We start from the raw sequence: 230686 nt of genomic DNA, 5'->3' as shown, positions 1-230686 counted from the left end.
CCAGATTTTGGAAATCATCGGGTAGCCAGAGTCAGTTAAACTGCCTGGTCCGAAATCAGTTCCGACAAAGACGGTGTCCTTATCAATCCAACTGATATCGCTTTTAGCCTCAGGCAAGGTGAATCCGTCTTTTACAAAGGCTTTTGTTGTAAGATCAAATTCGCGCACGACAGAGGCATCTTTACCTCCGCGCGAGAGAGTAAGAAGGCAAAGTCTGTTTTCGGGAGGCAAACAATTTTGCCAGCCCCAAACCCAGTTCTCATTTTCATCTTTTGCGAGTTGATCCAAATCCAGAATGGTTTCCCATTTGGGTTTGATTTTTTTGAATTCACTCACTGAGGTGCGGCGCCAAATTCCGCGCACATGCTTTTTGTCCTGCCAGAAATTATAGACCTCACCATTGATCAAGGTGATGCCCGGAAGTTTGTCTTCGGCCAAAGCGATCTTGGTCAGATCTGCTTTGATTTTGGCGAATTGAGGATCTTTTTCAAAGTGGGCGAGCGTGCGAGTGCTTTCCGCTTTTGCAAATGCCAAAGCTTGTGCGCCTTCCACTTCTTCAAGCCATAAATACGGGTCGGCCATGTGCGGAGTTTCCTTCTTCATAGTTTCTTTTTGTACTTGGGTATTTTTTGTCGTGCAAGCGGTCAGTTGGAATAGAAGTGGAAGCAGAAGTCCGTGCAAAAGAATGTGCAGATAACGCATGAAGGCCCCTTTTTCGAGGCCCTCATCTTATAAAACTTATTTGAGTGTGCAACGCTAATCTCGTTCAAGGATGTACAAATATGTATTGTCGCCGAAGTCGGTGCCACCGCCACGGCAGATGCGAATGTCTTCATCGACATAAACATTGGCAAGATAGCCTTTTTTGCCTATGGGACTTGTGCCTGGCGGGAAGGGAGTGGGATTGGCATCAAAGGCCCCGAATTCCGCCAGCATGGCCAGTCGTGTCGGTTCGGCAAAACTCCATTGCGGATTGAATACAGCTTTGGTGAATTCGATCGCGAGGGAATCTGTGTTGACTGAAAACTTACCGCGCAGGTAGCCCATGTTTTGCACCGGTCCATATTGATTGCGCGCAACATTCCAGTAGTAGCCTTCAGGAAAGACCACTTGCCAGATGGAGTCGCCACGGGCGCCTTGGCCAGGAGGGCCACCGGGGCCGTCAGCCCAGACCTGATACCAAGTCCCAATCACATCGACGAGTTTTTGCTGTTCGGAGCGCGGCGGAGCAAGAGAGATCAGTTCTTCAACCAAAGGGTCCAACCTCTGTCTCACTTCGAGATTGTTGTCGTCACTGTCGTATTCACCTTGGGCGTTGAAGGAGATCTCAAGAATTTCATACTTCAACTCCTGAATGCGATCATATGTGTCGTCAGCTTGAACTTGAGCTACTGAGAACGAGAAGATCAATACAAGTGCAGCCATAAGTCTGGTCATGGAAGCCTCCTGGTTAGAGTCTTGTCGATGCCTTTCATAGTACCGTCAGCACTCTGAGCTGCCATCGTGTATTTGCGCACCCATACATCTGCGAGTTTTAGTCTAGAGTTTTTATATAGTCTTCATGAGGTCTTAACTTGGCGATTTTAAAACCGAAAAGAACTTCGTGGAGTTTTAATTGCCTCTTGTTCATCTGCTAGTCCTTATTCTAGTGGGCTCTCAAAGCCATGCGGTTGATATTTATTCGGCCGGTATCACTGCGCTTTGTTCACAGACGAAAAGCTGTTCTTCGCAGCAATCTGACTTCGTAAAGAATTTAGTAAGCACTTGTGAGATTGAAGTGAAGGCCTTGGATTGTGAAGGACTCGCTAAGAAATATCCCGAAATGCAAAGTTCTTTACGGAAATGTGATTTCAAATCGCAGTGCCAACAGAGTGAAGAGAATTTAGTTGGTCAAGATCTGGCATGTCTTCGGGGATATAAAAATGCCTTGGTCGACACTGGAATCGCCTTGAAAGACATGGCCGTTTCGCTCGGTGACTTTGTCGAGAGCAGTTGGGACAGTTTTAAGTCGAATATCAAAAAGAAAAACGAATTCATTCGCCAATGCCAAAAGTCCATCGCTTGTAAGCGTGATCTCGTCAAAGACGATCATCGTTATAACAGGTTGAGCGACGAGGAACTGGGTAAACTATCCGCCTCGTTCCTGTACGTCGAGTCCCAAGACATGAAGGCTTGGAAGGCATCTTTGGATCGTGCTCCAGGACGTGCTCCGGTTCGACCGCCACCAAGAGATGATTCACTAACGCCGGACCAGCGCCATAAAATGAATGATCTTATGGCGATGGTCGGTGGACAGATCAAAGAACAGTATCATAAGTTTTCCTGTTACAAACCTTTGATCCAAGCAGAGATGGCTTGCTATGCCGTTGGCAATGTCATTGATCCGACGATTTTGTTTGGAGCGGCCTTCAAGGGGGCCAGACTTGCAGTGGCTGCTGGAAAGGCGATCAAGGCCGAAGAGGCATTGAGGGTCGAGGGAACTGCAGCAAAATCCTTTGAGGTCATGCGCGCGGGCAGGCTCACTCGTGAAAATTTAATAAAAGACTTCTTAACTTATTCTCCGACGAGTGTGGCGGATAATGAGAAATGGATTGCGCTGGCTGAAAAAGGTGTGAACTCGAAGGTTCGCTTCTTGGATGTAGAAAACAGCCAGCTCAAAACTCTCAATGACACTTTGAAAGATAAAAATTTAGTTACCAGTTTGACGAACTACCATAAGAAGTTGTTGTTTGAAAAAATTGAGGTTCTTAAAAAGGAATTCCCGAATTTGAAGGTGGAACAGTACTCCGACTTTAAATCTTCGCGATTTGCCTTTAGTGGCGATATTCCGAAGGAGTTCGAGACCAAGCTTCAAAAGGCTTTTAAAGAAACCAATGATGAATTTACAACCTATTTAAAGGCCGAAAAAATTGTCAGAGATGGTGATGCCTCCAAGGACTGGTTCCGCGCCGGAGTGGGACAGTCAGCAGAACAGGCCAATGTGGCCGCGCGCTATTCGCGTCTGGAAGCTGAGAATAAACTGCAAAACTATTCACAAGCAAAATTAACAACAGAACTGACCTCAAAACTCAATTCCATAGAGAAGAGTCGTCAGACTTTGAGAACAGAGCTGGCTAAGACCTCCATGGTGGATGGTAATACCTTGCATGCTGATGCCTTTGATATTGTCAGAAAAAATGCGGGTGATGACAAAAAAGTGGCGGAGGCTCTTAAGCAGCGCTTTGCGCTTTCCTCTTTACCGGCTTCGACGGTGAAAGAGCTGCAGATTTACGTGAAGTCATCTGATGAATTTTCACCGGGAATTTTTGTGCCCAAGCGTGAAGTCGCGAATCTCAATGAAGCTGCCAAAGGGGGATTCTCTGCCGATGTCATTGGCTTGGGGGCCTCAAATATCAAAGGGACGGCAGAAGCCCTGGCGCGTTCGAAAAACTTAGATCAAGTTTTGGAAGAAACCCGCAAAGCAGAAAAAGCGGTGACTGTCGAATTCCAAGCACAGAAGAAATATTTTGAAGATGTCGTCAGACGATCTGTGGACCCGGGAAAATTAAAGACCATTTGTTCTGGCGATGATTGCGTTGCGATTGCTGTTAAACCTCTCAATGAATCTGATAAAAAGAATATCTTAAACGGATTGGCAGACAGTAAGTATTCAGGGAAGTTCCGCTTGGCATTCATTCCTGAGGGTGTGACAGATGTTTCGGCACGCAACACACTGAGCACGCACGGGGAAAGTGTGGAAAAAATATTAAGGTCTTCATTGAGCACAGTGATGGAGCCTCGCAAAATGCAGGGTCTTACCTTTGGTCTCGATATGAACACCCAGACCGTTAACAGTGGATCTATCAAGCTATTGATAGGCGAAGCTCCGGGGGTCCGCTTAACCACTCAAGAACGCGCCCTCATTCAGAAAAAATTCGAACAGTCCCTGCAAGAACTCAATCAAGGCTTCAGCAGCAAAGGCATAACCTCAACCTATCGCGCAAACTAAGAGCCGGTACGGCGTACCCTAAGTGGTGTGCTTGAGGAGTTGGGCTTGGAATTCGGCGGGTTTCTTTAGGACTTTGATTTCGTCGAAGACGGCTTTGGCTTCTTGATTTTTTAGTGACAAGGCTTTGAGCCATTGTTTGGTGCGTGAGACGGCGAAGTAGTCGTTGATGTGGGCAGTGCTGGCCTCGAAGAATTGTGGCAGTAAGGGCTTGGCGTTTTCCCAGCTTGTTTCCATCACGGGTTCTTGTGCGAGGCTTTGTTTGATTTGTTTGAAGATGAAGGGGTTCGACATGACTCCGCGTCCGATCATGTAATCGTCGCATTGAGTGACTTCAACGCAGCGATTGAAATCACTGACGTTCCAGATTTCGCCGTTGGCGATGATCTTCAAAGTTGTTTTCTCTTTAATTTTTGGAATCCATTCCCAATAAGCCGGTGGTTTGTAGCCATCGGTTTTAGTGCGGCAGTGGATGGTAATCCAATCGGCGTTGGCTTCTTGGACGGCTTGCGCGATATCGATACACTTTGTTGGATCATCAAAGCCCAGGCGAATTTTCGCGGTGACCGGAACATTTGCTGGGACGGCTTTGCGAACAGTGTCGACGATGGTGAAGACACGGTCGCAAGATTTCAAAAGGCTAGCTCCGCCGTCGTGGCGGTTGACGGTTTTAGCAGGGCAGCCGAAGTTTAAGTCGACGCCAAGGGCGCCTAGCTTTACAGCTCTTTGGGCGTTCATGGCAAGAGGTTCGGCTTGGCCACCCAAGAGTTGAACAAAGACGGGTGTTCCCCAGCGAGTGCGCGATCCTGTTTTTAGTTCAGGGCAATTTTTGAAGAAGACACTTTCAGGGTGCAGGCGATCAGTGACGCGTAAGAATTCCGTCACACATTGATCGATGCCTCCTAAACTTGTGAGTGTGTCGCGCATGACCCAGTCAACGACACCCTCCATGGGAGCTAAAAATAGTTTCTTCATTATGACACCTGTTTTTTTCGTCGGAGGGCTGGCTTACACTCCGACTCCGTCGGAGTAGGCTCTAAAGCCCGCCCATTTTCTTGACGATATCGAAGTGCTTTTTATCAACGGGTTGGATCGAAAGGCGAGAACCTTTTGCGAGAACGAGCATTTCTTTCAATTTATCGTTGTCACGAAGATCCTGAAGGCTCACAAGCTCTTTAAACTTGTCGGCATACTTCACCTGAACGCAGTACCAAATTGGTTTTTCTTTAGTGGCTTTGGGATCAAAATATTCTGACTTTTTATCAAATTGAAGTTGATCTGGTTCAGCTGCCTTGGAAATCACGGCCAATCCCGCGACTCCCGGTGGGGTCGCATTGGAGTGATAAAACAAAACTGCGTCACCAACTTCCATATCTTTCATCATGAAATTGCGCGCTTGATAGTTGCGCACGCCTTCCCACCATGTCGTGGAATCTTTCTTCAACTGATCGATAGAAAAAACATCGGGCTCTGATTTCATCAGCCAGTACTTCATACTTTGGCCTCTTTGACTTTGCCGGATTTAAAGAACCACTCGCCAGCTTGTTTGCGGAAAGTGCTCACTTCGTGATGGATGTATTCTTCGTCATCAACAGAATAATAAGCTTTGAACTCAACAGTTCCTTTGGTGCCTTTTTCTTCAGATTTGATCACTTCCAGTTTCAAGAACTTCGCGCGTTCCGCCCACTCTTGGTTGGCCTCTTCGTCGATATCTTGCAAAGTTTGCGGATCCGTCGTGTTTTTCAAGTAATCCATTTGATTTTTCGCAAAGGCACTATAACGAGAACGCATCAAAGCTTCTGCCGTCGGAGCTTTCTCTTTGCCTGAATGATAAACACCACAACACTCTAAATAATTTTTCTCAGACCCACATGGACATTTCATGCCCCCGAATCTAGCAGGGGCTGATGGCGAAAGGGAAGAGGGAAAGGTACAAGAAAAGGCACGAAGTGGCTTTTCCTTGGGGAGTACCTTTTTTGAGGCTCATTGCGTCAGAGTAGACTGACGCGACAGAGCTACCCAAAAAGCTCCCTCAGGCTCACCATAAAATGATTGAGGTGAGTATGGCAAAATGGGCGTTAATTACGGGAGCAACTTCGGGAATTGGTTGGGCGACGGCAGAGGCCTTGGGCGCTCAGGGATTTTCTCTTTTTATCACGGGCAGAAGAGCGGAACGCCTGCAAAACCTCGAAAGTCATCTGCGCACCAAGTTTCCAAAAATTGAGATTAAAAAAGCCTCGTTCGACATCTCCGATCGCGACGATGTGACGCAATTTCTTAAAGCGCATTATCCAGAGATTTCCAATCTTGAAGTGTTAGTAAACAACGCGGGTCTTGCAAAAGGTGTGGAGAAAATGCAGGAAGCCTCTCTCGATGACTGGGACACGATGGTAAACACCAACGTTAAAGGCTTGCTCTACATGACTCGAGGAGTGATTGAGCATATGGCCAAAAGAAAATCCGGCCATATCGTCAACATCGGTTCTGTCGCCGGCAGATGGACTTACCCGGGTGGCGGAGTTTACTGCGCGACAAAATTTGCAGTCCGCGCCCTTTCCGAAGGCATGCGCATGGATCTGCAGGGCACGAATGTCAGAGTCACCAATATTGAACCCGGCATGGTGCATACAGAGTTTTCAATGGTGCGCTTGGCAGACCAACAGAAGGCCGACAAAGTTTATGAAGGCATGACTCCATTGAAGCCAGAGGACATTGCGGAAACGATCGCATGGTGCGTGTCGCGCCCAGCTCATGTGAATATACAAGAACTCGTTATTTACCCAACCGATCAAGCTCATGTTGGAATGGTGACCAGGAGGTCTTGATGAGTTTCCGTATTGAAAAAGACACCATGGGTGAGGTGAAGGTTCCCACAGATAAATTCTGGGGAGCTCAAACTCAAAGATCGACAGAAAATTTCCGCATTGGTGGGGATCGCTTTCCCAGAGAAATGATTCGGGCCCTTGGCATCTTGAAGAAATGTGCCGCGCAAACAAATCACCAGCTCGGACTTCTTGATGCAAAGAAAACCGAATTCATCGTCAAAGCTGCTGATGAAGTGATCGAAGGAAAACTGGACGCCCATTTTCCACTCGTCGTGTGGCAAACGGGTTCGGGTACGCAAACCAATATGAACGCCAATGAAGTCATCGCCAATCGCGCGATGGATATGCAGGGGATCAAACTTCCCAGCAAAGAGATCCATCCGAATGATGACGTCAACAAAGGCCAATCTTCGAATGACACTTTCCCGACAGCCATGCATATCGCCGTTGGCGAGCAAGTCTATCATCGCTTGATTCCGATGATGGAAAAGCTGCAAAAGTCTCTCGAGAAAAAACAAAATGAATTTAAGGACATCGTAAAAATCGGGCGCACGCACTTGATGGATGCGACGCCGTTGACTCTAGGGCAGGAGTTCTCGGGTTATTCGATGCAAATGAAACACGCGATTCAAAGAGTGAAAAATGCTCTGCCACACTTGCATGAACTTGCGCTGGGCGGAACGGCCGTGGGGACGGGTTTGAACACTCATCCAAAGTTTGCCGTCGATGCCGCGAAAGCTATCGCGACGGAAACAAAGATTCCCTTTGTCACAGCAGAAAATAAATTCGAGGCCTTGGCTGCTCATGATGCCTTGATTGAAGTCAGCGGCGCACTCAATTCCGCCGCCGTGTCTTTGATGAAGATCGCGAATGACATTCGTCTTCTTGGCTCAGGACCCCGATGTGGAATCGGCGAGCTGCATCTTCCTGAAAATGAACCGGGCAGCTCGATCATGCCGGGGAAAGTGAATCCCACACAGAGCGAAGCCATGACCATGGTCTGTGCGCAGGTCATGGGAAATCACGTGGCAGCCAGTATCGGCGGGGCAACGGGGCACTTTGAGCTCAATGTGTTTAAACCACTGATTGTTTTTAACGTCCTGAATTCGATTCGTTTGATTGCAGATGCCTGCGAAAGCTTCACTGATCACTGCGTGGAAGGCATCGAGGCGAACCGCAAACAGATTCAGAAGCATTTGGAACACTCCTTGATGCTTGTGACGGCCTTGAACCCTCGACTTGGTTACGACAATTCAGCAAAAATAGCCAAAACTGCTCATAAAAACGGCACAACACTCCGCGAAGAAGCTATTAATCTTGGACTCCTTTCTGGCGAAGAATTTGATAAGATAGTCAGACCGGAGAGTATGGTTTGATGAATGAGCTACTAAAAAAAGCAGAGTGGATGAACAGTGACGACGTAAGACCTTATGTTTTCGTTCGTCATGAGAATGAGATCGCACAACCTGGTTCGATCCATCGCTTGGATTGGTTCAAGAATAGCCCCATTTTCAAAGATCCTCTCGATGTGAAAGAGATCGGCTTTGCTGATCGCATTTACTCCATTGAAGAACGTGCCTTCGGACCTTCGAACATGGCCATGCCTCGCTGGGTGTTCTATGACTGCGCAGTGATGCCGGGTTTCGTGGCGGGTTTCGCCGCCAGACCGAAGTTTTTGTCCAAGGTCGTCCGCGACATTCTCGATCCAAAAAAATATCCTGCGTCACAAAGTCCCATTAAAACTTCGAAAGTTTTAAAAGAGATCGAGTCTTTGGATGAAATGGATTGGGTTCCACTTTCTTTGTTTATTATCATTCCGACCATGCATAAAGGGGAGTGGGTTGCCCACAACCTATGCTCTGTAAACTCTCTTTTGCCGAAGGAAGAGCAGTTTTACGGTCTAGGATTTTTGTCGAAAGCCTTCGGATTATGGTACGCGAACGTCGAACAGTGCTCTGGAATGACCCAATGGGGCAGCCCGGCATTGAAACTTCACTCGCATTATGGGCATTTAGAGGTAATTGGGGCTTACGCTCCGGTGCATTCTCATGCTAAAACTATTACTTATCGAGTTCAGGTGAATACTCATTGTTGGGAAAAATTCTTTAACAAAGAGTCTGATCTGGCATTCTTGGAAAGATACGGCCCTACGGGAACCTTCATTGATCCAAAGAGTGAAGACAGTATGATGGATCTGCAGCAGAAGATCGAGCTGGAGCAGGGACCATATTTCTTGAGTGCAGGTGAAATTGCGCAAAAGAATCTGGACGAGAAGTTAATGATTTATCGATTAAAGCAACAATACTAGATAGGAAGATCTAATGACGATGAATACTTTGCCCCCTGTCGCGAAATCCTTTTTTGCATTCTGTAAAAAGTGTGATGCCGACAGATACCACGTGGTTTTAGCGCACACGTCCGCGACGTCTGCAAAAATCAAATGCGAAATCTGTGGTTCGCAAAAAACGTATTCACTTCCTAAAGCACAAACTCGCACTGGCAAACCTTTGACAGGCGCAGCGGCTAAAAAACGCGAACAAACAATGAGTTCACGTAAATCAAGCCACCGCAATGAATACGAAATGTTAATGTCTAACGAAAAAGCTCCTACAGCGACATACAGCATGAAGGGCAACTTCGAAAAGAACACAAAACTTCAACATCCAAAATTCGGTTTGGGCTTCGTTAAAGATTCTGCGAACGACAAAATCGAAGTGGTCTTTGAAGATGAAGTTCGTTCCCTAATCCACAACCGCGTCTAGCGTCGGCCGAGCGAAACGGCCCATCCGACTGCGTTGTCGGCCCATCTCCTCGCTCCGACGTGGCGCTGCCACGCCTGCGCTGTGAGGATGGACCTCCGCCTTGCGGCTGAACCGTTTGGCTCAGCCTCATTGGGGCTTCTTGAATAATTGAGGTATTTTTTTGGATTGGCTTAAGGGGTTAAACCCGGAACAGCAGAAAGCTGTTAAGCATAATTATGGGCCTTTGCTTATTCTAGCTGGTGCTGGTTCAGGCAAAACAACTGTGCTTGTTTCGCGCACAGGGCGTATGATTTCTGAGCGGGTTGCACAAGCTCCAGAGATTTGCGTTCTGACGTTCACAAATAAATCTGCGCGTGAGCTAAAACACCGTGTGGGCCAAAAACTTGGCAGTGCAGGGCAAGGCCTGTGGGCGGGGACTTTCCACTCCTTCGGTTTGCAAATCCTTCGTCGTTTTCATAAACACGCTAATCTGTCCCCTTACTTCGGAATCGTCGATCAAACTGATTGCAATGCGATTCTGAAAGAGCTGATCAAAGATATTAAAAATTCCGGCAAAGACAGTTTTGATATCGATAAGATTCTCAACATGATCAATGACCGTCGCACCGGGCAGGCACCGACGCACGAAGGTTTTGACGAATACCACGAGATGGTGGAAACACTCGCTCCAAAATTTGCAAAACGCCTGGAGCATTTGGGGGTGGTCGACTTTGAAGGTCTTCTGATCAAGCCTTTGCAGTTGTTCAAAGAGCATCCAGAACTTCTTGAAAAAGTTCAAAGTCAGTTCTCGCAAGTGATGGTCGATGAGTTCCAGGATACCAATCGCATGCAGATGGATCTGATTCATCAAATCGTGCGCTCGCACAACAACATCACTGTCGTCGGTGATGACGATCAGTCGATCTATGGCTGGCGTGGCGCGGAAGTAAAAAACATTCTGAATTTTCCGCAAGAGTTTAAAAACTGCGAAGTGATTAAACTTGAAAGAAACTATCGCTCTTCGTCTGAAATTTTGGCGGTGGCTAATGCCGCGATTTCCAAAAACAAGAATCGTCACGGCAAAGTCTTGCGCGCAGAAGCAGCACAAGAATCCGGCGATCTTCCTGAGGTCTTTATCTTGGACCGCGAGGAAGACGAGTGCGAATTCGTTGTCAGTGAAGTCCTGCATTTCCAGCGCGAAGGTTTTAAGTACAAAGACTTCGCGGTTTTGTATCGCTCCAACACTCAGGGTGCCTTGATTGAGGCCTCTTTACGTCGTGCGGGCATTCCCTATAATATTTCCGGTGGCACGTCGATCTTTGACCGTAAAGAGATCAAGGATTTGATGGCTTATCTGAAGCAGTCTTTGGCTCCGAATGAAGTATCGCTTCGTCGTATCATCAATGTGCCTAATCGTGGCATCGGGGATTCGACAATTGAGAAGCTGACGGAGTTCTCCAAAAAGAAACGCGTGAGCTTCTTGGATGCCTGCCGTTTGTGGCGAGATGCCGAAGTCGGGGAAAAGGCCGGAGACGCCATCGAAGATTTGTTGGCCTTCCTTGAGGGATTCCCAGAACAAATTCTGAATTTTAACGTGGGCTCTTCGCCGGGCGCGAAGATGGTCGAAATCTTTTCAGAGCTTGGTTATCGCGATTACGTTTACAATTCTGCAAAAGATCCTAAAGCAGGCGAGAAGAAATGGGTGGTCGTTGAAATCCTCGGTAAAATCCTGGATTCTTACCTCGGCAGACGCGCTTACTCTGTTGAATACATCAAATCCTTCATTGATTCGATGATGTTGCGTGATGATTTGTCTGAAGAAGATCAGGCAGAGAAGATTCAGCTCATGACCCTGCATGCCTCCAAAGGTCTGGAGTTCCCCGTGGTGATTCTGGCGGGGATTGAAGAAGATCTTTTGCCACATAAAAATCTGGGCTCCGATATCGATGAAGAGCGTCGTTTGTTCTATGTTGGCGTGACGCGCGCAAAGAAACGTCTGGTGATGTCTCGCTGTATGCAACGAAAGAAAAACGGTGTGGTTCGTCCGTCGACACCATCGCGTTTTCTTCTCGAGATTCCGACCAACCTTTATAAAGAGTACCCGTTGGGAGCACGTCCCGTGTCTGGGCAAGAACGTGATGATTTGGTGGCCAGCTTTCTTTCCAAACTCGACAGCAAGATTAACAAGTAAAGTGGCTACTTAAAGCCACGACTCTGGTCGTGGTCTCGTTTATCAATTCCGCAATTCTTCCGAAATAGAAGTGTAGATTTCTTCAATCATCGGGAGGCCTTGTGAAATTTCAAGCTTACATCTTTTTAGCAGCCGTGCTTGGAACCTCCGTTGCTTCAGCCAGAGAATTCAAACTCTCAAGCGGTCCGGGTTATACGGTGTCGCCTTTATATGGATACGAAACCGTTTACCGTGACAGCCCAACTCCGCATCTTGCCACTCGTGCGATGTATGGACTGCGCGTGACAGTGGGGGAGGATATTCTTTCTGCAGAAGTGGAATACTCAAAGGCCTCAGACACAGAGAACATGTCTACAGCCCCTGAAAAAATCTATAACGAAGACGAAATCGCAAAGCTAGGCATTCGATCAACTTATCGCTTCAATAACTATTTGCATTCATCATTGCGCGTGGGCGCGCAGGCAACCAGAGGCATCGAGGAAACAACCTCCAGTGGAATCCTTACTCGTAAAGACAAAGACATTCGTTACAATCCTTATGCGGGCTTACAGCTGGGCGTCTCGTTTGGTGTTTTCTCTCTGAACGCCAGCTCCACAATGGTTTTTAGAGACTATTCAGATCTTTCTAAGAATGACATCCAAAACACTCTGTCATTCGGAGTAGGTTACTAATATATTTCGCGACCCTCTCATTTTGATTCACAAATTATGTAAATCCTCGATTTCGACATAGAGGTTTTCACATTAGTTACCCCTATATAATCGGATACTTCGCTTTCAATGGGATACTGTGAAGGCTGAGCCCCAACCTTCCGAGAAGTACGGAATGAGAACTTCATTGAACGTGCTTGTACGACTGTTTCTGCTGTCCACTTTTGCATTGGGAACGCTGGGATGCACCCTTGGTGCGAATATTCTTTTTAGCGCAAATAACGGTGGTAATAGTGGCGAAATTACTGCTCCTTCTACAGGAGACGAAGCCTTTGCTGGCTATGATCCTATCCCAGATGGTGTCTTCCGGAAAAATTTTTCCTTTGGATATGCGGATCCGCAAAACCTAGTTGTTGCGGCAAATGGCTCTGTTTACGCCTCGGGCAGAACTAAAAATTCTCCCTATTACCCAGCAATCGGTAAGCTCAGCAGTCAGCTTCAATTCGATTCCAGCTTTGGAAACCAAGGACGTGTGGTTGGTGCGGGAATGCTGGCCAGTAGCTCGAGTCAAATGAAGATGGCCATGGATTCCACGGGCCGTACTTATATGGTCGGTCGAAGCAAGAATGCAAAACCGATCATTTTTAGATTTACAGCGGCGGGACAGCCCGATGCGAGTTTTGGCAGCTCGGGTTATGTGGAGCTGAATCAAGCGGGTTCAAGATTTTATGCAGTAGCTCCTTTGTCTGGTGGGGGCGTTGTTGCAGTGGGAGCCGTGTTCAATCCAAATGAAACATCGTCCACCTTAGTTGCGATGTTTGATGCTTCGGGAAATCTTGATACAAGTTTTTCCGGTGACGGCATTTTGCTCATGACGGATGTAAATAGCAATTATGCTTGGGAAGTCCTTGAAGAGGATATCAGTGGTACCAAATATTTGACTTTGGGCCGCTATGCAGATCCGACAGGTCCGGCAGCCACGACAGTTCGCCTTACCCGACTGCAAATGAACGGTAGTGTTGACAACAGTTTTGGAGCTGGTGGGCATTTTGACATTCCGACAACGATAGAACTTTGGGGAAGTTCCCTTATAAGATTGAACGATGGCAAATACATTGTGGCTATGAGTTCATATGATTATACAAACTTTAATTTTGAAGTGGACAAGGTTCTGGCAACGGGTGCTCTTGACACAAGCTATGGAGCTTCTGGAAAAGCAAGTTTTAATATTCTAGCTGATGAAAACGTCTCGGCGGCCGCGGCTAATTCAAGTGGGGAAGTTTTTGTCGCCGTCAATGAAATGAGTGATGGCGACATCGTCGTGGTGAAATTAACTCCGACCGGGGCATTGGATACTTCCTTTGCAGGTGACGGCGGATTTAATATTGCGGATGCAAATGCCTGGGAGTCCAGCGATATTAAAGTGGCCACTGACGGTTCGGTTTTGCTGTATGGGCTTCTGAATGATGGCGCGGATAAAGTGTTTCTCTACAAGATAGATTCGACGACAGGAGTCCCTGTTAATGGCGTGGGCACGAATGGAGTTATCTATCCGACTTTGGCCAGTGGAGACAGCTCTTACCTTCAGAGTATTATCACCTCGGATCATGGCTTTGCGATTCTTGGTGCGAGTGATGCTGGCAATGTCCTGTTAAAATTAAAATCAGATTATACCGTGGATTCGACCTTTGGTTTGAGTGGAGCAGTAGATCTGTCGGCCTGTGCAACTTGCGAAGTGGCAGATGTCGTTGAACTTCCCGATCAAGGATATCTCATCGTAGGAACGAACTATAATAATGGAAAGGTAGTTGCGATAAGTCTTAATAAAGATGGCAGCTATCGATCTTCATTTGGAACTGCCGGAATTTTGGAGATTGCAACTTCAGTGAATCCCTCAAAAGCCACGAAAGCCTTAATAGACGCGAATGACAAAATTATCCTTGCCGGAGATATGGGGGCCGCTTCTTCGCAAAACTTCATTCTGAAAATGGATTTGAGTGGAGCTTTGGATACTGGCTTTGGAACCCTAGGAATTCTTGAAATGACCAATGCCAACAGATCGGGCGTGTATGCGCTGATAGAGTCCCAGGATCATGGCTACCTCTTAGGAGGCTATGCCAGTGATGCTTCGTCTAATTATTTTGATTTGATTGTTAAAGTCACAGCGGCGGGACAGTTGGATACGATATTTGCGACCAACGGGAAGTTTATGAACTCCAATAACCTTGGTGGAGATGCGGGAATTTGGAATATAAAATTAGATCCGCAGGGACGAGTTGTCGCGGGGACTAATTGGAATCCTGACGGTGTGAGCTTGGCCGCTTTAAGATTAACAGCGCTTGGTCAGTTGGACTCAACTTTTGGAACAAATGGATATGCTTCGTTAAGCAATAGTTGGACGTATGCATATACCAGTGATCTGGCCTTAGATATTCAAAGTGATGGCAGCTATAAGGTTGTTGTCGTGGGTTGGGTTGATGATGCAGGCGGCAAGTCTGGAACGGGTATTATTCGTTTGGATTCTTCTGGCGTCGCTGATGCTAGCTTTGGAACCAACGGAACCTATTTCTCTGATGAGTCTGCCAATGGAGGTCCTTATTGGGACTTCATCCATCTTAAGGTGGCTGAAGATGGATCCTATTTTTTAAACGGTCTCTTGAGCTCTCCGCGGGATATCTTCATGAAAAAAGTAAACTAGAAAAGGGTCTTCATTAATTTAAGCATAGCTAAATCCTTGCTGTGAGAGCTTTGGAAAAGTTCAGTTTTAACCGATTCGCGATCTTGCGAATCTCGGTTTTGGCTGAGCTTGAATTTTCCCTCGATCTGTTCGATATGAATTTTCACACCGACTATATGTTTGATGAGTTCGTTGCGAAATTTTTCAGGCAAATTGTATTTCCAAGCCGTGTTGTTCATGGCTTCAAACTGCGTGACTGATTTTTGCAGAATTTCTTCAATCTCATTGGGCTGGCCTAAGATTTCAATTCTTCCACGCACTTCAACGACGGCATAATTCCAAGTAGGAACTTGCATGGCGCTTTTATACCAAGACGGCGATATATACCGTTCGGGCCCTTGAAAGGTCACCACCACAAAGCTGCCATCTAGATGCTCGACCTGGGGATTGGCTTTTGCCATATGGCTGATAAGAAAACCGCCTTCCAACAAGAAGGGGAGATAGTTCGTTTGCAAGTAGTTTTCTGAAGACGAAATCAAACATCCCAGTGGGTAGTCGCTAACAAGTTCTTGAATCAACTGCGTGTCATTCATTTTAAAGTGATTCGGGCGATACATAATACTTCTCCAAATATCCTTGCAGGGTTTTCTTCACATTCAACCATTCAGAATCAATGATCGAGTAAGAGTGGTAGTCACGTTTTCTGCCGTCAGGTAGAAGCATGTAGTTACGAATTTCACCTTCAAACTTTCCACCGATTCTTTTGACTGCGCGCTGGGAGTTGAAATTTAACGAGTCCACCTTGAAACCGACGCGCTGGCAACCAAGAGTTTCGAAGGCATAGGTCATAAGCAGAAGTTTTGCTTCAGTGTTCGCCGATGTTTTATGCCAAGAGATTCCAACACGAGTGCGACCGATTTCAAGACCTTTAAGTTTCCGATTGAAATAGAGATAATTTGTCAGACCAATAGCTTCGCCAGTCTTTTTGTCGATCATGGTGAAACCGTTTTCGAGGCGATCTTGGCGCGCTTGTAAAGAGTGCCTGATCTCTTTTTCTACATCCTCCGGGCTGATGCAGCCACCAAAATCATCCACCCAATAGCGAGGGTAGAGGATGTTGCAAGACAAGCTCTGTAAATGCGCCAAGCCTGTGGGGGCTAGGCGTACAAGAGCCCCCTCAAGGGTGATTTCTTTTGTCCAGAGATCAGTTTGTAATTCGCGCGAAGTCTTAAGTGTTTCCATATAGAAGTTGTAGGCTATTACTGGTACAATATAAATAACCAGAATGAATAAAACTAATAGACCAGATGGTGTGACGTGAAATCGGTAAATATTAAGATCCAAGACAGTAAGAAGCCCAAGTATGAACGCATCTATGCCGGCTTTCTAACTGCGTTGAAGGACGGTGTCCTAAAGCCAGGGGAGCGCATTCCCTCGACAAGGGATCTTGCAAAAATCTATAAATGTCATCGTTTGACGGTGATGAATGCGTTGCAGGCTTTGGTCGCGGAAGGTTGGCTCGAAGCCAAAGAGAAAGCTCATTATCAAGTTTCAGAAAAAGCACCGATCACCGAATCCACAAAAGAAAGTCCCTCCAAAAAGAAGGCGCCACACTTTGAATTGGCTTCTCCCGCTTTTTCTCTGACGGCAGAACGAACCCGCTATAAAATTGAATTCTGGGGAGGCCAACCCGATCTGCGTCTTTTTCCTAAAGACGAATTTCGTAAAATCACCTCTGAAGCACTTCGTCGAGTAAAACCAGATCAACTATCTTATGGCGCAACTCAAGGACTGCCGGTTTTACTTGAGCAGGTCGAAGAATATTTTCGTCGCTCTCGAGGTTTGCTGGAAATAGAATATTTAATTACCAATGGGTCGCAAGAAGGCATCTATATCATCGCTCAGACTTTTTTAAAGCCCGGTGACTATGTTGTGGTCGAGGGCAAAGGTTATACACCTGCGTGGCGAGTTCTAGAAAGTTTAGGGGCAAAACTGATTCCGATCGCAGTCGATGACGAAGGTCTGAACACTGATGAACTAGCTTTGATTTTAAAAAAGAAGAAAGTAAAACTGATCTACACCACTCCGCTGCATCAGTATCCGACGACGGTGACACTGAGCCCGCGTCGCAGGCAAAAACTTATTCAATTAGCAGAAAGCTATCGCATTCCCATTCTGGAAGATGACTATGATCATGAGTTTCACTATTTAAGTCCGCCCCCAGCTCCTCTGGCCACGCAAACTCCTTATGCGATTTATGTAGCAAGCTTTTCAAAAATTCTTTATCCCGGAGCCAGAATAGGCGTTCTGGCTTGTCATGAAAGTCTGTTTGAGGCGTTTGCGATGCAAAAGTTCTTACTGTCGCGTCAGTCTGATTCTTTGTCGCAGTTATCACTGGCAGCCTGGATGAAAGAAGGCGGTTTTGAGCGACATTTACGTCGCACAACTCGAGTGTATGAAAAACGCTTCCATTATATGCAAGAACAGCTAGAACTTCTTAAAGTAACCTACGGCATTGATTGGGTGCAACCCAACGGAGGCATGTCTTACTGGGTTAACTTGAAAACGAATTCTCGCAAAGTGAGTGAGGCCGCCAAGAGGAAGGACGTTTTCTTTATGAATGAAACGGAACTGGATTTTGCGAAAAAAGACGGCACCCATTTGCGCATCGGTTTTGCTGGCGTGAATGAAGCCGAAATCAAACAGGGCTTTGAAGTTCTAAATCAGATCTTGAAGAAGTCGAACTAAGCTAGTGATCTAAACAGGCGATGGTGTCGCTTCGCGGAACAAGGCTTCAAATTCCTCAGGTCGCGGAGCTTCGAAAACACGTTCTTTGCCGCCGATATTGATTTTCAAACGGGCCGCGTGCAAGAACATGCGATCTGTACCGTAAATCTTCGCCATGCGTTCATTGTACTTGGGGTCGCCATAGCGGCCATCGCCGATGATATTGTGTTTGGCGATGGCGCTGTGTTTGCGAATTTGATGCTGTCGGCCTGTCAGAAGTTTGACTTCAATCAAAGAAAAATAATGCGAAACTTTGACCACTTTAAAATCAGTACGAGCTTCGACGCGGTCTTTTGATAGACCTTGCGGATTTTTTCGGCCTTCAGACTTATCAGAGATCGCCATACCCCACGATTGCCAATTTTCTGACAGAGGAAGGGCGCCACGTAAAACCGCGATATAAGTTTTTTCGCAATTGCGCTCTTGAAACTGTTCAGCCAATTCTTTGGCAGCCTTGCTATTCAGTGCAATTAACAGCAACCCACTGGTTTCCTTGTCCAAACGATGCACGGGATGAATGTCGGTGAATGTGCCAGGTTTAAGCTGTTTTTTTAAAATCTGAATCACATCCTGGCCGCTATCGGCGCCAGCGTTATGAACGCTGATTCCCGCAGGTTTGTTGATAACAATCCAAGAAGTGTCTTGAGCTATGATGGGTAGAGTATTCATTCTTGAATTCCTTTAAGGTGCTGCTGATTGGCAGGTTCCCATCTTAGTGTCCTTCCTGATTCTTAGCAACTTTCTTAGTGAGGCCAAGAGTTCCTCTTTAAAGGAGGCATTTTTATGGCTCAAAATAATAAGAACGAGGTGCCTATGAATTTCTATATTCAAGAGTTCCTGAACTTTTTAGATAAGGAAGACGATCAAGATTACGGTGATTTCAAGCGGGAGGTGGATCTTCATTTGCTGCAGTTGTCAGAAAGCCTTCGGCCCCTTAGCACTGAGAAGATTTTGCGTCTGCGCAAGCTGCGTGAAGAGCTTTTGTGGATGTACCACGATGATGTGGAGGAAATGCGCAGTCATATTAAAAACGAGATTGGTCGGCTAGAGCAGTCTCCTTAGGCTGTTCTACACTCCGACTCCGTCGGAGTAGGCTATTCTACACTCCGACTCCGTCGGAGTAGCGACGCGCCCTTTCAAAGCAAATTCCAAGCTTCGCATTTGGCGGGAAATGGGGTTAGGCTCTAGGTGAAGAGGAGGTCTTCTGTGTCGACACTCACGCAACAAGAGTTTTGCATCACCTTAAGCGATCTTGCCGCCTTTTTGGAAATGAATCCCGCCGAAGTTAAAAAGAAAGCCGAATCCATTCTTGGGAAAAAGCTCAAAACGCCTCTTCATTCCACTTGGCTGATGCCAGAGGAAGCTCGTCGCATCGTATTGGCGCAAGGATATAAATACCCGAAAAAGGTGATTTCGATTCAAATGCTCAAAGGAGGAGTCGCGAAAACGACCTCTGTTTTGAACATGGGATTAAGAGCTGCCATGTACGGGGCGCGAGTGTTGTTTATCGATTTGGATCAGCAAGCCAATCTCAGTTTCGCTCTTGGGGTGGAGGACGAAAGCCTTCCAGTCTGGGTGGATATCGTAGAGAAAAAGAAAAGCATTGAAGAGTGCGTCCGCTTTATCGAGCCGCATGTGGATTTAATCCCTTCAAGCTTGAACAACTCCGTTTTGGACCGGGTTCTGATGAACTCCAACCGCAACTGGGCTCAGGCGGTTAAGGCTCCTCTGGAAAAGATCCAGCATCGCTATGATCTGATTCTTATCGATACGGCCCCAGCCCTCAGTGCTACGAACACGGCTGTGACTATTGCCTCTGATGAGGTTATATTGCCGGTCAATCCTGATAAATTCGCCTTCCTGGGCTTGCAAAAGAACTTGAGTGAGTTGGAAGACATTAAAGAAGATTTTGAGCTGAGCTTTACAAATAAGATTTTATTCACAAAGTTTGATGGACGGGAGAATGCCAGTCATGAGCTTTTACAGAAGTGTATCGAATCTTTTGAGGGACACCTTATGAAGGGCTATATTCGAACTTCTTCAGAGGTGAAAAACTCTGTGCGTTCGGGCAAAAGCCTTTTTAGCGGCAAGTCTTCGGTGAAGGCCGACTATGACTTTGTTACCCGGGAAATGTTGGGCTTCTGCTAGCTCGTTAATATTGTTTTAAAAATTGTGAGGTAAATATGCCAGAAATTAAGAATTACGATGGTAAGAAAAAAAGTCCCAACCGTGAAAACTCTCACGGCAAACATCATAATAAGCATGCAAAGCGCAGACCTCATGATGAAATGACTGACGCCATGAATGAAGCCGAAGAAATTATGGCGGACGCGGCTGAGATCAATGAACAAGCGGCTGACGAGATGGAAGCGATCAATACTGAGGCACAAAATGAAGGCATCCATCCTTCCACTTACGATGATGAATCATTGGCAGCCAGCGAGATGATCGCTGAAGGTGCTCCCGCGGCGGAACCAAATGCTGAAAAAGTTCATTTGGAATTCTATGGCAGTGAAGTCATTCGCCAAAAAGCTCCGAAGGTTATGGAATTGGCAGACACCGTGGCCGATGAGTGGGTGAAAGACGGGCAGTTTGAAGGTCTTCCTGTGGGCAATCCGTTGGCGCAAATCGCAGCGGCAAAAGTCCTGCGCAAAGCCAAAGACGTTGAAAAGAAGCTTGAGGAAAGAGGCGTTTTTGCGATGGCAAAAATGGGTGCTGACTACGTGAAAGCGGAAATCAATAAAAGGAAAAAGCATTAATTCATGTCTTCTCGCGAATCCAGAATCAGAGAAAATCTAAGCAAGGCTCTCGCTCCGACGGTGTTGGAGATCGAAAACGAGAGCCATATGCACTCCGGCCCCCGCAGCGATTCCCATTATAAAGTGTTGGTTGTTGCGCCCGCGTTCGAGGGGAAGTCCCGCATCGATCGCCAGCGCATGGTCAATGATCTCTTAAAAGAAGAGCTGCAAACGGGGCTCCACGCGCTGACGCAGAAAACCCTCACTCCGGAAGAGTTCGAAAAGCAAAAAGACGCTTTGAACTTTATTTCCCCAGAGTGTCGCGGTGGCAGCAAACACGATAAGTAATAAAAAATTATTCAGAGAATTCAGAAAGTTTGGATTTAAGCTCACCCAGAAGTCTTTTGACTTCTTTAAGCTGTTCTTCTTCCGGCGAGATCTTCTCAGCCATTTGTTCGGTGAGAACGTCCCAAGTATTCAAAGCCTGTTGGAGTTCGGAGTTCAGGTTCCCGAATAATGAGCGGCGAGAGCTTTCTTTCGAGCTCTCTTTGGCGCCTTCTTTGTTGCTAGGTGCCATTGGTGCGGGTTGTTTCACTACGATGTCTTCACTCATTATGCTTAAAATCTATTCAGTTCTGTATCAGCGCGAGGCTGTTTAAGTGCTGTTTCGCTACCAGAATCGCATCGTGCTCTTCTGTTTTTTTAAAATCGCCTCCAAATAATACGAAAACTTAAAACGTTTCGTCCTCTTCGGAATCCCTTTACCAGTCAAGGAAGGGCGATAGTCTCATAAAAGGAACTCCATTTGACAAGTACTTTTAGCCTGATAAATTGCTTCTTTTAGCTAAGCTTGTTTTAGGAGAGTGACATCATGTCTCAAGAGATTATCTACACAATGAAGGGCGTAAGTAAAGTATATCCTCCAAATCGTTATGTTTTGAAGGACATCTATCTTTCTTACTTCTATGGCGCGAAGATCGGCGTTCTGGGTCTGAACGGTTCTGGTAAATCCACTTTGCTCAGAATCATGGCAGGAGTCGACAAGGATTTCCTTGGTGAAGCCTTCCCATCTAAGACAATGAAAGTCGGCTACTTCGAGCAAGAACCAAAACTCGATGACACTCTGACTGTGAAAGAAAACATCTTCGCAGGTATGGGCGAATTGCCGAAGGTGATGAAAGAGTACAACGCGATCAATGATAAATTCGCAGATCCAGATTTGGATCCAGACGAAATGAACAAGCTGATTGAAAAACAGGGTGTACTTCAAGAAAAACTAGAAGCCTTGGGTGCCTGGGATGTCGATCAAAAGATCGAAATCGTCATGGATGCACTTCGCTGTCCAGATGGCGACATGGCTGTCACCAACCTTTCTGGGGGTGAAAAGCGTCGTGTGGCATTGGCAAGATTGATCATGTCAGAGCCAGATATTTTGCTTCTGGATGAGCCAACGAATCACTTGGACGCGGAATCAGTGGCATGGCTTGAGCAATATCTTTCGAAGTTCCCAGGAACTGTTATCGCGGTCACGCATGATCGTTACTTCTTGGACAACGTTGCCGGTTGGATTTTGGAGCTGGACAGAGGCGAAGGCATTCCCTGGAAAGGGAATTACACGTCTTGGTTGGAGCAAAAAGACAAGCGCACCGCTGCGGAACAAAAAGACCAAGCTCGCAAAGCGAAAACCTTGGAGCGCGAGTTGGATTGGATTCGTCAAGGAGCTAAGGCTCGTCAGGCGAAATCTAAGGCACGTATTTCTAACTACGAAAACTTGTTGAAAGAAGCATCTCCAGAGAAAATCCAAGAGATGTCTATCTATATTCCACCGGGACCTCGCTTGGGCGATATCGTCATCGAAGCCAAGGGCATTACGAAGGCCTATGACCACAAAGCGTTGTTGGACGATGTCAGCTTCACGATTCCTAAAGGGGCGATTGTCGGGGTTATTGGACCGAATGGTGTGGGTAAATCAACATTGTTCCGTATGATCACTGGAAAAGAGACTGCAGATAAAGGTACTTTCAAAGTCGGGGAGACCGTGAAGATTGCTTATGTCGATCAAACACGTGAAACTCTGAATCCAGAAAAAACCATCTTCGAGGAACTTTCAGGCGGTGCCGATGTGATCCAATTGGGCACACGCGAGATCAATTCTCGTCAGTACGTTTCTTGGTTCAACTTCTCGGGCTCTGATCAACAGAAGAAAGTTGGTCAATTGTCGGGTGGTGAAAGAAACCGCGTGAACATGGCGAAGATCCTTAAAGAAGGCGGCAATCTTCTTTTGCTGGATGAGCCGACGAATGATTTGGACGTGAACACGATGCGTGCGCTTGAAGAAGCCTTGCTCGAGTTCGGTGGATCTGCCGTGGTGATCTCGCATGACCGTTGGTTCTTGGACCGCGTCTGTACGCATATCATGGCGTTCGAGGGGGATTCAAAAATTGAATTCTTCCCTGGAAACTTCTCGGAATACGAAGAAGACCGCAAGAAACGCCTTGGCGAAAATGCTGGTCCAAAGCGTATCCGCTTCAAAATGATCTAATTTGCTTGTCTGCACTCCGACTTCGTCGGAGTAGGTAAAACTAAAAAGAGAGCCGCAAGGCTCTCTTTTTTATGTCTTTTTTTATTGGGCCAAAGGAATTTTAAGGGTGATCTTAGTGCCCCGGGGGTGCTGCAGATAAGGCTCTTCGCGGGAGCTGACATCTATAGTTCCGCCCATCATTTGCAGATATTCTTTGACCAAAGGCATGCCGTAGCCAGTGCCTTTTTCCCCATGGGTGCCAGAGCGGGTGGTCCGAGCGTTCAGACTAAAAATTTGTGCGACGAGGGGCTCAGGCATTCCCACTCCATAGTCTTGAATTTCAATAACCGCCTCAGAGTCTTTGGAATAAGCGCGCAGATCGATGCGGTCGCCAGGGTGAGAAAACTTCACCGCATTGCTAAGAAGGTTCAAAAGAACCACATTGCTTAGAATCGTTTTCTCGCTATTGACGAACATCTTTTCGCGCGAAAGATCCAGGGCCAGTTTGATACCTTTTTGGTTGGCGATACTTTCAATTTTCTCAAAGACCTCATTCAGCACAAAGGCGATCGATATAGGCTTAAAGAGAATATCAGTCTTGCCGTCTTTGACTGATTTCAAGTGGCGCACCTGAGTGAGCAGGCTGTTAATGTCTGCCACTGCACGTTCCATCTTATCCAACTCAGAGTTGGCGGGCGCCAGATCCTGGTCCTCGCGGGCTTTGACGAGGTTGTAAGTCATTGAGGAAAGGGTGTTGGCAACATCGTGCAAAAGCACCCGCAAAAGATTCTCCACATTGTTGTTTTGTTCTTGAAGCTTCTTGGCATACTTTTGTTCGCCATTAATATAGAGGTGGGTCGTGATAGCTGAGAATAGCAAGAAGACTATGAGGTTGAAGCTTTTCTCAAAACTATAGTTGCCGTGGTCTGCGATAACATTCGGCCCCAGGCCATTGGCCTTGAGATACCAGAAGAAGAGCATCACGCCCACGACTGTGAAATAGCCGACAATAGCGCCTCGAACGCCCAAAAGGATCGCCATCGCCAACGGGAAGGCCGCCAGCCAAAAGATCCCTGGGGCATCAACTCCGCCTGATACATAAAGGAAGAAGGTGACGATAGCGGCGGCGAAACCAATGACGGTGGCTGCTGCATAAACATATTCTTTTAACTTATAGAGGATAAAGGGGGGGATTACGACAAGGGCCAACCACATGCTGATCAGGATCGTGTTGTACTGGTGCACTTTGTATTCGAAATTAAACTTAAAGAAATAGATAACAGGAATCGTGAAGGAGATGATGTAAAGCACCTTCAGATATTTAAGTCTCTTCTGTTGAGCTTCTTCAGCTGTGATTCTAAATTCGAACATTGTGGCTGTGACTATATCCCTATTTAAGGAATTTATCGGCAGTTACAAGACCTCGCGGAAGGTTCTTACAGACATGTAATGCCCCGATTGTTTCAGATTGAATCAGATGAAGTTTCCATTTTATAAACAAGAATTTTTTACCATTCCGCGTTGTGGGCGGGGTGTATAGCCCCATTCTTCGAGGCATGAGCGAAGGTCTTTATCTCGCTGCCAGCAAGGCTTTTAGAGTTGTGTAGTGCTCTTTCAGCTCCATGAATTGCGTCGTATTTCCACCTTGGTCAGGGTGGAGGATCATCGCAGCCTGACGGAAGGCCTTCTTCAATTCGCTGTCTGTGAAACCCTCTGGGAGATCGTGAACCCAGGTCTTCAAGAATTCATAAGAAAGACGTTCGTGAGTGGAAAAGTTGTGGGGCTTTCGTTGTGGACGAACTTTAGGTGCGGCATATTGTCCACGCTTCATTTGGAATTCGAAGCGGCCGATGTGGCCCATCAAGTAAGCCAGGTTCGCTGGGTCAGAGTTCAAATCAGCGGCCTTTTCAGAGGAGGAATGGTCGTGTGAGGTCTGGCTTCCATTCATTTTCTCATTAAGGATTTGCTTGAAGCTCGCTTGAAAACTCATGCATTTCTATTCGGCAGAACCGGGAAAGGCACGAGTCTAGAGTCGTTTCAAGAGGGGAAAGAGCTACAAAAACGCAATTTTCAGAGGGAAAAAGGTCTGTTTCCCTATAGGAAAGTGGGTTTCCAGAGGGGTTTTAAGGCGTTTCTCAAGGGGGATTTTGCATTTCTCGAGGGGGTTTTTGCTGTTTTCCGAGGGGGTGACCCACGTTTCCCTATAGAAAAATAAAAAAAAATGCATATACCCTGCATTTTTTTTTGGACAAAGGCCTGGACTTAGATACACACTAAGCTCATTCGATAGTAACAAGACAAAAATCCTACTGGAGGAATTGAACATGGCTAAAGCCGCAAAAAAAGCTACTACTAAGAAAGCTGCTCCTAAAAAAGCTGCTGCGAAAAAAGCTGCTCCTAAAAAAGCTGCTGCAAAAAAAGCTGCTCCTAAAGCTGCAGCTAAAAAAGCTGCTCCAAAAGCAAAAGCAGCTCCTAAAGCTAAAACTGCTCGCAAACCAAATGCAGCGTTCATGAAAGCTTTGACTCCATCTGCAGCTTTGGCAGCAGTTGTTGGTGCTTCTCCACTTCCACGTACTGAAGTTGTTAAAAAACTTTGGGCTTACATCAAGAAGAACAATCTTCAAGATTCTAAAAACCGTAGAAACATCAATGCTGACGCAAAACTTAAAGAAGTTTTCGGCGGTAAAACTCAAGTTTCTATGTTCGACATGACTAAATTGGTTTCTAAGCACCTTAAATAGGTCTTAGATCAGTTTATCTGACTTAGAATACTAAAAACCCAGGCGTCAGACCCTGGGTTTTTTTATGCCCAAAATCCGCCCTTGGTTCTCGGCGAATCTCAATGTTTGTCGGTTGTAATCCTGTCTTTGAATATGTGGTGGCTTGTGCTATACCTTCGGCATGGGAATTAAGCCGTTATCTCTTGAAGAAATCAAAAAAATGACTGTGGCCTGCCGTATAGCGGCCGATACTCTAACTTATCTTGATAAATACGTGAAAATTGGGATTTCGACTCAAGAGATTGACGAGCTTGCGAATGATTTTATGAAGACTCGCGGCGCGAAGTCGGCTTGTATCGGGTACCACGGGTATCCGAAGTATACCTGCACTTCAGTGAATGAAGTTGTTTGTCATGGCGTTCCTGATGCGAAGACCATTTTGAAGGATGGCGATATCATCAATGTCGACGTGACTTCTTGGATCGATGGCTTCTTTGGTGACACTTCGAAAATGTATATGATCGGAAACGTTTCTGCGGAAGCGAAGGACCTTGTGGAAACAGCGATGCTGGCTCGTGACAAGGGGATCGAGGCCATTACACCGAAGGGTTATACGGGCGACATCGGTTTTGAAACCAATAAGCTTGTGACTCGCAAAGGTTATTCAGTTGTTAAGGAAATCGGCGGCCACGGTGTTGGTCGTGTTTTCCATGAAGAACCTTTTGTTCCTGCTTTCGGTAAAAAGGGAAAAGGCGAACGTCTTGTTCCATTCCATTGCATCACCGTCGAGCCGATGGTCAATCAGGGGACCGAAGAAGTGGTCGAGTTCGATATCCACGGCTCTAGTATCAAGTATTATCATACTGCGGATGGTCTTTTGTCTGCACAGTTTGAACATACAGTACTAGTAACCGATACTGGTTACGAAATTCTCACGCTGCCGTAGGCGGCTGGTGAAAAAGGCCCAATCGACTGCGTTGTCGGGCCTTTCGCTTCTCTCCGACGTGGCGCTGCCACGCCTGCGTTTCGCGAAAAACCCTCCGCCTTGCGCTTGGACCTTTTTGACCAGCCTTGGTGCTGGGGAATTTGAATTTTTGGATTTTAGATTTTTTTTGGAATACTATTTTTTAACAAGGAAGAATCAATGTCATTAACGACTACAAATGGAAAGTCCGCTATGAAGAAAAACATGAAACCTATGAAACCTGTTAAGGCTGCTAAAGCTGCAACAACGACAACGGCTCCTAAGACTGCAACTGTAGACTACATGGTTTGCAAAGAGGCGATGGAGAATCCAGAAGTGTTCGCGAAGCTTGCTCAATGGGGCCGCGAAGAAATCAAGATCGCTGAAACTGAAATGCCTGGTTTGATGGCGGTTCGTAAAGAGTACAAAAAACAGCAACCACTTAAAGGTGCTAAAATCGCGGGTTGCCTTCATATGACAATCCAAACAGCGGTTCTTATCGAGACTCTTGTAGAGCTTGGTGCGGAAATCCGTTGGTCTTCTTGCAATATCTTCTCAACTCAAGACCACGCAGCAGTTGCAATCGCAGCAGCGGGCATCCCGGTTTTCGCTTGGAAAGGTCTTTCTGAGTCTGAATTTAACTGGTGCATCGAGCAAACTATCACTGGTTGGGGCAAAGATGGCTTCAACATGATTCTTGATGACGGTGGCGATTTGACAAACATGATGCATGAGCCACGCTTCGCAAAAGAATTGAAAAAGATCATCGGTATCTCTGAAGAGACGACGACAGGTGTTCACAATCTAGAAGTGATGTTGAAAGCTGGAAAATTGAAAGTTCCTGCAATCAATATCAATGACTCAGTAACAAAATCTAAATTCGACAACTTGTACGGTTGCCGCGAATCTTTGGCTGACGGTATCAAACGTGCCACAGACGTGATGGTTGCCGGTAAAATCTGCGTTGTAGCTGGATACGGCGACGTAGGTAAAGGTTCTGCTCACTCACTTCGTGGTTTGGGCGCGCGCGTTCTTGTGACTGAAATCGATCCTATCTGCGCATTGCAAGCAGCTATGGAAGGTTTCGAAGTGACTACTATGGACGATGCTGCTCCTCAAGGCGATATCTTCGTAACTGCAACTGGTTGCTGCGATATCATCACTGAAAAGCATTTCACTAAAATGAAAAACAACGCGATTGTTTGCAACATCGGTCACTTCGATATCGAAATCGATATGGCTTGGTTGAACAAAAATTCAAAAAAACGCGAAGTAAAACCTCAAGTGGACATCCACACTTTGAAGTCTGGAACACAAGTGATCATCTTGGCTCAAGGCCGTTTGGTTAACTTGGGTTGTGCAACTGGACATCCAAGCTTCGTAATGAGTAACTCATTCACGAATCAAGTTTTGGCTCAAATGGAACTTTACATGAACCGCGATAAATATCAAAAAATCGCAGTTTACCGTTTGCCTAAACACTTGGACGAAAAAGTGGCGGCTCTTCACCTTGGTAAATTGGGTGTGAAGTTGACTAAGCTTTCTGCGAAGCAAGCAAAATACCTCCACATGGATCAGAACGGTCCTTTCAAGCCGGAGCACTATCGTTACTAACCCGCGAAGCGGGGCTACATAGGCTTCAAAAATCTTCGGACAGTCCTCGCGAGAGGCTGTCCTTTTTTTTTGCGTTTTTTAGTGGCTCGCTTGCGGAACTTGATTTTTGAAGCCTATGTAGCCCCGCTTCGCTGGCGTTAACCGTAGTGGCGGTTGGAAGGACCTCTTCTTTGCGTTTTTTCTGGCTGCTTCCTTTGGAAGGGCGCGGGATTCGGGGGACCGGGAGAGATGGGAGAGATTGGAGAGCTATTTGGCTTCTTTGTTTAGGTGGGATTGGATTAGGGGGTATTTGGTGAGGTTGCCTTGGAGGTTTTTTTTGAAGGCGGCTTCTATTTTTGGGAGATCTTTTTTGAAGGATTTTTGAAGGGTGACGTAGATGGGGACTTCTGCGAAGGGGACTTCGCTCATTTTGATTTCGGATTTTGCTTCGGGGGTTGAGTTGATTGCGCCAAGGCCGACTTCTTCAATCGCTAGGAAATAATCGACTTCGTGGTCTAAGAGCAGCTTGATTCCGTGAAAGGGGCTGTTGGCGGTTACGAACTTCAAGGATTTCTTTTTGGCTTCTTGATCTATCAAGACATTGTTTCGTGCTAAGGCGCCTTTTAGTTTTTTTAGATTTTTGGGATCAAAGGACTTGTTGTCAGCACGGTAGAATATGCGTGCATATGTTTTGAGAATAGGAAACGACATGGTGACGACCTTGTCTCTGTTTTCAGTGCTGGCCAAGTCGTCATAGGGAATGGCGTCGACATCGCCGTCGATGACGAGGTCGTAGGTTCGTTTTGTTTCAAAGGTCTTGATCACAACATCAAAGCCAGCATCCTTCAAAGAGGCTGTCATCAGACTTAGATATTCATTCAGTGCGGGATTCCTTGAGTAGCGAAACGGCATCCCCATGGTCAGAGGTGTGTTCTCTGACTGAGCCAATACCGGAGAAAACAAAAGGAAAAGGCCGAGGATGATTTTCATCTTCTTCAGAATACCGACTTTGCGTGTTGTATATCAATCAAGATCCTACGAAGGGTGGACTTCCGCTGGACGATGGATGGGACGTGTTTGTGCAACGACATCGGCCTTTTGGACCCGATTTTGGAATCGCCAGCCCATTGAGGTGCGCGTCACTTTATCTTGCTTAAATGAACCCGTCTCGATGATTTGGTGATCACTGGTGTTGATGACCAAGTATTCAGAATCAACGATGGCGTGGTCAATGCTTCCGCCGTCACTGACGACCATATTGAACATCACCATGCGCTTGCCGCTAAGGCTTCCTCCGTGAAGTTCTTTTCCCAGGTGCTTGCGCAGTTGTTCCCAATTTGTGAACTTGCCGCCCGGACTTTCAAAAGTGATTCCACTTCGTGCCCAGCAATCCATAACACCTTCTTCATCGGCATTATCTAAACAGCGATTGTAACGAGAACATAGATCTAAAATTTCAAAACGATCATTGGCAGAGAGTAAAGTCATCGGGGACTCCTTTGTTTGAAAAGAAGTCTCCTCCGAGTTTTATTGAATTTCCAAGGAAAGCACGAAGGTTTGGAAAAATACAATCCTACTCCGACAGCGTCGGAGCGCAGACCCGTAGCGAAGCGACCCGTACGGTGGATTATTTTTTAAAACTTAGATTATCACAATAGTGACGAAGTTCTTGGATGCTTTCACGGATGTCATCCAGTGCACGATGTTTATTGGATTTCTGATAAACATAGTTGAACTTGTTATTGATGATCACTTTCCAAGAAGACACATCGACCATGCGATAGTGCAGGCGACCTGCAAAATCCGGCATGTACTTATTGATGAAAAGACGATCTTGCATGATGGAATTACCCGCAAGCACCGGACGATCTTTTGGATCGGGGAAGTATTTCTTAATCATGTCGACCAGCTTGGCTTCAACTTGATCTGCAGGCATTCCGTTTGGAACTTTAGCAGTCAAACCGGATTTGCCGTGATGCTCTTTATTCCAAGCATCCATCGCATCCAGATATTTCTGTGGTTGTTTCACGACGGTTTCAAAGGTTTCAAGTTCGGCGAAGTTCAGATCTGTTACGATCGCGGCCACTTCGATGATCACTTCTTTATCGATATCGAGACCTGTCATCTCCATATCGAGCCAAAAAAGTTTATTCATGGATTCAAATCCTATTCTAGGGACGCAGTCCCGGATACAGAGCTCTGACAAAGCCAGAGTGCAGGTACCCATGATGGATCATCTTGATAGGGGAGACAAGGAAAGCTTTAGGCTTTAACGGCCATCTGCCCTGTTTTAAGAGCTTTTTGAACAGTTTCGATTAGAAGACGTTCGTTCCAAGGCTTGTCGATGAAAGCAAAGACGCCCAAACGTTGAGCCTCTTGCACCATCTCTTTTTGGCCATAGCCTGTGTGCATGATAAACGGAGTCTCGATTTCATTCGCGCGCATCCACTTCAGAACATCCAAGCCGGATTTCTTCGGCATCTTTTCGTCAGAAAGTACGGCATCGAATTTATGTGATTGTAAAAGTTGAATGCCTTCGGCGCCATTGGCAGCTTGAAGAATCTCTGTGGTGGTGTCTTCTAAAATTGCGATCAGTACTTCGCGCAATTCAGATTCGTCGTCGATGATAAGAAGGCGGCCTGTGCTCATTCGACTAGTATGACAAAAGAGGATGATGTCGTCATCCTCTAGTCTTGTATAGAACAGTCAATTTCTGCTCAAGCTTCGTAGTGCAAAGCTTGAAGCAGTAAAAGAAATTTATTTACTAATGTTAGAACCAGTCACTTTATAGTCGCCAGCTTTTGAAACTGCGGACTGAATTTGTTCTTGAGTGAACTTGATTCCCGCTTTTGGAGAGATCACAACTTTGCCCATTGTAACTTCACATTTGTCCATGCCATCCATTGTGCAGACTTTTGAGTGAATCATCTTAGCGCAGCTTCCACAGTGCATACCTTCAACGTTGTAGGTGATAGTCTCAGCTAGGGCTGCTTGAGAAATGAAGAGGGCAGAGAGGGCTAATAGCATTTTCACGGGAAACTCCTTGGTTGGATGCCTCAAACTATAGCTGGTTCGGGGGCAAACACCAATCGAAGGCATATCGCAGCAGGTCTTTTTGCTTATTTTCCAAGCAATATTCGATTTGTAGAGATTTTTTGTAAAATTATTGTTGTCAGCCTTCATTACTGTAGCTATAACAAATCTTCCAAAACACCACGGGGTGGTAGTTAAGTTGGTTATAACGTCCGCCTGTCACGCGGAAGGCCGCGGGTTCGAGTCCCGTCCACCCCGCCATTTTTTCTCTGAATTAATGGCCAAAATCACCGAAGCTGAGTCTTCGGTTTTTTTATGCCCAAAATCCGACCATTTTAGCTTAAAACACAAAGTGCAAATGCAAGTGCCGCCGAATGCCAAAAGCAGTATGAAACGGTGTTTAGATTGGCAGCCGAAAAAACTTGGAATGCCAAAGCAGCCCACATCGACCAGTACCAAGTGGTACAAAAAGGCAGAGACCTAAATGGTTTTTGGGCGGGTGACGATATTGAATCGGTCCGTCAAAATGCTGATTTTAATCTTAACGGTTTAACCCAAGACCAAGCTACTTTAAGACATGTTTTGGTAAAATCCGAAGAGTGTTTACCTGGAATGAGTAGGGAGGCTCTTTCAACTATTTTACTGATGTTGAATAAGTAAATTAAGACAATTATCCCTTGTTTCGGTGATGATTTGAACCGCCAGCAAGAAGGGGTGGTGGCTGTGGAACTGGTTTTAAGTAGATTTTAAATTTGTTAAGAATTGTGTAAAAAGAAGAAGGAGTCCACAAGACTCCCTCTTCTTATTTGCATCTGAAGGTCTTTTTAATTACAACCTGCCAAACAATTTTTTCGAGGTTCATATGAAAAAAGCATTATTGGCAGCTGGTTTGGTAATTACTTTTGTATCCCCAGTGTTCGCTGGAAAAATGAAAGACATCTACATCGATACTCGTGAAAGTGTGATGGATTATTTGGGATTCGATGAATCGATCATTTCTATTGAAGGAATGAAGTTCGTGCAAGTTGAAGGTGCTGATGTTGCGGTGGAAACAATCGCTCGAGGTTATTATAGCCGAAGCATTCCAGCTCCAACTTTTAAGTGTGTGACTATTTTTAAAAAGCAGGATTTTGATAGTTACTTGGTTGTCGGGACGAAATGTCAGCAAGTTCCTTAAATAAAAAAGGGAGAGTTCGAAAGTCGACCCATACGGCCCGCCATTTTTTCTCTGAATTAATGGCCAAATCACCGAGGCTTTGTTCTCGGTTTTTTATATCCAAAATATAAACCAATTATTGTTACTCTCGGCGCCGGTGTTGCTATGCGTTCTGGCAGAGCGAAACCATGGCTCTTGCCCAGGAACTTTTGTCTCAGTTAGAGATAGCGCCCATGTAGATATTTAAGTCAAATTCATAAATTTAAACATCTAAAAGCGAATATATTTTTTCAGAACCATCGTGCTCTTAATGATGGGTGGCGTTCAGATTGCACCTAAAGAATCACATAGGCGATTTAATTGATCTCGGGGGGGACATGAAAATCAATTTTTTGAAGGCAGCGGTATCAACACTCGTAATGACATTCTTACTTGCTCTCTCGTTAGAGGTTCAAGCTGGGGGCGCTCTTTCTGGATCTGTTCAGATTGCTTCAACTGCTTCTAATACAATAACTTTTTATCCGGTGGTTAAAGGTTCTTACTCTCGATTTGCTCTTCGCTACTGCACGCCAGGTTCTACTTGGTTTAAAAGAAATGGTGGTGTTCTTTGGGATATGACGAAATCATTTGTGGTTCCACCCAAATGTTTTGATGTGGCAGATGGCATTTACGGTTCCATGCAATCTAGCTACACAATTCAAACTCCCGACGTTATGGCACTTTACGGGCTCAATAGTATGGACTTTACTGTGTACTTCGAAGTCCAGGTTCCCGTGCTCACTGGAGGTTATAAGACTTATCTTATAGAACCCAAAATCTTCCAAGTTGTGGCTCAATAGGAAACCGAATATTTAGTCTAAGAAGAGGGGGGCTGACCCCCTTTTTTTTGTATGAAATCACTGTTCTCAAGATTCGCGAGAAACTTACTTCGTAAGTTTCTCGGAGCGTTCACGAAGATGGCCAGAAGTGAATTACTTCAGTTCATCCTGACCAGATGAAAAAGGATTGTTGGCTGAATGAAAATTGATCTTAAGAAATGACAAGTTAGTATATGAATTGAAGCTTATTGGAAGGAAAAAGTTATTCAATCCAAGGTCCCGCATCTTTTTATAACTTTCTGGAATACCTTACCAGCCCCCGGTTAGCCCCTATCGGGGCGGGGTGCAACATAATGACTCATTACGGGTTTTCATGAATGGAAAATTCTAGGGCAAGTTAAGGTTGAGCCTGAAGATACTGCCAAGGCAGCTAATGAGTTTAAAGATGCTGCCGACTCTTGGAAAGAGACTATGCCATCTATGGCCTGTTTTTTAATCCTCGCGTAGGCATAAGAGTCACGAAGGGTGGAAAGGCTGCTGACTTTCTTCTCTGCTATAAATGTCATCATATGACTGGGTAAGACTCAAAGGGGAAAAACTATGAGTATGAGGCAGCAAGAAGTCCGCTCAAGCTGAATGAGATGTTGTTAGGATTTAAGATTCCGATATCTCAAGCCTCGAAATAGGTTGGATTATGCAAAAGGCGCATCTGACCTCAGGCAGAGTTGAATGTCGCTTCAACCGCTCAAATGTTTCAAAATGAGTCGAACCAATTGCTTCTAGTGGACCACTCCTTGCAACACTATCGGATATGTTTAGGCGTAACATTTTTTACTCAATAAGCATTATATTGCTTCTCTTTGTGGTACAAAGCTCAGCCAATACGCAACTCTGTAGTGCTGTGTTTATTGATTTGACAGATGTTCACCATGATTCATCTGCAGGATATCTCACTGATAATATGTTAAGGGCGATTATTTCTAATCCAGATGCTTTGAGCGCTTTAGATTCTCTCAATCATCCCTTGTACGAACTTTCTAAAAATCAAAAAGCCATGATCATCGCTCAAGGTCCACGAGAACCAGTGGAAATAGTTCGTGAGTCTTGGCGATCATTTGAATTCACCGACCCTTCTCATCATAACCCCGAAAGTTTCACCTATTTGGTTCACGGCGTAATGGATAGAGAAGGATTTCTGAAAAATAATGGATTTGAAAGTATAAGTCAGTGGAGTTCTCTAAGCACTTCACTTATCTCCAACAGAAACAGCAGAACTTTCGGTACTGCGGGTCTTATTTTAAAAGTTCCGGCTGAAAATATTTTCGCGACAGTTCCAAGAGATTTTGGCTCAAATGTTAAAATGTTAAGAGCTAAAAACGAAGTAAACCAACTTTTAAAATTCTACGAAAGCACTTTCGGATTGGACAAGCCTCAAGATTTGCTAAAACGAACAGAGCCAAAAAAATACAATGAAGTTCTAATTTCTGGAGAAACCACAGAGGGCGGACCAATTCAAATCATTGGAGTATTTGTTAATCGGACGAGGGAATCAAGTTTTTCTTTAACGGGAGCTAATCCTTTTTGCAAAGGGTGCCCTTTAGATCTATTTTTAGAAAAAGCACGAAACCTCAATTTGCCCATTATCGAAATTAATGATTAACACTGCCAAATCAATTAATCGTTCGCTCTAATGCTTCTGTGTAGGGCTAATATAGTTCATCGAAAACAATTCGTCCGATCTGATTGAAGTCGGCCAGCTAAACCGATCTTCAGCGGCAGCTGGGGAACGCTAAGTCCAAACTTTTGAAATGGAAATCAACCATAATAACATCAGCAATTATAACTTTTTCTCTGCTAAGGTTTTTGCACCAAAAATCTATCCCAAAGCAGTCGAAATGAGTTTCATGCGCCCCCGGGGGCTGGTAACTTCTGCCAAAAAGCCTTTGCGGCAAACTTTTTAAAAAGGATGACCGCAAAGCTGTGCGAGCTGTAGCGGAAGAAGGACTCGTTATTTTAGACGCTATTCTTGAGTCGGTGGTGGATCGTAGGGCCTAAAATCGATGAACTGATCAAACCCTTGAAACTCAGGACTGATATCTTTATAGATATCAGGATAGAAAAATGTTTGCTCATCTGATGTAATTTCCAGATGCGTGATCAATAGATTTGAGGGGTACTTTGTCCACCCACAATCGGTGTCTAATCCATGATATGCAGTGGTGATAATTTTCACGCGAACAGGAAAAGATCCAATGTCGGGTGTTTTACTCCAATAGTGAAGAGCCACCTTGTGCGTGCTAGCCATATTCTCGATGAGCTTTTGTGCAACTGAGGCGTCAACCTGTCCAAAATCATGAATGACGAATTGACTGACTATTTCTCCTCTTTGGAAAGTATTTGGATCGCAACCACTGGCAAGGGCGTTGGAGCCAAGTCCAATTAACAATGAAAAAATGATTCCTTTTATCATATCAACCTCCTTAAGTGTTATGTGGTTGGGTTATAGGGGCATTTTCTAATTAATAAAAAGATATAATTTATATGAAACTCATGCTAAAAAGGCATATATGAATTTACTCCATCTTGAATACTTCTATACCGTTGCAACCGAAGGTGGCTTTTTGCGAGCTTCTGAAAAGCTCCGGATTAATCAGCCTGCAATTAGCCGCATGGTTGCGAACCTTGAAGACTATTTTGGCTTTAAGCTTTTTGAAAAGGTGGGCCGAAACGTGCGTTTGACCTCTCGCGGGGAAGAGGTCTTCGAAAGCTGTAAAAAGATATTTTCTGAAGTTGAAAATTTGAAGCTTTCGGTGGGAAAAATTAGTGGCGAATGTAAGGGGCCACTATTGATTGCCGCCTCAGAGCCAATAGCAAGCCACTTTTTGCCAGAAAAAATTGCTGCTATTTTGAAACGTTATCCTGAAATATACCCAAACATTTTTTCAGGCCCGGCATCGATGGTCATAAAGAAGATAGAAGCTGGTGAAATTGAATTAGGACTATTCTTTCACATACCAGAATTGGGCGAAAAGCTGATAGTCGATCGAAAAATTGAAATTCCATTCAGACTGGTTGTTAGAAAAGATTTAAAAAAAGATGAAAATGTATTGAGCCATTTTATTGGTTCCCGAGAAATTGATGACACAGCCTCAAAAAGATTTCCAACACTTGAGGTATTAAAAAAGAAGTACCCAAAGGCTTCGATCAAAACATCCAGCAATAATTTAACTGCGCACAAAGAGCTAGTTCTAAAAGGCGTAGGCGTGTCTGTGTTGCCAGAGTTTCTGATCGAGCAAGAACTGAAAAGCAAAACTCTTATTGACGTTCTCCCTGGCGAAAAATTCGTCTTTCATATGAAGCTGATTAAAAGGAAGAATGCTGTAACGTCTTTAAACGCGTTAAAGCTGCAAGAAGAAATTCTATAGAAACATCTTCCAAATTGCTTGAGGGGTCTCCATCTTATACACTTCCCTTCAGTTTCTCTAGTTGATAGCGCAAGCGAGCCTGACCATGGGGTGTGAGGTCTTGAGGCGCTGTTTCAGACATGACAATTTCGATGAGGGTTCTATCCTCGGGCTGGGCACTTTGCAGCATCTCAACACTTCTCGCAAGCTGCGAGCCCCCTCATCGTCCATCGCCAATCCATTAGAAACTAGAAGACTCTGCACCTGTTTAATGAAGTCCATATCCTGGTGGTACAAATTTTTATAACTACCTTTGTTTGCTATCGCGAGGCCCTTGTAAAAATCAGTTGCTGGCAACTCGGAAAGAAAAACCGGCTGACCGTCCAAAACCTTGACTGCCATTGCTTCAATTTCTTGAGTCGATAAAGATCTGGTCAACAAACTCCACACACTTGTGTCCCACACTCCGAAATTAGAGATATATCTGAAAAGCTCATGGATTTGCAAAGCGCAGCGATCCCTAGGGGGAAGCTTGTTATAAAGTTGCGCACTCACAATCAGCGTCTGGCGGGAAAACCACCCCGGATCGACGGATCTGGCGGCATATGAAGCCACCGGTCGTTGCAAGTTCAGTGGCAACGTCAAACTTGTAAGGGACTCCCGTGGCAACTGAGTGACTTCATAGGGATAAATTGGATCAGAGTTTTCGCGTGTTTGGCGAATATTCTTTCATGAAAAGAAACAATACATCTATTATTTTCCTACAGGAAGTGGAATGAAATCTGTTTATGACTACATGGATGCGCGTCTTTTTCTCCAGGATCTTTATCGCTTTCGTAAAGAAGTGAACCCGAAATTTTCATATGCCTCTTGGGCCGCTGATTTGGGTTTTAGCAATAAAACATTAATACGCCTCATCTTGCTTGGTAAACGCCGGATTTCGAAAAAAAGTCTTTGGGCCCTGATTAAGAATATTAGCCTTTCCCCTTTAGAAGCAGAGTATTTTGAAATCCTGGTTGAATATAGTCAATGTAGAAGTAATCACGAAAAGCAAGGACTTGGAAATCGTTTGATCGCAGCATTGCGCAAGAATATTAACCAAAGTTTGCTTCACCCCGATTGCGGCATTCTTAAAAATGTTTACGGGCCTTTAGTTATGACGTTAATCAGTTCATCATCTTTACCAATTACAGTTAAAAAGATGGCTGAGCTGCTTGAACAGGATGAAAAGATTATTCACTCTATTGTTAACGATTTGTCGCAGGCGAGTCTCATTTTATCGGATGGAGAGGGATATATTGCTGCGCATGCAATGTTTAAAATCAACGATCAATATGGGAACTATTCATTGGCTGAATTCTATAAATATTGGTTTCAGGCAACACCCAAAGCTATAGAGCTGCCTCCTGAGACACGTCGTTTTAGATCCTTGCAAATCGCACTATCGCAAGAAGAATTTGACGAGGTGGTGAACCTCTTTAATGACTTTGTTGCGAACATTGTGTGTCGCTTTGAAAAGAACATGATTGAAGAACGTCGTCTTTACATGTTTAACAATGCAATGTTCCCGGTAAGTCACAAATCTTTAGCGGAGCTGTAGTTTTTCTTAGGTGGGGAAATGATTATGATTAAACGGACTATGACTATTACATCATTTATAGTGTGCCATTCCGCTGACACAGGACCTGGCGATCTTGGTAGCGCTTGACCTGCTGCTCAGATTGATTGAATAAGCCCATCTTATTAAGCTCTGCAAAAACGGAAACAATTCTGTTTCCTCTCAAACCAAAGAAGCTCTTGTCGCGCTCATTCGAAAAAAACGTCAACAGTGTTTTTGCTTTGTAAACGCATTTACTGCGTTTAGCTCCATGGCATGGCATTCGCAAAGAGAATTCACATCACGTCGAAACGGTTGCAACTCGGGAAATTAATCCCCCAACTGTGGCGTTAAAGGAATAAATATGAAAAAGGCATTTTTAATCGGTCTTGTTATGTAGCCTCAAATGCGTTGGCTACGGCTTGTCCTGCTCGGGTGATGCCGGGAAATCCTATCGCCTTATGCTTGCGATGGATCAATCTTCAGGTGCAGGTGTTTTGAACTTTAGAGACGGAAGTACCGAGTGGGTTATCTCCCACAAGAAGGCAAATCTTTCGGTAAAATAAGAATTCAATTTTTATAGATCAAAAACGAAAACAAATTTAACAAAGGAAATGAAAATGAAAAAAATGATGTCTACTCTATTGGCAGTGTCTTTGATGTCTACGGCAGCTTTTGCACAAGCAGGTGGTGACACTGTGACTGTGAAAAAGTCTGAGTTGGCGCAGTTGATCTCTTCTAAGACAGCTACGTTGGCCTTGATGAATAAGGAGATCACGGATCTTCGTTCGCAGATCGCTGAGAAGCGTGGTTCGATCAAAACTGCGAAGACGACTCGCAATGTGGGTCTCGTGATTGCCGGAGCTGGTGCCTTGGCCTTTTCGTTAGGTGTGAAACATGGCATAAATAACATCGCGGATGCACTTATTTTTGGTTATGGTGCTGGCGCCGTAGCGGTCGTTGGTACGACAGTCGCTGCTGGCGGCCAAATTTATGTATGGGTTAAATCTTCAGACTTGGAAGCAATGGATCAGGTATTGGCTGCGAAGCAAGCTGAAATTGAGAAAACTCAAATTGAGTTGAATCAATCACTAGCGGCTTTGGCTGAGTAGTATTAGGGACAGGGAAGCGTTATGAAAAGACTTGTTAAATTATTGCTAGTTTTCTCGCTGCTTCCCTTGTCTTCGATGGCGGCCTCGACCGAAGAAGTTCGGCAGGCCGTTTTGATGCGCCAAAAGGCGCTGGAAATGACTCGCCTGCAAAATCTGCGGGTCACCGATACCTATCAACGTATCTTTAAGATCTGCTCCGTGGGACTCGAATATAGCAAACTCGCCTATGTCTATGAGAGCGTCAAGCAGACTGTTAATCTCGGCAGTTTTGATACGAATGAATACAACCGCATTTTTGCGAATAAGCTCGGTATTTCCTCAATGCTGGCTCACGATCTGCGCCACGATGCTTTTTTCGTGGCGACCAATGACTGCCGATTGACTCAAGATCAAAGGGATTATTTTGTCATGAGTCTAATCACCTTAGATCTTTCTGGAAAGCTACTGGGCGCGGTTGGCGTCTATGGAGTTTTTAAAGCTTCATCTGCCGCCTATAAAACGTTGCGTGAACTTTCTAAAACGGCTTTTTATGCTCTGACGAGCTCGGGGGCTGTCTTAGCGGTTTTTAATTTCTATCAGCAGCTCACAGGCGATGCTCAAAACTCTGAGCCTACAGAGGAACAAGCTCAAAGTACCAAAGAGCAAATTCAGCAGCACTTTGATTTGAATGGGCTTCAATCAGAAACTCTGGATATTCAGCAACAGGTCCTTCAAATTTTGAACGCCGAAAGAGCCTCACTGCTTGAGCAATTGGCGCAAGATCCGGCGAATGAAGCGTTAAAAGCGCGCATGCAAAAGATCGATGCTAAAATCGCACTTCATGCCGGCAGATAGTTGCAGTAGTTTACCGCCCCCGGTTAGCCCCTATTGGGGCGGGGAGTGCAACATAAAGACTCGTTATCGAGGTATTTGGTGCTTTTAGGTGGCATCTGTAAACTAGGTATTGATTCCAAAATGCTATTTATCTGTCTTAGACCTGTGGAAACAGCATTGATAGTCTGCTATGTGTCTGGCAGTAGTTGCGAGCAGACAATACTTAAATCTGGAGAAAAAAATCAACCGGCTGGTGGAGATGTTCAGTAGCTGGTAATATGCCGACCGCAGACTCTATCAAGTGCATTTCAATATTATCCCGGTCTGCGCTCAGGCGAATAAATGACTCAAGCCTGACCCGGGACTAGAACATTCCAAATACTTCGGAGCTTCCCTTTCAGGGCGAGGAGTGAATTACTTCTGCTCATCCTGACTGAATGAAAAAGGACTGTTTGTCGAATGAAAATTGATCTTAAGGAATGACAAGTCGGTATATGAATTGAGGCTTATTGGAAGGAAAAAGTTATTCAATCCAAGGTCCCGCATCTTTTTATAACTTTCTGGAATACCGGCGACATTCTTTGCATCGAAAGATGCAATCATCGTGGGCATTGTTGGCATTTTGGGATCTTGAAACTCACGAACAGTTTTCGAAAGTTTGGATTTAGATGAACCCCAATAAAAATCCTTGATGATATATTTGAACTTGTCCGTTTTGATCGAGGAGACAGGCCCAATCAGTCCGTAATTCCAGCTAGGTCTCATCTCTGAACCAGTCTTCATCGCCTGTTCAATGAGCTTTTCTATTTTTTTTGCGCCAGCACCACGAGAATCAAAGAAGATCCCATCGATATCGCTGTATGTGGCAAGGTCATGAATCAATTGCTCAGGATTTGGACTGTTTTTTAGATACTGCAATGGAACTGCTGCATAAACTTTTTCAACTCTGGATCGATTCTGCAATATATGAGCAACACGAGGGAAAAAATTAGCCTTCATGGTCAGTTGTGAAGTTGGAAAGTAAGCCTCACCCTTCGCACTGAAGGTCTGAATCAGGGCCAAATTCGGTCTGACCTCTGCTGTCTTATCGTTCAATTTTCCAAGGTTTACATTGGACTCATCCTCTGAACCCACCCAGAGAGAATCCAAATCGACAGAAACGGCTCGTACAGGAGCCTCATAAACAAATGATGTTTTCATGCCCTCTGCAAAAGTAGAAAGAGAGTAATGAGACAGAAGCATTCCTCTATGAACTAAAGTGAGGTTGCCGGTGTTGTTAAGACCTTTATCAATGGAAAACTGCATCGGCATTCCCAATTCGGTTGCAGCTTTTTGTGACAGGCCGTTGTAAGTGCCATAAGGCCATACAATAAGGGGGTAGTTCTTTCCAATATGCTTGCGAATGAGGTCTTCGTTTTTCGCCAAATCAGTTTTTACTCTGGCAAAAAAATCCTTTTCAGTTTCAAAGGATTTTGACTCAAGATTGAACCTTAAAAAGCCAGCAGAGGCTTGTTCATTGCCTTGTGGATTGAAAATATGGCCATGGTGCATGTCGTATGTATGCGAAACAACTGCCACCAATCCCGAGTCCGACATCTCTTTTAACTGCTTCCAGGTAACCATCGGTGGGTTGACGTCAGCGTACCCATAATCCGGTGCTTTGCCGTCCTCCACCCATTTTCCAACGACTGCAAAGACGGCGGGAAGCTTATAGCGCTTCAATAGGGGATAGACCAAATCATAAAAAGAGGCCAGTCCGTCGTCGAAGGTTATAAGGACCGCTTTTGCCGGGAGGGTTTTCTTTCCCTGGGAGGCCAAAATAACGTCGTCGATGCTCACGATGGCGTAATTTTTTTGTAAAAATTCGAATTGCTCCTGCAACTGAGCCAGAGTGATGCCATAGGCATCCTTGGGGGGAGTTTTGCTTACGTCATGATAGCATAAAACGTCGAAATCATTAGTGCTTGCCAGGCTCTTCAAAGGCGTCGAGGCAAAAAGCAATGCAACCGCAATAGCAATCGCATTGGTAAAGCCTGGTTGGCTGAATAGTTTAAACGACGAACGAGTCAATAAATTCATATGATCCTACGATCTTTGCACATGGATTAAGGCCTGTTCTTCATATTCGAGAGACTAACTGGGGTCAAGAAAGACGCCTTAATGCAGATAATTACTCGGAATTTCTGAGAGCTTTTACAGGATTTGCAATAACCGTAAAATTGAATTCTTACTTTAGTGAATTTGGTCTATAAGAAGGGCAATTTTAATCCCTAAGGTTTTTAAATGAATAAAGTGCGATTTATCCCAGAGGTAGAAGGTTTGAGGGGCATTGCCGTCCTCTCGGTCTTGCTGTTCCACTTAAATAAAAGCTTTTTACCCGGCGGCTACCTTGGAGTAGACATCTTTTTTGCTATTTCGGGATTTCTTATCACCAGCATCTCTATTTCCGAATTCGCAGCCACTGGATCCATTTCCATTGCAGAGTTTTATCGTAAGCGAATCAAGCGCATTATCCCGTTATTCAGTTTGGTCGTTTTGGTGACTTTGATTGCGGGCTACTTGCTGTTTTTACCAGATTACTTTTTACTACTGGGACGAAGTATCGCGGCTTCATTAACCTTTACTTCGAATTTCTTTTTTAGCCAAAACCTTGATTACTTTGCCAATAACTCCAATGAGTACCCCTTGCTTCATACTTGGTCGCTGTCCATAGAAGAGCAGTTCTATTTTATTTGGCCGTTGGTGCTTATACTTTCGCTTCGGAAGTTTGAATTGAAAAGCATCTTTAAGGGGCTTGTTGTTGCGATCATTGCCAGCCTGATTTTTGCGGATGCCTTGCGCCTATTAGACGCCTCCTCTTCAGGTATTTACTTCAATTCTTTGCCTCGATTCGGGGAAATAGCTATTGGGGCTTGTTTAGCTTTCTTATTTAAATTGACCGATGCGGATTGGAATAAGAAATTTCACCGCCATGCTAGTTTTCTGGGGCTTCTGTTGCTTGCGGTATCGGTGATAGTCATCAACGATACTTTCTGGTTCCCTGGTCTTCTTTGTTTGGTTCCTTGTGGTGGCGCTGCCCTCATCATTTGGGGCAGCCGTTCTCAGGAATCGCATTGGGGTTCACGTCTTTTAAATAATAAATACTTAAGAAAAGTAGGCGATTTCTCTTACTCTTTATACCTCTGGCACTGGCCGGTACTGGCCTTCACAAGGTATTTGACTGGATCCTATGAGATTCCACTTCATCTGTTGCTTATTGATCTCGTTTTAATGTTTTCTTTGTCCTACATTACTAGATACTTTTTTGAGAATAAGTTTATTGCTCTTAAATGGAATCTACCCAAAGTCTTCGCGGTCCTCTTGTTGGTGCCGTTCGGTTTCTTTTGGCTAGCGACTTCGTCTATTGAAAAGAACGAGGGCGTGCCACAAAGGATTTCACATATAGAGCAATTTGAAACGGAAACCTCATTTATTGAAGATAAATACTGTCACAACTTAGAGAATGAAGAATGCCTGTTTGGCAATTTGAAATCTCATCAACGAATTTATCTTATCGGGGATTCAAATGCGGGGCATTTCACTCCTTTTATTGTTTCGGCATTAGGCAAATCTTATCTTATTGAAGCTAAAACAGTCGATACGTGTCCGCCGCTTTTGAGCCTGACCAATACTACCAAAACTGACATTAAAAATGTTTCCAATGAACATTGCTTCGCGCTCTTAGATCAATTTAAAGAAGATATCGGGGAACAAGATATCATTGTCCTTGCTGCCAATTGGGGAAATTATATTTCCAGCTTCAAGGATTTTGAAAAAGATTTTAGAAGAACTTTGCAGTTATTAGCAGGGCACAAGGTTGTGGTGATTGGGCGCATTCCTGGTGTTGATAGCTCTCAGTACAATCAATACTTGCGAGAGACCTATAGTCCTCTTTACCAAAAATTTGAATTGAAGAGCCATATTAGTAAATTGGATCTACATAACTCATTGAAGCCTCAAACCAACGCTAATGCCAAAATTAAAGCAATTGCCTCAGAGTTTAATTACGTCAAATTTTTGGATCCATTAGAAATCAATTCTAATTTCTGGAAAACGGCACCTCTTTCCAAAGAAAATATTCTTGTTTATAAGGATGCTGGGCATCTCAATCAATATGGCTCTGATTTATGGGGGAAGTTGTCTGCGGTAAAGGTCCAACTTATTTTCCGCGAACTTTGATTAGTTCCGTATTTGAGTTCTAAAATCGGCCCATATGGCCCGCCAATTCTTTAGGAAATAGAATCACCGAAACGAGAGTTTCGGTTTTTTTATATTTGAAGTGCAAACTAATTATAGTTTCATAAATGGTTGCTGTGTTACCTCAGTCTTTGATGTGGCCAATTTTTTCTACGAACGGCCTTGCAGCAAGGCACAAATATTTGTTGGCTTGGCTGACGGAGGCTTTGACGTGACCTCACGTCAAAGCCGAGGGTTTTCAGCAATTGTAGAGACGTGTTGTAAAGTTCCACCAAGATCTTTTGTCTCGGAATCAGCCGTTTATTTATCGGACTACCTTGTTGAAATAATGCGGGTTTCTTGAGTTGAGTCGCGAGTTGTTTTTTTACCTCTTATTCTCTCACATTTTTCTTTCCTAAAGTAATAAGGGAAGGTGGACGAAGGGTCTGCTGAAATGACGTCGGTCTAAGGTGGACCGGCAGGGATCGAGAACTGACGCAAACAATTTGGAGGTTTTTATGAATAAATTTGTAGGACTATACGGCGGTCTTGGAGCTTTGATAGTTGGTATGTTGATGAGCTGGGAAAGTCAGGCCGGTGTTTTGTTGGAGCCCTTTGTTGGTTATGATCAGGAAAAAATCGAAGCTACGCCTACAGCCGGATCCGGTTTTACTGTTACCAACAAGGGTTTTAATTACGGGGCTCGTCTTGGGTATCGCTTCAGTCAGGGCTTGTGGTTGGCAGGTGAATATACAATGGGAAGTGGTGATTCAGAAAGCAGCCAGGCAGGCTCCTCGTCTTCGACCTATAGTAAAAGCATCGCTGGGGCGGTGATCGGATATGATGTGAATAGCTTCCGATTCTGGGGCGGTTACGGATTCTCTGCAAAGAGCACGGTGAAAGACGACAGCGGGGAAACGGATTTTACTGGAACATTATTGAAAGCGGGCGCTGGGTATATGGCTCTGAACAAGCTTTCTATAAACCTAGAGTATATCATTCCTAAGTTTGATAAGTTTGAGTCAGGTGGCGTGAAGGGGGATATCTCCACGATCTTTTCTAAGTTTGACTCTTCTGTGGTGAGTTTGTCTTTGAGCTTCCCGTTTGATCTTTCCGGTAAATAGTATTTGATTCACTGACGGTCGCTGAGGCTAAAACCTGGCGACCGTCATGAACGTCATTTTTTAATTGCAAGTGTTTCAGAAAATAAAAAAACGAGGCTGTGTCCTCGGTTTTTTTATTTCCAGAAACCACCAGCCTATTTCTGAGGATCCATCCCCGAATGCAATGAAACCATGAAATCAAGAAACTCTGCGGGAGTGAACTCAGAGACTTTGTCGGAAAGAATCATTGCAGTCATCAGTCGAACTGGATCTGATGTGTATGGATCAGGAAACGTGAAGTAGATAATCTCATGAAGGAGTGCAACGGCCTGATCCATCGGACTGAGCTGTTGCCAATAGTCTTGATTGATCAAATATCTCATGCTTGGCGCATAAGAGCGGAGATCTTGGACAATGAGTTGCTCCAGCATGCAGTCTACTTCAGGCAAAACAACGCTGCCACGATCTGGGATAGGGGTGGGAAAGTAGCCGACGAAAAAAGTTGTATGCTTAAAGAAAGAGTCCAACTCATTCATCAGCTTTTTATACAATACGGGATTCAGCGGTTCTATTCTGGACAGAAAGTCAGAGGCTATAAACTTCGACATCAGCCTGTCTTCGGGCGTAGATACCGCAGGTCGAATGCCGTTTAAGTTTAAAGACCAACCGTAGCGAGTTTCCATTTCAATTCGGTCGTAGAATCCTTTTACTTTCCCATCGCACAGGACGATATTTCCGCCATTGCCTCGTGAGGTCCAAGCCAAAGCCCTGTTGGATGTGATAGAAAAAACAAGAAGGATAAGAATAAAAATATTTTTCATACGAGATTCCATCATAACATTCTTCATTCATTTCTTTTGCGCTGTCACTGGTACCAGTTGAACGGCAAGGTTGTAGACCTCGGCGCATTCGCCTTTTTCCATCACTTCAGCCAGACGTGTTGAAAATTCAGAGATAAGCTTCTTGGCCTTGGGGATATTTTTTAGATTTGCCGGAAAAGTGATCGAGGTCACGCTGCGGATCTCGACGGGATCACGAAACAAGGACGTCAGTGATTGCTGAATCACTTGCCTTTGGGCCTCACGCAGAACGGCGGAGGGCACTTCATGTTCAGTTGCGATATTAGAGTACTTCGGGCGAAGTTCGCCGTCAGACTTCTCTAAGAGTCCCGCTTTGAGCAGTCTCTCAATAGCGGCTTCAGCAACAAGCGGGGGGATGCTTAGACGATTCGCGATCCATTCTGGCGAAGATTGGCAGCTCTTGGTCGTCAGCAGATTGAAGATGGCAAAATGTTCCCAGTCAGAGATAAGCGAGAAATCTTCATTCTTGAGTTCGCGCAAGGTCGGCGTGTTTTCGACTTTAGATTGAGTCACAAACTCTGCGAGCTGTGTGCGTTGAGTATCATTTAATCCCAGTGCGGTAGCGAGACGCTCTGTCACTTTCTTCCCTGGAATATAGCGTCCCTGCATCAGTTCCCACAAGCGACCTGGAGTCATAGAAAGATCGCGAGCGAAGGCACGCATGGAGTAGCTGGGATTTTTTTTTCTTCTTGCGAGAAAAAAATCATTTAAAAAAGCCGAAACAGTCTGCGGCTGTGCGTGCGAAGAATTTTCCTGCATAGAGGTGCGTTGTTAATATACTTCGGTGCTGTAAGCAATGCCTTAACTGACTCCATGGTAAAAAATGGAGTCAAAAATTTTTTACGAATGATGACTCCAGAATATGTGCCGGAGTCAGAATGTCGATTCCAGGCCGGGACTGTCATTGAGCATAGCTAAGAGTCGGCTAAAATTTGTTTATGAGAAAATCACGCCGAACATTTCTGATCCAAATCATGGCCCTATCGGGAAGTACTTATTTCAATTACTCCAAAGCTTGGGGGTTTGGTAATATTGGTTTCTGGAAAAAGAAGCGTTCGGAAACAGGCCTCTATGCGTGGGGAGCTAACAATTCCTTCCAGTTCGGTGATGGAACGATACTCAGTAAGTCCACGCCCTCTGTCCTCAGCTCTCAGACAGGATGGAACTCTTTTTCCTCTAGCGAAAACTTCAGTTACTACCACTATCTGGGGCGATATTCCGACGGCACTCTTTGGGGCTGGGGGGCTAATCAATTGGGGCAGGCAGGAGTTGGAACGGCTCAGCTCCTTCTATCAACGCCGGTGCAGGTGGGGGCGGGGAATACTTGGAGCTCCGGCGCTCTGACCTACTTTGGCGGTGTGGCGACGAAAAGTGATGGCACACTGTGGGCTTGGGGAACTCAAGTGAGGACCGAGCTCGGGTTTGCCTTTGACCGGCCCACACAATTTGGAACCGAGACGACATGGTCTAAGATTGCAGTGGGATTTTGTACGTCGTTTGGAGTGCGCACCGACGGGACCCTTTGGGGCTGGGGGGAAGGATCCTATTTTGCCAACGGAGTCTCTGGTGCCACAGTGTACTCGCCTACGCAAATTGGTTCTGGCACTGATTGGTCGGATGTGGCTGCGGGATCGTATTGTGGCTACGCTATTAAAACCAACGGAACTCTTTGGGCATGGGGTGATGGATCGGGTGGGAAACTTGGAAATGGGACAACCTCGGGCAGTTCCGCCGTCATACAAATTGGAGTTTCCACGGATTGGAGCAAGATATTTCCGTCAAATAGTGACTGGGTTTTGGCCATAAAAACAAATGGAACACTTTGGGCTTGGGGATGGAATGGCGAAGGCCAACTGGGATTAGGGCACTACGCGCCAGTATCATCCCCAGTGCAGGTTGGAAGTGCGACGACGTGGTCGAAGGTGGCCTCTTACAGCAATGGAACCATCGGCTTAAAATCCAACGGAACAATTTACTCCTGGGGAATCAGTCAGAACGGGGAGCTTGGATATGAAACGAATTTTAGCAGCCCGGTTCAGGTGAGTGGAAGCGGCTGGCAGAAGATCAGCGCCAATGCCTCTGCCGCTGTTGCAATTAAAGCGGATGGGACACTTTGGGCTTGGGGAAGCAGTTCCTACGGTGCCCTAGGACTTCCCGTGAGTAGCGTCTATTCGCCAGTGCAAGTGGGTACCGCCACTTGGTCTGATGTATCGACCGGATGTTTGCATACGTTGGGCGTTCAATCCAATGGGACACTCTGGAGCTGGGGATACAATAGCGATGGGCAACTAGGTAATGGCTCGGTATCCACATTATGGAGTCCCGGCCAAGTGGGCGTTGGCACGAATTGGTCTAAAGTGTCTGCGGGGCTATTACATAGCATGGTGATGAAGTCTGATGGAACCTTGTGGGCTTTTGGATCGAGCGTGTATGGTGGCTTGGGCTTAGGGTCGACAGTATCCGTATCAACTCCCGTGCAAGTTGGGACGGGCTCTTGGAATTCGGTTTCGGCTGCAGGCTATCACACTCTGGGATTGAAAGCTGGCACACTCTGGAGTTGGGGAAGCAATTTGAACTATCAGCTAGGATTAGGTGATGGAGTGGACAGAAGTTCTCCCGTTCAAGTTGGCAGTTTGACTAGCTGGAGTAAAGTTTTTGCGGGTTCTAATAATTCTTTTAGCATCAAATCGGATGGAACCCTATGGGCCTGGGGAGATAATGGGTTGGGTTGTCTGGGGATTGCCGGACCAAATCAAAGTTCACCTGTTCAGGTTGGAAGTCTGACGAATTGGTCCTTGGTGAGTGCTTCAGGAAATTCGACGTTGGCGATCAAAACCGACGGCAGCTTGTGGTCTTGGGGATATAATTCTGACGGGCAATTGGGTTTGGGTGATAAGACTTCTCGAAGTTCTCCAGTGCAAATCGGTGTGGGGACCGCGTGGAGCGCGATGGCCTCACAAGGGGCCCGAGGATACGCCATCAAGTCAGACGGCACTCTGTGGGCATGGGGAAATAATTACGGAAATTATGTCGGAATTGGTTTTGGTACTCCGACACAAATTGGGACGGACACAACGTGGACAGACATCGCAGCCACCAACGTAACCGGGCATGGAATACGCAACTCACAGACACTGTATTCATGGGGAAGTGGCGGTATTGGATTGTTAGGGACGGGATCAACAGTGAATGTTTCCAGCCCAGTTCAAGTGGGCTCTATGACGAACTGGAGCAAAATTTTTGCAGCTCAGCACAATGTATTTTGCACTAAAGCTGATGGAACTTTGTGGGATTGGGGAATTAATTCGAACTACCAATTGGGGCTTGGCGATAATGTATCTCGCTCTTCACCTGTACAAATCGGAGTGGACACCAATTGGAGTTCAGTGGCTGTCGGTTTTGGCTCTAACAATTTGCTCAAAACAAACGGGACAATGTGGGGAATGGGAATGAACATCTCAGGTGCGTTGGGCATCTGCTATTCAAGCTTGGTTCAGGTGGGATCCGCTACGAATTGGTCTAAAGTTGTTGCCTCACTCAGCAGTTGTGTGGCCATCAAATCCGATGGAACACTTTGGGGGTGGGGAGATGGCACTTACGGACAGTTAGGTCTGGGACTGACATCATCGAAGCAGCTACCTGCTCAGATCAATGCAGGCACGTGGACGTCGGCATCTCTCTCACAAGATGGGATGACCTTGGTGGCTCTCAAATCTAATGGCACTCTATGGGCTTCGGGCGCCGGGGGCAATGGAAAGCTCGGAACGGGCAGCACGACAAATCAGTCATCATTGGTGCAGATTGGTTCAGGTACGAATTGGTCTAAAGTGGTCGGTGGCTTCGCTCACTTCCTTGCCTTGAAAACGGATGGCACCCTGTGGGCTTGGGGAGCTGGCGCCAATGGGCGACTGGGATTGGGAGATACGGCGGATCGCAGCTCGCCGACGCAAGTGGGAGCGGGGACCACATGGGCGAATATTTCTGCAGGAGGCTTGGCCTCTTTTGCTTTGAAGAGTGACGGTTCCGCCTGGTCTTGGGGATATAGTTCCAGTGGAATGTTGGGGCAGGGAGCAGCGACTCAAAACTCGTCTCCGGTTCAGATTGGCGCGGGGATCAATTGGACGAAGATCTTCGCCGGGCAGTCGGCGGTGTTTGGCGTGAGGGAGTAGTTCTTAGAGACTCAGTGAAACGGGAGCACTTCGACTGGCGCCCGACAAGCAACAGTAGCCTTAAGACCCCATGCCAGCGCTTTCTGTATAATTGCATAAGACAATCGTGTGGCTTTCTTGCCGTCAGATTTAAAACTAATGTCATCCAATGAGGGGGCATTATGAAGTTACTGCTGATGTCAGCCTTGCTGTCATTCTGGATGGGCGTAGCTGAGGCTGCGGATCAATTTTCAGAAGGCTGGCATTTTCGCGCAAGTATCTATGCCTGGCTTCCAAGTATTTCCGGAGTCAGTAACTTTCCTGAGAGTGGCTCTACAGTGGATGTCGATGCTCAGGATATATTAAAAAATCTCAGTACGGTATTCATGGGGAACTTTGAGGTTAGGAAAAACCAATGGGGATTATTTACGGATCTCGTTTATCTCGAGGCAAAAGACTCGAAATCAGGAACCCAGGATGCCTCCTTTAATGGGCAACCTCTTCCGGCGACAGCTACGGCTGACCTTAGTTATGAGTTGACGGCTACGGTTTGGAATTTAGTGGGAACTTATCTGGTCGTTGACGACTCTGAATTTACATTGAGTGTGTTGAGCGGTCTGAGGTTGCTGGATTTGAAACAAAATGTAGTGTGGACCGTCAGTGGTGATGTGGGTTCATATCCATTGCCAGCGAGATCTGGGGACAACACTGCGCGACTGACCAATTCGGATTTTGTCGTCGGTGTGAAAGGACGATTTTCCTTTGGTGAAGGCAATCGTTGGGTCGCGCCCTATCTTTTTGATGTTGGTACGGGCCAGTCAGATTTTACGACTCAGGCGGTGCTGGGGTTTGGTTATAATTTCGGTTGGGGAGATGTTGGAGTCCTTTGGCGATATCTTAAGTACGACATGGCATCAAGTTCAGAAATCAGAAATCTTGCGGCTTCCGGTCCTGCCATTGGAGTGGATTTCGTCTGGTAGCTGAAATGGTAATGGACGGCATCGAATTCACCAATAGGTCGTTTTAATATATACATATTTGTATAATATATATTCCCAACTAATTCTTTTTTGTTGGTTTGATCTCGTCTAAATTTAGATCCAACAAGGAGACAATTATGAAAAAACTTTTAGGAATCATCTTTACAGCAGCTTTATTGACACCACTTTTTTCTCAGGCTCGTCCAGTTAAAGTGCGTTTTTATGATGGTGGCGGTTTTAACTCTATTTTCTTCACACAGGACTTTCGCGGTGGCGATATGACGACTCAGATGCTGATGTTGGGGCAAACGGAAGAACATCAATTTGACCTTCAAGATCCAATTTACATGGGCTCTGCATATTTACGAGTGGGTCCAGGACTGTACAATGTTGAATGTCCTGCACCTAACGATGGTGCTGCCATGCCAGACAATGTAAACGTGATTGAAATTGTATCATACGGGCCAGCATGGTCTGGACGTTGCTCGGTTCACTATAAAGCAGAGTAGTAGGCAAGGTGAGGATTTCATTCATTTGAAATCCTCTTTCTCTTAAAAAAATGAAGTTGCTGTTAAGCGAAGGCACCGGCATCGGCAAGGGCCTGCAAGGAACCAAGGTCTCGCTTTAAACTCTCGCCCTTTAAAAAGCTGTTCACTGAACAGAATTCTCCAGCATTCAAAGCCTTCACCAGCTTAAGCAAGCCGCTGGATTTGGAACTTTCTACTAGCACACCGCCAAAGCTAAAGAAAAACTTATCCTTCGAGGTCAGAGCTTGTTGCCACAAAATCAAAGATCGATCACTGCGGAGTTGAATCCGTGACTTCGCGGATAATTTAAAATCAACACGTGGGATCGTCTTAAAGCCTTGAAGCGAAATATGTTTCATCCAGGACTTTAAGAAAGTCTCTTGCAGTTCAAGGGCAGTCAGGTTTTTGAGTGAATCAATGGATTTAAGATAAGCCTCAGGCAGCTCTGTCACTTCCCCAGTGGCACCGTGCAAAGATTTAAACGGAGTGGTGACAGTGGCACCCGCAGAGCCAAGCTTGCTACCAAGAAGATCGTTCAGAGGCTGCGCGAACATCTCTTTGTGAGGTTGGTCGACCCAAACGCCAAGACTCCAGGTGGCGCTGAAAGATCCATCCGACTCAGCAATATGCCAAGCCGACGAAGGCCAATAAGTCATATCTCCCGGGCCGACTTCCAAAAGCTGCGAATTTTTTTTGTACTTATCATACTTAAAAGCACGATCTAACCCCGGATTCTTTTTAACGAAGTCAGGCGTCCAAAGGCGAAACCTTTTTAACCCAACTACCGGAAAGCTAAAAACACCGCAGGAATCCACGTGAACTCCGAACGGGGTCTTGCGGTAGTTTCCTAGGTAAAGACCCATTTCAGAGAAACGATTGGGAAAACCAACATGGCGATAGAGCTCATCGGTAAATTCGGTCAGCAGGTCCTGCTTTTTTAGATTCACCTTCAAAAGCTCGTCACACACCAAGCAGTAATCTGAGAACAGGGCCTTCATGCGCGCATGATAGCCTAAAAGGGATTTGTCTTTTTTAACCGGAAGAACTTGCAGAACATCTTCTTCCTCGGCCTTAAACCCATGAATGTAAAACTTAAAACCCTCGGGGTTGTTCAGTTTGCGACAGCGATCGCTATAAAGAACCAAGAGATCAAAAATCTCTGCATCACCCATTTCAAGCAAGCCTGACTTCACGTTCTTTAGAAGTAATGGCTTTTTCTCCCAAATATTCTTTGCAAAGTGACGCCAAAACTTTTGATCCAGAAGGGCAGGTTTTGAGGGGCCTGGGGGGAGTGGTGCAGGTGATGATTTTTGAGCCAAGGGAACTCCAATACGAGGACAGGGATGGACGATATGGCAGGAGAGTCGTTTAGAATGATGTTCGAGTCAAATAAAGCAGATCAAAAGGCACACGGCCTGGGGGATGGCTTGTAAATTTATCAACACCCTTGAACGCCCCTCATAACCCCTTGTGAGGACGAAGGAATTAGCTTAAAACGACTCCTCTGGAGACCCTTCAATGAACTCTGAGGCCGTGACCTTTCAAGACCCTATTCTGACTATCGAACTCAAGCGAGACGTGACGAAGCACCTTAAACAAGGGCATCGCTGGATTTTCGCCAATTGTTTTGACGACGGCCGCTCCATAAAATCAGGCATTCATCTTTTGAATTATAAAGGCGAGGTCCTTGCTTTGGGGATCTGGCAAGGCGATACGCAGTTGCGCTTTCGGGTTCTGGTTTTGGCAGATGAGCCTATTTTTAGACGCAATAACATGAAACGCACCCTGGAATTGTACTTCGATAGCCAATGGCGCAAGGCTGTTGAGATTCGTAAAACCTTTGATTTGGCAGTGACGAATTCGTTTCGCCTGATCAATGGCGAGGGGGATGGTCTTCCGGGTTTGATCGTGGATATTTACAACGATACGGCCGTCATTAAACACGATCACGCCATCATGGAAAGAACTTGGAATGCCCAGGTGATCGCTGAAAAGATTCAAGCCGCCTTTCCGCAAATTAAGTGCGTGTATCTAAAACGTCGCAATGATGCCGATGAAAAAGGTGTGAATATCGTCGGAACCTTAGCACCTGAAGTGCAATTTCTGGAAAATGGTGTTTTGTTCGCCTCTAATATTCGTGATGCCGCAAAAACCGGTTTCTTCCTGGATCAACGCGACAACCGCAAGATGATCCAACACTTCGCGAAGGATAAGACGGTCTTAAACTTATTTAGCTACACCGGTGGGTTTTCGATTTTTGCCGCTAAAGGTGGTGCTAAAGAAGTGACCAGCGTGGACATCGCCAAGGTTGCAATCCAGGCCGTCGATCGAAATTTTGAGATCAACGGACTTCAGACTGTCCACCATGACATCGCCACGGATGCCTTCGCATACCTCGAGCAGCTCAATACCGAAAAGAAAAAGTACGATCTGGTCATCACGGATCCCCCAAGCTTTGCTCCGAATGAAAAATCGGTCGAGCAAGCAAAAGCCGCTTATGCAAAAGTCTTTTCGAATTCTATTAAGCTGGTCAATCCCGAAGGTCTGTTTGCCGCAAGCTCTTGTTCAAGTCATATTTCCTCAAAGGAATTCATGGATATTTGCCAAGAGGCTTTCTCTCGCGCTCGCAAGAAGGCAACGCTGGTCTACATCGGTGGACAGCCAGTGGATCATCCTTATCCTCTGGCGATGGAAGAGCTTCGATACTTGAAGTTTGCACTCTTCCGGTTGGATTAATTTTTTAAAACTAAGGTCGCTTATAATATGGAAACCATTGCCAGTCTTCGTCAGGAAATAGATCAGGTTCACAAGGAATTGTATGCTTTGCTTTTGCGTCGTCGTGATTTAACGATGGCGGTATGGAAGATTAAGCAGGAGCAGGGTTTGCCCTTCTATAATGCAGAACGTGAAGAACAGATTCTTGCGGATTTCGTCAAGCTGAGTGCAGATCAAGGGCAGGACCAGCAATTTGATGAACTTTTAAAAGGCGTGATGAACTCCATTTTAAGAGAGTATGAGAGATACCTGAAGTCCAAATACCCGAAGAATTAGACCAGTCAAGGAAGCTCGTTGTTGCATTGGAGTCTCCTTCCACCCACAATGATGGAAGGAGATAATATGACGAGAAATTTGAATTATTTAACGTTCGTGTGATTGAATATAAAGCAGAGTTAAAAAAGATCCTTCTGTTAACTGAATTCGATCATCTAGAAGCACAAATAAATTCGATAACTCAATTTATTATCGAAAAAGATCTGGCAAGTTTTTTTGTCGATAGCATTTATTTAAAAAGTGTCCTTCGTCTTGTAATAGACGAACACTGGCTACAAAGCCAAAAATCTTCAGAGATACATTTTGAACGTTTCATTAAAAAGTTTTTTAATGCCGAACTAAAACCTCTTTTATTTCTTCATTCATTTTTCTTAAGTTCAAATATCGAAGGAATGCAGACGGCCGTAAAGGCCATCAGTCAAATCGAGAAGTTGATTTTGAACTGTATAAAATCTAAAACTTCTGAATTTCAAAAAACATTCTTGCAGATTTCACTTCAAATGATGTCTGAACTTTATGAGTTGGAACATCAACTGAACTCCGCAGAAAATATAGACGAGGGGAAGGCCAAGCTTTCACTCTATCGGTCCTTTGATGTTTTAGATGAGATTTTTGAATTGGAGTATCAACTGAACGAAGTTCCCTCCATTCTTCAAAAGGAAAGACTTTTCGAAGGTGCCGGTGTCGGCGTGCAGTCCAGCTATGCGACGACTTTGCTGGCATTGCGATATTTGAACTTAAGTAAAGGATCCCGCTTTATTGACTTGGGCTCTGGCTATGGCCGAATTGGATTGGTGGTTGGCTTGATGCGGCCTGATATTCAATTTACAGGATATGAATTTGTTGAGAGTCGGGTCGATATTGCAAATAAAGCCAGCGCCCATCTTCACTTGGATCAACATGTTCACTTTGTGACCCAGGACCTTGCCAGTGCTGACTTTAAAATACCTGCTGCGGATACCTATTACATCTTTGATTCATTCACAGACGCCAGCTACGCAATCATTATGGAGCAACTTCAGGCGATGAGTCTTCACCGAAGAATTACGATTGCAACCAAAGGCAATGCGAAGCTTTGGATGAATAATAAATATTGGTCTGCTCCCCAGGAGTTTAGTGACAGCAATCTTTGTTTTTTCAGATCCACGGCAAGGCCTAGCGCTGAATAAAAAAAAGCCGGAAGTAATTCCGGCTTTTTAATTTTCTAAAAGCAACTCGTCTGCAAAGAGGGGCTTATTTTTTTCGGCTTTGATATTCTTTTTCTCTTTGGAAATGGCTCTCGGAAAGACCATAGCTTTCCACATCTCCAAGATCCTTGATCAAAGATGCCAATTCTTTTTTGCCGTCAATAAAATCCAAGTGTGCTTGAATTTTAGTAATCAGTTCAGCGCCACGTTCTTTCAGGGCTTCGTAGCGAATGTAGCCAAGTCCGAGGGCTTCCCATTCTTTCACGTAGCGAGCCGCTGATTGTGAAGTCCCGTTGTACATCGTATTACGGCACTCTTGATCGGGTTTGATCTGATGCCAGTTTCCGAACTGATCTTTAAGTTTTACATCATGCTTTTCACAAGGTTTGCCGCAATCTTTGAAGCTCGATCCCTTGCTGAGGAATGCTGCAAATACGCAATGCTCCATATGGAAGCTTGGCATGTATTGATATGCCGTTACTTCAAAGCGCTCTGCCTGGCCTGCCTGAATCAATTCGCTGACCTGCAAGTGATTGAGGTCGTAACCAAGACAAACACTGGAAATGCCTTTGCCTAGCAGATACTGCGCCGTCAAATGATTGGCGACATTCAAACTGAAGTCCCCAAGAATTTGTCCTTGGTAAGCGTTTGCCTGCAGATACTGAATGGCACCCAGATTTCTTGCCAAAATCGCATCGGGATTCAAATTCAGTAAGTGCTTCACATTGCGATGCTCGTTGGGTTTCAAAATACGGGTGGTCGCAATGCCGACCTTTAAGCCCTGTTCTTTTAAGACTTTCAAACTTGGTTCAAAATCCAAACCAAACTCAAAGTCCAAAATCGTTAGATTGATTGCAGAAGACTGCAGTTGTCCCGCTTTAACGGCATTGGCGACATCTTCAACTTGTCCTTTATCACGAAGCAACAAGTTGAGTTTCACACCGTGGGCCTTTTGGTTGCTGATCTTTTTTCTGGCAATCCAATCCATCACTTCATTTTGAGGGGCGAGGACTGGTGCTGCGCCATTTTGAACACGCAAGTCCGTCAGTTCTTTGACAAGCTGTTGGCGCAGTTCTTTGATTTGTCGATGAGGTAAGAAAAGCGGTGTCGTGGCATCCAATTCACATTCGAATCCTTCACCACGGAAAGGGCTGCCCATGAGCGCAAAAAGCTCTTCGCGCAAATCAAGCGAGTTAAGTCCTTTGCTTTTTGCAGGCTCACAGATATTTTCAGAAGTAGCAGAGACTGTGTATTTGCCATCTGAGTATTGCACTTTGAGGGGCTGTCCCAGAGAAGCCTCTGCGCGGATATATACCGGAAGACGTTTTTTTCTTTGTTTGTCTTCCACGCTCAGAGTCACATCTTTTTTAAGATCTTTATCGTGGTTGTAGAACACGCGAGCGCCCAAGTAGATGCCATCCATTGCGATGTCTCTTGAAAACTCAAGCTCAAACCGACGAGGGGAGAGAGTCTTAACCGCAAAGACAAATCCGCCTTTTTCAACGCTGTGACCATTGCGATCTTTGTAAACCCAAAGAACACCGTCACCGGCTTTAATAAAGTCCGCCTTCAAACCTTGTTGAATGTTTACGTCTGTGATTTCAACTTCAAGGGAGTTTGCATTCACACGAAGAATTTTGCCGAACTCAAATCCACGATGGGAGCTGAAGGTGCCCTCGACCAGTTCCTGGTGATTGACCCCGTGGAACCAGCCACTGTAGAAACCGCGCGAGAAGGCGGAGGCCATTTGCTTCTTCATAAGCACGGGGCTTGAAAGTGCGTGGTTGGATTGAGCGGAGGTGATGGCTTCGTCAAAACTGCGGGCTGCAGTGGCGACGTACTCTGGCGTTTTGAGGCGTCCTTCAACTTTAAAGCAGTCAACGCCGGCCTCTAAAAGATGTGGCACTTCATTGATGCCGCAAAGATCCTGAGGGGATACCAGGAATGATTTTCCCTGAAGATCGCGCTTTTCACCATCGACATGCATTTCGTAGGTGAAGCGGCAGCTCTGGGCGCACTGACCGCGATTGGCAGAGCGTCCGCCAATACCTTCAGAAGTAAAGCATTGTCCAGAATAGCTCACGCACAAAGCGCCATGAACAAACACTTCAATTTCTTTGGTTGTATTTTGCTTGATTGCCTGAATTTCTTTAATAGAGTTTTCTCTGGCCAAGACAAAGCGTTGAATACCTAAGTCATCCAACCAGCTGATGGCTTCAGCGTTCGTGATACTCATTTGCGTCGAGGCGTGAATGCGCTGCCAAGGAGCCATTTTACGAACCAATTGCACGAGCCCCAAATCCTGAATGATAAAGGCATCGGGCTTAAGAGGAAGAATTTTTTCCAGAACTTCGACGGCCGCCTGAAGTTCGTTTTGGAAGACGAGGATATTAAAAGCGAGGTTCACTTTCACGCCATGAAGGTGGCAGGTGTCGATGATCTCTTTGACCTCTTCAATTTGGAAATCGTGACTTCTACCGCGAGCATTGAACCCGGGGACCCCCATAAAAATGGCATCGGCACCATTGTGGATGGCAGCAAGAGCCATATCCTTTGTGCCTACGGGAAGTAATAGTTCGGGGCGTTTCAAATTTTGTATTTCCATGGCCTTTTTTTACCAGACCTTGCTATATCGGCAAGGGGAATCTGGCAGATCCTTGAAATACGAAAAATGGGCTGTCTCAGAGAGAGTTTTTTTCATTAATTTTGAAGCTGAAAATGGATTCTGAGCCGGCCTCTTAGTGAGTACTTCTTTGCAATGCTGAATTTGTAAATTGACCCCGGGCCTTGGGGCTTTCTATAAGGCTCTCATGACGAAATTAGCGGTTTTTTTATATTCTTTCCTGGTCATATTCCTTCCCCAAATGTCTCTCGCAGAGGCACCAAAAATCTGTCATGCCCTTCTGAAGGGGCAGGTGATCCCCACGGACGTGATTCCACTGGAAATTCCTCAGGTTTTTTATCCTAATGATCCTGGTCACTCTCGTCCGGCCATGTGGAATGGGGCTCTTCGTATGGAGTCCTTCATCAGTCCGGCGGCTCGTCCCATCACTTGTGGAGTGCCCTATGCCCACTTGGATTTCGGTAGGGTGAATGCCTTGGGCACCATGCCTCCTTCGATCACGACTTACCCGTGGGTAAAGATTGGCTATGACGGGAAACCCGCAACCGTGGCACCTATCGATATGGTCGCAACTCCATCAGACAGCTATGAGTATCCGCTCCCCTTGGTGCATTTCATTGGTGAATCCATAGTTGTTGATCTGGTATCGCCTGATGGAGTGTCTGACATTTGTAATTACAACTCCATCCCGCTGCCATCTCCTATGGTGAAGAGCTCAGTCATAGAGTTTGATGCTTCCGCCCGCTATTGGAACGTGACCACTGATGGTGAATATCGCTGGGATGGGAATGTCTTTGGGAAAATCATGAATCCGCAAATTGAAATTCAAAATCCCTCTGTCACTATTGTTTGCAACGATACGTTCACTTATGAAGCGGAGTTTCAGTGGCCTTATGTTATTACTGACGAAAACATGGGGATGCTGTGCCCCGGCTCTGTGGATCGACGCATGAAAATGCATGGAGAGTTTGGCATTGTCGATGATAACAAAGTCGTCGGCTATATTGATGTCGAAAAACCCACTGTCACTTCAACCGGGGGGATCTCGGGATCCTACAGCGGAGAGAGCTTTTCTATTTACGTTGAAGGCAAACTCTATACAGACGCCGATGGAAAAAAACGTGTGGACCTGCCTTACTTCAAAGGTGGCGCGGGGATTAGCTGGAACTACACTTGGACTTGTCCCTTTGGCACCATCAACGGGAATCTTCCTGCTGCAGCATCAGGGTATTTGGATGTGATCGACTACGAAGCCGAGACCGAAAGTCCTACCAACTTTGGTCACTTCATTCTTGATGCCGACCTCGATGATCAAGTCCTGACGGTGGATAAGGGCGGGCAAGGGATCGTCACCTTCCACCGTGTCTGGAAAAAGAAATAGCAAATTGATTCCAAACTGCGGAACAGACCAGTTAACTAATTAGCGGGCACTATCGCAATGTCGGTTGTGTTTGCGGGTGGGGCGCGGAAGGCCTTTCCTGCTCCGCGAACTTGTTCCTTGGGACCGGAGATCGAGAACGCGCAATAGATCGGGCCGCCATCGGAGAGACCATCGATTGTGTGATTGGCTGTGTGGCGAGGTACCAATTTTTCTTTGCCGCTATCTAAGAGAATATTCCCATTACTAATAATTTGAGTTCGGATCACGACGGATTTATCACCTACATTGGTGAGGTTGCAGGCAAACTTATAAGGGGCGGCCACCCAAAGTGTTGGGGTAAAAAGGGAGTCGGCATTTGCAGTCGTTGCCGCAGTAAGACTCATGGTTAGTGTAATAGCCTTCCAGTTCATGACGACTCTCTTTCTCAGACTTCTTGGCGAAGTTGTGTAATTGCCTTTGGTCTGATTTTAATGAGTGAGAAGTCGCGCTCTCAATGGCAAACATTGTGTTCTTTTGCAACTCTTCGAAAAATTCACACAGGTCAATTCGCACTTTCTGCGCCGGTGTTGTCGCACAGGGCCTTCGCCAACTCAAGGGACCGGCATCGATCTGATTTGAGTGACTTCCTTACAATAGGTTTTTATGGTGACTTGCTGGGAGTTGATCTCAATAAAGTGCGGGGCGATCATCCATGAACCACTGTTGAAATAGGTTCCTTGGGGCAAATCCATCTTTCCGGCATGGTGAGTGTGACCAAAGATGATGGAATCAAAACCCCGTGCGCAAATTTCATCAGCAGCAATTATAAAATCCGGTTTTTCTCCCGGCAGACCTTCCACTTCAGATTTGCCTTTGAAAAGATGGCGGATTTTGGATTGAAGTTCTTCAAACATCATCCAAATTTTGTAGGCGCGGGGACTGATCATTAATGGAAATCCACCCAGCCAGGTCATAAACTCGTAAAGCTCGGGACGCTTGACGAAGAAGGGATCATAGAGATGACCGTGCTCAATTCGAATGCGCTGTGACCCGCACTGAACATTCAGGAAGGGCGCCAGTATCAAAGGCCCCCAGTCTTCCAAAAAGTTTTCCAGTACAATGTCATGATTGCCGACGATATAGAAGACTCTGTTGCCAGCTCGTGAGATGGCTTTGACGGCTCTGAACACTTCAGGAACGTCTTCGGCCAGACGGCGAAAGGAAACTTGCGCGATCTCGAGGCCGTCTCCATTGATACAGACGTCATAGTTGTTTTCAGCAGCCCAATATAAGAACTCAATAAGTCTTTTCTTGGCGCTAGAGAAGGGATTGCCCAAATGCAGATCTGAAATAACCACCATCTTTTGAGTGGTAACATCAATAATCATAAAGAAGACTCAACCAAATCTTGCACGTCTGTTTTATTCAACTGCTCTGCTGTAACCAAGACCATTAGTTTTTCATTTGTTTGACGAATACGACCGCTGAGATGTTTCATCAACTCAAAGGCAAATGTAGGATCTCTGCGAATTTTTAACAGGAAGCTGCCGGGATCAAAAACCAAAAGGGTGGTATCGCCGACGGCACGAGCGGAGGCCGAACGAGGCAGGGATTCCAGCAAGGACATTTCGCCCGCCATACTGCCTCTCTCGATGGTAGCAAGGATAACTTTGTTGCCTTCTGCAGTTTTGAAGACTTCAAGAGCGCCTTTTTGCACGATGTACATTTCTCTGCTCAAATCACCTTCGCGGAAAAGAATTTCCCCGTCCTTGAGCTTAACAATTTGTTGATCCGTAAATCTTTTGCCGCGAGAAGAACTTGAATTAAACATAGATGCATAGGCTATCAAGTTTTCTTGTTCATTCCACCGAGCTTAAATCAGTCTGGTCAAAAGTACCGTGGAATGAGGTTGATAATCTTGCCAAGAGACTTAAGTCCGACAATCTACACGGGTCCGTATCGCTTCTGTAATTTGAAGATCCTCGTCTGAGCCCCTAGGATTCGAATTAAATCAATCGCTTAAAGAATGGAGGGACCATGATAAGAAAACGAACTCTGTTAGCTGCAACGCTTTGTGTGAGTGCCGTAGCCTTGAGCGGAACTTTCGCCAGTGGAAAGGACCGTCTTGTTGAACTGTTTGACAAGATTATTCATAGTAATTCTTCGCGTGAACTCTCGGAAGGACAGAAGATCTTTCGCTATGACACCTTTGGCAGTGAAGCATTCTGGGGAGGCAAGCTCCGCATTCACGACGCCATAAAGGGTGAAAAAAATGGGGGTGTGGGACCTGGAGTCAGTCCAAGGACAGCACTCAGTGTTGGTTTAAAAGTGGATGTCGATTCTCTATCTAAAGACGTTCTTGATGCAATTGCACAAGGAAAAGTGGATCTCGATGATCCTAATACGAGTTTGTTACTTCTAAAAGAAGACGCAATTATTGGTCTGAAAGGATTTTTCAACCAAAATGGACAACTTTCCTCTGTAGGTATTCAGTGTGCATTCTGCCATTCGACCGTTGATAATTCTTTTGCACCGGGACTGGGGCATCGTTTGGATGGTTGGCCTAATCGTGACCTGAATGTGGGGGCGATCGTTAATCTTTCCCCTGATCTCAGTGTGGTGAATGATCTCTTGGGCGTTGATGATGCCACAACTCGAAAAGTAATTCTTGATTGGGGCCCGGGTAAGTTTGATGCAGAGCTATTCTTAGACGGTAAGGCATATCGTCCAGATGGAAAAACCGCAGCGACACTCATCCCGCCAGCTTTTGGCTTAGCTGGCGTGAATCTTCATACTTATACTGGTTGGGGATCTGTCACATATTGGAATGCCTTTGTTGCTAATTTAGAAATGCATGGTCAGGGAAATTTCTTCGATCCACGTTTAGATGATCCCGTCAAATTCCCGATCGCCGCTCGAGCAAAAATGGGACATACACAAAGTTCCAACGATCAAATTACCAGCAAGCTTGCGGCTCTTCATTATTATCAACTCTCGATTCCGGCACCAGCCGCTCCGACCAATTCCTATGACCAAATCATGGCGGGGCGGGGGCAATTGCTATTCAATGAGAAGGCGAAATGCGCAACCTGCCATACACCGCCGCTTTATACAGAACCTGGTTGGGATATGCATAAAGGGGAGGAAATTGGTATAGATGAGTTCCAGGCCTTACGTTCCCCAGATGAACGCTACCGCACAACACCTTTGAAGGGACTGTGGGCCCATGCAAAAGGTGGATACTATCACGATGGGCGATTCGCAGACCTGCCAGCCGTGGTGGACCACTACAACAATCATTTTAGCTTAGGCTTGTTGGATAACGAAAAGGCAGACCTCGTTGAGTTTTTAAAATCTTTGTGATCGCGAGCAAAGGGTACGGCTTGTGACTAAGCCGCACTCTTTGTGCTAGAGATTTGCAAGAGAGAATGATGCTGAGGTTTCTCAACTTCGACAAATTGATCAAAGTTTGCAATAAAGCGCTCAAAGCTTTGGCTCAATTTAGGCTCCGAGAGCTGAGCCATTTCCTGTTGAATTTCATTGCGTGTGCCTTCGCCACAGGCATTTAGAATTGCCGGGGCCAGGAATGGTAAAAGCTTAGCCGCCGCAGCAAGCTCTCTGGATTTGGTGCTTAAGCAGAATTTGCGAATCGAGTCTGAAGACCAATAGCTTAAAAAGGCGAGGTGGGTGCCTTCGCGGGCCAAGACCTGGCGCATCTCTGGGTGGTTTAGAACCACTTGATGCATCCACATTGCCTCATCCTGTCTTGAAAAGACGGACCAGACTTCACGAAACTTCGCGATCTTAAGTGCAAACTCTGCATTCGAGACGCTGCCAATTTTTCGTTGTTTCCAGCTTTCCAACTCATTCAAAAGTTGAGCATCTGTGACATTGGGATAGAGCAAGGACTTATCTAAAATTTGGCGAAGCATTCCAGGCTCAGAAATTTGCGCAAAACGACGGCGCATCGTCTGTGGAAGGTGAACCAGGAGGGCCACCTTGCAAGGTTCAGACAGGAAGTCAAAGGCCTCGAGAAGGTCCTTGTCGTTCCAATCCTGAATGAATTCAAAATCAACATGGCGAGGTTCGCGCTCTATCAACTGTCCAACAAGCAACTCGGAGTAAATTTCCTGATAGAGATTCACTTGCATGAAGGTATCAAGTTCTTGAAGATTCGCGAGGGCCTTCGGCAGAGACAGGTGAGCATGAGCTGGCAGAAATGGCGCTTGGACTTTGGATGCCTCGGGCATGGAGGCGCTGCCTTCTGCCAGCGCTTCCAAATAGGCAGCCATCTTAAGATAGCTTGGGTTTTCTTTATCCGTCCAACTTGCCACGAGGGTTTCGATCTGACGTTGAATTCCAGGACTGATCCACGCAATTTTTGTTTTCAATGTGCGGATCAATTCCTTTTGAATGGCTTCATTCGGATCAGTTTGTGCTGGTAAAGATTCAAGGGATCTTTCATCAGTTCTTACACGCTTGCGGCCTTGAAGGTGCCAGACCAGAACAAAGGCACAGCCCAGAAACATCATGCCCAAAAGATTCTGATAGCGACTGATTCCGGACCATTTTGAAGAGTTCTCGTCAGTCTGATTATGATTGTTTTTATTAATGATGTTCGACGGTCTGATGAGAACTTGAGATTGCCCTTGAGCTCCGAAGCTTGAGTGCACCCAGTTTTTTAACCACTCCTTTAGATCGGCTTGGTATTTGGGATCGACTTGATCTGAAAGACCCAGTGTGACCACCAAAGATTCAAGTTCGAAGGGGCGATTGTTCTGACGGCTGGCTTGATTAAGCTCAGACGCGTACCATCGCTGCACTTCTTCTGCTGTATTTGCCGAATCGAAGCGTTTTTTAAAAGTGGGAAGGGACTTGCGTTGGAGCTTCGCTTCCACGGTGATATCAAAATAAGATTTTTCCAATCTTGTTTTTAGAGTCTGCTCAAGTCGTTCTGAGATCGACTTTTCAAGATGAAATTTTTCATCGAGTTCGCTCACCATGTTTTGGGAATGGGCTGGCATGGCCGGAAAAAGAAGTAGAGCCAGCGTGAAAATACTTTTCCTGAAACGCACTAAAGTCATGGCAAAGGTCCCCTTGTATAAGGACTATCGGAATAAACTGAGAATTTTTATAGATTCCGGATTTTTTATTATAAAATCATAATGAAAAATGAGACTGGATGAGCCGATTTTCATTCGAGAATGAGCCTCGGACGGGAGAGCACGGAGCCTCTAGTCCAGCCGCCTAGGTTAAGATCCAGTGGTCTGGGAGTGTATTAATTCAAAAAAACAACGGGGCTGAATTTTAGCTGATAGCTTATAAGAAGGAGGCTCTTATGCCGGAAACATCCATTCCTCCGCAAGAAACAGTCAAGCCCGAAGTCTCTCCAAAGAGTCCCGAGAGTGCATCGAAGATTTCAGGGCAATCCGCAAAGGAACAAACTATTGAACAAAAGATCACAGGCAGTTGGAATAAAAGAGATGGGGTCATGAGTGAAGTGATCGATAGTGAAGGACATCGGGTGCACATCAATCACTATTAAGCGGCGAAGAAAAGGAGCAGAAACCTGCTCCTTTTTTTATGAAGCCAATGCCTGAAGGAATTGTTTTTGTTTTTTATAGGCTTTGAATAGTTCCCAGTATTGTTTGAGCTTTCTCTCTTTCAGAAATTTTTCCGGTTCTTCGTTGGCCTCCTGCCAAAGAAAACGCAATTCTTGATCCATTTGAACTAATTTGTTTGAGATATCTTGATTGCTCATAAGACCTCCTTTGTGAGTTCTTTCTATGAAACTAAAGAGCTAATTCCAGGCCAAATTCCAAGCTGTTGAAATGACAAGGTTCTCAAAATGGATCGCCCACTTTCATTGGCACAAATTGGGAAGTTGCAGTTGGCAGCCTCCAAAAGTTGGCAGGTTCAACCGATAGGTTGGTCATGTCAAAAGCGCACGAATTATTAAAATTTATAGGCAGCTCAGCTCAGGTCTTTTTTGATAAAAACGAAGGCGAAGGGATTGTCGCAAGAATCCTGGATCTTTGCATTCAATCGACAGGAGCGGATCGAGGGACTTTGTTTTTTGATCCTCAATTTAAGTTTGAACAGCACCTTAAATATTTGAATAGCTATATCGCGACGGGTGTTCGCAATCACACCATCGTGATCAACACAGAGCAGGGGATTGCGGGAAAAGTCTTTCGCGATCAAAAAAGTCATTTCACCAATAATGTGAATCAGGATCCTGATTTTTTTGAAGGGGTCGATTCCAAAACCGGCTACAAAACTGAAAAACTTTTAGCGGTGCCTTTACATTGGAAAGACGGAAAGGTTATTGGCGTCATCGAAGTGTTAAACAAGCTCGAAGGCGATTTTGATGAAAATGATCAGTATGCCCTCGAAGCTCTTTCTATGTTGGCGACGATTGCATTTGACAACTATGAGCTTCACCAAAAAAGTGAGGAATCCGAATCCGCCATTGAGCATAGAAAAAATATTTGGCGAAAAAGCATTGCCTCCGTCAGTTTGCGATCGAAGTCTGCCGAACTACAAAAGATCTATGATCATATCGGCGACTTTGGCCGCTCTGATTCAAATATTCTGATCACTGGGGAAAGTGGTTCTGGTAAAGAAGTCATTGCACGTTTGGCGCATCATCATTCCGGTCGCCGCGAGGGGCCTTTTATCGCAATCAACTGCGCGGCAATTCCAGAGTCGCTGTTCGAAGCTGAACTTTTTGGGGTGGTAAAAGGGGCCGCAACCGGCACCATGCCTCGCCAGGGTCAGATAGAATTGGCGCATCGAGGCACGTTGTTTTTGGATGAAATTGGCGAAATGCCCATTGAAATGCAAGCCAAGCTTTTAAGGGTTTTGCAAGAACGAAAGGTGCAACGCCTGGGTTCTAATGAGCCTCCTCGGGCTGTGGATTTCCGTTTGATTTGTGCAACCAACAAAAATATTGAACGACAGATTCAAGAAGAGAAGTTTCGCGAGGATCTTTATTATCGTATCAACGTCGTCAATTTGGTGGTTCCTTCTTTGCGAGATCGAAAAGGGGATATACCCGAGCTCGCGGGCGTGATCATTGAGCAGCTTCATCAGAAACGCGGATGGAAGCGACGTTCGATCAGTGATGAGGCGATGCTCAGACTTGTCGAATACAACTGGCCAGGGAATATTCGTGAATTGGAAAATAAAATTGAAGCGGCCTGCCTTTCTGCCAGAGATCGCGCGACCTTGCTGCCAGAGGATTTTCAATTTAGGACCACTCCCTCTTTGGTTGTCGTTCCCTCCATGGCTTCCGAAGACCTCTTTAAACGATTTGAGAATATGAACCTAAAGGAAGCCCGTGAGGTCTTTGAAGCAGAGATGATTCAAAGAGTGATTCAGAGTGCTTTGGGCAATAAATCAGAGGCTGCGCGCCGTCTTGGTTTGTCGCGCGAAGGTCTCAGAAAGATACTCACCAAAAAAGTCGCGTAGGCGATGCCTTTGAAAGTGGGCGCCAACTTGGCAACTAAAGTAGGCGCCTTAAAATAAGACCACAATGAATTCAAGAACTTAAAAGTTGGCCGGATCCTTGCCTCCTTGAATGGTGACGCAAACGCAATTGCGTTCAAACCTAACAAGGAGAGTACTGTGAACTTTAAGGAATTGAATAAAATCTGTGCTGTGACTTCGCTTTTGTATACCTTTGCCTTGGCTGCCTGTCAGGGAACCGTTGCCGGTGACACCTCATCATCTTCTAACGTGGTGAGTGCGGAAAAACCGTCTACTGTTATGGCGGTGGTTCAAGATGCTGTCGTAGCTGTGGGCGAGGGGTTGGTCGCACAACAGGGCCAGGTTCAAGGTGCGCAGGCTAAAGTGTCTATTCAGCCAGTGTCTATGCAGTCTTTAATTTCAGATCAGCTGTGCGATCGCAACGCTATGCCGTTGAATGTTGATGGCACTTATATGGACAGCCAGGGTGCCGACTATCCTTCAAGACTTTTCTATTGCAAACTTGCGAAGAGCACGTCGTCTCCTGAATCTATCCCAGGGGCACTGAAACAGATTAAGTCCATTTCTTGCGCGGTGGAAAGAGCGGGGGTGGTCTATGACAATCAGGAGCATCAAGTGACTGTTCAAATGGACTCCAATTGCTTTAGTCCGGAGCAATTACAAGATATGGGTGTGACGACATCTATGAATGTGACCCTTCGCGCTTCGAAACCTGCATTCTTTAACTCGTACTACGACACAGGTATCTCAATTAAAACTGCCGAGTTCGGCGAGTATAGATTCGCGGCAAAAATTGTGGGCACCACTGTTGAGTTTTTGACGTCAGAAGATCAAACAGCGAACAGCGCCAATAAGACGGGTTCATTCGCGGCAAGCTTTGATATTCTCACAGGCGAATTGCGCTACGAAAGTCGCTCGGATCGTTACTTGTGTGCTGAAATCAGCTCTTGTGGTTGGTCTCGCCATGACAGAATTTTGGCAACTGTCGCGATGAGCAATGGTGTGATTACGGCTGTTTCGAATATCCAAGGGGCTTCTGCGGATGTTTATGATGGTCGCAACGGACAATACTCTGCTCGTTCTTCAACGATTAAAGGGAATCTTGCGGATGGATTGAAGGCTCGTTACTTCCATGTTCAATCGACAAATGTCGATGCGGACCTTGGTGACTCCGCAAAATACTCGGAAGTCGTGAACAATCGTTGTTACACGAATGGTTCAGATCAAGGCGACTGCGGTGCGAATACCGGTATTGCGTTCCCTCAAAATGGTCCTTTTGTTTTCGGTCTTCATCCGACAGCCAACGCGACGACCTCTTTGAGCTGGGCGGCACAACTTCAAGGGTTGAAATTCAGCTCGGTCACGTTCGCAGATGTTCAATAAGCTGATAAATTTTAGTGGCATGGGCTCACCCTTCTGGTGAACCATTAAATGAAAAACCGCGATGACCAATGATCATCGCGGTTTTTTACTTCTGCGCCGGTGTAGCATATTGTCAGGGGCCAATTTGCTACGGGTGGTTGTGATAACTTATTTAATCTCTCTTAATTTAAATTCCATCTTAGGAATCAGGATGCCACCGCCAAAACCCAGTTTAATGGCAACGTGAAAGAGGTCATGGGCTCTATTTTGCGCGGGCATCCAAGAACCTTCAAGACCTAGAAAGGCTTCCGCCACCAAGCCCAAGCCGCGACCATAAATGGCGCCGTGAAGTTCATCGACATTGACGCCGTTGGGAATGAAGGTGAACATCCATTTATAGGCAACTTCAAACTTCAAGCCTCCATTATGGAAATCACACAAGAACATTTTGGGAATATGCACGAGCTCTGAAGAACCCGGCACTTGAATGTTAGCGTCGAACAACCAAGTGTCATGGTCCATCAGCAGCGCTCCGTTCAATCCAGCGGCGTAAAGATAACCTTTAATCGGAAGCTTTTGATCGGGTTTCAGCGCAAACTGTTTTTGCAAAGTCAGGATCAAATTTTCAATTTGTTCAGAATTGAGCGAAGTGTTCTTGCTGAGTGATTCAACTAATTGCGCCTTCGACATTCCTTCGTCATGGTCAAAACTGGCGGCCAGAGCTGTGTGAGCAGTCAATAGCAAGGTCAAAACTGGGATGAGGCAAAGCTGCATGAAATATGTCTTCATAGTATTGTTGGCTCCTTAAGAATGCGGTTTCATTCTTACTTCTTATAGTGAAAATTCAAACAATTTCCAACTTATTACAAGAAGACAATTAAGTTTGTCCAGGATGCTCCGAAAGAGGGGTAACTAAATATTGTTTACAGGAGAGTTTGTGAAAAATTGGTTAAGCTTTCTTTTGGTTGTGTCTTCAATTGCTATGAGTGGTTGTGCCACGATTGTTAAGTCAGAAAAGATTCCTGTTCGATTTGTTGGGGGGCTGCAAGAGGGTGATACACAAATCAATATGCCCGATGGTCAGTACAATCTTAAAAATGGTCAAACGACTGTTCTTGTTTCGCGCTCTAAGGAAGATATCCCAATTACAGTGACATGTAATCAGCAGACTCGAGAAGGAGTCATTCAAACCAAGTATGATGCAGTAGCCGGCGTTCTTGGAAATATAGTTTTCGGGGGACTGATCGGGATGGGGATCGATGCTTATAATAACAAAGCTTATGATCCGCCATCGATTTATAATTTGAGTCCTCTGTGCCATCAGCCAGGCAGTAATCCTGTCGTTGACACCAAAGAGACCTCGGATAAAAACAGAAGTCCAAGTTCTAACTAAAATATTTATTTGTAACTAAAACAACGAAAGGCGTTAGATGAACTAACGCCTTTCGTTGTTTTGGGATCTCGCTCTGTAAACTGCGGCGAGCCAGTCATTCCCTAGCGCAGATTTCAGCGTCTTCTGTGTTAATCTCCAGTGCGACTCCGGCCAAGGAAGAGTTTGCTCAATAAATATAATCAAGTGTCAGTAAGCGGTGGACGTTTTTTAGACCGTCGGCCAAGTTGATTCTCTTTTTACCGAGCGCATAATGATTGGAAATAGGAGGTTCCTATGGGTCGCTTAACAAAGTGTCTTTTGTTGCTGTCACTGATGTTATTTACCGGATACAAGGCGCATGCGAATCCAGAAGATGCGGAGATTGTCTTCACGGAAGAGCAATTGCAGACCCTGGGCTGCATTGATAACTACTACAACTATGGAAGTGTCTGTGTGGGTGATTCTCAAATGGCTGAGTTCTGGATCACTAATGAGTACAATTGGACAATCCAAGTTACAAAAGTTTCAGTGCCTGGATATGATTTCTTTAAAGAGTCCCACTGTCCTCCCTTCCTTGCACCTGGGGAGTCCTGTTATGTGAAGGTCGAATTTCACCCTCGGCTCATGAAAAGCTACGCAGGAACTCTGACAATTGTGACAACCGAGGATATCTATCGTTGGAATCTCCACGGTCGGGGAGTTGAGTAGTTCTTTTGAAGTCTTTTCGATATGCAGGTACTGAAAATAGGCAAGAATGCCGCTGGCAAGGTGGGCCACTGGAACGCTTAAAAGAAATTGAAGTTCTGACTCTGGCAAGTTGGTACTCCATGAGCGCATCCAGTGGGCAGCATCCGTGCGGGGGGTGTTAGTTGAAGGTTGTAAATCTAGAATTTTACTTGGCAAGCCTCGGAGTCATAAAACTCCAATGGATTTTCGGACGTTTTTAGAATGTCATGAAGACTGCTAACCATTTCGTCCTCATTGGATTCAAATTTCACAGTTAGAATTTCGGACTTTGCGCCAGGAACAATAAGAATATTTAAAAAGTTTCCGTTGGCTAAGGAAAAGACCACTTTGTCCGCTGCGGCGCTGACGAGCTGGGCATTATGAATAGATCCATAGGATTCCGTGGAAACTCCACCAGATACATAGGGATGGCCCTTCACTCTATTTGTGAGGACGGATCTTTTCAGGTCATAAGAATCGCCGTTTTGTTCGATGGTGAAAGAGGAAAACTTTTCGTTGCAGTTCAAGATAGCTATTGATTCTGAAGCTTGAGCGAGGGAACCGACAGTGAGTATTACCAGCAACATTAATTTTTTCATAAAACGTCTCCAATATGTTTTGTTTATCTAATTTCCTGTCTCTTCTAGGCGATGCAATAAGTTATGTAAATTAGATGTATTATATGATATTTATCTAATTATTGGATAGATTAAGACGGAGGTTCTATGGAGCTAAATTATTTGCGGGTGTTTTTCGAAGTAGCCAAAGACGGGCGCTTTACGGAGACGGCAAAGAGGCTTCATATCAGTCAATCCGCTCTCAGTCGCTCTGTGGCCCTGCTTGAAGAAAGCGCCGGGGTGAAGCTGTTGGATCGCTCCAAGCAGGGGGTTAAGTTGACTTCCAAGGGCGCGGAAGTTTTCCGTCTGTGTGAGGAGATTTTTCAAACGGTCCATCGGATCAATGAGGTCTGCCGCGGGAGTCAGGAGGTCTGCGAAGGGCCTTTGCGGTTGGCCGCGACCGATCATATCGTGAACTATCTTTTGTTGCAGCCGTTGCAAAACTTTCGCAAGGACTTCCCTTTGGTTGTTCCGGTTGTTTCTATAGGTGCGCCGGATGAGATCATTGAATCCGTTTTAAATGATGACTGCGAGTTCGGTCTTTCATTTGCCAAGGTGGTAACGCCACAGATAGCTTATGAAGCTCTCCACGCGGAGCCGATGTCTTTGGTTGTCCACCCTGAGGTATGGCAAGAATGCAAAGGGCCTAACCAGGCGGCGACGCTTAAGAAGGTTTTGAACAAAGTCGGCTATATATCTTCCATCGGGGCTCTTGGCCAAAAGCGGGGATCGCGTGTGCTGTTCGAGATTTTCGGAGAAATGCCTCGCATTGGTTTTGAAGTCAGCGGTCAGGAAGAGCAAAAAAGAATTTGTCTCGCCGGTGGCGGAGTGGCTTATCTTTCGCGCTTTATGGTGGAGCGGGAAATTAAGAATGGCCATCTTCATGAAGTCACTATCGAGGAGCCACATGTATTTAAACTGTGGCTGGTCACTCGCAAGGGGAAGGTCATGAGTCTGCCAGGAAGAAGATTTCTGGACAGGCTTCGCGCGCAGTGGATGTGATGCGAGGTAACCAGAAGACCTGAATTAAATAAGTGTGAAACACTGTCAAAGCCGTGCTGCAAGCTGTAAGAGAAGTCGCAAAAAGAGCCAATAAAATACATCGTGTCATACAACTGGATAAAGCAAGCACTGTGCCCCTTCAGTTGTAAATGAGTGAGAGGACGGTTTTATAAACTGACGATCTCATGGAACTCGTAAAGCTGATTTACGATATATTTGTACTATGCAATTGGCGAATGTCTCAATTTGAGAGTTTTCTTTTACGAAGAGAATCTATGAATTTCCAGCAACTTACCTCTCTAAAATTGCTCCCTGAAACTAAGTGAACGGTGACAATTTTAAGTCTTACATTGTGGCTTAAACGGTCGCCCCAGCCTTATAAGCAAATTAATCATGTTTGGCGCGGGAATGCTTGTTGTATTAGAAGTTCCTCGAATAGATCGTTGCTATGGAGTTTAGGGTAATTCAGCCCACCAACTTTGCAACGGCATCATTTTAACAAAGGAGAATAGTATGAAGATTTCTAAAGCACTTGGTTTCGTTTTGCCACTTTGTCTTGTGGGTTCTTTCGCACATGCCGCGTTCGATATGGGCAAACTTCAATCTTTGAATGGTCGTTCTGGTCAAGGCACGAACGCCTACGAAAAAGGAAATTTTGCTTGTACTGTTGAGGTGAGCAAAGAGGACAACGCTCTGAGCATCGTACAACGTGATGCTTATGCTTCCACTATGCTTATCTTGGGTGATTTTGTAGAGAAAGCGGAACAGCAAGGCTCTGCAGTTGTTTTGCAAACGAACTCAAGCAATCCTTCTAAGTCTGGCCTTTGTGGAGACTTCATGAGTGCGAGAGGTTTGGTCACTGTGGCAAAAGTCAGCAAAGACGAAGTGACTATTGCAATGTCATATCGCTGCGGTTTGATTCCAAAAAGAAATATCGACACTTTTACTTGTAAGTTAAAGTAGTAGGCGATTTAGATCACAAATAATCATTGAGCCGAGGACGAAAATCCTCGGCTTTTTCGTTTTTGCTTTAAGAGATAAGGTGGCCCGTGGTTTGCTTTTATAAGGCCCTATGAGGTTGACCTTTATCATTTCATTTTTAGCGACGCTTATTCTAAGCTGCAGTGGCTATGGCAAAGTCCAGGTGGCCTTTTTTGAGCATCGGACAAAAGATGGACAGCTCCAGCCTATCGAGGCGGGTGGTCAACTTTATCATGTCGCCGTCCAGTACAACGACAAATGGCTCAATGCGCACCCTTACTACGGAGTACAGGAAGTCGACGATGTTCGTAAGATCGGCGATCTTTATTCTATTATAGAGATCGATCAGGATGTTCCATTAGAGAAATACAAAGCAGAGTTTGGAAAGCATTTTTCAATTTCTGACTATTGGGAAAATCCCAAGTCTACGTATTGTTCTAAATTGGTCGCGCAAATTTTGGATTTGTCACCCACATTCATGAAGAACGGAAACGGCTGGGGGATTTCCCCTGATGAAGTTTACAAAATCCTTAGCTCAAAGCCTCACCGTGAAGTTCGCTCTTGCACGAACCTCTTCCTGTGAATCGCGCCGATTCAATGAATGTCGGGATTAAGATAGGTGAAGGCTCGAAGTAAATTTGTGGGCCTTAAAAAGAATATCCCATCTTAATGTAGAATCCTGAGTTGTTATCTCTCCCCACGGCATATTCCATGTTGCCGACTATTCCCGCGGCGGGCTTCATGATGTATTGCAGTCCCAGTCCCACCGCTGGGAAATTCGTATTGTCATATCTATCTGCACCGTCGCCATAAAGTTTTGCCATACCGACAAAGCCAGTTGAAGTCCATCTTTCAGAAAGAGACAGCCGTTCTTCTATCTCAATAGATGACATGTATTGTGCTAAAAATTCTCCAGGGGTGTAGCCACGTAAATAGACGGGCGAGTAAGCTCCTTTTGGAGCATCGTAAGACCATTGATTTCTTTGTCTTAGGGCCAAAACATTGGCTTGTCCATGTGGGATATAGTTCCGAATGTCCAGACGATATATTGAGAAGGCACCGTTTCCTTGACTCGCTTGATAGGCTAAATTGTTGCCGTTAAGGTACCAACCGCGCATTGGTTTGAAATCATTATCTCGGGTGTCGTATAGAAATGCCAAACCAATGCCTTTCGATTCATATCCGACTAGCCCGACTATATCTAAAAGTTCATCTTCGGCGGCAGATTTGCCTAGGAGCTCATAGTTGGTGAGCGATGCTTGCACACCAGCGTACCAATGACCACCAAATCGATATAGATAGCGGAAGACGGCAGCCCGAATTTTGTCCTGGGTGTTGACGGTTTGTCCTGATTCCAAATAATTCTGGTATTCATTATTGATTTGCCCGACCAGAAGGCTGGTTACCAGACGATGATGGTCTTCCTTCCATGAGGCCTTGGCAAAAATGGTGGCAACGAGTGAATCCGTTGAACTGTATTTGCCGGAAATTCCAAACAAAGAAGCTCGCGATTTTTCGTCAAACTTGTGAAGATAGGCCGTCATCAGACCAGCGGCCGTTGCCAATTTTGGATTTGAAGAAAGCAAAGGTAAGATCAACCACGGGGAGTCTGGTGCGTAGATTTTTTTGTCTTCTGCGGAAGTCTGTGGATCAATGGATCTGTTTGTTGAATTTGTCTGTTGTGATAGCAGAGGGTAACCCAGAGCGGGGAACTGAAGCAGTGTGATTCCCAAGAGGAAAATAATGACAGCTAAACGCATATGTTTTCCTAGAGCTCTTTGAGGTGGAAGTCCTAACTAGGATTGATTATGTGGCTAGTTAAAGGAATGAAAAAATCTCTGTGTTTTAGCAAAAACATGCGCGACGGTGGGGGAGATCGAATTAGATTTTCGAGGCTACAATTAGTACTTTGGAACAATTACTTGCGGCGGCGGTGTTGCATTGCGTTTCAGCTCTGATCTGCGTGTTCCTTCGTCAGCGGGTAAGGGTGTTGGCCTGATTTCAAATTTTCCTTTGATAGTTTTCATTGTGCCAATTCCTCAGAAGCGTTGAATTCAAAACCATTTACGAAGATGATCAATGTTAATGAATTCAAAAATTATTGCAATTTTATTATCCGTTTTTGTCACCTACAGCCTGTACACCTATATCGGCTATCACGAGGGCCTTCGCAACTCTAAGTATTTTATTTTGGTGGGTTTGGCGCTGGCTCTGACTTCGAACTTGTTATGGCTATTGGGGTTGAGAATTCTTAATTCTTCACAGTCAATTTTTTGGCTTTCCTTGGCCTTTGATATTACGATCACGGTCTGCTCTTTGTATATTCCCGTTATTCTTTCCAAGGTGAAGTTCAATTCCTTCACGTGGGTTGGTGTTGCCTTAGTGGTGACGGGACTGATGGTGATTAAAAATCTGGGAATGAGTCAAGAGTAGATCTTTTCTAGGCCTCAACCATATCTTTCATAAGGCTGAGTAATTCATTTTTGAGTTTTGATTTGTAAGAGCTTTTTCTTTCAACCAAGTAAAGTGGCAATGAGTATTCGCCTTCATGTAAAGATTTGAGCAGTCCCTTCTTGATATCCTCTTGAACGAGGAAGCGCGGCAGGATGGTGACGCCAACGCCACTGATGGCCATGGCCTTTCTTGCCATCGAGCTGCTGGAGATGGCTGCGATAGAGACATTCTTGTGATGAGATCTGTATTTTTGAAAGAGGGGAAGCCTGAATGACTCCTCGTCATCTTGTTCTTTTGAAGCGATAAAAGACTCTGTCGTCTTTTTGTTTTTCGCAAATTCTTTGGATATCACAAAATCAAAAGGGACATGGGCGAGCTTAGACTTTTCCAAGTCCATGGGAAGTTCTGGCACGTTGAAAAAGATTCCGAACTCTATGGCTCCCGCACTGATCTTATCTAGTAACAAACTTGCTGGCCCCGCGTGATGAATAGGGCGCATGCTGGGGTGACGCTGAATGAACGCCTTAAGAATGGGACCCATGATCTCTGGTGCCAGAGAATCGGATGTCGCAAAACAGAGATCGCCAGAAATATTTCCCAGGCGTTCTTTGGCAAAGGCCGAAATCTGATCGGCGCTGTCGAACATCTTCTGTGCCATCTTAAAGATCTCTTTGCCTTCGGTGGTCAGGATGACTTGCTTCTTCTGGCGTTCAATCAACTTAAAGCCCAGCTGTTCTTCCAGAAGTTTGACGGCTCTGCTGATGACGGGCTGTTGGACATGAAGGCTGTCGGCGGCCTTGGTAAATCCATTGAGTGTCACGACGAAGTAGAAGTACTTAAGATAATTCAGGTCAAACTTATTCATATATAAAATATATCATATTTATATAAACAATCAATTTTATTAATTTACTAAGCAGAGGTATCCCTAAGCACGTCGCAGTTCCCGGGAATCGAAGACTTATCCTGAAGAATTGCCAAAAACCGAGCTTTCAACTGTGGATATAAAGTTGAAAGCATCACAAAACTTTCCTGTAGGAGGAAAAAATGATTTCAAGGTTGTCAATGTTACTGATCGTAGTGCTTCCAGGGCTTGCCTTCGCGAAAATTGATCGCGTTGACTCTGGTTTTGTAGCGACCTCGGCAAAATCTTCACCACTGGAGTACGGCGAAGAACGCAATGGAAAAATCACTGTCGACCTGACGAAAGGCGGATTTTCTTGTGAGGTGAATGGGTTGATTTTAAAGGCTCCAGAACTTCGCAATATTTCCGAGGACAATATCGACAATGTTCATTTTTACTTAGAAAACGCTGAAGAATGCCAAAGGAATTTGAATGTCATAACGGAGTTGATTCGCAACAAATCATCTGTGGAGCTGGCATATAACGTTCGGAAAAGAGCTGTTACGTACCATTTGGACTACTCGGAGTTTTGCAATGAAACCACATGCGGTATTGATGTCATGGACCGTGAGGTCATTGAAGTCAGCAGTCAGTTTCTCGGTTACAACCTGCAAGGAAGCTCAAGTCGTACCGTCAGCTATAGAACAGTTACTTGGCCGCGAGGTGCCTGCCCACCGTGGAGTCCCGATTGTGATCTATAGGTCGATCTTCTAAAACGTAGCCCTCAGAAGAGTGAGGGCTTTAAATAGGCCCTGATGTTTCCCGAAAGCCTCATACTATTATCCTGGCTATTGTTTTCCAGGATATCCCACGGACTGAGCAAACAACACACGCTGATGTGTTGTAAGCTTTAACTTTTCATCAATCGTTTTGTCGCAGTTGTGGAACCAAGCTGCCAGGCCATTGGCCGCCGCAAATAAATAGACATTGCCGGCAATAAGGCCTGTGTCGACGAAGTAGTAAGACTTTTGAACGTCCACCTCATGCAGCCCGGGTTCGTTATATCCCGCCGTGCGGGTCAAACGATGCAGATCAGCTACATAGATGAGCTGAACAGGAGCCGTCATTTGAAAACCCTTTTGAGCGGGATTCAAGGCGCGAGCCCGGAGGTCTTCTGCTAAAATTGGCTGAAGGACACTTTTAAAAGCATCGTACAAAAAGACACCTTCGCTCATCGCCACATAAAGATCTATTTCTTGGGAATTGCTCGCTGATGCGGCCGTTCTACCAGGTATACCAAACGGACCGGTCTTTCGATTGACTCCATACGCAGCCCAAAGAAGGCTCGATAGCACCTGCAGGGACAGGGGTCTTTCACTGATTTCTCGGATTGTCTTGCGTTCGTTGAAAGCGGCAAAGACGGAATTGCCGATATCATGACTTGGTGCCAGCAGCTGAATGGGGGGCATCTTGGAGGCCTCACCGGTCGAGCTTTGAATAGGTTCCATATTGTCCATGCATCGTCCCTTCATAATTTTTTAAATATTCATAAAAGTCTTTAGCAAAGGATAGTCAGGGCTAAATGCAGAGCCAAATATTTGGCGGAAAAATGTCGAATCACTGCTGGGTCTTTGTCAAAAAAGAGAAGAGAAGTACCTGTTGTTTGACTCAGGATATTTCGCAGCCATGGAAAGACAGATACTCTGTAGGAGGGCGGGGGGCTTCATCGGAAATGACACAGAAATCACATCGCAAAGGTCTTCACGCAATTGCCGCTTTTGAAGCTCTGAAGGGGATCGTGGTTTTGGTCATAGGTCTTGAGCTGCTGGTTTTCATTCATGGTGATTTTCAAGCCTTAGGGGAAAAGTTTTTGTGGCATTTTGGTATGAATCCCCACAGTCAGTATCCCCATGCAGTCTTGTTATTCTTATCCGGTGTCAGAGATCGACAGGTCGTGCAAGGTGTATCCTTGGTTTTAGCTTATAGCCTTTTTCGATTTATTGAAGCTTTTGGTCTTTGGAAGGAAAGAAAATGGGCAAAGTGGCTTGTTATCATTTCCAGCGGACTGTTTCTTCCTCTTGAATTCTATAAGATGTTCACCCATTTTACCTGGTTCAAACTCTTGATCACCATAGCAAATATCTTGGTGCTTCTTTATATTGCGTATCTACAGCTCGAGGATAAAAGGAGCAGATCTAGCGTCAAGAACTAGACAGCGCTAGTTTGGTCTTTGATGACTCGGCCATCAGCAAGTTGGATCTGTCTTTGGGCCATGGCTGCATAGTCGGGATCATGGGTCACAAGGACCACCGTGGTTCCCTGTGCTCGGTTGACCTCTTTAATGATTGTCATGACTTTTTCCGCATTGGCTGTATCCAAACTGCCCGTGGGTTCATCCGCGAAGAGATATTGTGGTTTCATCAGTAGCGCTCGGGCAATGGCTACGCGTTGCTGTTCACCTCCTGATAGTTGTCGGGGATAGCGAGAAGCTTTCTCGTGCAATTCAAATTGCTCGAGAAGAGCTCGGGCTTCGGGAAGTTTTTCTGCTTCCTGCTGAAACTTTCTAGCCGGCATCAATATATTTTCCAAAGTGGTCAGCTCACCGATCAGATAGTGAAATTGAAATATAAATCCCATCTTTTGATTGCGAAACTCATACAGGTCGTCAGAGTTCATTGTAATGACCTCTCGGCCGGAAATTTGAACTTTCCCCAGCGTGGGGTTGTCCAGACTGCTTAAAATATACAGTAATGTACTTTTGCCCGATCCGGACTTTCCAGACAGCGAGACAAATTCCCCATCCTCGATTTTCAGTGTGATGCCATTCAGAGCATAAGTTGGAGGATCACCAAAGGATTTAGTGATGTCGTTGACAACAATACCCATGGACTATCCTCCCGCTCGAATAATATCAATCGGAGTCAGGCGCCCCGCCGCTCGGGCTGGTAAAATAGAAGCCAGAGATGAGGAGATCAAAGCAACCAGAGCCGCTTGAATATAAATCGCAGAGTCCAACGAGATATGCAAATAGCCTTGAGGATTGCCCGGAGCTGCAGGCATGAAGGGGATCGTTTGCAAATAGCGGCAGAAGAAGTATCCCGCGAACAGACCGCAGGCTCCTCCAAGGACTCCAAGAATTAAGCCTTGTGAAAAGAAAAGCATGACCACGTCGAAAGTGTCATAGCCCATCGAACGCAAAATTGCTATGTCCTGACGCTTTTGATTTACGGTCATGTTTAAAACATTGTAAATTCCAAAACCAGCCACAATGACCACTGTTGCGATCATTGAAAATCGCAGGGCATCTTGAATTCGGAATACTGAGAGGATATTGGCATTCTGTTGATCCCAGCTTTCAGTTCGCTCGGGAGCAATGCGGGACCAATTCGTGGCGATGGCGGCCGCCTGTCGATAGTCTTTCAAACGAACCCCAATTTCATTCACTTGATTGGGAGTTCCATTCAGTCGTTGAACATCATTGATTGCAGCATAGGCTTGTGAGTCGGCGAAACGATTTCCTGTGTAATAGCGGCCCACCACCTTGAAGGGGGAGGCATTTCCAGTTCCCACCGAAACCCTCACGGTCTGATTGATTCCCACTCCCAGGCGTTTCATCAGCTCATCACCCAGAATCACGCGATTTCCGCCGACTGCCAAATCACGAAAATGTCCATCGACCACATAGTCTGCGATGCTAGTTACTTTTTGTTGTTGAATAGGATTGCAACCGATCAGGACTGCTGAAACTGAGATCTTTGATAGACTGAACAGAGCGGCAGTGGTCAACAGGGGTGAATAAGCCTCGACCCGTGGATCTCGAGCCAGTCGCTCATACCAACTTTGCGGATCTTGAACTTCGAGATATCCCAGATTTCCCGAAGGCGGGAAGTACCAGAAAACATGACGATAAGAGTTTTCGTAAAACGCTTGATCCAGTTGGTGTGCACTCAAGTAGTCCTTTCGGGCTTGAATATGAATTTGGGCGGCATTGTTGACCAATTGCTCCACAATGAAGACGTGAAAGCCCAGGAAGAATCCGGAAACGGCGACATAAGCCATGGTTCCCAAAAAGACGCCAAGGAAGGTTAAGAGCGTCTGTCTTTTGCGCTCGATGAGATAGCGAATTGCCAGAAAAATCATGGTCCCACCTGCTTTCTGATCAGAACCTTATCTCCTTCATGTAAATCGCCACTTAAAACTTCGATCAAATCACGATCGAGAATGCCTGTTTTTATTTTGATAGCCTTGGTCAATCCCACGCCCTTCCGAATCCAGACAGTGTCGCCATTTTCTACGGCGGCCACTGGCAACAGCAAGGCATCGGGATGTTCTTCGATGGCAATTGCCACATCTCCCGTCATTCCAGGCAGAATTCGGGCGGGCAAATCCACAACCGCAATCCTTGCTAAGAAATTTCCTTCATTGGAATAAATAGAGTCGACAACGCCTTGATAATTTTTATCGCGAATGGAATCAAAACTGATGCGCACTTTTTGCTTGGGAAGAACACGCAAAGCTCCTTGCTGCTCGAGGGACACCAGCAGGTATCGATCATTCAGGTCTACCAATGAAAGAACGGGTGTCTGATTCAGGACATTTTCGCCTTGTTTGAACGGAACAAAGGTCACAGTTCCTGCAAAGGGGGCGAAGTAGGCCTCTTGATCCATCAACACTAACTTTTGCCCTTTCTGGACGAAATCTCCTTCTTTAACGTACAGACGGTTGATGGTCTTCATGACTCCCAGTTTGATTTGGTAGCTGCGATTCGCCATCACGGTGCCAATGCCATACACGGAAAGGATGATGGGACCCCGCTTGAGTGGTTCAGACCAAACACCTCGTGAACGCTGAGTCATTCGTTGAGTCATGAGAATGCTGGAGACAAACAAAATGAGAATCAAAGCACTGCTGACGGGGTGCCGTCGAATCCATCCCACAATTTTTCGGATTGAGTCCAGTCGCTGCTTTTTCATAATTAGATTTTGAAGAGAGTCTATGTGGATTTTCGCTGATTCTAAGAGCAGGGGCGAAGGAAAGAAGAGACTTCTGTTAAAATGCTTCGACAGAAAAAAGTCTAGACAAGAAGCTGTGCTGTCGGACATATGCAACGGGCGAAAAAAAAGAGCCCTTGTGGTGGGGCTCTTCCTCAAAAGCTATGTTGTTATTTCAGGATTCAGGAGTGTGTCTATTTTGCACAAGCAAAAGACACATCGTAAGTTCCAGGAGCCAATTCATCCGCGAATACCAGATTTCGTCCACTCACTGTGAAATTAGCCACAGGTTGATTGTTTTGAGTTACGACGATAGGTGAATTCACCAGGTCTACAGGAGCACAAGACAGAGTGATGGCTTTTGCCGTTTTGTTGATTTCTTTTGCAATGGCCTTCACTTGGGAAGAATAGTCGGTCGCACAGACGTCACCAATAATACCGCCTGTTAGTTTAGACAACTCTTGATATTTATAACCTTCAGTTTTTCCTTCGCCATTGAGACAATTTGTATCGCCGGGGCGAGAAATGATCGAATTGAACGTGAAAGCTTTGCGATTGCTGAACTGGTAATCGATATAGCTGATCAAGTTTTTTCCACTATTCTTAGTATTGTAAGCAGATTCGTCTTCATCTGAGATCACGATCACAGCAAGAGCGGCGTCAGGACGGATAAACTGTTTTCTTACGTCAGTGCTGGCAATGGATCTTTCGATGGCACGACGTGTGGCATAAATCCCTTGTTCACTCGCACTGCCAGTTTCAGATCTTTGGATTGTTTGGCCCAATACATTTTGTGCTGTGATCTGGTCCATAGAAGAATCCATAATGAATGTGTTTGTAGAACCATGAAGAGCAACCAGGTTGCCGTCTCCATAAACAGAGCTTTTTGGATCAGTAGTGGTTACAGAAATTCTCCAGTCCAAACCCGCGACGATTTGAATAAAGTCATTCAATCGAGATGCCATGCTTTGTTGTTCATACTCCATAGAACCTGAATTATCGACCACGAATAAGATGTCGATTTTTTGAGTGGAGTTGACTGTAAAACTTTGTTTCATTTTTTCGATTCCGCCGCTACTCACCGGAACTTCACCATCGCCAGGAGTTCCCGGAATTGCGGTATCCACTGGAGAAACATCTGCATTGGCACTTGAGGCAAGTGATTCGACATTAATGCCGTTTGTTCCTACCTTCGCGCAATTTTGAAAGCCGAAGATTAGTAGAGTCGCTAGCGTCAGTGCTGAAATCTGTCTTGTTTTGAGTCTCATCATATCCCCCGATATATGAGTTCTACTGCAAAACTGGGACTCAGGGGATTTTTAGGCTGTCCTGCAATTTGAGGCCTAAACAGGTGTTGATGAAGTCGACATTGTCTATTGCACAACTAGGTTTCGTGTGGTCGCGGTTTGCGGCCACGTACTGATTTGAGGCAACTTAACAAGGTAACATTTGTCATAATACCGGCCAGTCTTAATCAGATTGCTTAAAGCGAACGCGCGAGATGAAATTTGAAAAGCTGCTGGCAGCAGAGCTGATCATAACTAGGAGAGCGATTATGGAACCCCATCATATTCATTCGCCTGCGCCTCTATCCGAAATTTATTCCGCGAATATTGAATACACCTGTCCGATGCATCCACAAATTCGTCAGCCGGGACCTGGGAATTGTCCGATCTGTGGGATGACACTGGAGCCGGCAACGTCTGTCGCTGAAGAGCCCGAAGACGATCACGAGTATCTATCGATGCGAAAGAGATTTTGGGTCAGCACTGTCCTTTGTGTTCCCTTGTTGTTTCTTACAATGGGTGTGCGCCATCTGATCCATTCTCAAAGTTTAAAGTCATTGTTTCCTTGGGTGGAATTGATTCTTGCAACGCCAGTGGTTCTTTGGGGAGGATGGCCGTTCTTTGTTCGGTTTTGGCAATCACTCAAGAATCGCAGCATGAATATGTTTACATTGATTGGTCTTGGGGTTGCCGTTGCCTTTATTTACAGCGTCGTAGCACTATTTTTTCCCGATGTTTTTCCGGCTTCCTTTAGGGATTCCTTGACCGGAGAAGTGGGGTTCTACTTTGAAGCTGCGGCAGTGATCGTGGCATTAGTTCTTCTTGGGCAAGTTTTGGAATTAAAAGCCCGCGGGCAGACAAGTGCAGCCATAAAATCCCTGTTGGGGTTGGCGCCGAAAACAGCACGGATAATTCAATCTGATGGCCGTGAGGAAGATGTGCCTCTGGAGTCCATACACGTCGGTGATCAATTGCGTGTGCGGCCTGGAGAAAAGGTTCCCGTCGACGGGCGAATTTTGTTGGGACAATCTTCTGTGGATGAATCCATGGTTAGCGGGGAAGCTATGCCAGTGGAAAAATCAGCGGGCGCAAAGGTCATCGGTGCGACCATTAATGGAACGGGTGGTTTCGTAATGCTCGCCGAAAAGATCGGAAAGGACACGATGCTTGCGCAAATTGCGCAGATGGTTTCCGAAGCACAGCGATCCCGGGCTCCTATTCAGAAATTGGTAGATCAGGTCTCTTCCTATTTTGTTCCTGCTGTCATTCTCGTCGCGGTTCTAACCTTTAGTGTTTGGGCTGGTGTCGGTCCTGATCCCAAACTGGCTCATGCAATCATCAACTCCGTGGCTGTTTTGATTATTGCTTGTCCTTGCGCCCTTGGATTAGCAACGCCCATGTCGATCATGGTCGCGACGGGCCGGGGAGCTACCATGGGGGTGCTTTTCAGAAATGCCGAAGCCATTGAGATGATGAGGAAAGTTGATACTTTAGTTGTTGATAAGACGGGAACTTTGACGCTGGGGAAGCCAAAACTTGTGACAGTTCAAACTTTTGGCGGCTTTTCTGAGCTGGAGGTCCTTTCCTTGGCGGCCAGCCTTGAACGGGTCAGCGAACATCCTTTAGCGCAGTCTATTGTTGCTGGCGCGGATGAAAAACAGGCTGCAAAGTTTGAGGCTCGCGACTTTCGATCAATCACAGGAAAAGGGGCTAAGGCCGAAGTGAATGGACGAGCTGTTGCTATTGGCAACCAGTCCCTGTTGCAGGAACTATCAATGTCTTTGGGGCCTGAAGAATTGCAAGCCAATGCGCTGAGAGAGGACGGGCAAACCGTCATGTACGTCACAATTGACGGTAAAATTGCAGCCTTGTTGGGAGTGCTGGATCCCATCAAGGAAACCACGACTTCCGCCATTCAGAATTTGCGAGATAGCGGTATAAAAGTTTTCATGATGACTGGAGATAATGAGAAGACGGCGCAGGTCGTGGCAAAAAAAGTGGGCTTGGACGGATACTTTGCTGACGTTTTACCTCAAGGCAAAGCAGAAATTGTAAAGAAGATGCAGAGTGAAGGACGCTTTGTGGGAATGGCCGGTGATGGAATTAACGATGCACCGGCTTTAGCACAAGCCCAGGTGGGCATCGCGATGGGGACGGGGACAGATGTTGCGATGAATAGCGCTGGAGTAACCCTTGTTAAAGGAGATCTAGTAGGCATTGTTCGGGCTCGGGCCCTCAGTGAGGGCACCTTGAGAAACATTAAGCAGAACCTGTTTTTTGCGTTTATTTACAACTCGCTCGGTATTCCAATAGCTGCGGGAATCTTGTATCCCTTCTTTGGAATACTCTTAAGTCCTATGATCGCTGCTGCGGCGATGAGCATGAGTTCTGTCTCTGTTATCGCAAATGCGTTGCGACTTAAAAGGACGACTTTGTAGCGCTCAGGAATTTTACTCCGACGAAGTCGGAGTGCAAGCAGCTAATTAAGGTTGTCCAGTTTGACTCTTGTCAATTCGAGCTCTTTCAATAGTTCGAATTTTCTTTTTTGCGAAGAGAACCAGCGTTCTGTGGCGCTCACTAGATCCGGGGAGTTCTTGATCCCGCGTTTGTATTCACTGACTGTCAAATCAAAATACTTTTTCGATGATTCAAGTTTTCTTTCGTTGATAACATAGAGATCACTGAGTTCCTTGATCTTTTCTGATAGCGCATTGAACAGACTCAAGGAATCTACCTGGGTCTGTGCGGATCGTGCCTTGCTGGAAGCCAGGTTCGAATCGGCAGAGCGATTTTTATAAACAGTATCAAATCCCGTAAACAATGGAATGACAACCTGGAGTGCGTAATTTGATTCGTTGAATTTCATTGGTGAATTTTCTGAAGGAGTCAGCCTGCCGAAGCTGTACACAAAATCCACGGTCGGCATAAAGTCCGCTTTGATATTCTTTTTTTCAGCCTCTGATAGCCTTGACTGTAGAGTCGCCTTTTGATTATCAAGATTTTTTTCCGGACTAAAAGTTGGAACGTCAGTGAGTTTGGCAACACTGGTGAAGTTGAGTTTATCAAGATCGCTGTCGGCGACATCTGCGCCAAACAAATGCACCAGTCGTAAGTGCGACTCTTTATGAAGCTGGTCTATTTGTCTGTGCTGAATGCGAATTTCATCTTCTCTTAGATCAAATTCGAGATTGTCGACGGAGCTGGTGAGCCCCGCTGAGACCTTTTTTTGGGCCCATGATTTTTGCGATTTAGTTATTTTTTCTTCCTCAAACAGAATTTCCTGCAGCTTGTGAAGGTAAATCATTTCGCTGGTCACTTCTATGAGTTGCATCTTCAAATCGCGTCTGGTTTGCTCGTACTCAAGTTCTGTCAATTTAGCTTCAATGGTGCGTTGATCTGAGGTCGAGACATGCTTAAAGCCGTTGAACAGGTTCAGGCGGCCGTCAATATAACCGAAATAACCTTTATCACGTTCGCCCGGATCATCGACATACTTGTCACCCCAACCACCGACAGCGTTGAAGGTGGGGTAGTAGTTGGAGTAGGAAGACTGCAAAATATGCTCTTTAGCCCGCAATTCATTTTTTAAAGCTTCAAGAGTTTGATTTTTTTCACTCAGTTGCTGCTCAAGACTTGTCAGGCCCTCCATTCCGAAGGCCTTCAAACCCACAAACAAACTGACAAGAAGAAATCTTTTTTTCATAAACCGACTCCGAACGCTAAGACTATTTTTCTACTTGAAACTTGAAGGAATCTTTTTTGCCATTGCTTTCGGTGGTAACAATGACTTCCACGCGGTAGGCCTTTTTAAAATCCACCTGGGTCACGAAACTTCCATCCTTCGGAACGATTTGCAAGACTTCAGCTTTTCCTTTAGGGGCTTTTGCAGTTGCACTTATTTTGACTTTGTCAGCAGCAAGATCTTTGCCTTCATGAGTGATTGGATAGAGCTTCACTTCATTAGCTGAAGTCATATATTCCAAATTGATTTCTTTACCGGCAAGGACAGTACCACCATGAGAGGCTTTCAGCGTTCCTGGTGCTTGATCGTGCCCTTCGTGTGCGAACGCGGGTTGAATCAATAGAACTGTGATCAAGGATAGCAATAAATGTTTCATGAATTCTCCTAATGGTGAGTAGGTTCGAGTGTAACTTCGTTTGATTGCAAATTCTTTTCGGCTGACTTTCTTCCAAAATGATAGAAGACCGTAGGCGTAACAAACATGTCAAGGAGTGTGGAGCTGAGTAAGCCCCCCACAATAACAACTGCGATAGGGTGGAGAATTTCCTTGCCTGGATCTCCTTTGGCAAGGATCAGAGGTAAGAGACCCAAGACCGCCGTGAGCGCGGTCATCAAGACAGGGACAAGTCGCTCTAACGATCCTCGGATGACCATTTCCTTGGTAAACTGTTCGCCTTCATATTTCATCAGATGCAAATAATGCGAGATCATCATGATGCCATTTCGACTTGCGATTCCGCAAAGTGTGATGAAGGCCACCATGGTGGCTATTGAAAAGGTTCGATCGGAAATATAGATGGCAATCAGACTTCCGATCAATGCCATTGGGATATTTAACATGATCTGAACTGCGATAAACGACGATTTAAAGTGGGCATAAAGCACGACAAAGATGCCAATTAAAGAAAGAAGTCCCAAGAGCAGAATCAGCTTGCTGGCCGAACGCTGACTTTCGAATTGTCCGCCATACTGCAGGAAGTAGCCTTCGGGGAGCTGCACTTTGGCTCCGATTTTCTTTTGAATTTCATTAACCAGGCTGTTGAGGTCACGACCGGATGAATTGGCAGAGACCACAATTCTACGTTGAGCATTTTCGCGATTAATTTGATTAGGCCCTTGCGATTCATAAACGTCGGCCACTTTTTCCAAAGTGATTTTGGTTCCGTCAGGCATGATTTTTAAGGCGGTCTTTTTCATGACGTCAAGATTGGCTCGCGATTTGTCATCGAATCTCATATAGACGTTGAAGGTTCTTTGTTGATCGAGAACCTGACTGATCACTTCGCCATTCAGAGCTTTTTCCAATGTTTCAGAAAGCTCGCCCAGAACAATTCCGTACTTTGCAGCTTCTTCACGAAGAAGTTGAATCTTAACTTGCGGAATCAAGACTTGCTGCTCGACTTGAAGATCGACCAGGCCATCGGTTCCTTCCAACGCTTTATAGATTTCAGAGGCCTTTGCTCTGAGGACACTTAACTCGGTGCCAAAGACTTTGATAGCAATTTGTGATCGCACTCCCGAAAGAAGATGATCTAAGCGGTGTGATATCGGCTGGCCGATATTTACATAGACACCTTCAACCTGTTTCATTTTTGCGCGCATGTCTTCCAGGACCGCTTCGCGAGGTCGTCCTCCAGATTTAAAATCCACGTCAATCTCCGAGGAGTGTACGCCCTCAGCATGTTCATCCAATTCAGCTCGACCAGTTCTTCGGGCGACGGATTTGATCTCGGGAATAGAGAGGAAGAGCTCTTCCACTTGGGTGCCAAGTTTATTCGACTCGTCTAAGGATATTCCCGGCTGTGCTAAGACAGTCACGGTGGCTGTTCCTTCATTGAATTTAGGCAGGAAGTCTTTCCCCATAAATGGGATTAGGGCCAATGAGGCAACGAGAAGCGCCAGGGAGCCGCCAATAACAGTCTTATGATGGTCCAACGCTTTCACTAAAAGAGTGCGATCCCACTCCTTGAGCTTTCTTACAAGTTTGCCGTCCTCGTGCTCGATGAGTGTCTCTTTAGAAAGCAGGAATGAGCAAAGAACAGGGGTGATCGTGAGCGAGACCAGAAGTGAAGCAAGAAGTGAAACGATATAAGCCACGCCCAGTGGAATAAACAATCTTCCTTCGATGCCGCTCATATAGAAAAGCGGGAGGAAGACCAGAACGACAATGATGGTAGCAAAGACGATCGAGTTTCTAACTTCGGAAGAGGCATTGTAGACCACTTGCAAAGTTGGAAGAGGCTTCGCAAGATTTTTATTCTCTTTGAGGCGTCTGAAGACGTTCTCCACATCAACGATTGCATCGTCCACGAGTTCACCGATGGCTACGGCCAAACCTCCCAGTGTCATCGTATTGACGGAGAGCCCTAGATAGTGGAACACAATGGCCGTCACCAAAAAAGAAAGAGGAATGGCTGTTAAGGTGATCACCGTCGTTCGAATGTTCATAAGGAACAGAAAAAGAACAAAGAAAACCAGGATTGTGCCGTCGCGCAAAGCTTCTTTAACATTGTCGACAGCGGATTCAATGAAGTGTGCTTGTTTGAACAAGTCCTTCGTGAGTACAGCTCCAGGAGGCAGGGATTTTTCCAGTTCCTTCAGGGCGGAGTCGATTGTTTCTGTCAGTTCAACAGTGCTCGCTCCTGGTTGTTTTTGAATACTTAAAATGACCGCGGGCTTGCCATTTACACTTCCATCACCACGCTTTGTTTGCGCGCCAATCTTCACTTCGGCCACGTCCTTGACTAAGACGGGTCTGCCTAAATGCATACCTACGACGGTGTTTTCAATATCCTCTTCTGAACGAATCGTGCCGATATTGCGAATTAAAAACTCCTTCTTCTCTAAATCAATATAGCCACCCGTGGTGTTGAGGCTGATTTTAGCTAAGGACTTTTCAATTTCTTCTAAAGGGATTTGGACTTTTTGGATCTTTTCAGCGGAAAGAAGAACTTGGTATTGCTTGACCCCACCGCCGATGCCAATGACCTGCGCCACGCCAGGAATTGCAAGGAGGCGAGGACGAATTGTCCAGTCTGCATAAGTTCTCAAGTCAAGAGGGGTGACTTTACCGTCAGGTGAAGAGAGACCAACCAGTTGGATTTCTCCCATAATGGAAGCGATGGGCCCCATAACCGGAGTGACTCCTTGGGGAAGTTTTTCTTTGGCCAACTGAAGCTTTTCGGCGACCAATTGGCGATTTCTATAAATATCTGTATCCCAGGCGAATTCAACATAGATAACCGAAAGTCCAATTCCTGTCGCCGAGCGTACACGTTCGACTCCAGGCAAGCCATTGAGAACTGTTTCTAAAGGAAGGGTGACGAGGGTTTCCACTTCTTCCGGAGCCATGCCGGGGGCTTCCGTCATAATATTCACGGTCGGTCTGTTAAGGTCAGGAAATACGTCGATAGGCATATGGCCGACTATAAATAGTCCATAGGCTGTGACCAGAGCGCCTAGAGCGATGACAAGCAATCGGTGTGTAAGAGAAAAGCGAATAATTCGATCTAACATGGCATGCCCCGGGTAAAAGGAAGCCCTATTAAATAGCTTCTCTATTCAGAGTACTAGGAACGCCGCCTTAATTTTGTGACATAAAACTTGATATCGTGTTACGCAGCTGGTTGCCAGCTCTTGAAATTGCCAGGATTTGGGATTTTGCCGTTAAATTAGAATGGATTGTACCAAAGTTCCTTATCTTCATAGGGAACTGTACTGGGGAGGAACGGATTCTCAATATGAATGACCTTTCTTCTTTTTAAGCCGAGTTCAGCAATACTCGCAGCATAATATTTGTCGAAGATCTTTTGATAGTGGCCATTTTTAATGAGAGTTCGAAACCCCTCTTCCACTCTTTGCGCCATTCCTTTCCCCTCGTTGGATTTGGGGAACCAAAAATAAGTTGGAAGGGGGTAGTAAATTAAAAAATTCTCTTCAATTGCCAAATGACGATAGAGTTTTTTGAATTTTTTAAGCTCCTCCTCAATTTCCGTCACTCCTCTTGGGAAGGCTTCAAATTTTCCATTGTCTAAGGACTTGAACAAATCATCGTAGTAAACTTCCGTAGTTACTTTAAATCCGGCGTTCTCTAGTATCTCAACATCACCCCAGCCTTTGCCTTGGCCCAGTGTGATTTTTTTGAGATCGGTTAAGGATTTGGTTTTTAAGAACTTCCACTGATTGTCACCTCGGATTAGAAAAATACGATAGCCAATCAAATTGCGATCAATAGGTATACGAACTGGTGTGAGTTTCTTTTCGAAGTCTTCATTCGTTTCGCGAATCATGACCGTGAGCATAGGATCTTTCTTTAGGATTTCGCGTAGCTGTCGCTCTTCGGTCATCATCACGGTGGGAGTCATTTCGAAGGGGCCGTATTTTTTTTCTGTTACTTCTAGAGCACTTCGTAAAACCTCCCAGTGAAAATCATAGCGGACGTCGTGAGGTGACTCAGGAGGGTGGTAAAAGAACTTCATTTTCGCCACAGCTGGAAAGCTGTAGCAGAATAGAAGCGCCAAAAGAATGGCAAGTGAGTGTTTCATGCTTAAATATTATATGGGGGCCACTGGGAAAACCAGAGAAGAGCAAATGATGTAATAGTCTTGTGTGAATTATGGGGCATTGAGGAACTTTTGTCCGTAAAGTGAAGTTGCATTTTCGTAATAATTAAGAAATGAGACATTGAATATCAGACTTAGGTTCGATGTGGATTAATGGTGAATTGGAACCTTCGCGGATTGAACCAGCCTGAAACCCAGATGATTTGTTCCAGATAAAATATCACCTTTGCCTCGTGATCCGGGACGAAAGCGTGCGCAGTATTGATCTGTGCATAAAAATGAGCCGCCCTTATGGACCCGCTTTTTGATCCCAGGCTCTTGCGGGTCAAAGCTGTCTGTGGGACCTTGCGGATTTTTTGCAAGGCCTTGTGCTGATAAGGTTTTGAAATAGTCAGGGCGGTACCAATCTGAAACCCATTGCCAGACATTTCCACTCATATCATAAAGTCCATAGCCATTTGCGGGGAAACTGCCAACAGGGGCGATACCAGTGAAGCCATCTTCACCGGAGTTTCGTACAGGGAATTCGCCTTGCCAGGTATTGGCCATGAATTTTCCGTTCGGATGAATTTCATTTCCCCAAACATAAGTCTTCCGGTCCAGCCCCCCACGTGCGGCATACTCCCATTCGGCCTCTGTGGGCAGACGTTTGCCCTTCCAGCGTGCATAGGCTTCGGCATCTTCGTAGGCAATGTGTACAACAGGAGCATTTTCTTTTCCTGAAATGCTGCTTTCGGGACCAGTTGGATGTTTCCAGTCGGCACCTCTCACAACCTTCCACCATGCCATATTGTTGTCTAATACGACAGGGTGATTGGGAGGAGTAAAGACAATGGAGGCCGGTTGAAGATCTTCAGGGTTCACTTCAGGATAGTCATCGGCGGAAAGTGGGCGTTCCGCGAGTGTAATATAACCAGTGGCCGCGACAAATGAAGAAAAGTCTTTGTTGGTGACCACGTACTTGTCCATCCAAAAACTATCCAATTGAACTTTTACTTGTGGGCGTGCATCGGGGAACTGTCCTTCAGAATCTCCCATCCAGAATTCTCCAGCTGGAATCAGGATCATTTCATCGTGGACTTTTTGCGACGAAGTTACTTTAGAGGATCCTGTATCATTTGTCTCGTGGGCAAGACGACGCAAAGATAGGGATGGTGTCTCAGTGAGGCAATACGCTCCTTTGGGATTCCACGTGTGAGTTTCGTCTGAATTGGTGGCGTGAACGGCGCCCAAACTAAAATACATCACGAAGGAAAAGAATATGATGATAGTCGTGATGGCCAGAGGATGAAAACGCATCGGTCCTCCATTCAAGGATGCTCTATGGAATAACAGTCGTGGGCTGAAGGCAAATTGCTTATCCACAAACTTGTGCCTGAATCAAAGTCTTGAGCCTGTTTTAAGGAACACTTCTTTGAAATGTGTGTTTGCATCTTAGATGGAAAAGGTAAGGCCCTGCGAGTTGGTGAGGCATCATCTACTTTGATGTAGGAGGAGACCTTTGTGAAAAAGTCCATGGCTTCGATATTTACATTCGTCACATTATTTGGAAATTCAGTCTACGCACAAGATATTTTGCCTCGTCCGGAACCGCCATTTAAAGGGAAGATTGGACGAACCGTCAAAGAATCTAAGTCTGATTTCCCCAAAGAGATTACTCCGCCCAAAGATGCTCCGAATATTGTCCTGATATTAACAGATGATGCGGGCTTTGGCGCAAGCAGTACATTTGGGGGGCCGATCCAAACACCGACTTTTGATCGTCTGGCCCAAAATGGACTTCGCTATAATAAATTTCATACGACAGCCCTTTGTTCGCCGACAAGGGCGGCTCTTTTGACTGGACGAAACCACCACAGTGTTGCCACAGGGGTTATTTCAGAGATGGCCACCGGTTACCCCGGCTATAGCAGCTTGATGCCGAAGAGTGCTGGTTCCATGGCCGAAGTTTTAAGACAACATGGATATAGCACCGCTTGGTTTGGGAAAAATCATAATGTGCCTGATTGGCAAAGTAGTTCTGTTGGACCTTTTGATCTTTGGCCAACAAGTTTGGGCTTTGATCACTTTTATGGTTTTCTTGGGGGCGATGTTCATAACTATGCTCCGGCCCTCTATAGTGGAACCCAGCCTATCGAGCCTCATCTAAAAAATCCTCGCTATCATATTGAGAACGATCTTGCAGACAATGCCATCCGATATATTGAAAATCACGCGGCGGTTGCGCCCGACAAGCCATTCTTTGTGTACTACGCAACGCCATCGACTCATGCTCCTCATCACGCGCCTAAAGAGTGGATTGCGAAATTTAAAGGAAAATTTGATCAAGGTTGGGATAAGGTTCGTGAAGAAACCTTTGCACGTCAGAAAAAAATGGGTGTTATTCCTGCAGACACCCAACTCACGGCACGACCTAAAGAAATTCCTGCATGGGATTCTTTGAATGCAGATCAAAAGAAAGTCTATTCACGTATGATGGAGGTCTATGCAGGAGCATTGGCACATGTCGATTTTCAAATTGGCAGAGTTTTGAATGCGGTGGCTGAGGCTGGTAAGAGCGACAATACAATCGTCATTTATATTCAAGGTGACAATGGAGCGAGTGCCGAAGGGACTATGCAGGGAACCACAAATGAAGTAGCTACTGCGGCTAACGGCGTGACTGAAGATATAAAATACTTGCTCTCAATGATTGATGAGCTGGGGGGTCCTAAAACTTATAATCATTATCCAGTTGGCTGGGCTCTTGCGATGGATACCCCCTTCCAATGGACTAAACAGGTGGCTTCGCATTTTGGCGGTACCCGCAATGGCATGGTTATCTCTTGGCCCAAAAGAATTAATGACAAGGGCACTCTTCGCGAACAATTTGCCCATGTGATCGATATTGCTCCGACTATCTATGAAGTCGTTGGGATTAAAGCCCCTAAAGAATTGAATGGAGTGAAGCAAAAACCAATTGAAGGGACGAGCTTGGCTTATACTTTCAATAACAGCAAAGAGAAGTCCAAACATACAACTCAATATTTCGAGATGGTTGGCAACCGGGCGATCTATAAAGACGGTTGGGTGGCTGCGACCACTCCTAAACGCTTGCCCTGGGATACCGTAGGGCTGTCACCTAGCCCCGAAGACTTTGCCTGGGAACTTTACAATGTCGATAAGGATTTTAGTGAATCAAAGAATCTGGCTGGCGAGAATCCGCAAAAATTGAAAGAACTGCAAAATATATTCTGGCGAGAGGCTGCAAAATATAATGTACTTCCATTGGATTCGAGTTTCGCAGAGCGGGCAGATCCAGCGATTCGTCCAAGCCTTACTCGTGGTCGTGATACCTTTGTCTATCATGAGGGAGCGATTCGTATTCCAGAGGGCTCGGCACCTAACTTTAAAAACAGATCTTATTCAATCACGGCAGATATAGAAATTGCCAAAGACCAAAAGGCAGAGGGAGTTTTGGCAACTTTAGGGGGACGATTCGGGGGACTCGGATTATTGATGCTGAATGGTAAGCCTATGTTTGTTCATGCACTTTCGAACCAAGAACAACACAAGTACAAAGTCATTAGTTCTGAGGTCGTTCCTTCGGGTCGTCACATACTGCGCTTTGATTTTGCCTATAACGGCGGAGGAATCGGTAAAGGGGGGACGGGAACTCTATACATAGATGGGAAACAAGTGGCTCAAGGGCAGATTCCCAGAACGGTCGGAGTGCGATTTTCTTTGGATGAAACCTTCGATGTTGGGGAGGATACAGGAACGCCGGTGATTGAAGATTATGCTAACAATATGCCTTTTAAGTTTACGGGGACTTTGAATAAGTTAACTGTAGACTTGAAACCTCTACCTATGAAGGAAAAATTGGCGCAAGAGCAGGCTGAGAGCCAGAGCGCACAATACAGGACAAGTAATGACTAGAGTCCCTACAACACGCAGTCAATATCTGAGCTGCGTGTTGTCCGTCTTTCAGAAAACCATTTTCAGCAGATTCTGAAGCAGTTCTTCGAGAGAAAACATCGTCAGCAGCAGAGGCGATACAGGTAGCAGCGTGGCGACTCCAAGGTGCAATATGGTATGCGTGTTGAATGGAAACAGCTTCATCTCTTTGACAACATCGAAGCTATTTCCTAAGTCAGCAAGTGATTGGATGTCTGCACTCCCGATGAGCGGTTCCTCCTTGGGGGCACCGCCACGAAGCCATTTCTTGTCGAATTCGCGCACATAATATTGTGCCAGGGTTCCAAACTCGCGGGTGCCTTTGCGTCTTGCTTCTTCAAGCTCTGGAGCGAACACCAAGAGCGGGCCGAGAATGGCAAAGACCATCAACCCCACCAATCCGAAAAGTTCCAATTTAAAATCGGGGAGCTTTGCTCCGGCGAAGAAAATGCGGCTGCCAATCATTCCCGCAAGCATTGTCCCCTGGGCCAAGAGCAAAGGAGCGAACGCGTGACTTATTGCTGCCAGAAAACCCAAGCCTCCACAACGATCCGGATGCATTGGCATCAGATTCAATTTAAAACGCGAAACCTGCCACAGAAAACGGGTCCAGATGAACAGTCGAAAATACCAGCGCAAAAGTAAAAACTGGAAGAAGGGAAGACTTATAAGCCCCAGCCACCAACCAGCCAGAGACAATTTCATTTTTCCATCGGCCGCTATGCCATGCCAACTTGAAACATCAATGACTAGCTGGGTTCTCCAAATGTAGCCCACGCCAACCACGTAAACAAATGCAATCAATAAAACCTCGGCGGCAATTGAATTTCGTATTCTCATTGCTGAGTCAATGGCGGCATCGAACTTAGCATGGTCAATTTTTTGGATAATTCCCCGTTCTATAAACTGACTCACTACGGGCCCCATTCGTTTGTTGACGACGAGTTCTGCGATGAGCAACAGCGGCAAAGCCAGCAGCAAGCGGACGTGCATCTCTAGGTCATATAAAAAAGGCAGTTTAACACTGTTTCCCCAGGCAAATCCTTCCAGCGCGGACAGCACCATGAGTGGAACCCAAGTTACGAAGATAAAGAATATGATACGACGTCGGACTATTTGTGGCGCTTCTCCTGTCAGATGTGCCTTCATCAAGAGCTGATAAAGAGGTCCACCGAGCACCAATGAAAAATTTCGCTCTTTATTTAGGAGATGGGTATTGAATATGTTGGATCCGTGGGGTGATGTTTTCATGATGGCTAGAGCATAAGTTGGTCGTTGCAATGAGGACCAGAGAAAATCCGTTTGATTTATGACAAAGACAATTTCTCATTGGTGCATTTACGCAGATTCGAAAAAAGCCATTAATGAATATGATTGTCTTCAAAGTATCTTGGATGACTGAATTCGGAGAACGATCATCATGAAGAAAGCGCGTAGTTTATTGGCCTTAATTGGGCTCTTTATATTTTGTATTATGCCACAATCGGCTGTTGCCGATGAGGTTTATCCGGGTGAAGAGATGTTTCTATTCCAGTTGGGATATTTTCTTCCTTCATTCGACACAAAACTGCGTGTGGATAACGCGAATGGCACCATTGGCGATGAAGTGAATCTGGAAGATGACCTGGGTTTCAAGCACGAAACAACAACCATTATGGGAAATGCCACTTGGCGAATGTCGCCCCGTAATCGTCTGTCACTGGGCTACTTTGGCTTTCATCGGGGTAGCGATCACGTGTTGAATAAAGACATTACCATTGGTGACAATACATATGCGGCAGGGGCGACTGTCAGTTCGGCCATCGACTTTACGGTGATACCAATTTCCTATTCTTTTTCATTTATAAAAACTGACGAATGGGAGTTTGCAGGAACCTTTGGTTTGCAGTGGTCTACGATTACTTTTGATGCCAATGGCAGTGCAACCGTAGGTGGTGCAGGTGGGGCCGCTCATGCGCGAGCAGATGCTGTTGCGCCATTACCGCTTATAGGTCTGGATTTAACTTATTATATTTTTCCAGAATGGAGCGTTGGCGGGAACATCGGGGTCTTTTCATACAAAGTAGCAGCTTCGAATATGGATTTTCAGGGAAATATAGCCACCGCCAATGTTAACACTGACTGGTGGTTTTCTAACTATGTGGGCGCTGGCTTAGCTGTGAACTGGTTTAGCTTTGACGTTGATGTTGAAGGTGCCAAATGGAAAGGGAGCTTCAACTATCAATATCTCGGGCCGCAGATCTATCTGACCGGCAGATTCTAAATATCAATCCCAAGAGGAATAGCCCGCCGGTGGTGAATAGGTTTGATTGGCTCCTGCCGTGACCAGGCGAAGCTTAGTCGTTGTATCGCTATTTCCAATGCTTCCTCCAGGATAAAGATTTCCAGGCGGCAGGGTGGTGAATTGACCTTGATAGACGTTGTTCTTGTAGATTTTCAAAGTTCCAGCGGTGAAGTCTACGGCAATTCCGCAGACATCGTTCAAGGCGAATGCGGGTTTAGATCCCGTATAAGTCGCGCCATATGTAAAAGACCCTTGTACTTGATAACCTAGACCACCGGAGTCGGCTCCAAGATAGCTTCCCAGGGTGGCGGATGAATTGGCAATACCAAACATACCTGCTGGAGTACCGGAATTGATAGCGACAACTTTGATTTCATAATAATAGCTGCCACTCGAGCGATAAGTGTTGGCTCTGACCGTGCCCCAAGATGCTCCGGTTTTAGTGACATCAAGATTATTATTAGACAGGATCATGTTGGCATCTTTATCCGAAGGATTCCAATAGGTGGCCGTAGAGTAAGGGGTCGAGACTGCCATATAGTTTGTGACCACCCAGCCAACGGTGGCGTCTTGATATGTCAGAGTGATTGATGTGCCTTGAGTACTCAATCCCCAGGTGTTATTGACTTTGCCTGCTAGTTTCTGTCCATTAAAACCGATTGTTAGATTATTGGCTGAGAAATTTTGCGTACTATCGACAATAGTCACAGTGTCATTTGCATTTGGACTTGCGGGCAGTGTCACCGTGAAGGCGCCACCGAATGTATCCGCAAAAATGTGATCGTTAGCTACAGCGGTATAGTTAGAGCTTTTTTGAATCCATGTGACGGTGCCGGTGCCGGCGCTGGTTGCCGGTTGCCACTGACTTGAAGTCCCATTCCACTTAAGAACCTGGCCATCGGAAGGAGCTGTTGAGGCCACAGAGCGGCCCTGAATTTTTTGAACGGTTGTAGCACTTTGTGTTCCCGAGACATCGCCCGCCAAGTTTCCTGAAAAATTTGTCGCGGTCCCGACACTGAGAGAGCTTTGAGCAGTACATTGCCAGCCGTTAGCCACCGACCAAGTGAGAGTCTCATTCACGGCACAAGTAAAGGCCGCGAGATTGCTGCCAGTTGTTCCATCCGTTGCAACAAGTCTATTGATTCCTGGATTTGCAAACATTTTTGCAGTCGTGACGGCATTGTTAGCAATGCTCAATGCCCCGGTATTTGCAAGAGTGGCGTCGCCGCTGACAGTGACTTCGGCAGCTGCGCTGGAACCACTTCCGACCCAAATTTTTCCCGAACTTAGAGATGTTCCCAATTTATTGTTGAAAATAGACCAATCCGCTTGCGCCAAGTATCCATCATGAGTGGCATCGGCCTTTTGAATTGAGACAACGGGAGTTGAAGAACCAGTTGCAACCGAGATCGGTGAAGTTCCCGTGACATTAGTTACAGTTCCACCTGAACCACCTGCAGAACTTACAAGATCCCAAGAAGCTCCATTATAGCGATAGATTTTTTGTGTATCGGTTGCGACAAAGAGGTCGCCCGTTGCGGGGCTTGCTGGTTTACTTGCATCAACTCCCGACGACATCGTACCAACACCACCACCGTTTTTAACTAAACTGTCGGTGATGCCATAGCCCGATAAAGTTGTAGGATTTGTGCCAGCTGTCACACGGCCTTTTGCATCGACAGTTACTGATTTATAAGTACCTGCAGTAGCACCTGAGTTAGCCAAGGTTAGAGTTGTTGAACCAGCAGAAGAAGTGACGTCACCAGTATAGGCTGGCATTTGCGCTGCAGCCAAAGTTCCAGTGAGTTGAGAAGTTGCAATGGATAAAGTTGAGCAAGCAAAGGCATCACTTACTGAACTCCAGATCACGGCTTGTCCCGAGGTACAAGTTGCTGCGGGCCATGGGCTTGAACTTGTTGCATTTACTAAATCTGTATAAAGCAATTTTGTCGCTGACCAATTAGTCGAATCCCAACGCAAAGTTTGTCCTGTTGCGGAGCCACTTGCAATCGATACAACAGGAGTTGAAGAACCAGCTGCAACCGAGATCGGTGAAGTTCCCGTGACATTAGTTACAGTTCCACCTGATCCAGTTGCGGCGATCGTGATGGCACCGTTGGTATTGGTAATGGAAACACCACTGCCAGCAGTGAGAGTGGATTTAGTAAGACCACTTGTTGCAGTGTTGCCGATAAGAAGTTGACCATCAGTGTAAGTGCTTTCGCCTGTACCGCCTTGAGCAACAGCCAAGGTGCCGGAAGTAATTTTAGCGGCGCTTAAATTAGGAATTTGTGAAGCTTGAAAATTAGTAAGCTGACTGCCATCTACGGCCGGTAATTTTGCAGATCCATCAAGTTGCACAATTTGATTTGCGGCAGTTCCCGCGTTCACATTTACAGTAACTGCTCCAGAAGTTCCTCCACCAGTTAATCCAGTGCCGGCAGTGACGCCAGTGATGGTTCCACCTGAACCACCTGCAGAACTCACAAGATCCCAAGAAGCTCCATTATAACGATAGATCTTTTGTGTATCGGTTGCGACAAAGAGGTCGCCCGTTGCGGGGCTTGCTGGTTTACTTGCATCAACTCCCGACGACATCGTACCAACACCGCCACCGTTTTTAACTAAACTGTCGGTGATGCCATAGCCCGATAAAGTTGTGGGTGTGCCAGAGGTGATTTTTGACCAATCAAGATTGGGAATGTCCGCAGCTATTAACGCTGCTGATCCAGAGGTTACGCGACCTTTGGAGTCTGTTGTCACCTTATAGTAAGTTCCTGCAGTTCCCGCAGCAGCCAATGTTAAAGTACTTGATCCCACGGAGGAAGTAACATCGCCAGTGAATGCCGGAAGATTTGCCGCGGAAATAGTTCCACTCAAATCACTGGCCAGAAGAGGAGAGTTCACAAAAGCGGTGCCATTAAATTTTAAATAGTCTTTATCGGCGGGAGAGGTCAGCGTCAGAGTGCTGCCTTGAAGCTTTGCGACTGTCGCTGCGGCGGGACCTGGGCCGGAAGCAGTGACATCGCCGGTTAAAGCTGTGACGTAATTGCCGGCAGCCTGCTTATTGTTAAAGGTATTCCAATCAGTAGAAGACAAATATCCGTTCGTAGAAGTCGTTGCCTGAGAAATTGAAACAACAGGAGTTGAAGTGCCTGTTGCAATACTAATCGGTGCTGTTCCCGAAACGTTTGTCACGGTTCCAGGATTCATTGCTGGTAAAGTAGTTGGTGCCCACTTAGAGCCATCCCATTCGAGAACCTGACCATTTGTGGGATTTGTTGTATCCACGGGGTTGTTCTGCAAGGCCACAACTTTCGCAGCGCCAATAGATCCTGTCACGTCACCCACGAGCCCCACATTAATGGATTGGCATTGGAAGTTTCCAGAAACGGAATTCCAGTACATCGTTTGACTGACAGAACAGCTTGCGCTGGCGATCGAAGTATTGAAGGCCGCCTGAGTCATATATCCAGACAGCTGAGTTGAAAGATTTGTGACATCTGAGATGGCAATTGCACTGCTGAGCCAATTTGTGCCGTTGAATTTTAAAAAATGTCCCATGGTGGGAGTTGTAGAACTAACGGGAACACCTTGAAGTGCGATGACCGTAGGTCCTGGATAGGTTCCTGCCAAATCACCATTTGCGGCGGCACCAACTTGGATGGCATTCACCAGACGTGCATCGTTGCCGGACGCAACTGTGTTTGCTGTGGTGCCAACGTTCAAAGCTATTTGTGGAGTGGAGGCTCCGTTCGTGATTGTAATATAGGCGTTGGCAGAAGTGACATTTGTGACCGTTCCAGCGGAAGCTGCACTCGCAGCTTGGCAACTGAGTTGCATGCCATCCCAGCTTAAGAAAGTGCCATTGGCGCAAGTGGGAATTCCTGTCTTTAGAACAAAGTCTGTGGCCACATTGTTGCCGAGTTTTTGGGCGGAGATGGAGTAGCCAGCAAAGGGAACAGAACGAATTGTTGAGTCAGGACTGATCAGTTTCCAACCCACTCCATCATGAAACTGAACGCGAAGTTTTCTTGAGTCGGTGACGGAGGCTATATAGGGAACGCCACCTTGGCAGGTGAAGGACCCGGAGTTGTTGAAAGCATCGAGAATTGAAAATGAGCCTGAAGTTGGGTAGACGACAGTACCTTGTCCTATTGATACGTCAAAAACTCCGTTGGAGTTTTCCATATTGATGCCATTGACTTGTTCCTGATAAAGCAAACATTGCCCGGTGGAATCAGTGATCTGAAAAATAAAGGAAACGTTATTATATTCTAAAGGTGTCCCATCAGACTTCATGATCCGACCTTGATAGGTCAGACTTTGAGGGCTGGCGTGTGCAAATCCAACAAGGAAGAATAAAATGAGATTCATCACAACGTACAGGATTTTCATCTATTGTTATCCCTTCCAAAAATAATTCGAAAAATTCCTACTGGAATGTGATCGGCACTTCTATTTGTGCTCTCCAGTGGATGGATGAAGCATCTGCTCCCTTCAACAAGTGAAGCAGATGCTAAGTTGAGCTTTGCGAATAAAATCAATGGTAGGTCGGGACGCCACCCTAGCTAATTTCTAAAGTGTAATAGACAAATGAAGTCTTGAGTCATGCAGGTCGAGGCTGGTGCTCCCAGGAAACTGCAGAATGGGTGTTGACTGCTTATATTGCGCGAGATGATGAGGCGCGAGTACAACGGGTTTTGATTTCTCTGCGCTAATTGATTTTGAATGCTCTACAGCCTGAAGGAGGGCCTTGTACTGCTGATCGTCTAGCGAAAGTCGAGTTCGCAGGGCTTCGATACTAGAGGGGCCTGGAATATTTTTGTCGCTGAGATATTCTGACAGACGGCCTGACGACAGTCCAAGGTCCCGGGCGAAGGCTCGTTGTGAATAGCGAGGATTTAAAGAGCGACGTTTTTGAAACAACTCATTGAGAAAATCTGAGACGGAAATAGTAGCTTCATTCATGATTGAAGGAATTTATGATATTTCTTTCTGTTTTTAAGTATTATTTTTCAGATTAAATGAGAGACGACTGCTCCAGGAGAGAAGTTGGAGCGGAAGACGTTTTTTTGCCTTAGTTTAAACACTAATTTTCTCAAAGTCGAACGAAGGTCCTTCAGGATTCTGTTAAGAGGACCGAAAAGTCCTTTATGAATCTCCTACGGTGCGTACTGCTATTACAGGTTCTTCTTTTCTCGGCGCTATCTTATGCATCGCCGTCAGTTTTAACATATCAAGGTCGTATTCTTAAATCAGATGGGACTCCATTGGAATACGGTGCTGTGAGTTTCCTTTTTCAGATCACAGAACCCGCTGGTTCTTGCGTAATTTATCAAGAGCAAGTGACAGGCTATAGCATGGTTAACTCCGGTGGTGTTTTCGATGTGCCTATTGGCGGCGGAACAGTTCAATATCCGTTAAGTGGTACATTCACAGTTTTAGATGCGTTTAACAACGCGACACCTTCATTCAATTGTGGAAGTTGTTCGTTGGTAGGTAGCAACTACGTTTGTGCTAATGGATCTGGCAGTTACAATCCCTCGAATGGAGATTCGCGAAAATTGCGCGTTTCTTTTTATGATGGGACTGGTTGGAAAATGATTTCACCAGACTCTGTGATTCGCTCTGTTCCTTTCGCTGGGTATTCTTTGTCGGCGCAAAAGTTAGGATCTTACGACTCATCGTCATTCATTCTTAAATCGGAAATCAACAATCCTGGAACCGGCAGCGTTTCTTGTGACGGCGGTCAGTTTTTAACTTGGGATGCGGCTACAAAAAAATTCGGCTGTTCGGGTGTTTCCGGAGCCAGTGGTGGAACTGTGACAAGTGTTTCCACCGGGACTGGACTTACTGGTGGACCGGTTACTGGAATCGGAACAATCAGTCTTGCAAATACTGCGGTGACTGCAGGTTCTTATGGTTCCGCAACACAAGTTCCCAGTTTTACTGTTGATGCGCAAGGTCGCTTAACTGCTGCAGGAAATGTGGCTATCGCGGGCGTGGCTCCAGGTGGAAGTGCTGGAGGAGATCTTTCGGGCACTTATCCAAATCCTTCGGTGGCGAAAGTTCAAGGCATTACGGTGAGTGCGACGGCTCCTACGGCTGGTCAGGTAATGAAATATGTGGGAACAAGTTGGACACCGGCGACGTTGGCACTTTCTGATATCACGGGGCTATCAACCTCATTGAACAGCAAAGTGGATTTGGCGCAAATGCCTTCAACCTGTGCGGCGAACCAGACTTTGAATTGGACATCAGTCACAGACACATTTGTTTGTAACACAATTGCGATCAATGCGAATCAGATCACAGCAGGAACAATTGCATCTGCTCGCATGCCTGGATTAACAGGTGATGTGACTAGCCCTGCGGGAAGTGTGGCAACAACTATTGCAAATGGTGCCGTGACGGCTGCGAAGTTGGGCGCTGATGTTGGCGCTTGGCAAACGGATGGAACTCATGTTTATCGGGCCTCTGGAAATGTGGGCGTTGGTACAACGACTCCATTAGAAAAACTTCAAGTGAATGGTCGAACATTTATTACCAACGATCCGACGAACTATCTTTGGGCAAGTCGTCTGGGTTACGTAGATGTCTTTGTTGACGACTTAAATGGTAGTCAAAAGTCAGCTGTTAACAATATTACCTACGCGAGTTCTATTGAGCTTCGAAATATCAGCACCGACGGGGTGGCTCGTCAGAACACGGGACTCAACGTCAATGTATTGGCTCAAGTTGCTGATGGAACGACAAATACCAACAAAGCTGTTGCAGCCTATTTTGCTTCCATGCGAAACAACACGGCAAGCGCGACTCAAGACTCTGGTAGCTTGGGCACAGCACAGGGCATTCAAATTGACTATGGACACAATAGCATCGGAGCAAAGACTCCTGTTACGACGACGGCATCTGGTATTGTGATCACTCCCTATCATAAGAGTGGAACGATCACTAATTCCTATGACATTTTCCTCGGGTCGCCAAATGTCGGTGGCTCGGTTACGAATCATTATAGTCTCTATCAACAAAGCACCACTGCTAAAAACTATTTTGCCGGCAATATTGGTATTGGTACGACCTCTCCATCTGTTTCATTGGATATGGGTTCAAAAACGGATGCCCTTCGCATGCCGAATGGTACGACGGCGCAGCAGCCGGCTTCTCCATTGAACGGGATGCTTCGTTATAACACGACGACTAACTTTGCAGAGATTTATCAAAGCGGAGCGTGGGTGAGCTTAACAACTTCAGCCGGTGGTTCGAACGTAACGACGAATTCTTCGGGCGCAGTGATTGTCGCCGCTGGCGGTACAGATCAAAATGTGACTCTGCAATCATCGGGGACTGGTGTGGTTACTTCACCAAGTGTGATGACGATCACAAATGCAACCGCATCAACAGCGTCGAATAATGGTGCTCTGGTCGTCAGCGGTGGTGTGGGTATTGGTGGGAACATCAATGCGGGTGGCAATATCTATTCAAGTGGAAGTGTGTCTGCCGCGACGAGTATGTACACTCCGATTATTTACGGAAGTTCTGCGGCGAGTGGAACTTTAACTTTGGATTCAACTTCTGATGCAACTAAGGGAAAAATCATTCTAGCCCCAAGCGGTGGTAATGTCGGGGTTGGGACAACTACACCAGCAGCTCCCTTGGATGTAGTTCGTGATACAAGTGCATGGATTCGAATTCAACAAGCATCGAGTGATACAAATGGTGCAGCTATGGGTTACTTTAAATCCAGAGGGACTGTTGCCTCTCCGACAGCCGTGCAGTCTGGTGACCGCATAATGGGGCTGTATGCGACGGGATATCATTCCGGCGGAGCTTTTGGTGGAAATACAGGTGCTGTACAAATTTCGGCTGCGGAAAATTTCACCGCAACAGCCCAAGGATCTAAAATAGATTTTGGAACAACCTTGAATGGTACAACTTCGCGCTTAACCCGTATGACGATTGATAATACAGGGTATGTTGGGATTGGAACGACGAGCCCATCGGCGATGCTCCATATTTCTGGTGATGCGGGCATGGCGACAATTCAAAGAGCAAATTCGTCAGGACCGGACTACTCAGCATCTCTTAACCTTCTCAGCTCGAGAGGGACTACTGGTGCGGCAACGGCTTCCTTGCTCAATGACTTTACTGGGAAAATTTCTTTTGGTGGTTATGACGGATCTGGTTATACAAATGGAGCACGTATTTTTGGGAAAGTCGACACGGCTCCGAGTGCGGGGAATGTTCCGTCATCTCTTGTTTTTGAAACGGGTAACAACACATCTGGTCTTGCTGAACGAATGAGAGTTACTTCTGCAGGAAATGTCGGTATTGGCACAACCTCGCCCTCTCAGAAGCTGACAGTTGATGGAACTGGATTGATTGGAAATCCGTCGACCAACTATACCGGGATTTATAATTCACTCGTATTAGGAAATACTGCCTTGGGGCCTCATCTCATTTTTGATGGAGGCGCCGCCAGCATTATGAGAACCTTGTGGAACTCAAATAGTCTGACCTTTTCAAAATGCTCAACCACTGACTGCGGTTCCTCTACAAATTTGCTCTTCATTGATTCCACAAATTCATATATGAAAGTTGGAAATTCAGCCTATAAGCTGTCTCTGGGTGTGGCAAATCCAGCTTATGATATTACCTTTAGAGGCGGGGCTGCCAGAAGTATCGGAATGGAAAGGAATAGCTCCACTCAATCTGACTTGGTTATCAATGCCGGGGCGCCCATCTTAGGGACGACAGATGGTCACGGCGGGAATCTCATTTTGCAGTCGGGAATATCAACTGGAGCTGGTGACTCTGACATTCAATTCTATACAGCTGCAGCGTCTGTATCTGGGACTGCAGACAATACTCCCTTGAGAAGAATGACCATAGCATCCAGCGGTAACGTCGGGATAGGGACAGCAGCCCCTGCTTCAATTTTGCATGTCGCTGGCGCGGGAAACCCGGTCATTAAGTTACAAGACACTGCAAATTTGAATTCCGCCAATGCTTACGCTGGATGGATTTCAGGTCAGGACTCGGCAGGAACAGAAACTTGGTGGGTTGGTGAAGGTTCAAATACAGGAAAATCTATCGGACTTGCTACAAATATCGCTGGTTACGAAGTTAAAATTGCAAATAGTGCTGGATCCATCATTCTAAATTCGTCCGGAAATGTCGGAATCGGAACCGCGACGCCAATTGCGGCATTGCAAGTTGTTCCAGGGGTGGTTTGGACGACGTCCAATTGGAAGAAAGTGGCTAGCTTTGGGGATGATACTTCGACTTCGACAGCTCTTGAGTTGAGTGCCGGTGCTGCTCGTAAGTGGGGTGTGGGGGCGACTTCGGGTGATGGAAGTTTGAACTTCTTTACGACGACGGCTTCCACTGCTGGAGCTACTGCTACTGTTCCTTTGGTTCTTTCGACAGCTGGTAACGCAACTTTGGCTGGTTGTCTTAACTATAATTCGTCCACTTTGGGAACTTGTCTTTCGGATCAAAGAGTAAAAAAAGATGTTCATAGTTTCAATATCGGTCTTGAACAGCTTTTGGGCCTTCATCCGGTGTATTTCAAATATAACGGTAAGGGTGGAACCCTTGAGGATAAAAATGATCGTATTGGTTTTATCGCTCAAGATGTAGAAAAAGTAGCCCCACAAATTACCGCTAAAGTAAAAACCAAATTGAATCCTTCAGATGACAAGGAAACTGAGCTGACGCAGGTTAATTACGGGGCTTTGACCTATATGTTGATCAACGGCTTCAAAGAATTCTATGCGCGTTGGTTTGAAGATCATAAAGTTTTGATGGATCAGTCACGACGAATTTCTTCTGTTGAAGAGGAAAATAAGCAGTTGAAATCTGAGAACAAGATGATCAAGTCATATCTATGCAAAAAAGATCCCGAGGCGCCTTTCTGTCAATAAAGGCGAGGTTTCAGTAAACCGGATAACACCAAAGCGGAATGTCTTGGACCGGATTTGCTTTAAGCAAAGTCAAAGTGCCAGCATGGTAGTTTCCGAACGAGCTTCTTTGGAGGGCTACAAATAAGTTAATCTGCTTGTCGCCCCAAGCCTTGCTATTGCCGGTCTGCCACATAGACATGCTGTGCGTCTCTGTTTGTTGGGAAAGCTCAAGAGTCACGATCTTCCCTGTAACGGTGATCGATGTGATCTCAGGGAAGATCTCTTTATCAGCCTCGCAAGTGACACGAATCGAGTCGCCGCCCATCCACCAAGCTTGGGCAAATACACTGAAACACAATGAAGAGATAAAAAGGGCTGAGCTGAGGGCGAATTTCACGATTGGACTCCTAGGGGAGCCAGTTGGATTATAGAAAAGGGCCTTTAGAGGCAAGCAGTCCGAAGTCGACTGAAAAAATTATTTGCCTCGTTTGGTGGTTTTGGTCTTCGCTTTGGCTTTGGCCTTAACCTTAGCCTTGCCCTTTGCGGAGGGCAGGGATTTTACAAACTCCCGGGCTTCCTGTTTTTCCTGGTCGGAAATTCGATTCCATTCTTTGTTGGTCAAAGCGCCAATTAAGGCATAGGCAAAGATCGAATGGCGATTCTTGGGATTGACCTTGATCAATTTAACCAAAGCTTTCTTCCATCCTAGCTGTATGAATTTTGGCGCTGTCTTGATGCCAGCCTTAAGGAACTCTCGCTCACTCACGGCGCCTAGATTTTTTAGATCAGAAATCTTTTGGGCACTTTGCAGAACAGACTCCGCAGGCTCGTCGGAAAAAAGACGGGGCTTGCGAGTGTCGATCTTGGTTGAAATCTTCTCTGCATTGGCTTTAGCGGATTTAGCTTTCGTAGATTTCGCCTTTTTAGATTTTGCTTTGGGAAAGCTGCCCCAATAGCTATGTGGTCTAATGACTTGAGCCATGATTTCAGAAGCAAGATCGTCAAAGCCTTCGGTATCCAGAGGAAGATAGAGCCATTTTGGTAGAATGGGGTGGGGAGTTAGCTCGGGGAATTGTTTCAGAGCTTTTTCATGATGTTCCCGTTCCAAGGGAAACATACAGCCATACCACAATTCATAATCGTAAGTTTGGTTGCGATAGCTTCGATATCCCGGTGTTTCGAAGGTCACCAAAACAAGTTTGTCGGCGAGATAATAGGCAAAGCCTCCGAACATAGCCTTGCGGCGAACTCCCTCGTCGGGAAGAAGACTTTCAATCCATTTAAGTTCTTGAGGTTCTTTTGCCATAACTGAGGATATTATTTTTGGGCTGTGAAATGAAAGACTTTTTAATCAATCTTAGGAATTTTAATCTCTTTGACCGCCAGTTCGAGTTTTCTTTTGGTGTTCTCAGGCAGTTCTCTTTTTCGGCATAGAACAGCTTGCAGGATTTTACTGTCGGTGTGGCTTTTAAGCAGGGTTGATGGATAGTTTACTTTTTCGAGATTGAATTTAACAACCAAAGGAAGACCGCAGACACCATCAATTCGCCCCCCTTTAAGCATCTCCATAGCTTGTCCCATGTCGGCGATGTCCATGACCAGTTCGTGTTTCAGATATTTCGTCGAAAGGTCCACGCATGTACCACGAATCAGGCCAATTCGAAGTTTGGACAAATCAGTGTTGGCGGATTTTGTTAAAAAGAGCGTCGGTTTCGAAGTGTATAGTTTCGTTTGAACTTCATATTCACTTTTATATTTCAGACAGGAATCTTCAAAGACAATTGCAAGATCCGGTTTGATGTTGCTGAGAGAATTGACCAAACGAATATGAGGGTAAAGGTGAAAGCTGAACTTAATGCCGGAGTGTTTTGAAATATCTTTCAAAATATCATAATTCAGGCCGTGAAGTTTTCCATCAACAGAATAGCTGAAGGGCCCAACATCTGACATAGCAATCTTCAATGGAACTTCGGCGGCATGCGCCAGAGTGTTGAGACTGAAAAAGAATTTCAAAAGACAAAGTATCATGGTTCTAAGAGTAGTGGCGAGTTTCCCGACAATCAAGTGTCAGATGTTTGTGATCTTGAGATTTATTTGCCCCGATATATGTAGAAATGCGAGAATAAATCGACCTGAAGTTGTTGGGAGAGATATGCCCGAGTTACATAATGATTTCTTTCAACTGTCTCCAGATCTGCTAGTGATCCTTGATTCCCAAGGTCGAATTGTCGAGGGCAACACAGCTTGGCATGAAAGCCTGAGTGGGCGCTCCCAGGAATCTACAGGAAATTCGTTTTTTGATTTCGTTCATCCCGCTGATGTTGAAGCTGTTTCGTTATACTTGAAGTCACATTCTTTTGATGAGGGCGCGGGCCCCAAGGAATTCTCCCTGCGTCAGAGCACTAAGTCAGAGGAGTATTTTTTAGTGAACTGGATATTTTGCATGAGCCCCCAGACGAAGCTTTTCTATGGAAGTGGGCGAAAGGGGGATTCGGGTTCTAAAATTTCCTTCGAGAATAATATGCTTATAAAAATTCTCGACGGTGTTCCTGCGATGATTGGATATTGGGACCGCGATCTTCGCAATAAATTTGCTAACAAAGCGTATTATGAATATTTCTTGGTGAAGCCTCAGGAGATTAGAGGAAAACATATCCGCGAGGTCATAGGTGAAAAACTTTTCGCGGCAAATGTTGGATATATGGAGAAAGCGCTTGCGGGGGAGTTTCAAACCTTCGAGCGGGAAATACCTTTGCCACAGGGAGGAAGCCGCGCCACTCTGGCGAACTATATTCCAGACATTGAAGGGGGGCAGATAGTCGGCTTCTTTGTTGTTGTGACTGATGTTAGCAAAATGAAGAGAATTGAAAGCGAACTTCTTCAAGCCTTCAATGCCCTGGAATTGGAGAAAAGTCGGTTCTCTCTGTTGGTCGAAGCATTGGATCTTACAGCCATGGTGGAAATCGCGGATTCCACGGGAGCGATCACTTATGCGAATGAGAAGTTTGTAGAAGTTTCTGGTTATTCAAAAGAGGAGCTTCTGGGGCACAGTCATCACAAACTCAATTCAGGTTTTCATCCACCGGAGTTCTTTGCAGAGCTGTGGCAAACAATTCTAGAGGGGAAACCCTGGCACGGGGAGATCTGCAACAGAAAGAAAAACGGGGTTCTCTACTGGGTCGACACCATCATCGTTCCAATCCCAGATGCTCGGGGTAAGGTGGGACAGTTTATCGCTATTCGATTTGATATCACAATGCGGAGAGAAGCAGAGAAAACCTTGATCGAGTCCTCGAAGATGGCCTCTTTGGGAATTATGGCCGCAGGAGTCGCTCATGAAATCAACAATCCTTTAGCTATCATAAAAGGAAAAGTGGAAACCTTGCAGCGCAAGCTCGCCGATGTGAATTTCTCGAGGACGAGCATTCAGGAAGAGTTGGAGAAAATCGGACAAACCTCAGATCGAATTGGCAGCGTGGTCAGGGGCCTACGCAGTTTTGCCAGATCTGGCGAAAAGGATCCTTTTTCATTGGTGCAAGCTTCTGATTTGGTCAGTCAGACACTGGCTTTGTGTAAGGAACGTTTCTCTAAGCATGGAGTGGAGATTCGTGTGGAGGTCCGCGCGGATTTGACTTTTATGTGTAGGCCGGGACAGATCATTCAAGTGTTGATCAACCTATTGAATAACTCCTTTGATGCCTTAGAGAAACTTGAAGAGAAATGGGTCTCCATCGACGTTCGGGAAACTGTCGCAGGTAAGATTCGATTTGCTGTTTTGGACAGCGGACAAGGGATACCTCCCAAATTGGCCGAACAAGTCATGTCACCGTTTTTTACAACCAAGGAAATAGGCAAAGGAACCGGTTTAGGCCTCAGTATTTCCAGGGGGATTATAGAAGACCATGGGGGGCATTTATGGTTGGATCAAGAAAGTAAGAACACAAAGTTTGTATTTGAAATTCCGATGTTTCATAATGAAGTCGGGCAAAGGAATATTTGAACGATGAAGAAACTTGCGAACCTGAATATGTTGGTTGTCGACGATGAGGTGATGATTCGTGAGATACTCAAAGATCTCTTTGAGTATGAAGGCGCCAAAGTCTTTGAGGCCTCCAGCGGGCGCAAAGCCTTGGATGTTCTTAAAGACAATCAAATTGATGTGCTTCTCACTGACGTGCGCATGCCTGACGGCGATGGGATCACTCTTGCCAAAAATATTCATGATCGGTATTTGAAGCCGCCGAAGGTTTTCTTTTTAACTGGCTATAGTGATGTCAACTTGGATGACGTCAAAAAGTATGGCGTTGTGGATATTCTCTCGAAACCAATGGAGGGTGAGACCTTGATTGATCGCATCGTGGAGGGGATCAGTCACAATTAAGAGAAGGCTCGCAGGAGTGCGAGCCTTTCATTGGGCTTACCATTCTTCAGACATCATGCCGTGGTGACCTTTGCCGTGCATTGGGCAGCCTTCTTTCCCCATTTCTTTACAAGAAGTTTTCATTTCAGCACGACAGTCGCTCATAGACTTGCTTGAACGAAGGCAGGTTGCCATGCTTTCATGCATCTTCGCCATATTTTCTCTTTGCACGGCCGTCCACTCCATGGGAGGAGCTTTGGATGTCGTTGATTTTTTTGCTGTGTCGGCAGCATGTGAAAGTGTTGCGCCAAAGGTTATTGCAACGAGTGCCGCCAGAAGAGTGCTTTTCATTTGAAAGTCCTTTCAGATTAAAATTGTTTCTTCAATATATGTCTGAACAACACAAAGGGAAGTTGCTCCAAAATAAAATGAGAAAATACATGGGAACGGTGCACAGGCTGTATTCAAATTATTATTTGTTTATTTTCATTGCAGGTTTCGAAAGAAAAGACGAGCGTTCACTCACATCAACCTTTTCGTTTCCATCCGAAACATATTCATAGAGAAATCTCATAATTCAAAATTTAGCTCTTATTTCTTATATGGGTGCCGATAAGAATGCGGTCTATTGAAGACTTAAAGAAGAGGGAGAGTAATGAAAAACACAAAACGGATTTTATTGAGTATTGTGCCGACGATGGTTTTTGGATTGACCGGTTGTAGCGGAGGTAGCTCTAGCTCCAGCAGCGGTGATGCTTTAAATGTATCGGGGGTCTTGAGTTTGGGAAACAGTGCTCAAGGCTTGGAGAAGGTGCAATCTTTTGCACAATTAGAAGAAGCGGTCTCAGCCATGAGCGTGACTTTGAGTTCCTACAAAGTGAGTTGCTCGACTAACACGACTCCAGTGCAGACTGCGACAGCCAGTGTGGGGAGCGATGGATCTTTCAATGTTAGTATTGCTGGTGCCACGGGCCAGCCACTCACTTGCTTCCTTGTTGATAGTAATGGAAATAAGGCGGCAGATTTCTTGATTTCAGATTCATCAAAAAAAGATCTCAACGGGAATGCAGAAACCAAATCTACGACGGCCTTTAAAAAGGACGCCAACCTTGGTACGATTGACTTTGATCCCAATGCTGGGGAAGTCACAGTTCCGGCTTCAAACATTTCAAGTGTCGTTGCTCCAGTCACGGTGGCTGCGGCTCAAGTCTTCGATCCTACTGGCGCCTGGACAATCGGTGCCGTGGATTTTTCTCTACCGAACGGTACCAAAGCGCCATGTGATAGCAATGATAACACCTGTCATGGTCCTCCATCAGGTCAGGCTATCTATTTGAAGTTGTGGAAGGGCAGTGTGATCGCAGACAGCTCTGATATTTATGGCTTGCAGGTATGGGAAGGTCAGAATAGTTTTTCAACTTGCGGCTCAAAAATCGGACTGACGCCAGCGATGAAAACATCGTTGGGCGTGGATTTTAGCGCTAATGGCGGAGCAGATAGTGAGTTCTCTTTTGCAAGCTCTGTTGCGAACTTCGCAGATCAGATCAGCAGCCAGACCGGCACTGTGAATTTAACTGATGGTTGGAAGATGGATACGGCTAAATTGCAATACGATATGATGCCGAACTGTGCGCCTCATGATGTAACTATTGCGGGTACGACCTATTCCAATGCATGGGTTTGTGGTCCGGATAACAGCAGCAACTATCAGGCACAATTGGGTGGTGGCTGTTCTGATGCCAATGGAAATCCCGTGAATTTGAATGATTGGTCGGGAATCACTTGCGGAAGCACATCGACCAGCACCAGTGGTATTAAAACCATGAGTTGCTCTGGAAATGCCAACATCAATGGCACAGTAAAAGCAGTTACGTGCACCAACAAATGGGCGGTGACAGATGCGTCTTATGCCGTGGATGCAAATGCTAACTTTAATTGGAATGATTTGAATGCATCCAAAATTTCTTCCGGTGCGACCTGTGCTTCTATCGCTAACGGTGCTAGTTCAGAGGCTCTTAAGATTGCCCAGCTTCAGTGTTACTCCCAATATTACTATCAATCTGGTATGGAGCGCGCCAATGCTTGTCTTCCGAAGGTGGATATGGATTGGTCGGCAACAACCGCTGCTAACTTTGCAATTGTAGATAAAATTCGTCCTCAGGGTTTGATCTTCTTTGAAAAGTACTCTCCTTTCGTTGATGGAACGGGTGGCTCGTTGATGACTCGTCAAGAGCATTACGAGGGTGTGAACGTTAATGGGAACAGTTGGGTGAACTGCCGCGTGATTGAAGTTGGTGGATTGAATATCAAAAAGATCAGTGCGACAAAATTGCTCGCGACCTATCAGTCATCGACAATTACGACGAGTTTGACGAAGCCTGCGTGCTTAGCCAAATTCAACGGAGCTCGCGAGAGCTATATGTTCTACCTGAACAAGTAATCCTCCGATGTGCTCTATAGCGAAGTCCATGGCTGCTCGGCTGTGGCTTGGCTGTAGAGCCCTGCTTCTATTCTTACTGCTACTTTCAAAAAGCGACACCTGTCTAGAATCCTGACACTCCAAACTGGTCTCAGGTAGTTGCCGTCAGGGCCTCCATTTTGCTCTAAAGATACGTTTAGTGATGGAGGCTGTTATGTTTAAGAAAATGCTAAGTCTGAGTGTGTGTTTACTGACTGTGCAATCCTCGTTTGCGCAAGAGCGATTTCAGGCTTGGAACCCTCTGGATCCAAATCAGCCGGCCAATATTGAGTTTGAACAGCGTCGTCGTTATGAAGAGCTTTTTGATAGCAAGGCTCGCCAAATGCTTCGCCGGCATGAACTCAGATCTCAAATTCAAATCCAACAAGTTGATGAAGTCAGTACTCCATTGATCATCAAGAATGAGACCTTCACGCAGAAACGATTCGAAGAGATCACTCATCCCAGCTATCAACATCCAGGAAATGCTGCCGTTTTCTTATTGTTTCGCCTGCCAAATCGTTTCCGCACCGGTGATAAGCCTTCCAATAGCGTGAGTTTTACTTCGACGGCCGCCAATACAATGATCCATCCAGCCGTTTTAGAGAAACACAACGGCGATAGCCGCTATCAGTACGTAGATCATTTGGGAAACATGAATGAGCTCAGTCTATCACTCGGTGATGAAGTTCAACAAATTCAGTTAAGCTTAAGAGTTTTGGATGTTGCGGGGAGTTCTAAAAATAATCTGATGCTTTACCCTGTGTCGGATAAGGTCATCGAGAAAATTCATCAGTGGAATGGACATAACGATCCTTACGCACGCAAAGAAGCCGGCTTGGATCGTGTCGTGGTGGATCTGCGCGATACTGATGGGAATAGCATGCATCTAAGTGATGGTGAGACATATGTTCTTCCTTTGGTTGTGGACTATTCGGTATTTAAAAAGCTGTTTCAATCAGACAAGCAATTGCTTACTGTGAATGCAGGAGTGCAGGCACAGGCTCCCGTTTCGCAGACCTTCAATCAGGCAGGTGTGGGGACTTACGCGAACCTTTCTTTCACGCGCAAGGTCGCTCGGGAATGGCTTTTAAATTTTGCTCTGGGGTTAGGTACCAATTTGCAGAAAAATCTATCCGGTGGTTATAAGCCTTATGACGGAAATGTTGATGTGAGCTTCAACTCCAATATTTCAATCGGATTGACTCGCGTCGATCAGGATTTGAAAGGTAAAACTTCACTGGTGGCTTTCGGGACTCAATATAGTTCTGTCCTGGATGAGCAGGACTATGTTGAGAACAATCAAGGTCGCTTCATCAACCGACAATCTCGCTATGCGATGTTCCGTCCGGATCGTCGTTTTGGTGTAGCTTTAGTTCGTGAGAATCAAGACCTGATCATTCAATTACAGGTGGCCGAGGATTATATAGACAGCAAAAATAAAATGAACGGTCTAAATCACGAAGACTTTCAGGTTTCAATTCGCGTCTCCAAAAAGATTTAGGGTTTTGGCAATGCAATAGTTAGGCATTCCTTCTTGGCTTGTGAGGCCCTCGATGTTGTAATGATATCTATGTTAAGACGCGCGAGAGAATTTGTCGGTTATCAACTTCGTCAAGGGGCTACTCCTGAAGGATTGGCTTTGACCTGTGCCATGGGTTTTCTTATTGCGCTATTTCCAGTATTGGGTGCGACCACAGTGTTGTGTTTGGGTGCTGGCTATCTTATGAAATTGAATCAACCAACTTTGCAAGCGGTCAATTACGTTTTGGCGCCAGTCCAATTGTTAATGATTCCAGTCTATATAAAGGCGGGCGCTTGGGTGTTTCAGGTTCCTGCTGTTTCGGTCAATCCTAAAACCATCATTGCAGAATTCATGGATGATCCAGGCAAATTTTTGTCTGACTATGGTTTCGCCAGCCTACAGTCGATAGTCGCGTGGGCCTTGTTGACGCCTTTAGTTGCTTTTGTTGTGTATCGGGTTTTGCTGATGATTTTCAGAAGCGCGAAGAGAATTCGCGGCTAGGATGATTTTGAATTCGAATAAAAAAAAGCTCGGTTATAAGGCCGAGCTTTTTTTATTACTAAGAAAATGCTTCTTACAATTAAGCTTCAGTATTCAGCTCCGGGAATGACTTGATCAAGTCGTCCAAAGCTTTCATTTGTTGCAAGAAAGGTTCAACTTTCGAAAGTGGCAAAGCAGAAGGGCCATCGCACAACGCTTTGTCTGGATTCGGATGGCTTTCGATGAACAAACCGGCAAGTCCCACGCCCAGGCCTGCGCGAGAAAGTTCTGCAACTTGACCACGGCGACCACCAGAGGCTGCACCCATGGGATCTCTGAATTGCAGGGCGTGTGTCGCATCCAAAATCACCGGGCTTCCTTTGGAAACTTTTTTCATGATATTAAAGCCCAACATGTCGACGACGAGATTGTCATAACCAAAGTTTGTACCGCGGTCACAAAGAATGATTTTGTCGTTGCCGCATTCTTCGATTTTTTCAACGATATTTCCCATTTGGCTTGGGCTTAAGAACTGGGGCTTCTTAACATTGATGACGGAGCCAGTGCGTGCCATGGCTTCAACCAAATCAGTTTGTCGGGCGAGGAAGGCAGGGAGTTGAATCACGTCGACCACTTCCGCAACTGGTTTTGCTTGATGAATTTCGTGAACGTCAGTGATGACTTTCACGCCGAAAGTTTTCTTAAGTTCTGCAAATATTTTCAAACCTTCATCCATGCCGGGACCACGATAAGAATGGATCGAAGAGCGATTGGCTTTATCAAAGGAAGATTTGAAAACGTAAGGGATTTTGAGCTTGTCAGTGACTTTGACAAAATGCTCACAAACTTGCATTGCCAAATCACGAGATTCCAGAACATTGAGTCCCGCAAAAAGAACAAAGGGTTTGTTATTTGCGACTTCGATATTTCCAATTTTGACGACTTTGTTTTGCACGTTATTTTGCATATTCATCCGCAGTGTGAGGGTTTTAAGGCCGTACGATAACATCCTTGGGGGGAACTATCAAAGCGAACCAGACCTACTTCCGGCGCCGGTGTCGCAATGCTTCTTCATCTGTTGCAATCCAAGGATATATCGCCCAGGTGACGGGGTATCTAACGTTCAGCTGGGAAAGGTTAAGCTATTCTTCGGAAGATCGAAGTAGTCCGCCACCAATAAGTAGCTGCTGTCCCGAGATATCTGGCAAATCACTGGCTAAGTTTTTCACAAGGAAATCAAAGCGTGCGAGGGCCTTGTTTTTTCGGTCTTGATCCGTCCCTTCGAGCCCATCGGCAAGTTCGCGCCATTCTGGAGATTGCAGAAGTACTTCTTGCAGTGATTTGGTGAAGACATCGGCCCAGGTCGGCTGACTGAAGGTAAAGTTTAATGAAAGCGAGTCTTCGTCAGTCATTGTCTCATGCCAATATCCCCGCGGCACAAACAAGACACAACCGGGCTCCATAAGAATCTCCATGCTGCCCTCAGGAAGCTCTTCGATCAAAGGAGCATGGCATTGCTTTTCAAGGGCTGCCGGCATCTCTTCAGAGCCTGTCGTAAATCGTTCTGTCGGGTTGTCGACAGATTCATTGGGGCCAAGTCTCCAGCGTTTGGAGCCTTTGATTTGAATGACAAAGTTCGCATTCGCATCGAAATGGAGGCGTGTGCCACAACCACCAGGGGTCGCATAAGCGATGGAGCGTGCGCGGCAAAGATCATTTTCAGCTCCCCCTGTGACCAATCCTAAATCAGCTCTGATGTTTTTTAAGGCCTCAGCAATTGTAGGGTGTTGTGTTTGCATTTGATCAAACACCAGGGTCATCTTGTTGCGATAAGCTTTGAGAGCGTCTTTCGGCTCGACATGAATAGAACTGTATTCGTCGTCAAAGTCAGGCAGGCAAGCTCGGACTTTCAAGAGCCGAGCCGCCACTAAGGATTCCAGATCTTGAAGTTGTGGAAGCGAAAAGATCTCTTGAAGTTTATTCTCGCTAGCGGGAATGAAGAGAGGCTCATAGGGCCAGTAAGAGTTAAGAAATTCATGGGAACTTACAGGAGCCAGAAGATTTGAAAGTCCAATTTTTTGCATGAAATGATTTAACAGCAAAGCGAACAAAGCTGTCAAACACAGGACGAAAAATAAAGGTTCTCTTACCCTGCTTCAGCTACATGGAGGGTGCATTTGGTGGACTTTTTAAAATCCTTTCTTAAATTCAAAAACAGCTTTTCTTCAAGTGAATCAGCCAGGACATTGAGCCTTTTGTTGTGCAAACCGAGCTGCTTTCGAAGGGGATCACTCATGATGCTGGTGAAAAGACTGAGGGCAGTCAGAAAAAGACCAACAACCAGAGTCGCCCCAAGGACCTGGGAGCGCGATGGGTGGGGCGGAAAAGCATGATAAAAGGTGGAGCCCAGGCGTTTTCCCAGAAAGAAGCCCGAAGCGGCTTTGTCATGAGCCATCTTTTGCGCAATCTTATCTCCTAAACCAAGAACGCCTAATGTTTTATCTCCAAAGAAAATCCAGCCGATACCCAAAGTCAGCAGAGAGCTGGATAAATCAGAGATCATCGCCTGGCTGGAAGAATACTTTTCAATTTCACCTTGCAGTTCTTTGCGAATCTTGATGCTGGTTGCGGAAAGCTGTTCAGAGGTAAAGTATTGCCCCAAAAGTGGATGATCTTCGATATCTTTGATTAATGACTCGCAGGAAAATACCTCTGTGCTAAGGAGTCGTTCAATTTCTTTTTGATAGCCAGTCTTGATTCCAGAGGGAATCCTATCGAAGGCCAATGTGAATTGGCTATAACCCATTTTATCCAGGGTTTCAGATGCCTTTTTGAGGGAGAGATAAGGGATGGACCAAAGAGCATTCAGAGGATTCAAGAATAAATCAACCAGGAAGGATTTTTTTTGAATTTGGAATGTTTCTTCAACTGAAAAGTGGCGATGAATAAAACTGTCGATCTGTGCCCGTCGTGTTTCAACGTAGCGTTCGATGCATTCATCCAAGGCGCCCAGCACCAGTGCGGAATTTTGTTCATTCATGGGAGTTTTCCCTCATTGCGTGTATTCATTTTTCCAGATTTTCAGAGATAATAAAATGGATTTAGGTGTTCTTGTGAAGACGCTTGTGAAATTCTCATTTTTACACAAATCAATAGCGGAGCTGATTCGCGTTCTTCGATATTTCAAATTTCCTGGCGAACTGTTATGCAGTCTAGGCGGGGGATTGCGAGGTAAATGTCGGCACTTGAATGAGACTGGTGAGGGCCGGTTTTAATTTCATTTGGAAGATGACGGAGAAGCTTCCGGGCTCTTCAAGAACTTCTCTGATGAGACGAGGCAAAATATCATCCATCGGTTCTCGTGCCTTACCCATGCGCACCTGGCTCATGGAATCCAGCGTCCAGGATAATCGGATGAGCATCGCTTCCTCGGAGAGTTTTTCGGGATTAGGGCGGTTTGGGAAACCTTTTTGATCCATGCGCTCGTGGCTTTGGAGGATCATGGTTTTCATCCCTTCGCTTAAAGGCAGCTTGCGGGCCAGGCATTGATTTAAACTATAAATAGGATGCTTTTGATACTCCATCGTTTGCTCGCCATGCATTTCTTTGAGTTTATTCTCACGCAGCTTAGCCGATGTCGATGGCGACAGTTCCAAATAGCCAACATCCGAAAGCAAAGCTCCAATCATCACTTCCAGCGGCGCGCCCAATCCGATTTTCTGGCTCAGAATGGCAGAGTAAGAGGCAATGGCAGGGGCTCGCTCCAAAGAGCCAAAATCACCAACGGCGGAGGTGTTGACGATTCCCATCGGGTTCGGGATTTTCTCTAGGGACTGCAGTAAATCCTTTGCGAAGCTTTCGCAAGTCGTGAAGAGTTCTTTGCCGGTGGCAAAGGAGGCGGCTGCACTCTGATCGCTGATGAGGAGGGCCAGACTTAAGAACGATTGATTGAGCTGAAGAAATTTGAGACGACAGCGGCGGATATCGCTGGCGCTATCATTGGAATCAAAGCTCTTGGCATACTCAATCCAATTCTGAAGGTCACTGCGTTTGATATAGAGTTCTTCGGCCTCAAGAAATTTGTTTAAGAAAGTCGAGCTTATCTGCACTCCAGGCTTTGCAATTTTTAAGAACTTCTTGTTGGCGGGCATCAAATAGTGAAGGGCGAAAGCCGTCTGTGTGTCAGGGAGTAAGTCGAAGACCTTGATGGGAATATAGGCCGAGCGTATGACCTGGGTCGTAACAAACTCCAGTTTGCTGGTGGAGAAGTATTCATTTTCCATCATTACCAACGAAGCACCGGAGGTCTTCACGACGCGTGCATCTTCTGAGCTAAGTTTGGAGTTTACAATGGCTATGATATAGCTTTCGGCGGCGATCTGGCAGGCCACCTGAACCATGCCCGCGGCTTCGTTGGGCTTTTCGATTTTTCCGCAATCAAGTATGATGCAAGAGATGGACTTGTACTTTTCGGCGGTATCAAAAAAGAGATCTGAGGATTCAAAGACTTCAAAGTCGAAAGCGAAGCTCTGAGCCAGTTCTGTCGCTCGCTTTTGAAATCTGGAATCGGAGGATACAAGGGCAAGGTCGAGACTTCTCATAGGAAGCCCTCCTATGAAATAGGTTCGGCCTCCGGTGTGTCGCTTGCAATATGTTATTTGAAACTCGTCTGAAGCAGAAGTTTCAGACTGTGGCGATCAATCTATTGGTGAGTCGCTCCGCGATTTGTTTTAGAGCTATACTATAGTCCCCCAGATCTTTGACGATAAGGTGGGCATGGTCTTTAGATGGCTCGACAAACTGATCGTGCATGGGGCGCACCTGCAATTCAAATTGCTTTTTCACGCCCTCGGGAGTCCGACCGCGCTCATGAACATCTCGATTGAAGCGGCGTTGGAAGCGCAATTCCTCCGGGGTGTCGAAGAAGATCATTTCATCCAGCTCGGCGCGGACTTCATCCGAATGTAAAATCAAAATTCCATCGACGATGATCACTTTTTTAGGTTCGCCAAGAAGGGTTTCTTTTTTACGAGAGTGGGTGCAGAAATCATAGATCGGGATTTGCAAAGTGCCACCAGACTTGAGGGTTCTAAGGCCGCTCGCAAGCATGGTGAAATCCAAACTGCTGGGATGGTCAAAATTAACAGAACCGCCATCGCCATCAAATTTCGCCGATTGGTCGATGTAGTAGTTATCTTGATAGATAATGGCACAATGAGCGTCGCCCAATCGTTGCTGCAACTCTTTTGCGAAGTGAGTCTTTCCAGAGCCGCTGCCGCCAGCGACTCCGATAATGTGCGGTCTTTGCATAATCCCTACTTCGTTTGGAAAAGTCGATCACCGGCGTCGCCGAGACCAGGAACTAAATAACCCATGTCGTTCATCTCATTTTCGATATTAATCGTATAGACTTCAACATCTGGGTGATGGTGTTGAACTTTTTCTAGGCCACTTTGGCTGGCTAGGATGCTAATGACCTTGATTTTGCCAACTCCGTAGTTTTTGAGGCGGTCAATGGCCGCTATAATGGTGTCAGCGGTGGCGATCAAAGGGTCACAAAGCAAAACTTCCTTACCTTTGATGTCCTGGGGCATTTTAAAGTAGTACTCAACGGTATTGTGTATGAATTTATCTCGGTAAATACCGATAAACCCCGTGCTTGCGAAAGGAATCATGGAAAGTGCGGCATCGAGCATGCCGTTTCCGGCACGCATGATCGAAACCACCACGGGCGGCTGTACGATTCTGTCGGCCTGAGCTTTTGCAATCGGCGTTTCAATGGCGATGCTTTCAAGATGTTTCCAATCACGCATGGCCTCGTAGATCAATACCTTAGACACCTCTTTGACGATTTCTCGGAAGTCGTGAGAGTAAGTGTTTTTGTCGCGCAGGTATCCCAATTTGTGTTTGAGAAGGGGATGGTCAATGACTTTAACATTTTTGTTCATGGTAAGCTCCTAAGTTAAAAAACGGTCCCGTCGCTCTCGATTTTCAAAGGTGGAGAGCTGTCGTCGCGCAGGGCCTTGGCGGCTTTTCGGCCGGCCCACCAAGTTCCACCTTCAAGAACCTTCGCCAGTGGGAAGTCAGCAGCACTTTTATTGAGTTTGCTGCGAACTTCTTCGCCAATGCGATCAAGCAGTGATACGGTCAAACCGCGCCATTCGATGATCAGCTCTGATTCAGGCTTGTGACTTTGCTTGGCCAGATTGGCGTCCTTCAAAGAAATCAATCCACGATCCAAAAGCAGTCCGCCATTGCGATATTCAGCAAGACCGGTCAATTTTTCGATATCAACCAGTTCAAAGCCTGCTTCCAACAAGGGTTCGATCAAAGAATAGGTCATCCACTGCGAAAGCTTGTGAAAGGCCGCTAAGCCCCCTGGAACTTTGGAATAAGACCAGATGTCGCCCAGATTTACGCCGGCCACTTTCACGCGGCCGGGCCAAATTTCACCAAGTCCATCGAGCACAGCACGAAGCAACTGCGGTCCGGTGATTTTTTTGCCATAGCGGTTGTGAAGATAGTCAACCAGACTGCCGGGACGTCCCCCAGGGAAGAGGTCTTTCTTTTGTGCGATAGTTGTTCCCAGGTTGTGCAGCAACGAAAGACGTCCTTCGACGCCTATCAAAGGATTGTTTTCACTCACTTGAAAAGCCTGCCTTAATTGTTCTGCAGACAGATTCTGCAGTCCTTGTGCCGTGGCTTGCAGTGGTTTCGCTTTATTGTCGGAAAGATGTCCTTCCATAAATAAATAGAAGCTCGCCACGCCCAGTCCTTCAGAGCGAGAGAACACTTTGTCAGTGCCTTGCTCTTTGTAAGACCAAGTATTACCCGCACCCGCATCCAGCAGAACGGAGGTGATCACCAAATCCAGTTTGGTGCGCGCTTTTTCAAGAGCATCCAAATCGGCAATCTTATTCTCCAGTACTTTTACACGGTCGACATCGCCAACACGGAAGTGCCCCCAGCGTGAATGAAAGGGGATTTCCAGAGCTGGATAGTTGGAGCGAATCACTTCGATCACATAGTCCACAACAGGACCAAATTGTTCCGGGTGATAGTGGAAATGAGTTTGTCCCGCTTGAGTCAGCTCTAAAATCTTTTCTGCACTTTGACGAATTGCCAGTGGAGAAAGAAGAAAGTCCAAATCTGCAGCCGAGTAAGCTTGGGTAGTAGTTGAATTATTCATCTGGTTATTCATCGATCGGTCTTCCTACGACAGCTTCAAGCTCTTTTTCAGTTTTCTTTTCGCCGGCATTGAAATAGCCAGCAGCCTTTTTTGCTTCAATTTCCACTTGCGCATCAGCCGGAATAAGTTCGGCAGGAATGGAAATACGGTTCACCACTTGGATACCGCTTTTCGCGATTGCGTTGTATTTCATATTGCTCATCGAGTGCAGATTGTGAATTTTAGTGATTCCGAAGAAGTGCAAAATATCCGGCATCAATTCCTGGAAGCGTGCATCCTCAACCCCGGCCACACATTCCGTGCGATGGAAGTAAGTCGACGCAGAGTCACCACCGACCTGACGTTTACGAGCGTTGTAGACCAGGAACTTGGTGACTTCGCCCAGCGCGCGTCCTTCTTTTCTGTAGTAGGCGATAATGCCCACACCACCGCGTTGTGCGGTGCGAGCGGCATCCTCAATTCCATAAATCAAATACGGACGGCAGGTACAAATATCTGAGCCGAAAACATCCGAGCCGTTGCACTCGTCGTGCACGCGGCAAGTGAGTTCCACATTTTCATTGGAAAGATCTTGTGGATTTCCGAAAATATAAACTGTTGTGCTGCCGATGGGTGGTAGCATTACTTTGAGATCGGGACGGGTGACAAGTTCAGGGAACATGCCTCCTGTTTCCTGGAAAAGAATTTTGCGAAGATCCCCTTCGTCGACATTTAATCTTTTTGCGATGCCGGGAAGATACCAAACAGGTTCAAAGGCCACTTTGGTGACTTTGATATCTCTGTTTTCTTTGATGATCTTGCCGTCAATTTTCAAGCGGCCAGCGTCAATGGCCTGTTGAATTTCTGGAATCTGCAAATGCGCTTGAGTCACTGCGATTGTAGGTCGAATGTCATAGCCCTTTTCATAAAGATCTTTGAAATGGAAAGGAATGTCCAAACCCCAAGGGTCAATAGAGACAATTTTTTCCGGATCCGACCAAGAAGGGAAAGGCCCAAACTTCACAGGGCTTTCAGTGTTGTGCAAATCAGGTTTGTGACTTGTGGAATACGAACCTTGAGCGATGGAAAGCGCGCGGTAGACTGCATAGCTTCCGCTGTGAGTTCCAATGGCATTTCGTTGCGCAATATCCGTCAATGATCCAATCACGGGCCCGCGCTCGGCAGGATTTTTGACACCCCAATGGATCGGCAAGCTGTCTTTGAAGACCTGGCTGGAATGTGAAGTTAAAATGACGTGAGAGGATCGTTTCATGTCTTTGGGTTCTTTCATAACTGTCTCTTTAATTTCTTTCATAATCTGTCTCTTTAAGTTCTTTTATAACTATGACATCCAATTGTTATCGTCTTGTTTTTCCCATTTCACCGTGACTTTTTTGACATTCGACCAGAAGTCCAAAGAGTGATGTCCGGTGATATCGCCATGACCAAATTTAGAGGCGTTGACGCCGCCGAAAGAGAAGGGCTCACGAGGAACCGGAACTCCCACATTGACTCCTACCATGCCGGTGGAAGCCATACGGATGACTTTTTCTGCCAAGTTGCCACTGGAAGTGAAAACGGAGCAGGCATTACCATACTCAACACTGTTTTCAATTTTCATCGCTTGAGAGATGTCTTTGCAGCGAACGATGCTTAAGACCGGTCCAAAGAGTTCCAAGGTTGCGGCTTCGCTACCAGGTTGAACGTTATCCAAGATTGTTGGGCCGATCCAATTTCCACTTTCCATATCGGCTGGTGGTTTGGCAGTTCGTCCATCCAACAAAATTTTAGCTCCGGCTTTTTCCGCGTTGGCAATGGCTTGCTTCAAGAATTCAACTTGAGGTTTGGTGATGATCGCACCCATGTCTTTTCCGAGAGTCAAAGAACTGGCACGTTCAACGATTTTTTCAATGTGATGATCAACATCTCCAACCGCCAGAAGTACTGCAGCAGCCATACATCTTTGACCCGCGCAACCTGTGAAAGAATCACTTATGCCCAAGCCGGAAAGTTCCGGGTTTGCATCGGGAAGTAAAACGATATGGTTTTTTGCGCCTCCCAAAGCCAAGACGCGTTTACCCAATTGGGTCCCACGATCATAGACCGTCTTGGCAATTTTCGTAGATCCGACAAAACCCACCGCTTTGACTTCTTTGTGGTCAATGATGGCTTCAACAGTCTCTTTGGTTCCTTGTAGAACCTGGAATAAACCATCTGGTAAGCCAGCCTCTTTCAAGGCGGCTGCGATTCTCATAGATGTCAGCGGTGCTTTTTCAGAAGGCTTCCAAATATAGGCATTTCCCAACGTGAGAGTGATAGGGATCGTCCACATCGGGACCATCGCAGGGAAGTTAAATGGAGTGATATTTGCGACGACACCTAAAGGCTCGCGACGATATTCGCAGGAAACTCCGCGTGACACTTCGACTTTTCCGCCCAAATCCATATTTTGTAAAGCGATGGCATATTCTAAAACTTCGATACCTTTCAGAAGTCCTGCTTTACCTTCTGCAAAACTTTTTCCTGATTCAGAGCTTTTGAGGTGGGAAATCTCATCAAGATCTCGCATTAAGATTTGACGGAAGTTGAACATGACTTTGGTGCGCTCTTTCAAAGGCACTTGCGCCCATTCTGCTTGAGCTGCTTTTGCCTGAGTCACGGCGGTATTGACTTCATCAGCCGTGGTGCTTTTGAAAGATCCAATGACTTTGCCATTATAGGGACTGAGAATTTCAATCAGAGTGCCTGAACCACTTTGAAACTTTCCATTCACAAAGTTTTGGCACTGTAAAGGAGTGCTGGGAATCTTAACGCTCATCGAATTTCCTTCTTCGGATGTCTGTTTCACTCCGACGATGTCGAAGTCTTCTGCACGCGGTTTTGACCGGGAGAAATAATTAAAGCGGAAACTCTATGTCAAAAGCTGGCATTTGAATAATTACAATGAGGTATTAAAAGGCCATTGGGGGGCTGTGTTGTAATAAAAGTGCGTACATATTTAATGAATAAAACGACGAGTACAGCGGTAGAGATAATTTGTTCGCATCAAGTATTTTCGAAGTTCTATTAAATCTCTTTAAAAATTCCATAAGTTTAATCTTGGACGATTGTTGGAAGACTTTGTCTGTGGCTATTTGATGGCTTGGTTAATTTCATCTGAATATTTTCAAAGGAGATGTTCCCATGGCCTGGCAAAAAGTATTTTTAGCAATCGCACTGCTGATGAGTTCTGGCTCTGCCAAGGCAAGTCTTAAGGATCTTGCGAAGTACGCGACGAAAGACTTTCTTCTGGGTACGGCTCCGACAGGTTGCATGCCGAAGGGAATGAAGATTGATCCCCAGGGCGCTTATCTTTATGTCGCAGAGATGTGCGGTAAAATAGACCCCACAACAAAAAAAAGAGTTCCCACGGCATCGATCTATGATTTGCAAAAACGAAGTCTTCAGAAAACATTGATAACTCCCGTGGGTATGCGAGACGGCATCTTGGCAAATACCGAAGTTGAATTTTCTCTGGATAAAAAATGGGCATTGATCAGTCGGGCAGAAGGAGACAGTCGTTCTGAGATCTTTCAAAACTATGGACTGTTAACTGTCGTCAATTCTGCGACTCAAAACATCGTCAAATATATTCCGACGAAAGGGGAAGGCTCTAAGATCATCGCAGCAAGGCCTCTACTGCCGAATGATCCCAGCCGCAAACAGATTATCTATGTAGCTAATTATTTCTCGGACGATATCAGTGTGATTGATGTCAGTGATTTGGCGGAAGATGGAAATTTGGATGGCAGCCGTCACTATGTCGGTCGTGTGAAATTGAATACGAACTTTCGTAATCCCAGATCTAAAAGCTATTTAATTGCACCTCGGGGAGTCGCATTCACACCGGACGGGAAGTATGCTCTGATATTGGCGACGGAAACGGGAAGCCTCATCGTGATGGATGCTGTCGCTCATAAGCAGATTGCAGAGCTGGCGCCCATAACGAAAGAAATTGCAGGTCGCGAGTTGAATGTCCGCCACATTCTAATTTCTAAAGACGGGCAGACGGCCTACCTCAGTCATATGCATGGTAATGCAGTCTCTCGAGTTAACGTGAATAAATTGATCAGCAAAATTACAAGTCTGCCTAAACGCGGGCCTGATGTGACTTTGCCAGCCAGTTTTTGGAATGATCTGTTCATTCCCTTTGAGAGTTCCACGGGTAAAAAGAATATTTTAGTTTTGGAGGACTACCCCAAGGATCATCCGAACTTCCCCGGGAAGAAGTGGCCGTACGCTCATCCCAACACAATTGTCCTGGATCCAGTCAATGAGCGCTATTTGTATGTTTCGAGTCGCACCACGAGCAACTCAAACGACAGTCAAGTGGACCGAAGAATCAAAGGGAAAATCGATATCGTCGATACCACGAATGGAACAGTGATTTTTACCCTGGTCGGAGGAGCTCAGCCTACGGCTCTTGAAGTTACTCGTGATAATGCCACCTTGATTTCAAGTGGTTTTATTGACGATCATCTTTATTTTTTTGATCTTAAGAAGATTCTGGATTTGTATCAGACCACACGTTGAGATTTATGCTTCAACCGCTGAGTGATACTGTTCAATGGTTTCATTCAGGAAATTCTGTGCACGGTATTTGTTGAATTCCGGGATGTCGGTCTTGAATACATGCATGTATTTAAGACCCTGGGCTTCGAGTCGTTTTTTCTGTGTTGCTAAAAACTTGGCGCCTTTTTTGGTGTAGCGAATGTATCTGTCATTTTCTTCAAGATGAATATACAGATCGAACTCAACAGGGACATCAGGTTTGATTTCGGTCATTTTAACCTTCGCCATTTTTTCATCTGCGGATTCTTCAAAATGCAGGCGGATGTGTTGACGAGGGAAGAAGGCAATAGAAACCTCTTCTTCCTTGTGAACAGATTTGCGAAGGAACTCCGCTTTATTTTCTGCCCAGTTCTTGAAGTTCACTTTTTGGACTACAATGCGCAGAGGGTCGTCAGCCTCATTGACCTTCTCTCCGTTGGCCTTTAAAAAAGCGAAGATTCTTTTGCGCAGGGCTTGAATGAAAACTCCATCGACTTCTCGATTGTCCCCCAAGGCTGCAACCAAATAGCCCGAAAAGCGTGTCGATTGCACAAGAATGCAGGACATATCTGAAGAGATCTTAATCTCTTCAATTTTTTGACTGTTGGTTTTAAGGACTGTTTTCTGTAAAGCTTCCTGGGCGGCACGGGAGATAAGGGATTCATGAGCCGGAGCGCTATCGTTCAGCGGCTCGCGCTTTTTGCCAAGAGGGTTTGTTTCTGTATTGTTCTTAACAGTGCCGTTTAAAACTTCAGGTGAAGTTGCTGTGACAGTCCCTTGGGAGGGGGCTTCAGAAACTGCAAATTTCACTTTGCCGAGCGGAGCCTCATCAACAACGGCAAACATCTCGCTGGCTTTGGCGAGGGTTAAAATGACATCGTCAGATTTTTTGGTCTGCGGGTTTTTGTAGACCCAGGCTTCGTTCTTTTGAATCTTGTTGTATTTAAAAGTCAGAGGAACTGATTGCACCTTCGTTGGGTTGGCACCCAATTGATTTTTATAGTAGCTCAACAAAACTCGTTCCATTGCCGGCCCCGTGACGGGCGGGTAAATATTGTAGCGGCAACCGGTCTCATTGAAGTGATGATAGGTTAATGAGTGCGGCTTTTCGCCAAAGACGATGACTCTTTCAGGAAAAGTTTGAAGAAGCAGTTTGATGAAGGCGATAATATTCTTGTTGGGATGATCTACGCTGACAAATATAAACTGGGGCCGTTCGCTGACAATGAATAAGATGGCTTCATTCAGATTGGTGCAGCTCCGCACATTCCATTCACGCTTGACGATGAAGGCTTCCGCCGCAGATAGATTTACTGATTCTGATTTGATAATCAAAATCGATCTATTCTGCTCAGTGTACATCTGGAACTTGTGAAGCATCCCCCTATCTAAGCCGAAATATTTTCGCCTTCATAGAGTCTGGGATGCTTCCTTTAGTCGTTGGTCGCGTCGCGAATTGATCGTTTCAAAGTATATTTTAATCTGGCACTTCTAGAATTTGAAATCTCTCAGATAGTGATCATTATAGCCATGGGGATTTTTCACCAGATACTTCTGATGATACTCCTCGGCAGGATAGAACTTCTTCGCAGGCTCAAGCTTTGTAACAACCGGAGAAGGCCATTTTTTCGCCTGATTCACCAGATAGATCACTTTTTCAGCGTCTTCCTTTTGAGCGGAATTTAAATAGAAGATTTCAGAGCGGTATTGCGTGCCGATATCATTGCCTTGCCGATTGAGCGAAGTGGGGTCGTGCATGCGGAAGAAGATCTTTAATATCTCCTGGTAGCTGATTTTTTTAGGATCAAACTCCACTCGAAGCGATTCGGCATGTCCCGTACCGCCGCGGCTGACCTGCTCATATGTGGGATTGACGACCGCTCCACCGGTGTATCCCACTTCCGTTTTTAAAACACCGGGGATGGTGCGATAAACCTCCTCCATGCCCCAAAAGCAACCACCAGCCAGAATCGCTGTTTGTGATGATGTGCTCGCATGAGTGTGGAGCCCCATAAAGATTAGGCCTAGAAGAGTGAGTGCTTTGAAGCGATTAAGATAAGTCATAAAGTCCTCCATCAACTCTTACTTTCGATGAAGGTTGTCGGAAGGTTACAAGGCTTTTGAAATAGTTGTCAGAGAACCTAGTAAAAGAAGAGAAGCATTGTTTTACGACATTGTTCTATTTTGAGAAAATTTCTTTATGGCTTTTTGTCTAAGTTTAAAGTGTGTTCTCGCTGAATTTCCGTGAATTCTAAAAGGAATTGTCTAAACAGAATTCATTATTATGATATCTAAAAAAATGTGCGAAGGAACTGGACAAAATTTTAAAACAATCTGTCGCTTCTCTTAACAAGCGCGATGACCTTAACGTTCTTCATTTTTTTGCCCCATATTTATTTTTAAAAATTAGTTTTAATCTGTTCATGGATTTCAATTTGGAGGAACCATGAAAAGAAAAAATCTGATTCTACCTTTGCTAGCAGTCGGACTTCTCGCAGGATGCGGCAATCAACTTCAAACAACCAGCCCGGCAACAGGCACCTCTTCATCGCAGTCGGCTCAGGCTGCTCCGGTCGCTCCAGTCGCGCAGCAATCTGAGGCACAGAAAATGCTCAGTAGCTTAGAAGCAGACTTGAAGAGTCAAGCGGCCGTGAGTAGTGCCGGGGGCAGTCAGAAAATTTCTTTAGGCAGCTTGAATTTGAATTCCGCACAGATCAATACGATCGTTTCCAGCGCCGCAATGGCATTGTCGTCAGCGAATCTTACTGGTAGCAATAACTTAGCTTCTATTATTCCGGTCCTTATTCAGGGGGCAAGCTTGGGCGTTGGCAGTTTGCAGCTTTCCGACCTCACCAGCAAATCCGGTCTTCTTTCGTTGATCGGGGACAGTGCGCTGGGATCTTTGGTGAATCAATCCCAAACTGAAGTGTCGACGGATCTTATTAAGAAAGTCGCCAGCTCTTTATTCGGCAATTTGGGTACAGCCGGTGTGGCTCCAGCAGCTCAATCGCCAGTTGCCAGTGCTTTGATCAGCTCTTTGCTCGGACGACTGGGTGGTAAAGACTTTGATGTCAGCAGTTTAACCACTGTGGTGCAAAGTCTGGCTTCAGGATCCGTCTTGGGCTTGGGTTCCTTGGGAAATTCATCTCCAGTGCTGTCGACGATTATGAATAGCCTGGGTTCGGGATCTCTTTCAGGCATGACCTCATTGATTGGTTCCTTGGGCGCAAACAATAATTCTTCTACAACTTTGGCGAGTCTAATTGGTGCCTTTACGTCAGGATCAAATTCTGGATTGAGCTCCGTGGTCGCTTCTTCTGGTGGATCGTCAGCTATTCTGGGTACTTTGGCACAAAGTTTATTTGCGGGCATTAATTCATCAGCTTCCGCAAATACATCATCCTCCACCGCAAGCACAGTTTCTTCAGTCGTGTCGACTCTGTTGGGTTCTTTCTTGGCAAACATGAAACGATAGTTCATACGATCATTTTCCTAGTCATAATTCCAGATAAAGGCGCTTCGCTAGCAAAAACGAAGCGCCTTGGTCTTTCATAACAAACGCTTATCTATCGCATTAGATTCATAACTTGGTCTGCTTTTTGTAGAGTCCCTTTCCAGGTGCTTATCAGGTGTCTTTATGCACCACAAACTCTGGGGGGAGTTATGAAAAGTCTTATTTTGTGTTGTTTGCTTATCGTTAGTGTTCAATCTGCACATGCTCAGTTGAGCTCAGCTTGTCGCGGGGGCGAAATGGGCCGTGGTGATGGGCTCACTGATGAGCAAAAGCGAGATTTAGAAAAACGCTGTGCGAATGCGCTGAATGCAGAATCGCACAGAACAGTGAAAGCAGTAGGGATGGATGATTCAGACTGTCTGTCTCAGGCAAATTACCGCGCCGATCAACAAGCCTATGACGTGATCAGCTCATGCAACAGCCAGGCGCAAGGTTTGGCGTATTGTTCAGTGGTCGCAAGACATATCGTGCAATATCCAACTTATATTTCCACGATCTTCGGGCGAGGAGAATATGACGAAAGAAAAAGCAATGAAGAGACTTGCCGAGCGACTTCAATTGCCAGAGCAGAGTCTGATGCAGTTTCATCATGCCGTAGTGAATATGGAGTTTCTTGTGATATCTCTTCTCGTGGTGTCGTGAATGATCATCACACAAAGACACGCCGACGTTATGTGATTATGGGGCCGAAGGAAGAATACCAAATCTGCTCTGCATCAGCAGCAGCGGCACCGGATTCACGCTATAGAGTTCAATGTTCAGTAGAAATCGTGGCAAGAGCGCATCGGTAGATACATTTTTCCTTTGAGTAACTACAGTTTCAGTTTTTGAATAAGGCTTTCGGAAGAAGGCCTTTTTCCATTGGCGAGAATCATTCGTACACCGAATAATTCGAAGCTTGTTTGTTTTTGTGAGGATTCCACTTCTCCCTTTGGGACCCGCAAGGCTTTAGGCTCCATTTGAGGAGAAACTTGCGAATATTGCCCAAAAGACTCATCGCGCAACTAAGGTAAGTATTGAGACATACTTTGGACCCCGATAGGTTACAAACATGAAATATAGTCATCCAATTATTATTCAAGGTGGAATGGGAATCGCGGTTTCCGACTGGAAACTTGCTAAAACTGTTTCACAAACGGGCCAGCTCGGAGTCATCTCCGGAACTGCCATCAATTCAGTTCTCGTGCGCCGGTTGCAAGATGGTGACTTAGATGGACACGTCCGCAGAGGACTCAAGGCCTTTCCTTCACAAAGCATCGTACAAAAAATTCTTGAGACTTATTATATCGAAGGTGGTCGTCCTGCAACTCAGGCTTACAAAAGAGCACCTCTATACAATATTGAATCTTCAAAAGCGCTCTTACAGCTCACTGTTGTCGCGTGCTTTGTTGAGGTTTGGCTGGCTCGTGAAGGACATCAAGGCGTTATCGGTTTGAACCTTCTTGAAAAAGTTCAACTTCCCAACATGGCTTGTCTTTATGGAGCAATGCTTGCGGGAGTGGACTATGTGATTATGGGCGCTGGAATTCCTCGTGAAATACCAGGAGTCCTGGATCTTTTCAGTGAAAACAAAAAAGCCAGTTTGAAAATTTCTGTGGCTGGCGGCGAAGACGAAATCACTTACTTTGATCCTCAAGAAGTTATGGAAGAAACGTCTTTGGTTCCTTTGAAGAGACCGTTCTTCTTCCCCATTGTTTCGTCAGCTGTTTTGGCGGCGAACTTGAAGAAAAAATCAACGGGCCGAGTGGATGGCTTCGTTGTCGAAGGTCCTTTGGCGGGTGGTCACAATGCACCTCCGCGTGGACCGATGAAGCTCAATGAACAGGGTGAACCTGTTTATGGAGTTCGCGACGAAGTTTCACTTGAAGACATGGTTGCTTTAGAATTGCCATTCTGGATGGCGGGTTATTATGCGACTCCGGAAAAACTTGCAGAGGTGCGCGCGATGGGTGCGCATGGTGTGCAAGTTGGAACTTTGTTTGCCTTCTCTGATGAGTCGGGTGTCAAAGAAGCACATCGTAAGAGCGCTATTCATGATATTTTGACGAAGCCGGCACCAGCTGGTGGTTGGATTTTCACAGATCCTCGTTCGTCACCGACAAATTTCCCTTTTAAAGCTGCGCGTCTGCCGGGAACAATTTCTGAAGAGGCCCTTTATCTTTCCCGTAAACGCATTTGCGATTTGGGTTATCTTCGTCATGCTTATAAAAAAGAAGACGGAACGGTGGGGCAACGTTGTCCTGCTGAGCCTGTTAAGGACTATGTCAAAAAAGGTGGTCTTGAAGAAGACACTGTGGGCAGAAAATGTCTTTGCAATGCTTTGATGGCTGATATCGGCATGGGACAAATCCAGGCGGGTGGAGCTGAAGAGATGCCACTTTTGACGGCGGGTGATGACTTGAATAACATCGCACGTATGATCAAACCTGGTCAGACCTCTTACAGTGCCAAAGATGTTATTAGCTATTTGCTATCTTTGGAAGCGCCCGCGATCAAGGTCACAGAGCCTATTGCGATCGCGACTCTTTAGTAGGTGTTAGATCACAAAAGAAGATGGCCAGGTTGAAACGAAACTCTGGCCAGAATTCTTGCTAGTATCATCTGCTATGGCTGATCAAAACAACTGGCACGACCTCGGTTCTATCGCGAAACTCTCGCAAAAACCTGTTCAACAAATTGAAGTTCAACAAACCAAGATTGCACTGATCTTTAAGGACTCTCAGTTTAGTGCGATTTCTGGTGTGTGTAATCATGTTGGTGGACCTTTGGGAAATGGAATTCTTGAAGGTGAGTACCTTGTTTGTCCGTGGCACTACTACAAGTTTCATTGGAAAACCGGTGAAGGCGAGCCTGGTTTCGAAGCGGATCGTGTTCCAACATATGCGCTGAAAACAGAAGCGGGACATCTATGGGTGGATTTGAATCCACTGAAAACTCGAAATAAAATACCTCATCCGCCGCTGGCATTGGCGCGCAAACCTGAAAGAGCACCGGGTCCTTTGCGAGTTGCGGGAATCTCCACGACGGTGATGGATTTAAAATATCCGCGGGTTTCAACATCCGAGTTGCTGCTGGAAGAGTCTCTTCGTCACGCCAAAGCCAAGGGCTTCGATACTCACTTGCTGAAGTTACGTGAATTGAAATTCCGTCACTGCGAAGGATTCTATTCCAAAGATGCCCACGCCTGTATTTGGCCTTGTTCCATCACGCAAATTGACGAAACGGACCAGTTGGATCAGGTCTATGAAGATCTGGTGCACTGGGCGGATGTTTTAGTTTTAGCAACACCAATCCGTTGGGGATCTGCCAGTTCGCTCTATTATAAAATGACCGAGCGACTGAATTGCATTCAAAATCAAATCACAACTCATAACAATCAACTCATTAGAAATAAAGTTGCAGGATTTATTATCACAGGTGGACAGGATAATGTTCAGTCTGTCGCGGGTCATATGATGGGATTTTTCTCGGAGCTCGGCTATCATCTTCCGCCCTTTCCATATATAGCCCACTCTTTGGGGTGGAGTATGGAGAACATGGCCCACAATGTTCATTATGTTCAAAGGAGCCATGCCCTGAAAGAGGCGGCGCAAGAGCTGGTGGATCGCTGTGCGGAGCTTTCGGAGCATCTGATTTCAACAAATGCTCCAAACACCCTCATTCATCGAGCTGGTCGCAAAGCTTACAAAGCGGAACGCCATCACGATCTCGAATAACAACAGATACATTAGCTGGCTTTTTCTCTTAGTAAGCTGGCGCATCGATCGAGGATGGTGGCGCGGATGTTGTCCCGATGTTTAATGAACTCGGGGTCTTTTGTTGTTTGCACGATGTTGTAGAGTCGGATCGTTCGTTCCAAGTCCATCAAACGGGGCTTTTGAGGGCCTCTTGAGAGGGGGAATTTGGGAATTTGTTGGTGTTCGGTGGCCGCGGCCTGAACCGCAATGGTCCAATCGATTTCCGTTTGAGTCAGATAGATGGTTGGAGCAAAAGCCCGTTCGCTGGGATTTTGTTCTTCCAGTTTAAGTTGTGCATTCAGCCATTGCAGTTCGCTGAGGATCTTGTTGAATTCCCCATCGTACTTTTTGCCGAACAGTTTGAAGACTATTTTCTTCCATGCAGAGCAAAAGTCTTCGAACTCAATATCCTGTGCTTTTTCAAAAAGGGGAGGGTGAGTGATATAGTGCAGGGTCTTTCCCAAGACATCTTCCGAGATCACCACGCAATCGGTTTTGTAACTAAGACGCATTAAATGATGGGCCCAGTTCGCAAGATTTAAAAGAGAATGGTTGTCGACAGCCGCATTTCTGAAATTCAGATGAAAGCCCTCGAAAGTGGCCATACTCATCGGGGCATCCAGGACAGAATCCAAAACACTTTTGCGTCGTTCGCTCTTAGGAAGCGAAAAGAAGTTTTCAAGATGCTTCGAGAATTTATCAAAGGACTCGGTCCACAAGCTTTCATTTTTGCAGGCTTTGTAGATCTGAAAGGCCTTCGCAGGAGTCGGTTCTGCCTCATCCAGAAGAGCATTAATTCTTTGTTCGAGAATACGTGGGAATGAATTCCAAAGCTCTTTAATCATACCTCAATTGTAGCATGGTCTAGGTTTACAGTGAGAGTGCAGTGTTTTTGGCTTTTTGTAGAAGTCTTTTACAGTGGCGGGGGGGAAGGGGTGGAATGGGGTCCTTTAGCTCGTCCTTTTGGGGCCTCATCTGCCCGTGGAGGCCTGAAAGGGCCCATTCAGGTCGAGACTTCCCGCATTAAATGAGGTCTAGAAGAAGTTTTTCACCAACTTGCCAAAGATGTGTTAGTGTAAGACCACGAAATACGCATAAAGCGCATAAAGAGGGTTATTTTAATGAGTACTGGTACAGTTAAGTTTTTCAATACTGAAAAAGGTTTTGGCTTCATCACTCCTGATAAAGGTGCTGATTTGTTTTTCCATATTTCTGAAGTTCAAGGCCAACAGCCAAAAGATGGCGATAAAGTTGAGTTTGAAGTTGGACAAGGTAAAAAAGGTCCATGCGCAGTTAGCGTTGTAGTAAAAGGCTAGTGTCTATTCATCCAATGAAAATTTGGATTGATGCTGACGCCTGCCCGAAAGTTATCAAGGAGGTGGTCTTCAAGGCCTCCTCCCGGGCTCAGGTCCCAGTGACCTTGGTAGCCAACTCTGGGATGTTCATTCCCGAATCTAATCTGATAAATCTAATTATAGTTGATCACGGTCTTGATGTAGCAGATGGCTATATTCTTAAGCATGCAAATAAGGGCGACCTTGTGGTGACAGCGGATATTCCGCTCGCGGCGCAGTTAGTGGCAAAGCATGTTGTTGCAATCAATCCGCGTGGATCGGTTTATAATGAAGACAATGTTCATGATGTGCTTGCGACTCGAAATCTTATGCAAGATCTTCGTGGAGCCGGCATGATTCAAGGGGGACCACCACCTCTCGGACCCAAAGACAAAGCAAGCTTTGCCAATGGGTTTGATCAAGAACTGACGAAATTACTTCGCGCCAGAAGATGATTTGGCCAAGTCCAAAGCTTCATATTCCTGGTCAATGCGTTGACGCCAGAAATCTTTCAACCACACTTCCGCTTTATCCAGGTTATTCCAAGGATCTTTGAAGGTAACTCCGTGACCGCTGATAATGTGCATGGTGTAAAGGCTGCGCACAGGTTGATATCTTTCTTGTGCAAGATACATCGAAGGAATCAATGGGAATCCGGCATCGTGATGGAAGTTGAAAGAAGTCAAAGAAACGGCTTTCTTTAAATCCGGATCTTCGATCTTCGCGGTTTCGCGATTTAATTCCACCAGCCAGTCGTCCATTTTTCTTTGCATGTTTACGAACTGTTCAGCGCTCAGGTCATTCTTTTCCAAATATCTTTGCACTTCATAAAACTTGAAGGATTCATGGCGAACGTCGTGCATCCAGAAGTCACCCGCGGGGCGGTTGTATCCATCCGCCCAAATTGGGGCGTCGGTGACACCGACCAAGTGAAGGCGCGTATTCATAAGTCGCATTAATACAGAGTTTCCAATGCTGGCATTGGTTGGAATCCACAGGGATTTAAGTTCCTCTTTATTGGCGAAAGCTGACTCAAAGTCTTTCTCGGCCGCTTTGTATCCGCTATATTTACTGTGCAGTTGGAACACACCGAACTCGCGCGACTTATACATTTCATATTCTTTACTCAAAGAAAGTGGCTTGTAGCCCTCCAGCAAACGATCTGTATAAAGAAGAAAACGATCCTTCAATGGATAAGACTTGGTATCAAAGCGACCAATGGCACGGCTGTAGAAATATGAAAACTCAACAAGATGACGATACGACACAGAGCCCTTTGCCAAAATCTCTGCAGATTCAGCTTTAAGTTCGCCCAAATACTTCAAATACAATTCGAGTTGGTTCTGTTTGGATTTGTCAAAGGGCGTGCGCACGATTTTAACTAATTTATTGTGACCATCGCGCTTTTCTTTCAGAGCAGTTAAATCCTTTTGTACGGTCTCAATCTTTGCACTCAAATAGCCGTTGATATCCTGAACCAAAGGCAGGCCCATTTCGCTAAAATCAAAAGAGAAAGGACTTTCGGGTGTTTTCTTTTTTTGTTCATTAAAGCGTTCGCGATATTTTTCAAAATAGGCATTGGGATCTTTGAGTATGGAAGTCAGTTGCGGATAGCGTTTGACCATCAACTCATTCAACTCTTGGGTGGAGCTGATCTCTGCAAAAATACTGGCACATTGTTCGCCGGCGGCAAATGCGGTGATTCCCGAAAGAACCAGAAGGCCGGCAAGGAATGTCAGAGCAAATTTTTTGGACGTTCTTGTGAAACCCATAAGCATCTCCAATACATTTGTATCAATATGAAGAGAGGCAAGAGCTGTGCCTTCGGAGTGCCAAAAAAATAGCGTCTATAGGAAAGAGGACCTAGCTGGATCAGTCTCCTGTCATTTCCATTTGTCTCATTCTGAGAAGTGACATTCTTTGTTGCTCAGTGATTACTGTGTGGCAACAGTTTCTATGAGTGTAAGTTTGTCATTGTGAAGGCTCATTTCCAGAGTTGAATTTAAGGATGCTACCATCCTGTTCATGGAAACAAGAATAGGAATTTCGGGCTGGCGCTACTCTCCGTGGAGAGGTGAATTTTATCCCAAAGATTTGGTGCAAAAAGATGAGCTGTCTTATGCAAGCAGGCAGGTGAGCTCTATTGAAATCAACGGCACCTTCTACGCAACCCAAAGCCCAAGCAGTTATAAAAACTGGTTCCAGGCGACTCCCGAAGACTTTCGCTTTTCAGTGAAGGGTCCGCGATATATCACTCACGTTCGTCGCTTGCACAATGTCAGACAGCCTCTGGCAAATTTCTTCGCCTCTGGAGTTTTGCATCTGAGGCAGAAATTAGGTCCTTTCTTATGGCAGTTTTCACCGAGCTTTCGATTTGATGAAGAGCGCATTGAGGAGTTCTTTAAGATGTTGCCCCGAACCTTTAAGGAAGCAGCGCTGTTGGCGCAAACCGCCGATCGCTTTGAAGCTGATTTTCCGGAGGACGCTCTGACCTCGTCACGTCCTCTTCGTCATGCCATGGAAGTTCGCCATCATAGCTTTGAAAATCCCGATTTCATCAAACTGTTGAGGAAATACAATATCGCCTTGGTGCTAGCGGATACGGCCGGGAAATGGCCCTATATGGAAGATGTCACCAGCGACTTTATGTATCTGCGTTTGCATGGTGATGAAGAGCTGTATGCCAGCGGTTACGATGAGCCCACTTTGAATTGGTGGGCTGATCGAATCAAGCTTTGGAGAAAGGGGAGGGAGCCCTTGGATGCCCTGGATATCAGTGATGAGGCGGGGAAAAAGGCTCCGCGGGATGTCTTCGTTTACTTTGATAACAATATTAAAATCAGAGCTCCCTCTGATGCGAAGTCCTTGATGAGGATTTTGAAGGCTTAATCTTGGTGCCTCCGCAATTCCTAATTGAGAATAAGTCAGTGATTGGCTATGCTAGTGCCATAAGATTTTTAGAAAAGGTAGCCGATGAAAGATCAAATCGAACTCTCAATCACCGTTCGTGGTACAGTTGCAGAAATTTGGAGAGCCTTGACTGATTCCGATGATATCGAGAATTGGTGGAGCGACGATGTTGTCATTGAGCCCCGCGTTGGTGGAAAGTTCAAAGAAGCCTGGGTGGATGACGAAGGAAACAAAGGCCTTGCTTCCGGAAAAGTTCTATCTCTTCAAGAAAAGAAAAATATCACCTTCACGTGGCGTGAAAAGGACTGGCCGAAAGAGGCACAGACCGAATGTACTTTCTCGATCGAAGACCAAGGGCCCAAGCGTGTTTTGACCGTGAAGCATGTCGGATGGGGATCTTTGCCTGATAAATCTCGAGCAAAAATCATGAAAGACTTTGAAGTCGGGTGGGGATACCACTTGCAAGAGTTGAAATCTTATCTTGATGACTAGTAAAAAGGGCCTGGCAAGGCCCTTTTTCTTTTTCATCCGGACAGCTCGCCGAAGATTTTCTTGCGTCCTGTCTTTATTAAGGATATTAGATATCCTTAATTGTGAGGTGTAAAAATGGCTATTCGTTTAAACTATCCAAAACTGTCGTCTGAATCCTATGGCGCTATTATAGCCCTTGAAAAAACTTTGGCAGAATCGCCAGTCGAGCGCAGTATTATCGAGCTGGTTAAAATCAGGGTGTCACAATTGAATGGATGCCTGTTTTGCCTGGATCTGCATGTGAAAGAAGCGCGCACTCTGGGGGAGCGGGAGCTGAGACTGTATCATTTGGGATTCTGGCATGAGTCGAAACTTTTCACGGAAAAAGAAAAGGCCGCTCTTGAGTGGGCCGAATTGCTCACCAAGATCAGCACTCGCGGTGTTGAAGATAAGGACTTTGAGAAAGCGAGAACATTTTTTTCTGAAAAAGAGCTTTCAGACTTAACTTTCGCGATTGGAACTATCAATATGTGGAACCGTTTAGGGGTCGCTTTTAGAAATGAGCCGGGATCTCTGGATCAAATTAAAGGCGTCAATAAGATAGGCCTGGTCTAGATGATTTTGCGTAACCAAGTTGAGTGGGCCCTTCATTGTTGTGTAGCGCTCAGTGAGCTGCCCGCAGATCAATATGTGTCCACTAAGGCCTTGGCCGAATTCCATGGCGTTCCCAAGGAGTATCTATCCAAGGCTTTACAAGCTCTTGCGCAGGCCGGTCTTGTCGATACGACGCTGGGGCCGACAGGTGGATATCGTCTTGCGAAAAGGCCAGAAGATATCTCATTCTTGGATATTGTTGAAGCGGTGGAAGGCCCAACGCAGACATTTAAGTGCACGGAAATTCGAAAGAATAATCCATGTCTTAAAAAGACTGCCAAATTTTCCCCAATGTGTTCCATCGCAAAAGTTATGAACCGTGCAGATGAAGCTTGGAAGCGTGAGCTTCGCTCGATGAATTTAAAGATACTGCGAGAAGAGCTCACAGATAAGCTTTCCGATGATCAACTTCAAAAAGGAACCGACTGGTTGTTGTCCAGGCGTTAGAGGTCGCGGACGTCTGGACTACTCCTTCATACAATACGAGTTTTCAATGTCGATGGCTTGGGCTCTGAGCTGACTCTCGAGAACCTGACAAAGAGCCTTAACCAACGCGACGGTATTTGAATCCTGATTGAGTTGGCTGAGTTCAAGCTCATTCTCTTTGGAATTAAAAGTTGGGTTGTTCTGAGTGTCACAAGTGATGTATTTGAGTCTCACCACAACCTGTTGGTGGACGCCAAGGGGTTGTAGTTCAGGCTCAGAACAGCTTTGGACCTGCAGAATTTCTTGTTTATTCAGGGCCGCAGCTTGTGCCGAGGAGGTAAGAAGGATGGCCCAAAGAAAAGATGCCAGTACGCTAAGGTTCATAATCATTGATTCCTCTTTAGAAGGGTGATTGTTGACCTGAATGGATGCTGCAAAACAAAGTCCAGTTTTGCCTGTCGTGAATTCGAACTGGCGAGGCAGAGACTGCCCAGAAATGTGATATTCGGGAAAATAATTTCATTTCAGTTCTTTAACTTCTGCTAACTTTCGCGGTCCAGCCCAGGAGAAGGGTTTATGGAAGTTGCAGTCCGCAGCCACTTTTTCAGCATCGCTTCTAAAACTACTTTTTTCACTGGTTTGGCAAGATAGTCATCCATGCCGGATTTTACGCACATTTCTCGATCTTGTTCCATCGCATTTGCTGTGAGGGCCACGATGGGGATGTGGCGTCCAGTGCCAGCTTCTGCTTTGCGAATACGAACTGTTGTTTGGTAGCCATCCAAGTCAGGCATTTGGCAATCCATAAAAACTAAATCAAAATGTTCACTGAAGACTTCCTTCAAAGCCTCATTTCCATTGGAGACAACAAGGACACTGTATTGCAGTTGTTCTAAAAGTGTTCGAGTTACCAGCTGATTCACTTGGTTGTCTTCAGCCACCAGAATTCTTCCCAGCTTCGTCTGTTCATCTTTGGAATTATTCGCAGGAAGTACCTGAGAGACTGAGAGGGGCTTCTTGGTCTTATCGGCCAAGAGCAGTTGTTTTAAGGCTTTCTGCAGTTCGCTTCTGCGGAAAGGTTTAATGAGGACATCTGAAAAGTACGTTCGCAAAGCCTCTTCTTTTAATCCCGACTTGTTATGTGCGGTCATTAATATTAACGGTGTGCTTGCGAGTTCCAGATTGCTCTTAATCATTCGTGCCAAATCTAATCCATCCATCTCAGACAATCTTTTGTCGATGATGGCAACACTGAATGGTGATCGTTGATCCACGGCAAGTTGTAGCTCGGCCAGGGCTTCGCTTACATTCAGGGTCGTAATGACCTGAAAGCCCCAGCTAGAGAGGTACTTTTCCAAAACTAAATTTGCTAAAGGATCATCATCCACAACCAAAATCTTTTTATACTGTAAGCTGGCGAAGTCATTTTCAAGTGCTGTTTGGTCTTGATCTTCAGCCGGAGAAAGTTTGAGGCGTACCCAGAAAGTGGAACCCATCTTCTCTTCGCTTTTTAGACCAATTTCACCGTTCATAAGCTGCACGAGGCTTTTGGAGATGGAAAGCCCCAAGCCTGTTCCGCCAAAGTGTCGGGAAGTTGAATTATCCGCTTGAATGAATGGTGAAAAAAGTTTGGTCATATCCAAAGAGGATATTCCTATGCCAGTGTCCACGACGGAAATTTTAAGATCACAAACCGAGCTGCCGGAATCAAGAGTTTCAACAAAAAGAGTGACGCCACCTCGTTGGGTGAACTTAATGGCATTCCCCACAAGATTGGTGATCACTTGAGCAATACGAAATGAATCCCCGATAAGTTTATTTGGAACATTGGAATCGATATAAGACATCAGAGAAAGACCTTTTTCATTAGCCCGGGCCTTAAACATTTCCATTTGATTCTCAAGCAGTTCGACAAGACTGAAGGGGTGTAAGTCCAGAGAGAACCCCCCAGACTGAATTTTGGAAAAGTCTAAAATATCATTGATAACACCTAGAAGTTGATCGCCGGACTTTTGAATGACATGGACGTATTTACTTTGTTCGTCACTAAGAGGTGTTTCGAGCAGAAGATCTGACATGCCAATTATACCGTTCATCGGTGTGCGAATCTCATGGCTCATGTTGGCCAAAAAGATGTCTTTTGCTTTTAAGGAAGCATTTGCATCGCTCAGAGCTGTTCGTAGTTTTCTATCCACTTCTTTCTTCTCTGAAATGTCATTGGCAATCCCCAGATAGCCGATGATTTCATTCTTTTGATTTTTAACCGCAGTTACGGATAAAAAGACTGGTAATGTGGTTCCATCTTTGCGGATATAAGTCCATTCGCGCTCGTCGGCGCCATCTTCTCGCGCCATGGCTACGAAAGCTTCAAAGCCAGGAGAGATTTCTCGACCAAGGCGACTGCTCAGGGTCTTGGCATATTCAACAACTTCTTGTGGATCATGAATAATTTCTGGAGTTTTTTTGCCGATCATTTCGTCCCGCTGATACCCCAATAGTTGCTCGGCTTTTTTGTTAAATGTGCGAATGACCCCATTTGGATCCGAAGAAATAATAGACGAGTTTGCGTTTTCCAAAATCGCATTGTTCCAAATTGCGTACTCCGCAATGGTTTCGTTGTATTTTAACCTGGCTTCGGCGCTTTGCGCCTTGCGGTCCGACTCAATGATTTCTGAATTGAGTTTGTTGAGGGAAAAGAACTGCAGTAAAGAAATGGCAACAATTTCAAAAATGGCAGTCGAGATAAAAAGAGTTTGTGAGAATTTTGAGTCGTAATATCCATGTACTTCTCCATAGGAGATCAAAAACTTGGCAGTCACTAAAGCTAAGATCAGGGCAGGAGTGAGGGTCCTAAAGTTTCTTCCGCCAATCGTTTTTGAGGTTGCGACTTGATGAACAAAACCCAGTGAGTTTAGAGCAATGATGCCAACGGCACACAGAAGTAAAGCAAATGCAGTGTGAAGTGCGATTTGTGCATAGGGATAGAAGGATGTGTTTCGTTGAAGGCCTAAGATATATCCCAGGATTGACGGAACCAGCAATGCAATGGTGGCGAAGGCTCCTATGTCTATAAAGTTGCGTTCGCGTGCTGAAAGAGTTTTAATTGAAAGAAGCAGCAGACTTCCAGATAGAAGGACAAAGCAAGAAGCCGCGACAACGGCCATTCGCCCTGGAAAAATCGTTAAGACAGCTTCGCCCTGATCTTTAAAGAAGAGTTCATCGATTCCGAAATTGTATCCTCCGACATATTCTACAATTGTAAGCAGGCCGATGAATAACGTGATGCTCAAGAAACACCGAGCAAAAAGTCTATAAAAATATTTAGATTCTCGCCCAGATAAAAACAGAATGCTTAGCCCGAGAAGTGCGAGGCACGCGGCTGTGTTCGCTTTCATCGCAACAAATTGGGGGTGGACTGTCTTGAGAAGGGATATATCAAATGACCAACCAATTAAGGCAAGGCTGCCAATAAGAAGTGAAAAGGCTCCGCAAAGTGAAGCTACGGTGAGGTGTCCGGGAAATGCCATGAGTTTATTTTCCAGTCTAGACATATCTGAATTTTCTCCGTAGGGGCAGTTGTCTGTAAAGCTGGTGAAGAGTGTAATGCAACAAAATGAAGTTGTGAAGTGATGGTCCGTCACTGGTTCGTTGAAGGGATTGATTTTGGGTTTTGCCACTGGGAAATGGCAGTATTTGCTCAACAAGAGAATGATCGCGAGGCGACTGGACAGCATAGCAGAAGAGGCCGCGGAAACACACCCTTTAATTTCCAATCCAGTTTATTTTGCCACTTGGAGACTGGAAATCGTCCGCTTTTCTCATTTCTGAGGGAAAGGTCTCTCTTATAGTGACAATTTAGCAGATGTAGCCGATACTAACTGATGCCTTTTTAATGGTTCTCAAAGGACAAAATAGTGTTTCTTGCCCCTATGACGCTTTTAAATGTTTCCCAACTTCGTAACCCTAGCGAAAGAGTTCCTCTTGGCGAACGCTATCCATACGAAGATGCCATGGCATTGATTGAAGATGGTGCCTTTGAGGGTTACGAGCTGCTTCCAGCGACCCCCAATTTACAATTAAAAATTTTCTGGAATGATAAAAGCGCTTCCAAGGGTGTGCTGGTGGAAGTTTCTGAGCAGGCGGGGAATGGCGCAGTTCATTTTCGTTGCGAGCACTGCGGAACCTCTGACACGTCTCGTGACACCTGTGAACATCAATGGGGTTCTTTTATTTTGTTGTGGCAGGCAATGACGTTGGAAACCTCGCAAATTGCCAATCACAAATTGGCAGAACTTTCTAAAAAATTGAAAGAGCGTGAAGTTGCTCCACCGCAGGAGGATGACGAAGACCCCTTTGCGTCTTTGGCCGGCACGAAATTGGATTCGATAAGCCTGTTTCTTGAAGATGCGCCCCTTTTAAAGGGAGCACCTTTAGGAACTTTACTGGACATCAATTTTAGCAAATACAAAGCCCATGAAGTCACCAATACCATGCAGCTTCTTTCGCCGCAGCTTTGGAATATGCCGGAAGTTTTCCGTCGTAAGCTGACAGCTTATTCAGAGCACTATTTCAATGAGGTGAATGAGCAGACGCGTTTGGCGAATATTTTGCGCTATAACTTTAGCAATGGTATGCAAATCAGTGCCCGCGAGATCTTACGTCACCCGTTGCAAAGACAGGTGCCGCGTGAATTGCTGCCATTGCCGAAAAAACCGGAATCTGTTTTTGCACAGTGGCCTTTGACTCAACAAAAAGACAATCATTTTATCAGCCAGGCTCTCAAAGAGCTGGAAGAGATCATTCAAACGTTATTGGCGAATGTGGCCCGTAGTCTGCGTCAAGGTCAAATCGAGCTCTATGTTCAAACGAAGAATCATCCAACCAAAGCGATGCGGGTGCAGTCGATTGAGTTTGATCCGAACAATGAAGTTGATTGGCGGGTAGAGTTTGTAGAGAAGAAAGATCTCGAGGCTGAATTTAAGTTGATGAGCTTCCGGAAGCAGCCGTTGTATTTCTTTGACTCTTTTGCCGTGGAGAAAACAGAAGGCGTTATTTTGGTTCATCCCTGGTTCCGAGAATGGAGTCAGCTGACAGAGACTTTGTCAGGAATTCCAGAAAAGGATTCTGACTTAAGTTTCAGAGCGGAACCCATGCCGACAATCACAGTGACCGGTGAACTGGAATCTAAAATTATTTTAAAATATTTGCGCAGTCGAACCATTCCCGTAAAACTTTCGGGTGAATCCAGAACTTTGGGGGCTCACCAAAGTCAGACAGAAATTCAATTGAGCGAAGGTGGGGAGTTCTTCCTGCAGCAGACCGCACGTGTTATGGGACAAAAGGATCTGGCTCGCAAAGGCTGGACGCCAAGAGCAGAACTTTATTTGCAGACCTTGTCCCAAGGCCTTCCCTATTTGCTTAATACGGAGGCGAAAGACGTTGCTACCCGGGCTCGGGGAAAAAGAGACTGGGATCTAAAGCTTCTTAGAAATCTGGGCGTGTTGCAGTACCTGATGCTGGAGATTCTATCCTTCCATTTTGATGGCACTTTGACGGACGGAACCCCGGTTAAGAAAGAAGAGATTTTCCCAACTCTGCATGAAAAGATTCAAGCTTTGTTGGTTTCTGGAACTGGCGTTGTGCTAGCTCGAGATATGACTTTGACAGAGCTGTGCTCGAAGTCTGTTTTGTTCTATTTTGAAGACTTCGTGACTAAAACCCTCGAAACCTTGACTAAAAGCGAGGCCTTTTATTCAGAGCAGGGCGAAGTCGTTCTTGAGGGTGTTGTGGAACGTGAGTTCCGTGTGATCTATGAGCTTCTTAAAAAGTTGGCTCTGTCCTCTGGTGGTGAAGCTTTCAAGAAGTCGCGCACTTCATTCTTGGCAAAAATTTGGACTGGCGATGCTGAAAAAGACACTCACTTGAATGAGGGTACTTTCCATTTTCCGAAATCCAGTAAAGATGCCTCGCAAATGCATGAGACCCTCGAAGCCCTGCAGGCTTTGATTCCTTATGGATTTAAGATCTTCTTCAAAGGGCAGCCTTTGCAAGAACTGAACGAAGATGAATTTCATATCGACTTTGTTCTTCAAACCGATGCTCAGGAAAAGTTCTTTAATTGGTTTGAGCTCAATCCAAGATTCTTCCTGCGTGGGGAAGAGATTGATCCAGACAATATGGGAAGCTTCGGCGGAAATGGTGTTGTCGAGTACAACGGAAAACTTTATTTGGTTCCGCGCAAACAAATGCCTTCTTTGCGTCGTCTTGAAAACTTTTGGCAGAAACTGCAAAAAGGAAAAGGCGAAGCCAGTAAGAAGGAAAATGGAGATAAGTTTTATCGTCTTCCGCGCCATCAAATTCTTGAACTCTTGGCCTTGCGCTCTTCGGGTGTGGCCATTCGTGGCAGCTATGAGTGGGACGAGATTTGCGCTTTCTATGATCAATTGGGAACAAAGAGCCGTGAATTCAAAATTCCTTCCTCAGTAAAGGCGGAATTGAAGCCTTATCAAGAGACAGGTGTTTTGTGGCTGCAAGATCTTTACAAGCTTCGCTTGGGCGCTTTGCTGGCCGATGATATGGGTCTTGGTAAAACCCTTCAAACCCTGACCTTCTTGGATGACCTCCGGGAAAAAGGGGAGATGGGCCAAGTCTTGATCGTTGTACCTTCGTCGTTGATATTCAACTGGCAAAGTGAAGTGGAAAAGTTCACTCCGAAGATACCGCTCACAGTCTTTTCAAACAAAGATCGCGATGCCGTCGGTAAGCGTTTGGATCTAAAAGAAGAGCTGGTGGTCATTACGACCTACGGTCTTTTGATGGAGCATGAAGATTTTCTCAATCAGTATAAGTTCAAAATCCTGATTTTTGACGAAGCTCAGAATCTTAAGAACATAACAACCAAGCGAACCAGCGCCGCTCGGTCATTGACTGCACAGTTTAAAATCTGTCTGACAGGAACGCCGATGGAAAATCACTACGGAGAGTTCTACTCTTTGGTGGATATCCTGGTGCCTGGCAGTTTGGGAAAAATCGAAGACTTCCGTCGTCAATTCGTAAATACCGAAATGGTAACCCGCGAAGAGATGGAAGATCTGAAACTAAAAATCAAACCTTTGCTGCTTCGTCGTACCAAAAAAGAAATTCTCGATCAGCTTCCGGAAAAGCAAGAGACCAAGGTCAGCATTGCCTTTGAAGAACGTCAAAAAGAGATCTATCGCGATATCGCATTGTCTTATAACCAAAAGGTTCAAGAGACCTTCATGGCGCAAGGAGAGGCGAGCGTGCAACTGCAAATGTTGACGGCCCTCTTAAGATTGCGTCAGGCTTGTTCAGACCCGGCTGCCTTGCCGAACGTTCGCTACGAGAAAGTTCCTCCAAAATTAGAGGCCTTGTTAGACTCATTGAAAGAGATCGTGGAGTCCGGCGAAAGCGCCCTGGTCTTTACGCAGTTCCTGCAAACACTTGAACACACAGCTTCCATCTTAAAAACTGCCAATATTCCAGTGTTCGTATTGCACGGTGGGGTCCCAACTAAGCAAAGACAAAAGATCCTCTCTGACTTCAATAAAGTTCAGGGCGGAGCTGTCTTGGTGATGACCTTGAAAACGGGCGGTGTAGGCTTGAATTTAACGAAAGCCAGCTACGTGTTCCATCTCGAGCCTTGGTGGAATCCATCAGTCGAAAACCAAGCCACGGACCGCGCCCATCGTTTGGGGCAAAGCAAAGCCGTGCAAGTTTTCCGCTATATCATGCATGAGTCGCTAGAAGAAAAAATCGAAATCCTGAAAGACCGCAAAGACCGCAAGTTCCAAACTCTTTTCGCCAATACCGAAAAAGACGTCGAAATCGGAACCGGCAGTGCCGCCCTCAGCAAAGCCGACTTCGATCTTTTACTCGGGCTCAAATAGTCCGGTCGTTGAAAAAAAGTCCAGCCTTAGCTCGGTGATGTATGTTTTGCATGAAAATGGCGGATTAATTCCGCCCGCAAGTAGACGTTTTCAAGAATGCTGGAAGATAACTTTTTTAACTCAATGACCTCTTTTCTGCGTACGTTGAACTCTCCTTGTTGAACTCAACCCAAGACTTTAAAAGTGATTTATACATTTATTATTGTTTATAAACAAAAATATTTGTTTTTCGGGTCGGATGCGCCACTCTATCTTAAGAGATGGAGGTTGAGATGTTTAAATTCTGGATTTCTCTAATGATGGCGAGTCTCTGTTTTGAATCACCTGGAGTTGCTTCTGAAAACAGCCTTCTCGATCTAAGCTATATCAATCATCCAGGTCAATTTTCAGCAAGCTTCTTAAACGTCAATTCTGAGTCAGGCCTCTCTGGATTCGTAAGCGGTTCAACTGTGAATACATACGCCAACCAATCACTCCTCGCACTTGAAGCAAAACTGGGCATATTCAAGGATTTTGCAATTTCGGCAGGGGCTGCGACCGGCACCAACAAATTGAGAACCGCTGTAGATAGTACTGAAGTAAAGCAAAACTCAGCGGGTGCGACTGATCCATTCGTTGGATTTTCATGGCGTATTCTAGGTTCTGGGGGCGACGGAGGTGGAGGTTTGCTTCTAGAGTGCGCATACTCTCCAGATACCAGTAGTGGTAGTTATGGGAGTGCTGCGGTTGCCGGTAAAGATGGAGATATGAAGAGAGGCGGCACGTTATCTACTGTTCAAGTGGCTCTTTACAAAAAGTTTTCTTTTTATGAGGCAATGTTGAAATTGGGAGCAACGCTGAATGGTCCTATGAAGAAAAAAAATGTCGATGACTCTGCTGCCTATAGGTATGAGTCGTCAACAAATTCTCGTCTAGAGCTTATTCAACGATGGAATATTGCAGAGGCATTTTACTTCGACTTGATCTTGGGAAGCGAGAATCTGGGGGAAGTGCAATATCAGAATGAAGTGACTTCAGCGGTAACAAAATCTAGCTCATACTCTCAAGGAGTAATGGCTCTTGGGCTCGGTTTCAGTTTCTTCGAGAGTGTGGTGCTAGACACTAAAATCGAACTTGATCAGCTATTGCAGTCGGTTCAGATAACAACGGGCAGTACCACGATGAATATGAAAACAAATTCAGGCAAAGTGGCAAGCGTTGGTTTGAGTATATATTTTTAGATTGCCATAAGCTAGGCAACCTTGATTCTCACGTCAGGCTTTATTCGGCTCAATAGTTCAATCAGTCTATCTATCGTGAAGGTCTGATGGTGATAATGTAAAATCTCACTGACTCTATTTTCTGTTACATCTAGGCGCTTTGCCAGTTCACGCTGAGTGATATTTTCGTCGCGACGATAGCGAATGAAGTGCTCGCAAAGAGTCTGCTTTGTGTACTCAACAAGTCCAGGATTGGGGGGGAGTAGTTTTGTCACTAAAGATTTTCTCGTCTTTTTTTCAAACTCTTTAACAACTTCTTCTGAAGGCCAGCCCGGTGGCGGAGCTTTACTTATTTTACTTGGCTTTTTTGAAACTTTCTTCACTTGGACCTCCTGTAAGCATTTCTGACCCCCAAGTATTCATGGTTAGGGGGCACTACGAGTATCAATCGATAGGTCTTCCCATCATATTCACCATCGACTTCATAAAACTCGAAGCCCTGAATCTTTGCGTTTAAAGTTAGCAGCCAATTGTCTGATTGCTGGACCAGTTGCTGTATGAGTTCATCATCAATGCTGCCTTTATGTTTTTCCTCATAATGAGGGTCAATCCAAAGCTCGGAGTAAGGAATACCATTAAAGCGCACATTGATTTCATATCGTCGATACACCCGACGTCCCTTCTGAGGATAGCATAGTTACCTAAATTTAGGAAGTTTTGTTTTGCGAAGTAATTGTTCAAATCGCAGTTGAGCAAGTTTTTGGCCCATGCTCAGATGAAATTTATGAGATATGGCAGCCGGTTTTGACTGAATTCTTTGGCTGTAATCGATGTCGCAAAGATCGCTGACATTTAGCGGGCACCCAGACTTTTGCGATGATTGATCTGTATACTCTCGCGTTGGGGCTAATCTTTGTCTTGCCTAAATGGGATAAATAAATAACCGTTTTAGTGATGGGTATTTATTAATTCGCCCATATAGGTAAAGGCAGGCAGCATGAATCCAAACGAGATTTCACAGGCAATGTTCACAGCGAATGTCCAAGCGTTTAATGGACTTGGACTTCGACCTTTCTTAAATAGCCGTCAAAGAGAGATTCGCCGCTCCTTTGAGTTGAAACACAAGAATCCTCTTCTTAAACACTCTGAAAAGTATTTTTCTCAAAATGGTGAGGATGGAATCTTGCTGGAGATCATTCGAAGATTGAATCTAAAGCGACCAATCACCTTTCTTGAGTTCGGGGCCGACAGTGGTCTCGAAAACAATACAGTAAATTTATTGGTTCATGGTCATCGTGGCGCTTGGGTGGGGGCTGATGAGTTGGCAATCACTATTCCTTTGAACAGTAAAAAGCTTACTTATATAAAGAGTTGGATCACAGCAGAAAATGCCAATGCGCTGTTTGATTCAGCTTGCGAAAGAATGGGGTTATCTGATGTTGATATATTTAGTATCGATCTGGATGGGGTAGATATCTATATCCTGGAAGCCCTAATGGCGAAAGGGAAACGTCCTGCTGTTATAATTTGTGAATACAATGGAAAGTTTCCGCCACCAGTGAAGTTTCGTGTGAAATATAATCCGCAATTTCAGTGGGATGGCAGCGACTACTTCGGTGCTTCTTTGACTGATTTTAATGAGACCCTGGTTGCCAATGATTACAGATTGGTTTGTTGTGACATCTCCGGTGTTAATGCTTTTTGGATTCACAATACCTATTCTGCGGCTTTTGAAGATATATCAACTAAGATTGAAGATATCTTTGTACCCGCAGATTACGGACATCTTTACCGAGTTGGCCATGCGCCATCCCCAAAAACTATCGAGAGTTTTCTTTAGAGGTACGCCGTACCTTTTTGCGATGCGATGAGTTGGGTTCCGCACAGTTTCAGAAAGAGCTTATTTAGATTTCAAAATCTTTTCGATTCGGGTCAGTCGATCTTCAAGTTCGATATTTTTTTGTTTCAATTGAGTATTTTCTTTTTCTGCTTTCTCGGCACGAGCTTCGAGGGAAGCAATCTTTCGATCTTGCGTCTGATCATTTGCCATGAGTGGGGCGAGATACTTGCGATATAGGTCCTTGATGGCATTCACTACGGCCCAATGGATCGGGTCCACGTTGAGTTCCAGATAGCCATCAATTCTGCGATGAACCGCATCCGGAATTACCGATTGAACCTCTTGAGCGATAAATCCTGTTTTGTTCTGATCTGAAGGAAGTCCCAGCGCATTTCCTTTTTTATAATTATAGCGAACCGTGTGAAGTTTTAAGACTTCCTTAAGCCCATATTCATAGTCGCCTTGGATATCTTTTAAGCGAATATCAGAAGCGTTGATCCAAGCTGTTCCAGAACTTAAACCTGCGCTGCCGACCACGTGAAGAGTGTAACTGGGCGCTGCCGTTCCAATACCCACCATGCCTGCGGCTCCATTGGAATTCACATTCAGAGCAAGACTTCTTGCACCGGTGGAGTCACCAACACCAAGACCAATAACCCGGTTGGTGGCTGTTGCCGATGGACTGACCCAAATTGCCAATCCCAAGGGGCCCAGAGTGGCATCGGTTCCGCCGCTAAATCTTGCGATATTCGTATTTGCGCCATTCGCAGCGGATGGGTAGTCGACGCTAAGAAGAGTAGATGGAGCCGTTGTTCCAATTCCAACATTTCCCGAAGAATCGACAGTCATACGTTGTACGCCGCTGGTTTGGAGCATCAACTTGTCCACAGTCCCTGTGGCAGTGGAGTGAAATCCATAGGCGATACTGGCTGGCTCTGTATCTGTACCACGCGCTCTAATGAAAGAATTCAATGCGCCATCTCGATCCATAGCAATGCGTGAACCTGTTCCTACATTGCCGGTTACATCCAGAGGATAAGAGGGCGCAGTGGTGCCCATTCCCACATTGCCGGCGCCGTCGATTATCATGCGAGTTGCGGGATTATTGTCAGTCGCTCCAGTAGCCCCACTAGGTGTTGTTTTAAAAGTGATCGATGCGCTGCCGGCTCCCGTCGATATTCCGGTTGAGAAGATCAGGCTGCCGCCATCTTTATCTGTCAATCCCGCAGTGGCGCCACCAGCAAGAAGACTGATCCCGTTACCATTTCCTCCATTTTGAGTGGAGTTCGCGGTTCTTTCAATACCAATAGTTTTATTGGCCGAATATCCCGAAAGAGTCAGATCGTAAGGAATAGATGCGCCAACGATGGGACCAATGGCAATCTTTCTATTTCGGCTAAGGAATAGCGCACCCTGAGCGGTGTTGTAGTCATCCGAAGTAGCATTAAATTTCAGCATATCGCCAGAGTTTTCTATTGCGAAAGCTCGAGAGCCACTGGCCGCGCTAGTGTTGGTAAAACCAATTTTAGTCCTGTTAGAAGAACTTATATCTAATAAGGCAGCAGGCGCATTTGTACCAATCCCAAAATTGCCAGTGGAATCAATTCTCACGCGTTCTGCACCATTGGAAGAAAATGCCAAGGCATTTGCACCAGGAGACCACATACCAGAGTTGGTATTTCCATTGAAGGCAAAGGCGGGAAGCGCCGCTGTTCCCGCTGCGGAAGTCAACTTGGGGCCATTTACACTCGGAGAAAGAAAACCCACGCTGCTGACTTCAAATCTGAGTACTCCAGCTGTAGTCATTTCCAACAGACCAGCTCCACCGGAGTACAAGCCAGTATTCGCATCTGAACTGAAGGTGATGGATGGATCCGTTGCAGTTCCCGTAGACGCCTTAAGGGGGCCTGTCATGCTGATGGAACCGTCGGATTTGAAATCTCCAGCTGAAAAGGCCTGCCAACTAGGAGCGCTTCCCACGCCATTACTAGTTAAAACATAGCCAGATGTTGAGGCCGGCAATCGGGACATCGCTGTCGTTGTTGAGGCATACAGCAAATCACCAACCGCAAAACTAGTTTGTCCCGTGCCACCCATAGTCGCTGGCAAAGATGCAGACCAGGTCGGCACAGTCCCTGAAGAAGTCAACACACCACTAGCGGGGCTCGTCAATGCGGTAACACCTGTTGCAGTTCCGTTGCTCAATAAAACATTATTCGCCGTAATTGCAGAACCAGAAGTGTTCTGCAGAATATTGTTATTGGCTAAGCCTACACCCGTAACGGTGGTGCCATTCACTTTTCCAACCGTCGTCACACCGGTATTCGAAACAGTCACGTCGCCACTCATGGTAACTATTTGTGGGGCACTGGCATTTTTACCGACAACGATTTGACCGTCAGTCATCGCGCCCAGTTCTTTGATCGCACCTGCCCCTGAATACATCAGTTGGTTGTTGGTTAATGCTGTTGATGAGTTTGTACCACCATTGGCAATCGGCAGGACTCCAGAAACATCGGCCGTCAAACTTGCAGCGGCAGTAGTGTAAGCACCAGCGCCAGTGCGTTTAACAAAACCCGTGGTTGAAAGTCCGTTTAATCCCGTCAACTCTGTTCCTAAACCAATAGTACCTGAAGTCGTAATAGTACCACCGGTTAGGCCAGTTCCGGCTGTGATCGATGTCACAGTTCCTGCACCAACGCCATCTCCGATTGCAATCCACGCTGCACCCGTATCGCGATAGAGAGTGTTGTTATCTGAAGCGATATACAATCTTCCGGCTGTTCCAAATGCAGGGCGAGCAGCCAAAGTTCCCGTTTGCATACTTGGTGTGCCGCCATTGTTTTGCACGCCATCAGTAATTGCATAGCCACCGAGTGTAGTTGGCTTTCCGGATGTAATCTTAGCCCAATCAAGACCCGGAATATCCGCCGCAACAAGAGTAGTGCCAGAAGTCACGCGACCTTGAGCGTCCGTTGTGACCTTAGTATAAGTTCCAGCAGTACCGGTGTTCTTCAAAGTCACAGCACCCGTATTCGCCATCGTTGCGTCGCCCGACATGCTCACCGGAGCATATTGAGTTGCACCATTGTTATAGACGAGGAACTGAGTATCCGTTGGTGCGGTTGCACTAACTGCTTTGCCTTTAATTTTATCCACCGACATCGTGCTGGAAGTTCCTGAAACGTCACCAGAGAATGTCGACGCTGTTCCCAGCTTTGTATTGAAGTTGTCATAGTCAGTTTTACTGATGAGACCCGCAGTTACCGAAGCAACTGACGCCATCGGAATATTTAAGGTGTGTGTAGTTGTCGCAGAGCTGAATGCAGGCGAGTTCCCACTTGTGCCAATGGCAAAAGTTTGTGTGTTTCCAGTCAAACCATTTAGTGAAGTAATGCCAGAGCCACTTGCAGCAAAAGCAGTCCACGATGTTCCGTTACAATACTCGACGTTGCCACCATTGTAGCGGATCGCACCCGCGACTCCAGCTGCACAGACAGTCGCATCCGTACCAACCCGAACCGCACCAGCGACATCAAGTTTGATCGCCGGAGTTGCGGTTCCGATACCAACATTGCCACCGGTAGGATTTAGCAATACATATCCCTTCGTGGCGTTCGCCGTAGAGTCTAATGTCAAGCTGTTGCTTGCGGCAGTTCCACCATTTAAAACCTGACCGCCAGTGCGACCCGCCAATAGAGCCGCGCCGTTGATTTGTGTTTGAACCGCTGAAGTCACACCTGATAAGTAACCGAGTTCTGTATTGGTCACTGTAGAGTGAGTTGGAATTCCATTCGCATCCGAGATCAAGGCTCTGTTCGCGGTAATTGCAGTTGCCTCAACAATCGCGCCACCACTTGAAACCATTACTTTGTTACCAGTTAAGGCTGTCGAAGAATTTGTACCACCGTTTGCAACCGGCAAGATCCCTGAAACATCGCCCGTTAAACTTGCGGCAGCAGTAGTGTAAGTACCTGCGCCAGTACGTTTAACAAAACCCGTCGTTGAAAGTCCGTTCAATCCCGTCAACTCTGTACCCAAGCCAATAGTACCCGAAGTCGAAATAGTACCACCAGTTAAGCCAGTTCCTGCAGTGATTGAAGTCACCGTACCTGTACCGGCACCGTCACCAATGGCGACCCAAGCAGAACCCGTGTCGCGATAAAGAGTGTTATTATCCGAAGCAATATAAAGTCTTCCCGCTATTCCAAAAGCTGGGCGAGATGCAAATGTTCCAGTTTGCACACTTGGAGTGCCGCCAATGTTTTGAATCCCATCGCTGATGCCATAACCGGCAAGAGTCGTCGGGCTGTTTCCCGCTGTGATGAGACCTTTTGCATTCACAGTCACCGATGTATAAGTTCCTGCGGTGACGCCTGAGTTTGCCAATGTCAAATTGGTCGAACCGGCAGGGGAGGTTGCGTCTCCAGTGAAGGCCGGCATTTGAGCCGCGGCAAAACTTCCCGAAGTAATAGCTGTGGCAGGAAGACCGCCAATAGACTGACACTGGAAGGTGTCAGTGGCTGATTGATAATACAATGTCTGACTGATCGAACAAGCTGTTGCAGTAAAAGCACCGCCAAAAGGTGTTACCGTCGAGCGAATATCGCCGATTCCCAAGAATGCGGGAGAGTATTGTGTTCCGCCATATCTTAAAACTTGTCCAATGGCGGAGGGAGTTGTTGAGCTCACTGCGATGCCTTGAATCTTTGCCACTGTAGGACCTGGATAGGTTCCCGAGAGGTCACCACTGGCACCTCCGCCGGGTGCGACGCCGCTGATGGTGACGCTACCTGCAGCGGTAAGTTGCCCTTGAGCATTGACTGTGAAAGTTGGAACTGATGTTGAAGAACCGTAGGTGCCGGCTGTCACTGTCGTGTTCGCAAGGTCGATGGTCACGTTGCCTGAAGTGCCACCACCGCTCAGCCCCGTTCCTGAGGTCACTCCGGTAATAGTTCCGCCACCGGCCGCGGAACAGGTCATAGTGGAGGTCGAGCTATTCCAAGACAAGAAAGTACCAGCTGAACAATTTGGCAATCCTGCTTTAGTCAAAAAATCAGTGGCGACATTGGTCCCAAGCTTTTCAGCAGAAGCGGCGTATCCAGCAAATGGAACCGAGCGAATAACATTATCGGGAGCGATCGTTTTCCAAGATGAACCGTCATAAAATGATACACGCAGTTTTCTTAAATCACCTGAAGATGCCTGGTAGGTACTTGAGCTGTTTGAACAGGAGTAAGTGGCGCCACTCAGAGTGCACGTGCCACAACTGAGAAGGGAGGTGTTATTAAAGGCATTGAGAATGCTCGTCGCCCCCAAAGGATATTGTATCGAACCTGTCCCGATGGGCACATCAAATACACCCCCCGAGTTCACCATGTTAATGCCGCTCAGTTGCTCCTGATAGATAAGACATTGCCCCAAGGGGTCCATGATCTGGAACAAGAAAGAAACGCTACTGTATTCCAGAGGGGTTCCATTGGTATTTAGAATTCTGCCTTGGTAAGTCAGAACGGCAGGGGCAGCATGTGTTTTCGTTAAAGGAAGGAAAAAGAAAAAGAGTACGCTTGTGCTGAAGGCAATGGAGAGGCGTAGGCGCTTCAATAGAAGCGGCTGTTTAATCATCTGCTTAAGCAGATCTGATTTTTGCGCTATTATGCCAAAAAAGTTCATGAGACGTTCCATTGATATAACTTCTCGGCATTTAATAATGAATTCTTGAATGCACATCATGCTAATTGGGTGAAACTGCGGAGTTTTCCTAATTTGCACACGCTATTGTGAGCCGGACTTTATTTAAAAATGAGGTTGCATTCCCTAAGTTGAGATTAGAGTGGTTTATGGTCTGAGAGATTTTCCAAGATATTATTTAGAGGTACGCCGTACCTTTTTGCGATGCGATGAGCTGGGATTCTAAACTGTGCGGAAGAGAGTCCGCACAGTTTCAAAAAAACACTAAGCCAAACCAAAAGTCTTCAATATAAACGCAAACTCCTCGGCTTGCTCCCAAAGATGGTCGAAACGACCGGACACACCGAAGTGACCGGCGCCCATATTCGTCTTAAAGACGAGAGCGTTGTCATTCGTTTTGAGTTCACGTAGTTTCGCCACCCACTTCGCCGGTTCCCAGTAAGTCACGCGTGGATCGTTCAAGCCACAAGTCACAAACAAGTTCGGATAAGCTTTCTTTTCGACATTGTCGTAAGGGGAGTAGCTTTTCATGTACTTGTAGTATTTCTTGTCAGCAGGATTTCCCCACTCTTTGTATTCAATTTGTGTCAGAGGAAGATCTTTATCAAACATCGTATTGATAACATCCACAAAAGGCACGTGAGCCGCTACGGCTGTGAACAGATCAGGGCGCATATTCATGCAAGCACCCATCAACATACCACCGGCACTGCCACCGCAAGCGGCAAGTTTGTCTTTCGCCACCCAGTTATTGCTCACGAGGTAATCGCCGCAAGCGATAAAGTCTTTGAAGGTGTTTTTCTTTTTCAAGAACTTGCCGTCTTCATACCAAGAGCGACCCATTTCAGAGCCACCGCGAGGATGTGCCAAGGCATATACAAAGCCGCGATCAATCAAACGGAAAACGTCACGACGGACCGGGAAGGCATCAGGGATGCTCATGCCATACGAACCGTAGCCGTAAAGATAGCCGGGCGCTTTGCCATTCTTCTTAAAGCCCTTTTTGTAAACCAAAGTCAGAGGAACTTTCACGCCATCATGAGACTTCACCCACACACGCTCGCAGACATAATTCGACTTCTTATGACCCTTCACTTCTTTGGTCTTTAGAACCTTCGATTTGCGGGTCTTCATGTTGTACTCAATGACTGAATCCGGAGTGATCGGGGAGGAATAGGCAATACGCAGTAAGTCCGTATGGTATTCGCGATTGCCGCCACCAACTTCCACATCATAAGCATCGTCAGAGAATGAGATCAGATGATCTTTTTTCTTTTCAAAATCATAGATGCGAATTTGTGGCAGGCCCGCCTCGCGCTCTGAAATAACCAAGTAGTCGGCAAAGACAGAAAAACCTTCGCGCAACACTTTGTCTGAATTTTTGAATACGGTTTTCCAGTGCTTGCGGCCGGTTTTCTCAAGCGGCGTTTTCATGATTTGGAAGTTGGTCGCTTTGTAGTTCGTATGAATCCAGAAATGGCCTTCGCGGTCCATAACATTGTATTCGATGTTTTCCTTACGAGCTTCAAAGCATTTAAACTTTCCATTTGGATCGTCAGCTCTCAAGTACCAAATTTCCGAGGTCACTTTGCCAGCGGTATGAATGTAGATATAGTCTTTGGATTGCGATTGATAAAGACCAACAAAATGCTGAGGATCTTTTTCTTCAAAGACCAAAGTGTCTTTCTTAGGATTGTCACCCATAGTATGGCGATAAACTTGGAAAGGACGAAGATTCGCATCCAGCACCACATAGAAAAATGTCTGGCTGTCTTTCGCCCATTCACAAGAACCATTGGTGTTCTTGATCACTTCCGGCAAAGTCTTTCCAGTTTTCAAGTTTTTAAAGTGAAGGGCGTAGCGCTCGGAACCATCGAAGTCCACGCCATAGGCCAATAGATTTTCATCATAAGCCAAATTCATGCTGCTTAGCTGGAAATACTCTTTTCCCTTGGCAAGAACGTTGCCGTCAAGAATGACCTTTTCGCTGCCACCTTTTTTAGGTTTGCGCACGTGGATCGCGTACTGTTTACCCTTTTTGAATTTAGAAGAGTAAAGATAGTTGCCATCTGGAGCGGGAACGGTGGAGTCATTTTCCTTGATGCGTGACTTCATTTCTTTGAAGAGCTTGTTCTTCAAAGTCTGCAAAGGCTTCATATGATTTTCAAAGTACTTATTTTCCGCATTCAGGTACTTCATCGTTTCCGGATGTTTTCTATCGCGAAGCCAGAAGTAGTCATCGACGCGAACGTCGTTATGATTTTTAAAAGTCTTTGGATATTTCGGAGCAACAGGTGCCGCGAGGGGAGTCTTCACTTTTTTTGCTGATTTCATAGGGTCCTTCTTAAGCTGCATATTAATGAGGCTCCTCCATTCTAGGTGGAGAAACTTAGTCCAGGCAAGTGACGAGGTATAGGATCCTTCGTCCAGACAGAGATTGCATTAAAAAAATGTGGCAGCAGGAGGTCAGAGCTGCATCGATATAGTTGTGATATGTAAACGAAAATTGACTAATTTTCTTTTGAGAGGAGCCGATAAATGCAGCTCGATTGTAAATGAAAGTGAGTTTTTCATGTTGAGTGCTGGGACGTTAAGAAAATTTCAATCCTTAAAATATCAAATTTTGATGTTGGCCTTTCTGCCTATCGCCGGCTTTAGCTTTACTGGCTATTCCTCATACAAAGATGTCCAATCGTTAAATGAGCTTCTTGATAGCGTGCATCAAGGCCTTGTCCCTAGCATTGAAAGTATCGCCGCTTTTGACTTAGGTCGGGAGTCTTTAAACGGCCATGTTTGGGAGGCTTTAGCTCACGAAAATGATATAAATTCTCGCACCGAAATGGCCAAAGATTTAACTGCGGACATTGCGAACATTCAAGAGGCCGTAGAAAGTTATAAGAAAACTTCTTTCGACTCATTTGAAAAAGAACATTTTCCCACGGTAGAGAAAGATACAAAAGAGTATCTCTCTTTGGCGAAACAAATTCAAACCTTACTGATATCAGAAAATCCAGCGGACCTTCTCTCTGTAAAAAAAATTATGGACGGTCGCATTCATGATCTGAACAAAGTAGTCGGCGAATACTCTGATAAAGTAATCAGTCAGGAGTATGCCAATGCAGAGGCCGACCGGAAGTTAGCTAAAGCCACAGAATCAAGAGTTGTCAAATTTCTGATTGTTGCAACAGTCCTGATGGGCGGCGGGGTTGCAATGCTATTGATTCTTCTGGGGCGCAGGATCGTCGTGAAAGTCTCTCTGACTTCGCATGCTGTTGAAGCTGCCAGTACTCAGGTGGCTGTCGCTATCGAACAACTGTCGGCAGCAAGTAATGAGCTGGCGCAATCTTCCACAAGAACGGCAGCGTCTTTAGAGGAAGCGGTGGCAACGGTTGAAGAAATCGGTGCCCAGGTGAGTATAAACTCTGAGAGCTCGAAGAAGGCTTCGGATCTGGCGCGCTTATCAAGTGAGACGGCGAGCAGTGGAGAAAAGGAACTAAAGAATTTATTTGAGTGCATGCAAAGCATCTCAAAATCCTCAAAAAAGATGTTGGATATCATTGATGTCATCGACGATATCGCTTTCCAAACAAACCTTTTGGCTTTGAATGCCTCTGTCGAAGCCGCCCGGGCTGGAGAACAAGGCAAGGGCTTTGCAGTCGTCGCGGATGCCGTTCGTACTTTAGCGCAGCGAAGTGCCGAGGCCGCCAAAGATATCAATCAGTTGATCTCGACATCAGCAAATCAGGTGGATCAGGGTGTTAAAGCCAGTCAGGTGAGTAGTGAAGTCTTGCGTTCGATTTGTGAGAATATCAATAAGGTGATGACTCTTAATAACGAAATTGCTCATGGAAGCGAAGAGCAGACTCAGCGTATCCTTTTACTGTCGCAGGCCCTGGAAGTTCTGGATAGTTCTTCTCAAAGCAATGCCTCTTCTGCAGAAGAAGTTTCATCGACGGCGGCAGAAATTGCGTCACAAAGCGAAGCAGTCCAAGGCCAAATACATGAATTGGGTGTTTTGATTGATGGCGGTGAGGGCGACGAGCCTTCGCTGCAGGCGGCTCAATTTACAAGGACGCGAGCCGCTTAATAAAGCGAACAAAGAACATCTTACTTCATCATTTTAACTTGGTATTTGTTGCCTTTGATTTTACCTGTACGAAGACGGTCTAAAGCCTGGTCAACGACGTTGGCAGCGATGGCGACATAAGTAAACTTATCGTGCATTTCAATTTTACCCACGTCGGCCGCAGTCAGACCGCCAGCGGCACCCGTCAACGCTCCTAAGATGTCGCCGGGTCTGAGTTTGTCTTTGCGTCCGCCGGAAATGGAAATCGTTTGCATGGCCGCTTGATGTGCAAATTTGTTCAAGCCATGCTGATTCTTAAATCCCAAAGCAGGGCGAAGGAATTTACCACCCGTGAGTTTTTCAAGTTCGAGCAGCTTCAAGGTGTCGCGCGGTCCCGCGAGGCTGACGGCCGTCCCCGTACGACCCGCGCGGCCGGTACGACCGATGCGGTGAACGTAAGTTTCAGGTTGTGCCGGAAGATCGTAGTTCACAACCATCTCCAGATTTTCAATATCCAAGCCGCGTGCGGCAACATCCGTTGCAATCAGTAATGGAATGCTGCCATTGCGGAACATCGCCATGACTCGATCCCGTTCGCGTTGATCCAAATCGCCGTGCAGACTTGCGCACGGAACGTCATTTTCTTGAATTGTTTCCGTGATCTCATTCACGGTCGCTTTCATATTACAGAACACGATCGTTGAGTTGGAAGGATGCTGTTGAAGAATGCGCATTAAAGTGTTGGTTTTGTATTCGGCTTCTGTCTCATACACAATTTGCTCAATCGAAGAACTTTGGCCTTCAGGTTCAGCAACGATGATCTGCATAGGATTTCGTTGATAGCGACGACTCAAAGATTGAATGGCCTCGGGGAAGGTTGCAGAAAACAGAGCGGTCTGGCGCTTTGCGGGCACATCTTTCATGATGGCGCGAAGTTCTTTTTCAAAGCCCATCTCTAACATTTTATCAGCTTCATCAAAGATCACTGTTGCGAGGTCACTGAGATCAATGCGCTCGCGGTTCATATGATCCAGGATGCGACCCGGAGTTCCCACGGCAATATGGACGCCTTTTTCCAAAGACTGAGCTTGCTCACGACCGGTTTGGCCTCCGATCAAAGGCAGAACCTTCAGGCCCACATGTCGACGTCCCAATTTTCTAATCTCACCCACCACTTGAGTTGCGAGTTCGCGGGTAGGACAGATGACTAAGGCTTGAATGTTTTGATTAGAGAGATCGAGTTTATTTAAGATCGGCAAAGAAAAAGCCGCGGTCTTTCCGCTGCCGGTTTTTGATTGTCCGATGATGTCCTTGCCATCCAAAAGCAATGGAATACTTGCCGCCTGGATTGGTGTCAGCTCTTCGTAGCCCAGTTCTTGGACAACAGAAAGCAATTCAGGGGATAAGGCTAGGGATGAAAAGTCAGTAGAGTTCAAGGCGGACCTCAGTAGTACAAAAAATAACAAAAGTGCCCCTCTGTCTTACCAGAATTTGGCTCGGGGCGCCTAGAAAATGTCTTATGAAATCAAGGTTATGGCGGGATTTTGGCATTATTTACCGACCGAAGGGCCTTAAGCGCGGGGGAAGTGGCAATTTGTGCTATTTCCTGAGCGGTTCTTCCATGGAATTTTCCCTGATTTTCCAGTAGTCTGAACTCAGAATCAGAGGTCATTTATGGAATGGATTATCATCGGCGGCATCACAATTACGATATTTAGCTTTTTGGCCTATGCCATCCTGGCTTTCTTCTTCCCAGAATGGGTGGGGATCACAGGCAAGGTTGCATTGATGACTGAGCGAAGCCATATTGAGGGGGAAGAAGCTCCTCCACATATCACGGATAAATTCTAGTTTTTGTTACGAGGTGCAGTTCGCTTTTGTTTCCGGAACTGCATCGCACTGACTGTCATGTTTTGCTTTAAGAATCGGCTAAAGTAATTAGGATCATCAAAGCCCAACTCATAGCCAATATCGGCCACTGATAATTGCGAATTGGCGAGGAGTCTTTTGGCCTCTAAAAGACAGCGTTGCAAAATTATCTCTTTCGCAGGCTTCCCTAAGATTTTTTGAATTCGCACAGACAGGGACTTGGCTGAGAGCTGTAAGTGATCAGCATAGAACTGAACATGATGTTCCTCGTGAAAATGAGCCTCCACCAAATCCATAAATTTTGCGACCAGATCTTCCTGTTTAGAATGACGGTGAACTTCAGATTGCGTCACTCGCAAAAGATGAATCAGAAAGATCTCTAAATAGTTCTGCAAGCAGGCTTCGTAATTTTCATTCTTTTGAATGTACTCAGACTCCATCAACTCCAGGAAATTCAAAGAGAGCGGAGAATCGCTGACTGCAAACTTAAAGTGATCCGGAAGCAATCGACTGCGCTTGGCCGGGTTGTCTTTGCGAAGCGAGCTGTTGGAAACCTTTTTAGCAGAGAATGAATCCTCTGTGTATTCGATGATAAACCCTTTGGTCTTCGTTGAAAGCTGCCATGCATGCACTTGTCCGGGTTTGATGACGAAGACCTGTCTTGTTTTGACGGGATAACTTTTGAAGTCAATTTCATGTCTTCCACTTGAAGACATGATCACAACAATCTGAAAAAAATTATGCTTGTGCGGAAAAGGGACCTTGGGAGTTAAGCGGTCTTCCAATCGTTCAATACGGATATCGCCCCGTGATGCCGGAGCGATACCAAGTGATTCAATCGGATGCATTTTTTTGAGTTTGTTTGCGCCGCTGCTCATGGCTCTAGGCAGTCGGCTTTTTTGCCTCAAGATACTCGTCGTATGAACAAGTCATATCTTCAGTCACTGTGACATCCAGCTCAATGATACGGTTTGCAACAGTCTGTACAAACTCATGATCGTGAGAGGTGAAAAGCACAGTGCCTTTAAAGCGCTTTACGCCTTCATTCACGGCAGAGATGCTTTCCAAATCCAAATGGGCCGTTGGACCGTCAAAGAGCAATACATTGGCGCCAGAAAGCATCATCTTCGCAAGCATACAGCGAACTTTTTCGCCCCCTGAAAGCACGCGGGGTCTTTTTAGAGCGTCTTCACCGCTGAAAAGCATTTTCCCCAAGAAGCCACGTAAGAAGGATTCATCTTTGTCTTCAGAGTATTCACGAAGCCAGTCCACCAGGCTGTTGGCATCTACTTCGAAATATTTTGAGTTGTCAGTCGGGAAGTAGCTGCGAGTGGTGGTGATACCCCAAGCGATGCTTCCAGAGTCAGGCTCCACCTCGCCAGCGAGAATATCCAAGAGCAATGTCTTCGCGACGTCATTTCGTCCAACCAAGGCAACTTTGTCGCCTTTTTTGATTGTGAAGCTGACATTCTTAAGAATCACTTCGCCGTTAATAGTTTTGTTCAAACCACTGACAGTCAAAAGATCGTTGCCAGCTTCACGTTTAGGATCAAAGCCGACAAAAGGTTGACGGCGGGTTGAAACTGGCAATTCACCAAGATCCAATTTCTCAAGTTGTTTTTGACGGGAAGAGGCCTGGCGGGATTTGGAGGCATTCGCACTAAAGCGCTGAATAAAGCTTTTAAGCTCTTCCGCTTTGTCTGCATTCTTCTTGCTTTGGTCGGAGCGAAGTCTTTGGTTGAGCTCTGTAGCCTGGCGCCAGAATTCGTAGTTGCCCGAGTAAATGGTCACTTTATTAAAATCAATATCCGCCATGTGAGTGCAGACTTTGTTCAGGAAGTGACGGTCATGCGACACAACGATGACAGTGTTTTGGAAGTTATAGAGGAACTCTTCCAGCCATTGAATTGCATAAATATCCAAGTGATTCGTCGGCTCATCCAGCAACAAAATATCAGGCTGTCCAAAAAGAGCTTGTGCTAAAAGCACCTTCACTTTGTCGCCTGCATCCAGCTCGCTCATCAACTTCGTGTGAAGTTCATCAGAAATACCAAGCCCGGCCAGCATCACACCGGCTTCAGATTCAGCTTCCCAGCCATTAAGTTCCGCAAATTCACTTTCAAGATCAGAGGCGCGAACACCATCTTCTTCGGTGAACTCCGCTTTCGCGTAGAGTTCATCCTTTTCCTGCATCACCTTATAGAGGCGCTCATTGCCCATCAGAACCGTTTTCAAAACGGGGACGGAGTCATAGGCATAGTGATCTTGTTTTAAGACCGATAGGCGCAATTTGCCCGGAATGATGATCTCGCCAGTATTAGGCTCGATCTCTTTTGAAAGGACCTTCAGGAAAGTGGTTTTTCCAGCGCCGTTGGCGCCAATCAGGCCATAACAATTGCCCGGAGTGAACTTGACGTTCACGTCTTCAAAAAGCTTTTTTCCACCAAATCTTAAACTGACATTCGAAGTGCTAATCATGGCAGTTAAATAGCATTGAAGCAGAGAATTCTGCAATAGCTATCACTATGTTTTTACTAAATAACCAGTGGGGGAGACAATCGGCCAGGGCCTGAAAGACGTCGGAGGGGCTTATTGTGAATTTGGGCAAAAAAAGCCCCTCTTCCTGTGAAGAGGGGCTTGGGAGGTCTCTAAAAGATGACTATTTTTTAGCAACCAGCTTCAAGTTCAATTCAAACTCGTCGCTGATGATTTTATCGGCAGCCAATTCTTTGAAGAAATTGCCAGATCCGTATTTAAGGCCCCATTTTGTACGATCGATTTTTACCAGAGCTTCACCAGTCATAACACCTTTAGTCGTTGTCACTTTGGCAGGGAATTCGATCGGATTTGTTTTGCCGATCATAGTCAATTCACCTTTTACCAAGACTTCGTCTTTTGATTTTGGCGTGATGCTAGTTAATTTGAAAGTTGATGTTGGAAACTTTGTAACATCAAAAAAATCAGGGCCGGCAAGGTGGCCAACAAGTTTCTTTTGGTATTCAGCGCTGTCTTTCAAGTCTTCATTGGAAATTGTCGCCATATCCACCGTGAAAACACCGGCAGTTAATTGGCCTTTTTTATCAACTTGCACTTCGCCATCTTTAATTGAGATCGCGCCGTTGTGTGAGCTTCCTGTTTTCTTGAAACCTTTCCAGCCTACTGAACTTGCTTTTGTATCCAGTTTGTAGGTGTCAGCATGAGCTGTTGTTGCAATGACAAGGACAAGGGCCGCGAAAATTGATTTGATCATTTGATCTCCTTTAAGAAGTGTAAACAATGTTGTCTGCCAACAAAGACTATGCACGGACCGGGGAGAGATCAACCAGAGTGATAAAAATTAAACTTTGATCGAACTAAGGGAGGACATGCTTCACAAATTTGAAGGCCCAAAGTCCAGAGAGTTTTTCCCGAATGGTACGGTGCTATGGGGGGCTCATTGAAAGCTCAACTTGTCGAAAGGCAGTTGCTCCCGTAGGATACGACAATGATGAAACTTAGATTCTTTTTCTCTCTGACCTCCCTCTTGGTGACGCAACAGGTTTTCGCGATGGATCTACCTTTCGATAATATGAACGGATTCCCATCCAATAAAATTAAGATCGACTATTCGGGATGGACAGAACCTGTTGAGCCGATGAACTTCAATCGTGCGGGTGTCCAGATTCCCCTGTATTTTTCAGAAACAGACACCTTGAGAATGTCCGTCAAGGGAAGTCATCTATCTGTTCCCAAAGGCGTTCATATTCCTGGAAGTGATTTGATTGAAGTTCCAGAGTCGCTTTCGTCACTTGAAGCCGGCTTGCAATATACCAAAAAGCTTGAAGGGGAGAAGACTCTGGGCGCGGGATTCAGTTATGGTTCTGCCAGTGACAGTTTGTTTGCGTCAAAGGACTCTATCGCGGTCAGTGCGAACGTGTTTTACAGTTTGCCGTCGGAGAAAAACGATCGTTGGATTTGGGCGTTGTTCTATTCAAATAACAGCCCGGTTTTTAGAGGTCCGGTTCCTTCGGTGGCCTACTTCTTCAAAAGAGATAAAATCATGGGGGCCGTCGGTATTCCCTTCGTCTTTCTGCGATGGACACCGTCCGAGGAGCCATGGGCTTTCACGTTCTTTGATCTGGGAACCATTGTAAAAACCGAATTGTCCTATGGTCCTCCAGTCGCTCAGGCGATGGTTGGCTTTGATTGGAATCAACAGACTTGGCTTCGATACGATGTTAAAAATTCCGACAACAAACTTTACTTCGATGAAAAGAAAGTTTTTGTGGGCACACGATTCCTTCTTGCCAAGTTGGTTTTCACTGAACTGCAAGTGGGCCAGGCTTTTGATCGTTCTTTCTATGAAGGACAGGGGCTAGGTCGTAAGGAGACGGGGACAGCATATATTCCTAGCTCCTGGTTTGCAGCTTGGTCTGCAAAAATTCAGTTTTAGATTAGTGCTTTTCGTCCTCTTCAAAGTAGCCAGTGCCCAATAGGTGGAAGAGGTAGTCACCCTTACTAGTGTTTACGCTCACTTCCCCAGTGTAGTCACCTTCAGCGGTAGGTTCAAAGATCACAAAGATATGACAGGTTTTGCCGGCGGCTAGGGTGGCAGGGCAGTTGTGGGCGATTGCGAACATATCAGAACCGGTCAAGGCAATATCTAATGTCAGGTCTTCATTTCCTGCAACCACATCAATATCGTCGTAGTCATAATAGCCCACAGCAAGTTCGCCAAAATCAATCGTTCCTTGAGTGGCATCCATGGGTAATACAAAATCACTTTTCGCAAAAGTACTTTGCGAGAATAGAGAGAGTGCGCCTGTCATCAAAAGAGCCGCCAATGCTTTCATAAAAACCTCCAAATTGTGAGTAAGTTTTTAATTGTGTGGTTGAAATCATTCTGTTCCCTAGTGCCCTTGCAGGCTAGTGCAGAGGAAGAAAAGCATAGTTCAGGATCATGGTAGAGAGGGGTGGATAAGCTCCCCATCTCAGAGTGAGAAGCGTAGATGGGGCGCTCTGAAAAGGCGTCTAGTTTGTGGAGAATTGGTTAAAAAATACACCAATGGTCTCGTGAAGTGATTGCTGACTTTCCCGAAAAGTCAGCATCTCGGTTTTGCAAAGGTTGGCTCGGATGCCAGCTATAACTTCACAGGGAGGCCCGCGCTATGAATTTGAGAACTTAACGGAGACGCAGATGGGAATGAGAATAAATACAAACATTGCAGCCATCAATGCTCAAAGAAATTTGATGGGCACACAAAGAGTCGTTAACGATTCGATGGCAAAGCTTGCTTCAGGAAGTCGCATTAATAAAGCGGCAGACGATGCAGCCGGTCTCGCGATCTCTGAAAGATTGAAAGCGCAAATTCGTTCTTCAAGTCAGGCACAAAGAAATGCCAACGATGGTATTTCTTTGATTCAGACTGCTGAGGGCGGATTGAATGAAATTGGTAATGTCATTGTTCGTCTTCGTGAATTGGGAATCCAAGGGGCCTCTGACACTGTCGGAGAAACTGAAAGAGGAATGCTCAATAAAGAGGTCGTACAATTGAGAGATGAAATTCAACGCATTTCTAAAACCACAACGTGGGGTACGACGAAATTGTTAGATGGCTCCGCGCCGCAATTTGATTTTCAAGTCGGGATTGGCAACAATCCAGAGGCTGACAGAATCTCTTTCGATGCTGGCGCTCACTCTGCAACTTTAGCGGCTTTGGGTTTGGAAGGTCTGGATTTTTCAACCAAAGAAGGTTCACGTGAAGCCTTGGCGAAACTTGATGATGCGCAAACGCATGTCAACGGAACCAGAGCTGTCATGGGAGCTTTGCAAAATCGTCTGACTTCGACAGCTGATAATCTCGGCGTGACGCAGGAAAATCTTTCTGCAGCAAACAGTCGAATTCGTGACACAGATATCGCGGCCACATCGAGCGAGATGACCCGCAACAATATCTTGATGCAAGCAGCGACCTCGGTGCTTTCTCAAGCGAATCAATCAAATCAATTAGCACTCAAGCTGATCGGCTAGTGCGACTTTATCAAGCCACTCTCTCTCCGCAGGGAGTGGCTTGTAATCTGTTTTTTATCAAATTATTTCTTGTGATGTAGCAGCCGAAGCTGCTTTGCCAAGCCTCTGAATTCAAAGACAGCTAACCTTGGGATAACGTTTCTCAAGGAGTTCGCATGAAAGTCATCGGCTACTTCGAACCTCAAGATTCCAGCAAAAATAGTTCTCTCATTCTTTCTGAGCTTTCTGAGCCCACACCAGGTCCAAATGATATCTTGGTGCGAGTCAAAGCAGTCTCTGTAAATCCGGTGGACCTAAAAGTTCGGAAAAATTCGAAACCAAACAATGGTGAGCTCAAAATTCTGGGTTGGGACGCTTCTGGCATCGTAGAAAAACTTGGTAGCAAGGTGGAAAAATTTAAAGTGGGTGATGAGGTTTACTATGCAGGCAGTATCAACCGTCCAGGCTCGAACAGCGAATTGCAATTGGTAGATGAGAGAATCACAGCCTTGAAACCAAGAAAGCTCAGCTATGAAGAAGCCGCGGCCCTACCACTCACGACAATCACAGCCTACGAAACCTTATTTGAGAGATTGAATGTCCTGGTCAACGAACCAGCGAGCATCCTTATTTTTGGCGGAGCCGGGGGAGTCGGTTCGATGGCGATCCAACTTGCAAAAAAGCTCACCCATCTGCAAGTCATTGCCACTGCTTCAAGACCTGATTCCACAGAGTGGTGTAAAAAACTTGGTGCCGATTTGGTTGTAGACCATAACCGAGACATCCACGCCCAGTTAAGATCCAGGGGCATAGACGAAGTGAAGTATATTTTTAGCGTTACGCACACGGAACAGCACAAGGCCAGCATGGAAGCCCTGATAGCACCCCAGGGCCATATCTGCTTCATCGACAACCCGGAAACCTTCGACGTCATTCCCTTCAAAAGAAAAAGCGTCGGGATCCATTTGGAATCCATGTTCACCAGATCCTTGTTCGAGACCGCAGATATGCAAGAACAAGGAAACTTACTTGCAAGGGTGGCAGACCTCATAGATACAGGAAAGATTCAAACCACCATCAACCACATCTTCGAAGGCTTCACTCCGAAGAACTTCGAGCGAGCCCACGAAATGTTAGAATCCGAAAAAACAGTAGGAAAAATAGTAATCAAATTTTAATTAACGGTTTGAGGCCCACAAGCCTCGTCCAAGGACACTTGATCTTTCTTAGGGTTGAAGACTCTGCCAAGGCGACCGGTGATACCACCAGTGCCTTTGCGTTCAAGCTGGCAAGCTCCCACAAGTGCGAAGCGCTCTTCAAGCATGATGCGATTCAAGCTAACGCGAAGAGTGTCAAGATTCGCCTGCGCCTTCACTTTGTTCGTCAGTGCTGTTGTCAAAGAATTGGCGGCAGAAAGAACATGCAGAAGATCTGTTAAGCCCGCTCTGAATTTTTCAACTTCACCTTGATAAACCAATTCAAGGCTGGTCTCAGCTTGTTGTGCGAGCTTGATTTGTTTTTGCGCTTCGGCCAAGGAACCCAAAGTTGATTCAATCAATTGCGCTTGATCGAAAGTCAGCTGGGTTTTCTGCAATTTCAATTCATCGATATTATAATCAGTGAGTTTCAAAGCAGGGAAGTAGCCAAAGCCAAGGTTCACAGAACCTGTTTGTGTGATGGATCCAAAGGCAGAGCCACGGCCGCTGCGAGAAGCACCTAAAGAGCTTCCGGTCAGGAAGCTGAAACCTTTGCTCCACTTCGCCGTGTTTGCAGCGGAAATCATAGAGTTCATTTGTTTGATTTCTGGCGCCTTGGCTGTCGCACGATCCAAAAGAACTTGGGCTGGCAGCAGTTCACTTGGAGATGGTGTCAGATGAACTTTATCAAAGACGATTTCCTGTGCCAGGGGGAGTGCCAGCATTTCGCGAATCGCTGATTTCTCACGTTGAAGCAGATCATCAATTTGTGAAACTTGAATAGATGAAAGCTGTGTCTGCGCCTGCGCCTGCAAAAGATCAGATTGTTGCATCATGCCCGCATCAACAGCCAGAGCGATCAGCTCTTCGATCTCACGGTGGTTCAAGTATTGCTTGTAAAGAACTTCGCGAAGCTCCATATCGCCGACAACTGTGGCATAAACTGAATATGCAGAAGAGTAGGTGTTGAGTTGGGCGATGTAATAGGAAGTCGCTTGCGCGTTCAGCAGATGCTGACTTTCTTTCAGGTCAAACCAGTTGCTTGGCATAAGGAACGGCAACAGCATGGAAACTGTTGTCAGCGCAAAGCTAGGTCCGCTGGAGATCACCGAACCCAAATTGATAGATGGCAAAAGTTGGGCTCGGCTTAAGTTCACCTGCTCTTTGGCTTGATAAACCTTATTCAGCTGAAGCATCAAAGAGATGTTTTGTTCAAGCAACAAAGTCTTCAAAGAATCGGGGTTGATTTTAACAACCGCTGGTTGTTTGATCGGTGCTGCAAATGTTGCTGAGAATGAGAAAATCACCAGACCCATGGCAAAGACGCCCACGGAAAGTTGTCGTTTGATGAGTGCCCATTTCATGCAGATTCCCCCTCTGAGAAGATGAGAATTATTCCCCTCTGACAGGCTTGTCAAACCCTTGTTTTTAAAGAGAATCTTCGTAGCCCTAAGGGACTTCACATTTGATCAAATTTTGACCTAGGTATGCTCGTTTCATTGAGAGCCATATGAGTTCCAAAGGTTTAATCCTCATGTGGAGAGTGCTAAAGTAGAGTCATTCAAAGTCGATTTCTAGGAGTTGTACGTTGATGGATCAGAAGTCGTTCGGCTATACGCTGAGTCATAAAAACAAGATGCTCGTGGTCACTTTTACGGGCGAGTTGAGTTCGGTGGTGCTTCCTGGATTAGAGGCCTGTCGTTCGGAAATCCAATCAAAAGAAGATGTCAGGTGTGTCGTCTTTTATTTTCAACAAGTGGGCTTCGTTTCACCGGAGGCCATCCCAGTTCTTGCGCAAATGCAAAGAGAGATACGTTCCCGCGGTCTGGAGCTTCGCCTGTGCTCCCTGAAAGAGAGCATCAAAGACAAGCTGGTTCGAATGGGGGTTGTTCGCGGCATGGAAGTGACCGAAGACTTACGTGCAGCCTTGATTTCTTTTGGCAAAGTTGCCTAGTAAACATGTCGGCAGTCATATTTTGTCAGGGAAAAAAAGCGATATAATAAGAGCAAGTTATGACTAGGAGCTCTTATGAAAATCGTCAAAAATATTGGTAACACGGAAAGAGTCATTCGGATTGTTGCGGGCCTGGTTTTTATCGCCCTCGCTTTTGTAGGGCCGGCAAATCCCTGGTTTCTTTTGGGGTTGATCCCTGTTGCAACTGGAGTGATTGATTGGTGCCCGATTTATCAAGCGCTGGGAATCAATACCAAAAATAAAAATAAACCGTCTCACCCGTAGTTAGTGAGGCGGAATGAAGGAAGAGGCACAGTCTCTCAAGGCTCTCAAAGAATGGATTCGGAAACTGGGGCCTGGGTTGATAACCGGGGCGGCAGATGATGACCCCAGCGGTATTGCCACTTATTCCCAAGCAGGGGCGCAATTTGGCCTGAACATGCTTTGGACTGTGCTCTTTACCTATCCGTTGATGGTCGGTATTCAAATAGTGAGTGCGCGAATTGGGCGTGTAAGTCGGCGGGGACTGGCTGCGAATATCCGAAGACATTACCCCCGCTCATTGTTGCACTTCATTGTGGGCCTTCTGTTAGTCGCAAACACAATCAACATCGCGGCTGATATTTCTGCGATGGGTGATGCGATGGTCTTAATGCTGGGGGGCTCGGGGCAGCTTTATGCCTTGTTGTTTGGCCTGGTCTCACTCTTGCTGCAAGTCTTTATTCCTTATCATGTCTACGTCTTCTTTTTGAAATGGCTGACTTTGTCGTTGCTGGCTTACTTTGCCACGGCCATGGTGATCCAGGTTCCCTGGGTTGAAGTATTTAAAAGTACATTATTGCCCGAAGTCACCTGGCGCTCCGAGTACCTCACCACCGTTGTCGCCGTTTTTGGAACAACCATCAGTCCATATTTGTTTTTCTGGCAAGCTTCCCAGGAAGTCGAAGAAGAAAAGAAGGATCCATCAGCCCATGCTTTACGGAGGCATCCCGATGAGGCTCAGGCGGCTTTGCAAAGGATTAAAGTAGATACCTATGTGGGGATGGGCTTTTCGAATCTCGTCGCATTTTTTATTGTTTTGACGACGGCATTGACCCTTCATCTACATGGAGCTGGAGAGATTCAAACTTCGGCTCAAGCCGCAATAGCGCTGCGCCCACTGGCTGGAGATTTTGCCTTTGTACTTTTCAGTCTAGGCATTATCGGAACAGGTTTACTTGCAATTCCAGTATTGGCGGGTTCGGCCGCCTATGCCGTTGCTGAAGCCTTTCGGTGGAAGAGTGGTCTTGAGTTGAAACCCTATATGGCTAAAAAGTTTTATGGAATTATCGCTCTCTCAACTCTGGTTGGTGTGGCTTTAGGCTTTACTGAAATCAATCCATTGAAGGCGCTTTATTGGAGTGCCGTTTTGAATGGAATTATATCTGTTCCCATTATGATAGTGATGATGCTCATGGCTGTGCGCAAAGACATTATGGGTGAGTTTGTCATCAGAAGGAAGTTATGTGTTTTGGGGTGGGGGGCAGTTGTGGTGATGGTCTTTGCCGTTGGCGCTATGTTTTGGACTCTTTGAGTAAATCTTTTGTTGTCTATGTTGTCAGACGTTATGAAGTCGACGATGATTTAAGAGCATACAATTTTTAAGGTGGGTGTACGTATGAACTATAGCTTTAAGAAGTTTCAACCTGTGAGTTTGCGCGTCTGGCATTGGTTCAATGCTCTTGTGATCTTAGGTTTGTTAGCCACAGTGTTTCTTCGAAAAACCTTTTTAAGTTGGCGAGCTAATGCGGCTCTCATTGAAAATCGAATTCAAGAGGCTGGAGGCACCATTGAAGTAGATGTTGCCAAGAAGATTGCGCAAACAATGCGCGATCAAATGTGGGATTGGCATTACATCTTAGGCTATGCGATGGGTGCTTTTCTGTTGATACGGGTTCTGATTGGTATCTTTGTTAAAAAAGAATGCCCGGCAACCCATGCCGCCAAAAGTGCATTGAGTCTGGCGCAAGTTCCTCCCGAAACTAAAATAAAAGCGATTCACTACACTCTGGTAAAGTCTGGATATGCACTGTTTTATCTAGTGAGTCTGTTCATGGTGCTTTCAGGGTTGGCCATGCATTTCGAAGAAGCTTTGCATGTCAGTGAAGGCTTGGAAGACGTGTTGAAGGAAACCCATGAGCTTCTTATGTGGTTCTTCGTTGTTTTTGTCGTCGGTCATATCTTGGGAGTGGTGATCGCCGAATTGCGCGGCGATCAAGGTTTGGTTTCTGATATGATTAACGGTGGAAAAAAAGATTAGTGGCAAAGAGGGAAGGACTTGATTGCCTTCTGAATCTTAGCATATTTCTTTGAGCGTGCTTGAGGACGAAGAACATCCCAGTAGGACTTGCGGCTGAACAAGTTCTCTCCACGCTCAAGCTGTGAATTCAGCATTGAAATGGCACAGCGGAAGGTTCCCGCCGGAGTATTGCCATCTCCCTTTTTGCAGTTGGGTGCATAAGCTTGTTCTTTACCGCGGTGAAGCTGCAAGAGACCAATCAAAGAGCCATTGGGACCTTTGGCCTTGCTGTCTTTATCGCAGGTGCTTTCATAGAAGGCCATCGCATTGAAGATAAGCACCCAAACGTTTTGACGACCTTCCAATTTCAAACTTTTATATCCTGGGCACAAACGAAGAAGATCGTCAGATCCTCTTAAAAGGGCTTCAGCTTCGTTGCTTTTAAGCTCTTTCATAATCATGGTAGCCCATTTTCCAAACTCGTCGTCGTAAGTGAAGTTTTCGCAGGCATCGCCCCAGTTCATCTTTTCGCTAATGGCAGAGATTTGCTCAGCCGTGGCTTGGGCCGTCAGGGTATTACGAAGATCACGGGCGCTTTTCTCAGTCTTATTTTCTTGGGTAGAGCAGTTGAGGCAGGGGGCTGTTGCTTCAAATTGAACAGAACGCACACTGCCATCAGTGACAAGGCTTCTGTTGTTAGCCTGAGTGCCAAAAGGCAATAGGCAGACTATAGCGATGAGGAGGTGTTTGAAAGTTCGCATCATATTGAATCTAAAGCAGGAATGATGCCGTCCCAAAGTGCGATAAAATTTGTTTTAACTAAATAGACTGTCTAGAAAATAGACAGGGGCGACTTTATGTCACCCCTGCAACGAAATTCAAAATATTTTGTTCCCTGATGATTCAGGAATCGCCTAGTCGCGGAAGCGACGGGAAGCGCTAGCTCCACCAGGACGCACGCGTTTGATACCGCTGTGTTCGCCAGGACGGCCACCACGGTCGCTGCGCTCTGAACGCTCGCCATTGAATTCACGGCGAGGTGGGCGAGAATCGCCTCCAGCAGCATCGTCACGTCTGCGGAAACCGCGAGGTGCCGGTGCTTCGTTGAAATCCGCGCGAGGAGCGCGAGCTTCCGGACGGCTTTCAGTACGGGCTGGACGTGAATCACCATCATCACTGCGGAAAGAACGACGAGGAGCTTCTGAAGAAGCGCTACGATCCGGGCTGTATCCTGAAGCGCGTTCCGCGCTATAACCACCGCGATCATTGCGTGGAGTGTAGCCACCACGATCTGAAGAAGAACGATCAGGGCTGTATCCTGAACCGCGTTCCGCGCTATAACCACCACGGTCACCGCGATCAGAAGAAGAGCGATCCGGGCTATAGCCGCCACGGTCAGAACGGTAACCACCGCCACGACCACCGCGGAATCCACCACGGCCACCGCCATCACGATCACCACGGCTGCTAGTGAAGCGGTTGTCGTTAGGATCACGAGGAAGAAGCTCACGAGGAACACGGTCACCCATGTAGTCGAGCATCAAGTCTTTTTTAACGAAAACTTTAGGGAAGTAAGCTGCGATGAAACGAGCCAGCAAGTCTTCTTTAGTGAAGCCAGAAAGATCTGTATCGCCAGCAGTGATCAACACGCGAATCAAATCATTCGCAAGGTTCAATGCAACGTCATCTTCTTTCATTGTGCTGACTTTGTCCAAAACGTCTTTGATCTTAAGACCAGCAACTTCGTCCGCTGAAGGAATCACACCTTTAACCATCACAGCCTTGGTAGATTGCATCACTCGGCGAAGAAGATTCAATTGCTCTGGATTGACCAAAGTAATCGCTGTTCCGCTTTGACCATTACGGCCGGTACGACCGATACGGTGAACATAAGACTCCACATCCCAAGGAAGAGAGTGATTGATGACGTGAGTAAGGTCTTTGATGTCCAAACCACGAGCGGCCACGTCAGTCGCAACAACGACTTTGATTTGGCGTTGTTTGAATTTCTTCAAAGTCGCTTCGCGTTCCTGTTGGTTTTTATCACCGTGAAGTGAATCCGCCGGGAATCCACGTTGAGTCAGCAAGTCTTCAAGTTCAGCCACTTCCATCTTAGTTTGACAGAAGATGATACCGTAGAACTCAGGCAATGTTTGCAAGAGACGGCTGATAACTTCCATTTTACCGGAATTTTTAACCGTGTAGTAAACTTGCTCAATAGTTGAAGCCGTTGAACCGACTTTGTTGGCTTGAACCATTTCTGGTTTTTCCAAATACTTTTCAGAAAGTCTTTTTACTTCGCCGCTCATAGTGGCAGAGAAGAGCCAAGTGCGGCATGCCGCTCTTTCAGATTTAGAATCATCAGAATGTGTAGCAGAAAGAATGAAATCAAGAGAGTCTTTAAAGCCCATAGAGAGCATTTCATCAGCTTCGTCCAAAACCACAGTTTGAACACTTTGAAGCTTGATCATTTTTTGCTCAAGGAAATCGACCAAACGGCCTGGCGTAGCCACCACAATGTGGGCACCACGTTTTACACCGTCAAGTTGTGTGCGATAGCTTGCGCCACCGTAGATTGTAACGACGCGAAGACCTTTTTTCTTGCCCAATAAGGCAAGTTGTTCAGCCACTTGAAGGGCCAATTCGCGTGTAGGACTTAGAACCAAGGCTTGAGTGTCTTTGATAGTCGTGTCGATGTTCTCGACCAGTGGAATACCAAAGGCAGCTGTTTTGCCTGTTCCTGTAGAAGCAAGACCAATGAAGTCATTAGCTCCAGCTAAAAGAATCGGAAGCGCTTGTTGTTGAATGGGCGTTGGTGTCGAGTAGCCCATGTCTTTCATCGCTTCCATGATTGGAGCGCTAAGACCAAAGCTTTCGAAACTATCAACAGTAGTTAATGGAGGAGTCATGAATACCTTTCAGAAAATAGTGCTCGCAAGATAAACGATTACAAAAGTAAAAGCCCGTACTATTTTGCTTGTGCCCCAATAATGAACTATTTGCCAAAAGCTACAAAAGTTAAACACTTACTAGCCCCAGACGAAGGGGGCATCCAAGTGGTTCCACTCTGAAACTAAGCTCACTTTCCTGGCGCAAATGTGGGTTAAGAAGAGTTCGTCCAGATCTGTGATCGTCGATAAAATTGAAGATCGCGAAGTGCTTAATAATAGGGCACAATATTTAAAAATATTCCGCGCATCTGGAGCAGATTCGAGCTATATAAGGGACCTATGATTCACTTATCAAATATCACTAAGCAGCAGGGTAATAAAATTCTTTATCGCAACGGTTCTTTCCAGATCAACACTGGAGAGAAGATCGGCCTGGTTGGGCCAAACGGCGCGGGAAAGACGACAATCTTCCGTATCATCACGGGCGAAGAGGGCATCGACGGCGGGACGGTTTCTAAATCAGATCGCACAGTTATTGGCTATTTCTCGCAAAATATCGAAGAAATGAAGGGGCGCTCAGCTCTTGAAGAAGTGAAATCAGCTGTCGGCAATATTGGTGATATGGCAGCACGCATGCAGGAATACGAAGCAAAGCTTTGTGATCCTGATTTGGATCCTGATGAGATGACGAAGATCCTTGAGGTCTACGGAGAACTCCAAGCCGATTTCGAACGCCTTGGCGGTTATGATCTTGAATCGCGCGCTGCGGAAATTTTGACGGGTCTTGGCATCGGTCCTGAAGACTATCATCGTCCTACGGAGAGCTTCTCGGGTGGTTGGAAGATGCGTATCGCTCTTTCTAAAATCCTGGTTTTGAATCCTGAAGTTTTGTTGATGGACGAGCCAACGAATCACTTGGACGTGGAATCGATCATTTGGCTTGAAGAGTGGTTGTCCAACTTTAAGGGCGCCATCCTGATGACAAGCCATGACCGTGAATTCATGAATCGCATTGTTTCGAAAATCGTTGAGATCGCTAATAAGACCATCACGGTTTACGGCGGCAACTACGATTTCTATGAAAAAGAGCGCGATATCCGTAAAGAGCAATTGATTGCAGCAGCGAAGCGCCAAGACGATATGCTGGCCAAAGAAGAAGAGTTTATCGCTCGATTTGCGGCTCGGGCCTCGCATGCAGCGCAAGTGCAATCGCGTGTAAAGAAGCTTGAAAAAATTGACCGTATTGAAATTCCTGATGAAGAAGCAGATATCAAATTCGTTTGGCCGGTTCCTCCACGTGGCGGGGAAGAGGTTGTCCGTTTCGAAGGTCTTTCTAAAGTTTGGAAGAGTGACGATAAAGAAAAATTGGTATTCCGTGGCGCTAATGCCCTGGTAAAACGCCTGGATCGTATTGCGGTCGTGGGCGTGAATGGTGCTGGTAAATCGACGCTGTTGAAAATTATCGCCGGAGATGCAGAAGCCACTGAAGGTAAAATTGCTTTGGGTGCCTCGATCAACGTGGGCTACTTCTCGCAAAACTCTTTGGATGTCTTAGATCCTAAGATGACCATTATCGACGAAGTTCACTCGCGCATGCCGACGGCGGGTTTGGGAACTGTGCGCAGTTTGCTGGGGGCCTTTAAATTCTCAGGCGACGATGCAGATAAAAAGATCTCGATCTTGTCGGGTGGTGAGAAATCGCGTGTGGTTCTTGCCACGATTCTTGCGCAGCCGGTGAATCTTTTGATTCTGGATGAGCCGACGAATCACTTGGATATTAAATCTCGTGAAGTCTTGCTCGATGCAATCAAAGAGTTCCCAGGAACTGTTATGATCGTATCGCATGACCGTCACTTCTTGCGCGCAGTGACCACCCGAGTGTTTGAAGTGGATAAAAATCAACTTCGTATCTATGAGGGTGATTACGACTACTACACTCATAAAAAGCATCAGGAAGCGAATTCCTAAAGAATGAATTCGGGGATCAACTTAAAGGACTTTAAAATTCCGCTGGGGAAGTTAGCCCCGGTGGAAAAGTTTCGCACCCGTCAAGGAGACACCCTTTCCTATCGTTCATATCCTGCATGGTCCGAGGATCTGGTGATTCTTTATCACGGTGCGGGCAGTGACAGCCGTTATATGTGTGCTTTGGCGGCCGCTATTGCGGGTCAGGGAATTGCCAGTGTCATCACTCCTGATTTTCGCTGCCACGGTGTAAGCCTTGGGAACAGTGACAAAATATCCAAAAACCAGCTTGAAATAGATCTGGAAGAACTTTTAATCCATATAAAAATGCAGAAGGCGGTTTCACGCATAACCTTAGCCGGCCACTCGATGGGTGGAGGCTTTGCTTTGCGGATTGCCGTCTCAGATCTGCGCAAGCAGTTCTCTAAGTTCATCGCATTGGCTCCTCATCTGCCACTGCATTTGAATGCCAATCAGCCAAACTTTGGTGGTTGGATCAGTGTTGATTCCGATGGAAGCTTCACGGTGAACTATCCAGAAGTGATGCGCACAGGGCATGAAAAATTGCACTACAGCGCAGAGTACTTAAGGGCAGTGCATGCTGCCGATGACCTCGTTGAAAAGCTTCAAGAGTTAAAACCTTCGCTGACTGTCGTGACGGGGGCTTTGGATGAAGTGGTTGTGGCGGAGAAGCAAAGAGAGATTTTCGCTCAGACCTCAGCAAATGTTCTAATAGTTGAGAACCTCAATCACCTCACGATTGTTTCAAAAGTAGACAATTATCTAAACATTTTCGCATAGAGCATTTTGGAAGAGCCAGGAAGCAATTCCAGCGAATCCAGAGTTATATATTTTTTGATTAAGAACAAATAACTCATTAAGTAGCCCAAAGTCCTGCCGATAAGTTCTACGAATATAACCAATATCTTGAACGTAGGCGGGGTTATGTATTCGGAATTGGGAGAGTTCGCTCTCCGGCAGATCGTGTCGTCCTTAGTGGTTGTTGGACCCTTGTTGATCATTATCGCGGGATTCAACTTCGTCTTTAACCAAAGCAGAAAACTTGTGATGATTTATTTTGTCTCGGGGCTGGTGCTGACCGCCGTGGGCGCAATTAATCTTTATCGTCAATTCTCTGCGCGTGGAGGGGATGATCCTAGCTATCAGTCTTCTCCCTTGGCGCCGGATGGCGCCAGAGAGGGAAAGCACGAAGGCTCTAACCTTGACCAGGGCTAGTGAGTTTTAATCTCAGTCCACAGCTCTTCCCAAAGTTTGTTCTTGTCTCCCAAGTCATGAATAGCTTCGAGTTTCTTCATGACTTTGGCTTCCGGAAAGAGACTTTTATTGGCTTGCAGATCCTGAGGCAGTTTTTCTTGAGTGCCCTTAAGAACCGGGCCACCACGAATGACTTGAACCTTGTTAAGGTCGGCTTCCTGACTGATGAGGAAGTTCACAAGCTTGTGAGCCGCCTCAGGGTGCTTTGAGCCTCTGATGATCACCAGATTGTCGATGGCAATCGTGCCACCTTCTTCAGGAATGAAGTACTCGATATCTTTATTCTGCATTGCCGCTTGAAGAGCATCTGATGAGTAAGCTTGAGCTGCGACCACTTCTTTGTTTTTCAAAATATCAACAGTGTCTGATGTAAACATCTTCACGTTCTTTTTGGCCCCCAGAAGTGTGGCTTTGGCCTTCGCTAATTCAGCCGGATTGGTGCTGTTCACGCTGGCGCCGTTAGCAATCATGGCTGAGCCAATGGTTTCTCTGACATCATCGAGCAGGGCGAATTTTCCCTTGAGGTCGGAATTATTGTATAACTCTTTCCACGACTTAAGAGAGCCCTTGTAGAGGCTGCGATTCACAGCGATTCCCATCGTCGTCCATGTATAGGGTAATGAAAACTTATTTTCCTTGTCATAGCTTTGTGCCAAGAACTGCGGTGAGAGCAGAGCTTTATTGGGAATAAGTTCAGCTTTCAAAGGCTCTAATAAATTCATTTTGATCATGATATCGACCATGTAATCAGAGGGTACGGCGACATCAATGCCGGAAGATCCCATCTGTACTTTCGCCAGCAGCTCTTCACTGGAAGAGTAATTGGAGATGTTGAGTTTGAGCCCTGTTTCTTTCTCGAACTTTGCTTGCATTTCCGGCGACAGATAGTTGCCCCAGATTGACAAGTTCACAACTTGTTCTTCTTTGGGTGCTGTGGCTGTGTTCTCGCTGGTTTTCTTTGTGCAAGCTGCGAAAAGCAATGTGCAGGCAAAGAGGGACATCAATATTCTCGACATTTTTTCATTTCCTTCTTATTGTTAAGGCATGCTTGAACTTCTAAATATCGGCAAAAGTTTTTCGAGTCAAACAGCCTTAAAGGCTGTGAATCTTTCTATTGGCGAAGGGGAGTTCTTTTCGCTCCTGGGGCCCAGTGGCTGTGGAAAGACAACACTTTTGCGTATTATCGCCGGCTTGGAGTCGGCGACAGAAGGCAGGATCGTTCTAAATGGCGAGCGTGTGGATCAGCTGAGTGCCGCGCAAAGACCTTTCAATATGGTTTTTCAAAAGTATGCCCTGTTCCCACATCTTACTGTGGAAGAGAACATTGCTTATGGCCTCAAACTCAAGAAATTGTCCAAGAACGAAATTGAAGGACGGATTGCTGAAGTCCTGGCTCTGGTTGAAATGTCTGAATTTCGTGATCGCCGCCCTGAGACCTTGTCGGGCGGGCAGGCCCAGCGCATAGCCATTGCACGCGCATTGGTGAATCGTCCTAAAGTTTTGCTTTTGGATGAGCCACTGTCTGCCTTGGATCAAAAACTGCGCGAACATATGCAAAAAGAACTGCGCGCTTTACAACAAAAGTTGGGTCTGACCTTTATTTATGTGACCCACGATCAGGAAGAGGCCTTGGCGCTTTCAGATCGGATTGGGATTATGAATAAGGGCGAGTTGGTGCAGGTCAATTCTCCGCGTGAGATCTATGAAAATCCAGAGACCATTTTTGCGTCCCAGTTTTTGGGGACAACGAGTTTGTTGCAAGGGGAGTTGGTCGAAATCAGTCAAGATCTGGCGACAGTTCGGCTGAGTGATGGCAGTTTGGTACGGGGACGATTTAATATCCCTTCCGAACAAATTCGCCTGGGGATGAGCTTGGATACCTATGTTCGTAAAGCAATGGTTTTTAATCGTCTGGATTCACAAATTCATGATGCTCAGGTTTTGGATTTAAAGATCGATTCTAAAACTTTGGAAAATCGCGACTAATGAAATCGCATGGGCCTCTTTCCGAAAGCCACTCCAGAATCTCGTTGGCCTTTCCTACTTTGTTGTGGTTCGGTTTTTTTATTTTAGTACCTCTATTAATTGTGGCGGCGGTGAGCCTTGCCACTCGCGGTACTTATGGCGGAATCGAGTGGACGTGGACCGTGGAGAACTACAGTCGCGCCTTCTCGTTGTCTTATCTTGGAATTCTTTTTGAAAGTTTGAAGTTGGCCTTTCTGACCACATTAAGCTGTGCCGTTTTGGGAATTCTTATGTCGTGGGCGATGAGTGCGGCCCCGGCGAGCCATCGGCATTTTTATGTTTGTGCTGTGGCCTTGCCCTTTCTTACGAACTTAGTCATTCGCATTTATGCTCTTCGTGTGTTTGTGGGCTACGAAGGACCATTGCAAGTTGTGTTAACAAGCCTTGGGGTGAGTTTTGACCCTTTTGTATTAAGCCAGAATAAATTCTTGGTGTTTTATGGAATGGTGACAACCTATTTGCCTTTCATGGTGCTGCCTTTATACGGTGCCTTTGAGAAATTTGATTTCTCATTGGTCGAAGCGGCGCAGGATTTGGGTGCGGGGCCCTGGAAGATTTTGGTCTCTGTGATTTTGCCGAATTTGCGCAAAGCTTTGACCAGTGGGGCCCTTCTGGTTTTTATTCCCTCCTTGGGGGAGTATGTGATCCCGGATCTTTTGGGCGGCGCAAAGAATATGCTTTATGGAAATCTGATCACAGAGGAATTTTTGAAATCTCGCAATTGGCCTTTGGGATCCGCATTGTCGGTGTTGATGATTTCCCTGCTGTTGATGATTGTTTTTATTTATTACCGAAAGAACGGAGCCAAGCATGGCGCATGAACGTTCTCGGCCAGCGGCACCCTTATCTGCGAAGATTTTGTTGTGGGTTGTGCTTGCTCTTCTTTATCTGCCGATAGCAGTGATGTTAATGGGATCGTTCTTAGAAGTGAAAGAAGGACAGGTCTCTGCGACTTTGCATTGGTTTGTTGAGGTATTCGCGGACGATAATCTGATGGGAGCCTTAAAAAACAGCCTCCTCGTGGGTTTGTTCTCCAGTGTGCTTTCAACCCTGTTGGGAACAGCCGCCGCGGTGGGACTTTATCGCAGCAGTTCTCGTTTGCGTGGAGTGATGGAAGGGCTGTCGATGGTCTCCTTAATCTTCCCGGAAATTGTTTTTGCTCTTTCTTTGCTTTCCTGGTTTTTCGTTTTGAAAATGGAAATGGGTTTGCAGACGGTGATTATTGCCCATGTGAGTTTTTCGCTTTCTTATGTGATGATGACGGTGAACTCTCGCCTGGTGACCTTGGATTCTTCGTTGGAAGATGCAGCAAGGGATTTAGGGGCGGGTGAGTGGACGGTCTTACGAACCGTGATTTTGCCGCTTCTGAAGCCAGCCATTGTAGGTGGTTTTATCTTGAGCTTTTTGCTGTCCTTCGATGATTTTTTGATCACCTACTTTGTAAACGGTGTGGGGCAGGATACCTTGCCAGTGAAACTCTATACGGCGATGAAGATGGGGGTTAGTCCCAAGCTGAATGCCTTATCCAGCCTGATGTTTTTAATGACTTTGTTCGTGTTGATTTTCCTCTTCCGTTCGCCTTCTTTCTATGTTCTCTTTGGAGAAAGCAAGAAAAGCAGGGACGGGAATGGATCCAAAGAAAAAGAAAATCTTTAGTTGGGCCCTTTATGACTGGGCGAACAGCACTTATTCAACCACAGTGATGGCGGGATTTTTTCCCGTATTCTTTAAGAGCTTTTGGAGCCAGGGTGCTGATGCCGTGACAACCACCGCTCGCCTGGGAACTGCGATCTCTGTTTCAAGTCTCATTGTCGCGTTACTCAGTCCAACCTTGGGTGTGATCGCCGATCTTCGTGGTTTTAAAAAACTTTTGTGCCTGGTTTTTATGGTTGTTGGTGTTTTTTCTTGTGCATGGATGTCTTTCATTCCAGCCGGAGATTGGTGGAGTGCGATCATTGCCTACGGGATTGCGATGATGGCATTTAATGCCAGCTGTGTTTTCTATGAAGCCCTCTTGCCTTTTGTCGCGGACGTCGGTGATTTGGATTATGCCTCGGCGCTGGGTTATTCATTGGGATATCTGGGCGGCGGGATTTTGTTTTTGATTAATGTGTTGATGTATCTGAATCCTTCATGGTTTGGCTTACGCGATGGTATCCAGGGCGTGCAGGTTTCTTTTCTGAGTGTGGCTTTGTGGTGGTTTGTCTTTTCTTATCCGCTGGCCAAAAATGTCCCAGAGCCCGAGACAGTGATTTCCAAAGACAGCATTTGGAAGTTAACCGCTCAGAGTGTGCGCACTTTGCGGGTGACCTTTAAAGAGCTTTTGCATGAGAAAAATCTACTGACTTATATGGTGGCCTATTGGCTTTATATCGACGGTGTCTATACCGTGATGACGATGGCTGTTGATTTCGGAATGGCGATTGGTTTGGAATCCAAAGACCTGATCGCAGCACTCTTGATCACTCAGTTTATCGGATTCCCTTGCGCCTATTATTTCGGGACCGTGACCAAGCGCTGGGGGACCAAAGGGCCCATTTTGTTTTGTATCGGTATTTACGGTGTGACCGTGATCGCCGCAACTATGATGAGTCAGGCATGGCATTTCTATTTGTTGGCGATGGTCATTGGGATGGTTCAAGGGGGAGTGCAGGCACTCAGTCGAAGCTTGTTTGCGCGAATGGCCCCTAAAGAACAAAGTGGAGAATACTTTGGCTTATTCAATTTGGTCGGCCGCTTTGCTTCGATTTTGGGCCCTTTAGTTGTGGCAGTGGGAGTCACAGTGACGGGCAATTCAAGGCTGGGAATGGTTGGCTTGTTAATTCTGTTTATAAGCGGCGGCTGGCTCTTGGCGAAGGTTAAAGAGCCTCGCGCGGCCTTATAGCTCTTTTTCAGACTCTTCTTTTTGATCTGAAGCCGGATCACTTTTCGGCTTCTCTCCTTGTTCGCGTTGGTCTTCGATGATCTTTTTGGCCTTTTTGCCTGTGATACCCATTAATTCCGGCATGAGGAACGCAATCGCCACAAAGATCATGGTAACGACGACAAAGAAAATACTCATGGCGAGAACAATGTCCAAAGTGGCCTCCAAAGGTGTATCTTTTCTAGTATAGGCTTTCGCAAAAGTGAATGTAAAACTTTGTATTGGACTTTGGGCGCTTAACACGACATAACCCACGGATATGACTTACAATCCGCGCGATAGATACTTCAGAAAAGCAAAAGAAGAGGGCTTTGCGGCCCGCTCTGTTTTCAAGCTCGAAGAGATCGACAAGAAATACAAGATCTTTAGGCCTCATCAAACAGTTCTTGATTTGGGAGCCTCTCCAGGTTCCTGGTCTCAATACGCTTCCAAAATGGTCGGCCCAGGAGGTCGGGTGTTGGGTGTGGATTTGAGCCCTGTGACTGTGAAGCTGGATAATGCAGTATTTATTCAGGCTGATTTGCGTGACTTGAATTTGGAGGACATTTTCAAAGAGCATGGCTTTCAGCCGCCCTTTGATCTGGTGATGTCAGATATGGCCCCTAAAACAACGGGCATTCGCATGACCGATCAGGCGCGCTCCATGGAGCTTTGTGAGTTGGCTTTGGATGTTGCCAGACGTTTCTTGAAGAAGGACGGCCATTTTGTTTGCAAACTCTTCCACAGCGACGACTTCGGTAAACTTCGCGATGAAATCAAAAAAAGTTTTGCAAAATGTGAAGCGGTGAAACCCGATTCGACTCGCAAAATTTCAAAAGAGATCTTCTTGGTAGGGATCAGCAAGAAATGATTGAGATCGTTTTTGAGAATTCTCATTTTGTGGTTTGTGATAAGCCCAGTGGGGTTCTTTCAACGCCCAGTCGTTTTGAGGAAGAGGATGCTCGACTTTGTTTGGGCACCGCTTTGCAAGAACATCTCAAGATTCAAATTTATCCGGTACATCGTTTGGACTATGAAGTATCTGGTCTGGTGATGTATGCAAAAAATCCGGATGCTCATCGCAAAGCCAATGCCTGGTTTGAGATGAAGCAGGTGCAGAAGACCTACCGAGCACTGACGACAAAACAGGACTTCGCGCATATTCCCAGCAACATCACTAATCCTCGAACACCGATTGAGCTCCAACCAGGTTTGAATTTCGAGTGGAAGAGCCGCTTGTTACGGGGAAAGCGCAGAGCCTACGAGCATGCTCAAGGAAAACCCAGCCTCACCTTAGTCACCTATTTGGGTGAGTCCGACAGCAACAACGAACATTATCTACAGTGGGATCTACAGCCGGTTACAGGTCGCTCGCATCAATTGCGCTTCGATTTAAGTCGCCATGGTTTTCCGATTGTGGGCGACGCCCTGTATGGCTCGAAGGTGAGTTGGAAAAGTAACGATTCAATTGCGCTTCGCTCTTACGCGATTGATTTCGCCCAGACTCCTGGAGCAGAGGCTCTAAGTCTGCCTAAGAAGATTGTTATTCCAGCCCTTTAGAGAAGGGCTTCCACTTTTTCAATATGATCGCACTATTCTTTTTGGCCACTTTGTTAAACTTCATGTATGTGAGCACATGGAAAAATGGCCTTGCTTGTATTTCAACGATGGTTCTAAATTAATATTCATGAAGCATAATGATTCTGTAGCCGATCGCAGTCCTGAAATTCGCCCCGAAGTTGGAGAGGTTATGGATTATATCCGTCATATCTTCAAAGCCCTTCGCGTCTCTTCCAGTCAGTTTGAAAAAGATCTCGGTCTGAGTGCCGCGCAGGTTTTTGTGCTGAAGAAGCTCAAAGACGAACCGGGCTTGTCCATCAACGAACTTGCCAATAGAACAGTGACTCATCAAAGCTCGGTCTCTGTGGTTGTGAAAAAACTTGAAGAACAGAAGCTCGTGCAACGATCGACGTCGAAGCAAGACTCCCGCAAGGTGGTGGTGTTTTTGACGGAGGAAGGTGCAGGGAAGTTGGCGAAGATTCCACGGGCTCTTCAGGAAGATATGATTGAGACCTTGCTCAATATGCCAAATGAAAAAACGGTGGCTCTGGCGAAACTCATGAAGGAGTTCGTTCAGAAAGCCGGAATCGTCGACGGTTCAGTAGCTCCCATGTTCGACGAATATAAAAGTTAAATCTCTCGTTTAATTTGTGCGAGATATGTTTTGATGAAGGCGACGCGATGTTCGCCTTCTTTTTTTGCCGTCTCGGTATTCAGGTGCTCAACCAGGTTAAACAACTTGGTGTAAAAGTGATCGATACCAAAGCTCTTGTCATCCAGGTCCCGGCCTGTCGCCCAAGGATCTTGCTCTGAATAAAACGGTCGACTCATAAGCGTCGAAGTGGCAAAGCAACGAGCGATGCCGATGGCTCCAAGGCTGTCTAAGCGATCTGCGTCTTGTACGATCTTTGCTTCAAGAGTATCCGCTTTAATATTGGCGCTGTAGGAATGCGCTTCGATGGCGTGACGGATTTCCTCGAAATACTCTTCAGGATAGTGAACCGAGCGCAGATATTCCAATGCCGCTTCTGCGGAAATGCGTGAGGCGTAAGGACGGCGTGGGTCGCCCTTTGGGATATTTACGAAATCGTGAAAGAACGCCGCGGGCATGACAACCTCCCACTTGGCTTTTTCAGCAAGACATAAGGACTTCGCGGTATGGACCACTCGCAAAATATGCAGGTAATCGTGGGAAGGATCGGAATGAGGATAGATGACGCGAGCTTTGTTGCTGAAAAGCTCAAACCACTTTTTTTCATTGAATTGAGTCTCAGTTGTCATTGGTTCCATCGTCCTATTTTAAGTTACTGAACGCTTTCTCTCACGATAGGGTAGGACATTTTGTCAAAATACGCAGTCAACAACTGGTCAGAATAGTTGTCCACGTGATCAAAGGTCACATAGCCGTAACCTTGATTACCCCACTCATTTCCCCAGGAGTTTTTGAATAGAAAGACTTTCTTTTCACTGTCATATCCCACAAGCAAAACAGCATGGCCACCGCAGGAAATCTTGCCGCTGGCGCATTCCGCGTCGATCTCTGGGCTCATTCTAAAGGTTCCCTTTTTATCATCCACGTAGGGAAGGGCCACCTTCAGAGTCACAACCACGGAGCGTTTTTGTTTCAACTCGTCCAGGGCTTGTAAAGACCAAGGCTTGCGCACCCACATCTGAGTGAGTTGTTTGAATTTCATGCTAAAAAATGATGTGCGTGAGATCTTCTGTTTTCGTAAATCAAAGAAGGCTTCGTCCCCAGCACTCAAAGGCTTGGTGAAGTCGATGCTCTTTTCCTGATAAGGAAGACTGAGTTCGGAATATACGTATCCATCCTTGATCATATTCTGAAGAACTTCGTAGGTATTTCCAAACTCAACTTCGGGGCGCCATGAATAAATGATTTTATTGCGAAACACCTCGAACTCTTCAGAGATGTCGTATTCTTTCCCATTGAAGCCCTTAAGTGTGCTTTCCACCAATGCAGAGACAGCAAAATAAGCGCAGGTGTCGCGATTTTTCTGGTTCTTAACTTCGGTTTGTTGAGGGCGAAGATCCACTTGCTCAGCAAGGGCACTTTCCAAAAGAGCGGAGCAAAGCAGAGTGGCAGTCAGAAGAAGAATGCGGAATATAGTTTTCATGGACTGAGGCAAAGCAAATGCTTTGCCAAGTGGTTCCTTAAATTTAAGCAGTCAGATCGAAGGTGTGGCGACAGAGAGAACCCTGAGGGAGTTTTGACGGTTCGCCCGAGAGTCTTTTACCGGGCTGTCAAAAAAATGTTCAGTCGGGTTCACCAATGTCAATTGGGTTATAGAAGAGTGGCCGTGGCTCCCAGAATTCAATTTTGTTTCCCTCGGGATCAAAGACCCAAGCAAACTTTCCATATTCACTTTCGGAAAGATGATCTTCGATGCGCACTCCATTTTCGGCAAGCTTCGTTAGCACCGGGGCGAGGTCATTCACCTGAAAGTTCAACATGCACGGAGCCTGCGAGGGGGAAAAGTAAGACGTATCCACGGGCAAAAAACTGACGAGCGTATAGTCGGGCAATAATCTTTCGACCGGGATGATAAATCCACCCTTGTCGTCGCGCTGTAAACCCAGATTCTTCTCATACCACGTATAAAGTTTTTCGGGATTTTTTGCCTTTATAAAGATTCCGCCCACGCCATTTACATCCATGGGGTTATTATCGCGAGAATCCTCAGGGATCTTCAAGTCAGCGTGAGTTCATTGTGCTGGAAAACAACGCTTAGGAAGTAAAGATAGTAAATGTCTCGTGAACCTGCGGCTCATTGATTGATGAAAGCCACGGATGAGCTTGATAGATTCGATGTCGAATGTAGCGGCCGCGAGCGACAATGTTAATCGAGCGACCGCGAGCGATTCTTTTAAGATCGTCCAAAGTTTTGTCGATGGCTGGGGCGCTTCCGAAATCGAATAAGAAATAATGTTCAGCCTTTTCAGGAATAAAATCGGGAGCGGTTAAATCCTGAGTCAGAATTTTGGCATTTGGATAATTGAAATTCCGAAGAATGCGATTGCCCTCTGCGACTCGTTCAGCAACCAGTTCATAGCCAACGAATTTGTTATCAGGATAATGTCTTCCCACAACAAAGGCCATGCGCCCATAACCACAGCCAAGATCCACAATGGTTTCCTGGGGCTTTAAATTGAGTAGGTTTAAGATCCAGCGAATCTCAGAGTAAGGAGTCTGCAATGCCTGAACGGGAAGTCCGCGCCAGCACTGCACAGGAATATCTTTGTCTGCTTGAACGTTGTAGTCCTGCGAGGTGAGGAGTTTTTTTTCGACGTCCGCGGTTTGAAATCCCAACCAGTTGTCTATTTCAACAGAGTGCTCTTGCGCTTCTTGATAGCTGCATTCATCGTAGGTGACTAAAGGAAAGGGCCCCGTGGGGTCAAACTTGAGAAGGCTCAAGTCTGTTTTATAGGCTGGGGACCGATTCTTGTAAAGCGGAAATGCGCACCTGAGATTTTGTCTTGTTCGCCAAAGATAAATCTCGAGTGCCTTGAACTTCCAGTTGGCGCTTTATCTCTTCGGGAACATAGGTTTTCTTTTGCAGCATGAGATTTGCCGCCAAACCAGTCACCCATGCAGTGGCTTGCGAGGTCCCGGTCATATAGCCGTATTGTCCCCCTGGCAATGACGACAGAATACGTTTACCCGGAGCCGCAATGTCGACGGAGCTGGAGCCGTAGTTGCTGCTGGCAATAAGACGCTTTTGAGAATCCATAGCCGCCACAGAAATGATATTGCTCACTTTATAGCTGGCAGGGTAGTAGCCAAAGGTGTCCGTGTTCAAGCCGCCATTCCCGGCAGCTGCAACAAAAAGTATTCCCTGCTTTTGGGCTTCGCGAATAGCTTTTTCTTCCGTAGGGTTGCGGTCATAACCACCGCCGGAGTAGTTGATAATATCTACTTTCATTTTTGTTGCATACTGAATAGCCTTCACCGTTGCGCTGACATTGTCCTCGCCGGTTTTGCCACTGTCATAATATTTAAGGATCATGTATTTCACATGGGCATTTTGAGTGCGCTGTTGAATGATTCCGGCAATGTGAGTTCCATGCCCGTTGTTGTCGGTGAGCTCATTGTTATGAGCAACAAAATTCCATCCATGGACGTCGTCGACAAATCCATTGCCGTCATCATCGATGCCGTTAATAATTTCGCGCGGGTTTTCCCAGATATTTTCCTTGATCAACGGATGAGTGACTTCCGCCCCTGTATCGATGATCGCAATCACGATGTCTTTGTCCTTGATGTCCTGCGCCGGTGCGGTGAATGAGGAAGAGGTGAGTAGAAGGGCGATAAAAATGTTGGCTACTTTTACGTTTGTCTTCATGCTCTATCACTAGAGCAACGAGTGGACCACCTTGAGACTGTCTTTAAATGGCCCTCGTCTGAAAAAACGCCATGACTGTCTAGATTCTTTTAAACATAAAAAAAGCCCGGACGGGTGTCCAAGCTTTTGTAGTCACTATCTATCCTTAGACGCCTGTCTATAAGTTGATCAGGCCACTTTCTTGGTCGCAGTAGGGCCGGCAATTGTGTATTTGTTGCGACCTGTGGACTTCGACTCATAGAGGGCGCCGTCGGCTCTTTTATACCAGGTATCCGCAGTTTCCCCAGGGATCAATTGAGCGATACCCATAGAGACAGTAAAGCGAATCTGGTGATCACCGTGGATGAAGACTTCCTTGCGGATTTTTGCCATCGCATCGTCGACAATCTTAGAAGCCGCTTTGGCATCGCAGCCGGGTAGGATCACCGCGAACTCTTCACCGCCTAAACGGGCAATGAAGTCCTCTTCGCGAGAGAAGCTTTCCTGCAGCATGCGCACAGCCTCTTGCAAGATAAAGTCGCCAATATCATGGCCGTAGTTGTCGTTGATCTTTTTAAAGAAGTCGATATCGAGCATCACCAAGGTGATAGGGTCTTTATCGAGTTCATTCAGTTGCAAGTAGCGCTTGATTTGCTCGTCGTAACTACGGCGATTGTGAGCCCCGGTGAGGTGATCACGGCGCATCGTTTGATTGGCTTCCATGAGCTGACGTTTGACGCTGGAAAGATTCTTTTTAACCGTTTCCATGCGTTTTGATCGGCGTTCATTGGAAGTCGTTTGGCTTTTTAAATACAAATCAATAAATTCGCGGGACTTCGCGCGCAGTTCTTCCACTGAATTTGATTCCACCGCTTCACGCAGCTGTGCCAAACTCTTATCCATATCGCTTTGCGCGTAGGTTTCGGAATTGACCTCTTCGCTCAAATGATCAGCGAACTCCCAGATGATTCGTTTGAAATCATCAATGGTGTTTTGCACAAAAGAGTACTCATCAATGCGGTAGCTTGAAAAAAACTGACGAAGCTCAAAAAGAGTGTCGTTCAATGATTCCTGGTTTTGCGCATGGACAATGTCTTTGGCAAAGGTGTCAATTTTAGCGCGGACTTTACGCACTTGATGTTTCGGAATCTCAAAGAGGTTTTTATTGTAGATATCCAACATATACACGATGGTGGCGCGCTCTTCAGATAAAACAGGGCCTTCTGGCTTTTTCGCTCCATTTGATGAGCCCCAGTCCATATCAAGTTGGTCGACAAGTTTTTTTACCCACTGTTTCAACGTCAGCCTCCGGGTTGGCTTTGGATACTAATATATAGATGTACCTCTTCATTTCGGAATATGAGGAACTAAGATTGAGGATTCTTTGCCGAGATTTTTTCATTCTCAAAGTGAGACGAAGTCCTCTGGCTCTAGGTCTGGTGAAGTGATGTTTTTATGCACAACTCTTTGCCAGTCCTGCAGTCTGTCGCGGAAAAAAACTAGAATGTTTCTGTCTATTCAAAAGATTGGTCTACTTTGAGGAGGTCACTATGGCCATCAGTGCGGAAGTCTCAGGACCTGATTTTTCCAAAGGCGTATCGGTTGAACTCATTGCCGAAGGCGAAAGTATACTTGGGCATGTTGGTGATAAGGCCATTCTCTTAAGTAAAATTGAAGATCAGTTTTATGCCATAGGCGCCCATTGCACTCACTACGGTGGTCCTTTGAATGAAGGGCTGATCACAGGGGAGACAGTTCACTGTCCGTGGCATCACGCGGTGTTTAGCTTAAAAACCGGGGAGGCTCTGAAAGCACCGGCACTGACTCCCGTATCTTGCTGGAGCATCGAAGTCCGTGATGACAAAGTTTTTGTGACCGGTAAAAGAAAAGCGGCTGTGGAACCTCGAGCTGGAACTGAAAAACAACAGTTTGTGATTGTCGGCGGTGGGGCTGCCGGAACCGCCGCGGCAGTGATGCTTCGTCGAAAAGGCTTTCTTGGTTCGATTCATTTACTCAGTGAAGATGAGGCACTTCCTTACGATCGCACGAATTTATCAAAGGACTATCTTGCAGGAAATGCCCCCGAAGAATGGATCCCCTTATGGGGGCAAGAGTTCTATCGCAAGCATGATATTAAATTGGAACTCAACGCGAAGGTTATGAAAATTGATGGCCATCGTAAGCATTTGTTTTTGGCGGATGGCCGTTCCTTGAAGTTTGATAAATGCTTGATTGCCACGGGCGGGACTCCGGTGAAGCCGCCTATTCCCGGCATTGAGCAGGATCATGTCTATATGCTTCGTTCCCTCAAAGACTGTCGTCATATCATCGACCGCACTAGTTGGGCGCAGAAAGTCGCCTTTATCGGTTCAGGCTTTATTGCCCTCGAAGCGGCGGCGGCTTTGCGCGCAAGAAATTTGGAAGTGCATATTGTCGCTCCGGAAGATTTGCCGCTAATCAAAGTGGTCGGCGTTCATGTTGGCAGCTACTTAAAGAAGTTGCATGAAGAGCACGGCGTGCATTTTCACTTGGGCCACGGAATCAAAGAAATCAGAGCTCGCAGTATCGTGCTGGATGATAAGACCTCGGTCGCCTGTGACTTTGTGATCGTCGGGGCAGGAGTGCGCCCGAACACCTTGTTGGCAGAGCAAGCAGGATGCAAAGTGGATAAAGGTGTCCTGGTTGACGAGTATCTGGAAACCTCGGTTCCGGGGATTTATGCAGCAGGGGATATTGCGCGCTGGCCCGATCCTCACAGCAATAAGCATATTCGTGTTGAACACTGGGAGGTGGCGGAGCGCCAGGGGCAGATTGCTGCTTTGAATATGCTTGGTGATGGAGTGAAGTTCCAGGAGGTGCCATTCTTCTGGACACAGCACTATGACACCAGCTTGGGGTATGTCGGCAATGGCGGGGACTTTGATCGCATGGAAGTCTTCGGAGATTTAGGTAAGAATGATTTCGCCGTGGCTTTCTATGATGACGAACGTGTCGCTGCTTTATTGACGGTGGGAAGAGATCGCGAAAGTCTTTTGATCGAAGACGCCATCACCCATTTTGATAATAAAAAAGTTCAGGAAACTCTTTTGGACTATGAACGGCGTTTGCACAGCAAGCATACACCTACGCCCAACTATTTCGAACCCAGTCCTTAAAAAGCAAAAGCCCTTTTTACAAGGGCTTTTGCTTAGGTAAAATACGATCGGCTTCGGCCTTAAGTTGGCGAATGACCTTCGAGTCAAATTTGGGAAGTTTCGGGTGAAGACTTTCCAATCGATCTACCAAAATTTTTGAAATGATATAGTTGCGGATCCCTTTATTGTCTGCGGGAATGATCGCCCACGGACTTTCTTTGCTATGCGTGGCGCGAATCACTTCCTCATAAGCCTTGTGATACTCTTTCCAATAGCGGCGCTCGGTCAAATCACTGAGTGAGAACTTCCAGTGCTTATTGTCATTTTCAAGACGTTGCTGCAAACGGCGCGCTTGTTCATCCAAACTGATGTTCAGAAAGAACTTAAAAATCACGGTGTTTTCATTGGTGAGCATTTTCTCAAAGGCATATATGTCTTTCAGTCTTTGAGTTGTTGTTTTCGCCGGAAGAGATTTGTGCACCTTCGGCACAACATAATCTTCATAATGACTGCGGTTGAAGATCACCATTTCGCCGTTGGCGGGCAGAGCTTTGTGAACTCTCCAAAGATAGTCATGGGATTGTTCCAGTTCAGTCGGAGCCTTGAATGAGACGACGCGGACGCCTTGGGGGTTGGTCGCTCCAAAAACATGTTTCACCGTGCCATCCTTGCCGGAAGTGTCGAGACCCTGCAGGACGATCAATATTTTATATTTATTCTCTGCGAAGAGAACTTCTTGGAGATCGGCGAGGCGTTCTCCGAGGTGATGAGTTTTTGTTTCCAGGTCTTCGTTATTGAGCTTTACAAATTGCTCACCCTTGGTGGGAAAGGAGGCGAGTCTTTTATTTCCTAAGAAGAAGTGTTTCTCTTTAGTCACGGCATCGCCTCCATTAGATTGAAATAGATTGAAATCTTGAAATCGCTTGTGCGGTAAGTTTATTTTTTCACAGCCGTCAATTTGAGTAAATTTGTACTTAAATTCTGGAAGACCGTGCTCAAAGCCATTTCGTAGGCTTGATTGATGTCACTGCCCATAGAGACATCGCTCACAGGACTTTTCATCTCAAAGCATGAAGTGGCATCGGAGTAGAGATTTGCGACTTGTGGAATCGCCAGCATCGCATTCATTTTCACACAGCCATCTTTGTATTCACCCACTTGTTGGTCTTGGACGGACATCAAAAGAACATTCGTAGACGTGGAGTTCACGGCAATGCCTTGAGACTTCAAGGAAAGGGTCACGGCTCTGCGGAGTTCGCGCTGAAGGGCTTCCGTATTCTCGCGATATTGTGAATCACGGTTGTCCAAGATATTCACACTGACGGTCTTTTGCGGAATATTTTTAAGTGGTGGAACTTTGACGTTCGCCACGTTGATTGTTGGCACATTACTAATATTTGTTGGACGAAGAGTCGCACAGCCCGTCAAGATTACGAAAGAGAAAGTTAAAGCCAAATGCCATTTTAGGTTATGGCTGCATGTTTTGTTTGCTCTTTGGTACATAGAATCTCCCATCATGTTAATATGCTAGAGGGAAAGAGAAGGAGGCTGCAATGAAAATCGGATTTATGGGACTCGGTCACATGGGTTCAAAAATGGCCGCAAGGATTCTTCAGGCAGGATTTGAACTGAGCGTCTACAATCGCACCCCAGCTGCCGCGAAGGAATTGGTCTCCCAAGGGGCAAAGCTTGTGGAAAGCCCCGCTGATTTGCACGACTGTCATATCGTCATCTCAATGCTCTCAGATGACAAGGCGGTTGAAAGCGTGGTTTACGGTGATCGTGGTTTCCTGAAGCATGTTGAACCCGGAACGATCCATATTTCGATGAGTACAATCAGTCCCTCGTTGGCCGAGCACATGGATATCGATCATCAAATGGTGAATTGCTTTCTGGTCGGAGCCCCGGTTTTTGGTCGACCAGAATCAGCAGAGGCTGGAAAGCTGTTTGTTATGGCTGGAGGCGATGAGCAGGTTTTAAGAAGTTGTAAAAGGGTCTTTGCCGCTTTAGCGCAAAAAGTTTATCACGTCGGCGAAAATCCGGCCCATGCTCACCTGATGAAAATCCTGGGTAATTTCATGCTGGTCTCAAATGTTCAAATACTGTCTGAAGCCCTGGCTTTGGCGGAAAAATCCGGGCTCAATCAAAAAATCTTTTTGGAAGCCATGACCAGCTCGTTGTTCTCGGCGCCGTTGTTTAAGAACTATGGTGGGATGATTATCGAGAAGGCTTACAACAAAAAGAACGGCTTCGGAATGCCTCTGGCACTCAAGGATATTCGCCTGGCCCAAGAGGCTGCCGCCAATGCGGGAAGTCCCTTGCCGATGGCGAGCTTGGTGCATGATCAGGTGGTCACCGCCATGGCTCGTGGATTGGGGCAGATGGATCTCAGCGCTCTCGGAAAGTTAGCCGCCGATAACGCTGGCATCATCGATCAGAGTTCCAGTCTGCTGAATAGAGATCGCAGTATGGATCTAGAGAGCGATATTCCTCACTAAACAGCGGAGCTTTGCTGGTTAGGCTTTGGGGACACCGTTTGCGAGCCCTCCAAACGAGCCTCTAAAGTAATTTCGGCGTTGAGCAATTTTGAAATAGGACAATTCTTTTTCGCATCTTCGGTGAGGGTGCTAAAAAGAGCTGCGTCTATTCCGGGAACCTGCGCCCGCAGCTTCAGCTTCGAGGACTTCACAGTATATCCGGCGCCCTCTTTTTCAATAGTCACCGTGGCAGACACCTCTAAGGCTTTTGCTTCATAGCCCGCTTTGTTGAGGGCCCCCGACAAAGCCATGGAAAAGCAACTCGCGTGAGCTGCAGCGACGAGTTCTTCGGGATTTGTTCCTGGGGCATTTTCAAAACGAGTAGCAAAAGAATAGGGGATATTTTTTAGAACTCCGCTGGCTGTCGTGACGTCCCCGCGACCGCGTAGCAGAGATCCTCGCCAATAGGCTGAAGCCTTTCGTTCCATAGGAACCTCCTCGCTATTTTATGGTCGGCCAATTTGCAGAACTTGGACATAAAAAACAAACCCCTGTGCCTAATTGCAGAGGGGTTTGATTCGAAAGTCGAGGATAGTTATTAGGCTAAAAGACTAAACGAGTGGAGTGATCCAACCTTGAGTGTCCGGCATTTGCCCGCGTTGAATCGAAGTGATTTCGTTGTAAAGCTTCGTGCTGAGTTCCCCAGTTTGGCCACCGTTGATAACCCAGTCTTTGCCTTGATAGTGAAGCTCGCCAATTGGTGAGATCACAGCTGCAGTGCCAGTACCAAAAGCTTCCAAAAGCTCGCCTTTTTGCAGACGTTCTACAACTTCAGTGATGGTGATTTTTCTTTCGACGATCGGAAGATTTTTTGAATGAAGAAGCTCGATGATTGCATCACGAGTTCCGCCATTCAAAATGCTGCCATTCAAAGCCGGCGTTACGATTTCATTTTTGAAGACGAAGAACACATTCATCGTGCCCACTTCTTCAATGCCCTGATGCTCGACATCCAACCAAAGAACTTGGGCATAGCCTTTTTTCTTCGCTTCAAGTGCCGCTTTCAAGCTGGAAGCATAGTTGGCTCCGGCTTTCACTGCTCCCAAACCGCCCGGGGCTGCGCGAAGATATTTTTCTTCCGTCCAAATTTTAACTGGCTTCGTGCCCTCGGAGTAATAAGAACCGACCGGAGAAAGAAGGATAAAGAACATGGTTTCGCGCGAAGGGCGCACACCCAAGAAGGATTCAGTCCCAATCAGGGTTGGGCGAATGTACAAGGCTGTGTTGGGCTCATGGGGAATCCAGCGTTGATCCACTTTCACCAACTCATGAAGACCTTGCATGAAAAGATCCAATGGCGGAGCTTCCAAACACATGCGTTCCGCACCTTGAGCCATACGGTCATGATTGAATTCAGGTCTGAAGAAAACGATTTTGCCATCAGCTTGACGGAAAGCCTTCATGCCTTCAAACAAGGCCTGACCGTAGTGAAATACGGAGGCACCAGGATCCAATGGAAGTGGGCCGTAAGGAAGAATTTGAGCATCATACCAGCCTTTGCCTTCCATATACTTGGCAACGAACATGTGGTCGGTGAAGTATTGACCAAATCCAAGTTGATCAGAGGGTGGAAGGGCTTTAGGCGCAGTTGTCAGGGTTGTTTTGATATCGCTCATTGAGTAGGCTTACTCCTTAACTTATAAGCGCCCTAAATATATGATTTTGAGGGCAAAGTCATGCCTTTAATTGCCCTGAAAACCTTACTCTTCGAATTGGTTTGTGCGTAGAAGTACGAGGGTACAAGCTTCGGTCGTCTGAATACCCGCAGCCTTAAGTTTTTGCTCGATCTCTTTGGACTCAGTCCCGGGGTTAAAGATAACTCGTTTAGGTTTGAGCCTGATGAGACGGTCCACTTGCTCTTCAAGGCGGTGAGGATTCATATAAAGAGTGACCGTATCGATGTCAGAGAGTTCATCCAAAGATTTCGCAACTTTAACGCCCTCAATTTCATCGAATGCAGGGTTCACAGGCAGGGGAGTGTGCCCATATTCTTGCAGCATCTTGAGAGCCTTGTAGGCGTAACGATCCGGCTTGTTGCTGGCACCTAGAATTGCGACTTTTTCCTTCATATGACCCCCTAAAAGACTTACTTGAAGCCTAGCGGCCCTAAAACAAAAAAACCACCGGTTTTTAAGCGGTGGTTTTGAAAACCTTTAAGAAATTACAAAATACGAACTATTCTTCGTAAGTCGCAGGCACAATCTGCGATTGCGTGTCTTCAAGCAAGACGTCGCGCACAGATTTATTTTGGGGAGCATAAAGAATGAGCTCGCTGGATCCATAACCTTTCAAGAGAGGAACTGTGATACTGTCATGGCCATTCAATTCAACCACTTCCGGCATCTGAGCAAAAGAAGCTCCCATTTTTTCGACGGAAATCTTCTGCCAAGTTTGCTCCTGTTTATCCAGATAATCGTCGTACTCAATGGCACCAGAATCTTCATGGGTCGTTGAAACCTTAATGCTCAACTCGCCCGTGTCAGAAATAGCCAACTGTGAAATATCGGCTTCAACAATTGCGAGAGTCGAGTTGTCGAAAACTCCCATGCCTCTTTGATCCACGACAGCCTGAGTATAATCCTCCGTCGCTTTTTCAGGATCTGCGGCAAAATCAGTTTCATATTGTTTGCGCATTTCTCGAGCCTGATTGCCATCCAGAAGAAGGCTGACGAATTCCTCGCCTTTCAATCCAGGCAAGCTTGATTGCGGAAGGCCCGCAAGTTCCTGGTCGGCTTGATTGTCGTTATTTGAATCAATTTGCACATTCACTTCGCAACGATTCCAGGTAGTCATACCCTCATAGAGCTTCACCGCGACCTGCAACAGGCGTTGACCGTCTTTTTCAATCACGCGGTAGCCCGCAGACTGCATGTCACAGTTTCTATTGTGAGCCAAGTCAGGCTTGCTGTCCTTTTTACGGGAGTCCGTCGCCAAAAGATTGAATAAATAAGCTTCACCCTTATTGAGGCCCTTATTTTGGATCACAACTTCCGCCAGACTGCCAGCGCTGTCTGCGGCGGAAGTGGAGTGAACCACCAAGGACTTCGCGCTGATTTGTGAGATCTGACGAGCCACTGCCAAGGCTGGAAGTTGCACGATCATTTCTTTATCGGTTGTGTACTTCAAGAAGCCATCGAGTTCGTCGTTAGCGCTTTTCATCAAAGACGCAACCACTTTAGCAGTGACTGAGATTGTTTTTGTTTCACCGGCAGCTAAAGTCACGCTGGGCGCGTTGACCTGCAAAGCGGCAGAGCCATTCCATTGTGGTTTCAGATTCAATGTCTCGGAACTGATGTTCTTCAATGTGATCTGTTGAACCAGGGTTTTTTGTTTTTCAACGTCGGTGATACCGAATGAAAGCGTTGATGGCACAGTCACAAGCTTTGCATTCAAAGACTCGGCTACTTGCACGCGACCAGCACCTTGGCGGCTGACAGTATAGGTTTTTTTGTCAGCATCTGCGATCACTTTGCCATGACCCAAAAGAACGGATTTCAACTCGTAAGGATTGAGATTGTGGTGTTTTTGTTTCAATAAAGCCATAACGCCTGCGATATGTGGACCGGCCATGGATGTTCCTGACATCGTCACACCTTGAGCGCCACCGCCGATATCCGCAGAAATAATATTAGTCCCTGGAGCCGCAATTTCAGGTTTGATCAAACCATCTTCCGAACGCGGACCGCGAGAAGAGAATGGAGAAATCGTATCAACCAGCCATGCTTTTTCAATCAAAGCTTCTGGCTTAAGGTTAACGCTGACGGCACCTAGCTTTAGAAGTTCTTTAAGAGCATTGCCATCCTTCAAAGAGATCATAACAGAAGGGATGTCATAAGAACCATCGCCACCCATGATGAAGGGATCGCCATCGGCATTGTTAGCGACGACCACGGCAATTGCACCAGCTTCGTGAGCTCTTTTGATCTTATCTGCAAAGGCCACTTTACCACGATCAATAAAGGCCACTTTGCCTTTGATTTGTTCCTTCAATGGAGATTGAAAGTCAGCATCGGCGTAACCCAATGCAATGATTTCGCCTTTGAGCTCAGCAATGTCGGCAAGTTTTTTGGTGATAGATCCTTCAATCGCTTCCGCGCTGACGGATTTGTCGCCTACAGAGAATTGCGCCGTTGGGAATTGAATGTTGTGGTTCATATTGTCGATGCTTGAAGCGACTGAAATTGCATCGTCTGAAACGCCGGGTGCTCCCACAATAAAGCTCTTATCACCAGAGTTACCGCCAGAAGCGACGACGATCGTTCCACCACGGACCAAGTTTCTGATGGCGTGGTTGTACATAATATGGGCGCTGCCGTAACCGCTACCCAAAGAAAGATTCACGACATCCAGCTGATCGTCAAAGGTCATGTCGCCAGATGGATTCACAGAGTATTCTAGCGCCGCAATGACCGCTTCATCACTGGTTGAGCCTTTGGCACCAAAGACTTTAATCGCATAAAGATCAGCGGCAGGGGCAACGCCATCATAAGTATTTACGCCATCACCAATACCGGCAACAGTTCCGGCAACGTGAGTTCCGTGGCCTGCTTCATCCAAAGGATTGGCATCTGGAACGGGAATACGTTTTTTGTAGTCTGCGGAAGAAGTGTTGTAGTCGCTACCGACCAGGTCAATGCCACCTACAACTTTTTTGTTCGGAAAGCCGGCGTTTGGTTTTGAAGGATCCACGGCATTGTAAGCCTCTTCCGTGCCTTCGCCATAGAACATCTTATGAGTGTAGTCGATGCCGGTATCGATGATGCCGACTTTCATGCCCTCACCGCGGATGTTTTGTTGATAGGCGGCTTCGCTGCCAATGAATTTCACAGAAGTGTTGGCACCGACTATTCCTTTGAGTTTTTCTTTAGCCATAGGCAAAGGACGCGCAAAGGGTGCTGATTTTTCTGAAAGAGTCACGTTTGGAAGTGCTTTGATTTTATCGAACGCATCAGCAGGGGCCCAGATCGTGACCGCATTCAAAACGAATTTGTAGCGAATAAGAATGCGAATGTCGGGAGAGATTTTTTGCAACTCTTGAATCGTTGCCTCTTGCTCTGCTTGAATCGCCTTGAGTAATTTCTTGTCAACGACAAGCTTGCCATTTTGTCTTTCTGAGGTTTCCAGAAGAGCCGGGTTTTGCAATTTAAGAATTGCGACCATGGGTTCGCTCAAAGTAGGGCGGGTGGAGTAAAGACCATCCAAGAACTCCGCATTCACAGAGTTGCTCATTGGCGATTTCGCCGAGTTACATCCAGCCATTAAAAGCGCAGATACAAAGAGAAGTGAAAACTGGCGAGAGAATCTAGAGTTGCGTGCTTGCATGTCGGTGGCCTTTCTTCTGTAGTGGCATAATGGGCCCAATCAAAGGCACTGATATACCACAGGGGGGCTATATCTCAAGAAACATGCCGACTATTTTGGTGTCGTTAAGGGGCTGAAGCCCTATCAGGGCTCTCAAATGTGAGTAGCATGTAATTTTTAGCAGAACGTAGAAAGTACGGACACACTTAGGGGGTCGCGACTGCGTTATTTCTTGTCTATTGTTTCTTGTCGACGATCATCACGCTGAGTCTGCTCACGCAGACCAATTCTGATTTCTCGTTATGGATTTCAATATTCCAAACGTGAAGGTTTTGACCTACGCGGATAGGAGTGACCTTCCCGGAAACAAAGCCTGAAGTGGCAGATTTCAAATGATTGGCGTTGATTTCAATGCCCACGGGCATCTTTTGATTTGAAGGAATGCAGAACAATGAGGCCACGCTGCCGAGCGTTTCAGCAAGCGCAACCGAGGCTCCACCGTGAAGTAATCCAGCGGGCTGCTTCGTACGTTGATCGACCGGCATCTTTGCGACCAAGTAGTCGTCTCCCACATCAGTGAACTCCATGCCGAGGTGATCGCACATGGTGTTTTTGCAGGCTTTTTGAAGGGCTTCAAGAGTCGGTTTTTGCATCCAGATCATGACAAGACTCTAGAACGATTTTGAGCAATTGGGGAGCATTTTATATTCTTTCGGCCACCAAAGAGAGAATCTTTTCACTGGAGGTGCCGTCGCCGAAGGGATTTTTTGCCTCCGACATGTTCCTGTAAATGCTTGGATCACGCAGGACCTCCAACGCCGTATTTAAAAAGGCCTTGTGCTCCAGGGGAATGAGTTTGGAAGTCCCGGCAGCAATAGCCTCGGGACGTTCTGTTTTCTCCCTGGCCACCAAGATAGGCTTCCCCAATGAGGGCGCTTCTTCCTGAACGCCGCCAGAGTCCGTAATGATTAAGTGCGCACGATTCATCAAATAAACGAAGGGAACATAATCCACCGGCTCGCACAGCCAAATCTTGGTTTCACCTGATCGGGGAGGCACTCCCTTATCAACCCACTGCGCTTGTGCGCCAAAAATCTTTTCCGCAGACTTGCGAACTTGTGGATTCATATGCAAAGGAATCAAAAGTTCAATGTCATCCTGCTTTGATAGTTCCATCAGTCCGCGCATGACCTCTTCCATAGGAAGTCCAAAGGACTCACGGCGGTGGACCGTTACTAAAACCAGCTTTTTGTCGGTGTGCAAAAATGAATAATCCCGGTCGAACTGGGTCTTGAGTGCCACGTCTTCACAAAGTTTTCTGCGCACTTCGAAAAGAGCATCAATGCCAGTGTTGCCAGTGACAAAGATATCTCTATCTGGATATTGCTCCGAGAGAAGATTTTCTTTGGCAGTCTCGGTCGGTGCAAAGTGAGTGTGTGCCACCAGGCCCGTGGCCTTGCGGTTGAATTCCTCAGGATAGGGTGAATAAATATCTCCAGATCTCAGACCCGCTTCAATGTGCATCACCGGCACGCGGTGGTAAAAACTCACCAGGCTTCCGACAAAGCAGCTTGAGGTGTCTCCTTGAATAAGCACGGCATCGATTTTGGATTCTTGAAGAATACGGTGAACACCAGTCATGACCCCCATGGAAATATCCGTCAGCGATTGACCGGGCTTCATCAAATCCAGATCGAAGTCAGGGGTGATGCCAAAAAAATCAAACAGAGGCTTGATCATTTCACGATGTTGACCGGTCGAACAGACTAACACCTTAAAGCGGGAATCTTGTTTTGCTTTAAGAATGAGCGGAGCCATTTTGATCGTTTCGGGACGGGTACCAAAAACAAAGAGCAGCGTTTTCACCACAAGTACTCCAAAATTCAATTGTCACGTTTCATGCGCTGGGCAGTTTTGGTTGCGCGCTGAAAGATGTCAACGCCAGGGGAGGTGAGTTCTCTTATACTTTTGCAAGGAGAAGGTTGCTCTTTGAAATGTTTGTTAAACAACAAGCCGAATGAAAAGATAATGTCTTTTGGGGACGTGGAAAAACCAAAATGCTATATCTTTTTTAATGAATGAGTCTGACCGCACTTTGAAGTTAGGAAGAATGTGGAATTGATCTTGGTATTGGGAAACCAGTTGTTCGATCCTTCGCGCTGGCCTGAAAATTTAAAAGGGCCAACGACGGTATTCATGCGGGAAGACCGTGAGTTGTGTACATATTTTCGTTTTCACAAGCATAAAATTATTTTCTTTTTGGCGGCTATGCGTGCCTACAAAGATGAGCTGATTGATTCGGGCCGATCAGTTCACTATGAAGAGTTAGGCGTTGATCAAAAAAGCTATGATGACAGCCTGGCTTTCTATATTAAAAAAAATAAGGTTAAAAAAGTATATCTATTTGAAGTTGAGGATAAGTTTTTTGAAACGCGCATTCTGGAAGTTTTTAAAACCTTGCGGGTGGATTTCGAAGTCCTAAGATCTCCGATGTTTCTCACCAGTCGTGTTGGTTTTTCAGACTACCTTAAGAAATACAAAAAGCCGTTCATGAAGAACTTCTATGAACAGCAACGTAAGAGATTTAAAATTTTGGTCGATCATGAGATGCGGCCGGCGGGTGGGCAGTGGAGTTTTGATGAGGAAAATCGCCTGCCATTGCCTGCAGATATTTTCCCGCCGGATCTGCCAAGCTTTCCCAAAGATCCCCATGTTCGAGCGGTGCAAAAAGTTTGTGACGTTTTTTTTGAGAATCATCCAGGAGATGTCGAAGAGTTTTGGCTGCCGGTCCGGCGCGATCAAGCCAAACAATGGCTTGAAGACTTTCTAAAAAACAAACTGAATTCTTTCGGCCCCTATGAAGATGCGCTGGCGATTCACTCGGATTTCGTGTTTCATTCGGTGCTCACTCCCTTTTTAAATACGGGATTGCTCACGCCTCAGGAAGTTATCTAGGAGGCACTCCATTTTGCAAAAAGGAATAAAGTGTCGATAGCCTCTCTGGAGGCCTTTGTCAGGCAGGTGATTGGCTGGCGAGAGTTTGTTCGCGGAATCTACCAGAACTTCAGTGCCACTCAGGATACGGTCAATTTTTGGGGACATCATCGCAAGCTTTCTTCAGTGTGGTACAAGGGCGGGAGTCATCTTCCACAACTGGAAAGAACTCTGAAGAAAGTTTTCAAATACAGTTACTGCCACCATATTGAGCGCCTCATGGTGCTGGGCAATCTCATGTTACTCCTGGAAGTGGACCCCCGGGATGCACATCGTTGGTTCATGGAGATGTTTGTAGATTCATCGGATTGGGTAATGGGACCGAATGTTTACGGAATGGCCTTGTTCAGTGATGGCGGCATTTTTGCGACCAAACCCTATATTTGTGGTTCAAACTATTGGCGCAAAATGAGTAAGGAAAAGGCCGGGGACTGGTGCGAGGGTTTGGATGGTCTGTATTGGGGCTTTATTGAAAAGCACCGCGATTTTTTTGCACAAAATCCGCGTCTTTCGATGATGGTTAAAAACCTGGACAAATTGGATCCAGCCAGAAAAAAGAAGATATTTGCGGCTGGAGAAGCCTTGAAAAATGAGTTGACGGAGATGGTATGACCGCCTTCTTCGGTTGTTTGGTTTAACGATCTTTTTTTTAAGCTTATAGGAAGTCATTATGTCAATCTCAGCGCGTAATCGCGAAAAATGGAGCTCTTTGACGGCGGATGATAAGGACCGCATTGTGCGCATGGCCTGGGAAGATCGCACGGCCTTTGATGCCATTAAAGAGCAGTTTCAACTCACGCCGAATGAAGTCGTGAAGTTCATGCGCACGCAGCTTGATGAAAAAGCCTATAAGCGCTGGCGACGTCGCGCCAATGAACAGGGGCATCTGAAGCATGAAATGCAAAGACCCTTTGTGGAAGGGCGCTTTAAATGCAGAAGACAGCGTTCTGACGGGTCCACCAAAGGATGGAAGTGATAGGATTGTTATTTCATTTTGGAAGCGAGTTTGATGGTTTTACCTGCAATCATAAAGTGACCATCCCCAAAATGATGAAGCGTGGAGGGATATTTTTTAAGTGGCGCCACCCATGCTTTTTGAACTTCTAAAAAGAACAAGTTGTACTTATTGGCCAATTTACTGTCGATGACCTTGCATTCTAAACTGGCATAGCATTCGTCAATGAGGGGTGCTTTGACGGTGGTCGCAGGCAGAGCCGTCAATTTGAACTTTTTAAACTTATCGACGGAATCTCCGGAGGTATTCCCGCAGCCAACAACTTGTTTGGCAATTTCCAAGGTCGGAATGTTGAGTACGCATTCTTTGCTTTTTCTAATCATCTCAAAGCTATGGTTTCGATTGCTGATCACACAGGCCACAATCGGTGGCTCGAAGTCGATCATTGTCTGCCAGGACATCGTCATAATGTTGGATTCGCCCCGGTAGGACGTAGTTACAAGGGCCACTGGGCCAGGTTCCAGCAAACGATAAACATCTTTGAGTGGATAATTCCTTTTTTTCATCCGTTTATTGTAGATTTAGGTGGGGATGAAAGTCTCGAAGCACGCACTGGACTTGAGGTGGTTTGTTGCAACGCATATTCTGGGTTCAACTTTCGAAGGAAATTCTATGTTGAATTATCGTTTGGCCCTTGCGGCTTGTTTGTTTTTCGCCATCAGTTCAAATATCGCTTATGCCAAAGAAATTCCCGTTCAAGGTCGTTTGTTCGCAGGTTCGACAAGTATTGATCCAAAGAACGTCAATGAAACTATCGAGGCTCAGGGACTTCAGAAAATCGATACTGCCATGCAATTGGGGATTGAGATCACTTATCCTCTTTTGAAGTATTTGGATGTGGGGCTTCGCTATACGAAAAGAAATGCGGAAAAGGACGAGCAGCCATCCAATGCCAGCACCGACTACAGTGCGAAGATTGAACAGGATGCCATGCTTTTGGTGGCGAGAGTGCCGATAGTGAAATCAGACTTCGTGCGGTTGGATGTTTTTGGGGGCGTCGGTGGAAGCAATACAACCTTCACACTGAAGTCGGCCAGTCAAAATGGGGAGCTGACCCGCAAAGAGGCTGAAGGTTGGTTTGCGACACCGTACACGGCGGTTGGTGCCTCTGTAGCCTTTGGCTATAAGCAGTTTTATGTGGTCTTTGAGGGCGGCGTTGAAACGAACAAAGTGGATGGCTTCAAACGCTCTGGAACAGTGAGCAGCAGTCTTGATACCGTGGATCTTTCTGGATCCTATTTTACTGTCGGTTTGATGTTTGACGGAGTGCCTGGAAGTATCAAGTAGTTGTTCATCGTTGATTGCTGCGCATTTCGGGTTACTCAAAATGGGTAGCAATCAAGTAATTCCTGTTCCGTGATCGTTCGTCTTTTTTTCATTGTCTCAAGTAGTTGAGCACTGTGTTTCATTTTATTCTTCGAAAAGAACTCTTCCGCGACCTCGACATGACTTTCTCTAACAGCTAAAAGACCTGGTTGAAGCTTTTGTAGGAAAAGGCAATCCAAGATAGCGTATGAAAAATGCAGGCGGCTGTTGCGATTCTTTTTAAGGCGAAGATTGAGATTTTGTTTGGCCTCTTCAAATCGTCCATTGAAAATAAGATTTAGAAATTCCACTTTCTCTAATCGTGGGTCATTTTTTTTCTCGCTGGTAAAATGATTCAGAGTTCGGGCTTTGCCAAAATGACTGCGTATCAATTGTGGATTTTGACCTGAAAGCTTGCTGATGATGCCAAGATAAAAATGACCTAAACCGCAGCCCTGAACCCAGCCAGCTTTTTCGGCAGCTCTGATATTCCTGAGGAACATAACCCGTGCCTTGGAATAATTCTTTATGTGCATATAAGTGGTTCCTAACAAAAAATATTTGCAGGAAACGCTGAGCATATTGGGTTTGTCATTGTGCTGATACTCCAAAGCCAATGACTTTTTGTTGCAAACGATTGATTCTTGGTAACTTTCCGTGTGATGAAGAAGTCGTGCTTTTTTATGGTAATAGAAGGCGTGAACTTTGGAACACTTCACTTGTATCAGAAGTTCTTCTGCAATTTGAAAGTAGAGGGCCGCCTCCACGAAGTTTCCAACGCACTGTTCACGGATTGCCAGCCAGTTCAGAATATCTAAATTCTCAATTGGCAGGTCCAGAGCCTTCGCAATGGATGCGGCTTCATTAAGATAGAGTTTGCAAGCCCGGTATTTGCGCAAATGCAAAGAAGATATGCCAATGTGTTTGAAGAGCTTTAAACGCTGTTCAGAAGACAGTGAATTTGGACAAAATGTTTTCAGAATGGCTAGGAAATTTTCCCAATCCTCACTTGTGTGTACTTTTCTAATAAAGTGTTGGGAGCATAGTTCTTCGATAGCTCGATTGGTAGCGCGAGTTGAAATCGAAGTCGTATGTTTTTTAAGCTGCTCTGGCTTTACATCCAGAGCAAGTGCCAGCTTTTCAAGGGTGTCCATGCGTATGCGCCGAACTGTTGCATTAAGCCAGCGTTGTACTGTCTTCGTAGACATATTTAGTTTTTTCGCAAGGTCATAGCGAGTGAATCCTCGTGCTTGCAACAAAGCTCGGAGTTCATTCTGGTCAATTTCTATTAATTCTGAATTTAGATGATTCGGCATGTGTATCAGTGCTCGTAGTTTGAAGTGTGATGCTGTGGGATCGTTGAAGAGTCTAAATTCGTTTTTTTGTCGGGCCATTTAGTTACGTTCACGAAGTCTTCTCCATATTTATTCGTAAAGAAGTTAGATATGGTTACACATCGGTAATGTAAGATTTAGTAATAGAGGAAAACTCAAGGAACAACTCTTGTCCCAGACGTCCCGGCCTAAGGAAAGACGGACGTTGTTAAGCCAATATCCGAATCAAATTTTTGATCATCAATTGTTTTTCCCCGTCACAACTTGCTCTCATAAAACGCCTTAGTAAAACTCATCACAACAGGAGGCGTTTCAGTGAAGAAAATAAAAAAAACCGAAGGTCATTCCGGATCTAAGACTGAGAATAAACATAGTATTCGACCGACTCATGGTGATGCTCACAAGAAGCAGCCAAGTAGCCAAAAAGTGATCCGCACCCCAGCAGGCACAATTGAAGAAAATGTCGAGGAGCAAGCTCCCTAAAGTTTTGTTGTGAGTGGGGATGGGAGGCTGTTTCGAATGACTTTAAAAATTGATAACTGGAATTGAAGTGGCTGAAAATAAAAAACCCGATCTTTTGGATCGGGTTTTGAATTCAAAAAAAATTGGCGTTCCCAAGGGGATTTGAACCCCTGTATCCTCCGTGAAAGGGAGGTGTCCTAGGCCCCTAGACGATGGGAACGTGTAGAGAAAAGAACAGACCTTTTTAGTTTTCCCGATAAAATCGAAAAAGTAAAAAATGGTGGCTCGCGATGGATTCGAACCATCGACCCCTTCATTAAAAGTGAAGTGCTCTACCAGCTGAGCTAGCGAACCACGTGTCCGTTTCAGGAAGTGCTAATTTGTAGTAACTGGACCTTAATGTCAATACGATTTCTTGCAGTTATTTAAAAATATTTTGAACTTTTTTGGGGTGCGGCGAAGTGTTGCTTACAAGATCAGCAACACTTCGTGAGAATCTCTTATCTATGCTTAATTGTTAAACAAAGGCTTCACCCAAAGCGTCTGTTCGCGGCCTGGGCCCACTGAAATAACGTCAATTGGAGTGCCTAATTGTGAACCGATATAGTCAATATAGTTTGTTGTTGGGCGTGGAAGATCAGAAAGTGTTTTTACTTTCGTCAAATCCTGGTTCCAGCCAGGAAGCCACTCAATAATTGGCTCCACTTTTTCCAACTCATAAGGCGAAGTCGGAAGTTCGGTGATGATTTCGCCATTTAACTTGTAAGCCGTGCAAACGCCCAAGCGCTCATGGCCTGTGAGGACGTCGATTTTCATCATTGCCAAGTTGGTGATGCCATTGACTCGGATCGCATATTTCAAGGCAACAAGATCCAACCAGCCGCAACGGCGCGCGCGGCCTGTTGTAGAGCCGAACTCATGGCCATCCGCCTGGATCTTCTCTCCAACTTCATCATGCAGCTCTGTCGGGAAAGGACCGCTGCCTACACGAGTCGTATAAGCCTTAAATACGCCGATCACCTTGTTCACGCTCATTGGGCCAATACCAGTGCTGGCGCACGCATTCGATGACAATGTCGAAGAGCTTGTCACGAAAGGATAAGTTCCGTGAAGAACGTCCAGCATCGTGCCTTGTGCACCCTCAAACAACACGCGTTTTCCAGCCTTCAGGTTTTTAGAAATAAACAGTGAACAATCTTTGGCACGGTAAGGAGCCAGCTCTTCGGTCACCGCTTCAAGATCTTTTAGAATCTCATCGATATTGAAAGGAGTGGATTTATAGTAGTTTTCAAGAATGAAATTTTTCTCGCGAAGAGCCAGTTCCAATTTCTTGCGAAGAGAATCGCGATCGAAAAGGTCGCCGAACAAAATCGCTCGGCGCGAAGCGCGGTCTTCATAAGCCGGGCCAATTCCTTTACCCGTGGTGCCGATTTTCTCATCGCTCAGGGCAGATTCACGAGCGGCATCCAAAGCCTTGTGGTAAGGCAGGATCACAGTCGCCGTGTCGGAGATCATCAATTGTTTTGGATTTTGTAAAAGACCTGAAGCTTTCAGGCCTTGAATTTCTTTGCTGATGGCGAATACGTCAATCACAACGCCTGAAGCAATCACACAAGTCGTTTCCGCGCGAAGAATGCCAGACGGAACCAAGTGAAGAATAGTTTTTTGACCGTTAACAACAAGAGTGTGTCCTGCATTGGCGCCACCTTGGTAGCGAACAACCATGTCTGCTTTTTCTGCAAACACGTCAATGAGTTTACCCTTACCTTCATCGCCCCATTGGGCGCCGACAACAACGACTCCAGACATTCTAAAACCCCTCAGTAGCTGACCGTTAAATTGGCCACACAAATAATCTTTTATGTGAAAGTCAGAGGCAAGTTTTATTCTCCTTTAAAGCCAGTCGCTCCATACCAGGGCGTTCTTGGGGGGAGGGTGTCAGAGGTGCTGCCGTCGATAAAGAAGGCCATAAGCTTATTAGCGGCAATCTGAGACGCCTTAAAGAAAGCATCTTCCGTATTAGCTCCAATGTGTGGAGTCAAAACCACATTGGGATAGGTCAGCAAATTGGAATTTCTGTTGAGAGGCTCTTTCTCAAAAACATCAAGGCCGACGGAACGCAGCCAGCCCTTTTCGATAGCTTCACAGAGATCATTCTCGTTGATCACCGAACCACGAGACGTATTGATCAAAACAATGCCACGATGAATGTACTCAAAATGAGAGCGGTTGAGCATATGATCTGTTTCCACTGTTTTTGGCACGTGGAAGCTGATCACATCAGAAGTTTTTAAAACTTCCTCATAGCTCAACCGAGGTATCTTCAGTCGTTCAAAATTTTCGTCATCAGCATAAGGGTCGAAGGCAACGACATTCATTCCGAAGGCCTGTGCAATTTCGGCGACTCGGGAGCCAATGCGGCCCAAGCCGATGACCCCATAAGTTCGACCACACAACTCGATGCCCGTGATCAGATCACGTTTCCATTCGCCAGCCTTGACCATCTTGTGGGCCTGCTGAACGTTGTTCACGCAGCTTAACACCAAGCCCCAGGTCAATTGAGCGGCGGACTCAATATTGGCTGTCGGCGTGTGCATGACGGTAACACCCCATTTTTGAGTCGCATCCAAGTCAATGTGATCAAAGCCGCTCGTGCAAGTGATGATGAGCTGCAGTTGACGGGCCTTCTTGAGAAGTTCTTCATCGATAGTGGTGCGGCTGCGAATGATTAAACAATTAGCACTCACCAAGTGCTCTAGTGGCAGATGCTGAGGATGATCAGCTCGCACGACTTCAAAGTGGCTGTGTTGCTGAAGATACAAGAAACTGTCTTGAGCGAAGCGATCCGTAATGAGGATTTTTTTCTTCATGGATTTTGCTCCAACCATTTTCTGGCTTCATCAGCCACCATTGAAATTTGCTCCACGGAAATAAAGGCGGGATCGAAATGACGAAGGCAATGTCCTAAAGACGCGATCAGGCGAATCAATTCCTGATCCTGGATATAGCCCATATGTCCTACGCGAATAATTTTTCCTTTTGCCTGGTCCTGACCACCCATGATGGTGATATTGTGTGCTTCTTCCAAATGAAGACGGATTTTTTGGCCGTCCATATGCGAAGGTACCGTCAAGGCAGTGACCGAATCGCTCGGTGACTTGGCGTAAAGAGTGAAGCCTAATTTTTGCGCGAAGATACGAGTGAGTTCTGCTCGGCGATGAATATCATGGAAGAGTTTGTTTAAGCCTTGAGCTTGAATCAAATTCAAAACCACGTCGAGGGCGCGAATGATGGCCACATTGGAAGAGAAAAAGGTTTCGCCGCTGGCGTTGGCTTTTTTCTCTTTGCGCACGTCAAAATAGTAACGGGGGAATTTTGCGCCTTCGATAAATTTCCAGGCCTTTTGCGAGAAAGAAATGAAAGCCATTCCCGTTGGCAACATAAAGGCTTTTTGCGAGCCGGCCACCAAGCCGTCAATTTTCCATTCATCCATTGGGAGTGGATAGGCGCCCAACGCGGTGATGGCATCGACCAAGAAAAGAGTTTCAGAATATTTTGAAATGACATCAGCCAATTCACGAATCGGGTGCGAAACCGCAGTGCTGGTTTCGCAAGCCTGGCAAAGAACTGCGCGGGTGTCGGGATTGTTTTTTAGATGATCTTCCACCAAGGAAACCTGAACCGCTTCACCCCATGGAACTTCAAGAACGGTGACGCTCGCGCCATAGTGCTTTGCCATATCGGCCCAACGTTCGCCAAATTTTCCAGAGACAATCGCCAGAACTTTGTCGCCCGGCGAAAGAGTGTTGACGAGAAGTGCTTCCATGCCGCCAGAACCTGTGGTGGTCAATAGAAAGACTTCCTGAGTTGTTTGGAAAACTTTTTTAATATTCTCAAGAACGCGCTTTAAAATTTTATCAAATTCAGGAGTGCGGTGATGAATCATTGGAAGTGCCAATGCTTTACGCACTTCAGGATGAAGATTGACCGGGCCAGGCGCTAGAAGGCTGTATTCATTCGAAACATCATTAAAACCATCATCAGATGTCATTTTTCTTCCTTGATATCTTGTTCAATTTATACTCAACTGGCTCTGTGGACGCAATCTTTAAAGCTCTTCGTATTACTTTGATTTTTCCTCTTTTTCTCTCTGGATGTGCCTATCATCTTGGCGCTGCCAATCGCAGCATTCCGGGTGGTTATAAGCAGATCTCCGTGCCTGTTTTTAAAAATAAAACTCAAGAAACTGGCATTGAGGTGTCATTTACAAACTCGATAATTCAAGAGTTTCAGCGTTCACGTGTGGCGCGAGTTGTGGACAATGCTTTGTCCGAAGTCGCGGTCATTGGGACCATTGATTCGGTTCAATACTTTCCGGGAGCAAAGCGTCTTTCCGGGGACTCGGCAACACCTCTTTTACCAAGTGGTTCGGCTCTAGCTTCTGAGTATCGAATTATTCTTACAGTCACTGTGAGAGTGGTGAGACAGGCTGATGGCACAGAGTTGTGGAAAGGTTCCTTCAGCGGGGAGCGTACTTATCAGGCACCTCAGGTGACGCTTGCGGGCGTAAACTCCGTGAATCCTCTTTACAATCTTTCTGCACGAAGGCAAAACATTGACCTCATGGCAAGCGACCTCATGTTGGAAGCTCATGATCGTATTACCGAAAATTTCTAGTAGTTAACGGAAGATTTAGGCAGCTTTGTAATGGCAGTAATTGATGCGCAGAAATTCTATCGGGATCTAGAAAAGGGACAATTGTCTCCTCTTTATTTTCTGTTTGGCGAAGAGCCTTATTTGCTCAATCAAAGTGTTGATCGTTTCAAATATGCAGTCCTTAACGAAGGCGCCATCGATTTCAATTATAGTTTGTTTTATGCCAGTGATGCAGATGTCAGCGTAGTTCGTGACGCTGTGGAAACCTTGCCGATGATGGCGCCGCGCCGTTTGGTGATCCTGAAGGAATCTCAAGAGCTCACGGATAAAGAATGGGCAGAGTTAGAACCGTTGATTGAAAACGCGGTAGATAGCACAGTCTTTGTTCTTTTGGCTTCGCGAGTCGATAAACGTAAAAAATCCATTCGCTCGTTGTTGGATAAAGCAGAATGCGTTGAATTTAAAAAACCTTACGAAAATCAAATTCCTTCCTGGATCAACTATATCGCACAAAGCTTGGGTCTGACGATCAGCAATGAAGCGATTCATCTTCTTCATAAATTGGCCGGACATCATCTGACTGAAATTGAAGGGGAGTTGAAAAAGCTCGGTGAGTTTGTCGAAGGTTCGCGTCGTATTGAAGTGTCTGATGTCGCGCAAGTAGTGTCTCGCTCTAAAGAGGAAAACGTTTTCGATTTTACCAAAGCTATTGGTGAAAATGATCGCGTGAAAGCTTTGGAGCATTTGGTTCATCTGTTGGATCAGGGGCAAAACGAGATCGGTATTATTTCTTTGGTGGCCCGTCATGTGCGTATTCTTCTGACGGTGAAGAAGGGCATGGAAGAGGGTCTGCAAGGGGCGAAGCTCGCTCACTATGCGCAGGTGCCTCCTTATTTTTTGGATACCTATACGGACCAATCTCGACGTTGGACTGCTAAAAAGCTAGAGCAGACATTAGTGGTTCTTTCTGAGACAGATAAGGCCCTCAAGTCTTCCCCATTGTCCAGTCACATCTGGCTTGAGAATATGGTTCTTAAAACTTGTAGCTCTCACGCGGCCCACTAAGGTTAAGCTTCCCCTCTAAAATTCCGACAAGTTGTCTAGGCTCCGGCTTTTGCTGGAGTAAGGGACATATGAATACTAAGTTCGATCTCGAAGACAAAGGCCATTTTCGCCGTCAATATCCAAGACGCGCGCTAAGACGTAAAGTAGGCGTACTTTGCGATGGCTCTTATTTTGTCTGCGAAACGGGTGAATTGGGAGAGGGCGGAATGTCCATCATTTCCGAGTTCATTTTGACTGAAGGTCATGAACTGGTTGTTAGCTTGCAAATTCCATCAGGGGATTTTGTGTTCTTGCGCGCCATCGTGCGATCAACAAGAAAAAAAGAAGGTGACTCGAAGGTCACCCACGGATTGAGCTTTAGCGAAATCGCTTTCTCAATTAAACGACAAATACGGGCTTACGTATCAGCCCGTACCGAATCGCTATCTAATAGCTAATCTACAACTAATTACTTAGCAGCAGAAGCGCGAGTAGAAAGACGGCTGATCTTGCGAGAAGCAGTTTCTTTCTTAATAACGCCAGTTTTAGCAGCTTTCATCACTGAAGAAGTGAAAGCTTTCAACAATTCAGGAAGAGCTTTAAGGTCTTTCGCTTCAATTGCTTTAACTAGTTTTTTCTCAACTGTTTTTACAGTGCTTTTACGAGCATTGTTAACAGCGGTTTTGCGAACAGACTGACGAGCTCTTTTTGCTGCAGACTTATGATTTGCCAAGGGATAACCTCCACAGTAATCTTTTTAGACGAACCAAAGGGATTAACATAGGGTGTCTCACGAAGCAAGCACATTAAAACAACATAGCCAGCAAGATCGAAAAAAGGTCCTCAAGAGGGCCTTTTTTATGGCGTCAGGTACTCTAACGAGCCGCATTCTTGGGCTCTTGAGGGATATGGCCTTGGCAGCGCTCTTCGAGCGTTCCGTCACTGACGCATGGACAGCGGCTTTCCGGCTTCCCAATCTCTTTCGCCGTTTATTTGGCGAGGGCTCCTTATCCGTGAGTTTTATTCCGGTTTTTATGCAGGCTCGGGCTGAAGATTCCAGCGGGATTCGTGCTCAGAACCTCTTAAATGCTCTCTATACTGTTTTTTTGATTTTCCTCGGCAGTCTGACGGTTTTGGGCATCCTCTATATGGAGCAGGTGTTGGGGCTGATTCTTTCCGCTGATTACGCCAAGAATCCAGAAAAATGGCTGCTGACGGTGCGAATGGCGCGCATCATGTTTGGCTTTGTTTACTTTGTCTGTAGCTATGCCTACTTCATGGGAGTTTTAAATGCTCTGGGAAGTTTTGGTCTGCCGGCTGTTGCGCCCGCACTGTTAAATATTTCGATGTTGGTGTTCACTTTTCTGCCGCCGTCATGGTTTCCGCAAATAGGGGATGGCTTGGCGTGGGGGGTGCTGGTTGGCGGGATATTGCAAGCTTTGTTGTTGTGGTTGGCTTTGCGGGGACGTGGATATTTGCCAAGGGTGCAGCGCCAGATTTGGAATGAAGATGTCAGAAGAGTCTTGAAGAACATGTTGCCAGGCCTTCTAGGTATGGGGCTTTTGCAGTTTACGACCTTGGTGAATTTGCATTTCGCAAGCTCCATGGGTGAAGGGGCGATTTCTTATATCTATTGGGCGGATCGCTTGCTGGAGATGCCTCTTTCTTTGGTGTCAGTCAGTTTGGGGGCCGCATTGTTGCCGACACTCAGTGAGCTGGCTTTGCGAAATGAAAGAAATAAATTTCGCGAGGTGGTTCAAGAGCACTTTCTCTTTTCGCTTTTTCTGGCGTGGCCTGCCACTCTAGGGTTGTTTTTCCTGGCGGAGCCGATCATCGAGGTGCTTTTTAAACGTGGGCATTTCACAGTCTTGGATGCGAAAAACACCGCGATTGTTTTGCAAGTTTATGCCGTGAGCTTATTGTTTGTCTCTGGCGTGCGCATTCTTTCTCCGGCTTTCTATGCAGTGAAAAACACCTGGTTGCCGGCACTGACTTCCGCTGGGGCTTTATTGCTGCACTTATCTTGGGCTGCTTGGTGGATTCGCAGGGCAGGGTTGCAGGGATTGGTTCTTTCCAGTTTGGTGGCGATGGCTCTGCAGTTTATTGTGATGTCGTTGGCTTTGCGAATTCTAATTATGAAAATAGAGTGGCGTAAAACTTTGACCGAAGCTTTGAAAATTTTCTTCGCTGGAGTGGGGTTGGCAGGTGCCGTGCAAATTTACTTTCCGCTCGCAGAAGTTTTGGAATTTAGTTCTTTGGGAAAATTGATGGCTTTGGTTTTAGCGATTTTGGCTGGAGCAGTGGTTTACTTTACGTGTTCAATGGCACTGCGCCTGGAGCAGGCGCAGTTTCTATTGTCGTCTTTGAAACGAAAGAACTAGAAGCCGTCTGTGGAGCCCACTTTGCGCGGTTCTTCGTCAAAGGGAATCATCTCAGCAGGCTGAGTGTTCTTTTGAGAAGAAGCGGCAGTTCTCATGGGAACAACGTTGCTCTTCTTTTTGATGGCTGTGCCGCCTGACTTCGCCGTTGGAGCCAGCTCCAGGCCTTGGTCATTCGTTCCAAGGATCACATTGTTCAATTCAACAGTTAGATTTTGATTCGTTGTCGCCAGATTGTTGATCTCGCCACTGGTCGCTGCGATTTCTTCCGCAGAGGCCGCATTCGACTGAGATGCCTGGTCCAACTGATTCATGGCTTTACTGATCTGTTGAATTCCTGTTGTTTGCTCTGAGCTTGCCGCCGCAATTTCATTATTCAGGTCAGCGACCTTTTTGATTGAAGTTACGATATTGCCAAGCACGGTTCCGCTCTTGTCGGCAATTCTGCTGCCGCTGTCAATTTGGCTGACCGATGTTTTAATCAATGAGTTGATATCTTTCGCAGAGGCCGCACTTCTTTGTGCCAAGGCGCGGACTGCTTCAGCGACAACCGCAAATCCTTTACCTTGTTCGCCAGCGCGGGCTGCTTCAACGGCCGCATTCAAGGCTAAGAGGTTTGTTTGGAAAGCAATATCATCGATCACGGATATAATTTCTTCGATCTTTTTGGATGATTGAGAAATTTCGGTCATAGACGTGATGAGAGATTTGATTTCGCGTTCTCCATTTTCAGCCGCATCACGAGAGGAGGCTGACAGAGCCGCCGCTTGTTTCGCGTTGTCTGAATTCATTTGAACCATCGAAGACATTTCCTCCAGGGCGGCGACAGTCTCTTCTAAAGAGGCCGCAGCTTCAGTGGAAGAATGAGAAAGACTGTTTCCGGCTTCGTTCAGCTGTTCCACTGAAGAGGCGACTTGTCCACCAGCGACGGTCAGACGTTCGGCAATGGAGCTTACTGATTTTGTTACTGCGGCAGCCAGCCACATGAGTATTCCAAAGATAGCAAAACAGCAAAGGCCCGTTGTAACTGTCAGCATGTTGAAAGCATTGTTTCGGACAACGACGGCTTCTTTTGATTCAGCGACCCCGCGGGCTACATATCCCAGAGCTGTATTTCGTGTGAAACCACCGACGACCTCTCCATACTGAGCGAAATCACCTTTGAGTTCGGCCTTCATTGCAGCATTGTTCTCCGCCTTGTCAGTTTCAGTAAATTTTTTGATTTTGTTCATTGAGGCGATGAGGCCTGTGTACTTGTCTTTGACGGCGTCGAAGGCCTTCTTTTCTTCAGGAGAGAAAGTGGCTTCTGTATAGCTCTTGAAGTTTGTTTCGTATTCTTCCAAGGCAGATGCAATGCCTTTTGCCGCGGAAGTTCGTTCTTCCGCATTCTCTGCATTGATGTAGCTCCATGTGGAATAACCAAATTTATTGCGGGCTTGGCGCAATTCGCTGAGGGCGGAAAGATTGGGGATGATGTCGCCATGGGCACTGTCGATCACGGCGCTTAATTTTTCGAAGCCACCGTGAGAAATATAAAAGACGATGCCGAATCCGACAACGGGGATGAGGGCCGCGCCAAGTAGGCGACCTTTGATACCGCGAAACCAAGATGAAAACGGGGACTGATTCATTGAATGCTCCTTGCAAATGAAACCTTTCTTCGGTTCTCGCTTGGAGGGAGCTTAGTCTAGTTAGTTAATTGGATGTAATGTCCCCCGTGTCTTCCCTCGGTGGAGAAGGACACGGGGTCAGATATCGATTTTAGAAACCGTCTGTATTGCCTACTTTGGCTCTGTCGTCTTCATCAAACGGAATTGCTTCTGCTGATTTTACATTCTTTTCGGCGACTACAGAGGCGGCTTTTCGCATAGGAATAACATTGGTTTTCTTAGAGGCAGTCTTTGGAGTTGGTTTATTTGTTTTCAAAGTTGTCTCTGCAGGAGGGGCACTGCGTCCGGTGTCTCCCCCAAGGACGACGGTATTCAGTTCAACAGTCAGGTTCATTGTGTTTACGGCAAGATTCGAGATCTCACCGCTGGTCGCTGCAATTTCTTCGGCAGATGCTGCATTTGACTGAGATGACTGATCCAGCTGATTCATCGCTTTGCTGATTTGCTGGATTCCTGTCGTTTGTTCAGAGCTTGCGGCTGCGATCTCGTTATTCAAATCAGAAACCTTTTTGATGGAATTCACAATATTCGAAAGGACAGTCCCGCTTTGGTCAGCAATCTCACTGCCGCGATCAATTTGTGAAACGGACTCTTTGATTAAGGAGTTGATGTCTTTGGCAGAGGCGGCACTTCTTTGTGCGAGTGTGCGAACTGCTTCTGCAACAACCGCGAAACCTTTACCTTGTTCTCCAGCGCGAGCAGCTTCGACCGCCGCATTCAGAGCCAAAAGATTTGTTTGGAACGCGATATCGTCAATCACTGAAATAATCTCTTCGATTTTCTTAGAAGAACGGGAGATCTCTGTCATAGACGTGATCAGGTTTTTGATTTCATTTTCACCTGTTTCAGCAGCGTCACGAGATGATGCTGACAAAGCTGCGGCTTGTTTCGCATTGTCTGAGTTCATCTGCACCATTGAAGTCAATTCTTCAAGTGCAGCCACGGTTTCTTCCAAAGAAGCGGCAGCTTCTGTCGAAGAGTGGGAAAGACTGTTGCCGGCTTCATTGAGTTGTTCAACGGCGGTGGCAACTTGTGTGCTGGCGCCAGTAAGGCGATCAGCAATCGAGCCCACTGAGTGAGAGATTTTTGAAGCGATCCAAAGAAGGACCCCGAAGATCGCCACTGCAGATATAGCAGTGATAAGAAGCATCATGTTGAAGACTTCTTTTTGTGTGGCTTTAGCCTCTAAAGCTTGGGCTTCAGCAGTTTTATCATAGAGATCTGCGACAGCGCGATTGAAGTCGCGAACATGGGCGCCGATCTTAGCAAACGGTCCTTCAAGCAAGTCGCCCGCTTGTTTTGTTTTTTCTGGATCGTTGGCTTCCATCAAGGTTGCGATGGTTTCCATGGTTTTGATGAACTCGGGAATTTCTGCTTTTACCTTGTCGTGGATGACTTCTTCACCTGGAAGGAAGGGAGCTTTCGTATAAGCTACGTAGTTGTCAGAAAACTCTTTGATTCCCTCTCGAGCTGATTTCAAAAAAGCAGCACGCTCGTCTGGTTTTTGACCATGTAAGGTGGCCTCAAGAATTTTTGATGAAAATTTATTTCGGGACTGACGCATTTCTCCGATTGCTGCGAAATTTGGGATGATCGATTCGTGCGCGGTGTTGAGTATGACGTTGGTCTTATTGAGACCATTGAAAGCGACACCAAAGATGATGCCGATGCCAATTAATGGTAAAAAGGCGGCAAGTAAAAGGCGGCCTTTAATCCCCTGAAACCAACCTGATATTGAATTATTCTTCATAAGATCCTCTCGAGTAATTAGTACTATTTATTATATTTAATGTTATCTTGTTCGGTTCTTTGCAACACCAGGCTAAGTCCAGTTTCATTACAAGTTACGTTCAAGTTATGATCATGAGGAGCCCCACAATGGTCGGGTTGTCCTTTAATACATTTTAACTAGGAAGACTCGGATACCCAAACGCAAACATGTTTTTGTTCCATCTAGAAACCATCCGTTGTTCCAACACGAGACCTTGTATCTTCATCGAACGGAATCGCATTTGTGGAAGTTCTCTTGGTGTCTTTTCCTGAGGCGTTTCTTCGTAACGGTGTGAGATTGGACTGCTTCGAGGCGGTGACTCGGGTCGCTTTTGAACTGGATTCAAGCGTAGGGAAGTTGGACCCTTCTTGCGCCCCCATAACAACCAGGTTGAGCTCAACTGTGAGATTCTGAGCTGTCACCGCAAGGTTATTGATCTCCCCACTGGTCGCGGCAATCTCTTCCGCTGAGGCGGCGTTCGACTGCGAAGCTTGATCCAGCTGATTCATCGCTTTGCTGATTTGTTGGATGCCGGTGGTTTGTTCAGAGCTCGCCGCTGCAATCTCACTGTTGAGATCAGAAACCTTTTTGACCGAAGTCACAATGTTTGTAAGAACAGCGCCGCTTTGGTCTGCGATCTGACTGCCATCTTCGATTTGAGATACTGAATCTTTAATTAAGCTGGTGATATCCTTGGCAGCAGCAGAGCTTCGCTGAGCCAGGCTGCGAACGGCTTCGGCAACGACGGCAAATCCTTTTCCTTGTTCGCCAGCTCGAGCGGCCTCGACAGCGGCATTCAATGCCAGCAAATTAGTCTGGAAGGCGATATCGTCGATGACTGAGATGATCTCTTCAATTTTCTTTGATGATTGAGAAATGGTCGTCATCGATTGAATGAGACTTTGAATTTCGCGTTCGCCCCGTTCGGCGGCTTCTCGTGAAGACGCGGAAAGAGTCGCCGCTTGTTTGGCATTGTCCGAGTTCATTTGCACCATTGAAGTTAATTCCTCGAGGGCTGCCACGGTTTCTTCCAAAGAGGCGGCTGCTTCAGTGGAAGACTGAGAAAGGCTGTTGCCAGCTTCATTGAGCTGCTCCACAGAAGATGCGACATTGCTTCCTGCTGTTGTCAGGCGAGAGGCAATGGAGCCCACTGATGAGGATATCCGGCCGGCGATAAACATGAGGATAGCAAAAATCGAAAGACAGGCCGTCAGTGTTGTGAACAAGATGATGTTGTTTGCAGTCTTGATGGTGTCTTCTGCAGTCTTTGTATTTGCAAGGGCCGTCTCATCAAAGTATTTTAATGCCGCAGTCGTCATTTTGTTCATGGTTGTGCCCAGCTCCCAAAGACGGCCATCAAGTTGGTGTTTTACCTCATCATAGGCTTCGGGTTTACCACTCTCCACAAGGTCGGCACATTTTTTCAGAAGAGCCAGGTACTCTACAATATTGTCATTACCCAATTTGTCAGTGGGCGCCAGTTCTGCAGGGCTGGGAACTGAATTATAGAGCTTAAAACCTTTATCAAACTCTTCGATGGCTTGGTGAACGATTTTCAAACGTTCCATGCGTTTTTCTGTGGTGGGCATGTTCATCGCCGCCCAAATTTGATAGCCGAATTTATTTCGCGCCTGGCGCATTTCTCCGACGCCTTGAAGATTAGGGATAATGAATTTATTGGAGGTGCTGAGCAGGTCTCCCAGGGTATTGAAGTTTGCGTGCGCAATAAAATATACGATGGTGAAACCCAAAACAGGAAGTGCTGCCGCAAAGAGAAGTTTCCCCTTGATCCCTCGAAACCAACTGCCCATAGATGACGTCATATTTGATGCCCTTTTTCTTTGAAAAAAATGTTACAGACTACAAATTTATTTTCGGTGAATTGCGGGCGAATCGCGAGTTGGTCTAGGCGGAATTGATTGAATGTCCACCGTGTCGGGTGGGGGAGGAGATTCTTTTTTTGATAAAAAAAGGAGGTCGTTAAGACCTCCTTGGGGTAATTAGTTTTTGAAATCTGAGTTTATTTTACTTCCGCCAACGAGTTGTAAGAGTCGCTAATTTTTTGCTGTCTTTCAACTTCCTTACTCCAGCGTTTGACTTCGCCTTGGTAGCCTTGCTGCTTGGCTTTCCATTCTTTTTCCTCGTTCGCCAAAGTTCTGATTTTTTGGCTCACTTGTTCATGCTGATCTTTAAGATTTGCAGCACGAGATTGCCAAATCTTTTTTTCTTCCTGCAGTTGGTTCAGCTGCATTTGATAGTCAGCGACGTTGGCTTCACGCTTTTTTTGGTTTTCTTTGATCTTGGCAATCATGGCTTCGTATTCTTGGATTTTTTGATTCTCCAGGGCTGTCTTGGACTTTTCTTCATTGATCAAAGCGGTGATGTCTTTTTCCTTGCTTCCCACTTTGCCCATGGCTTGATTATTTTCCTCGACTTGTTGCAGGACTTGTTTTTGTTGTCCTTCAACTTGGCCTTTGGCTTTGCCGACTTCGCCTAAGTTGCCTTCAACAGTTTTGAGGTTCTTTTCGTATTCAGTCAGATTGGTTTTTGAATTGTTAAGGTTTGATTTGATGCGTTCAAGACCCTCTTTCGCCGAGTTCTGGGCAAAAGCAGTTGAATGAAGGCTCATCAAAACACCAAGAGTTAACATTCCAAGAGTCAGAGTTGAAATTTTCATATAAAAGATTCCTTCCTTATTGTTCAGACAAACCAGCCACATTTGATTCTTGTGGGCAGACGTTTTTCAAAGAAGAACGGTAGTGACCTACTTCATCTTCCCAGATTTCACCTTTAAATTTCCAGTTCAAACTTTTTTCTTTTTGCACTTTTAATTCAGCACGTTCTTTCGTATTTACATCACCGCCGGCCATTTGATAGCGAAGATGCTCGCCCGCGCCAGAGTACAATTCATACTGAAGCACGTCGTTTTGGTCCAACACCTTATTCAAGCTGGCATACATCTCAGTGAAGCGGGTTTGTAACGTTTTTGCCGCGGCCTTGCGAAGTACATCTTTTTCTTTATCAATACGTGCCAAGCCCTGCGCTCTGATATTTTTGATCGAAGTTCGGGCTTTGTTGGCGATATGGTACTGAATGCGGTAGCTCAATAGCTTCTTCTCGGCAGTCTGTATGGCTTGGACAGCACCTTCGGAAGGACTGTTTTTGCCTATTTTTGTTTTTGCATCAGCAAGTTCTTTGCTCGCCGCATTTTGTTTCTTTAGAAGATCGCGTTCCATGTTGATCAAGTTCAAAGCAATTCTGTTGAAACGACTGATTTCGTCTTCATAAGTGTTGATTTGCTTTTGTACGCTCATATAGCCGGGATGGCGAGCCAGCTCGACGATGAAGGATCTTGGCAAACCATCAACTTCTTTTAAGTCTGAATTTTTAATCCAGCTCTTGACGGTATCATAATAGTTGAGGGGATCTTTATGTGTGGAGTTGTAAGCTTCCAGCTTCTTCTTCCATGGGCTGTATTTTTGGCGCATATCATTGAGGACTTCCGCGCCGTCACCATATTGGCAAAGATTCAAGTAGCCTACGGTACGAACTACGTATGATTCCGGAGCAAAGGCGTTTTTAAAGAAATCCGTGTGCAATGAGAACATATTCCCTGCAGCACCTTCGTAGTCTTCACCCAGAATCTGCGTCCAGGCACTTTCAATCATTGCTTGCAACCAAAGAGGGTTGGATTTGTCCACTTTCAAGTAAGATTGGAAAGCGTCTTTGTATTGGCTTTTTTGGAATTGCATGCGCGCCAAGGTCAATGCACCGACGGAACGAATCTGTGACGTTTTATTGGCCTCTGTAATTTGCATCAGTCTTTCCAAATTGATAATAGCTTCATCGACCTTGCCTTGACGGTAGCTCAACAAAGAAGACAGCATCAAAGCGTCAGGATAGCGAGGAGATGTTTCTGAGATATAGATCAGAGCGTCTTCGACCAGACCCAACTGTCCCACTTCAGAGTAGTATTTTGCACGAGTTAATTGGTAGTCATCGTTTTTTGTGACATCCAATTCGTATTTACTGACCAAAGGGTCAATCATGGCAATATCAGAGTGTTGAAGAACTGTGATGTTTTTCACCAGTGCTTCAGTGGCACGTTGTTGCCAATCCTTGTTTTTTGTCTCTTTGGCAACCTGGATCATGTATTCTCTGAATTCAGAATTAAGTCCCATGCCCTTGGCAGTTTGTGCATAGTTGTACAATGCCTCAATGCGGTGTTCGGGATCATCCATCAACTCCGCAAACAAACCCATAGCCAATTCATAGTTCTTTTGAATCTCGAGGAAAATCAAAGCTTGCAAAAGCTTGTAGTCGTTTGGTTTAAGCTCGTCCATTTTTACGAGAGTGACCTGAGGTTCCTGGGTTACTGGTGCCGCCACTGGATTCAAGATTTTGACATCCGGAATCTTTGCAAAGGCTTCGGCGCTCGTAATTTGTTTTGGGTTCTCGACGGTCAAGGTATAAGGTGTGACCGCAAAGTTCAGCGCCTGAACGGGTGGGTGGCGGCGAACTTCCTGTTCTTTGACTTCGGCGGCGGCGGGGAGGCGCAGAGGACTTAAAGTCGCCGCTTGCACTTCGCGCTCTTCGCCGAGGTCAAGTAAAGGAATATTCTTAACCTTGTAAACTTCCGTTTTTCCTTTCACTACCTTCTTTTGATAAACTTCGAAGGTAGGAACCAGGCTTGTTTTAACTTTTAAGTTTGCCGCTGCTGGGCGCGCTGCTTTCTTGACGGTCAAAGCAGGATCCGCCCATGCAGACATGCAGAGTAGTGGAAGACTGAAAAATATCATCAATGACTTATTCATAAGGACCCCCGCCCCAAGGAATCGTACTTTGTTCACGCCGACTTTGTCGGAGTAGTTAGTGCCAGTAAGTAAGACCAATCATCAATGAGGTGTCGTTCACAGTTTCGCTTCCCTGATCACGGGTACCTGTGATGGCGTTACCGTTGACCGTAGATCCTGGAACATAATACTTCATCTTGTTTTGGCTCGACCAGGTGTTGTTCAGGTCGACTCTCACGGCAAAGTGCTCAGAGAAGAAAATCTGTTGGAAGACGCCAAGTTTGTAAGCAAAAGTTCCTTTGGAATCATTGCCTTCAACTTTTGCAATTTCATAGTTCAAGTTACCTACGCCGACTGAAAGTCCCATATCGAAGTAGATGATCGCTTTATCCAAAGCGCTCATTTTCGCATAGAAGGGAACCCAGATTGCTGAGACAAATTGTGAAGACTTAAAGATGTTATGATCTGGCATAACTTTGTAAGTATTCACGAACTGGTCAACGGCATCATTATCTTTCATGTTCGCGGAATTGTAGTTGAACTCAAAGCCCCAGCGCTCATTCATAAAATAACCCAAATTCGCAGCAAAGATAGAACCTGTGCTGTAAGGGTCATTGAAGGGAATACCCGCTGACGCCGTTAAATAAAATCTGTCGGCCTTGGTGTAGCGACGATTTTGCACGACACTGAAATCGTCATCTTTAGCCGCCCAATATTTTTGTTCGAGCTTTTTGATATCGAGTTTGTCGCTACCACGCTCTTGTTTGGCTTCTGGTTTGGTATCTTGAGCTGTTGCTGTTGATGCGGCACCGATGCCCCACAAGATGACAGACATGTTGATTACTAGTAATGATTTCTTAAACACGAATTACCCCCGTCGTATTAGTTTGTACTCTTGAATAAAAATGGATACGTTACGAGCACGCGAGTTCCCCCTTGCGGATTCGGAAACTTCCATGCGGCAACCCTATTCAATATACATCCCTCGACGGTTGCGTTCTTAAGCGTTGTGTCCCCAATTAACTGTTGTTCTACTGAACCTGTCGGTCCAATAGTGAATTTCACAGCGACTTTCCCGAATAGATCAGGATTGGCACTGAGTTGTCTTTCATAACAATAAAGAATTTGGCCCAATTTCGATTTGATATATTGAGCGATGATTTCGCGATCCAAACCGCCAATAATCTCTGATTCTTCCTCGATCAAACCAACACCGCCAGAGCCTGTGCCCCCAGCAACCAATCCGCCCATGCCAGATGCGTTTTTACCGCCTCCTTTACCATTGGTGGAAATCATCACGCCAGTACCTGTTCCTGCAGCACCCCAGTCACGACCGGAGCGTTCCATATTTCCAACGGCGGCAAGAGCACGACCGGATGGACCGGCACCGGCTTTTACGCCATTTGCAAAAACGACATTGGCACTTTTAGCACCTTGAGCGGAAACCTTTCCGATCAATTGAGAAATACGACCACCAGAAATGGATTTCATCATGTTGGCAATTTTGCCACCACCACCGCCAGTGGGCATTTCTGCCTTAGGACCTGCTGCAGCAGGAGCTTGTTTCACAACAACCTGTTGAGCAGGCTTCGCCACTTCTGATTTTTTGCGTTTTGGTTTCAATTCAGTTTTAACAATAATCTTTTGCGCCACTTTCGGAGGGGCCGTTTCAGCCACAGTGTGTGAACTCTTTGGAGAGAAAATCGCTACTGTGATGAAGAAAGCAGCTGCTCCCAACATCAAGATCACACCTTTTTTAGAGTCTTGATCGACCAATTGACTTGGAGAGAAGCGCGCCAGTCTTGCGGCATCTTCCAAAGACAAGGTTCTTTGGCTCACTTCAACGTCATCCACCATTTGGCGGTGCCATTCAGGCGATGGAATGCAAGCGACTTTGTTATTGGAGAAAGCAGGTTTAAATTTTTTATTTACAGGAAGGATTCTTGTTTCAAGAACGCGACCTGATTGCTTAACCATATACAGCTGGAATTGCTTTCCCAATTCCACGCCCATCGCAGAGCTGTCGCGACCCACAGTTTCCAGGCGTTGGTAAAGATCTGATTCTCGTTTCACTGGAGTGAACGAAAGAGTGCAGTCTTCCATTTCAAGAGTTTGCTCTTTATTGAGCAGTAGAGCCGGGGAGCCAGAGATTTTGGCACCGGTCTGCATATCCATATTCACATACCACCATTGATTGTCGCGGAATTCAAAAATGCCTTGAATTCCCTTTGTCGTTGGGGCGATGGAGATAACGTCGGCCAAACGGGATGAACCGAAGGTTTGAGCCGAATTTGATGAGCGCAACTTCCAAGTTTTCGCAGTCCCGTTTTTAAGAGACTGACGTACAATCAGAGTGAGCATGTAACACCTCTTGTGTTTAGTTGTTCAGGTACAATGCGGATTCGCGAATACGGCCATCCATATCTTTTTGCACATCATAAAGAGGCATAAATTTTATACCTTTTTTCTGCACAAGATAGGCTCCGTCAGGATTACGAATCGTACCCTTGAGGTTCATGTCACCAAAATTTACTTCTTGGACTTTACGGACTGTTCTTTGTTTGGCCAAAGCAGTCGTTGCCCCCAAGAGAATGAAACTGATCATCAACGTTTTTATAAACGTCGCTTCGATGATAGTTTTCACCTGTACCCTCCATACTACAAGTCTCCTGAGATTACGTTCTGACCGACTTTGTTTTGATTTTTCAAATACTGTATCTTCTTACCTAACCAATCGCGCAGCTCAACTTGTGAACTTGCTTTGAATGCCTTTTCATAAGAATCCAAAGCGAGTGTTGGGCTGCCTTTGTAAGTTTCGAACAAGTGAGCTTGCTCCAAGAGGAAGTCGACATTGTCTTTCTTCGCGTTAAGCAAGTCTTTCACTGTGCTCAAGGCTTTATCGACTTCACCTTTCTGAGCGTATGCTTCACTCATCACGGCGCCTACATTGAAAGTATACAACTGTTCTTTACTAAGCGAAGAGAATTTTTCAATTGCTTTAGTAAAATCTCCCTCTGAGAAAGCCTTCACTCCTGCGAAAGTTTGCATTTCTGTAGAAGGCATTTGCATGTCTAAAACTTTATCGAAAAATTGCATTGCTGCATTCAAGCCATCGTCTTTATAAACCAAGCGTGCTTTCTGATAGATGAATGGTGAAGCTTCAGGTTGAAGCTTCAATGCCGCTTCAATCATCCACAAAGATTTTTCAGAGAATCCGCGAGCTTCTGCGCCAACGCTGGCGTAGAACAAACCCAGAGCTCTGGTCTCTTTGTTTTTCGCAAGCTCAAGACCCAGCTTTTCAACGATTTCGAACTGTCTAGAACCATAACAATTTCCTGCAATTTCGATCGGATTAAGCTTCGCAAGTTGCCCTGTTAAAACCGCAGATTTATTGCAGGTTTTTCCACTGCGAGTCTCTGGACGTATCTCGAAACGAGACACCTTTCCGATGCTCATATCTGTCGATGCAGGTAAAAAGGCTGTCATCTTTTCAACAGAAGGGTACTGCACATTTGGAGTCACGGTCTGATCAACACGGATGTTTGCGTAAACTCTTTCTGTCGTTGCGGCTTGCCCTTTAGAGGCGGCCAGAACTTTAAGCTTCGCCTCGTTATCATTCTTCTTGTCTTGAATAGGCGTGATGAGTTTTGCGAGCTCAGCGCGCAACTGTTGTTGCTCTTCTGGTTTCAATGAAGCAGGAAGAGGCATGCTTGTTAGCGCCTCGATATAGTTACCGTAGCAACGGTCAATGCCGCGCATGGCTTCAAGTTGTTGGTAGGGA

204 protein-coding genes and 3 tRNA genes (2 of these 207 running past the window's edge) are annotated in these 230686 nt (G+C 46.0%); 100 read left to right on the top strand and 107 right to left on the bottom strand.

The window, feature by feature from the left end:
* A protein-coding gene (locus NWE73_RS15345) for a prolyl oligopeptidase family serine peptidase (RefSeq protein ID WP_277579227.1) crosses the window boundary here: on the bottom strand, positions 1-702 show its 5' end (the start). It extends 1458 nt beyond the left edge of the window; only the first 702 of its 2160 coding nucleotides appear in the window; the start codon lies at positions 700-702; the stop codon falls past the left edge of the window.
* 54 nt (positions 703-756) lie between these two features.
* Positions 757-1437 carry a PAP/fibrillin family protein gene (locus NWE73_RS15340; protein WP_277579226.1) on the bottom strand — a complete coding sequence of 227 codons (681 nt, stop codon included), beginning with the start codon at positions 1435-1437 and terminating at the stop codon, positions 757-759.
* A 211-nt stretch (positions 1438-1648) separates the two neighbouring features.
* On the opposite strand from NWE73_RS15340, the gene NWE73_RS15335 reads away from it, so the two are divergent.
* On the top strand, positions 1649-3988 hold the full coding sequence (locus NWE73_RS15335) for a hypothetical protein (RefSeq protein ID WP_277579225.1): 2340 nt from the start codon (positions 1649-1651) through the stop codon (positions 3986-3988).
* An 18-nt stretch (positions 3989-4006) separates the two neighbouring features.
* On the opposite strand, the gene NWE73_RS15330 is transcribed toward NWE73_RS15335, so the two are convergent.
* The 3 genes from NWE73_RS15330 to NWE73_RS15320 form a co-directional block, all read right to left on the bottom strand.
* Positions 4007-4960 carry a tRNA dihydrouridine synthase gene (locus tag NWE73_RS15330; protein WP_277579224.1) on the bottom strand — a complete coding sequence of 318 codons (954 nt, stop codon included), beginning with the start codon at positions 4958-4960 and terminating at the stop codon, positions 4007-4009.
* A gap of 61 nt (positions 4961-5021) precedes the next feature.
* A complete protein-coding gene (locus NWE73_RS15325; RefSeq protein WP_277579223.1) occupies positions 5022-5480 on the bottom strand; it encodes an EVE domain-containing protein in 459 nt (152 codons plus the stop codon).
* On the bottom strand, positions 5477-5869 hold the full coding sequence (locus NWE73_RS15320) for a YchJ family protein (protein ID WP_277579222.1): 393 nt from the start codon (positions 5867-5869) through the stop codon (positions 5477-5479). The genes NWE73_RS15325 and NWE73_RS15320 overlap by 4 nt, the downstream gene beginning before the upstream one ends.
* 179 nt (positions 5870-6048) lie before the next feature.
* Between NWE73_RS15320 and NWE73_RS15315 the strand changes: the two genes are divergently transcribed.
* The 7 genes from NWE73_RS15315 (at position 6049) to NWE73_RS15285 (ending at position 15090) form a co-directional block, all read left to right on the top strand.
* On the top strand, positions 6049-6810 hold the full coding sequence (locus tag NWE73_RS15315) for an SDR family NAD(P)-dependent oxidoreductase (RefSeq protein WP_277579221.1): 762 nt from the start codon (positions 6049-6051) through the stop codon (positions 6808-6810).
* Entirely contained in the window at positions 6810-8186 is a 1377-nt protein-coding gene (gene fumC / locus NWE73_RS15310; protein ID WP_277579220.1) for a class II fumarate hydratase, read from the top strand. Before NWE73_RS15315 ends, fumC begins: the two co-directional genes overlap by 1 nt.
* Entirely contained in the window at positions 8186-9118 is a 933-nt protein-coding gene (locus tag NWE73_RS15305) for a hypothetical protein (protein ID WP_277579219.1), read from the top strand. Before fumC ends, NWE73_RS15305 begins: the two co-directional genes overlap by 1 nt.
* A 13-nt stretch (positions 9119-9131) precedes the next feature.
* The gene (locus NWE73_RS15300) at positions 9132-9572 is read left to right on the top strand and encodes a hypothetical protein (RefSeq protein WP_277579218.1); all 441 of its coding nucleotides are present in this window, start codon (positions 9132-9134) and stop codon (positions 9570-9572) included.
* Between the two features lie 160 nt (positions 9573-9732).
* Complete coding sequence (locus NWE73_RS15295) at positions 9733-11742, top strand: ATP-dependent helicase (protein ID WP_277579217.1); 2010 nt, start codon at positions 9733-9735, stop codon at positions 11740-11742.
* Positions 11743-11843: 101 nt separating this feature from the next.
* Positions 11844-12413 (top strand): outer membrane beta-barrel protein, encoded by a 570-nt coding sequence (locus tag NWE73_RS15290; protein ID WP_277579216.1) that lies wholly within the window; start codon positions 11844-11846, stop codon positions 12411-12413.
* 154 nt (positions 12414-12567) lie between these two features.
* Positions 12568-15090, top strand: a complete 2523-nt coding sequence (locus NWE73_RS15285) for a hypothetical protein (protein ID WP_277579215.1) — start codon at positions 12568-12570, stop codon at positions 15088-15090.
* On the opposite strand, the gene NWE73_RS15280 is transcribed toward NWE73_RS15285, so the two are convergent.
* Both NWE73_RS15280 and NWE73_RS15275 read right to left on the bottom strand, forming a co-directional pair.
* Positions 15087-15662 carry an FMN-binding negative transcriptional regulator gene (locus NWE73_RS15280; protein ID WP_277579214.1) on the bottom strand — a complete coding sequence of 192 codons (576 nt, stop codon included), beginning with the start codon at positions 15660-15662 and terminating at the stop codon, positions 15087-15089. The two genes, NWE73_RS15285 and NWE73_RS15280, sit on opposite strands and share 4 nt — an antisense overlap.
* 1 nt (position 15663) lies before the next feature.
* Positions 15664-16311, bottom strand: a complete 648-nt coding sequence (locus NWE73_RS15275) for a GNAT family N-acetyltransferase (protein ID WP_277579213.1) — start codon at positions 16309-16311, stop codon at positions 15664-15666.
* A gap of 75 nt (positions 16312-16386) precedes the next feature.
* Between NWE73_RS15275 and pdxR the strand changes: the two genes are divergently transcribed.
* Positions 16387-17817 (top strand): MocR-like pyridoxine biosynthesis transcription factor PdxR, encoded by a 1431-nt coding sequence (gene pdxR / locus NWE73_RS15270; protein ID WP_277579212.1) that lies wholly within the window; start codon positions 16387-16389, stop codon positions 17815-17817.
* Positions 17818-17826: 9 nt separating this feature from the next.
* Here the strand turns inward: pdxR and NWE73_RS15265 are convergent, their stop codons facing one another.
* A complete protein-coding gene (locus NWE73_RS15265) occupies positions 17827-18525 on the bottom strand; it encodes an RluA family pseudouridine synthase (RefSeq protein ID WP_277579211.1) in 699 nt (232 codons plus the stop codon).
* A 114-nt stretch (positions 18526-18639) separates the two neighbouring features.
* On the opposite strand from NWE73_RS15265, the gene NWE73_RS15260 reads away from it, so the two are divergent.
* The 4 genes from NWE73_RS15260 (at position 18640) to NWE73_RS15245 (ending at position 20942) form a co-directional block, all read left to right on the top strand.
* Complete coding sequence (locus NWE73_RS15260) at positions 18640-18918, top strand: hypothetical protein (protein WP_277579210.1); 279 nt, start codon at positions 18640-18642, stop codon at positions 18916-18918.
* Between the two features lie 144 nt (positions 18919-19062).
* A complete protein-coding gene (locus NWE73_RS15255; protein ID WP_277579209.1) occupies positions 19063-20004 on the top strand; it encodes a ParA family protein in 942 nt (313 codons plus the stop codon).
* 35 nt (positions 20005-20039) lie between these two features.
* Positions 20040-20615, top strand: coding sequence for a hypothetical protein (locus tag NWE73_RS15250; RefSeq protein WP_277579208.1), 576 nt, complete (start codon positions 20040-20042; stop codon positions 20613-20615).
* Between the two features lie 3 nt (positions 20616-20618).
* Positions 20619-20942 (top strand): BolA family protein, encoded by a 324-nt coding sequence (locus NWE73_RS15245; RefSeq protein WP_277579207.1) that lies wholly within the window; start codon positions 20619-20621, stop codon positions 20940-20942.
* Positions 20943-20949: 7 nt separating this feature from the next.
* Here the strand turns inward: NWE73_RS15245 and NWE73_RS15240 are convergent, their stop codons facing one another.
* Entirely contained in the window at positions 20950-21207 is a 258-nt protein-coding gene (locus NWE73_RS15240) for a hypothetical protein (RefSeq protein ID WP_277579206.1), read from the bottom strand.
* A gap of 258 nt (positions 21208-21465) precedes the next feature.
* On the opposite strand from NWE73_RS15240, the gene ettA reads away from it, so the two are divergent.
* Positions 21466-23136 (top strand): energy-dependent translational throttle protein EttA, encoded by a 1671-nt coding sequence (ettA, locus tag NWE73_RS15235; RefSeq protein ID WP_277579205.1) that lies wholly within the window; start codon positions 21466-21468, stop codon positions 23134-23136.
* Positions 23137-23217: 81 nt separating this feature from the next.
* On the opposite strand, the gene NWE73_RS15230 is transcribed toward ettA, so the two are convergent.
* Together NWE73_RS15230 and NWE73_RS15225 are read right to left on the bottom strand one after the other, a co-directional pair.
* Positions 23218-24486, bottom strand: a complete 1269-nt coding sequence (locus tag NWE73_RS15230; protein WP_277579204.1) for a sensor histidine kinase — start codon at positions 24484-24486, stop codon at positions 23218-23220.
* Between the two features lie 199 nt (positions 24487-24685).
* Positions 24686-25105, bottom strand: a complete 420-nt coding sequence (locus tag NWE73_RS15225; RefSeq protein ID WP_277579203.1) for a J domain-containing protein — start codon at positions 25103-25105, stop codon at positions 24686-24688.
* A 334-nt stretch (positions 25106-25439) separates the two neighbouring features.
* On the opposite strand from NWE73_RS15225, the gene NWE73_RS15220 reads away from it, so the two are divergent.
* The 3 genes from NWE73_RS15220 to ahcY all read left to right on the top strand — a co-directional run bounded on the left by NWE73_RS15220 (position 25440) and on the right by ahcY (position 28413).
* Positions 25440-25856, top strand: a complete 417-nt coding sequence (locus tag NWE73_RS15220; RefSeq protein ID WP_277579202.1) for an SWIB/MDM2 domain-containing protein — start codon at positions 25440-25442, stop codon at positions 25854-25856.
* A gap of 160 nt (positions 25857-26016) precedes the next feature.
* Entirely contained in the window at positions 26017-26781 is a 765-nt protein-coding gene (gene map / locus NWE73_RS15215; RefSeq protein WP_277579201.1) for a type I methionyl aminopeptidase, read from the top strand.
* Positions 26782-26979: 198 nt separating this feature from the next.
* The gene (ahcY, locus tag NWE73_RS15210) at positions 26980-28413 is read left to right on the top strand and encodes an adenosylhomocysteinase (protein ID WP_277579200.1); all 1434 of its coding nucleotides are present in this window, start codon (positions 26980-26982) and stop codon (positions 28411-28413) included.
* 246 nt (positions 28414-28659) lie between these two features.
* Here the strand turns inward: ahcY and NWE73_RS15205 are convergent, their stop codons facing one another.
* The 5 genes from NWE73_RS15205 to NWE73_RS15185 form a co-directional block, all read right to left on the bottom strand.
* On the bottom strand, positions 28660-29382 hold the full coding sequence (locus NWE73_RS15205) for a substrate-binding periplasmic protein (protein WP_277579199.1): 723 nt from the start codon (positions 29380-29382) through the stop codon (positions 28660-28662).
* Positions 29383-29427: 45 nt separating this feature from the next.
* Entirely contained in the window at positions 29428-29880 is a 453-nt protein-coding gene (locus tag NWE73_RS15200; protein ID WP_277579198.1) for a nuclear transport factor 2 family protein, read from the bottom strand.
* Positions 29881-30019: 139 nt separating this feature from the next.
* Positions 30020-30547, bottom strand: coding sequence for an oligoribonuclease (orn, locus tag NWE73_RS15195; protein ID WP_277579197.1), 528 nt, complete (start codon positions 30545-30547; stop codon positions 30020-30022).
* 107 nt (positions 30548-30654) lie between these two features.
* Positions 30655-31041, bottom strand: a complete 387-nt coding sequence (locus tag NWE73_RS15190) for a response regulator (RefSeq protein ID WP_277579196.1) — start codon at positions 31039-31041, stop codon at positions 30655-30657.
* A 108-nt stretch (positions 31042-31149) separates the two neighbouring features.
* A complete protein-coding gene (locus NWE73_RS15185; RefSeq protein ID WP_277579303.1) occupies positions 31150-31419 on the bottom strand; it encodes a heavy-metal-associated domain-containing protein in 270 nt (89 codons plus the stop codon).
* A gap of 190 nt (positions 31420-31609) precedes the next feature.
* Here NWE73_RS15185 and NWE73_RS15180 point away from each other — a divergent pair.
* From NWE73_RS15180 to NWE73_RS15160, 5 genes are all read left to right on the top strand, one after another.
* Positions 31610-31686: transfer RNA gene (locus tag NWE73_RS15180), tRNA-Asp, on the top strand.
* A gap of 144 nt (positions 31687-31830) precedes the next feature.
* Positions 31831-32085, top strand: coding sequence for a hypothetical protein (locus NWE73_RS15175; protein WP_277579195.1), 255 nt, complete (start codon positions 31831-31833; stop codon positions 32083-32085).
* A 202-nt stretch (positions 32086-32287) separates the two neighbouring features.
* Positions 32288-32602, top strand: coding sequence for a hypothetical protein (locus tag NWE73_RS15170; protein WP_277579194.1), 315 nt, complete (start codon positions 32288-32290; stop codon positions 32600-32602).
* A 356-nt stretch (positions 32603-32958) separates the two neighbouring features.
* Positions 32959-33420 (top strand): hypothetical protein, encoded by a 462-nt coding sequence (locus NWE73_RS15165; RefSeq protein ID WP_277579193.1) that lies wholly within the window; start codon positions 32959-32961, stop codon positions 33418-33420.
* Positions 33421-34261: 841 nt separating this feature from the next.
* Positions 34262-35059, top strand: a complete 798-nt coding sequence (locus tag NWE73_RS15160) for a hypothetical protein (protein ID WP_277579192.1) — start codon at positions 34262-34264, stop codon at positions 35057-35059.
* Positions 35060-35419: 360 nt separating this feature from the next.
* On the opposite strand, the gene NWE73_RS15155 is transcribed toward NWE73_RS15160, so the two are convergent.
* Positions 35420-35869: a hypothetical protein gene (locus NWE73_RS15155; protein WP_277579191.1), complete on the bottom strand. Its 450-nt coding sequence runs from the start codon at positions 35867-35869 to the stop codon at positions 35420-35422.
* Positions 35870-35966: 97 nt separating this feature from the next.
* On the opposite strand from NWE73_RS15155, the gene NWE73_RS15150 reads away from it, so the two are divergent.
* The 4 genes from NWE73_RS15150 (at position 35967) to NWE73_RS15135 (ending at position 40346) form a co-directional block, all read left to right on the top strand.
* Positions 35967-36824 carry a LysR family transcriptional regulator gene (locus tag NWE73_RS15150; protein WP_277579190.1) on the top strand — a complete coding sequence of 286 codons (858 nt, stop codon included), beginning with the start codon at positions 35967-35969 and terminating at the stop codon, positions 36822-36824.
* A 754-nt stretch (positions 36825-37578) separates the two neighbouring features.
* Positions 37579-38403, top strand: a complete 825-nt coding sequence (locus NWE73_RS15145; protein WP_277579189.1) for a TIGR02147 family protein — start codon at positions 37579-37581, stop codon at positions 38401-38403.
* A gap of 617 nt (positions 38404-39020) precedes the next feature.
* Positions 39021-39512, top strand: a complete 492-nt coding sequence (locus NWE73_RS15140) for a hypothetical protein (protein WP_277579188.1) — start codon at positions 39021-39023, stop codon at positions 39510-39512.
* Between the two features lie 21 nt (positions 39513-39533).
* The gene (locus tag NWE73_RS15135; RefSeq protein WP_277579187.1) at positions 39534-40346 is read left to right on the top strand and encodes a hypothetical protein; all 813 of its coding nucleotides are present in this window, start codon (positions 39534-39536) and stop codon (positions 40344-40346) included.
* 393 nt (positions 40347-40739) lie between these two features.
* On the opposite strand, the gene pgaB is transcribed toward NWE73_RS15135, so the two are convergent.
* Positions 40740-42404: a poly-beta-1,6-N-acetyl-D-glucosamine N-deacetylase PgaB gene (gene pgaB, locus NWE73_RS15130; RefSeq protein WP_277579186.1), complete on the bottom strand. Its 1665-nt coding sequence runs from the start codon at positions 42402-42404 to the stop codon at positions 40740-40742.
* Positions 42405-42608: 204 nt separating this feature from the next.
* Here pgaB and NWE73_RS15125 point away from each other — a divergent pair, with 204 nt between their 5' ends.
* The gene (locus NWE73_RS15125) at positions 42609-44543 is read left to right on the top strand and encodes an acyltransferase family protein (RefSeq protein ID WP_277579185.1); all 1935 of its coding nucleotides are present in this window, start codon (positions 42609-42611) and stop codon (positions 44541-44543) included.
* A gap of 515 nt (positions 44544-45058) precedes the next feature.
* Positions 45059-45664, top strand: a complete 606-nt coding sequence (locus tag NWE73_RS15120) for an outer membrane beta-barrel protein (RefSeq protein ID WP_277579184.1) — start codon at positions 45059-45061, stop codon at positions 45662-45664.
* Positions 45665-45798: 134 nt separating this feature from the next.
* On the opposite strand, the gene NWE73_RS15115 is transcribed toward NWE73_RS15120, so the two are convergent.
* Positions 45799-46491, bottom strand: coding sequence for a hypothetical protein (locus NWE73_RS15115; RefSeq protein WP_277579183.1), 693 nt, complete (start codon positions 46489-46491; stop codon positions 45799-45801).
* On the bottom strand, positions 46492-47262 hold the full coding sequence (locus tag NWE73_RS15110) for a TIGR02147 family protein (RefSeq protein WP_277579182.1): 771 nt from the start codon (positions 47260-47262) through the stop codon (positions 46492-46494).
* Between the two features lie 179 nt (positions 47263-47441).
* Between NWE73_RS15110 and NWE73_RS15105 the strand changes: the two genes are divergently transcribed.
* From NWE73_RS15105 to NWE73_RS15095, 3 genes are all read left to right on the top strand, one after another.
* The gene (locus tag NWE73_RS15105) at positions 47442-50672 is read left to right on the top strand and encodes an RCC1 domain-containing protein (protein ID WP_277579181.1); all 3231 of its coding nucleotides are present in this window, start codon (positions 47442-47444) and stop codon (positions 50670-50672) included.
* Positions 50673-50833: 161 nt separating this feature from the next.
* The gene (locus NWE73_RS15100; RefSeq protein ID WP_277579180.1) at positions 50834-51631 is read left to right on the top strand and encodes a hypothetical protein; all 798 of its coding nucleotides are present in this window, start codon (positions 50834-50836) and stop codon (positions 51629-51631) included.
* A gap of 137 nt (positions 51632-51768) precedes the next feature.
* A complete protein-coding gene (locus tag NWE73_RS15095; protein ID WP_277579179.1) occupies positions 51769-52140 on the top strand; it encodes a hypothetical protein in 372 nt (123 codons plus the stop codon).
* 62 nt (positions 52141-52202) lie between these two features.
* Here the strand turns inward: NWE73_RS15095 and NWE73_RS15090 are convergent, their stop codons facing one another.
* Positions 52203-53477 carry a JmjC domain-containing protein gene (locus NWE73_RS15090; protein ID WP_277579178.1) on the bottom strand — a complete coding sequence of 425 codons (1275 nt, stop codon included), beginning with the start codon at positions 53475-53477 and terminating at the stop codon, positions 52203-52205.
* 199 nt (positions 53478-53676) lie between these two features.
* On the opposite strand from NWE73_RS15090, the gene NWE73_RS15085 reads away from it, so the two are divergent.
* The 3 genes from NWE73_RS15085 (at position 53677) to NWE73_RS15075 (ending at position 56378) form a co-directional block, all read left to right on the top strand.
* Positions 53677-54894 (top strand): class I SAM-dependent rRNA methyltransferase, encoded by a 1218-nt coding sequence (locus NWE73_RS15085; RefSeq protein ID WP_277579177.1) that lies wholly within the window; start codon positions 53677-53679, stop codon positions 54892-54894.
* Positions 54895-54921: 27 nt separating this feature from the next.
* Entirely contained in the window at positions 54922-55209 is a 288-nt protein-coding gene (locus NWE73_RS15080; protein ID WP_277579176.1) for a chorismate mutase, read from the top strand.
* Between the two features lie 98 nt (positions 55210-55307).
* The gene (locus NWE73_RS15075) at positions 55308-56378 is read left to right on the top strand and encodes a methyltransferase (RefSeq protein ID WP_277579175.1); all 1071 of its coding nucleotides are present in this window, start codon (positions 55308-55310) and stop codon (positions 56376-56378) included.
* A 64-nt stretch (positions 56379-56442) separates the two neighbouring features.
* Here the strand turns inward: NWE73_RS15075 and NWE73_RS15070 are convergent, their stop codons facing one another.
* Complete coding sequence (locus NWE73_RS15070) at positions 56443-59001, bottom strand: U32 family peptidase (RefSeq protein ID WP_277579174.1); 2559 nt, start codon at positions 58999-59001, stop codon at positions 56443-56445.
* A gap of 205 nt (positions 59002-59206) precedes the next feature.
* On the opposite strand from NWE73_RS15070, the gene NWE73_RS15065 reads away from it, so the two are divergent.
* Positions 59207-60400, top strand: coding sequence for a hypothetical protein (locus NWE73_RS15065; protein ID WP_277579173.1), 1194 nt, complete (start codon positions 59207-59209; stop codon positions 60398-60400).
* Positions 60401-60435: 35 nt separating this feature from the next.
* On the opposite strand, the gene NWE73_RS15060 is transcribed toward NWE73_RS15065, so the two are convergent.
* From NWE73_RS15060 to NWE73_RS15050, 3 genes are all read right to left on the bottom strand, one after another.
* A complete protein-coding gene (locus NWE73_RS15060) occupies positions 60436-60810 on the bottom strand; it encodes a hypothetical protein (protein WP_277579172.1) in 375 nt (124 codons plus the stop codon).
* A 180-nt stretch (positions 60811-60990) separates the two neighbouring features.
* A complete protein-coding gene (locus NWE73_RS15055) occupies positions 60991-61767 on the bottom strand; it encodes a UDP-2,3-diacylglucosamine diphosphatase (protein WP_277579171.1) in 777 nt (258 codons plus the stop codon).
* Entirely contained in the window at positions 61764-62210 is a 447-nt protein-coding gene (locus tag NWE73_RS15050; protein WP_277579170.1) for a Crp/Fnr family transcriptional regulator, read from the bottom strand. The genes NWE73_RS15055 and NWE73_RS15050 overlap by 4 nt, the downstream gene beginning before the upstream one ends.
* A gap of 206 nt (positions 62211-62416) precedes the next feature.
* Here NWE73_RS15050 and NWE73_RS15045 point away from each other — a divergent pair, with 206 nt between their 5' ends.
* Entirely contained in the window at positions 62417-63742 is a 1326-nt protein-coding gene (locus NWE73_RS15045; protein ID WP_277579169.1) for a hypothetical protein, read from the top strand.
* A gap of 26 nt (positions 63743-63768) precedes the next feature.
* On the opposite strand, the gene NWE73_RS15040 is transcribed toward NWE73_RS15045, so the two are convergent.
* Positions 63769-65463 (bottom strand): hypothetical protein, encoded by a 1695-nt coding sequence (locus NWE73_RS15040; protein ID WP_277579168.1) that lies wholly within the window; start codon positions 65461-65463, stop codon positions 63769-63771.
* 254 nt (positions 65464-65717) lie between these two features.
* Between NWE73_RS15040 and NWE73_RS15035 the strand changes: the two genes are divergently transcribed.
* The gene (locus NWE73_RS15035) at positions 65718-65924 is read left to right on the top strand and encodes a hypothetical protein (RefSeq protein ID WP_277579167.1); all 207 of its coding nucleotides are present in this window, start codon (positions 65718-65720) and stop codon (positions 65922-65924) included.
* 36 nt (positions 65925-65960) lie between these two features.
* Here the strand turns inward: NWE73_RS15035 and NWE73_RS15030 are convergent, their stop codons facing one another.
* On the bottom strand, positions 65961-66140 hold the full coding sequence (locus NWE73_RS15030) for a hypothetical protein (protein ID WP_277579166.1): 180 nt from the start codon (positions 66138-66140) through the stop codon (positions 65961-65963).
* A gap of 173 nt (positions 66141-66313) precedes the next feature.
* Here NWE73_RS15030 and NWE73_RS15025 point away from each other — a divergent pair, with 173 nt between their 5' ends.
* A complete protein-coding gene (locus NWE73_RS15025) occupies positions 66314-67852 on the top strand; it encodes a sigma-54-dependent Fis family transcriptional regulator (protein ID WP_277579165.1) in 1539 nt (512 codons plus the stop codon).
* 156 nt (positions 67853-68008) lie between these two features.
* The gene (locus NWE73_RS15020; RefSeq protein WP_277579164.1) at positions 68009-69253 is read left to right on the top strand and encodes a hypothetical protein; all 1245 of its coding nucleotides are present in this window, start codon (positions 68009-68011) and stop codon (positions 69251-69253) included.
* 147 nt (positions 69254-69400) lie between these two features.
* On the opposite strand, the gene NWE73_RS15015 is transcribed toward NWE73_RS15020, so the two are convergent.
* A complete protein-coding gene (locus NWE73_RS15015; protein ID WP_277579163.1) occupies positions 69401-70021 on the bottom strand; it encodes a hypothetical protein in 621 nt (206 codons plus the stop codon).
* Between the two features lie 148 nt (positions 70022-70169).
* On the opposite strand from NWE73_RS15015, the gene NWE73_RS15010 reads away from it, so the two are divergent.
* Positions 70170-70625, top strand: coding sequence for a hypothetical protein (locus tag NWE73_RS15010; RefSeq protein WP_277579162.1), 456 nt, complete (start codon positions 70170-70172; stop codon positions 70623-70625).
* Between the two features lie 273 nt (positions 70626-70898).
* The gene (locus NWE73_RS15005) at positions 70899-71312 is read left to right on the top strand and encodes an Ig-like domain-containing protein (protein WP_277579161.1); all 414 of its coding nucleotides are present in this window, start codon (positions 70899-70901) and stop codon (positions 71310-71312) included.
* Between the two features lie 176 nt (positions 71313-71488).
* Here NWE73_RS15005 and NWE73_RS15000 read toward each other — a convergent pair whose 3' ends face one another.
* On the bottom strand, positions 71489-71929 hold the full coding sequence (locus tag NWE73_RS15000) for a hypothetical protein (protein WP_277579160.1): 441 nt from the start codon (positions 71927-71929) through the stop codon (positions 71489-71491).
* Between the two features lie 126 nt (positions 71930-72055).
* Here NWE73_RS15000 and NWE73_RS14995 point away from each other — a divergent pair, with 126 nt between their 5' ends.
* The 3 genes from NWE73_RS14995 (at position 72056) to NWE73_RS14985 (ending at position 74513) form a co-directional block, all read left to right on the top strand.
* The gene (locus NWE73_RS14995) at positions 72056-72949 is read left to right on the top strand and encodes a LysR family transcriptional regulator (protein ID WP_277579159.1); all 894 of its coding nucleotides are present in this window, start codon (positions 72056-72058) and stop codon (positions 72947-72949) included.
* 513 nt (positions 72950-73462) lie between these two features.
* Entirely contained in the window at positions 73463-73912 is a 450-nt protein-coding gene (locus tag NWE73_RS14990; protein ID WP_277579158.1) for a hypothetical protein, read from the top strand.
* Between the two features lie 109 nt (positions 73913-74021).
* Positions 74022-74513 (top strand): hypothetical protein, encoded by a 492-nt coding sequence (locus NWE73_RS14985; protein ID WP_277579157.1) that lies wholly within the window; start codon positions 74022-74024, stop codon positions 74511-74513.
* Positions 74514-74577: 64 nt separating this feature from the next.
* On the opposite strand, the gene NWE73_RS14980 is transcribed toward NWE73_RS14985, so the two are convergent.
* Entirely contained in the window at positions 74578-75690 is a 1113-nt protein-coding gene (locus NWE73_RS14980) for a BamA/TamA family outer membrane protein (protein WP_277579156.1), read from the bottom strand.
* 325 nt (positions 75691-76015) lie between these two features.
* Between NWE73_RS14980 and NWE73_RS14975 the strand changes: the two genes are divergently transcribed.
* Entirely contained in the window at positions 76016-76363 is a 348-nt protein-coding gene (locus NWE73_RS14975) for a hypothetical protein (RefSeq protein WP_277579155.1), read from the top strand.
* Positions 76364-76370: 7 nt separating this feature from the next.
* Here NWE73_RS14975 and NWE73_RS14970 read toward each other — a convergent pair whose 3' ends face one another.
* On the bottom strand, positions 76371-77249 hold the full coding sequence (locus NWE73_RS14970; RefSeq protein ID WP_277579154.1) for a LysR family transcriptional regulator: 879 nt from the start codon (positions 77247-77249) through the stop codon (positions 76371-76373).
* A 182-nt stretch (positions 77250-77431) separates the two neighbouring features.
* Here NWE73_RS14970 and NWE73_RS14965 point away from each other — a divergent pair, with 182 nt between their 5' ends.
* Positions 77432-77989: a hypothetical protein gene (locus NWE73_RS14965; RefSeq protein WP_277579153.1), complete on the top strand. Its 558-nt coding sequence runs from the start codon at positions 77432-77434 to the stop codon at positions 77987-77989.
* Positions 77990-78076: 87 nt separating this feature from the next.
* On the opposite strand, the gene NWE73_RS14960 is transcribed toward NWE73_RS14965, so the two are convergent.
* Positions 78077-78745, bottom strand: coding sequence for a nitroreductase family protein (locus tag NWE73_RS14960; protein WP_277579152.1), 669 nt, complete (start codon positions 78743-78745; stop codon positions 78077-78079).
* 215 nt (positions 78746-78960) lie between these two features.
* Here NWE73_RS14960 and NWE73_RS14955 point away from each other — a divergent pair, with 215 nt between their 5' ends.
* On the top strand, positions 78961-79440 hold the full coding sequence (locus NWE73_RS14955) for a DUF2127 domain-containing protein (protein WP_277579151.1): 480 nt from the start codon (positions 78961-78963) through the stop codon (positions 79438-79440).
* Here the strand turns inward: NWE73_RS14955 and NWE73_RS14950 are convergent.
* The 4 genes from NWE73_RS14950 to NWE73_RS14935 all read right to left on the bottom strand — a co-directional run bounded on the left by NWE73_RS14950 (position 79437) and on the right by NWE73_RS14935 (position 83490).
* On the bottom strand, positions 79437-80114 hold the full coding sequence (locus NWE73_RS14950; protein WP_277579150.1) for an ABC transporter ATP-binding protein: 678 nt from the start codon (positions 80112-80114) through the stop codon (positions 79437-79439). The genes NWE73_RS14955 and NWE73_RS14950 overlap by 4 nt on opposite strands.
* A 3-nt stretch (positions 80115-80117) precedes the next feature.
* Positions 80118-81368 carry an ABC transporter permease gene (locus NWE73_RS14945; RefSeq protein ID WP_277579149.1) on the bottom strand — a complete coding sequence of 417 codons (1251 nt, stop codon included), beginning with the start codon at positions 81366-81368 and terminating at the stop codon, positions 80118-80120.
* Positions 81365-82201 (bottom strand): efflux RND transporter periplasmic adaptor subunit, encoded by an 837-nt coding sequence (locus NWE73_RS14940; RefSeq protein ID WP_277579148.1) that lies wholly within the window; start codon positions 82199-82201, stop codon positions 81365-81367. Before NWE73_RS14940 ends, NWE73_RS14945 begins: the two co-directional genes overlap by 4 nt.
* Before the next feature lie 212 nt (positions 82202-82413).
* Positions 82414-83490 carry a hypothetical protein gene (locus NWE73_RS14935; RefSeq protein ID WP_277579147.1) on the bottom strand — a complete coding sequence of 359 codons (1077 nt, stop codon included), beginning with the start codon at positions 83488-83490 and terminating at the stop codon, positions 82414-82416.
* Positions 83491-83774: 284 nt separating this feature from the next.
* Between NWE73_RS14935 and NWE73_RS14930 the strand changes: the two genes are divergently transcribed.
* A complete protein-coding gene (locus tag NWE73_RS14930; protein WP_277579146.1) occupies positions 83775-85943 on the top strand; it encodes a copper-transporting P-type ATPase in 2169 nt (722 codons plus the stop codon).
* 41 nt (positions 85944-85984) lie between these two features.
* Here NWE73_RS14930 and NWE73_RS14925 read toward each other — a convergent pair whose 3' ends face one another.
* The 5 genes from NWE73_RS14925 to NWE73_RS14905 all read right to left on the bottom strand — a co-directional run bounded on the left by NWE73_RS14925 (position 85985) and on the right by NWE73_RS14905 (position 93108).
* Entirely contained in the window at positions 85985-87208 is a 1224-nt protein-coding gene (locus NWE73_RS14925) for a TolC family protein (RefSeq protein ID WP_277579145.1), read from the bottom strand.
* A gap of 22 nt (positions 87209-87230) precedes the next feature.
* Entirely contained in the window at positions 87231-87623 is a 393-nt protein-coding gene (locus tag NWE73_RS14920; RefSeq protein ID WP_277579144.1) for a hypothetical protein, read from the bottom strand.
* Positions 87624-87631: 8 nt separating this feature from the next.
* Entirely contained in the window at positions 87632-90763 is a 3132-nt protein-coding gene (locus tag NWE73_RS14915) for an efflux RND transporter permease subunit (protein ID WP_277579143.1), read from the bottom strand.
* A gap of 155 nt (positions 90764-90918) precedes the next feature.
* Positions 90919-91791 (bottom strand): hypothetical protein, encoded by an 873-nt coding sequence (locus NWE73_RS14910; protein ID WP_277579142.1) that lies wholly within the window; start codon positions 91789-91791, stop codon positions 90919-90921.
* Positions 91792-91959: 168 nt separating this feature from the next.
* On the bottom strand, positions 91960-93108 hold the full coding sequence (locus tag NWE73_RS14905) for a formylglycine-generating enzyme family protein (RefSeq protein ID WP_277579141.1): 1149 nt from the start codon (positions 93106-93108) through the stop codon (positions 91960-91962).
* 204 nt (positions 93109-93312) lie between these two features.
* Between NWE73_RS14905 and NWE73_RS14900 the strand changes: the two genes are divergently transcribed.
* Positions 93313-95727 (top strand): arylsulfatase, encoded by a 2415-nt coding sequence (locus NWE73_RS14900; protein WP_277579140.1) that lies wholly within the window; start codon positions 93313-93315, stop codon positions 95725-95727.
* Positions 95728-95775: 48 nt separating this feature from the next.
* Here the strand turns inward: NWE73_RS14900 and NWE73_RS14895 are convergent, their stop codons facing one another.
* Positions 95776-96996 carry a hypothetical protein gene (locus NWE73_RS14895; RefSeq protein ID WP_277579139.1) on the bottom strand — a complete coding sequence of 407 codons (1221 nt, stop codon included), beginning with the start codon at positions 96994-96996 and terminating at the stop codon, positions 95776-95778.
* Between the two features lie 169 nt (positions 96997-97165).
* Between NWE73_RS14895 and NWE73_RS14890 the strand changes: the two genes are divergently transcribed.
* A complete protein-coding gene (locus NWE73_RS14890) occupies positions 97166-98008 on the top strand; it encodes a hypothetical protein (RefSeq protein WP_277579138.1) in 843 nt (280 codons plus the stop codon).
* 3 nt (positions 98009-98011) lie between these two features.
* Here the strand turns inward: NWE73_RS14890 and NWE73_RS14885 are convergent, their stop codons facing one another.
* Together NWE73_RS14885 and NWE73_RS14880 are read right to left on the bottom strand one after the other, a co-directional pair.
* Positions 98012-102427 (bottom strand): beta strand repeat-containing protein, encoded by a 4416-nt coding sequence (locus NWE73_RS14885; RefSeq protein ID WP_277579137.1) that lies wholly within the window; start codon positions 102425-102427, stop codon positions 98012-98014.
* 180 nt (positions 102428-102607) lie between these two features.
* Positions 102608-103000 carry a helix-turn-helix domain-containing protein gene (locus NWE73_RS14880; protein WP_277579136.1) on the bottom strand — a complete coding sequence of 131 codons (393 nt, stop codon included), beginning with the start codon at positions 102998-103000 and terminating at the stop codon, positions 102608-102610.
* A gap of 185 nt (positions 103001-103185) precedes the next feature.
* On the opposite strand from NWE73_RS14880, the gene NWE73_RS14875 reads away from it, so the two are divergent.
* Positions 103186-107958: a tail fiber domain-containing protein gene (locus NWE73_RS14875; protein ID WP_277579135.1), complete on the top strand. Its 4773-nt coding sequence runs from the start codon at positions 103186-103188 to the stop codon at positions 107956-107958.
* Between the two features lie 10 nt (positions 107959-107968).
* Here the strand turns inward: NWE73_RS14875 and NWE73_RS14870 are convergent, their stop codons facing one another.
* The 3 genes from NWE73_RS14870 to NWE73_RS14860 form a co-directional block, all read right to left on the bottom strand.
* Entirely contained in the window at positions 107969-108334 is a 366-nt protein-coding gene (locus NWE73_RS14870) for a hypothetical protein (protein WP_277579134.1), read from the bottom strand.
* A gap of 78 nt (positions 108335-108412) precedes the next feature.
* On the bottom strand, positions 108413-109243 hold the full coding sequence (locus NWE73_RS14865; protein ID WP_277579133.1) for a TfoX/Sxy family DNA transformation protein: 831 nt from the start codon (positions 109241-109243) through the stop codon (positions 108413-108415).
* A gap of 41 nt (positions 109244-109284) precedes the next feature.
* A complete protein-coding gene (locus NWE73_RS14860) occupies positions 109285-109950 on the bottom strand; it encodes a substrate-binding periplasmic protein (protein WP_277579132.1) in 666 nt (221 codons plus the stop codon).
* A 139-nt stretch (positions 109951-110089) separates the two neighbouring features.
* On the opposite strand from NWE73_RS14860, the gene NWE73_RS14855 reads away from it, so the two are divergent.
* A complete protein-coding gene (locus NWE73_RS14855) occupies positions 110090-111937 on the top strand; it encodes a PAS domain-containing sensor histidine kinase (RefSeq protein ID WP_277579131.1) in 1848 nt (615 codons plus the stop codon).
* Between the two features lie 3 nt (positions 111938-111940).
* Entirely contained in the window at positions 111941-112318 is a 378-nt protein-coding gene (locus NWE73_RS14850; protein ID WP_277579130.1) for a response regulator, read from the top strand.
* Between the two features lie 36 nt (positions 112319-112354).
* On the opposite strand, the gene NWE73_RS14845 is transcribed toward NWE73_RS14850, so the two are convergent.
* Positions 112355-112648, bottom strand: a complete 294-nt coding sequence (locus NWE73_RS14845; RefSeq protein WP_277579129.1) for a hypothetical protein — start codon at positions 112646-112648, stop codon at positions 112355-112357.
* A 304-nt stretch (positions 112649-112952) separates the two neighbouring features.
* Here NWE73_RS14845 and NWE73_RS14840 point away from each other — a divergent pair, with 304 nt between their 5' ends.
* The 3 genes from NWE73_RS14840 to NWE73_RS14830 all read left to right on the top strand — a co-directional run bounded on the left by NWE73_RS14840 (position 112953) and on the right by NWE73_RS14830 (position 116781).
* On the top strand, positions 112953-114737 hold the full coding sequence (locus NWE73_RS14840; RefSeq protein WP_277579128.1) for a hypothetical protein: 1785 nt from the start codon (positions 112953-112955) through the stop codon (positions 114735-114737).
* A gap of 193 nt (positions 114738-114930) precedes the next feature.
* Entirely contained in the window at positions 114931-116259 is a 1329-nt protein-coding gene (locus NWE73_RS14835; RefSeq protein WP_277579127.1) for a hypothetical protein, read from the top strand.
* Between the two features lie 69 nt (positions 116260-116328).
* The gene (locus NWE73_RS14830; protein ID WP_277579126.1) at positions 116329-116781 is read left to right on the top strand and encodes a DUF2062 domain-containing protein; all 453 of its coding nucleotides are present in this window, start codon (positions 116329-116331) and stop codon (positions 116779-116781) included.
* Positions 116782-116860: 79 nt separating this feature from the next.
* Here the strand turns inward: NWE73_RS14830 and kdsA are convergent, their stop codons facing one another.
* The 9 genes from kdsA to NWE73_RS14785 all read right to left on the bottom strand — a co-directional run bounded on the left by kdsA (position 116861) and on the right by NWE73_RS14785 (position 126746).
* Positions 116861-117715, bottom strand: a complete 855-nt coding sequence (gene kdsA / locus NWE73_RS14825) for a 3-deoxy-8-phosphooctulonate synthase (protein WP_407652967.1) — start codon at positions 117713-117715, stop codon at positions 116861-116863.
* A gap of 187 nt (positions 117716-117902) precedes the next feature.
* Positions 117903-118844, bottom strand: a complete 942-nt coding sequence (locus NWE73_RS14820; RefSeq protein WP_277579124.1) for a JmjC domain-containing protein — start codon at positions 118842-118844, stop codon at positions 117903-117905.
* A gap of 62 nt (positions 118845-118906) precedes the next feature.
* Complete coding sequence (locus tag NWE73_RS14815; RefSeq protein ID WP_277579123.1) at positions 118907-119800, bottom strand: DUF6635 family protein; 894 nt, start codon at positions 119798-119800, stop codon at positions 118907-118909.
* Positions 119801-119972: 172 nt separating this feature from the next.
* Complete coding sequence (locus NWE73_RS14810) at positions 119973-121160, bottom strand: HD domain-containing phosphohydrolase (RefSeq protein WP_277579122.1); 1188 nt, start codon at positions 121158-121160, stop codon at positions 119973-119975.
* A 283-nt stretch (positions 121161-121443) separates the two neighbouring features.
* Positions 121444-122070, bottom strand: a complete 627-nt coding sequence (gene udk / locus NWE73_RS14805; protein ID WP_277579121.1) for a uridine kinase — start codon at positions 122068-122070, stop codon at positions 121444-121446.
* A gap of 5 nt (positions 122071-122075) precedes the next feature.
* Entirely contained in the window at positions 122076-122708 is a 633-nt protein-coding gene (gene upp, locus NWE73_RS14800) for a uracil phosphoribosyltransferase (RefSeq protein ID WP_277579120.1), read from the bottom strand.
* 14 nt (positions 122709-122722) lie between these two features.
* Entirely contained in the window at positions 122723-123949 is a 1227-nt protein-coding gene (locus NWE73_RS14795; RefSeq protein WP_277579119.1) for a URC4/urg3 family protein, read from the bottom strand.
* 4 nt (positions 123950-123953) lie between these two features.
* Positions 123954-125201 carry a GTP cyclohydrolase II gene (locus NWE73_RS14790; protein ID WP_407652966.1) on the bottom strand — a complete coding sequence of 416 codons (1248 nt, stop codon included), beginning with the start codon at positions 125199-125201 and terminating at the stop codon, positions 123954-123956.
* A gap of 69 nt (positions 125202-125270) precedes the next feature.
* Positions 125271-126746 (bottom strand): aldehyde dehydrogenase family protein, encoded by a 1476-nt coding sequence (locus NWE73_RS14785; protein WP_277579117.1) that lies wholly within the window; start codon positions 126744-126746, stop codon positions 125271-125273.
* 365 nt (positions 126747-127111) lie between these two features.
* Between NWE73_RS14785 and NWE73_RS14780 the strand changes: the two genes are divergently transcribed.
* Complete coding sequence (locus NWE73_RS14780; RefSeq protein ID WP_277579116.1) at positions 127112-128500, top strand: YncE family protein; 1389 nt, start codon at positions 127112-127114, stop codon at positions 128498-128500.
* Between the two features lie 3 nt (positions 128501-128503).
* On the opposite strand, the gene NWE73_RS14775 is transcribed toward NWE73_RS14780, so the two are convergent.
* Together NWE73_RS14775 and msrA are read right to left on the bottom strand one after the other, a co-directional pair.
* A complete protein-coding gene (locus NWE73_RS14775; RefSeq protein WP_277579115.1) occupies positions 128504-129898 on the bottom strand; it encodes a response regulator in 1395 nt (464 codons plus the stop codon).
* Positions 129899-130009: 111 nt separating this feature from the next.
* A complete protein-coding gene (gene msrA / locus NWE73_RS14770) occupies positions 130010-130582 on the bottom strand; it encodes a peptide-methionine (S)-S-oxide reductase MsrA (protein WP_277579114.1) in 573 nt (190 codons plus the stop codon).
* A gap of 382 nt (positions 130583-130964) precedes the next feature.
* Here msrA and NWE73_RS14765 point away from each other — a divergent pair, with 382 nt between their 5' ends.
* From NWE73_RS14765 to NWE73_RS14750, 4 genes are all read left to right on the top strand, one after another.
* Positions 130965-131993, top strand: coding sequence for a hypothetical protein (locus NWE73_RS14765; RefSeq protein ID WP_277579113.1), 1029 nt, complete (start codon positions 130965-130967; stop codon positions 131991-131993).
* Positions 131994-132181: 188 nt separating this feature from the next.
* Positions 132182-132823, top strand: coding sequence for a hypothetical protein (locus NWE73_RS14760; RefSeq protein ID WP_277579112.1), 642 nt, complete (start codon positions 132182-132184; stop codon positions 132821-132823).
* A 260-nt stretch (positions 132824-133083) separates the two neighbouring features.
* The gene (locus NWE73_RS14755; protein ID WP_277579111.1) at positions 133084-134562 is read left to right on the top strand and encodes a nitronate monooxygenase; all 1479 of its coding nucleotides are present in this window, start codon (positions 133084-133086) and stop codon (positions 134560-134562) included.
* Between the two features lie 76 nt (positions 134563-134638).
* Positions 134639-135748, top strand: coding sequence for an NAD(P)H-dependent oxidoreductase (locus NWE73_RS14750; protein WP_277579110.1), 1110 nt, complete (start codon positions 134639-134641; stop codon positions 135746-135748).
* An 11-nt stretch (positions 135749-135759) separates the two neighbouring features.
* Here NWE73_RS14750 and NWE73_RS14745 read toward each other — a convergent pair whose 3' ends face one another.
* Positions 135760-136614 (bottom strand): hypothetical protein, encoded by an 855-nt coding sequence (locus NWE73_RS14745; RefSeq protein WP_277579109.1) that lies wholly within the window; start codon positions 136612-136614, stop codon positions 135760-135762.
* 276 nt (positions 136615-136890) lie between these two features.
* Here NWE73_RS14745 and NWE73_RS14740 point away from each other — a divergent pair, with 276 nt between their 5' ends.
* Positions 136891-137085 carry a cold-shock protein gene (locus NWE73_RS14740; RefSeq protein ID WP_277579108.1) on the top strand — a complete coding sequence of 65 codons (195 nt, stop codon included), beginning with the start codon at positions 136891-136893 and terminating at the stop codon, positions 137083-137085.
* Between the two features lie 14 nt (positions 137086-137099).
* The gene (locus tag NWE73_RS14735; protein ID WP_277579107.1) at positions 137100-137558 is read left to right on the top strand and encodes a YaiI/YqxD family protein; all 459 of its coding nucleotides are present in this window, start codon (positions 137100-137102) and stop codon (positions 137556-137558) included.
* Here the strand turns inward: NWE73_RS14735 and NWE73_RS14730 are convergent.
* The gene (locus tag NWE73_RS14730; protein ID WP_277579106.1) at positions 137538-138875 is read right to left on the bottom strand and encodes a hypothetical protein; all 1338 of its coding nucleotides are present in this window, start codon (positions 138873-138875) and stop codon (positions 137538-137540) included. The genes NWE73_RS14735 and NWE73_RS14730 overlap by 21 nt on opposite strands.
* A 253-nt stretch (positions 138876-139128) precedes the next feature.
* Between NWE73_RS14730 and NWE73_RS14725 the strand changes: the two genes are divergently transcribed.
* The 4 genes from NWE73_RS14725 to NWE73_RS14710 all read left to right on the top strand — a co-directional run bounded on the left by NWE73_RS14725 (position 139129) and on the right by NWE73_RS14710 (position 141585).
* On the top strand, positions 139129-139992 hold the full coding sequence (locus NWE73_RS14725; protein WP_277579105.1) for a DUF72 domain-containing protein: 864 nt from the start codon (positions 139129-139131) through the stop codon (positions 139990-139992).
* Positions 139993-140076: 84 nt separating this feature from the next.
* Complete coding sequence (locus NWE73_RS14720) at positions 140077-140505, top strand: SRPBCC family protein (RefSeq protein WP_277579104.1); 429 nt, start codon at positions 140077-140079, stop codon at positions 140503-140505.
* A 114-nt stretch (positions 140506-140619) separates the two neighbouring features.
* A complete protein-coding gene (locus NWE73_RS14715; RefSeq protein WP_277579103.1) occupies positions 140620-141099 on the top strand; it encodes a carboxymuconolactone decarboxylase family protein in 480 nt (159 codons plus the stop codon).
* Entirely contained in the window at positions 141100-141585 is a 486-nt protein-coding gene (locus tag NWE73_RS14710) for an RrF2 family transcriptional regulator (RefSeq protein ID WP_277579102.1), read from the top strand.
* Positions 141586-141603: 18 nt separating this feature from the next.
* Here NWE73_RS14710 and NWE73_RS14705 read toward each other — a convergent pair whose 3' ends face one another.
* On the bottom strand, positions 141604-141954 hold the full coding sequence (locus NWE73_RS14705) for a hypothetical protein (protein WP_277579101.1): 351 nt from the start codon (positions 141952-141954) through the stop codon (positions 141604-141606).
* A 152-nt stretch (positions 141955-142106) separates the two neighbouring features.
* Complete coding sequence (locus NWE73_RS14700; RefSeq protein WP_277579100.1) at positions 142107-144854, bottom strand: hybrid sensor histidine kinase/response regulator; 2748 nt, start codon at positions 144852-144854, stop codon at positions 142107-142109.
* A 639-nt stretch (positions 144855-145493) separates the two neighbouring features.
* Between NWE73_RS14700 and NWE73_RS14695 the strand changes: the two genes are divergently transcribed.
* Entirely contained in the window at positions 145494-149471 is a 3978-nt protein-coding gene (locus NWE73_RS14695; protein ID WP_277579099.1) for a DEAD/DEAH box helicase, read from the top strand.
* Positions 149472-149743: 272 nt separating this feature from the next.
* Positions 149744-150691, top strand: a complete 948-nt coding sequence (locus tag NWE73_RS14690; protein ID WP_277579098.1) for a hypothetical protein — start codon at positions 149744-149746, stop codon at positions 150689-150691.
* Positions 150692-150702: 11 nt separating this feature from the next.
* Here the strand turns inward: NWE73_RS14690 and NWE73_RS14685 are convergent, their stop codons facing one another.
* Complete coding sequence (locus tag NWE73_RS14685; RefSeq protein WP_277579097.1) at positions 150703-151053, bottom strand: XRE family transcriptional regulator; 351 nt, start codon at positions 151051-151053, stop codon at positions 150703-150705.
* A 614-nt stretch (positions 151054-151667) separates the two neighbouring features.
* Between NWE73_RS14685 and NWE73_RS14680 the strand changes: the two genes are divergently transcribed.
* Complete coding sequence (locus NWE73_RS14680; RefSeq protein WP_277579096.1) at positions 151668-152510, top strand: hypothetical protein; 843 nt, start codon at positions 151668-151670, stop codon at positions 152508-152510.
* Positions 152511-152570: 60 nt separating this feature from the next.
* On the opposite strand, the gene NWE73_RS14675 is transcribed toward NWE73_RS14680, so the two are convergent.
* Together NWE73_RS14675 and NWE73_RS14670 are read right to left on the bottom strand one after the other, a co-directional pair.
* Positions 152571-158195 (bottom strand): tail fiber domain-containing protein, encoded by a 5625-nt coding sequence (locus tag NWE73_RS14675; RefSeq protein ID WP_277579095.1) that lies wholly within the window; start codon positions 158193-158195, stop codon positions 152571-152573.
* 270 nt (positions 158196-158465) lie between these two features.
* The gene (locus tag NWE73_RS14670; RefSeq protein ID WP_277579094.1) at positions 158466-160535 is read right to left on the bottom strand and encodes a S9 family peptidase; all 2070 of its coding nucleotides are present in this window, start codon (positions 160533-160535) and stop codon (positions 158466-158468) included.
* Positions 160536-160827: 292 nt separating this feature from the next.
* On the opposite strand from NWE73_RS14670, the gene NWE73_RS14665 reads away from it, so the two are divergent.
* Positions 160828-162288 (top strand): HAMP domain-containing methyl-accepting chemotaxis protein, encoded by a 1461-nt coding sequence (locus NWE73_RS14665; protein ID WP_277579093.1) that lies wholly within the window; start codon positions 160828-160830, stop codon positions 162286-162288.
* Between the two features lie 20 nt (positions 162289-162308).
* Here the strand turns inward: NWE73_RS14665 and dbpA are convergent, their stop codons facing one another.
* On the bottom strand, positions 162309-163703 hold the full coding sequence (dbpA, locus tag NWE73_RS14660) for an ATP-dependent RNA helicase DbpA (RefSeq protein ID WP_277579092.1): 1395 nt from the start codon (positions 163701-163703) through the stop codon (positions 162309-162311).
* Positions 163704-163941: 238 nt separating this feature from the next.
* Here dbpA and NWE73_RS14655 point away from each other — a divergent pair, with 238 nt between their 5' ends.
* Positions 163942-164118, top strand: a complete 177-nt coding sequence (locus NWE73_RS14655; protein ID WP_277579091.1) for a hypothetical protein — start codon at positions 163942-163944, stop codon at positions 164116-164118.
* Here the strand turns inward: NWE73_RS14655 and NWE73_RS14650 are convergent.
* From NWE73_RS14650 to NWE73_RS14640, 3 genes are all read right to left on the bottom strand, one after another.
* Positions 164115-165014 (bottom strand): AraC family transcriptional regulator, encoded by a 900-nt coding sequence (locus tag NWE73_RS14650; RefSeq protein ID WP_277579090.1) that lies wholly within the window; start codon positions 165012-165014, stop codon positions 164115-164117. The genes NWE73_RS14655 and NWE73_RS14650 overlap by 4 nt on opposite strands.
* Positions 165015-165018: 4 nt before the next feature.
* Positions 165019-166614 (bottom strand): ABC-F family ATP-binding cassette domain-containing protein, encoded by a 1596-nt coding sequence (locus NWE73_RS14645; RefSeq protein WP_277579089.1) that lies wholly within the window; start codon positions 166612-166614, stop codon positions 165019-165021.
* Between the two features lie 181 nt (positions 166615-166795).
* The gene (locus NWE73_RS14640) at positions 166796-167386 is read right to left on the bottom strand and encodes a YceI family protein (RefSeq protein WP_277579088.1); all 591 of its coding nucleotides are present in this window, start codon (positions 167384-167386) and stop codon (positions 166796-166798) included.
* A 234-nt stretch (positions 167387-167620) separates the two neighbouring features.
* Here NWE73_RS14640 and NWE73_RS14635 point away from each other — a divergent pair, with 234 nt between their 5' ends.
* Entirely contained in the window at positions 167621-168568 is a 948-nt protein-coding gene (locus NWE73_RS14635) for a hypothetical protein (RefSeq protein ID WP_277579087.1), read from the top strand.
* Position 168569: 1 nt separating this feature from the next.
* On the opposite strand, the gene NWE73_RS14630 is transcribed toward NWE73_RS14635, so the two are convergent.
* Positions 168570-168968 carry a hypothetical protein gene (locus tag NWE73_RS14630; protein WP_277579086.1) on the bottom strand — a complete coding sequence of 133 codons (399 nt, stop codon included), beginning with the start codon at positions 168966-168968 and terminating at the stop codon, positions 168570-168572.
* A gap of 344 nt (positions 168969-169312) precedes the next feature.
* On the opposite strand from NWE73_RS14630, the gene NWE73_RS14625 reads away from it, so the two are divergent.
* Both NWE73_RS14625 and NWE73_RS14620 read left to right on the top strand, forming a co-directional pair.
* Positions 169313-170146 carry a flagellin N-terminal helical domain-containing protein gene (locus NWE73_RS14625; protein WP_277579085.1) on the top strand — a complete coding sequence of 278 codons (834 nt, stop codon included), beginning with the start codon at positions 169313-169315 and terminating at the stop codon, positions 170144-170146.
* Positions 170147-170301: 155 nt separating this feature from the next.
* Positions 170302-171303: a zinc-binding alcohol dehydrogenase family protein gene (locus NWE73_RS14620; RefSeq protein WP_277579084.1), complete on the top strand. Its 1002-nt coding sequence runs from the start codon at positions 170302-170304 to the stop codon at positions 171301-171303.
* On the opposite strand, the gene NWE73_RS14615 is transcribed toward NWE73_RS14620, so the two are convergent.
* Positions 171300-172685, bottom strand: a complete 1386-nt coding sequence (locus tag NWE73_RS14615; RefSeq protein WP_277579083.1) for a TolC family protein — start codon at positions 172683-172685, stop codon at positions 171300-171302. The genes NWE73_RS14620 and NWE73_RS14615 overlap by 4 nt on opposite strands.
* A gap of 227 nt (positions 172686-172912) precedes the next feature.
* Between NWE73_RS14615 and NWE73_RS14610 the strand changes: the two genes are divergently transcribed.
* The 4 genes from NWE73_RS14610 (at position 172913) to NWE73_RS14595 (ending at position 175574) form a co-directional block, all read left to right on the top strand.
* Positions 172913-173275: an STAS domain-containing protein gene (locus tag NWE73_RS14610; protein WP_277579082.1), complete on the top strand. Its 363-nt coding sequence runs from the start codon at positions 172913-172915 to the stop codon at positions 173273-173275.
* A 75-nt stretch (positions 173276-173350) separates the two neighbouring features.
* Entirely contained in the window at positions 173351-173560 is a 210-nt protein-coding gene (locus tag NWE73_RS14605; protein WP_277579081.1) for a YgaP family membrane protein, read from the top strand.
* Between the two features lie 13 nt (positions 173561-173573).
* Positions 173574-174848, top strand: a complete 1275-nt coding sequence (locus tag NWE73_RS14600) for an NRAMP family divalent metal transporter (RefSeq protein ID WP_277579080.1) — start codon at positions 173574-173576, stop codon at positions 174846-174848.
* Positions 174849-174932: 84 nt separating this feature from the next.
* A complete protein-coding gene (locus tag NWE73_RS14595; protein ID WP_277579079.1) occupies positions 174933-175574 on the top strand; it encodes a cytochrome b/b6 domain-containing protein in 642 nt (213 codons plus the stop codon).
* Here NWE73_RS14595 and NWE73_RS14590 read toward each other — a convergent pair.
* Both NWE73_RS14590 and NWE73_RS14585 read right to left on the bottom strand, forming a co-directional pair.
* Complete coding sequence (locus tag NWE73_RS14590) at positions 175571-176317, bottom strand: hypothetical protein (RefSeq protein WP_277579078.1); 747 nt, start codon at positions 176315-176317, stop codon at positions 175571-175573. The two genes, NWE73_RS14595 and NWE73_RS14590, sit on opposite strands and share 4 nt — an antisense overlap.
* 150 nt (positions 176318-176467) lie before the next feature.
* Positions 176468-178462, bottom strand: coding sequence for a DEAD/DEAH box helicase (locus NWE73_RS14585; RefSeq protein ID WP_277579077.1), 1995 nt, complete (start codon positions 178460-178462; stop codon positions 176468-176470).
* Positions 178463-178783: 321 nt separating this feature from the next.
* On the opposite strand from NWE73_RS14585, the gene NWE73_RS14580 reads away from it, so the two are divergent.
* From NWE73_RS14580 to NWE73_RS14570, 3 genes are all read left to right on the top strand, one after another.
* The gene (locus NWE73_RS14580) at positions 178784-180412 is read left to right on the top strand and encodes an ABC-F family ATP-binding cassette domain-containing protein (protein WP_277579076.1); all 1629 of its coding nucleotides are present in this window, start codon (positions 178784-178786) and stop codon (positions 180410-180412) included.
* Positions 180413-180415: 3 nt separating this feature from the next.
* A complete protein-coding gene (locus tag NWE73_RS14575; RefSeq protein WP_277579075.1) occupies positions 180416-181210 on the top strand; it encodes an alpha/beta hydrolase in 795 nt (264 codons plus the stop codon).
* 144 nt (positions 181211-181354) lie between these two features.
* Positions 181355-181645 (top strand): hypothetical protein, encoded by a 291-nt coding sequence (locus tag NWE73_RS14570; RefSeq protein ID WP_277579074.1) that lies wholly within the window; start codon positions 181355-181357, stop codon positions 181643-181645.
* On the opposite strand, the gene NWE73_RS14565 is transcribed toward NWE73_RS14570, so the two are convergent.
* The gene (locus NWE73_RS14565) at positions 181642-182700 is read right to left on the bottom strand and encodes a polyamine ABC transporter substrate-binding protein (RefSeq protein ID WP_277579073.1); all 1059 of its coding nucleotides are present in this window, start codon (positions 182698-182700) and stop codon (positions 181642-181644) included. The two genes, NWE73_RS14570 and NWE73_RS14565, sit on opposite strands and share 4 nt — an antisense overlap.
* 28 nt (positions 182701-182728) lie before the next feature.
* Between NWE73_RS14565 and NWE73_RS14560 the strand changes: the two genes are divergently transcribed.
* Genes NWE73_RS14560 through NWE73_RS14545 form a run of 4 tightly spaced genes read left to right on the top strand, consistent with a single transcriptional unit; the run spans position 182729 to position 186593 of the window.
* Positions 182729-183670, top strand: a complete 942-nt coding sequence (locus NWE73_RS14560) for an ABC transporter ATP-binding protein (protein WP_277579072.1) — start codon at positions 182729-182731, stop codon at positions 183668-183670.
* Positions 183670-184530, top strand: coding sequence for an ABC transporter permease (locus tag NWE73_RS14555; protein WP_277579071.1), 861 nt, complete (start codon positions 183670-183672; stop codon positions 184528-184530). Before NWE73_RS14560 ends, NWE73_RS14555 begins: the two co-directional genes overlap by 1 nt.
* Positions 184520-185365, top strand: coding sequence for an ABC transporter permease (locus tag NWE73_RS14550; protein WP_277579070.1), 846 nt, complete (start codon positions 184520-184522; stop codon positions 185363-185365). Before NWE73_RS14555 ends, NWE73_RS14550 begins: the two co-directional genes overlap by 11 nt.
* A complete protein-coding gene (locus NWE73_RS14545) occupies positions 185337-186593 on the top strand; it encodes an MFS transporter (RefSeq protein ID WP_277579069.1) in 1257 nt (418 codons plus the stop codon). The genes NWE73_RS14550 and NWE73_RS14545 overlap by 29 nt, the downstream gene beginning before the upstream one ends.
* On the opposite strand, the gene NWE73_RS14540 is transcribed toward NWE73_RS14545, so the two are convergent.
* Positions 186588-186788 carry a hypothetical protein gene (locus tag NWE73_RS14540; RefSeq protein WP_277579068.1) on the bottom strand — a complete coding sequence of 67 codons (201 nt, stop codon included), beginning with the start codon at positions 186786-186788 and terminating at the stop codon, positions 186588-186590. The genes NWE73_RS14545 and NWE73_RS14540 overlap by 6 nt on opposite strands.
* A gap of 103 nt (positions 186789-186891) precedes the next feature.
* Between NWE73_RS14540 and NWE73_RS14535 the strand changes: the two genes are divergently transcribed.
* From NWE73_RS14535 to NWE73_RS14525, 3 genes are all read left to right on the top strand, one after another.
* The gene (locus tag NWE73_RS14535) at positions 186892-187482 is read left to right on the top strand and encodes an RlmE family RNA methyltransferase (protein ID WP_277579067.1); all 591 of its coding nucleotides are present in this window, start codon (positions 186892-186894) and stop codon (positions 187480-187482) included.
* Positions 187479-188171, top strand: coding sequence for an RluA family pseudouridine synthase (locus NWE73_RS14530; protein WP_277579066.1), 693 nt, complete (start codon positions 187479-187481; stop codon positions 188169-188171). Before NWE73_RS14535 ends, NWE73_RS14530 begins: the two co-directional genes overlap by 4 nt.
* A gap of 127 nt (positions 188172-188298) precedes the next feature.
* Entirely contained in the window at positions 188299-188805 is a 507-nt protein-coding gene (locus NWE73_RS14525) for a MarR family winged helix-turn-helix transcriptional regulator (protein WP_277579065.1), read from the top strand.
* On the opposite strand, the gene NWE73_RS14520 is transcribed toward NWE73_RS14525, so the two are convergent.
* The 6 genes from NWE73_RS14520 to NWE73_RS14495 form a co-directional block, all read right to left on the bottom strand.
* Entirely contained in the window at positions 188802-189452 is a 651-nt protein-coding gene (locus tag NWE73_RS14520) for an HD domain-containing protein (protein WP_407652965.1), read from the bottom strand. The genes NWE73_RS14525 and NWE73_RS14520 overlap by 4 nt on opposite strands.
* 23 nt (positions 189453-189475) lie before the next feature.
* Positions 189476-190306, bottom strand: coding sequence for a C1 family peptidase (locus NWE73_RS14515; protein ID WP_277579063.1), 831 nt, complete (start codon positions 190304-190306; stop codon positions 189476-189478).
* A 139-nt stretch (positions 190307-190445) separates the two neighbouring features.
* A complete protein-coding gene (locus NWE73_RS14510) occupies positions 190446-190847 on the bottom strand; it encodes a VOC family protein (RefSeq protein WP_277579062.1) in 402 nt (133 codons plus the stop codon).
* Positions 190848-190917: 70 nt separating this feature from the next.
* On the bottom strand, positions 190918-191604 hold the full coding sequence (locus NWE73_RS14505; protein WP_277579061.1) for a class I SAM-dependent methyltransferase: 687 nt from the start codon (positions 191602-191604) through the stop codon (positions 190918-190920).
* A gap of 7 nt (positions 191605-191611) precedes the next feature.
* Positions 191612-192532 carry a S8 family peptidase gene (locus tag NWE73_RS14500; protein WP_277579060.1) on the bottom strand — a complete coding sequence of 307 codons (921 nt, stop codon included), beginning with the start codon at positions 192530-192532 and terminating at the stop codon, positions 191612-191614.
* Between the two features lie 168 nt (positions 192533-192700).
* The gene (locus NWE73_RS14495) at positions 192701-193810 is read right to left on the bottom strand and encodes a GGDEF domain-containing protein (RefSeq protein WP_277579059.1); all 1110 of its coding nucleotides are present in this window, start codon (positions 193808-193810) and stop codon (positions 192701-192703) included.
* Between the two features lie 251 nt (positions 193811-194061).
* On the opposite strand from NWE73_RS14495, the gene NWE73_RS14490 reads away from it, so the two are divergent.
* Positions 194062-195666, top strand: coding sequence for an FAD-dependent oxidoreductase (locus NWE73_RS14490; protein ID WP_277579058.1), 1605 nt, complete (start codon positions 194062-194064; stop codon positions 195664-195666).
* A 16-nt stretch (positions 195667-195682) separates the two neighbouring features.
* On the opposite strand, the gene NWE73_RS14485 is transcribed toward NWE73_RS14490, so the two are convergent.
* Both NWE73_RS14485 and NWE73_RS14480 read right to left on the bottom strand, forming a co-directional pair.
* Positions 195683-196522: a PPK2 family polyphosphate kinase gene (locus NWE73_RS14485; RefSeq protein WP_277579057.1), complete on the bottom strand. Its 840-nt coding sequence runs from the start codon at positions 196520-196522 to the stop codon at positions 195683-195685.
* Between the two features lie 59 nt (positions 196523-196581).
* Positions 196582-197148, bottom strand: coding sequence for a hypothetical protein (locus tag NWE73_RS14480; protein WP_277579056.1), 567 nt, complete (start codon positions 197146-197148; stop codon positions 196582-196584).
* Between the two features lie 50 nt (positions 197149-197198).
* Here NWE73_RS14480 and NWE73_RS14475 point away from each other — a divergent pair, with 50 nt between their 5' ends.
* On the top strand, positions 197199-198143 hold the full coding sequence (locus NWE73_RS14475) for an NAD(P)-dependent oxidoreductase (RefSeq protein ID WP_277579055.1): 945 nt from the start codon (positions 197199-197201) through the stop codon (positions 198141-198143).
* Here the strand turns inward: NWE73_RS14475 and NWE73_RS14470 are convergent.
* From NWE73_RS14470 to wecB, 6 genes are all read right to left on the bottom strand, one after another.
* On the bottom strand, positions 198140-198610 hold the full coding sequence (locus NWE73_RS14470) for an OsmC family protein (protein ID WP_277579054.1): 471 nt from the start codon (positions 198608-198610) through the stop codon (positions 198140-198142). The genes NWE73_RS14475 and NWE73_RS14470 overlap by 4 nt on opposite strands.
* A 123-nt stretch (positions 198611-198733) precedes the next feature.
* Complete coding sequence (locus NWE73_RS14465; RefSeq protein ID WP_277579053.1) at positions 198734-199798, bottom strand: branched-chain amino acid aminotransferase; 1065 nt, start codon at positions 199796-199798, stop codon at positions 198734-198736.
* Between the two features lie 84 nt (positions 199799-199882).
* Positions 199883-200251 carry a CoA-binding protein gene (locus NWE73_RS14460; protein WP_277579052.1) on the bottom strand — a complete coding sequence of 123 codons (369 nt, stop codon included), beginning with the start codon at positions 200249-200251 and terminating at the stop codon, positions 199883-199885.
* Between the two features lie 106 nt (positions 200252-200357).
* Positions 200358-203504 (bottom strand): S8 family serine peptidase, encoded by a 3147-nt coding sequence (locus tag NWE73_RS14455; protein WP_277579051.1) that lies wholly within the window; start codon positions 203502-203504, stop codon positions 200358-200360.
* A 215-nt stretch (positions 203505-203719) separates the two neighbouring features.
* Positions 203720-204145, bottom strand: a complete 426-nt coding sequence (locus tag NWE73_RS14450; protein ID WP_277579050.1) for a hotdog fold thioesterase — start codon at positions 204143-204145, stop codon at positions 203720-203722.
* Positions 204146-204185: 40 nt separating this feature from the next.
* Positions 204186-205349, bottom strand: a complete 1164-nt coding sequence (wecB, locus tag NWE73_RS14445; protein WP_407652964.1) for a non-hydrolyzing UDP-N-acetylglucosamine 2-epimerase — start codon at positions 205347-205349, stop codon at positions 204186-204188.
* A gap of 246 nt (positions 205350-205595) precedes the next feature.
* Here wecB and NWE73_RS14440 point away from each other — a divergent pair, with 246 nt between their 5' ends.
* Genes NWE73_RS14440 through NWE73_RS14430 form a run of 3 tightly spaced genes read left to right on the top strand, consistent with a single transcriptional unit; the run spans position 205596 to position 207453 of the window.
* Positions 205596-206438 carry a cryptochrome/photolyase family protein gene (locus tag NWE73_RS14440; RefSeq protein WP_277579048.1) on the top strand — a complete coding sequence of 281 codons (843 nt, stop codon included), beginning with the start codon at positions 205596-205598 and terminating at the stop codon, positions 206436-206438.
* A gap of 30 nt (positions 206439-206468) precedes the next feature.
* Positions 206469-207089, top strand: a complete 621-nt coding sequence (locus tag NWE73_RS14435; RefSeq protein ID WP_277579047.1) for a cryptochrome/photolyase family protein — start codon at positions 206469-206471, stop codon at positions 207087-207089.
* Between the two features lie 58 nt (positions 207090-207147).
* Entirely contained in the window at positions 207148-207453 is a 306-nt protein-coding gene (locus NWE73_RS14430) for a TIGR03643 family protein (protein ID WP_277579046.1), read from the top strand.
* Positions 207454-207461: 8 nt separating this feature from the next.
* On the opposite strand, the gene NWE73_RS14425 is transcribed toward NWE73_RS14430, so the two are convergent.
* Complete coding sequence (locus tag NWE73_RS14425; protein WP_277579045.1) at positions 207462-207998, bottom strand: flavin reductase family protein; 537 nt, start codon at positions 207996-207998, stop codon at positions 207462-207464.
* A 106-nt stretch (positions 207999-208104) separates the two neighbouring features.
* Here NWE73_RS14425 and NWE73_RS14420 point away from each other — a divergent pair, with 106 nt between their 5' ends.
* On the top strand, positions 208105-208779 hold the full coding sequence (locus NWE73_RS14420) for a hypothetical protein (protein ID WP_277579044.1): 675 nt from the start codon (positions 208105-208107) through the stop codon (positions 208777-208779).
* A 35-nt stretch (positions 208780-208814) separates the two neighbouring features.
* Here the strand turns inward: NWE73_RS14420 and NWE73_RS14415 are convergent, their stop codons facing one another.
* Positions 208815-210113: a helix-turn-helix domain-containing protein gene (locus NWE73_RS14415; RefSeq protein WP_277579043.1), complete on the bottom strand. Its 1299-nt coding sequence runs from the start codon at positions 210111-210113 to the stop codon at positions 208815-208817.
* A 333-nt stretch (positions 210114-210446) separates the two neighbouring features.
* Here NWE73_RS14415 and NWE73_RS14410 point away from each other — a divergent pair, with 333 nt between their 5' ends.
* Positions 210447-210614, top strand: coding sequence for a hypothetical protein (locus NWE73_RS14410; RefSeq protein ID WP_277579042.1), 168 nt, complete (start codon positions 210447-210449; stop codon positions 210612-210614).
* Between the two features lie 123 nt (positions 210615-210737).
* Here NWE73_RS14410 and NWE73_RS14405 read toward each other — a convergent pair.
* The 5 genes from NWE73_RS14405 to NWE73_RS14385 all read right to left on the bottom strand — a co-directional run bounded on the left by NWE73_RS14405 (position 210738) and on the right by NWE73_RS14385 (position 214644).
* A tRNA-Glu gene (locus NWE73_RS14405) sits at positions 210738-210813 on the bottom strand.
* 58 nt (positions 210814-210871) lie between these two features.
* Positions 210872-210947 (bottom strand) — tRNA-Lys (locus tag NWE73_RS14400).
* A gap of 156 nt (positions 210948-211103) precedes the next feature.
* Positions 211104-212402 carry an adenylosuccinate synthase gene (locus NWE73_RS14395; protein ID WP_277579041.1) on the bottom strand — a complete coding sequence of 433 codons (1299 nt, stop codon included), beginning with the start codon at positions 212400-212402 and terminating at the stop codon, positions 211104-211106.
* Between the two features lie 74 nt (positions 212403-212476).
* Positions 212477-213463 (bottom strand): D-2-hydroxyacid dehydrogenase, encoded by a 987-nt coding sequence (locus NWE73_RS14390; RefSeq protein WP_277579040.1) that lies wholly within the window; start codon positions 213461-213463, stop codon positions 212477-212479.
* The gene (locus NWE73_RS14385; protein ID WP_277579039.1) at positions 213460-214644 is read right to left on the bottom strand and encodes a pyridoxal-phosphate-dependent aminotransferase family protein; all 1185 of its coding nucleotides are present in this window, start codon (positions 214642-214644) and stop codon (positions 213460-213462) included. Before NWE73_RS14385 ends, NWE73_RS14390 begins: the two co-directional genes overlap by 4 nt.
* On the opposite strand from NWE73_RS14385, the gene NWE73_RS14380 reads away from it, so the two are divergent.
* The 3 genes from NWE73_RS14380 to NWE73_RS14370 all read left to right on the top strand — a co-directional run bounded on the left by NWE73_RS14380 (position 214638) and on the right by NWE73_RS14370 (position 216751).
* The gene (locus NWE73_RS14380; protein ID WP_277579038.1) at positions 214638-215270 is read left to right on the top strand and encodes an LptE family protein; all 633 of its coding nucleotides are present in this window, start codon (positions 214638-214640) and stop codon (positions 215268-215270) included. The two genes, NWE73_RS14385 and NWE73_RS14380, sit on opposite strands and share 7 nt — an antisense overlap.
* Before the next feature lie 30 nt (positions 215271-215300).
* Positions 215301-216314, top strand: a complete 1014-nt coding sequence (gene holA, locus NWE73_RS14375) for a DNA polymerase III subunit delta (RefSeq protein WP_277579037.1) — start codon at positions 215301-215303, stop codon at positions 216312-216314.
* Between the two features lie 68 nt (positions 216315-216382).
* Positions 216383-216751 carry a PilZ domain-containing protein gene (locus NWE73_RS14370; RefSeq protein WP_277579036.1) on the top strand — a complete coding sequence of 123 codons (369 nt, stop codon included), beginning with the start codon at positions 216383-216385 and terminating at the stop codon, positions 216749-216751.
* A gap of 11 nt (positions 216752-216762) precedes the next feature.
* On the opposite strand, the gene rpsT is transcribed toward NWE73_RS14370, so the two are convergent.
* Positions 216763-217026: a 30S ribosomal protein S20 gene (gene rpsT, locus NWE73_RS14365; protein WP_277579035.1), complete on the bottom strand. Its 264-nt coding sequence runs from the start codon at positions 217024-217026 to the stop codon at positions 216763-216765.
* A 52-nt stretch (positions 217027-217078) separates the two neighbouring features.
* Here rpsT and murJ point away from each other — a divergent pair, with 52 nt between their 5' ends.
* Entirely contained in the window at positions 217079-218674 is a 1596-nt protein-coding gene (murJ, locus tag NWE73_RS14360; RefSeq protein WP_277579034.1) for a murein biosynthesis integral membrane protein MurJ, read from the top strand.
* Here the strand turns inward: murJ and NWE73_RS14355 are convergent.
* From NWE73_RS14355 to NWE73_RS14315, 9 genes are all read right to left on the bottom strand, one after another.
* Positions 218671-220302 (bottom strand): HAMP domain-containing methyl-accepting chemotaxis protein, encoded by a 1632-nt coding sequence (locus NWE73_RS14355; protein ID WP_277579033.1) that lies wholly within the window; start codon positions 220300-220302, stop codon positions 218671-218673. The genes murJ and NWE73_RS14355 overlap by 4 nt on opposite strands.
* Before the next feature lie 130 nt (positions 220303-220432).
* Positions 220433-222091, bottom strand: coding sequence for a HAMP domain-containing methyl-accepting chemotaxis protein (locus tag NWE73_RS14350; protein WP_277579032.1), 1659 nt, complete (start codon positions 222089-222091; stop codon positions 220433-220435).
* Positions 222092-222294: 203 nt separating this feature from the next.
* Positions 222295-223935 (bottom strand): methyl-accepting chemotaxis protein, encoded by a 1641-nt coding sequence (locus NWE73_RS14345; RefSeq protein ID WP_277579031.1) that lies wholly within the window; start codon positions 223933-223935, stop codon positions 222295-222297.
* A gap of 197 nt (positions 223936-224132) precedes the next feature.
* Positions 224133-224789: a hypothetical protein gene (locus NWE73_RS14340; protein ID WP_277579030.1), complete on the bottom strand. Its 657-nt coding sequence runs from the start codon at positions 224787-224789 to the stop codon at positions 224133-224135.
* 16 nt (positions 224790-224805) lie between these two features.
* Complete coding sequence (locus NWE73_RS14335; protein WP_277579029.1) at positions 224806-226926, bottom strand: tetratricopeptide repeat protein; 2121 nt, start codon at positions 226924-226926, stop codon at positions 224806-224808.
* Between the two features lie 55 nt (positions 226927-226981).
* The gene (locus NWE73_RS14330; RefSeq protein ID WP_277579028.1) at positions 226982-227770 is read right to left on the bottom strand and encodes an outer membrane beta-barrel domain-containing protein; all 789 of its coding nucleotides are present in this window, start codon (positions 227768-227770) and stop codon (positions 226982-226984) included.
* 17 nt (positions 227771-227787) lie between these two features.
* On the bottom strand, positions 227788-229266 hold the full coding sequence (locus NWE73_RS14325) for an AgmX/PglI C-terminal domain-containing protein (protein WP_277579027.1): 1479 nt from the start codon (positions 229264-229266) through the stop codon (positions 227788-227790).
* A gap of 16 nt (positions 229267-229282) precedes the next feature.
* Positions 229283-229549 (bottom strand): hypothetical protein, encoded by a 267-nt coding sequence (locus tag NWE73_RS14320; protein ID WP_277579026.1) that lies wholly within the window; start codon positions 229547-229549, stop codon positions 229283-229285.
* A gap of 14 nt (positions 229550-229563) precedes the next feature.
* Positions 229564-230686 carry the 3' end of a tetratricopeptide repeat protein gene (locus NWE73_RS14315; RefSeq protein WP_277579025.1) on the bottom strand. The gene runs 2597 nt beyond the window's last position, so the window shows 1123 of its 3720 coding nt (coding positions 2598-3720); the start codon falls outside the window, past its right edge; it ends in the stop codon at positions 229564-229566.

It is taken from the genome of Bdellovibrio svalbardensis, from assembly GCF_029531655.1.
GTDB classification, from domain to species: domain Bacteria; phylum Bdellovibrionota; class Bdellovibrionia; order Bdellovibrionales; family Bdellovibrionaceae; genus Bdellovibrio; species Bdellovibrio svalbardensis.
This window is presented reverse-complemented; position numbering and strand designations above follow the sequence as displayed.

Bases quoted from the DNA above. Each gene is read 5' to 3' on its own strand.
- orn (WP_277579197.1), bottom strand. From the start codon at position 30,547: ATGAATAAACTTTTTTGGCTCGATATGGAGATGACAGGTCTCGATATC.
- NWE73_RS14780 (WP_277579116.1), top strand. From the start codon at position 127,112: ATGGCCTGGCAAAAAGTATTTTTAGCAATCGCACTGCTGATGAGTTCT.
- NWE73_RS14585 (WP_277579077.1), bottom strand. From the start codon at position 178,462: ATGACTCCTCCATTAACTACTGTTGATAGTTTCGAAAGCTTTGGTCTT.
- NWE73_RS14705 (WP_277579101.1), bottom strand. From the start codon at position 141,954: ATGATTATGAACCTTAGCGTACTGGCATCTTTTCTTTGGGCCATCCTT.
- NWE73_RS14850 (WP_277579130.1), top strand. From the start codon at position 111,941: ATGAAGAAACTTGCGAACCTGAATATGTTGGTTGTCGACGATGAGGTG.
- NWE73_RS15205 (WP_277579199.1), bottom strand. From the start codon at position 29,382: ATGAAAATCATCCTCGGCCTTTTCCTTTTGTTTTCTCCGGTATTGGCT.
- NWE73_RS14420 (WP_277579044.1), top strand. From the start codon at position 208,105: ATGTTGAATTATCGTTTGGCCCTTGCGGCTTGTTTGTTTTTCGCCATC.
- fumC (WP_277579220.1), top strand. From the start codon at position 6,810: ATGAGTTTCCGTATTGAAAAAGACACCATGGGTGAGGTGAAGGTTCCC.
- NWE73_RS14820 (WP_277579124.1), bottom strand. From the start codon at position 118,844: ATGCAAAAAATTGGACTTTCAAATCTTCTGGCTCCTGTAAGTTCCCAT.
- NWE73_RS15245 (WP_277579207.1), top strand. From the start codon at position 20,619: ATGTCTTCTCGCGAATCCAGAATCAGAGAAAATCTAAGCAAGGCTCTC.
- NWE73_RS14930 (WP_277579146.1), top strand. From the start codon at position 83,775: ATGGAACCCCATCATATTCATTCGCCTGCGCCTCTATCCGAAATTTAT.
- NWE73_RS14840 (WP_277579128.1), top strand. From the start codon at position 112,953: ATGAAAAACACAAAACGGATTTTATTGAGTATTGTGCCGACGATGGTT.
- NWE73_RS14450 (WP_277579050.1), bottom strand. From the start codon at position 204,145: ATGATCTGGATGCAAAAACCGACTCTTGAAGCCCTTCAAAAAGCCTGC.
- NWE73_RS15225 (WP_277579203.1), bottom strand. From the start codon at position 25,105: ATGAGTTTTCAAGCGAGCTTCAAGCAAATCCTTAATGAGAAAATGAAT.
- NWE73_RS15165 (WP_277579193.1), top strand. From the start codon at position 32,959: ATGAAAATCAATTTTTTGAAGGCAGCGGTATCAACACTCGTAATGACA.
- NWE73_RS14635 (WP_277579087.1), top strand. From the start codon at position 167,621: ATGATGAAACTTAGATTCTTTTTCTCTCTGACCTCCCTCTTGGTGACG.
- NWE73_RS14725 (WP_277579105.1), top strand. From the start codon at position 139,129: ATGGAAACAAGAATAGGAATTTCGGGCTGGCGCTACTCTCCGTGGAGA.
- NWE73_RS14755 (WP_277579111.1), top strand. From the start codon at position 133,084: ATGAAATATAGTCATCCAATTATTATTCAAGGTGGAATGGGAATCGCG.
- NWE73_RS14925 (WP_277579145.1), bottom strand. From the start codon at position 87,208: ATGAAAAAAAGATTTCTTCTTGTCAGTTTGTTTGTGGGTTTGAAGGCC.
- NWE73_RS15250 (WP_277579208.1), top strand. From the start codon at position 20,040: ATGCCAGAAATTAAGAATTACGATGGTAAGAAAAAAAGTCCCAACCGT.
- NWE73_RS15315 (WP_277579221.1), top strand. From the start codon at position 6,049: ATGGCAAAATGGGCGTTAATTACGGGAGCAACTTCGGGAATTGGTTGG.
- NWE73_RS14630 (WP_277579086.1), bottom strand. From the start codon at position 168,968: ATGAAAGCATTGGCGGCTCTTTTGATGACAGGCGCACTCTCTCTATTC.
- NWE73_RS14835 (WP_277579127.1), top strand. From the start codon at position 114,931: ATGTTTAAGAAAATGCTAAGTCTGAGTGTGTGTTTACTGACTGTGCAA.
- NWE73_RS14430 (WP_277579046.1), top strand. From the start codon at position 207,148: ATGTCAATCTCAGCGCGTAATCGCGAAAAATGGAGCTCTTTGACGGCG.
- NWE73_RS14880 (WP_277579136.1), bottom strand. From the start codon at position 103,000: ATGAATGAAGCTACTATTTCCGTCTCAGATTTTCTCAATGAGTTGTTT.
- NWE73_RS14720 (WP_277579104.1), top strand. From the start codon at position 140,077: ATGAAAGATCAAATCGAACTCTCAATCACCGTTCGTGGTACAGTTGCA.
- holA (WP_277579037.1), top strand. From the start codon at position 215,301: ATGGCAGTAATTGATGCGCAGAAATTCTATCGGGATCTAGAAAAGGGA.
- NWE73_RS14935 (WP_277579147.1), bottom strand. From the start codon at position 83,490: ATGATGAGACTCAAAACAAGACAGATTTCAGCACTGACGCTAGCGACT.
- NWE73_RS15110 (WP_277579182.1), bottom strand. From the start codon at position 47,262: ATGCAGGAAAATTCTTCGCACGCACAGCCGCAGACTGTTTCGGCTTTT.
- NWE73_RS15285 (WP_277579215.1), top strand. From the start codon at position 12,568: ATGAGAACTTCATTGAACGTGCTTGTACGACTGTTTCTGCTGTCCACT.
- NWE73_RS15190 (WP_277579196.1), bottom strand. From the start codon at position 31,041: ATGAGCACAGGCCGCCTTCTTATCATCGACGACGAATCTGAATTGCGC.
- NWE73_RS14455 (WP_277579051.1), bottom strand. From the start codon at position 203,504: ATGCAAGCACGCAACTCTAGATTCTCTCGCCAGTTTTCACTTCTCTTT.
- NWE73_RS14465 (WP_277579053.1), bottom strand. From the start codon at position 199,798: ATGAGCGATATCAAAACAACCCTGACAACTGCGCCTAAAGCCCTTCCA.
- NWE73_RS14470 (WP_277579054.1), bottom strand. From the start codon at position 198,610: ATGGAACGAAAGGCTTCAGCCTATTGGCGAGGATCTCTGCTACGCGGT.
- NWE73_RS14995 (WP_277579159.1), top strand. From the start codon at position 72,056: ATGGAGCTAAATTATTTGCGGGTGTTTTTCGAAGTAGCCAAAGACGGG.
- NWE73_RS15040 (WP_277579168.1), bottom strand. From the start codon at position 65,463: ATGACTTTAGTGCGTTTCAGGAAAAGTATTTTCACGCTGGCTCTACTT.
- NWE73_RS14980 (WP_277579156.1), bottom strand. From the start codon at position 75,690: ATGCGTTTAGCTGTCATTATTTTCCTCTTGGGAATCACACTGCTTCAG.
- NWE73_RS14795 (WP_277579119.1), bottom strand. From the start codon at position 123,949: ATGAATAATTCAACTACTACCCAAGCTTACTCGGCTGCAGATTTGGAC.
- NWE73_RS14970 (WP_277579154.1), bottom strand. From the start codon at position 77,249: ATGAATAAGTTTGACCTGAATTATCTTAAGTACTTCTACTTCGTCGTG.
- NWE73_RS14735 (WP_277579107.1), top strand. From the start codon at position 137,100: ATGAAAATTTGGATTGATGCTGACGCCTGCCCGAAAGTTATCAAGGAG.
- NWE73_RS14905 (WP_277579141.1), bottom strand. From the start codon at position 93,108: ATGCGTTTTCATCCTCTGGCCATCACGACTATCATCATATTCTTTTCC.
- NWE73_RS14340 (WP_277579030.1), bottom strand. From the start codon at position 224,789: ATGAAAATTTCAACTCTGACTCTTGGAATGTTAACTCTTGGTGTTTTG.
- NWE73_RS15155 (WP_277579191.1), bottom strand. From the start codon at position 35,869: ATGATAAAAGGAATCATTTTTTCATTGTTAATTGGACTTGGCTCCAAC.
- NWE73_RS14830 (WP_277579126.1), top strand. From the start codon at position 116,329: ATGTTAAGACGCGCGAGAGAATTTGTCGGTTATCAACTTCGTCAAGGG.
- NWE73_RS15085 (WP_277579177.1), top strand. From the start codon at position 53,677: ATGAACTCTGAGGCCGTGACCTTTCAAGACCCTATTCTGACTATCGAA.
- NWE73_RS15170 (WP_277579194.1), top strand. From the start codon at position 32,288: ATGAAAAAAGCATTATTGGCAGCTGGTTTGGTAATTACTTTTGTATCC.
- NWE73_RS15150 (WP_277579190.1), top strand. From the start codon at position 35,967: ATGAATTTACTCCATCTTGAATACTTCTATACCGTTGCAACCGAAGGT.
- NWE73_RS14490 (WP_277579058.1), top strand. From the start codon at position 194,062: ATGGCCATCAGTGCGGAAGTCTCAGGACCTGATTTTTCCAAAGGCGTA.
- NWE73_RS14550 (WP_277579070.1), top strand. From the start codon at position 184,520: ATGGCGCATGAACGTTCTCGGCCAGCGGCACCCTTATCTGCGAAGATT.
- NWE73_RS14515 (WP_277579063.1), bottom strand. From the start codon at position 190,306: ATGAAAACTATATTCCGCATTCTTCTTCTGACTGCCACTCTGCTTTGC.
- NWE73_RS14865 (WP_277579133.1), bottom strand. From the start codon at position 109,243: ATGGCAAAAGAACCTCAAGAACTTAAATGGATTGAAAGTCTTCTTCCC.
- NWE73_RS14345 (WP_277579031.1), bottom strand. From the start codon at position 223,935: ATGACGTCATCTATGGGCAGTTGGTTTCGAGGGATCAAGGGGAAACTT.
- NWE73_RS15220 (WP_277579202.1), top strand. From the start codon at position 25,440: ATGGCTAAAGCCGCAAAAAAAGCTACTACTAAGAAAGCTGCTCCTAAA.
- NWE73_RS14335 (WP_277579029.1), bottom strand. From the start codon at position 226,926: ATGAATAAGTCATTGATGATATTTTTCAGTCTTCCACTACTCTGCATG.
- NWE73_RS14785 (WP_277579117.1), bottom strand. From the start codon at position 126,746: ATGAGCGTTAAGATTCCCAGCACTCCTTTACAGTGCCAAAACTTTGTG.
- NWE73_RS14500 (WP_277579060.1), bottom strand. From the start codon at position 192,532: ATGAAGACAAACGTAAAAGTAGCCAACATTTTTATCGCCCTTCTACTC.
- NWE73_RS15070 (WP_277579174.1), bottom strand. From the start codon at position 59,001: ATGGAAATACAAAATTTGAAACGCCCCGAACTATTACTTCCCGTAGGC.
- NWE73_RS15045 (WP_277579169.1), top strand. From the start codon at position 62,417: ATGATAAGAAAACGAACTCTGTTAGCTGCAACGCTTTGTGTGAGTGCC.
- NWE73_RS14520 (WP_407652965.1), bottom strand. From the start codon at position 189,452: ATGACAACTGAGACTCAATTCAATGAAAAAAAGTGGTTTGAGCTTTTC.
- NWE73_RS14920 (WP_277579144.1), bottom strand. From the start codon at position 87,623: ATGAAACATTTATTGCTATCCTTGATCACAGTTCTATTGATTCAACCC.
- NWE73_RS14350 (WP_277579032.1), bottom strand. From the start codon at position 222,091: ATGAAGAATAATTCAATATCAGGTTGGTTTCAGGGGATTAAAGGCCGC.
- NWE73_RS14595 (WP_277579079.1), top strand. From the start codon at position 174,933: ATGAACTATAGCTTTAAGAAGTTTCAACCTGTGAGTTTGCGCGTCTGG.
- NWE73_RS14605 (WP_277579081.1), top strand. From the start codon at position 173,351: ATGAAAATCGTCAAAAATATTGGTAACACGGAAAGAGTCATTCGGATT.
- NWE73_RS14950 (WP_277579150.1), bottom strand. From the start codon at position 80,114: ATGGGTATTGTTGTCAACGACATCACTAAATCCTTTGGTGATCCTCCA.
- NWE73_RS15030 (WP_277579166.1), bottom strand. From the start codon at position 66,140: ATGAGCAATCAAGATATCTCAAACAAATTAGTTCAAATGGATCAAGAA.
- NWE73_RS14895 (WP_277579139.1), bottom strand. From the start codon at position 96,996: ATGAAAACATCACCCCACGGATCCAACATATTCAATACCCATCTCCTA.
- NWE73_RS15060 (WP_277579172.1), bottom strand. From the start codon at position 60,810: ATGAACTGGAAGGCTATTACACTAACCATGAGTCTTACTGCGGCAACG.
- NWE73_RS14960 (WP_277579152.1), bottom strand. From the start codon at position 78,745: ATGGACAATATGGAACCTATTCAAAGCTCGACCGGTGAGGCCTCCAAG.
- NWE73_RS14325 (WP_277579027.1), bottom strand. From the start codon at position 229,266: ATGCTCACTCTGATTGTACGTCAGTCTCTTAAAAACGGGACTGCGAAA.
- NWE73_RS15100 (WP_277579180.1), top strand. From the start codon at position 50,834: ATGAAGTTACTGCTGATGTCAGCCTTGCTGTCATTCTGGATGGGCGTA.
- NWE73_RS15280 (WP_277579214.1), bottom strand. From the start codon at position 15,662: ATGAATGACACGCAGTTGATTCAAGAACTTGTTAGCGACTACCCACTG.
- NWE73_RS14975 (WP_277579155.1), top strand. From the start codon at position 76,016: ATGAATTCAAAAATTATTGCAATTTTATTATCCGTTTTTGTCACCTAC.
- NWE73_RS14625 (WP_277579085.1), top strand. From the start codon at position 169,313: ATGGGAATGAGAATAAATACAAACATTGCAGCCATCAATGCTCAAAGA.
- NWE73_RS15065 (WP_277579173.1), top strand. From the start codon at position 59,207: ATGACGAAATTAGCGGTTTTTTTATATTCTTTCCTGGTCATATTCCTT.
- NWE73_RS15035 (WP_277579167.1), top strand. From the start codon at position 65,718: ATGCCGGAAACATCCATTCCTCCGCAAGAAACAGTCAAGCCCGAAGTC.
- NWE73_RS14650 (WP_277579090.1), bottom strand. From the start codon at position 165,014: ATGAGCAGCGGCGCAAACAAACTCAAAAAAATGCATCCGATTGAATCA.
- map (WP_277579201.1), top strand. From the start codon at position 26,017: ATGGGAATTAAGCCGTTATCTCTTGAAGAAATCAAAAAAATGACTGTG.
- NWE73_RS15230 (WP_277579204.1), bottom strand. From the start codon at position 24,486: ATGTTCGAATTTAGAATCACAGCTGAAGAAGCTCAACAGAAGAGACTT.
- NWE73_RS14915 (WP_277579143.1), bottom strand. From the start codon at position 90,763: ATGTTAGATCGAATTATTCGCTTTTCTCTTACACACCGATTGCTTGTC.
- NWE73_RS14475 (WP_277579055.1), top strand. From the start codon at position 197,199: ATGAAAATCGGATTTATGGGACTCGGTCACATGGGTTCAAAAATGGCC.
- NWE73_RS14620 (WP_277579084.1), top strand. From the start codon at position 170,302: ATGAAAGTCATCGGCTACTTCGAACCTCAAGATTCCAGCAAAAATAGT.
- NWE73_RS14425 (WP_277579045.1), bottom strand. From the start codon at position 207,998: ATGAAAAAAAGGAATTATCCACTCAAAGATGTTTATCGTTTGCTGGAA.
- NWE73_RS15115 (WP_277579183.1), bottom strand. From the start codon at position 46,491: ATGAAGAATGTTATGATGGAATCTCGTATGAAAAATATTTTTATTCTT.
- NWE73_RS14610 (WP_277579082.1), top strand. From the start codon at position 172,913: ATGGATCAGAAGTCGTTCGGCTATACGCTGAGTCATAAAAACAAGATG.
- NWE73_RS14690 (WP_277579098.1), top strand. From the start codon at position 149,744: ATGTTTAAATTCTGGATTTCTCTAATGATGGCGAGTCTCTGTTTTGAA.
- NWE73_RS14990 (WP_277579158.1), top strand. From the start codon at position 73,463: ATGAAGATTTCTAAAGCACTTGGTTTCGTTTTGCCACTTTGTCTTGTG.
- NWE73_RS14775 (WP_277579115.1), bottom strand. From the start codon at position 129,898: ATGCTTCACAAGTTCCAGATGTACACTGAGCAGAATAGATCGATTTTG.
- NWE73_RS14390 (WP_277579040.1), bottom strand. From the start codon at position 213,463: ATGAAGAAAAAAATCCTCATTACGGATCGCTTCGCTCAAGACAGTTTC.
- NWE73_RS14380 (WP_277579038.1), top strand. From the start codon at position 214,638: ATGTCATTTTTCTTCCTTGATATCTTGTTCAATTTATACTCAACTGGC.
- NWE73_RS14740 (WP_277579108.1), top strand. From the start codon at position 136,891: ATGAGTACTGGTACAGTTAAGTTTTTCAATACTGAAAAAGGTTTTGGC.
- NWE73_RS14355 (WP_277579033.1), bottom strand. From the start codon at position 220,302: ATGAATCAGTCCCCGTTTTCATCTTGGTTTCGCGGTATCAAAGGTCGC.
- NWE73_RS14945 (WP_277579149.1), bottom strand. From the start codon at position 81,368: ATGATTTTTCTGGCAATTCGCTATCTCATCGAGCGCAAAAGACAGACG.
- NWE73_RS14955 (WP_277579151.1), top strand. From the start codon at position 78,961: ATGACACAGAAATCACATCGCAAAGGTCTTCACGCAATTGCCGCTTTT.
- NWE73_RS14815 (WP_277579123.1), bottom strand. From the start codon at position 119,800: ATGAATGAACAAAATTCCGCACTGGTGCTGGGCGCCTTGGATGAATGC.
- NWE73_RS14875 (WP_277579135.1), top strand. From the start codon at position 103,186: ATGAATCTCCTACGGTGCGTACTGCTATTACAGGTTCTTCTTTTCTCG.
- NWE73_RS15125 (WP_277579185.1), top strand. From the start codon at position 42,609: ATGAATAAAGTGCGATTTATCCCAGAGGTAGAAGGTTTGAGGGGCATT.
- NWE73_RS14695 (WP_277579099.1), top strand. From the start codon at position 145,494: ATGACGCTTTTAAATGTTTCCCAACTTCGTAACCCTAGCGAAAGAGTT.
- NWE73_RS14680 (WP_277579096.1), top strand. From the start codon at position 151,668: ATGAATCCAAACGAGATTTCACAGGCAATGTTCACAGCGAATGTCCAA.
- NWE73_RS14965 (WP_277579153.1), top strand. From the start codon at position 77,432: ATGATTTCAAGGTTGTCAATGTTACTGATCGTAGTGCTTCCAGGGCTT.
- NWE73_RS14480 (WP_277579056.1), bottom strand. From the start codon at position 197,148: ATGTACCAAAGAGCAAACAAAACATGCAGCCATAACCTAAAATGGCAT.
- NWE73_RS14810 (WP_277579122.1), bottom strand. From the start codon at position 121,160: ATGGTTCAGGTGGCCTGCCAGATCGCCGCCGAAAGCTATATCATAGCC.
- NWE73_RS15095 (WP_277579179.1), top strand. From the start codon at position 51,769: ATGAAAAAACTTTTAGGAATCATCTTTACAGCAGCTTTATTGACACCA.
- NWE73_RS15145 (WP_277579189.1), top strand. From the start codon at position 37,579: ATGAAATCTGTTTATGACTACATGGATGCGCGTCTTTTTCTCCAGGAT.
- NWE73_RS14845 (WP_277579129.1), bottom strand. From the start codon at position 112,648: ATGAAAAGCACTCTTCTGGCGGCACTCGTTGCAATAACCTTTGGCGCA.
- NWE73_RS14565 (WP_277579073.1), bottom strand. From the start codon at position 182,700: ATGTCGAGAATATTGATGTCCCTCTTTGCCTGCACATTGCTTTTCGCA.
- NWE73_RS14675 (WP_277579095.1), bottom strand. From the start codon at position 158,195: ATGGAACGTCTCATGAACTTTTTTGGCATAATAGCGCAAAAATCAGAT.
- NWE73_RS15305 (WP_277579219.1), top strand. From the start codon at position 8,186: ATGAATGAGCTACTAAAAAAAGCAGAGTGGATGAACAGTGACGACGTA.
- NWE73_RS14415 (WP_277579043.1), bottom strand. From the start codon at position 210,113: ATGCCGAATCATCTAAATTCAGAATTAATAGAAATTGACCAGAATGAA.
- NWE73_RS15120 (WP_277579184.1), top strand. From the start codon at position 45,059: ATGAATAAATTTGTAGGACTATACGGCGGTCTTGGAGCTTTGATAGTT.
- NWE73_RS14555 (WP_277579071.1), top strand. From the start codon at position 183,670: ATGAAATCGCATGGGCCTCTTTCCGAAAGCCACTCCAGAATCTCGTTG.
- NWE73_RS14655 (WP_277579091.1), top strand. From the start codon at position 163,942: ATGGAATGGATTATCATCGGCGGCATCACAATTACGATATTTAGCTTT.
- ahcY (WP_277579200.1), top strand. From the start codon at position 26,980: ATGTCATTAACGACTACAAATGGAAAGTCCGCTATGAAGAAAAACATG.
- NWE73_RS14395 (WP_277579041.1), bottom strand. From the start codon at position 212,402: ATGTCTGGAGTCGTTGTTGTCGGCGCCCAATGGGGCGATGAAGGTAAG.
- NWE73_RS14885 (WP_277579137.1), bottom strand. From the start codon at position 102,427: ATGAAAATCCTGTACGTTGTGATGAATCTCATTTTATTCTTCCTTGTT.
- NWE73_RS15340 (WP_277579226.1), bottom strand. From the start codon at position 1,437: ATGACCAGACTTATGGCTGCACTTGTATTGATCTTCTCGTTCTCAGTA.
- NWE73_RS14580 (WP_277579076.1), top strand. From the start codon at position 178,784: ATGATTCACTTATCAAATATCACTAAGCAGCAGGGTAATAAAATTCTT.
- NWE73_RS15260 (WP_277579210.1), top strand. From the start codon at position 18,640: ATGGCTCAAAATAATAAGAACGAGGTGCCTATGAATTTCTATATTCAA.
- NWE73_RS14670 (WP_277579094.1), bottom strand. From the start codon at position 160,535: ATGAAATCAGCAAAAAAAGTGAAGACTCCCCTCGCGGCACCTGTTGCT.
- NWE73_RS15185 (WP_277579303.1), bottom strand. From the start codon at position 31,419: ATGCTATTAGCCCTCTCTGCCCTCTTCATTTCTCAAGCAGCCCTAGCT.
- NWE73_RS14460 (WP_277579052.1), bottom strand. From the start codon at position 200,251: ATGAAGGAAAAAGTCGCAATTCTAGGTGCCAGCAACAAGCCGGATCGT.
- NWE73_RS15080 (WP_277579176.1), top strand. From the start codon at position 54,922: ATGGAAACCATTGCCAGTCTTCGTCAGGAAATAGATCAGGTTCACAAG.
- NWE73_RS15005 (WP_277579161.1), top strand. From the start codon at position 70,899: ATGGGTCGCTTAACAAAGTGTCTTTTGTTGCTGTCACTGATGTTATTT.
- NWE73_RS14510 (WP_277579062.1), bottom strand. From the start codon at position 190,847: ATGGATGTAAATGGCGTGGGCGGAATCTTTATAAAGGCAAAAAATCCC.
- NWE73_RS14525 (WP_277579065.1), top strand. From the start codon at position 188,299: ATGAAGCATAATGATTCTGTAGCCGATCGCAGTCCTGAAATTCGCCCC.
- NWE73_RS15275 (WP_277579213.1), bottom strand. From the start codon at position 16,311: ATGGAAACACTTAAGACTTCGCGCGAATTACAAACTGATCTCTGGACA.
- NWE73_RS14765 (WP_277579113.1), top strand. From the start codon at position 130,965: ATGAAAAGAAAAAATCTGATTCTACCTTTGCTAGCAGTCGGACTTCTC.
- ettA (WP_277579205.1), top strand. From the start codon at position 21,466: ATGTCTCAAGAGATTATCTACACAATGAAGGGCGTAAGTAAAGTATAT.
- NWE73_RS14370 (WP_277579036.1), top strand. From the start codon at position 216,383: ATGAATACTAAGTTCGATCTCGAAGACAAAGGCCATTTTCGCCGTCAA.
- NWE73_RS15140 (WP_277579188.1), top strand. From the start codon at position 39,021: ATGAAAAAAATGATGTCTACTCTATTGGCAGTGTCTTTGATGTCTACG.
- NWE73_RS14790 (WP_407652966.1), bottom strand. From the start codon at position 125,201: ATGAAACGATCCTCTCACGTCATTTTAACTTCACATTCCAGCCAGGTC.
- NWE73_RS14645 (WP_277579089.1), bottom strand. From the start codon at position 166,614: ATGATTAGCACTTCGAATGTCAGTTTAAGATTTGGTGGAAAAAAGCTT.
- NWE73_RS15320 (WP_277579222.1), bottom strand. From the start codon at position 5,869: ATGAAATGTCCATGTGGGTCTGAGAAAAATTATTTAGAGTGTTGTGGT.
- NWE73_RS14385 (WP_277579039.1), bottom strand. From the start codon at position 214,644: ATGACATCTGATGATGGTTTTAATGATGTTTCGAATGAATACAGCCTT.
- NWE73_RS15055 (WP_277579171.1), bottom strand. From the start codon at position 61,767: ATGATTATTGATGTTACCACTCAAAAGATGGTGGTTATTTCAGATCTG.
- NWE73_RS14985 (WP_277579157.1), top strand. From the start codon at position 74,022: ATGAGGTTGACCTTTATCATTTCATTTTTAGCGACGCTTATTCTAAGC.
- NWE73_RS14600 (WP_277579080.1), top strand. From the start codon at position 173,574: ATGAAGGAAGAGGCACAGTCTCTCAAGGCTCTCAAAGAATGGATTCGG.
- NWE73_RS15330 (WP_277579224.1), bottom strand. From the start codon at position 4,960: ATGAAGAAACTATTTTTAGCTCCCATGGAGGGTGTCGTTGACTGGGTC.
- NWE73_RS15325 (WP_277579223.1), bottom strand. From the start codon at position 5,480: ATGAAGTACTGGCTGATGAAATCAGAGCCCGATGTTTTTTCTATCGAT.
- NWE73_RS14530 (WP_277579066.1), top strand. From the start codon at position 187,479: ATGATTGAGATCGTTTTTGAGAATTCTCATTTTGTGGTTTGTGATAAG.
- NWE73_RS14640 (WP_277579088.1), bottom strand. From the start codon at position 167,386: ATGATCAAATCAATTTTCGCGGCCCTTGTCCTTGTCATTGCAACAACA.
- NWE73_RS14560 (WP_277579072.1), top strand. From the start codon at position 182,729: ATGCTTGAACTTCTAAATATCGGCAAAAGTTTTTCGAGTCAAACAGCC.
- udk (WP_277579121.1), bottom strand. From the start codon at position 122,070: ATGCAAAGACCGCACATTATCGGAGTCGCTGGCGGCAGCGGCTCTGGA.
- NWE73_RS14855 (WP_277579131.1), top strand. From the start codon at position 110,090: ATGCCCGAGTTACATAATGATTTCTTTCAACTGTCTCCAGATCTGCTA.
- msrA (WP_277579114.1), bottom strand. From the start codon at position 130,582: ATGACTTATCTTAATCGCTTCAAAGCACTCACTCTTCTAGGCCTAATC.
- pgaB (WP_277579186.1), bottom strand. From the start codon at position 42,404: ATGAATTTATTGACTCGTTCGTCGTTTAAACTATTCAGCCAACCAGGC.
- NWE73_RS14890 (WP_277579138.1), top strand. From the start codon at position 97,166: ATGAAGAAAGCGCGTAGTTTATTGGCCTTAATTGGGCTCTTTATATTT.
- NWE73_RS15200 (WP_277579198.1), bottom strand. From the start codon at position 29,880: ATGACTTTACTCTCTGCCAATGATCGTTTTGAAATTTTAGATCTATGT.
- NWE73_RS14665 (WP_277579093.1), top strand. From the start codon at position 160,828: ATGTTGGCCTTTCTGCCTATCGCCGGCTTTAGCTTTACTGGCTATTCC.
- upp (WP_277579120.1), bottom strand. From the start codon at position 122,708: ATGAACAAAAATGTTAAAGTCATTGACCATCCCCTTCTCAAACACAAA.
- NWE73_RS14940 (WP_277579148.1), bottom strand. From the start codon at position 82,201: ATGAAAAAGCAGCGACTGGACTCAATCCGAAAAATTGTGGGATGGATT.
- NWE73_RS14570 (WP_277579074.1), top strand. From the start codon at position 181,355: ATGTATTCGGAATTGGGAGAGTTCGCTCTCCGGCAGATCGTGTCGTCC.
- NWE73_RS15265 (WP_277579211.1), bottom strand. From the start codon at position 18,525: ATGAATACTCTACCCATCATAGCTCAAGACACTTCTTGGATTGTTATC.
- NWE73_RS15050 (WP_277579170.1), bottom strand. From the start codon at position 62,210: ATGTTTAATTCAAGTTCTTCTCGCGGCAAAAGATTTACGGATCAACAA.
- NWE73_RS15300 (WP_277579218.1), top strand. From the start codon at position 9,132: ATGACGATGAATACTTTGCCCCCTGTCGCGAAATCCTTTTTTGCATTC.
- NWE73_RS14760 (WP_277579112.1), top strand. From the start codon at position 132,182: ATGAAAAGTCTTATTTTGTGTTGTTTGCTTATCGTTAGTGTTCAATCT.
- NWE73_RS14545 (WP_277579069.1), top strand. From the start codon at position 185,337: ATGGATCCAAAGAAAAAGAAAATCTTTAGTTGGGCCCTTTATGACTGG.
- NWE73_RS15105 (WP_277579181.1), top strand. From the start codon at position 47,442: ATGAGAAAATCACGCCGAACATTTCTGATCCAAATCATGGCCCTATCG.
- NWE73_RS14615 (WP_277579083.1), bottom strand. From the start codon at position 172,685: ATGAAATGGGCACTCATCAAACGACAACTTTCCGTGGGCGTCTTTGCC.
- NWE73_RS14710 (WP_277579102.1), top strand. From the start codon at position 141,100: ATGATTTTGCGTAACCAAGTTGAGTGGGCCCTTCATTGTTGTGTAGCG.
- NWE73_RS14535 (WP_277579067.1), top strand. From the start codon at position 186,892: ATGACTTACAATCCGCGCGATAGATACTTCAGAAAAGCAAAAGAAGAG.
- NWE73_RS14575 (WP_277579075.1), top strand. From the start codon at position 180,416: ATGAATTCGGGGATCAACTTAAAGGACTTTAAAATTCCGCTGGGGAAG.
- NWE73_RS15240 (WP_277579206.1), bottom strand. From the start codon at position 21,207: ATGAGTGAAGACATCGTAGTGAAACAACCCGCACCAATGGCACCTAGC.
- NWE73_RS14910 (WP_277579142.1), bottom strand. From the start codon at position 91,791: ATGAAACACTCACTTGCCATTCTTTTGGCGCTTCTATTCTGCTACAGC.
- NWE73_RS15000 (WP_277579160.1), bottom strand. From the start codon at position 71,929: ATGAAAAAATTAATGTTGCTGGTAATACTCACTGTCGGTTCCCTCGCT.
- NWE73_RS14730 (WP_277579106.1), bottom strand. From the start codon at position 138,875: ATGGGTTTCACAAGAACGTCCAAAAAATTTGCTCTGACATTCCTTGCC.
- NWE73_RS14745 (WP_277579109.1), bottom strand. From the start codon at position 136,614: ATGATTAAAGAGCTTTGGAATTCATTCCCACGTATTCTCGAACAAAGA.
- NWE73_RS14715 (WP_277579103.1), top strand. From the start codon at position 140,620: ATGGCTATTCGTTTAAACTATCCAAAACTGTCGTCTGAATCCTATGGC.
- NWE73_RS15015 (WP_277579163.1), bottom strand. From the start codon at position 70,021: ATGAAGACATATTTCATGCAGCTTTGCCTCATCCCAGTTTTGACCTTG.
- NWE73_RS14590 (WP_277579078.1), bottom strand. From the start codon at position 176,317: ATGATGCGAACTTTCAAACACCTCCTCATCGCTATAGTCTGCCTATTG.
- NWE73_RS14750 (WP_277579110.1), top strand. From the start codon at position 134,639: ATGGCTGATCAAAACAACTGGCACGACCTCGGTTCTATCGCGAAACTC.
- NWE73_RS15135 (WP_277579187.1), top strand. From the start codon at position 39,534: ATGAAAAGACTTGTTAAATTATTGCTAGTTTTCTCGCTGCTTCCCTTG.
- NWE73_RS15025 (WP_277579165.1), top strand. From the start codon at position 66,314: ATGTCAAAAGCGCACGAATTATTAAAATTTATAGGCAGCTCAGCTCAG.